Annotated in this window: 211 protein-coding genes, 5 tRNA genes and 2 pseudogenes (2 of these 218 cut by a window edge); 98 read left to right on the forward strand and 120 right to left on the reverse strand. The window is 47.0% G+C overall.

Features of this window, described 5'->3' with window-relative positions; genetic code table 11:
• The 9 genes from ccoO to uspE all read left to right on the forward strand — a co-directional run.
• On the forward strand, window positions 1-618 hold the 3' portion of the coding sequence (gene ccoO, locus L9P36_RS06630; RefSeq protein ID WP_237465932.1) for a cytochrome-c oxidase, cbb3-type subunit II. It extends 24 nt beyond the left edge of the window; 618 of the gene's 642 nt are visible here — the last part of the coding sequence; its start codon lies off the left edge, out of view; the stop codon is at window positions 616-618.
• Entirely contained in the window at window positions 615-761 is a 147-nt protein-coding gene (locus tag L9P36_RS06635; RefSeq protein ID WP_237465933.1) for a cbb3-type cytochrome oxidase subunit 3, read from the forward strand. Before ccoO ends, L9P36_RS06635 begins: the two co-directional genes overlap by 4 nt.
• Before the next feature lie 7 nt (window positions 762-768).
• On the forward strand, window positions 769-1,821 hold the full coding sequence (ccoP, locus tag L9P36_RS06640; protein ID WP_237467875.1) for a cytochrome-c oxidase, cbb3-type subunit III: 1,053 nt from the start codon (window positions 769-771) through the stop codon (window positions 1,819-1,821).
• Window positions 1,822-1,824: 3 nt separating this feature from the next.
• Window positions 1,825-2,337, forward strand: a complete 513-nt coding sequence (locus L9P36_RS06645; protein ID WP_237465934.1) for a FixH family protein — start codon at window positions 1,825-1,827, stop codon at window positions 2,335-2,337.
• Window positions 2,338-2,346: 9 nt separating this feature from the next.
• A complete protein-coding gene (locus L9P36_RS06650; protein WP_237465935.1) occupies window positions 2,347-4,779 on the forward strand; it encodes a heavy metal translocating P-type ATPase in 2,433 nt (810 codons plus the stop codon).
• Window positions 4,758-4,940, forward strand: a complete 183-nt coding sequence (ccoS, locus tag L9P36_RS06655; protein ID WP_237465936.1) for a cbb3-type cytochrome oxidase assembly protein CcoS — start codon at window positions 4,758-4,760, stop codon at window positions 4,938-4,940. The genes L9P36_RS06650 and ccoS overlap by 22 nt, the downstream gene beginning before the upstream one ends.
• On the forward strand, window positions 4,937-5,617 hold the full coding sequence (locus L9P36_RS06660; RefSeq protein WP_237465937.1) for a sulfite exporter TauE/SafE family protein: 681 nt from the start codon (window positions 4,937-4,939) through the stop codon (window positions 5,615-5,617). The genes ccoS and L9P36_RS06660 overlap by 4 nt, the downstream gene beginning before the upstream one ends.
• Window positions 5,618-5,678: 61 nt before the next feature.
• Window positions 5,679-6,431 (forward strand): fumarate/nitrate reduction transcriptional regulator Fnr, encoded by a 753-nt coding sequence (fnr, locus tag L9P36_RS06665; RefSeq protein WP_237465938.1) that lies wholly within the window; start codon window positions 5,679-5,681, stop codon window positions 6,429-6,431.
• A gap of 124 nt (window positions 6,432-6,555) precedes the next feature.
• The gene (uspE, locus tag L9P36_RS06670; RefSeq protein WP_237465939.1) at window positions 6,556-7,497 is read left to right on the forward strand and encodes a universal stress protein UspE; all 942 of its coding nucleotides are present in this window, start codon (window positions 6,556-6,558) and stop codon (window positions 7,495-7,497) included.
• Window positions 7,498-7,570: 73 nt separating this feature from the next.
• Here the strand turns inward: uspE and ttcA are convergent, their stop codons facing one another.
• From ttcA to L9P36_RS06685, 3 genes are all read right to left on the reverse strand, one after another.
• Window positions 7,571-8,464: a tRNA 2-thiocytidine(32) synthetase TtcA gene (gene ttcA / locus L9P36_RS06675; RefSeq protein ID WP_237465940.1), complete on the reverse strand. Its 894-nt coding sequence runs from the start codon at window positions 8,462-8,464 to the stop codon at window positions 7,571-7,573.
• 139 nt (window positions 8,465-8,603) lie between these two features.
• Complete coding sequence (locus L9P36_RS06680; RefSeq protein WP_237465941.1) at window positions 8,604-9,431, reverse strand: glucosaminidase domain-containing protein; 828 nt, start codon at window positions 9,429-9,431, stop codon at window positions 8,604-8,606.
• On the reverse strand, window positions 9,431-10,330 hold the full coding sequence (locus L9P36_RS06685) for a hypothetical protein (protein WP_237465942.1): 900 nt from the start codon (window positions 10,328-10,330) through the stop codon (window positions 9,431-9,433). The genes L9P36_RS06680 and L9P36_RS06685 overlap by 1 nt, the downstream gene beginning before the upstream one ends.
• Window positions 10,331-10,600: 270 nt before the next feature.
• Between L9P36_RS06685 and potA the strand changes: the two genes are divergently transcribed.
• From potA to L9P36_RS06710, 5 genes are all read left to right on the forward strand, one after another.
• Window positions 10,601-11,725: a spermidine/putrescine ABC transporter ATP-binding protein PotA gene (potA, locus tag L9P36_RS06690; RefSeq protein WP_237465943.1), complete on the forward strand. Its 1,125-nt coding sequence runs from the start codon at window positions 10,601-10,603 to the stop codon at window positions 11,723-11,725.
• Window positions 11,718-12,593, forward strand: coding sequence for a spermidine/putrescine ABC transporter permease PotB (gene potB / locus L9P36_RS06695; protein ID WP_237465944.1), 876 nt, complete (start codon window positions 11,718-11,720; stop codon window positions 12,591-12,593). The genes potA and potB overlap by 8 nt, the downstream gene beginning before the upstream one ends.
• Window positions 12,593-13,384 (forward strand): spermidine/putrescine ABC transporter permease PotC, encoded by a 792-nt coding sequence (gene potC, locus L9P36_RS06700; protein WP_237465945.1) that lies wholly within the window; start codon window positions 12,593-12,595, stop codon window positions 13,382-13,384. The genes potB and potC overlap by 1 nt, the downstream gene beginning before the upstream one ends.
• Window positions 13,385-13,449: 65 nt before the next feature.
• Window positions 13,450-14,496 (forward strand): extracellular solute-binding protein, encoded by a 1,047-nt coding sequence (locus L9P36_RS06705; protein WP_237465946.1) that lies wholly within the window; start codon window positions 13,450-13,452, stop codon window positions 14,494-14,496.
• An 86-nt stretch (window positions 14,497-14,582) separates the two neighbouring features.
• Window positions 14,583-14,933: a DUF3147 family protein gene (locus tag L9P36_RS06710; protein ID WP_237465947.1), complete on the forward strand. Its 351-nt coding sequence runs from the start codon at window positions 14,583-14,585 to the stop codon at window positions 14,931-14,933.
• On the opposite strand, the gene L9P36_RS06715 is transcribed toward L9P36_RS06710, so the two are convergent.
• The 10 genes from L9P36_RS06715 to L9P36_RS06760 form a co-directional block, all read right to left on the reverse strand.
• Complete coding sequence (locus tag L9P36_RS06715; RefSeq protein WP_237465948.1) at window positions 14,930-16,327, reverse strand: MATE family efflux transporter; 1,398 nt, start codon at window positions 16,325-16,327, stop codon at window positions 14,930-14,932. The two genes, L9P36_RS06710 and L9P36_RS06715, sit on opposite strands and share 4 nt — an antisense overlap.
• Window positions 16,328-16,485: 158 nt before the next feature.
• Entirely contained in the window at window positions 16,486-17,283 is a 798-nt protein-coding gene (locus tag L9P36_RS06720; RefSeq protein ID WP_237465949.1) for a hypothetical protein, read from the reverse strand.
• Between the two features lie 143 nt (window positions 17,284-17,426).
• The gene (locus tag L9P36_RS06725; protein ID WP_237465950.1) at window positions 17,427-17,696 is read right to left on the reverse strand and encodes a hypothetical protein; all 270 of its coding nucleotides are present in this window, start codon (window positions 17,694-17,696) and stop codon (window positions 17,427-17,429) included.
• An 86-nt stretch (window positions 17,697-17,782) separates the two neighbouring features.
• A complete protein-coding gene (locus tag L9P36_RS06730) occupies window positions 17,783-18,082 on the reverse strand; it encodes a hypothetical protein (protein WP_237465951.1) in 300 nt (99 codons plus the stop codon).
• 52 nt (window positions 18,083-18,134) lie between these two features.
• Entirely contained in the window at window positions 18,135-18,638 is a 504-nt protein-coding gene (locus tag L9P36_RS06735; RefSeq protein ID WP_237465952.1) for a hypothetical protein, read from the reverse strand.
• Between the two features lie 188 nt (window positions 18,639-18,826).
• On the reverse strand, window positions 18,827-19,396 hold the full coding sequence (locus tag L9P36_RS06740) for a hypothetical protein (RefSeq protein WP_237465953.1): 570 nt from the start codon (window positions 19,394-19,396) through the stop codon (window positions 18,827-18,829).
• Window positions 19,397-19,527: 131 nt separating this feature from the next.
• Complete coding sequence (locus L9P36_RS06745) at window positions 19,528-19,980, reverse strand: tellurite resistance TerB family protein (RefSeq protein ID WP_237465954.1); 453 nt, start codon at window positions 19,978-19,980, stop codon at window positions 19,528-19,530.
• 66 nt (window positions 19,981-20,046) lie between these two features.
• Window positions 20,047-22,530, reverse strand: coding sequence for a DNA polymerase II (locus L9P36_RS06750; RefSeq protein ID WP_237467876.1), 2,484 nt, complete (start codon window positions 22,528-22,530; stop codon window positions 20,047-20,049).
• A 54-nt stretch (window positions 22,531-22,584) separates the two neighbouring features.
• A complete protein-coding gene (locus tag L9P36_RS06755; protein ID WP_237465955.1) occupies window positions 22,585-23,361 on the reverse strand; it encodes a hypothetical protein in 777 nt (258 codons plus the stop codon).
• 191 nt (window positions 23,362-23,552) lie between these two features.
• Window positions 23,553-26,033: a zinc/cadmium/mercury/lead-transporting ATPase gene (locus tag L9P36_RS06760; protein WP_435532767.1), complete on the reverse strand. Its 2,481-nt coding sequence runs from the start codon at window positions 26,031-26,033 to the stop codon at window positions 23,553-23,555.
• Window positions 26,034-26,306: 273 nt separating this feature from the next.
• On the opposite strand from L9P36_RS06760, the gene L9P36_RS06765 reads away from it, so the two are divergent.
• The gene (locus L9P36_RS06765) at window positions 26,307-27,704 is read left to right on the forward strand and encodes a DUF3131 domain-containing protein (RefSeq protein ID WP_237465957.1); all 1,398 of its coding nucleotides are present in this window, start codon (window positions 26,307-26,309) and stop codon (window positions 27,702-27,704) included.
• A 438-nt stretch (window positions 27,705-28,142) separates the two neighbouring features.
• Window positions 28,143-32,912: a calcium-binding protein gene (locus L9P36_RS06770; RefSeq protein WP_237465958.1), complete on the forward strand. Its 4,770-nt coding sequence runs from the start codon at window positions 28,143-28,145 to the stop codon at window positions 32,910-32,912.
• Between the two features lie 142 nt (window positions 32,913-33,054).
• On the opposite strand, the gene L9P36_RS06775 is transcribed toward L9P36_RS06770, so the two are convergent.
• From L9P36_RS06775 to L9P36_RS06810, 8 genes are all read right to left on the reverse strand, one after another.
• Entirely contained in the window at window positions 33,055-34,359 is a 1,305-nt protein-coding gene (locus tag L9P36_RS06775; protein WP_237465959.1) for an HlyD family type I secretion periplasmic adaptor subunit, read from the reverse strand.
• Complete coding sequence (locus L9P36_RS06780) at window positions 34,346-36,109, reverse strand: type I secretion system permease/ATPase (RefSeq protein ID WP_237465960.1); 1,764 nt, start codon at window positions 36,107-36,109, stop codon at window positions 34,346-34,348. The genes L9P36_RS06775 and L9P36_RS06780 overlap by 14 nt, the downstream gene beginning before the upstream one ends.
• Window positions 36,110-36,252: 143 nt before the next feature.
• On the reverse strand, window positions 36,253-36,726 hold the full coding sequence (locus tag L9P36_RS06785) for a response regulator (protein ID WP_237465961.1): 474 nt from the start codon (window positions 36,724-36,726) through the stop codon (window positions 36,253-36,255).
• Window positions 36,719-38,065 (reverse strand): ATP-binding protein, encoded by a 1,347-nt coding sequence (locus L9P36_RS06790; protein WP_237467877.1) that lies wholly within the window; start codon window positions 38,063-38,065, stop codon window positions 36,719-36,721. Before L9P36_RS06790 ends, L9P36_RS06785 begins: the two co-directional genes overlap by 8 nt.
• Window positions 38,066-38,070: 5 nt before the next feature.
• Complete coding sequence (locus L9P36_RS06795; protein WP_237465962.1) at window positions 38,071-39,486, reverse strand: SLC13 family permease; 1,416 nt, start codon at window positions 39,484-39,486, stop codon at window positions 38,071-38,073.
• A gap of 369 nt (window positions 39,487-39,855) precedes the next feature.
• On the reverse strand, window positions 39,856-40,272 hold the full coding sequence (locus tag L9P36_RS06800) for a CBS domain-containing protein (protein WP_237465963.1): 417 nt from the start codon (window positions 40,270-40,272) through the stop codon (window positions 39,856-39,858).
• A 264-nt stretch (window positions 40,273-40,536) separates the two neighbouring features.
• Window positions 40,537-41,304: a uridine phosphorylase gene (gene udp / locus L9P36_RS06805; protein ID WP_237465964.1), complete on the reverse strand. Its 768-nt coding sequence runs from the start codon at window positions 41,302-41,304 to the stop codon at window positions 40,537-40,539.
• A 207-nt stretch (window positions 41,305-41,511) separates the two neighbouring features.
• On the reverse strand, window positions 41,512-42,099 hold the full coding sequence (locus tag L9P36_RS06810) for a TfoX/Sxy family DNA transformation protein (protein ID WP_237465965.1): 588 nt from the start codon (window positions 42,097-42,099) through the stop codon (window positions 41,512-41,514).
• A 270-nt stretch (window positions 42,100-42,369) separates the two neighbouring features.
• On the opposite strand from L9P36_RS06810, the gene L9P36_RS06815 reads away from it, so the two are divergent.
• The 10 genes from L9P36_RS06815 to L9P36_RS06860 all read left to right on the forward strand — a co-directional run bounded on the left by L9P36_RS06815 (window position 42,370) and on the right by L9P36_RS06860 (window position 51,706).
• The gene (locus L9P36_RS06815; RefSeq protein WP_237465966.1) at window positions 42,370-42,975 is read left to right on the forward strand and encodes an LON peptidase substrate-binding domain-containing protein; all 606 of its coding nucleotides are present in this window, start codon (window positions 42,370-42,372) and stop codon (window positions 42,973-42,975) included.
• A gap of 182 nt (window positions 42,976-43,157) precedes the next feature.
• Window positions 43,158-44,078, forward strand: a complete 921-nt coding sequence (locus L9P36_RS06820; protein ID WP_237465967.1) for an HDOD domain-containing protein — start codon at window positions 43,158-43,160, stop codon at window positions 44,076-44,078.
• Between the two features lie 123 nt (window positions 44,079-44,201).
• Entirely contained in the window at window positions 44,202-45,113 is a 912-nt protein-coding gene (locus L9P36_RS06825) for a LysO family transporter (protein WP_237465968.1), read from the forward strand.
• A gap of 144 nt (window positions 45,114-45,257) precedes the next feature.
• Entirely contained in the window at window positions 45,258-45,986 is a 729-nt protein-coding gene (artP, locus tag L9P36_RS06830; RefSeq protein WP_237465969.1) for an arginine ABC transporter ATP-binding protein ArtP, read from the forward strand.
• 24 nt (window positions 45,987-46,010) lie between these two features.
• Window positions 46,011-46,736, forward strand: a complete 726-nt coding sequence (locus L9P36_RS06835) for a transporter substrate-binding domain-containing protein (RefSeq protein WP_237465970.1) — start codon at window positions 46,011-46,013, stop codon at window positions 46,734-46,736.
• A 12-nt stretch (window positions 46,737-46,748) separates the two neighbouring features.
• Window positions 46,749-47,465 carry an arginine ABC transporter permease ArtQ gene (gene artQ / locus L9P36_RS06840; RefSeq protein WP_237465971.1) on the forward strand — a complete coding sequence of 239 codons (717 nt, stop codon included), beginning with the start codon at window positions 46,749-46,751 and terminating at the stop codon, window positions 47,463-47,465.
• Window positions 47,462-48,148 (forward strand): arginine ABC transporter permease ArtM, encoded by a 687-nt coding sequence (artM, locus tag L9P36_RS06845; protein WP_237465972.1) that lies wholly within the window; start codon window positions 47,462-47,464, stop codon window positions 48,146-48,148. Before artQ ends, artM begins: the two co-directional genes overlap by 4 nt.
• Before the next feature lie 342 nt (window positions 48,149-48,490).
• Window positions 48,491-49,426, forward strand: coding sequence for a hypothetical protein (locus L9P36_RS06850; protein ID WP_237465973.1), 936 nt, complete (start codon window positions 48,491-48,493; stop codon window positions 49,424-49,426).
• A gap of 608 nt (window positions 49,427-50,034) precedes the next feature.
• On the forward strand, window positions 50,035-51,276 hold the full coding sequence (locus L9P36_RS06855; protein ID WP_237465974.1) for a methyl-accepting chemotaxis protein: 1,242 nt from the start codon (window positions 50,035-50,037) through the stop codon (window positions 51,274-51,276).
• Between the two features lie 256 nt (window positions 51,277-51,532).
• Window positions 51,533-51,706, forward strand: coding sequence for a hypothetical protein (locus L9P36_RS06860; protein WP_237465975.1), 174 nt, complete (start codon window positions 51,533-51,535; stop codon window positions 51,704-51,706).
• Here L9P36_RS06860 and L9P36_RS06865 read toward each other — a convergent pair whose 3' ends face one another.
• From L9P36_RS06865 to L9P36_RS06895, 7 genes are all read right to left on the reverse strand, one after another.
• A complete protein-coding gene (locus L9P36_RS06865; RefSeq protein ID WP_237465976.1) occupies window positions 51,707-52,609 on the reverse strand; it encodes a LysR family transcriptional regulator in 903 nt (300 codons plus the stop codon).
• A gap of 180 nt (window positions 52,610-52,789) precedes the next feature.
• A complete protein-coding gene (locus L9P36_RS06870; protein WP_237465977.1) occupies window positions 52,790-53,569 on the reverse strand; it encodes a LutC/YkgG family protein in 780 nt (259 codons plus the stop codon).
• Complete coding sequence (locus L9P36_RS06875) at window positions 53,566-54,993, reverse strand: LutB/LldF family L-lactate oxidation iron-sulfur protein (RefSeq protein ID WP_237465978.1); 1,428 nt, start codon at window positions 54,991-54,993, stop codon at window positions 53,566-53,568. The genes L9P36_RS06870 and L9P36_RS06875 overlap by 4 nt, the downstream gene beginning before the upstream one ends.
• Window positions 54,994-55,004: 11 nt before the next feature.
• On the reverse strand, window positions 55,005-55,724 hold the full coding sequence (locus L9P36_RS06880) for a (Fe-S)-binding protein (protein WP_237465979.1): 720 nt from the start codon (window positions 55,722-55,724) through the stop codon (window positions 55,005-55,007).
• 82 nt (window positions 55,725-55,806) lie between these two features.
• Complete coding sequence (locus L9P36_RS06885) at window positions 55,807-57,399, reverse strand: L-lactate permease (protein ID WP_237465980.1); 1,593 nt, start codon at window positions 57,397-57,399, stop codon at window positions 55,807-55,809.
• A gap of 560 nt (window positions 57,400-57,959) precedes the next feature.
• Window positions 57,960-58,958, reverse strand: a complete 999-nt coding sequence (locus tag L9P36_RS06890) for an alpha/beta fold hydrolase (protein ID WP_237465981.1) — start codon at window positions 58,956-58,958, stop codon at window positions 57,960-57,962.
• A 354-nt stretch (window positions 58,959-59,312) separates the two neighbouring features.
• Complete coding sequence (locus L9P36_RS06895) at window positions 59,313-59,897, reverse strand: hypothetical protein (protein WP_237465982.1); 585 nt, start codon at window positions 59,895-59,897, stop codon at window positions 59,313-59,315.
• Between the two features lie 422 nt (window positions 59,898-60,319).
• Between L9P36_RS06895 and L9P36_RS06900 the strand changes: the two genes are divergently transcribed.
• Window positions 60,320-60,769: a DUF3592 domain-containing protein gene (locus tag L9P36_RS06900; RefSeq protein ID WP_237465983.1), complete on the forward strand. Its 450-nt coding sequence runs from the start codon at window positions 60,320-60,322 to the stop codon at window positions 60,767-60,769.
• Between the two features lie 100 nt (window positions 60,770-60,869).
• Here L9P36_RS06900 and L9P36_RS06905 read toward each other — a convergent pair whose 3' ends face one another.
• The gene (locus L9P36_RS06905) at window positions 60,870-61,298 is read right to left on the reverse strand and encodes a hypothetical protein (protein WP_237465984.1); all 429 of its coding nucleotides are present in this window, start codon (window positions 61,296-61,298) and stop codon (window positions 60,870-60,872) included.
• A 365-nt stretch (window positions 61,299-61,663) separates the two neighbouring features.
• On the opposite strand from L9P36_RS06905, the gene L9P36_RS06910 reads away from it, so the two are divergent.
• The 4 genes from L9P36_RS06910 to L9P36_RS06925 all read left to right on the forward strand — a co-directional run bounded on the left by L9P36_RS06910 (window position 61,664) and on the right by L9P36_RS06925 (window position 67,932).
• Window positions 61,664-63,811 (forward strand): TonB-dependent receptor plug domain-containing protein, encoded by a 2,148-nt coding sequence (locus tag L9P36_RS06910; RefSeq protein ID WP_435532732.1) that lies wholly within the window; start codon window positions 61,664-61,666, stop codon window positions 63,809-63,811.
• A 2-nt stretch (window positions 63,812-63,813) separates the two neighbouring features.
• Window positions 63,814-64,350 carry a YfiR family protein gene (locus L9P36_RS06915; RefSeq protein WP_237465985.1) on the forward strand — a complete coding sequence of 179 codons (537 nt, stop codon included), beginning with the start codon at window positions 63,814-63,816 and terminating at the stop codon, window positions 64,348-64,350.
• Window positions 64,347-66,290, forward strand: coding sequence for a diguanylate cyclase domain-containing protein (locus L9P36_RS06920; protein ID WP_237465986.1), 1,944 nt, complete (start codon window positions 64,347-64,349; stop codon window positions 66,288-66,290). The genes L9P36_RS06915 and L9P36_RS06920 overlap by 4 nt, the downstream gene beginning before the upstream one ends.
• Window positions 66,291-66,696: 406 nt before the next feature.
• A complete protein-coding gene (locus tag L9P36_RS06925) occupies window positions 66,697-67,932 on the forward strand; it encodes an Nramp family divalent metal transporter (RefSeq protein ID WP_237465987.1) in 1,236 nt (411 codons plus the stop codon).
• A 90-nt stretch (window positions 67,933-68,022) separates the two neighbouring features.
• Here L9P36_RS06925 and L9P36_RS06930 read toward each other — a convergent pair whose 3' ends face one another.
• From L9P36_RS06930 to L9P36_RS06940, 3 genes are all read right to left on the reverse strand, one after another.
• Window positions 68,023-69,690 (reverse strand): BCCT family transporter, encoded by a 1,668-nt coding sequence (locus L9P36_RS06930; protein WP_237465988.1) that lies wholly within the window; start codon window positions 69,688-69,690, stop codon window positions 68,023-68,025.
• A gap of 231 nt (window positions 69,691-69,921) precedes the next feature.
• Window positions 69,922-70,668, reverse strand: coding sequence for a 3'-5' exonuclease (locus L9P36_RS06935; protein WP_237465989.1), 747 nt, complete (start codon window positions 70,666-70,668; stop codon window positions 69,922-69,924).
• Complete coding sequence (locus L9P36_RS06940) at window positions 70,668-72,548, reverse strand: DUF294 nucleotidyltransferase-like domain-containing protein (protein ID WP_237465990.1); 1,881 nt, start codon at window positions 72,546-72,548, stop codon at window positions 70,668-70,670. The genes L9P36_RS06935 and L9P36_RS06940 overlap by 1 nt, the downstream gene beginning before the upstream one ends.
• Window positions 72,549-72,744: 196 nt before the next feature.
• Between L9P36_RS06940 and L9P36_RS06945 the strand changes: the two genes are divergently transcribed.
• Window positions 72,745-73,353, forward strand: a complete 609-nt coding sequence (locus L9P36_RS06945) for a pilus assembly FimT family protein (RefSeq protein WP_237465991.1) — start codon at window positions 72,745-72,747, stop codon at window positions 73,351-73,353.
• Window positions 73,354-73,402: 49 nt separating this feature from the next.
• Here L9P36_RS06945 and L9P36_RS06955 read toward each other — a convergent pair whose 3' ends face one another.
• Together L9P36_RS06955 and L9P36_RS06960 are read right to left on the reverse strand one after the other, a co-directional pair.
• On the reverse strand, window positions 73,403-74,233 hold the full coding sequence (locus L9P36_RS06955; RefSeq protein ID WP_354004720.1) for an N-acetylmuramoyl-L-alanine amidase: 831 nt from the start codon (window positions 74,231-74,233) through the stop codon (window positions 73,403-73,405).
• Window positions 74,234-74,242: 9 nt separating this feature from the next.
• Window positions 74,243-74,794: a hypothetical protein gene (locus tag L9P36_RS06960; RefSeq protein WP_237465992.1), complete on the reverse strand. Its 552-nt coding sequence runs from the start codon at window positions 74,792-74,794 to the stop codon at window positions 74,243-74,245.
• A gap of 455 nt (window positions 74,795-75,249) precedes the next feature.
• Here L9P36_RS06960 and L9P36_RS06965 point away from each other — a divergent pair, with 455 nt between their 5' ends.
• Window positions 75,250-76,674 (forward strand): hypothetical protein, encoded by a 1,425-nt coding sequence (locus tag L9P36_RS06965; RefSeq protein WP_237465993.1) that lies wholly within the window; start codon window positions 75,250-75,252, stop codon window positions 76,672-76,674.
• Between the two features lie 135 nt (window positions 76,675-76,809).
• Here the strand turns inward: L9P36_RS06965 and L9P36_RS06970 are convergent, their stop codons facing one another.
• Window positions 76,810-79,281 carry a hybrid sensor histidine kinase/response regulator gene (locus tag L9P36_RS06970; RefSeq protein WP_237465994.1) on the reverse strand — a complete coding sequence of 824 codons (2,472 nt, stop codon included), beginning with the start codon at window positions 79,279-79,281 and terminating at the stop codon, window positions 76,810-76,812.
• Between the two features lie 192 nt (window positions 79,282-79,473).
• Here L9P36_RS06970 and L9P36_RS06975 point away from each other — a divergent pair, with 192 nt between their 5' ends.
• From L9P36_RS06975 to L9P36_RS16440, 3 genes and pseudogenes are all read left to right on the forward strand, one after another.
• Entirely contained in the window at window positions 79,474-79,734 is a 261-nt protein-coding gene (locus L9P36_RS06975) for a DUF5062 family protein (protein ID WP_237465995.1), read from the forward strand.
• A 183-nt stretch (window positions 79,735-79,917) separates the two neighbouring features.
• Window positions 79,918-80,544: pseudogene (locus L9P36_RS16435) on the forward strand (methyl-accepting chemotaxis protein); the annotation flags it as partial.
• Between the two features lie 66 nt (window positions 80,545-80,610).
• Entirely contained in the window at window positions 80,611-81,021 is a 411-nt protein-coding gene (locus L9P36_RS16440) for a CZB domain-containing protein (RefSeq protein WP_237467880.1), read from the forward strand.
• A gap of 123 nt (window positions 81,022-81,144) precedes the next feature.
• Here the strand turns inward: L9P36_RS16440 and L9P36_RS06990 are convergent, their stop codons facing one another.
• Window positions 81,145-82,074, reverse strand: a complete 930-nt coding sequence (locus L9P36_RS06990; protein WP_237465996.1) for a LysR family transcriptional regulator — start codon at window positions 82,072-82,074, stop codon at window positions 81,145-81,147.
• 134 nt (window positions 82,075-82,208) lie between these two features.
• On the opposite strand from L9P36_RS06990, the gene L9P36_RS06995 reads away from it, so the two are divergent.
• The 5 genes from L9P36_RS06995 (at window position 82,209) to L9P36_RS07015 (ending at window position 87,859) form a co-directional block, all read left to right on the forward strand.
• Window positions 82,209-82,499 carry a putative quinol monooxygenase gene (locus L9P36_RS06995; RefSeq protein ID WP_237465997.1) on the forward strand — a complete coding sequence of 97 codons (291 nt, stop codon included), beginning with the start codon at window positions 82,209-82,211 and terminating at the stop codon, window positions 82,497-82,499.
• Between the two features lie 248 nt (window positions 82,500-82,747).
• A complete protein-coding gene (locus L9P36_RS07000; protein ID WP_237465998.1) occupies window positions 82,748-84,142 on the forward strand; it encodes a permease in 1,395 nt (464 codons plus the stop codon).
• 363 nt (window positions 84,143-84,505) lie between these two features.
• Window positions 84,506-85,384: a patatin-like phospholipase family protein gene (locus tag L9P36_RS07005; protein ID WP_237465999.1), complete on the forward strand. Its 879-nt coding sequence runs from the start codon at window positions 84,506-84,508 to the stop codon at window positions 85,382-85,384.
• Window positions 85,385-85,457: 73 nt separating this feature from the next.
• A complete protein-coding gene (locus L9P36_RS07010) occupies window positions 85,458-86,684 on the forward strand; it encodes a DEAD/DEAH box helicase (protein ID WP_237466000.1) in 1,227 nt (408 codons plus the stop codon).
• A gap of 248 nt (window positions 86,685-86,932) precedes the next feature.
• Entirely contained in the window at window positions 86,933-87,859 is a 927-nt protein-coding gene (locus L9P36_RS07015; protein WP_237466001.1) for a class I SAM-dependent methyltransferase, read from the forward strand.
• A 186-nt stretch (window positions 87,860-88,045) separates the two neighbouring features.
• On the opposite strand, the gene L9P36_RS07020 is transcribed toward L9P36_RS07015, so the two are convergent.
• Entirely contained in the window at window positions 88,046-89,320 is a 1,275-nt protein-coding gene (locus L9P36_RS07020) for a DEAD/DEAH box helicase (RefSeq protein ID WP_237466002.1), read from the reverse strand.
• A 15-nt stretch (window positions 89,321-89,335) separates the two neighbouring features.
• Window positions 89,336-89,575, reverse strand: a complete 240-nt coding sequence (locus L9P36_RS07025; protein ID WP_237466003.1) for a VF530 family protein — start codon at window positions 89,573-89,575, stop codon at window positions 89,336-89,338.
• Window positions 89,576-90,116: 541 nt separating this feature from the next.
• Here L9P36_RS07025 and doeB2 point away from each other — a divergent pair.
• The 4 genes from doeB2 (at window position 90,117) to L9P36_RS07045 (ending at window position 95,430) form a co-directional block, all read left to right on the forward strand.
• Window positions 90,117-91,307, forward strand: coding sequence for a N(2)-acetyl-L-2,4-diaminobutanoate deacetylase DoeB2 (gene doeB2 / locus L9P36_RS07030; protein WP_237466004.1), 1,191 nt, complete (start codon window positions 90,117-90,119; stop codon window positions 91,305-91,307).
• 124 nt (window positions 91,308-91,431) lie between these two features.
• Window positions 91,432-92,724 (forward strand): aspartate aminotransferase family protein, encoded by a 1,293-nt coding sequence (locus L9P36_RS07035; protein WP_237466005.1) that lies wholly within the window; start codon window positions 91,432-91,434, stop codon window positions 92,722-92,724.
• Window positions 92,711-93,958 (forward strand): ectoine hydrolase, encoded by a 1,248-nt coding sequence (doeA, locus tag L9P36_RS07040; RefSeq protein ID WP_237466006.1) that lies wholly within the window; start codon window positions 92,711-92,713, stop codon window positions 93,956-93,958. Before L9P36_RS07035 ends, doeA begins: the two co-directional genes overlap by 14 nt.
• Before the next feature lie 11 nt (window positions 93,959-93,969).
• Window positions 93,970-95,430 (forward strand): NAD-dependent succinate-semialdehyde dehydrogenase, encoded by a 1,461-nt coding sequence (locus L9P36_RS07045; protein WP_237466007.1) that lies wholly within the window; start codon window positions 93,970-93,972, stop codon window positions 95,428-95,430.
• Window positions 95,431-95,557: 127 nt separating this feature from the next.
• On the opposite strand, the gene L9P36_RS07050 is transcribed toward L9P36_RS07045, so the two are convergent.
• The 3 genes from L9P36_RS07050 to L9P36_RS07060 all read right to left on the reverse strand — a co-directional run bounded on the left by L9P36_RS07050 (window position 95,558) and on the right by L9P36_RS07060 (window position 98,565).
• The gene (locus L9P36_RS07050; protein WP_237466008.1) at window positions 95,558-95,857 is read right to left on the reverse strand and encodes a hypothetical protein; all 300 of its coding nucleotides are present in this window, start codon (window positions 95,855-95,857) and stop codon (window positions 95,558-95,560) included.
• Window positions 95,858-95,921: 64 nt separating this feature from the next.
• Window positions 95,922-97,832, reverse strand: coding sequence for a cation:proton antiporter (locus L9P36_RS07055; protein ID WP_237466009.1), 1,911 nt, complete (start codon window positions 97,830-97,832; stop codon window positions 95,922-95,924).
• Window positions 97,833-98,112: 280 nt separating this feature from the next.
• Window positions 98,113-98,565, reverse strand: coding sequence for a hypothetical protein (locus tag L9P36_RS07060; protein WP_237466010.1), 453 nt, complete (start codon window positions 98,563-98,565; stop codon window positions 98,113-98,115).
• 150 nt (window positions 98,566-98,715) lie between these two features.
• Here L9P36_RS07060 and L9P36_RS07065 point away from each other — a divergent pair, with 150 nt between their 5' ends.
• On the forward strand, window positions 98,716-99,594 hold the full coding sequence (locus tag L9P36_RS07065; protein WP_237466011.1) for a Tim44 domain-containing protein: 879 nt from the start codon (window positions 98,716-98,718) through the stop codon (window positions 99,592-99,594).
• A gap of 193 nt (window positions 99,595-99,787) precedes the next feature.
• Window positions 99,788-100,105 carry a DUF1244 domain-containing protein gene (locus L9P36_RS07070; protein ID WP_237466012.1) on the forward strand — a complete coding sequence of 106 codons (318 nt, stop codon included), beginning with the start codon at window positions 99,788-99,790 and terminating at the stop codon, window positions 100,103-100,105.
• A gap of 172 nt (window positions 100,106-100,277) precedes the next feature.
• On the opposite strand, the gene L9P36_RS07075 is transcribed toward L9P36_RS07070, so the two are convergent.
• The 4 genes from L9P36_RS07075 to L9P36_RS07090 all read right to left on the reverse strand — a co-directional run bounded on the left by L9P36_RS07075 (window position 100,278) and on the right by L9P36_RS07090 (window position 103,500).
• Window positions 100,278-101,555: a sensor histidine kinase gene (locus L9P36_RS07075; protein WP_237466013.1), complete on the reverse strand. Its 1,278-nt coding sequence runs from the start codon at window positions 101,553-101,555 to the stop codon at window positions 100,278-100,280.
• Entirely contained in the window at window positions 101,555-102,253 is a 699-nt protein-coding gene (locus tag L9P36_RS07080) for a response regulator transcription factor (RefSeq protein ID WP_237466014.1), read from the reverse strand. The genes L9P36_RS07075 and L9P36_RS07080 overlap by 1 nt, the downstream gene beginning before the upstream one ends.
• A 151-nt stretch (window positions 102,254-102,404) precedes the next feature.
• Window positions 102,405-102,686: a hypothetical protein gene (locus L9P36_RS07085; RefSeq protein ID WP_237466015.1), complete on the reverse strand. Its 282-nt coding sequence runs from the start codon at window positions 102,684-102,686 to the stop codon at window positions 102,405-102,407.
• A gap of 256 nt (window positions 102,687-102,942) precedes the next feature.
• The gene (locus tag L9P36_RS07090) at window positions 102,943-103,500 is read right to left on the reverse strand and encodes a PepSY domain-containing protein (protein ID WP_237466016.1); all 558 of its coding nucleotides are present in this window, start codon (window positions 103,498-103,500) and stop codon (window positions 102,943-102,945) included.
• 293 nt (window positions 103,501-103,793) lie between these two features.
• Between L9P36_RS07090 and L9P36_RS07095 the strand changes: the two genes are divergently transcribed.
• Window positions 103,794-104,702, forward strand: a complete 909-nt coding sequence (locus L9P36_RS07095) for a DMT family transporter (protein WP_237466017.1) — start codon at window positions 103,794-103,796, stop codon at window positions 104,700-104,702.
• Between the two features lie 97 nt (window positions 104,703-104,799).
• Here the strand turns inward: L9P36_RS07095 and L9P36_RS07100 are convergent, their stop codons facing one another.
• The 3 genes from L9P36_RS07100 to L9P36_RS07110 all read right to left on the reverse strand — a co-directional run bounded on the left by L9P36_RS07100 (window position 104,800) and on the right by L9P36_RS07110 (window position 108,236).
• Window positions 104,800-105,306 carry a general stress protein gene (locus L9P36_RS07100; RefSeq protein ID WP_237466018.1) on the reverse strand — a complete coding sequence of 169 codons (507 nt, stop codon included), beginning with the start codon at window positions 105,304-105,306 and terminating at the stop codon, window positions 104,800-104,802.
• 364 nt (window positions 105,307-105,670) lie between these two features.
• A complete protein-coding gene (locus tag L9P36_RS07105; RefSeq protein WP_237466019.1) occupies window positions 105,671-107,638 on the reverse strand; it encodes an ATP-binding protein in 1,968 nt (655 codons plus the stop codon).
• Between the two features lie 280 nt (window positions 107,639-107,918).
• Window positions 107,919-108,236: a DUF3861 domain-containing protein gene (locus L9P36_RS07110; RefSeq protein WP_237466020.1), complete on the reverse strand. Its 318-nt coding sequence runs from the start codon at window positions 108,234-108,236 to the stop codon at window positions 107,919-107,921.
• 163 nt (window positions 108,237-108,399) lie between these two features.
• Between L9P36_RS07110 and L9P36_RS07115 the strand changes: the two genes are divergently transcribed.
• From L9P36_RS07115 to L9P36_RS07125, 3 genes are all read left to right on the forward strand, one after another.
• Window positions 108,400-108,852, forward strand: a complete 453-nt coding sequence (locus tag L9P36_RS07115; RefSeq protein ID WP_237466021.1) for a MarR family winged helix-turn-helix transcriptional regulator — start codon at window positions 108,400-108,402, stop codon at window positions 108,850-108,852.
• A gap of 99 nt (window positions 108,853-108,951) precedes the next feature.
• A complete protein-coding gene (locus L9P36_RS07120; protein ID WP_237466022.1) occupies window positions 108,952-109,668 on the forward strand; it encodes a DUF4336 domain-containing protein in 717 nt (238 codons plus the stop codon).
• Between the two features lie 94 nt (window positions 109,669-109,762).
• On the forward strand, window positions 109,763-110,101 hold the full coding sequence (locus L9P36_RS07125; protein WP_237466023.1) for a cytosolic protein: 339 nt from the start codon (window positions 109,763-109,765) through the stop codon (window positions 110,099-110,101).
• 134 nt (window positions 110,102-110,235) lie between these two features.
• On the opposite strand, the gene L9P36_RS07130 is transcribed toward L9P36_RS07125, so the two are convergent.
• Window positions 110,236-111,786, reverse strand: coding sequence for a bifunctional GNAT family N-acetyltransferase/carbon-nitrogen hydrolase family protein (locus L9P36_RS07130; RefSeq protein ID WP_237466024.1), 1,551 nt, complete (start codon window positions 111,784-111,786; stop codon window positions 110,236-110,238).
• Between the two features lie 220 nt (window positions 111,787-112,006).
• Complete coding sequence (locus tag L9P36_RS07135; RefSeq protein WP_237466025.1) at window positions 112,007-113,122, reverse strand: NADH:flavin oxidoreductase; 1,116 nt, start codon at window positions 113,120-113,122, stop codon at window positions 112,007-112,009.
• Between the two features lie 512 nt (window positions 113,123-113,634).
• Here L9P36_RS07135 and L9P36_RS07140 point away from each other — a divergent pair.
• The 3 genes and pseudogenes from L9P36_RS07140 (at window position 113,635) to L9P36_RS07150 (ending at window position 117,984) form a co-directional block, all read left to right on the forward strand.
• Window positions 113,635-116,886, forward strand: a complete 3,252-nt coding sequence (locus L9P36_RS07140) for a mechanosensitive ion channel domain-containing protein (protein ID WP_435532768.1) — start codon at window positions 113,635-113,637, stop codon at window positions 116,884-116,886.
• Between the two features lie 54 nt (window positions 116,887-116,940).
• A complete protein-coding gene (locus L9P36_RS07145) occupies window positions 116,941-117,480 on the forward strand; it encodes an MAPEG family protein (protein WP_237466027.1) in 540 nt (179 codons plus the stop codon).
• A gap of 120 nt (window positions 117,481-117,600) precedes the next feature.
• Window positions 117,601-117,984: pseudogene (locus L9P36_RS07150) on the forward strand (VOC family protein).
• Between the two features lie 174 nt (window positions 117,985-118,158).
• On the opposite strand, the gene L9P36_RS07155 reads toward L9P36_RS07150, so the two are convergent.
• Together L9P36_RS07155 and L9P36_RS07160 are read right to left on the reverse strand one after the other, a co-directional pair.
• A complete protein-coding gene (locus L9P36_RS07155; protein WP_237466028.1) occupies window positions 118,159-118,587 on the reverse strand; it encodes a VOC family protein in 429 nt (142 codons plus the stop codon).
• Window positions 118,588-118,835: 248 nt separating this feature from the next.
• Entirely contained in the window at window positions 118,836-119,789 is a 954-nt protein-coding gene (locus tag L9P36_RS07160) for an NAD(P)H-dependent oxidoreductase (RefSeq protein WP_237466029.1), read from the reverse strand.
• Between the two features lie 152 nt (window positions 119,790-119,941).
• Between L9P36_RS07160 and L9P36_RS07165 the strand changes: the two genes are divergently transcribed.
• On the forward strand, window positions 119,942-120,859 hold the full coding sequence (locus L9P36_RS07165) for a LysR family transcriptional regulator (protein ID WP_237466030.1): 918 nt from the start codon (window positions 119,942-119,944) through the stop codon (window positions 120,857-120,859).
• Between the two features lie 181 nt (window positions 120,860-121,040).
• On the opposite strand, the gene L9P36_RS07170 is transcribed toward L9P36_RS07165, so the two are convergent.
• A complete protein-coding gene (locus L9P36_RS07170) occupies window positions 121,041-121,910 on the reverse strand; it encodes an SDR family oxidoreductase (RefSeq protein ID WP_237466031.1) in 870 nt (289 codons plus the stop codon).
• A 149-nt stretch (window positions 121,911-122,059) separates the two neighbouring features.
• Between L9P36_RS07170 and ahr the strand changes: the two genes are divergently transcribed.
• Complete coding sequence (gene ahr / locus L9P36_RS07175) at window positions 122,060-123,061, forward strand: NADPH-dependent aldehyde reductase Ahr (RefSeq protein ID WP_237466032.1); 1,002 nt, start codon at window positions 122,060-122,062, stop codon at window positions 123,059-123,061.
• Between the two features lie 150 nt (window positions 123,062-123,211).
• On the opposite strand, the gene L9P36_RS07180 is transcribed toward ahr, so the two are convergent.
• Complete coding sequence (locus L9P36_RS07180) at window positions 123,212-123,397, reverse strand: hypothetical protein (RefSeq protein WP_237466033.1); 186 nt, start codon at window positions 123,395-123,397, stop codon at window positions 123,212-123,214.
• 215 nt (window positions 123,398-123,612) lie between these two features.
• Here L9P36_RS07180 and L9P36_RS07185 point away from each other — a divergent pair, with 215 nt between their 5' ends.
• Window positions 123,613-124,377 (forward strand): family 16 glycosylhydrolase, encoded by a 765-nt coding sequence (locus L9P36_RS07185; protein ID WP_237466034.1) that lies wholly within the window; start codon window positions 123,613-123,615, stop codon window positions 124,375-124,377.
• Window positions 124,378-124,426: 49 nt separating this feature from the next.
• Here L9P36_RS07185 and nsrR read toward each other — a convergent pair whose 3' ends face one another.
• Window positions 124,427-124,852 (reverse strand): nitric oxide-sensing transcriptional repressor NsrR, encoded by a 426-nt coding sequence (gene nsrR, locus L9P36_RS07190; RefSeq protein ID WP_237466035.1) that lies wholly within the window; start codon window positions 124,850-124,852, stop codon window positions 124,427-124,429.
• A gap of 114 nt (window positions 124,853-124,966) precedes the next feature.
• Between nsrR and hmpA the strand changes: the two genes are divergently transcribed.
• Window positions 124,967-126,151, forward strand: coding sequence for an NO-inducible flavohemoprotein (hmpA, locus tag L9P36_RS07195; protein ID WP_237466036.1), 1,185 nt, complete (start codon window positions 124,967-124,969; stop codon window positions 126,149-126,151).
• Between the two features lie 166 nt (window positions 126,152-126,317).
• On the opposite strand, the gene L9P36_RS07200 is transcribed toward hmpA, so the two are convergent.
• From L9P36_RS07200 to L9P36_RS07210, 3 genes are read right to left on the reverse strand one after another with little or no spacing between them, the layout of a single operon-like run.
• Window positions 126,318-127,886: a hydantoinase/oxoprolinase family protein gene (locus L9P36_RS07200; RefSeq protein ID WP_237466037.1), complete on the reverse strand. Its 1,569-nt coding sequence runs from the start codon at window positions 127,884-127,886 to the stop codon at window positions 126,318-126,320.
• Window position 127,887: 1 nt separating this feature from the next.
• The gene (locus tag L9P36_RS07205) at window positions 127,888-129,033 is read right to left on the reverse strand and encodes an S-methyl thiohydantoin desulfurase family protein (RefSeq protein ID WP_237466038.1); all 1,146 of its coding nucleotides are present in this window, start codon (window positions 129,031-129,033) and stop codon (window positions 127,888-127,890) included.
• Window positions 129,023-130,321: a cytosine permease gene (locus L9P36_RS07210; RefSeq protein WP_237466039.1), complete on the reverse strand. Its 1,299-nt coding sequence runs from the start codon at window positions 130,319-130,321 to the stop codon at window positions 129,023-129,025. Before L9P36_RS07210 ends, L9P36_RS07205 begins: the two co-directional genes overlap by 11 nt.
• Window positions 130,322-130,451: 130 nt before the next feature.
• On the opposite strand from L9P36_RS07210, the gene L9P36_RS07215 reads away from it, so the two are divergent.
• Entirely contained in the window at window positions 130,452-131,399 is a 948-nt protein-coding gene (locus tag L9P36_RS07215) for a LysR family transcriptional regulator (protein WP_237466040.1), read from the forward strand.
• A gap of 205 nt (window positions 131,400-131,604) precedes the next feature.
• Entirely contained in the window at window positions 131,605-132,438 is an 834-nt protein-coding gene (locus L9P36_RS07220) for a phospholipase A (protein ID WP_435532733.1), read from the forward strand.
• A 108-nt stretch (window positions 132,439-132,546) separates the two neighbouring features.
• Here the strand turns inward: L9P36_RS07220 and creD are convergent, their stop codons facing one another.
• The 3 genes from creD to L9P36_RS07235 all read right to left on the reverse strand — a co-directional run bounded on the left by creD (window position 132,547) and on the right by L9P36_RS07235 (window position 136,483).
• On the reverse strand, window positions 132,547-133,980 hold the full coding sequence (creD, locus tag L9P36_RS07225) for a cell envelope integrity protein CreD (RefSeq protein WP_237467882.1): 1,434 nt from the start codon (window positions 133,978-133,980) through the stop codon (window positions 132,547-132,549).
• Between the two features lie 221 nt (window positions 133,981-134,201).
• A complete protein-coding gene (gene creC / locus L9P36_RS07230) occupies window positions 134,202-135,644 on the reverse strand; it encodes a two-component system sensor histidine kinase CreC (protein WP_237466041.1) in 1,443 nt (480 codons plus the stop codon).
• A complete protein-coding gene (locus tag L9P36_RS07235) occupies window positions 135,644-136,483 on the reverse strand; it encodes a response regulator (RefSeq protein ID WP_237466042.1) in 840 nt (279 codons plus the stop codon). The genes creC and L9P36_RS07235 overlap by 1 nt, the downstream gene beginning before the upstream one ends.
• A 334-nt stretch (window positions 136,484-136,817) precedes the next feature.
• On the opposite strand from L9P36_RS07235, the gene L9P36_RS07240 reads away from it, so the two are divergent.
• A complete protein-coding gene (locus L9P36_RS07240) occupies window positions 136,818-137,135 on the forward strand; it encodes a hypothetical protein (RefSeq protein ID WP_237466043.1) in 318 nt (105 codons plus the stop codon).
• Between the two features lie 158 nt (window positions 137,136-137,293).
• Window positions 137,294-137,530 carry a hypothetical protein gene (locus L9P36_RS07245; protein ID WP_237466044.1) on the forward strand — a complete coding sequence of 79 codons (237 nt, stop codon included), beginning with the start codon at window positions 137,294-137,296 and terminating at the stop codon, window positions 137,528-137,530.
• A gap of 19 nt (window positions 137,531-137,549) precedes the next feature.
• Here the strand turns inward: L9P36_RS07245 and L9P36_RS07250 are convergent, their stop codons facing one another.
• On the reverse strand, window positions 137,550-138,566 hold the full coding sequence (locus L9P36_RS07250; RefSeq protein WP_237466045.1) for a hypothetical protein: 1,017 nt from the start codon (window positions 138,564-138,566) through the stop codon (window positions 137,550-137,552).
• Between the two features lie 258 nt (window positions 138,567-138,824).
• Between L9P36_RS07250 and L9P36_RS16405 the strand changes: the two genes are divergently transcribed.
• The 4 genes from L9P36_RS16405 (at window position 138,825) to L9P36_RS07270 (ending at window position 144,945) form a co-directional block, all read left to right on the forward strand.
• Entirely contained in the window at window positions 138,825-139,400 is a 576-nt protein-coding gene (locus tag L9P36_RS16405) for a prepilin-type N-terminal cleavage/methylation domain-containing protein (RefSeq protein WP_290368680.1), read from the forward strand.
• A gap of 675 nt (window positions 139,401-140,075) precedes the next feature.
• Entirely contained in the window at window positions 140,076-141,821 is a 1,746-nt protein-coding gene (locus L9P36_RS07260) for a pyridoxal phosphate-dependent decarboxylase family protein (protein WP_237466046.1), read from the forward strand.
• 192 nt (window positions 141,822-142,013) lie between these two features.
• Window positions 142,014-143,456 (forward strand): glutamine/gamma-aminobutyrate antiporter GadC, encoded by a 1,443-nt coding sequence (gene gadC, locus L9P36_RS07265; protein WP_237466047.1) that lies wholly within the window; start codon window positions 142,014-142,016, stop codon window positions 143,454-143,456.
• 61 nt (window positions 143,457-143,517) lie between these two features.
• Entirely contained in the window at window positions 143,518-144,945 is a 1,428-nt protein-coding gene (locus L9P36_RS07270; RefSeq protein WP_237466048.1) for an amino acid permease, read from the forward strand.
• A 306-nt stretch (window positions 144,946-145,251) separates the two neighbouring features.
• Here L9P36_RS07270 and L9P36_RS07275 read toward each other — a convergent pair.
• Window positions 145,252-145,342: transfer RNA gene (locus L9P36_RS07275), tRNA-Ser, on the reverse strand.
• Window positions 145,343-145,608: 266 nt separating this feature from the next.
• Between L9P36_RS07275 and L9P36_RS07280 the strand changes: the two genes are divergently transcribed.
• Entirely contained in the window at window positions 145,609-147,675 is a 2,067-nt protein-coding gene (locus L9P36_RS07280) for an adhesion domain-containing protein (protein ID WP_237466049.1), read from the forward strand.
• Between the two features lie 145 nt (window positions 147,676-147,820).
• Here L9P36_RS07280 and queE read toward each other — a convergent pair whose 3' ends face one another.
• The 8 genes from queE to L9P36_RS07320 form a co-directional block, all read right to left on the reverse strand.
• Window positions 147,821-148,522 (reverse strand): 7-carboxy-7-deazaguanine synthase QueE, encoded by a 702-nt coding sequence (gene queE, locus L9P36_RS07285; protein WP_237466050.1) that lies wholly within the window; start codon window positions 148,520-148,522, stop codon window positions 147,821-147,823.
• Window positions 148,519-148,878, reverse strand: coding sequence for a 6-pyruvoyl trahydropterin synthase family protein (locus L9P36_RS07290; RefSeq protein ID WP_237466051.1), 360 nt, complete (start codon window positions 148,876-148,878; stop codon window positions 148,519-148,521). Before L9P36_RS07290 ends, queE begins: the two co-directional genes overlap by 4 nt.
• Window positions 148,879-149,216: 338 nt before the next feature.
• On the reverse strand, window positions 149,217-151,046 hold the full coding sequence (locus L9P36_RS07295) for an ABC transporter ATP-binding protein (protein ID WP_237466052.1): 1,830 nt from the start codon (window positions 151,044-151,046) through the stop codon (window positions 149,217-149,219).
• 51 nt (window positions 151,047-151,097) lie between these two features.
• Window positions 151,098-151,724, reverse strand: coding sequence for a LysE family translocator (locus L9P36_RS07300; RefSeq protein ID WP_237466053.1), 627 nt, complete (start codon window positions 151,722-151,724; stop codon window positions 151,098-151,100).
• Window positions 151,725-151,856: 132 nt separating this feature from the next.
• Complete coding sequence (locus L9P36_RS07305) at window positions 151,857-152,843, reverse strand: MBL fold metallo-hydrolase (protein ID WP_237466054.1); 987 nt, start codon at window positions 152,841-152,843, stop codon at window positions 151,857-151,859.
• A 30-nt stretch (window positions 152,844-152,873) separates the two neighbouring features.
• Window positions 152,874-153,374 carry a hypothetical protein gene (locus L9P36_RS07310; RefSeq protein WP_237466055.1) on the reverse strand — a complete coding sequence of 167 codons (501 nt, stop codon included), beginning with the start codon at window positions 153,372-153,374 and terminating at the stop codon, window positions 152,874-152,876.
• A gap of 112 nt (window positions 153,375-153,486) precedes the next feature.
• Window positions 153,487-153,933, reverse strand: a complete 447-nt coding sequence (locus L9P36_RS07315) for a GNAT family N-acetyltransferase (RefSeq protein ID WP_237466056.1) — start codon at window positions 153,931-153,933, stop codon at window positions 153,487-153,489.
• A gap of 257 nt (window positions 153,934-154,190) precedes the next feature.
• Window positions 154,191-154,670: a hypothetical protein gene (locus L9P36_RS07320; RefSeq protein WP_237466057.1), complete on the reverse strand. Its 480-nt coding sequence runs from the start codon at window positions 154,668-154,670 to the stop codon at window positions 154,191-154,193.
• A 160-nt stretch (window positions 154,671-154,830) separates the two neighbouring features.
• On the opposite strand from L9P36_RS07320, the gene L9P36_RS07325 reads away from it, so the two are divergent.
• Both L9P36_RS07325 and arsB read left to right on the forward strand, forming a co-directional pair.
• On the forward strand, window positions 154,831-155,211 hold the full coding sequence (locus L9P36_RS07325; RefSeq protein WP_237466058.1) for an ArsR/SmtB family transcription factor: 381 nt from the start codon (window positions 154,831-154,833) through the stop codon (window positions 155,209-155,211).
• A 163-nt stretch (window positions 155,212-155,374) separates the two neighbouring features.
• Window positions 155,375-156,469, forward strand: a complete 1,095-nt coding sequence (gene arsB, locus L9P36_RS07330) for an ACR3 family arsenite efflux transporter (protein WP_290368681.1) — start codon at window positions 155,375-155,377, stop codon at window positions 156,467-156,469.
• 114 nt (window positions 156,470-156,583) lie between these two features.
• Here the strand turns inward: arsB and L9P36_RS07335 are convergent, their stop codons facing one another.
• The 6 genes from L9P36_RS07335 to cmoM form a co-directional block, all read right to left on the reverse strand.
• Window positions 156,584-157,240 carry a hypothetical protein gene (locus L9P36_RS07335; RefSeq protein ID WP_237466059.1) on the reverse strand — a complete coding sequence of 219 codons (657 nt, stop codon included), beginning with the start codon at window positions 157,238-157,240 and terminating at the stop codon, window positions 156,584-156,586.
• Between the two features lie 139 nt (window positions 157,241-157,379).
• On the reverse strand, window positions 157,380-159,068 hold the full coding sequence (locus L9P36_RS07340) for a hypothetical protein (RefSeq protein ID WP_237466060.1): 1,689 nt from the start codon (window positions 159,066-159,068) through the stop codon (window positions 157,380-157,382).
• A gap of 228 nt (window positions 159,069-159,296) precedes the next feature.
• Entirely contained in the window at window positions 159,297-163,853 is a 4,557-nt protein-coding gene (mukB, locus tag L9P36_RS07345; RefSeq protein ID WP_435532769.1) for a chromosome partition protein MukB, read from the reverse strand.
• Window positions 163,853-164,599, reverse strand: coding sequence for a chromosome partition protein MukE (mukE, locus tag L9P36_RS07350; RefSeq protein ID WP_237466062.1), 747 nt, complete (start codon window positions 164,597-164,599; stop codon window positions 163,853-163,855). Before mukE ends, mukB begins: the two co-directional genes overlap by 1 nt.
• Window positions 164,580-165,902 carry a chromosome partition protein MukF gene (gene mukF, locus L9P36_RS07355; RefSeq protein ID WP_237466063.1) on the reverse strand — a complete coding sequence of 441 codons (1,323 nt, stop codon included), beginning with the start codon at window positions 165,900-165,902 and terminating at the stop codon, window positions 164,580-164,582. Before mukF ends, mukE begins: the two co-directional genes overlap by 20 nt.
• Window positions 165,903-165,926: 24 nt before the next feature.
• Window positions 165,927-166,703 (reverse strand): tRNA uridine 5-oxyacetic acid(34) methyltransferase CmoM, encoded by a 777-nt coding sequence (gene cmoM / locus L9P36_RS07360; protein WP_237466064.1) that lies wholly within the window; start codon window positions 166,701-166,703, stop codon window positions 165,927-165,929.
• Between the two features lie 113 nt (window positions 166,704-166,816).
• Between cmoM and elyC the strand changes: the two genes are divergently transcribed.
• Window positions 166,817-167,617, forward strand: coding sequence for an envelope biogenesis factor ElyC (gene elyC / locus L9P36_RS07365; RefSeq protein ID WP_237466065.1), 801 nt, complete (start codon window positions 166,817-166,819; stop codon window positions 167,615-167,617).
• A 192-nt stretch (window positions 167,618-167,809) separates the two neighbouring features.
• Here the strand turns inward: elyC and L9P36_RS07370 are convergent, their stop codons facing one another.
• From L9P36_RS07370 to L9P36_RS07400, 7 genes are all read right to left on the reverse strand, one after another.
• Window positions 167,810-168,553: a L,D-transpeptidase family protein gene (locus tag L9P36_RS07370; protein ID WP_237466066.1), complete on the reverse strand. Its 744-nt coding sequence runs from the start codon at window positions 168,551-168,553 to the stop codon at window positions 167,810-167,812.
• Between the two features lie 56 nt (window positions 168,554-168,609).
• The gene (locus L9P36_RS07375; RefSeq protein ID WP_237467884.1) at window positions 168,610-169,197 is read right to left on the reverse strand and encodes a sugar O-acetyltransferase; all 588 of its coding nucleotides are present in this window, start codon (window positions 169,195-169,197) and stop codon (window positions 168,610-168,612) included.
• Window positions 169,198-169,240: 43 nt separating this feature from the next.
• The gene (locus tag L9P36_RS07380) at window positions 169,241-169,663 is read right to left on the reverse strand and encodes an ACT domain-containing protein (RefSeq protein ID WP_237466067.1); all 423 of its coding nucleotides are present in this window, start codon (window positions 169,661-169,663) and stop codon (window positions 169,241-169,243) included.
• Between the two features lie 27 nt (window positions 169,664-169,690).
• Complete coding sequence (locus L9P36_RS07385; RefSeq protein WP_237466068.1) at window positions 169,691-170,452, reverse strand: phosphotransferase; 762 nt, start codon at window positions 170,450-170,452, stop codon at window positions 169,691-169,693.
• A gap of 113 nt (window positions 170,453-170,565) precedes the next feature.
• On the reverse strand, window positions 170,566-171,027 hold the full coding sequence (locus tag L9P36_RS07390) for a hypothetical protein (RefSeq protein ID WP_237466069.1): 462 nt from the start codon (window positions 171,025-171,027) through the stop codon (window positions 170,566-170,568).
• A gap of 150 nt (window positions 171,028-171,177) precedes the next feature.
• A complete protein-coding gene (locus tag L9P36_RS07395) occupies window positions 171,178-172,167 on the reverse strand; it encodes a CobW family GTP-binding protein (RefSeq protein ID WP_237466070.1) in 990 nt (329 codons plus the stop codon).
• 97 nt (window positions 172,168-172,264) lie between these two features.
• Window positions 172,265-172,741 carry a pyrimidine dimer DNA glycosylase/endonuclease V gene (locus L9P36_RS07400; protein ID WP_237466071.1) on the reverse strand — a complete coding sequence of 159 codons (477 nt, stop codon included), beginning with the start codon at window positions 172,739-172,741 and terminating at the stop codon, window positions 172,265-172,267.
• A gap of 177 nt (window positions 172,742-172,918) precedes the next feature.
• Here L9P36_RS07400 and L9P36_RS07405 point away from each other — a divergent pair, with 177 nt between their 5' ends.
• Entirely contained in the window at window positions 172,919-173,374 is a 456-nt protein-coding gene (locus L9P36_RS07405; RefSeq protein ID WP_237466072.1) for a hypothetical protein, read from the forward strand.
• Between the two features lie 26 nt (window positions 173,375-173,400).
• Here the strand turns inward: L9P36_RS07405 and L9P36_RS07410 are convergent, their stop codons facing one another.
• Together L9P36_RS07410 and L9P36_RS07415 are read right to left on the reverse strand one after the other, a co-directional pair.
• Window positions 173,401-173,802, reverse strand: coding sequence for a GFA family protein (locus tag L9P36_RS07410; RefSeq protein ID WP_237466073.1), 402 nt, complete (start codon window positions 173,800-173,802; stop codon window positions 173,401-173,403).
• A gap of 94 nt (window positions 173,803-173,896) precedes the next feature.
• Window positions 173,897-175,729: a choice-of-anchor I family protein gene (locus tag L9P36_RS07415; protein WP_435532770.1), complete on the reverse strand. Its 1,833-nt coding sequence runs from the start codon at window positions 175,727-175,729 to the stop codon at window positions 173,897-173,899.
• A 358-nt stretch (window positions 175,730-176,087) separates the two neighbouring features.
• Here L9P36_RS07415 and L9P36_RS07420 point away from each other — a divergent pair, with 358 nt between their 5' ends.
• The 3 genes from L9P36_RS07420 (at window position 176,088) to L9P36_RS07430 (ending at window position 178,205) form a co-directional block, all read left to right on the forward strand.
• Window positions 176,088-176,714, forward strand: a complete 627-nt coding sequence (locus tag L9P36_RS07420) for a hypothetical protein (protein WP_237466075.1) — start codon at window positions 176,088-176,090, stop codon at window positions 176,712-176,714.
• A 128-nt stretch (window positions 176,715-176,842) separates the two neighbouring features.
• Window positions 176,843-177,427, forward strand: a complete 585-nt coding sequence (locus tag L9P36_RS07425; protein ID WP_237466076.1) for a hypothetical protein — start codon at window positions 176,843-176,845, stop codon at window positions 177,425-177,427.
• Between the two features lie 250 nt (window positions 177,428-177,677).
• Window positions 177,678-178,205: a hypothetical protein gene (locus L9P36_RS07430; RefSeq protein ID WP_237466077.1), complete on the forward strand. Its 528-nt coding sequence runs from the start codon at window positions 177,678-177,680 to the stop codon at window positions 178,203-178,205.
• A gap of 85 nt (window positions 178,206-178,290) precedes the next feature.
• Here L9P36_RS07430 and cobB read toward each other — a convergent pair whose 3' ends face one another.
• Window positions 178,291-179,013: a Sir2 family NAD+-dependent deacetylase gene (gene cobB / locus L9P36_RS07435; RefSeq protein ID WP_237466078.1), complete on the reverse strand. Its 723-nt coding sequence runs from the start codon at window positions 179,011-179,013 to the stop codon at window positions 178,291-178,293.
• A gap of 88 nt (window positions 179,014-179,101) precedes the next feature.
• Between cobB and mobA the strand changes: the two genes are divergently transcribed.
• Window positions 179,102-179,767 carry a molybdenum cofactor guanylyltransferase MobA gene (gene mobA, locus L9P36_RS07440; protein WP_237466079.1) on the forward strand — a complete coding sequence of 222 codons (666 nt, stop codon included), beginning with the start codon at window positions 179,102-179,104 and terminating at the stop codon, window positions 179,765-179,767.
• 36 nt (window positions 179,768-179,803) lie between these two features.
• Here mobA and L9P36_RS07445 read toward each other — a convergent pair whose 3' ends face one another.
• Window positions 179,804-180,133 (reverse strand): DMT family transporter, encoded by a 330-nt coding sequence (locus L9P36_RS07445; protein WP_290368682.1) that lies wholly within the window; start codon window positions 180,131-180,133, stop codon window positions 179,804-179,806.
• A gap of 238 nt (window positions 180,134-180,371) precedes the next feature.
• Here L9P36_RS07445 and L9P36_RS07450 point away from each other — a divergent pair, with 238 nt between their 5' ends.
• The 3 genes from L9P36_RS07450 (at window position 180,372) to L9P36_RS07460 (ending at window position 183,282) form a co-directional block, all read left to right on the forward strand.
• Window positions 180,372-180,980 (forward strand): RHS repeat domain-containing protein, encoded by a 609-nt coding sequence (locus L9P36_RS07450; RefSeq protein ID WP_237466080.1) that lies wholly within the window; start codon window positions 180,372-180,374, stop codon window positions 180,978-180,980.
• A gap of 113 nt (window positions 180,981-181,093) precedes the next feature.
• Window positions 181,094-181,552, forward strand: a complete 459-nt coding sequence (locus L9P36_RS07455) for a nitrous oxide-stimulated promoter family protein (RefSeq protein WP_290368683.1) — start codon at window positions 181,094-181,096, stop codon at window positions 181,550-181,552.
• Window positions 181,553-181,710: 158 nt separating this feature from the next.
• A complete protein-coding gene (locus tag L9P36_RS07460) occupies window positions 181,711-183,282 on the forward strand; it encodes a BCCT family transporter (protein ID WP_237466081.1) in 1,572 nt (523 codons plus the stop codon).
• 137 nt (window positions 183,283-183,419) lie between these two features.
• Here L9P36_RS07460 and L9P36_RS07465 read toward each other — a convergent pair whose 3' ends face one another.
• The 8 genes from L9P36_RS07465 to L9P36_RS07500 all read right to left on the reverse strand — a co-directional run bounded on the left by L9P36_RS07465 (window position 183,420) and on the right by L9P36_RS07500 (window position 189,758).
• Window positions 183,420-183,659: a DUF3297 family protein gene (locus L9P36_RS07465; protein WP_237466082.1), complete on the reverse strand. Its 240-nt coding sequence runs from the start codon at window positions 183,657-183,659 to the stop codon at window positions 183,420-183,422.
• A 171-nt stretch (window positions 183,660-183,830) separates the two neighbouring features.
• A complete protein-coding gene (locus L9P36_RS07470) occupies window positions 183,831-184,640 on the reverse strand; it encodes a hypothetical protein (RefSeq protein ID WP_237466083.1) in 810 nt (269 codons plus the stop codon).
• Window positions 184,641-184,732: 92 nt separating this feature from the next.
• Window positions 184,733-185,074, reverse strand: coding sequence for a hypothetical protein (locus tag L9P36_RS07475; protein ID WP_237466084.1), 342 nt, complete (start codon window positions 185,072-185,074; stop codon window positions 184,733-184,735).
• Between the two features lie 37 nt (window positions 185,075-185,111).
• Complete coding sequence (locus L9P36_RS07480) at window positions 185,112-185,654, reverse strand: phosphatase PAP2 family protein (protein ID WP_237466085.1); 543 nt, start codon at window positions 185,652-185,654, stop codon at window positions 185,112-185,114.
• 195 nt (window positions 185,655-185,849) lie between these two features.
• Window positions 185,850-186,926 (reverse strand): DUF4056 domain-containing protein, encoded by a 1,077-nt coding sequence (locus L9P36_RS07485; RefSeq protein WP_237466086.1) that lies wholly within the window; start codon window positions 186,924-186,926, stop codon window positions 185,850-185,852.
• 11 nt (window positions 186,927-186,937) lie between these two features.
• The gene (locus tag L9P36_RS07490; protein ID WP_237466087.1) at window positions 186,938-188,053 is read right to left on the reverse strand and encodes a BamA/TamA family outer membrane protein; all 1,116 of its coding nucleotides are present in this window, start codon (window positions 188,051-188,053) and stop codon (window positions 186,938-186,940) included.
• A 71-nt stretch (window positions 188,054-188,124) separates the two neighbouring features.
• Window positions 188,125-188,952: a TonB-dependent receptor gene (locus L9P36_RS07495; protein WP_435532734.1), complete on the reverse strand. Its 828-nt coding sequence runs from the start codon at window positions 188,950-188,952 to the stop codon at window positions 188,125-188,127.
• 452 nt (window positions 188,953-189,404) lie between these two features.
• Entirely contained in the window at window positions 189,405-189,758 is a 354-nt protein-coding gene (locus L9P36_RS07500) for an MmcQ/YjbR family DNA-binding protein (protein WP_237466088.1), read from the reverse strand.
• A gap of 122 nt (window positions 189,759-189,880) precedes the next feature.
• Here L9P36_RS07500 and L9P36_RS07505 point away from each other — a divergent pair, with 122 nt between their 5' ends.
• A complete protein-coding gene (locus L9P36_RS07505; protein ID WP_237466089.1) occupies window positions 189,881-190,156 on the forward strand; it encodes a hypothetical protein in 276 nt (91 codons plus the stop codon).
• 26 nt (window positions 190,157-190,182) lie between these two features.
• Here the strand turns inward: L9P36_RS07505 and L9P36_RS07510 are convergent, their stop codons facing one another.
• The gene (locus L9P36_RS07510; protein WP_237466090.1) at window positions 190,183-190,674 is read right to left on the reverse strand and encodes a DUF6714 family protein; all 492 of its coding nucleotides are present in this window, start codon (window positions 190,672-190,674) and stop codon (window positions 190,183-190,185) included.
• A gap of 172 nt (window positions 190,675-190,846) precedes the next feature.
• Window positions 190,847-191,080 (reverse strand): DUF2798 domain-containing protein, encoded by a 234-nt coding sequence (locus L9P36_RS07515; protein ID WP_237466091.1) that lies wholly within the window; start codon window positions 191,078-191,080, stop codon window positions 190,847-190,849.
• Window positions 191,081-191,187: 107 nt separating this feature from the next.
• On the opposite strand from L9P36_RS07515, the gene L9P36_RS07520 reads away from it, so the two are divergent.
• Window positions 191,188-192,060, forward strand: coding sequence for a LysR family transcriptional regulator (locus L9P36_RS07520; RefSeq protein ID WP_237466092.1), 873 nt, complete (start codon window positions 191,188-191,190; stop codon window positions 192,058-192,060).
• Between the two features lie 121 nt (window positions 192,061-192,181).
• Here L9P36_RS07520 and L9P36_RS07525 read toward each other — a convergent pair whose 3' ends face one another.
• The 5 genes from L9P36_RS07525 to L9P36_RS07545 form a co-directional block, all read right to left on the reverse strand.
• Window positions 192,182-192,346, reverse strand: coding sequence for a hypothetical protein (locus L9P36_RS07525; RefSeq protein ID WP_237466093.1), 165 nt, complete (start codon window positions 192,344-192,346; stop codon window positions 192,182-192,184).
• Between the two features lie 56 nt (window positions 192,347-192,402).
• Window positions 192,403-193,494 (reverse strand): membrane-bound lytic murein transglycosylase MltC, encoded by a 1,092-nt coding sequence (gene mltC, locus L9P36_RS07530; protein WP_237466094.1) that lies wholly within the window; start codon window positions 193,492-193,494, stop codon window positions 192,403-192,405.
• A 171-nt stretch (window positions 193,495-193,665) separates the two neighbouring features.
• A complete protein-coding gene (gene nagK / locus L9P36_RS07535; protein ID WP_237466095.1) occupies window positions 193,666-194,577 on the reverse strand; it encodes an N-acetylglucosamine kinase in 912 nt (303 codons plus the stop codon).
• 165 nt (window positions 194,578-194,742) lie between these two features.
• The gene (locus L9P36_RS07540) at window positions 194,743-195,423 is read right to left on the reverse strand and encodes a tRNA-uridine aminocarboxypropyltransferase (RefSeq protein WP_237466096.1); all 681 of its coding nucleotides are present in this window, start codon (window positions 195,421-195,423) and stop codon (window positions 194,743-194,745) included.
• A gap of 191 nt (window positions 195,424-195,614) precedes the next feature.
• Entirely contained in the window at window positions 195,615-196,934 is a 1,320-nt protein-coding gene (locus tag L9P36_RS07545) for a hypothetical protein (protein WP_237466097.1), read from the reverse strand.
• A 312-nt stretch (window positions 196,935-197,246) separates the two neighbouring features.
• Between L9P36_RS07545 and L9P36_RS07550 the strand changes: the two genes are divergently transcribed.
• Window positions 197,247-197,723, forward strand: a complete 477-nt coding sequence (locus tag L9P36_RS07550; RefSeq protein ID WP_237466098.1) for an NlpC/P60 family protein — start codon at window positions 197,247-197,249, stop codon at window positions 197,721-197,723.
• Window positions 197,723-198,157, forward strand: a complete 435-nt coding sequence (locus L9P36_RS07555) for a hypothetical protein (protein ID WP_237466099.1) — start codon at window positions 197,723-197,725, stop codon at window positions 198,155-198,157. The genes L9P36_RS07550 and L9P36_RS07555 overlap by 1 nt, the downstream gene beginning before the upstream one ends.
• A gap of 103 nt (window positions 198,158-198,260) precedes the next feature.
• Here L9P36_RS07555 and adiA read toward each other — a convergent pair whose 3' ends face one another.
• Entirely contained in the window at window positions 198,261-200,552 is a 2,292-nt protein-coding gene (adiA, locus tag L9P36_RS07560) for an arginine decarboxylase (protein WP_237466100.1), read from the reverse strand.
• 55 nt (window positions 200,553-200,607) lie between these two features.
• On the reverse strand, window positions 200,608-201,918 hold the full coding sequence (gene potE, locus L9P36_RS07565; protein WP_237466101.1) for a putrescine-ornithine antiporter: 1,311 nt from the start codon (window positions 201,916-201,918) through the stop codon (window positions 200,608-200,610).
• Window positions 201,919-202,145: 227 nt separating this feature from the next.
• Here potE and L9P36_RS07570 point away from each other — a divergent pair, with 227 nt between their 5' ends.
• A complete protein-coding gene (locus tag L9P36_RS07570; protein WP_237466102.1) occupies window positions 202,146-203,753 on the forward strand; it encodes an NAD(P)H-hydrate dehydratase in 1,608 nt (535 codons plus the stop codon).
• A 244-nt stretch (window positions 203,754-203,997) separates the two neighbouring features.
• Entirely contained in the window at window positions 203,998-205,437 is a 1,440-nt protein-coding gene (gene clcA, locus L9P36_RS07575) for a H(+)/Cl(-) exchange transporter ClcA (protein ID WP_290368684.1), read from the forward strand.
• A 67-nt stretch (window positions 205,438-205,504) separates the two neighbouring features.
• Here the strand turns inward: clcA and L9P36_RS07580 are convergent, their stop codons facing one another.
• Entirely contained in the window at window positions 205,505-205,912 is a 408-nt protein-coding gene (locus L9P36_RS07580) for a hypothetical protein (RefSeq protein ID WP_237466103.1), read from the reverse strand.
• A gap of 445 nt (window positions 205,913-206,357) precedes the next feature.
• Between L9P36_RS07580 and L9P36_RS07585 the strand changes: the two genes are divergently transcribed.
• A complete protein-coding gene (locus L9P36_RS07585; RefSeq protein WP_237466104.1) occupies window positions 206,358-206,852 on the forward strand; it encodes a hypothetical protein in 495 nt (164 codons plus the stop codon).
• Window positions 206,853-206,938: 86 nt separating this feature from the next.
• Here the strand turns inward: L9P36_RS07585 and L9P36_RS07590 are convergent, their stop codons facing one another.
• Together L9P36_RS07590 and L9P36_RS07595 are read right to left on the reverse strand one after the other, a co-directional pair.
• Window positions 206,939-207,583, reverse strand: a complete 645-nt coding sequence (locus L9P36_RS07590; protein ID WP_237466105.1) for a suppressor of fused domain protein — start codon at window positions 207,581-207,583, stop codon at window positions 206,939-206,941.
• 114 nt (window positions 207,584-207,697) lie between these two features.
• On the reverse strand, window positions 207,698-208,144 hold the full coding sequence (locus L9P36_RS07595) for a DUF3802 family protein (protein ID WP_237466106.1): 447 nt from the start codon (window positions 208,142-208,144) through the stop codon (window positions 207,698-207,700).
• Between the two features lie 244 nt (window positions 208,145-208,388).
• Between L9P36_RS07595 and speA the strand changes: the two genes are divergently transcribed.
• Together speA and speB are read left to right on the forward strand one after the other, a co-directional pair.
• On the forward strand, window positions 208,389-210,302 hold the full coding sequence (gene speA / locus L9P36_RS07600; RefSeq protein WP_237466107.1) for a biosynthetic arginine decarboxylase: 1,914 nt from the start codon (window positions 208,389-208,391) through the stop codon (window positions 210,300-210,302).
• Window positions 210,303-210,357: 55 nt separating this feature from the next.
• Window positions 210,358-211,278 carry an agmatinase gene (gene speB, locus L9P36_RS07605; protein WP_237466108.1) on the forward strand — a complete coding sequence of 307 codons (921 nt, stop codon included), beginning with the start codon at window positions 210,358-210,360 and terminating at the stop codon, window positions 211,276-211,278.
• A gap of 98 nt (window positions 211,279-211,376) precedes the next feature.
• On the opposite strand, the gene L9P36_RS07610 is transcribed toward speB, so the two are convergent.
• Entirely contained in the window at window positions 211,377-212,366 is a 990-nt protein-coding gene (locus L9P36_RS07610; protein WP_237466109.1) for a DUF3187 family protein, read from the reverse strand.
• A gap of 324 nt (window positions 212,367-212,690) precedes the next feature.
• Here L9P36_RS07610 and L9P36_RS07615 point away from each other — a divergent pair, with 324 nt between their 5' ends.
• The 4 genes from L9P36_RS07615 to L9P36_RS07630 all read left to right on the forward strand — a co-directional run bounded on the left by L9P36_RS07615 (window position 212,691) and on the right by L9P36_RS07630 (window position 215,447).
• Window positions 212,691-214,064: an MATE family efflux transporter gene (locus tag L9P36_RS07615; protein WP_237466110.1), complete on the forward strand. Its 1,374-nt coding sequence runs from the start codon at window positions 212,691-212,693 to the stop codon at window positions 214,062-214,064.
• A 178-nt stretch (window positions 214,065-214,242) separates the two neighbouring features.
• Window positions 214,243-214,319 (forward strand) — tRNA-Val (locus tag L9P36_RS07620).
• Window positions 214,320-214,355: 36 nt separating this feature from the next.
• A tRNA-Val gene (locus tag L9P36_RS07625) sits at window positions 214,356-214,431 on the forward strand.
• A 194-nt stretch (window positions 214,432-214,625) separates the two neighbouring features.
• Window positions 214,626-215,447 (forward strand): class I SAM-dependent methyltransferase, encoded by an 822-nt coding sequence (locus L9P36_RS07630; protein WP_237466111.1) that lies wholly within the window; start codon window positions 214,626-214,628, stop codon window positions 215,445-215,447.
• An 86-nt stretch (window positions 215,448-215,533) separates the two neighbouring features.
• On the opposite strand, the gene L9P36_RS07635 is transcribed toward L9P36_RS07630, so the two are convergent.
• From L9P36_RS07635 to L9P36_RS07645, 3 genes are all read right to left on the reverse strand, one after another.
• Complete coding sequence (locus L9P36_RS07635) at window positions 215,534-215,890, reverse strand: YibL family ribosome-associated protein (RefSeq protein ID WP_237466112.1); 357 nt, start codon at window positions 215,888-215,890, stop codon at window positions 215,534-215,536.
• Between the two features lie 180 nt (window positions 215,891-216,070).
• Window positions 216,071-217,318 carry a peptidase T gene (pepT, locus tag L9P36_RS07640; RefSeq protein WP_237466113.1) on the reverse strand — a complete coding sequence of 416 codons (1,248 nt, stop codon included), beginning with the start codon at window positions 217,316-217,318 and terminating at the stop codon, window positions 216,071-216,073.
• Window positions 217,319-217,451: 133 nt separating this feature from the next.
• Complete coding sequence (locus tag L9P36_RS07645; protein ID WP_237466114.1) at window positions 217,452-218,342, reverse strand: AraC family transcriptional regulator; 891 nt, start codon at window positions 218,340-218,342, stop codon at window positions 217,452-217,454.
• Window positions 218,343-218,495: 153 nt separating this feature from the next.
• Here L9P36_RS07645 and L9P36_RS07650 point away from each other — a divergent pair, with 153 nt between their 5' ends.
• Window positions 218,496-219,707 carry a sugar efflux transporter gene (locus L9P36_RS07650; protein WP_237466115.1) on the forward strand — a complete coding sequence of 404 codons (1,212 nt, stop codon included), beginning with the start codon at window positions 218,496-218,498 and terminating at the stop codon, window positions 219,705-219,707.
• A 145-nt stretch (window positions 219,708-219,852) separates the two neighbouring features.
• On the opposite strand, the gene L9P36_RS07655 is transcribed toward L9P36_RS07650, so the two are convergent.
• The 6 genes from L9P36_RS07655 to L9P36_RS07680 all read right to left on the reverse strand — a co-directional run bounded on the left by L9P36_RS07655 (window position 219,853) and on the right by L9P36_RS07680 (window position 226,353).
• Window positions 219,853-221,451, reverse strand: coding sequence for a tetratricopeptide repeat-containing diguanylate cyclase (locus L9P36_RS07655; RefSeq protein WP_237466116.1), 1,599 nt, complete (start codon window positions 221,449-221,451; stop codon window positions 219,853-219,855).
• Window positions 221,441-222,928 (reverse strand): hypothetical protein, encoded by a 1,488-nt coding sequence (locus tag L9P36_RS07660; RefSeq protein ID WP_237466117.1) that lies wholly within the window; start codon window positions 222,926-222,928, stop codon window positions 221,441-221,443. The genes L9P36_RS07655 and L9P36_RS07660 overlap by 11 nt, the downstream gene beginning before the upstream one ends.
• 163 nt (window positions 222,929-223,091) lie before the next feature.
• Entirely contained in the window at window positions 223,092-223,988 is an 897-nt protein-coding gene (locus L9P36_RS07665; RefSeq protein ID WP_237466118.1) for an amino acid ABC transporter permease, read from the reverse strand.
• Window positions 223,988-224,788 carry a transporter substrate-binding domain-containing protein gene (locus tag L9P36_RS07670; protein ID WP_435532771.1) on the reverse strand — a complete coding sequence of 267 codons (801 nt, stop codon included), beginning with the start codon at window positions 224,786-224,788 and terminating at the stop codon, window positions 223,988-223,990. The genes L9P36_RS07665 and L9P36_RS07670 overlap by 1 nt, the downstream gene beginning before the upstream one ends.
• Window positions 224,789-224,816: 28 nt before the next feature.
• Entirely contained in the window at window positions 224,817-225,569 is a 753-nt protein-coding gene (locus L9P36_RS07675) for an amino acid ABC transporter permease (RefSeq protein ID WP_435532772.1), read from the reverse strand.
• Between the two features lie 67 nt (window positions 225,570-225,636).
• Window positions 225,637-226,353, reverse strand: a complete 717-nt coding sequence (locus L9P36_RS07680; protein WP_237467889.1) for an amino acid ABC transporter ATP-binding protein — start codon at window positions 226,351-226,353, stop codon at window positions 225,637-225,639.
• Window positions 226,354-226,607: 254 nt separating this feature from the next.
• Between L9P36_RS07680 and L9P36_RS07685 the strand changes: the two genes are divergently transcribed.
• Both L9P36_RS07685 and L9P36_RS07690 read left to right on the forward strand, forming a co-directional pair.
• Window positions 226,608-226,681: transfer RNA gene (locus L9P36_RS07685), tRNA-Gly, on the forward strand.
• Window positions 226,682-226,687: 6 nt separating this feature from the next.
• Window positions 226,688-226,774 (forward strand) — tRNA-Leu (locus L9P36_RS07690).
• Between the two features lie 118 nt (window positions 226,775-226,892).
• On the opposite strand, the gene L9P36_RS07695 is transcribed toward L9P36_RS07690, so the two are convergent.
• Window positions 226,893-227,405 (reverse strand): DUF6882 domain-containing protein, encoded by a 513-nt coding sequence (locus tag L9P36_RS07695; RefSeq protein WP_237466120.1) that lies wholly within the window; start codon window positions 227,403-227,405, stop codon window positions 226,893-226,895.
• A gap of 330 nt (window positions 227,406-227,735) precedes the next feature.
• Here L9P36_RS07695 and L9P36_RS07700 point away from each other — a divergent pair, with 330 nt between their 5' ends.
• From L9P36_RS07700 to L9P36_RS07715, 4 genes are all read left to right on the forward strand, one after another.
• Complete coding sequence (locus L9P36_RS07700) at window positions 227,736-228,068, forward strand: DUF6694 family lipoprotein (protein WP_237466121.1); 333 nt, start codon at window positions 227,736-227,738, stop codon at window positions 228,066-228,068.
• 245 nt (window positions 228,069-228,313) lie between these two features.
• A complete protein-coding gene (locus L9P36_RS07705) occupies window positions 228,314-228,649 on the forward strand; it encodes a DUF6694 family lipoprotein (RefSeq protein WP_237466122.1) in 336 nt (111 codons plus the stop codon).
• 222 nt (window positions 228,650-228,871) lie between these two features.
• Window positions 228,872-229,201: a DUF6694 family lipoprotein gene (locus L9P36_RS07710; protein ID WP_237466123.1), complete on the forward strand. Its 330-nt coding sequence runs from the start codon at window positions 228,872-228,874 to the stop codon at window positions 229,199-229,201.
• Between the two features lie 188 nt (window positions 229,202-229,389).
• A complete protein-coding gene (locus L9P36_RS07715; RefSeq protein WP_237466124.1) occupies window positions 229,390-230,493 on the forward strand; it encodes a phosphoribosylaminoimidazolesuccinocarboxamide synthase in 1,104 nt (367 codons plus the stop codon).
• Window positions 230,494-230,644: 151 nt separating this feature from the next.
• Here L9P36_RS07715 and L9P36_RS07720 read toward each other — a convergent pair whose 3' ends face one another.
• A protein-coding gene (locus tag L9P36_RS07720; RefSeq protein ID WP_237466125.1) for a hypothetical protein crosses the window boundary here: on the reverse strand, window positions 230,645-230,686 show its end. 312 nt of this gene lie beyond the right edge of the window; 42 of the gene's 354 nt are visible here — the last part of the coding sequence; the start codon falls outside the window, past its right edge; it ends in the stop codon at window positions 230,645-230,647.

Here is a 230,686-nt window from a genome sequence, read left to right on the forward strand (position 1 = left end):
GAAAAGCGCCTCGGCCTGCTCGCCTTTTTGATCGTCATCGTGATCAGCTTTGGTGCCTTGGTCGAGATTTTGCCCTTAATGTTTCAGCGCAATCTTGCCGAACCGGTACGTAATCTCAAGCCCTATAACGCACTCGAATTAGCGGGCCGAGATGTCTATATTCGCGAAGGATGTAATGTTTGTCATAGCCAAATGATTCGACCATTTCGCGCCGAAACAGAGCGTTATGGCCACTATTCAGTGGCTGGTGAAAGTGTCTGGGAGCATCCATTTTTGTGGGGTTCAAAAAGAACAGGTCCCGATTTAGCGCGTGTTGGTGGCCGATATTCCGATGAATGGCATCGCCTGCATTTAATTGATCCGCGTAGTATGGTTCCTGAGTCCAATATGCCTGGATTTCCATGGCTGGCGGATGCGTCTTTAGACCCAAAGCTGATTCAGAAAAAAATGGCAATATTTCGCGTTCACTTCAATGTGCCCTATCAGCAAACTGACATAGATTTAGCCCCGCAACTTACCCAAGGCAAAACCGAAATGGATGCGCTGATCGCTTATTTACAATCCTTAGGACACGCGATGCCAGCCCCCGCACGTCAGCAGCTTAGGGAGGCACAATGATCACCATTCACATCATTTGGACGCTTGCCGTCATGGCGATTTATCTTGGCATTGTTGCTTGGGCATACGATAAAAAGAACAAAAAATCCTTTGATAAGGTTGCCAAAAGTATTTTAAACACACAGGAGCAAGAACATGACTAGCCACTTAATGAGTCATTTTTGGAGCCTGTGGATCATTTTAATTACTGTCATTACCCTTGTTGGCTGCGCTTTACTTCTCTATTGGTGCACCAAAGATCATACCGGCGTGCCACCAGGCCAATCCATGGGCCATCAATTTGATGGCATTGAAGAGCTCAATACACCGCTTCCCAAATGGTGGACATTTCTATTTTGGGCAACGCTAGTTTTTGCTGTGGTTTATCTCATTCTCTATCCTGGCCTTGGTAACTGGAAGGGATTATTCCAATGGCAAAGTTCACACCAACAAGCCACGTCCGTAGAGCAAGCCGCGCAAATGCAACGCACGGCAAAACAAAACCAAGTCTATGTGCAATACGACCAAGAGCTGGATCAAGCCAAGACACGCTTCGAGCCAGTCTTTAATCAATTAGCCCTTCAAGGTGACAGTGTCACGCCGCAATCTTTTGAATCCATGGCTAAAAACCCAAATGCCATGGATGTGGGACAGCGTTTATTTACTCAAAACTGCGCCCAGTGCCATGGCAATCAAGCACGTGGCCAACTAGGTTTTCCAAATTTAACGGATACAGATTGGCTTTATGGTGGCGAGCCTGAGCATATTTTGTTGACGCTTCGCCATGGTCGTCAGGCTGAGATGCCTGCACAGCAAAACGAACTGAGTGATGCCCAGATTCAAGATGTTACCAATTATGCACTAAGTCTTTCTGGACGACGGGTTAACCAACAATCGGCCATTCGTGGCCAACAAGTCTTTCAACAGGTCTGCGCGGTTTGTCATGGGACCGATGGCGCCGGAAATATCGCTTTGGGCGCGCCCAATTTAACTGATCAAATCTGGCTTTATGGCGGAAGTAAACAGCAAGTTGAACAATCCATCCGTTATGGTCGCCAAGGAATGATGCCTGCGTGGTCGAGTATTTTAGGTGAAGCCAAAATTCAATTGCTCGGCGCTTATGTCTGGCAACTCAGCCAACCCATGGCGCTGGCACAAATCCAAACAACACAAGATGAAAATTTATCCGATATAGATGACGAGCAAGTCATCAGCGAGGAGTAACCGATGGAGCAGCCTTGGTATCGACAATTTTGGCCTTGGGTACTCATTGCCCTGCCACTGTCTGTGGTTTGCGCCAGTTTCTTTACACTGTGGCTTTTTCAAAACAATCCAGTAGCGATGGTCGTTGATGACTACTACAAAAAAGGAAAAGCCATCAATCAAGATCTCAGCAAACGCGAACGCGCTCTTAATCTCGCGATTGAAGCGCGCTTTTGGCAAGAAGGAACACAAGGTGTTTTAACCCTGCAAAGCAAGCATCGCTTACCTGCAGATGCGATCAACATTCAGTTAGTTCATCGCACACTTGATCAGCAAGATGTGTCTTTTTTGATGAATAAAAATGGCTTGCAGCAATATCGCATTGATTTACCCGAAGACATCAAAGGCCCTTGGTCCATCATATTAAAAGCACATGATGATAGCTGGATGATTCGTCATCCTCTAACTTTCCCCATTGAAACGCCGATTCAGTTTAATGCGCTATCAGAGGTTAATACCCAGCCCAGCACGCTGTAGGGACAACTTATGAGTTCAGACCGTTGTTATCACTGCCAATCTTCGATTCTTTCTGGCGTTCATATCGAGCAAGTTATCGATGGACAAGGCCGCTTTTTTTGCTGTCATGGTTGCCAGCAAGTTTCGCAACTTATTCACCACCATCAGCTTGAGACCTATTACACTCAGCGCGATGCCACGCCGCAAAAAGTTGAGTCCATCGATCGCACACAATTTTTGGATTTTGACATTCCAGAAATACAAAGCGAATTTGTTACTTTCCATCCATCTATCGATGAAAAAACACAAGCATCAACCACCCTGTCACTTTTCAATATCCATTGCACAGCTTGCGCTTGGCTCATTGAACGTTACATCAACACACTAAAAGGTATTGTGGACGTTCAGGTGAATTTAACCACTGCGCGTGCGCACCTTCGTTGGCAATATGGAGACATTTTACTGAGTGAAATTCTCTATCAATTTGCCGCTTTGGGTTACCCAGCGAAGCCCTTTGATCAAATTGAAGAAGAACAGATTAACCTCAAACAAAGTAAAGCCATGCTCATTCGACTTGGTATCGCCGCCCTTGCCAGCATGCAAGTCATGATGATCGCGATCGCACTGTACTTTCTGCCCGACCAAAGTGATGCATTTCATACCTATTTGCGCTATGTCAGCTTAATCTTTGCCACGCCAGTCCTGTTATATGCTGCCTGGCCCTTTTATCTCAATGCCTATCGCGCACTGCAATTTAGACAGCTCAATATGGATGTCCCTATCTCGCTTGCCTTACTTCTTGCCTATATCGCCAGCGCTTATGCGACATTCACGCAATCAGGCGAGGTCTATTTTGAGTCCATTGCGATGTTTGTATTCTTTTTATTGCTTGGCCGATTTCTCGAGCAGAAGGCGCGATATCAAGCTGCCGCGCAAACCTCTCAACTAATGACACGCATGCCCAAAAAAGCGCGCTGCAAAGACGGCACCTTTCGCTTAGTTCACCAACTTGCACCCCAGGATATTGTGGTGGTCAAACCGGGCGAGCGAATCACGGCAGATGGTATCATTGTCTGCGGCCAAAGCGATGTGGACCAATCAATTCTCACCGGCGAACCAACCCGTTTTTTATGTGCAGAGGGCGATACGCTTTATGCCGGCAGTACCAATGGTCAAGGCTATTTAGAAATCAAAGTTGAGCGTCCCTATACCCAGTGGCAAATCAACCAAATCCAACAAATTCAGCAACAGGCTCAGCAGCGAAAATCTAACCAATTGCGACAGGCTGATATCATCGCACGCTATTTCGTTGCGGCGGTTCTTGCTATCGCTTTGTTTGCATTTATCTTCTGGTCATATCAAAGCGATATTGATAGCGCGATTTGGATCACTTTGGCCATTTTAGTGGCCACCTGCCCCTGCGCATTGGCTTTAGCTGCGCCCACAGCGCTCACCTGTGCCCAATCACAAATGCAGCGCTTAGGGCTATTGGTCAAACATCAGCAAGCGGTCGAAACCCTAAGCCAAGTGGATTGTTGGCTGATGGATAAAACCGGCACCCTCACACAAGGTGAGATGCAACTTGAAAGCCTGAATATTCTTGATTCGCGCTACAGTGAAGATGAGGTGCTAAATCTGATTGCGAATTTGGAGTCACATAGCCAACACCCTATCGCGACGGCATTTTCGCAAGTCCAACGTTCTGAGAGTCAATTTGAGCAACCGACAATTCATCCATCACAAGGTATTTCTGGCCTATTACATGGGCAGTGCTGGCGCTTTGGTCATGGAACGTGGCTACGCCAGTTCGTGACAGCGTCACTCAACACAAGCCAGTTGCACCTTTGCTGTGATGCAAAGCTTATTGCTAGTGTTACTCTTTGCGATCCCCTTCGCGCCGGGGCACAAACCTTCATTCATGAACTCAAGCAGCAATCGCGCTACATGCAGATTATCAGCGGCGACCACATATCACAGGTCGAAAAAATTGCAAAGCAGCTGGGGATATCGCGCTATCAAGGCAGCTGCACGCCCACACAAAAGCTTGAACAGCTCCAACAGCTTTCAACATCCTACATCACCGCCATGATTGGAGATGGCATCAATGATGCGCCTGTACTAGCTGGCGCTCATCTCTCTTTTGCCATGGCAGCAGGCACCGAGCTTAGCCAACAACAAGCCGACATCATTGTGCTCAATACCGACCTCAGCGCTATCGCTCACGCGGTACAACTAGCGAAGCGTACGCAACGAATTATGCGACAAAACACAGCATGGGCCATTGGCTACAACCTCACCGTATTGCCCCTGGCATTTATGGGCTTACTTGCCCCCTATATTGCGGTTATCGGTATGTCCGCAAGCTCACTCTTGGTGCTAATGAATTCACTTCGATTACTTCGAGCAAAACAGCTCACACAACCCATTAAGGCGGCCTCATTATGTCCAGCCTCTTTATCCTAATCCCCATCGCCATTGTGTTTGTCACCATCGCCATTTTGGTGTTCCTGTGGGCGGTCCGCCATGACCAATTTGAAGACTTAACGCGTCAAGGGCAAAGCATTCTTTGGGAACGCGATGAGGATTTAGAAAAGCCGCAAAGGTCAAAGGAGTCGCCGAGATGATCGCCGAATATTTATTCCCTGCTTTTTTGATTGGGCTGATGGCAACGCCGCATTGCGTAAGCATGTGCGGCGCTATTGGCGGTTGTGTCAGCCAAAGCGTGAATCAGCAATACACAGGGCCATTTTACAGCTATATGCTGCTTTTTAATCTCGGGCGCATTTTGAGCTATGCCATCGCTGGTATTTTGATTGCGACCCTGCTGGGTTCTATTGGCACACTCACAGAGCCGCTTCGAGGGCTACTTTGGCTTCGACTGCTCGCCGCGCTGATTTTATTGGGCATGGCACTACATATGGCGGGACTGAGTCGATGGATCCTTTGGCTTGAGCAACTGGGTAAGCCACTATGGCGACGAGTACAGCCTCATACACAAGGGTTGCTGCCTATCCAAAATCACAGAAATGCACTTTTACTTGGCATGCTTTGGGGATGGCTCCCCTGCGGTATGGTCTATTCAACATTAAGTTTTAGCGCGGCATCTGGCTCAGCTGTAACGGGTGGTTTGGCGATGTTTCTCTTTGGTTTAGGGACCATTCCAGCGCTTATTTTTGTTGCCAGCTCAGCAAAACTGATTGCAACTTTGCGTGAAATGCATTGGCTAAAACGTATAATTTCTTATTTTTTAGCGCTTTACGCTATTTTTCTTGGTTATAAGATCATCACTCAGTTAATCTAGCTATCGATTTTTCAATTCAAAATGTTAAAATTGACCTATATCAATTTGATGTGTTGTCCCTATGAGCCAAGAGAAAATTTCAACAAAGCGCATTCAATCAGGCGGTTGCCCGATCCAATGCCATGATTGCAGTATCAGCCAGCTTTGTATTCCTTTCACCTTAAGTGAAACGGAATTGAACCAGCTTGATCAGATTATCGAGCGTAAAAAGCCGATTCAAAAAGGCGAAGGTCTATTTAAAGCTGGTAGCGAGTTGAAATCTCTCTATGCGATTCGCTCTGGTACCATCAAAAGTTACACCATCACAGAACAAGGTGATGAGCAGATCACTGCGTTTCACCTTGCGGGCGATTTAGTGGGCTTTGATGCGATTAACCAGATGCGCCACCCAAGCTTTGCACAAGCTCTAGAAACATCTATGGTGTGTGAAATTCCTTACGAAACCTTGGATGACTTATCAGGGAAAATGCCAAAACTTCGCCAACAAATCATGCGTTTGATGAGTAGCGAAATTAAAAGCGACCAAGATATGATCCTGCTGCTTTCAAAGAAAAACGCAGAAGAGCGTCTTGCCGCATTTCTTTACAACCTTTCTCTTCGCTTTTCACAGCGTGGTTTCTCGCCACGTGAATTCCGTTTAACCATGACACGTGGTGATATCGGTAACTATTTGGGGCTCACTGTTGAGACGATTAGTCGTCTTTTAGGTCGTTTCCAAAAATCTGAAATTCTCAAGGTAAAAGGCAAATACATCACCATCTTAGATAGCCAAGAGCTTGCGCAACTTGCTGGCGCGGTGAAAAATCAAATCTAAATTTGTTGATACGGCTCGTTTTATGAGCCGTATCACCCTTATTACCCTTTCTCTTTCCCGCCACTATTCAACCACTTGTGCTATACGTTAGAGTAGAATTGAATTCTCTGACGAAGAGGTGGTTATGAAGAAGTACAACAATATTTTGGTCGTTGCTGACGTCTCGCAAGAGCACCAACCCGCGCTCTCCCGCGCTATCCATCTCGCATCCTGTGGAGATAATGCGAAACTCACATTCTTTCTATCAATCTATGATTTTTCCTATGAGATGACCTCAATGCTCTCCGCCTATGAGCGCCAAGCCATGCGTAATGGCGTGATTCAGCAGCGTGAGCTCTGGTTAAAAGAGTTGGTCGAGCAACATGATGTTTCCGGCATCGATATCGAAGTCAAAGTGGTTTGGCACAATCGCCCCTATGAGGCCATTATTCAGCAGGTCTTTGAAGGCGACCATAATCTGGTGATTAAAGCGACTCATGCGCACGATAAGCTTGGTTCGATTATTTTCACCCCGACCGATTGGCATTTACTGCGTAAGTGTCCTTGCCCGGTTCTGCTTGCGAAAGCCCATACTTGGCCAGAGCACGGACAGATCCTCGCCGCCGTCAACTTGGCTGCTGATGATGAAACCCACGAAGATCTCAACGACAAAATCGTCAATGAAGCCAAAGCGGTGGCCACCTTGGTCAATGGCGAGGTGAACTTGGTCAATGCCTACCCAGCGACACCGGTTAATATCACCATTGAGCTTCCAGAGTTTGACCATAACACCTACGCTGATGCGGTACGTGGCCATCATCTAGTGACCATGAAAGCCTTAAGACAAAAACATCATATCGAACAAGCACGCGCCTATGTTGAAGAAGGATTACCAGAAGATGTGATCCCTGCAGTCGCGGAAGAGATTGATGCTGGACTTGTGGTTCTAGGCACAATCGGGAGAACGGGTTTATCGGCAACCTTTATCGGCAATACGGCTGAGCACACCATTGATAAGCTCAATTGCGATCTACTGGCGCTTAAACCCATGGGCTACATCAGCCCTCTTGCGCCTAAAATTGATTAATTTAAGTAATCACCATGCAATAAAAAACGCGCCAATGGCGCGTTTTTTATTGCATGAACGCTGAGTAAAAGCGTTAAATATTGGTCACATCAATAAACATGGATTCATCGATGTTGGTCGATGACACCGTTGCTTCATTAAACTCATACTCATCACGCGCACCATCTCGATCCAATGGCAAATTGACGAAATCAAACAAATTACGATCGGCAAGCTGACTTGGACTAACGTTTTGTAGCGATTTAAAAATACACTCAACACGACCAGGGGTTTTCTTGTCCCACTCAACCAACATCGCTTTAATCGCTTGGCGCTGTAGGTTTTCTTGAGAGCCGCACAGGTTACATGGAATAATTGGAAATTCTTTGTGCTCAGCAAATTTGATCAGATCTTTTTCACGGCAATAGGTCAAAGGACGGATCACCACATTTCGACCATCATCAGAGCGCAATTTAGGCGGCATCGCTTTGAGTCGAGAGCCATGGAACATATTGAGGAACATCGTCTCTACGATATCATCCATATGATGGCCCAGTGCCAGCTTGGTCGCGCCAATTTTCTCAGCGAATGAATACAGTGTGCCACGACGTAGACGCGAGCATAGGCCACAGGTAGTTTTGCCTTCTGGCACCTTCTCTTTAACGACTGAGTAAGTATCCTTATCCACGATGTAATAAGGAATATTTAGGCTTTCGAAGTACTCAGGCAAAATATGCTCAGGAAAACCGGGCTGTTTTTGATCCAAGTTGACCGCAACGACATCAAACTTAATCGGCGCCGCTTTTTGTAGGCTCAGCAGAATATCAAGCATTGCAAATGAATCTTTGCCACCACTAATACATGCCATCACCACATCATTCTCTTCAATCATGTTGTAGTCATGAATGGCGCTGCCAACATGTCTGCGCAAACGCTTTTGGAGCTTGTTGAATTCAAGGGTTTCTTTTCTTGTATCTTTTTGATTCATTTTACTTTCTTACACTGCCGTTGACTGCTGCTTCACTGCCCATCAACACAAATCGTTTCGTGAGCATTGAATAGAGGCGGGATTATACGGATCTTTTGGGTGGGTTGAAATCTTTGCCGAAAAAAAGCGGCAAATCGACTTAGGCTTGCGGACCTATCTCTTTGTCTACAGATGGATTGAGTACTTCATCCAAAATTTGCTGGTTATGACGAATCATCGACAAAAGCGCATCAATATAGGCTTGCCCACGCTCAGAATAGGCTGAAAGTGTCGCAATAAGCGCCTGAGCGGTGACCGGCTCTTGACTGGCCATCAGCTTTGCGCGTTTTTCGCGTAATGCTTGGTAAGCAGCATGGGTATTAATATTCATAAAATAGCTATGAACTGACTCATAGGGCGAAGAGAACAACCGAACCTCATGTCGCGAGCCACTGGCACGCTGATTGGGTACAAGGCCGCAGCCTGCGCTATAGCACCATTGTCCAAAGTAATTATTGCCTTCACGCGCAAAACGCGAAGTCCCCCATCCTGACTCATTGGCGGCTTGAATCATCACCATTTCAGTGGGAATAGGCGCCACGCGTATCAGAAGTTCATTTAGGGTCTGCGCATCAATTCGCTCAAGTTCAAGCCCATAAACCGCAGCGAGCGCAATCACCTCTTCGCTAATCGCGCCACTAATCGTCCCACCCGCATTGAGTGTTGCCAGTAACGATTCAAGCACTTGTCGGTTATCCATGATGCGCGCATTTTCAGCTTCAATGGCCGGCAATAAATAAGAGAAAAAACGATATTTTCGATCGTGAATCACTTGAATGGCTGAAAAATCAGGAATAGGCGTATCCGCTGAAAAGGCTTGGGGCATCTTCAATGCCCCAACCTGACTTGCATCCATACACCATTTCAACAATCCCGCGCTGATGATCGCGACAAAGAGTAGAATGCGGGAAACAAGCTTACGACTCATCATGCGTCAAAATGACCTGAGCTACCCTGTGAAGGCGGCGTTTGATCGTCATCTGTTGCTGCAGGTGACGCTTGGCCCTCTTTAGGCTCGATGCGCAGCGTCAAACCAAATGCATTGCGATAACAGATCGCTTTGGCCATAAACCACAAAGGAAAGAAAAAGAAGAAAGCCAAACCTTGGGTCAAAAGAGACAAGATAAAGCCTGCGATGAAAATCGTCATCCCGATCAACAGCAGCGGAAGCAATCGCTTGTGGAAAGCAACGAAGGAATAACCAATGGCGCGAAATAGCGGTAAGCGCTTTTCAATCATCAGGTAAGGCGTAAACATCGTCGCCAAGGTCAAATAAACCATCAGTAAAGAAGGAATGACCAGCTCAATACCACCGATGACAAGCATCAATAATACAAAAGGAACGGTAAAGCGGAACCCTTTAAAGATATCGCCAATTCGAGTTTCAAGTCCCACAGAGATATTCATGCTTTGCATGCAATAACCTGCGTACAATGGACCGGTCAACACATAGGCAATGAATACTGACACCCCTAAAGCATGCAGCAATTCATTTACAACCGATTTAATTTGAGTGATTTGCTCTGGCGTCAATGAATCTTCAAGACTCATCCCCGTATTCGCGGTTGCGGTCATCACCAACTTAAGTGAGTCAAGACCTGCTTGAATCGTTTCCATATCCGTCATTTGCAGCATGGCGATCCACAAAATCGTCAAATGGATGGCCATAAAAATCATCATGGCTGGAAATAAACGCAAAAAACGATTACTCGTCATGCGCAGCGACTCTTTGAGTACCTCACCGACAGACAATGAATACTGTCCTGTGATCCCCTTTTGTAAATTGCCACCAATGACCACATCTTGTGGTTTGGGTTGCTCACTCATAGATAAATTCCTTGAAACATCCAATCGCGCCTCTTGGCACGATATCTTGCCTACATCTTAAAAAAGAAATGGCCCAGTTGCGACAGTAAATCGTCAGGAAAAGTGACAGAATGAGCAAGAAAACAACAGCCGCGATGATTCGTAACTACAATACTCAGACACTGGTAAAAAAAAGCGGTAAAAAGCTTTAATTTAGCAATAATCAGCATTAATATTCGCGGTCTTATTAAGAAACCTCGTGCCACACGATAGCTTGGAGGCAACGACGAATTGAACGCACCCACTCCTTCCTCACAACCTCCGGTTGTGAAACTTTCTGGATTAACCAAATCCTTTGACGGCAAAACCGTCATTTCGGATTTAGACCTGACGATAAACCACGGTGAATTTCTCACAATTTTAGGCCCATCTGGCTGTGGTAAAACCACAGTACTTCGCTTAATTGCAGGTTTTGAACAAGCGGATGCTGGTCGCATCGTATTGGATCAAAAAGATGTAACTGCCGTTCCTGCTGAAAAACGCTTGGTCAATACTGTCTTTCAAAGCTACGCGCTTTTTCCGCATATGACGGTTTTTGACAACGTTGCCTTTGGCTTAAAAATGCAAGGAACCACCAAAGCGGATATTGAACCGCGCGTGATGGCAGCTCTAAAAATGGTTCAACTTGACTCATTCGCACAACGCAAACCGCATCAGCTATCCGGTGGGCAACAGCAACGCGTGGCGATTGCTCGTGCAGTGGTCAACCAACCTAAAGTACTGCTTTTGGACGAATCTCTTTCTGCATTGGATTATAAACTACGCAAAAAAATGCAGATGGAGCTGAAACAGCTTCAACGCCGCTTAGGGATCACCTTCGTCTTCGTTACTCATGACCAAGAAGAAGCGCTATCGATGTCTGACCGTATCATTGTGATGCGCGACGGTAAGATTGAGCAAGATGGTAGCCCTCGCGAAATCTATGAAGAGCCCAACAATCTATTTGTGGCCAAATTTATTGGTGAAATCAACGTCTTTGATGCAACCGTATTGGGCCGCATTGATGAAAAACGGATTCGCGCCAATGTCGAAGGCCGCGTTTGCGAAGTTTATTGCGATCTCGATGTCACAGAGAACGATGCAATTAAAGTGCTCCTTCGCCCTGAAGACCTTCGTCTTGAAGAGCTTGATAACCATGAGCAAAGCCAAGGCATTATTGGTTATGTCCGCGAGCGTAACTACAAAGGGATGACCCTTGATTCTGTCGTTGAGCTTGAAAGTGGTCAAACCGTCATGGTCAGCGAATTCTTTAATGAAGATGATCCAGATGTGGACCACTCACTCAACCAAAAAGTTGCAGTCACTTGGGTTGAAAGTTGGGAAGTTGTGTTAACAGGTGAAGATGAGCATGAATAAGGCAAAAAGCTTCGAAGGCGGCTCTCGCCTACAGACGTGGATCATCGGCCTGATTGTCGGCTGGTTGGTGCTGTTTGTCTTTCTGCCCAACCTGATGATCTTTATCACCAGCTTTTTGACTCGACATGAAAGCCATATGGTCGAAGCCAGTTTTACGCTAAGTAACTATGCCAAACTGGTCGACCCTATTTTTGCCAAAGCGCTTTGGCACTCATTTTATATGGCCGGCATGGCGACCTTTATCTGCCTTTTGGTGGGATATCCATTTGCCTATGCTATCACTAAGCTGCCACAACGGATGCGCCCTGTGGCGTTGTTTTTGCTGATCGTCCCATTTTGGACCAACTCGCTGATTCGAACCTATGGTTTAAAAGCAGTGCTCGGAGCCAATGGTCTGCTTAATAAAAGCTTGCTGTGGATGGGATTGATCGATAAACCACTACGCATCATGTATACCGAATATGCGGTGATGATTGGTTTGGTTTATATTTTGCTGCCATTTATGATTTTGCCGCTCTATTCCAGCCTTGAAAAGTTGGATGGTTCCTATCTTGAAGCTGCGCGCGATCTCGGTGCCAATGCTTGGCAAAGCTTTACTCGCATCACGCTACCACTGACCATGCCAGGTATCATTGGTGGTTGTTTATTGGTCTTGCTGCCTGCGCTTGGCATGTTCTATGTCGGCGATATGCTGGGCGGCGCGAAAAACCCACTGATTGGTAACACCATCAAATCTCAAGTACTCACCATGCGTGACTGGCCTCAAGGGGCAGCGACCAGTGTGGGGCTGACACTACTGATGGGCTTGTTGCTGTTGATCTATTGGCGTGCAAGTAAAATGCTCAACCGTCGCATGGAGTTGGAATAATGGCGTCACCGCAAAGCAAAGTCGCCGCCCTCTTTCGCGGCAGTTATCTCAGCTTGGTTTATGCTTTTTTGTATATTCCAATTCTGGTTTTGATCGTCAACTCCTTTAATGCCAGTCGTTTTGGCATGGATTGGCGCGGTTTTACCCTCAAGTGGTATCACCAACTTTTTAATAATGACAGCTTGATTCAAGCTGCGTGGCATTCCATCAATGTGGCTGTGTTTTCCGCCACTGTTGCCACCTTAATCGGTAGCCTGACCGCCATTGCGCTCTATCGCTACCGTTTTCGTGGTAAGAACTTTGTACATGGCATGCTATTTGTTGTGATGATGTCGCCCGATATTGTTTTGGCCATCTCACTTTTAGCTTTGTTTTCGCTTGTGGGCTTTCAGCTTGGATTTTTCTCTTTGCTGGTTTCTCACGTGACATTTTGCCTGCCTTTTGTTGTGGTGACCGTCTATAGCCGTTTAAATGGTTTTGATGTGCGCATGCTTGAGGCGGCCAAAGACTTGGGTGCCAATGAATGGACGATTTTAAGCAAAATCATCCTTCCCTTGGCAAAGCCAGCCGTTGCCGCTGGTTGGTTATTGAGCTTTACCCTCTCCCTGGATGATGTGATCGTAAGCTCATTTGTAACCAGCCCAAGTTATGAGATTTTGCCGTTGAAAATTTACTCAATGGTAAAAGTTGGCATTAAACCTGAAATTAATGCCCTCGCAACCCTGATGTTACTGGTGTCTTTAGTGCTTGTGATCTGTTCACAGCTACTCGCCAGAGACAAAACCAAATAACCGCAGGAGGGGCACAAGCTGCCCAGATATAGAGACTGATCATGTTGATTAAGGAGCAAAATTCAATGAAACCATGGTCTAAAGTTCTTGCCTCAAGCGCACTTGCGCTGGCAATGGTTGCAGGTCCAAGCGTAGCGAAAGAGGAACAAACCCTCTATTTCTACAACTGGTCTGAATACATTCCATCGGATGTGCTAGAGCAGTTCACAAAAGAGACTGGCATCAAGGTGATTTACTCAACCTATGAGTCAAATGAAACCATGTATGCCAAGCTAAAAACCCATGGCGACGGCTATGATCTTGTCGTACCTTCAACTTATTACGTGTCAAAAATGCGTAATGAAGGCATGCTACAAAAAATTGATCACAGTAAACTCAGCAACTTTAGTCAACTTGACCCGAACTTCTTAAATAAGCCGTTCGATCCAAACAATGACTACTCTATCCCGTACATTTGGGGTGCAACCGGTATCGGTGTAAACACTGAAATGGTTGATAAGAACAGCGTGACTAGCTGGGCTGATTTGTGGAACCCTGCCTACGAAGGTCAACTGATGATGATGGATGACTCACGTGAGTTCTTCCATATCGCACTTCGTAAGTTAGGCTACTCTGCCAATACCACCAACCCAGAAGAGATCAAAGCGGCTGAAGCTGAGCTGAAAAAACTAATGCCAAACGTATTGGTGTTTAACTCAGACTTCCCTGCAAACCCATATATGGCAGGCGAAACATCACTCGGTATGCTTTGGAATGGCTCAGCCTATGCGGCTCGCCAAGATGGCGCACCTATTGAGATCGTTTGGCCAAAAGATGGTGCCATTTTCTGGATGGATAGCATCGCAATTCCAGCGGGCGCGAAAAACGTAGACGCGGCTTACAAGATGATCGACTTCTTGCTTCGCCCTGAAAACGCAGCGAAAATTGCCGTTGAAATTGGTTATCCAACACCAGTGAAAGGTGCTTATCCACTGCTACCAAAATCCTTCGTTGAAGATCCAAACGTGTATCCACCACAAGAAGCAATGGATGCAGGTGAATGGCAAAACAGCGTCGGTGAAGCAGCGACACTTTATGAAGAAGCATTCCTGCGCTTAAAATCAGGTCTGTAATCTTCTTGAACGCGAAAAGCCACCCATGCGGTGGCTTTTTTTGTGCAATCACAATTCAATATTCAGTGAATAGTTCAGGATGCTATATGTATTGGCTTGTCTCAAAATATTTGATTACTGCCGCTTTGGTTGTCTTTATTTCTGAAGTTGCAAAGCGTAGCGATAAACTCGGCGCATTTATCGCAGCGCTACCCACGGTAACGATGCTTGCGCTACTGTGGATGTATATTGAAAAACAACCGACAGAAAAGCTCGCCAATCATGCGTTTTATACCTTTTGGTATGTTGTCCCTTCCCTGCCGATGTTTCTTGTTTTTCCGTGGTGTTTACCGCGGTTTGGTTTCTCGCTAAGCCTGCTATTTAGCGTTGCAATCACCGTCCTTAGCTTTGCGCTCACCGCCGCCATTGCCCAACTCTTTGGCATCACACTCTTTTAACTGGCCATACTTATGGTCATGCCCTCTGGCTCATCAATTAAATTGTTGAGCCACTTACGGCTGCGAATCCGATATTGCGTTAAGCCAATCTTAACTAGCTCTTCACACAAAATAATCAGCAGTACCGCTGGCAGCGCCCAATGAAACACAAAGACTGCAACACAGGCAAGCGGGATCCCCACCAACCACTGCGCCATTAAATCGATGATGATCATCCAGCGAATATCACCACCACTACGAAGCACACCGCTGATCCCAACCATGTTAAACACTTTCAGCGGAAGTCCCAAAGCTAATACCAAGGTAACCGAAACCGCCAGAGGCGCATCTTGAATACTGGATAGCGCAAAAGCTTCACCAATCCAAGGCAAACATAGATACACTAAAAATGTGGTAACAATAGCTAAAACGACACTCACCACAATCAACCACCATGCAATTTGCCATGCACGCAGATAGTTTTTCACCCCAAGCTCATGCCCAAGCATGGTCGAAGCCGCTACAGAGAAACCAATAAACGCTGAGATCAACAAGCCTTCAATGGGTGAAAGCAAACTCATGATCGCCAGCTCACTCATTCCCATTTGACCCACAATCACGTTGTAAACCAAGACCCCAATAGCCCAGCCTGCATCATGAAAAACCATGGGCAGTGCAATACCAATGTATTTGTGCCAATGACGCTTTTCATAAAGCGCACGAATCGCTTCGATATCCGGAAACAAAAATCGGTAACGGCGCCAGCTAATGGCAAATAAAAGGATGGTCTGAGCGATGCGCGAAAGCAAAGTCCCGATTGCCGCCCCTGTAACCCCCATTTCTGGAAAACCGAATAAACCGAAGATCAGCAACGCATTTAAAATCGCATTGAGGATCACCGCAATCAAACTCACCCAGGTGGGCATTCGCGCTTGACCAATGGCACGAAGCGCGCCTTCAAGTGGCACGACCAAGGCAGTGGTCACAAGACTCACGCCCGTAATCAGTAAATAACTTTGCCCCAGCGTCAAATACTCCGGCGTGTCATTGACAATCGCCATGACTTCACGCGGATAAAAGCAATAGATCAGAATGAATGGCAACGTAAAAAGAATGGCAAGCAACCATGATTGCAATAGCACACGGCGCACGCCATCCATTCGCTGCGCGCCAAAATATTGTGATGCTAATACGCCAACCGCACTGGCGATACCAACCACCAAAAGCAAATTAAAAAAGATAATGCGATTACCAATTCCCACAGCGGCCACAGCGCTTTCACCCAGTTCAGTCACCATGAAAATATCCACAAGACCGAGAACGGAGAACATTAAGCATTGTAATGATACGGGAATGGCAAGTTGCCATGTTTTTTGCCAAAAGCTGCGATCGGCAGCTTGAATCCATGCGTGCATCTGTGGCCTCACTGTAATAATCGAGGCCATGATAGCTCAGTTACTGTAGGAGAACTGCGCAAAGAAATGCATTAACTGATAGTTATCAGTCAAATTTACCAAATTAATTGAATTATTTTTATGAAGATGATTACGCTAAATTTAACGAGATAACGCGTCTATCCGCGGGTTAAAATTCGATAGGAAAGAATCATTGGCCGACCAACTTCTTCAGATGAGATATAAAAGACGTAGCTGCCGGCATCTAATTCAATCACTGCTTGATTTTGCCCATCGAGCATAAGCTCATGCTGATTTAAATAACGGCTTGGATCGGCATCACTTGCGCACTCTTGCTCTAACGGCACCTGATCAGTAAAGATACAGAAAAATTCCAACTCCGAGAGCCAGTAAACCACCAATGATTGATTGCTTTCCGTATCAAACTCTAAGCGCACCTCTAGCGGAGTTGAAAACTGATACCCCAGCAAAGCATGACTATCGGCTTCAACATGGCCACGACCTTGATCGACCACGTACCACGCTTTAGCGGGCATAGATTGGCCCCAAATAAGTCCCGCGGTCAGTAGAAATGTTAAGGCATGAATCATGCGTGGCGAACGCGCTTGCGGTACGGGTAAGAATGCAGCTTCCCCACTCTGCTGACGTTTCATCTGCCGCGTGGCGCGATCAAATTTCGAAATTGCAGCAATACCAAGGACAGGAAGCAACCCTAGAATAAGAGAAATAGCAGTGAGTTGACGTGGCTCTTTTCGAAGTAAAATAGCGTAGATAGCAACTGATGCCAGTTGCAAACCATAGCCGAGCATACTCCATCCATTGAGCCAAGAAGTTTGCAGGGTGCTCAATACAAAAAAGCACAGCATCATTGCCAAAGTGACAAGCGCGCAATAATGAAGGACTTTCGTTCGTCCGACTGCGACATGAGATAAATTAAAAGCAGCTGACTTTGTCATAGCGCACCTATCCTTGCTGTTAGCCTTGCGGTAGATGCTTTAAGCTTAGCCTTAAATTTCAGTCATTCTCAGAAATGCGTGACGCAAATCAACATTGATACACGAGATTGCCATCACTAGCGCGTCAACATAACGATTCAGAATTATAGATGGAACGCGGTGATAAATTTTCTCGCAATCCAATCAAGCAAGGTCACCAGTCCGAGCCCCCATAAAAGCCACAGTAGCGCAGTGACGCTGTACGCTAGCCAAGGCGAAAAGCCGAGTCCCCAAGCAAAGGAAAATGCGAGGCCATGCACGACCTGCATCACTGAAAATTGCTCGGGCGAAAAAAGAAAAACAGGTAAAACAATGGCGCAAAGCATCGCGATAAAGGCGGCAAACACACGAAGATAATGAATAGGTCGCAACATAGATGACATCACAGAAGTCAAGACGATGTATTATAACCTCGAAAAAACACCTCATGATACCTATGAAGGCTGGTGCAATAGCGACGTTATTTGAGTAAGGTTGCTTTTACTTCAAGAAGAAATGCCACTTGCCCACCCTGGCCCGAAGTGGTTTCTGCGTAGAGATGAATAATTTGATGGCAATGGCTACATTCGAAATAATTATTCACATACTCCCCCCAATTTTTGCCCTCACAGATTTTCTCAAAGGGTTTCCCCCAAGGGCCCGCACCAAGGTAGAGCAAGTGATTGTCTTTTAATTGGCGAGCAATTTGGAAAATGGCCAGAGACAACTGGCGAGGCGAACGAATGGTTTGCTTTAGCACCATACATTGTGTGCAGCTCATTACGCCTCCTTAAGATAGCGTTCAACAGCTTCAATTTTTGATATGGCCTATTTTATTGGTTTTCAATAAAGTTTTTCTGCATATTGATCGCACTAAAGCAAACTAAAACCATGCCAATCAACCAAACACAAATATCAAAACCAACTTTCACCCAATTCGACAAGATCACCACTTCAATTGCCCACGGTGACTCATTGGGATAACTCGTGAGCACAAAACTGATCGCAATGTTCTCCAGTAGTTCTGTGCCTGCGGAAAACAAGGGAATCAATACAATATAGCGATAAAATGACTCGGCTAAACCGTTAAATGTCAATAACAGGCAAAAGACCATCACGCTGGCAAACAAAGCGCAGAAGACAGAAAGACTGTCATAGACGGCTTGCGAGATAAAATAACTCTCACGACCATCATCACCAATTAAATTGACGTAAGTATAGATTTGTTCGGGTGTCAGCCCTAATTGGTCATCAATAGGGTCAATGACAGAGAATAGTTCTGGCATTACCAGTACGTATTCCACCAACTGCACTGCGAACATTAAGACAAACCACATCACGCACTGCTGATATGTGACTCGCTTTATCAACGACTCAAGGCGAATCATATTCCTACCTCTACCATCACGAATGATGCAATATCAATGCGTTATAGTAGAATGCCTAGCGGTTAATGTCTGAGAGAAAGTCACAAAATAGATATTTTTATCATTAAGGATAAGCAGAGTATGAGCGTGGGCACAGTTTAGCGAATGGCTAATGCATCAAGCGCCTGCTCATAGCTTATTTTTTTACCAAATAACCGAAATTCTGCACTTTGCTCAAAACTCACTTTTAAGTGAACCCGTTTCGATTTCAAAATCATATGTAAGCGGCGCTGGTAATTGAGGTAATACATCACCTCAAGCGACAGACAATGGACGACATCATCGAGCAATGGTTTAGGTTGATAGCTGTCATTGAGCTTAAGCAGAATGCCATCGGTGATCATACTTTCAATCTCACCCCATGGACATGTCCCCTGATTAAGCGGCGCTTGGCGAAATAGCTCTTCACCATAGACCTGTTTAAAACAGCGCTCAAAGGGGAAATGGACACGATAAATCAGGCGCTGCTCTTGCGGATGCCAAAATGCCTCTTTGACCACACCTTGATGAACAAAGAATTGCTTAAGCCAATCTTGCTGTGAGTGGTGACAATCTAAAAAGTAGACTTGATCGCCGGCTGTAAAATGATCGTCGGCATGATGCGTGGCCAATTCGGCAACTGTAAGCGACTGCAAATTTTCACAATGCAAGCTGGGGCGCCGAATCATGGCTTCGATCTCGTCTTGAATGGATAAACAACGATTTTGCCCGATGCTTAAATTCCGTTCAAATGCAGAGATCTCATCTTGGTGAAATAATCATCAATTTATTCAATGAATTCGGCGCAATGATGGGGTGTTTAATTGTCAGTTTGTGCGACAAGTTTGGCGCGAATAAAATCTTGATGGTTGACGTACAGCAAATCCGAAACCTGACGGATCACCGCCTCCTCTACCGCATCAAGCACACCGTCAGCATAGGCGACTTGCCACAAGCCAACGACGAGATCAAAGCGGGTTTGCTCACTAAGGCTGCGCAATTGTGTGGTGAAGTCAAATAGTGAAACCGCCTGCGCGCTCTGCGTCTGTGCTTTTTCAAGAAGCTGCGCAACCTCTTCATCAGTTAGCTCAAACAATCGCTTGAGTAAACTCTGTTTCGCGGCTAACTCGCGTTCGTCTTGCTGATGATCAGCCTCTGAAACTTGCCAAAGTAATCCAGCAACAGCAAGATGTAACTGCTGAGCACTCATCGCTGGCTCTGAGCTACCGTCAAAAAGGGCTTGGCGCAATAAACGCTTTAATTGATGAAACATAAATCACTCTTGTCATGCATTTGATTTCAGCCTACTCAGCCAAATTCAAATTGCAAGCCTCAAACCTTAGAATAGGCCCATTTGCGGCGCGATCAGTGCATCAAAATCTTTACCAATGAAAGGTAAAATGGCATCAGCTACAGGTTTTAGCTGCTTCTCAATGTAATGATCATAATCCACCGCACTTTGCTGGAACTCATGTGGCTCTGGGCCATGTACCGTGATCACATAAGCAATAGTGCCTTTGTGTTGATACTGAGGATCGCGGCCCAACTTGATATTGATTTCATCAGCCATTCGCGCCGCTTTCACTTGCGGTGGAATATTCTTTTGATATTCAGATAAGTGACGGCGTAACCGCTTTCGATACACCAATAAATCATCATAATCCCCAGACTTGGTGCGCTCTACATAATCGCGCACATAGCTATCTGGCGATTCACCATCAAATATCATGCGATACAAAGTTTGCTGAAATTGCTGCGCCAAAGGTGTCCAATCACTGCGTACGGTTTCCAGCCCTTTGAACACCATCTTCGCATCTTCACCCTCGCCCATTAATCCGGCATAACGCTTTTTCGAGCCCATCTCTGCGCCGCGGATCCTTGGCATGAGAAATCGGCGATAATGGGTTTCATATTCAAGCTCTAGATGACACGCCAACTGATAACGCTGCTCTAAAATTTGCTGCCAATTTTGGTTGATGAAATCGACCAGATGTTGACCGATCTCATCGGCTTGTTTTTGTGAATGTGATTGGCCCAATGAAACAAAGACAGAATCGGTATCGCCATAGATCACTTGATAGCCTTGCGATTCAATCATCAGTCGTGTTTCTTTCATCACCGCATGGCCACGCATCGTGATACTCGATGCAAGCCGATGATCGAAAAATCGACAGCCACTAGAGCCCAGTACGCCATAAAAAGAGTTCATGATGATTTTAATCGCTTGCGAAAAGGCTTTCTCCCCTTTGGCTTTGGCTTCATCCCGCGCATGCCATAGTTTGGCAATCATCTCGGGCAAAAAATGCTGCTGACGGTGGAACACGCCACCGCGAAATCCGGGCACTATATCGTCAGTCGCCTCGCAGCTTTCGCCTTCAATGGCCAGTTCTCCTTGAGAATGTGCCAATCCCTCAATCAATCCCATGGGGTCGATATAAAAACTGCGAATAATCGATGGATAAAGCGATTTAAAATCAAGTACTAAAACGGAATCATAAAGTCCAGGATTCGAGTCCATCACAAAACCGCCGGGGCTTGCGATCCAAGACTCTGAAGCTAGATTGGGGGCAACATAGCCACCACGGTGTAGACGCGGCAAATACAGATTGGTAAAGGCAGCAACAGAGCCACCCGCTCTATCAAGCAACAAACCCGTGAGGCCACTTCGCTCAATGAGATAATCCAGTAGATGGGTGTGTGCGAATATTTTTGCAACCAACACACAGTCTTGAAAGTTATAGTGCGCTAATGCTAGTTTGTCCTCACGAAATAATCGCTCAATCTCAGCCAAGCGATCATGTGGCGACTCAATGGCTTTACCTTCGCCGAGCAACTGCTGAGAGACCGACTCCAAACTCCAGCTTGAAAAGCCATAGGTGGCATTTTTAAGCGCACTGATCCCATCTAAAACCACCCGCCCAGGCAAGGTTAAAAAGCCGCGACCACCTTGTGTGCTATCTCGCCAATGAGCCGCCTGACCACCGCGACCAAGACGCAACGACAGGTGTTGATACTGGGCGCGTTGAATCAGCAAGCGCATATCAAAATCAAGGACATTCCAGCCCAAAATCAGGTCTGGATCATGGCGATCAAACCAATCACAAAGTGCAAGCAGGAGCGTCTTTTCATCACTGACCCAGTGAATTTGATAATCCTGTGCAGAAGATTGTGATGCATCTACTGAATCTGTCATAGGTTCAGGTTTAGATTCGGGTTCAGGCGCTTGCCCCACCATCAACACATCACCTATGGTTTGCGCACCAATTTGGCCATAGAGTCCAATGGAATAGAGTACGCCTTTACCTGAGCATTCAAGATCAAGCGAGACCCATGATAACTTGGGGCTAACTTCGCTTGATTTCACTTTCGCTTGCGTGATTTGCCAATGCCCTTGCTGCGCATGACGCGTACTGGCATGCCATTGCGCCTGCCCCTGAAATGCCAAACCACCTAGAATAAAACGCTCCATCAGGTAGCGCTCATGCAGGCGAATATCATCTTCATAGCAAGTCAGCTGGCTCTGCTTGAGCGCTTGCGCCAAATTTTTTGCCTGCGCTTGGGTTTGGCAATAACAGCCATCAATGGCTTGATGCTGGAAATCCTTCAAAGCAAGCGGCTTCATTTGAACACTTTGCAGCTCACGTGTTGCCAATAACTGGCGAATTTTCTCTCGCTGGGCCGATAGCGTAAAGATCACCACGGGCTCACTATCAATCAACAGTTGAACTGGGCCTTGCTCCGTTGCCAGCCAGCATTCAATTTGTGTCTGCTGGCCGAAATCACGTGATTGTGCGGTGAGTAAAAATCCCTGCGTCGGCGGCATATGATGGGGCTGATTTTCCACACTGAGGGTTTGCGCTCGATTCAAGAGACTCATCTAACCAATCCGACGCTCAATTTGCTCAAAGGTATGCGTAAGAAATGGCAGGATTTGCTCATCAAGCAGCTGCAAGATAGCGGTGCGTTTTACCGGCTTTGCCGCCAATAGAATCAATACTCGCGAAAGCGGCAAGGCCATCTCAGGATAATAATGCACAACGCGCTCAACCATTGGTTCAAAGTCAAAACACCACTGCTTTTCAAGGTGGAGTACCAGCATATAACAGCTTCGAATCGCCTTTTTTGCCATTTGCTGGCTGGCATGGACCAAAGCGCCAACCGTTCTTGCCTCAAGGATTTGATGACGATAATGATTCAGCACTTTGGCAAAATCTCCATCTTGCCCCTTGGCTAAGTCCCAACTGGCTTCAAAGGGCGCAAAACTTTGTCCTAAATCGGTTCCCGCAAGGCAGCGACTTAAATGGGTAAACCAAACACCCCAATGGAAAATTTGCTGTAGATCCTTGGCCTCTTGCACACTGACAATCTGCAGGTCGATATCTGAAACCACATTGAAATAGGGCTGGCGTACTCGATACAAAATGGCATTGAGCTGACTAAAGAGCTTCGGCGTGACCTGACCTTGCGTGACTAAAGTTAAATTGAGATCGGATTGTCCCAGCTTTGCACATCCACGGGCAATGGAACCATTGAGATACAAGCTATGAAAAATAGAACCGACACCGGCTTGCAATTGTCTTGTCGCCAGTGCCACAAGCGGGGCAAATTCAGGTTGAAGGGGCTGATCATTGGAGACGATGGCAAGTCGAGTCATGCAAGGTTCTATTCCGATAGGTATTTATTTGGCCCTTCAGTTTACCAAAGCACTCAGCAAAACATAGCGCCAATCGTCGAAGTTGGTTGCTGTTGCAGAAAATTCAGCCATGCACCATCGATTAAGTTATGTGAAAACAAAAAACCAGCCACTGGGGCTGGTTTATATCGTTCAGCGTGCACTGATTCTAACTAATCGACCAATTTTTTATTTTTCAATCGAAGTAAGCGAAGCGCATTTAAGGTCACCAAGGCAGTTGCCCCGGTATCAGCTAAAACTGCGACCCAAAGTCCGGTGATCCCTAAAACACTGGTCATTAAAAAGAGCCCTTTTAACCCCAGCGCAATGGTGACGTTCTGACGAATGTTGGCCAAGGTTTTACGCGACAATACAATCATGTTGGCAAGCTCAATCAAACGATTATGGGTGAGCGCCGCATCTGCAGTTTCAAGCGCAATATCAGAGCCTGCACCCATAGCGATACCAATGGATGCTGTTTTCATCGCTGGCGTATCATTGATCCCATCCCCCACCATGGCAACGCCGCCCTGCTTATTTTTCTCCGCAATCCAGTTGAGTTTATCTTCTGGCAGCAGACTAGCTTGATAATCCATGCCAAGTTGCCCTGCCACAGCTTTCGCCGCTTGACCGTGATCGCCTGTTAGCATAAAGGCATGGACACCAATTTTATCAAGCGCTGCCAAGGCATCTTTGGCATCCAAACGCAATTGATCGCGCCAAGCAACAAGCGCCACAGGCTGATTTTCCACCAAGACGACGCCAAGGGTTTTCCCTTCCGATTGCAAATCTGCACATTGCTTTGATACATCCTGTGACAGCGTCACATCCGTTGGTAAACGATCCGCAGCGACAACTGCCACTGCTTCACCTTGATAGATGCCAGCAACCCCCATTCCCGCCATAGCTTGTCGATCACTTGCTTCAGTCACGCTCACTTGCTGCTCCTTAGCATAATGAACCACAGCTTTGGCCAATGGGTGATGCGAGCCCACTTCAACAGAAGCAGCTTGTGCGATTCGCTGCGCCTTTTCACCTGATAAAGTGACAAAATCTGTCACCTGCGGTGTCCCTTGAGTTAGCGTACCGGTTTTATCAAAGGCGATGGTATGAATGGTTGCCAATGTTTCCAGCGCCGCGCCGCCTTTAATCAATGCACCGCGTTTAGCTGCAACCGCAAGACCAGAGGTGATTGCCGCTGGCGTTGAGATCACCAGCGCGCAAGGACAAGCAATCAATAGCAGCACCAAACCGCGGTAAATCCATGTATCCCACGCGCCGCCAAAGGCTAATGGTGGGATCACAATAATCAGCAGCGCAATGGCCATCATCAGCGGTGTGTACCACTGGCTAAAGCGCACAATAAATCGCTCTAGCGGCGCTTTATTTTCTTCTGCCTGCTCAATCAAATTTAGAATGCGGTCAATGGCGTTTTCACCTTGCTGACTCTGCACTTGAATGCGAACCGTTTTCTCAACCATCAGTGCACCAGCTGCGATTTTTTCGCCTTGGTGCTTTTCAACTGGAATCGATTCACCGGTAAGCGCACTGAGATCCACGCTGGCTAAGTTATCAAGTAACAAACCATCGGCACACAAACGTTCACCAGCACTGACCTCAATGATATCGCCCACTTGCAGCTCACTCGCCGCAACCTCAACACGCGCGCCATCAACAATTTTAATGGTTTTTTCTGGCACCAAAGCCATTAAGGATTGCACGCCACTTCGCGCGCGATTCGCCGCAAAGCCTTCAAGCTTCTCACCCAATAAAAAGAGCAACAGAACCATGGCCGCTTCAGCGGTTTCACCTAAATAGAGCGCGCCTAGAGCGGCAACAACCATCAAGGTTTCAATCGCAAAAGGTGTTCCTGTTTTAATCTGCTGATACGCTTTATGGGCAATAGGCAGTACACCAATCAAAGTCGCCACTGTAAAGAGCACAATCGATGCTGCATGTGCAAAATGCTCCAGCACGGATGCTGTCGCCATCAGACCAGCGATACCTAACATCAGCCAGTTTTCTCGATTTTTCCACCAAGGCATCTGGACTTGTTTGGCTTGTTCGCCTTGACGTCGATACTGAAAACCTGCGCTCTCTATCGCTTGTTCTACATCGGCTAGATTTTTTTGATCAGCAAATTGAACCACCAGCTTTTCTGTCGCAAAAAGCACTTTGGCTTTCTCAACATGTGCCACGCGGCTTACCGCATTTTCAACTTTACGTGCGCAGCTTGGACAATCCATTCCTTGGATATACCAGCTTTCACTCATAGCGCCCTGCGCAATACCGGCGTCACTTTCATCATTGGCAGATGTCGCAAATGACAGATCGCAATGCTGGTGCATCTCAGCATCAGTCGATGAATCAGGAGAAATTGGATGTGCCGAGTGTGTCTGCGCGACTCGGAAATGACTGAGATGTAAAGCATGGAGCTGAAGAGATGGCGCACTTTTAGATGACGATAGGATTCGCGCGCTCTCTTCATCCTCTCCTGAGCCATCATCACTTTGCTGAGATTTGCTGGACTGGCATTGCCCACCAGCACAGCAGCTGGTCTGTGCTGAATCTTCAATTGATAGGGGTTGTGCAACTTTTGGTAGTTGCTGATGACGGACGCTTTGGCAGCGACTTTCATGACAGTGTTGACACATCATTCTTCTCCTTGATGATAATTTATCTCAACCATAAACCTTGGAGTCATATCCAAGGTCAAGCGTTTTTATCAGCAACCAAAGAAAATAATCCCATCAAATAGCAGATGAATGAAAAGCAGGGATAAAAAATTCAACTAAGCTAAACAAAGCGTTAGCTAAGATACATTGACGTATCACGGCTGAATCATCATACGAAGAGTGAAGTGTATGAAGAGATGGAAGGCTTCTCTCCCTCAAATACAAATAAGCGCAACGCAAGGCGCGGCATTTATGCTGAGCCTGATGTTTATTTTGCCTGTCTCTTGGGCGAAAACCGGCTCACCAGCGCCAATGCCAGAACAGGTGAAACTCAGCGATCGCGGTATTCATAGCGCTAGCGACCCACAAATTATGAAAGCGCGCCAGCAGCGTGGTATCTCACCACAAAATATTTCGCCGAGTGATATTTCACAAAACAGTTCGCCCGTAGAGCCACAGGGCGCCAATCAACCCCATCAAGGCAAAGCGCTGAGCAAAGAACAGCGACAACTAGCACTACAAGCGCAGGCCTATTTTACACGTTACCGCCATGCTAATACGGGTTTAGTTGATGCCGTTGCTGGCTACCCGCATCTAACATTGTGGGATATCGCCAGTATCATTAGCGCTGAATTAGCGATGGAAGCCTTAGCCCTGCAAAGTCCACAGCAAACGGAGCGGCACTTAAAAGCATTACTGCGCACGCTAAAAACCATGCCGCTTTATCAAGATCAGCTGCCAAACCGTCAATATGATGCCAAAACCGGGCTTCCCTCTGGGCCCTATAGTCAAACAAAGTATCAAGGTAATGGTTGGTCAGCGCTGGATATCGGCAGGCTGCTGATTTGGCTTCACATTCTTGAGGAGCAAAAGCCGCAATTTTCAGGTGCGATCAGTCAAATTGCTAAACGCTGGCAGCTCAAACGTGCCGTGCATCAAGGGACGCTCTATGGCATGAAGCTTAGCCGTGGGAAGCAGTATTATCGGCAAGAGGGACGTTTAGGCTATTTACAATATGCAGCGACCGGATTTGTTCTTTTTGGTTTTAAGCTAGAGCAAGCTTTTTCCTGGGACCATATTCAAACTGTGAATGTTCAAACCGTCAAATCTGACTCGCACGACTTACTGATTGATGAACGTAATCTCCCCTACTTTACCAGCGACCCTTATGTGCTTTACGCGCTGGAAATCACCGCAAAGCAGCCTTGGTGGCAACAGATCGATGCAATTTATGCCATGCATCGACAGCATTACCTGACGCATCAACAACTCTATGCCTTTGCAGAAGATGCCATGGATCGCGCGCCTTGGTTTGCCTATAACAATCTCTATTACTATCAGCAGCCTTGGCTAAGTACTTCTAGTGGCGGTCAACCGATTGAAACCGGACAAACACTCAGTCATAAGGTCGGCTTAGGTTTCAGTGTGCTCTTTGATGATCCCTTTGCGACGCAACTTCAGCAGCAAGTGATCCGCAATGCCCAACATCATCACTATATCCCCACAGGGCAATATGAAGATGGCGGTATCAACCGTGCTTATAACATCAATACCCAAGCGCTGATATTACTGAGCCTTTGGTATCAGCAGCGCGGCCATGCCATTTTAGATGCTGTGCATCTTCAATCAACACACCAGCATTCTCACTAATTTTTTCTTTAAATCGCAAACATCTCATTTCTAACAAAGAACCCTCTTATTTCCAGAACCCTTTTATTTCCATGCACCACTTTCAAAATGTATCGCCTCTAAATACATAGCCTTTAATACATAGCCTCAGGCTGGCTTCTTCTTTTTCATCGCATCTTGCACTTTCCTCTATTTATCTGTGCATTTTGCCTGACGCATTAGACACCACCTTCTATGCTCAATACTGAGCTGCAACAAGATCATCCATTTCTTAATTTTGAGAGTCAGATCTAAGTGAATGTTTTGCCGATTTAAAATGAAACCATCGCGCATCATCAACAGCTCAGTCGTCCATCGATAAACCGAGTTGGCACTGATTGTGCCTAACTCAAGTCAGAAAGATGTATGTAATTTCTACAATCAACACAGATTCAAACCACATCATTGACGAGGTGCGCCATGCAAGGAACTAAAGACAACGACAAAATCATCGGAACCAGTGCTGATGACGAAATCCATGTTCAAGAGGGACATGATGAAGTTGAAGGCCGCGACGGCAATGATTATGTCACCGGTGGCGCAGGCAGTGACCGACTGCTCGGCGAGGGCGGTGAAGATACCCTCTTTGGTGATACCCCCTACGATTTACAACCCGAGATAACACCAGAATCTCCGGACGGTAATATCGATGATTCATGGGGTACATCGCAAACCGTCTATGAATATCAAGCGGGTTCACAGGAGCCCAGTGAAAAAATCGAGCATAGCGTTCGCCTCGATAACTATCTGGTTGATGGTGAAGGTCAGCTCAGCAGCCTCTTTACCCTATCAAGCGATGAGCAAACGGTTACCGTGAAAATGATCGATGAACAAGGGAATATCTTGCAAAGTCATCGCGTTGAGATCAACGAGAACGGCCAGTTCGAACTCACCTTTCAATATGCAGATGCCGATGTAGACGACAATCGTTTATTTCATTTCCGTATTGAAAACGAGCTAGGTGAGTCTATCGATAGCATTGAGTCGCTCTCCTTTGTTGCGCATAACATCTTCGATGACACCATTTATGGTGGCCAAGGCGATGATGTAATTTTCGGTCAACAAGGCGATGACACCATCTATGGCGGTGAAGGTGATGATTTTATCGATGGTGATATCAATGATGACGCCCTCTTTGGTGGTGAAGGGGCTGACGTGCTTGTCGGTGGTGCTGGCCAAGATTTGCTTTCGGGTGGCAGTGACAATGACACTCTGCTCGGCAGTGATGGCGATGACACCCTCTATGGCGATGGCGGCGATGATCTGCTTTTAGGTGAGCTAGGTGATGATGTTATCGAAGGTGGCGAAGGTCAGGACACCCTGATTGGTGATGATGGCCAAGACACCCTCAAAGGCGATACGGGTCAAGATACCCTACTCGGCGGTCTAGGCGACGATACGCTGCTTGGTGGTTTAGATAACGATGAGCTGCATGGCGATGCTGGTAACGACCAACTGATTGGTGGTGCCGGTGATGATTTCATCATGGGCGGCGAAGGCCAAGACACACTCCAAGGTGACAGCGGTGACGATCTTCTTCTCGGTGGTGATGACAACGACCAAATCGAAGGCGGCGAAGGTAATGACCTGCTCTTTGGGGAGCTTGGTGATGACCATATTACTGGCGGTTTAGGTGATGATCAGCTTTATGGTGACGATGGCCAAGACACCCTTATCGCAGGTGAAGGCAATGACCAACTCTTTGCCGGTGCAGGCGATGATCGACTTTTTGGTGAAGCTGGCGACGACATTTTGCATGGTAACGAAGGCAACGACACGCTCGATGCAGGCAGCGGCGATGATGTGATTTATGCCGGTAGTGGTGATGACCATCTCATTGGCGGCGAAGGCAATGACACCCTCTTTGGTGAAGGTGGCGATAACCGCTTTGAAGGCGGCGCAGGCGACGACACCGTTTATAGCGACGCGGGTATCGACACTATTGATACAGGCACAGGCAACGACACTATCTTTGCCGGTGATGGCGACAATCGCATTGATGCTGGCACAGGTCATGACACGGTTTATGCGGGCAGCGGTACAGATGAAATTAATCTAGGGGATGGTAATGATCTGCTCTTTGCAGGCGACGGTGACAACCAAATCATTGCTGGTACTGGGGACGATCAAATCTACACCGGACAAGGTGCGGACACCATTGATGCTGGCGAAGGTCAAGACACCCTCTTTACCGGCGATGGTGACGATAAACTTCACCTTGGCGCAGGCGATGATACCGCTTATGCCGGCGCGGGCGATGATGTCATGTATGGACAAAGCGGCGCCAATACCCTCTATGGCGAAGATGGCAATGACACCCTATATGCAGGCCAAGATGCCAGCAAACTTTATGGCGGACAAGGCGCCGATACCCTAGAAGGCTCTACGCAAAGCGATGAGCTCCATGGTGGCGGCGATAATGATCTGATTCTCGCATCTGAAGGCGATGACCAAATCTCTGGCGGAAGTGGTGATGACAAACTTTACGCTGGTATCGGTGATGATGTCGCCCTTGGCGGTGCGGGTGATGATCTCATCCTAGGCGAACAAGGCGATGACATTCTTGTCGGCGATAGCGGCGATGATACCTTGATGGGCGGTGATGGCCGAGATTTACTCGCTGGCGGCAGTGGCGACGATCGTCTCGATGGTGGTCTGGGTCAAAGTGAGCTGTATGGTGATGAAGGTAACGATACCCTACTCAGTGGTGATGATGCCGACATTCTCAGTGGTGGTAGCGGCGATGACGTGATCACTGCCAATGCAGGCGATGACACGCTCTATGCTGGCAGTGGCCAAGATACGCTTGATGCGGGTAGCGGTAACGACCGAATCTTCGGTGAATCCGGACAAAATACCATTGATGCGGGCTCAGGTGATGACCAGATTTATGGCGGTATAGACCAAGACACCATTGATGCAGGTAGCGGTGACGATCTTGTGTACGCCGGAGATGGCGACGATCGCATTGAAGCAGGCCTAGGTGATGACTTCATCGATGCCGGTGCAGGCCAAGACGAACTCTATGGCGGTGAAGGTAACGATGCCCTCTTTGGCGGTGCCAATCAAGACTACCTCGTGGGTGGTGAGGGCCAAGACTACCTCGATGGTGGCAGCGGCGATGATACCCTGCAAGGTAGCGATGCAAGCGATACCCTCTATGGCGGTAGTGGCGCTGATACCATTCTTGGCGGTGAAGGCGATAATATTCTTTTCGCCGGTGATGGCCAAGATACCCTCACCATGGGTGCTGGTGACGATGTGGTTTATGGCGAAGCTGGGGATAACCAAATCACACTGGGTGATGGTGATAACACCCTCTTTGGTGGTAGCGGCGCTGATACCGCGCAGACCGGCCAAGGGCAAGACCATCTTTCAGGCGCTAGCGGAAATGACACTCTGCGCGCAGGTGCAGGCGATGATCTTCTCGAAGGGGGTGACAATCATGACACCCTTTACGGTGAGAGCGGCCAAGATACCCTACTTGGCGATACCGGTAACGATACCCTCTATGGCGGCGAAGGTGCGGATAAACTCTTTGCCGGTAGTGGACAAGATACCCTTTATGGCGGCGCAGGCGATGATGAACTGCATGGCCAAACAGGGCTAAACGCCCTCTTTGGTGATGCTGGTCGAGACACCCTCTATGGTGGTGATGGCAGTGATACGCTCGATGGTGGCGATGACGATGACCGTCTCGAGGGCTTTGCGGGTGATGACCAATTGTCTGGTGGCCAAGGTGATGACACGCTTGATGGCGGTGAAGGTGCAGATACCCTACTCGGCGGTTTGGGTGATGACAGCCTCAGCGATAGCCAAGGTGATAATCGACTCTATGGTAATGAGGGGCAAGATACCCTGACCACAGGCGCAGGTCATGACGTGCTCGATGGCGGCGCGGGTGATGATACTCTAGATGCAGGTGATGGACACAACACACTCTCTGGTGGCGCTGGTGCAGATACCCTGCTTTCAGGTGCAGGCAATGATCGCCTAGAAGGCGGCGATGACGATGACCAACTAACCACCACTGGCGGCGATAATGTGCTCTATGGTGACGGCGGTGACGATCGCTTAACGGCAGGCGCGGGACAAGATCAACTCTTTGGTGGCGATGGGCAAGACACACTCCTTGCAGGAAGCGGCGATGACCAACTCTCTGGCGATGCCGGCAACGACAAACTCTATGGCGGCAGTGGCGATGATCGACTCGAAGGTGGTCTTGGCGACGATAAGCTCTATGGCCAAAACAACGACGATATTCTTGAAGGTGGTGAAGGCAATGACAGTCTTTATGGTGGAAGCGGACAAGATACGCTGATTGCTGGTCTTGGCGATGACTTGCTCAAAGGCGATGGCGGCAACGACACCCTATGGGCCAATGAAGGTGATGACCGCTTAAAAGGTGGCAGCGGCGACGACCTCCTCTACGGTGAGGAAGGTGATGATACCCTTGAGGGTGACAGCGGAAGCGATCAACTCTATGGCGCTATCGGCGATGATACCCTCAGTGGCGGTAGTGGCGCCGATAAGCTTTCAGGCGGCGATGGACAAGACGTTCTATATGGCGGTGATGACAGTGATTTTCTTGACGGCGGTAGCGAGTCAGACCGTTTGTATGGCGATGGTGGTGACGATCTGCTCTTTGGCCTTACCGGCGATGATACCCTCGATGGCGGCAGCGGTGTTGACCAACTCTTTGGCGGCGAAGGCAGTGACCTGCTGATCTTTGATGAAGATGATGTGGTCCAAACCGACAATGCCACGGTGCATTTTAGTGGCGGCAGCGGCTTTGATGTCTTACTGGTCGATGACCCACTTGAAAATAATATGATCGATATGAGTCAAACCGCGTTCCAAGAGCTCGAAGGCGTTTTAGTCAATGCCTCCAATGCATCCATTAAGTTGGCGCTAGATAAGATCCTCGCCAATAGCACCGATGAGCTATCTAACAATCAATTTGTATGTAGCGGCGCAGATAGCATTGATCTTCTGGGCTATGACTGGCAACAAACCGATAGTCTCAGCACCCTATCAAGCTCACTAAAAGCCGCCTATGAAGCCAAAGATATTGATACCAATGCGCTTCATGCTTATACCTTTAGCAACAACCAAGGCGATGAGGTGACGATTTGGAGCGATTGTGATGCGCAAGATATTCACTTGAACCCTGAAACGGATATCGTTTGATTCATGCTATAAGCACCATCAACACAAAAGGCCTCATTTGAGGCCTTTTCTTTTTCCCATTTTTCCTAGTTGCTGAATGGAAAACAGTGAATGAACATTCGAAGTGTTCAATGAAAATTGAATCAATCGAATAATTGCGCCCTTAAGATGCTTCACGAAAAGCGCGGTAATAACCTCGCTGCAAAGGTGCCAACAGATAATCCATCATGGTTCTCGACTCATGAAGCACATAGACCTCAGCTGGCATACCAGGATAAAGCTCAATACTATTAAACCGCTCAAGCTCTGCTTGCTCAAATGCAATTCGCACCTGATAGCCGCTTTGGCTCGATTCACGACTCTGATTCAAGCGATCGGCATCGACATGAATCACGGTGCCAGCAAATGCCGGTGTTGTTCGCACATTATAAGCGCTCAGCCGAATACGCGCAGGCATCCCAACTCGGACCAAATCGATATCTTGCGGTGACAGCGTCACCTCAACAACCAAATTATCGTTAACAGGCACCAGCTCCATCAGTACCTGTCCCGGGCGAACCACACCACCGACACTGTGAACACTCAAGCCCACCACTACACCTTGGTGTTCACTGCGAATTTCAACGCGTTTGCGCACATCGGTGACGGCATGCAGCGCTTGCTTAGCATCGCGAAGCGCTTCACTATTTAGCGCTAACTCTTGGGTATATTGCGATCGTTTGGCGAGCTGCTGAGCCTCATAGGCTTGTTTGAGAGCTACTATTTGCTCTTTGAGTACGCTTTTTTGTGCTTGCAGCTCGGCTTGATGCGCGCGCACTGAAGCGTGGTGACGTTGCAATTCAAGCAGCTTTGTTTTGGCAACATATCCCTTTTCAAGCAGTTGCTTGGTCATTTGGATCTCTTGTGCAATGAGTGATAACTGGCGCGCCACCGCGCGAAGCTGAAACACAGTGCCTTGCTCCTGCTGGGCTAACAATCGCCCTTGCTGCTCATACTGACTTTGCTCCATCTGTTGCTGCAATCGCGCTTGCTCAAACAATAATCGTTGGTGCTGATAAATATTTTGTACCGCGCTCATTTGAATAGTTTGCAGCGCAGAAAAATCCAGTGCCTCTTGGTTTTTCAGCTGCGCTTTCAGGCGAATTTGACTGGCCTCAAGACTAACCACCCGCTGATAGACTTGCTGATAATTGGCTTCTGCATGCGCATCAGAAAGCTCAATTAACAGATCGCCAGGTTCAACGCGTTGTCCCTCTTTAACATGAATCGCCTTGACCCATCCCCCAGCTAAATGCTGAATTTTCTTACGTTCACTCTCCACCACCAGTTGACCTGAAGCGATAGATGCCGACTCAAGCTTTGCGGTCATCGACCATACCAAGAAGCCCCCTACACCTAAAAACAGCAAACATAGTCCCAACACAATAATTCGTTGCGTATTTAAAAGTGGCGTATTAAGACGTGGCATGACTCACCTCCTTAGCCTTTTTATGATGACGAATGGCTTGTTGCTGCCCTAAAAACTGCTCACTGGTACCTGCTTTTTCTACGCGGCCATCTTTGAGCACCAAGACCCAATCCATCTGTTTTAAAAAGCCGGGTCGATGACTAATCATCACCACAGTGATCCCCTGCTCTTTGCAGTATTGCAAGACAATAGCGAGCGCCACTTCCCCTTCGGGATCAAGGTTTGAATTGGGCTCATCTAATATCAACACGCGCGGGTTGGAGAAGATTGCTCTCGCAAGTGCCAAACGCTGCAATTGCCCACCTGAAAGCTGTACGCCGCCCTCACCAATGGGCGTGTCATAACCGCAAGGCAGCGATAAAATCAACTCATGCACACAAGCAAGCTGCGCTGCATGAACAATTTTTTCAGCTGGCGCATCGGTAAATCGACAAATATTTTCCGCCACCGTCCCGCTAAGCAAACCCACATGTTGCGGCAGATAACCAATCACTTGGCCAAATTGCGCTTCAGGCCATTGTGAAATCGCTGCGCCATCAATGCGAATCTGTCCAACCGTAGGCTGATGAATGCCCATCAACAATTGCACCAACAATGTTTTACCTGCACCCGAATGACCCATAATGGCCAGCGCTTGTCCGGCACCAAGCTTAAAATTGACGCCTTGAAGCACCGCATGTTGGTGTCCTTCAAATTTCAGCCCCACTTGCTCAAAGCAGATATCGCCTTTGGGCTCAGGAAGATGGGTTTTACTCATGGGATCTTGGTTTAACACAAAGTGTCGAAGCTGCTGATAAGCACGATAGGCTTGAATGGATAGACGCCAGCTCATCACCCCTTGTTCAAAGGGAGCCAATACGCGCGACATCAAAATAGAGCTAGCAATAATCGCACCGGCACCAAGCTGCTGCTCAAGCACCAACAGTACACCGACACTCAGCACCATGATCTGTAACAGTGTGCGCAAATATCGGCTCAGCGCTAGCAACTGACTTTGCTTACTATGCACTTGCCACTGCGCTTGAAGCAAACGCTGTTGATCCTGCTGCCAACGCATGACCATACTTTCGGTCATTCCCATGGCCCGTAACATCGAGGCATGACGCAAATAGTCATGGGATGCAAATTGCTGCTGTTTTTGTGATAGCTCAACCGCAGCGCTTTGCTTTTGCTGCTGGTGTATGGTCCAAAACGCTAAACCGGTAAAGAGGACAATACTTGCCAGCGCAATGGCGCCAATCAATGGGTGCAGCAAAAACAGCACCATTAGAAAAATGGGCGTCCAAGGCAGGTCAAAAATGGCGGTTGAAGATGGTGACAGAAAGAACTGCCGCAGCGTAGCCAGCGCATTCATGCTTTGTCGATCGCTGTGATTTTTCTCCGCACTTTGCCGCACACTTTGCGCCAAAATACTGGGCCCTATCATCGCATCTAAATTCAATCCAGACTGCTGCAAAATGCTGGTTCGAATATAGTCAAAAGCCGCTTGCAAGCTGAGTAGTGCCACCGCAATAACGCATAGCGCAACCAACGTATTGATGCTGGCGCTGGTGAGGACGCGATCAAATAGCTGCAAGCTATAAATCGGCAGGGTTAAAATCAAAACGTTGCTGACCAAGCTAAATAACACCACAAATCCTAAATGGCGCTTGGTGAGCAGCATGGCTTGGTCAAACCGACTCGATTGCTGAGTCAATGCGTTCGGTTTTTGCTTTTGTCGCTGAAAATGAGCGTGAGATGAATCAGGCAAAGTCTGCTCCTTGATACAGGATCCCTGTCAATGAGCATAGTCGCTACTGCCTTAACTTTAAGACTTTTCATCAAAAAACCCAGTTTCAACGGCTATTGAAACTGGGCATTCAATGGATTCAATTCTGATGAATCACAAACCAGTTAGTGCAGGCGCTTTAACACCACTTGCTGATCAAGTGCTTCCAGCCACTGGGTATGATCCAATCCCATATCAAAGATATATTCAGTGATCAGGTTGCGAACCGTACTCACGAGAACTTCAGCCTGCCACGGCTTTTCAAAATAACTTTCAATACGCGCTTGGTTAATGGCACTGATCGCATCTTGATGTGTCGCTTGGCCGGTGAGCAAAATCTTTTTGGTGTGTACAAAACGGCCATCCTTTGACACCTCAGTCAACAGCTCAACGCCAGTCATTCCTGGCATCACATGATCAGATACCACCAGCGCCACATATTCGCCCTCAGCATCCAGTTCATCCATGAGCTCGAGGGCTTCATCGCCAGACTCGCAATCTTCAATTGCAAACAATTGACTTAAAGGTTCTAAATCTTTTAGCACAGCGCTTAACACTTCACGCTGATCATCGACACAAATGATATTGAGCTTATCCATAGCTGTCCTCAAAAGGCAGTTTAATGCGAAATGTGGTTCGCGAATCATCACTCTTGACGGCAATCGAGCCTTCGTAACTCTGCACAATGCGCTGTGCAATCGACAGGCCGAGCCCCAAGCCAAAGGAGAGCCCCCCTTTTTTGGTGGTAAAGTTGGGCTGAAAAATCTTACGGCGCACTTCTTCTGGAATCGCAGGACCATTATTACTAATGGTGACCACAATCGATTTACGTTGCACCGTGGTTTGTATTTCAAGCTGAGGTGACGCCATTCCCATCATCGCATCACACCCATTTTTAATGATATTAATCCACACTTGGACTAACTCATTTTGACAGGCATAGATGGCAGGCATCTCACCACCATGCCATGCCACTTGCACCCGCCGAAGCGGGCTTTGCAACAATGACAATGCCTGCTCAATGGTGTCATTCACATTGACGTTATATTGCTTGTCTTGTTCACCGCCCCCCAGTTGTTTCACTGAGCGCACAATATGGGTGGCATGAGTCGCAGCCAAACGCATATCATGAATATCCCGTCCCATATCCCAATAGATCAGCGCGTCATCCAAATGCGTGAGCCAATGCTGTGGGATCTCATCTTCAGGCCATGCGCGTGCCAGTTGCTTTGCCTTACCTTTTTCAAGGCCATATTGTTGCGCAAAATATTTCGCACGCTGACGCACTTCAGCAGATGATTGCTGCTGGCCATGGTTCAATCCATGTTCTAGGTATTCACATAAATGTGGGCGACGTTGCACCATGCGCTGATAAATAGATTGCTGCAACGTCTCAGTTTTACTGCTCAGTACGCCAACAGCATTATTCAGCTCATGTGCAATACCTGCCGCAAGCTGACCCAAGGTGGTCATTTGCTCTGCGCGAAACAGCTTTTGCATCGCGCGCTCTTTGGCGGCGGTCTGCTGCACCATGATTTGCTGACGCCGCGCTAGCTCATCCACAATCAGTGGCATCAATTGATCGGACAAAGCGCCATAAAGCTCTGGCTCTAAAGCCTCGGTATTGAGATCAATCCAACCAAGCTCACTGTCTTGCGAAGCAATTATCGTGGTTGAAGCCACAGTGCTGCGTGAGAAAAAACTATGCACACCAACAATTTCACCGGGACTAACCGTAAAAAGCTCAGTCCCCGGCTTTAAACTCAAATCTGCTTTTGATGATTCGTAGTAGCCTTTGAGCTCCCCCGACTTCACCCAATACAGACGATCATTAAAACCATTTTGGGTCATTAATCGCACGCCAGCTTCAATCGTCAGCTGACGTGATTGCTGCGAAAAATAAACCTCAATGAGCCGTTCTCGCTCACGCTGAAAAATTGGCATTATAGAAACGACACCATACGAAGCATCCAAATCATCACAAAGCTCATGAGCACACCAACGATGCCAATGATCACACCGGTCTTCGCCATTTGGTTACTCGACACATTACCAGTCGCGTGTGCCAAGGCATTTGGCGGCGTACTGATTGGCAATGACATGCCCAGTGATGCGGCAAAGGTCACCACCAGAATCAATGTTATCTCACCGCCCATTGGCGCCAGACTGGTCATTGATGCGCCCAGGGCTGCCATAATCGGCATCAACAAGTTTGCCGTCGCAGTGTGCGACATAAAGTTTGCCATCAATAAACATAAGGTAGCGGCGCCAAGTAGCACCACATAAGGTGAGAAATCATCAAATGGAATACTGTGAACCATATTGCTGGCAAGACCGGTTTTATCAAGCGCTAGACCTAGCGCAATACCGCCTGAAACCAACCACAGCACATCCCAAGAGATTTTTTTCAAATCCTCTTTGTTGATAATGCCCGTCAATGAGAAAACCGCGACAGGGATCAGTGCAACGGTATAAGAGTTCATGCCGTGCTTTGAGCCCATCAACCAAAGCAAAATGGTGACACCAAAGGTGAGATAAACTGTGATCGCTTTTGGCGTTTTTAAGAACTTCCCTTTAATTTCCAGCTTCATGCTCTTTTGCTCAGCTGGATAAAACAGACAAAGAAGTCCCCATGCAAAAGCCAGCAGCACCACCACAAATGGCACCCCAAAGGCCATCCACTCACCAAAGGTAATGGCGTTTTCACCAGTTAAATATTTCAGTGCAATGGCATTGGGTGGTGTGCCAATTGGCGTACCGATGCCGCCAATGTTAGCTGCAATGGGAATGGATAATGCGAGCGCCACGCGCGCAGGATCGCTGGTGGCAAATACCGCAAGAACCGGCGTTAAAATCGAAAGCATCATCGCCGTGGTTGCGGTATTGGACATAAACATCGAGAAAATGGCGGTGATCAGCATTAAACCCAAGGTGACAAATTTTGGATCTTCACCAAAGGGCTTAAGCAGCACCCGCGCTAAGTTCACATCTAAACGATATTTCGTGGCCGCCATGGCCAGAAAAAAACCGCCCAAGAACAGCATAATGATCGGGCTTGCAAAAGTTGCCATGATCTCTTTATGAGAGAGCAGATGACCAAAAGATGCCTCACCATTGCCTTGCTGAAAAAAGAATATCCCCTTGTCGGAAATCAATAGCAGTTCAAGAACAATAATTAAAACGGATGTTGCGTAAATTGGAATGGGCTCTAGCACCCAACACAGGGCGGCCAAAAGGAAAATGGCAATCACACGTTGTTGTAAAACAGTCATTCCTTCAATGGGAAATGCCGATAGCGGCATCAAAAGGATGATCAATGGAATAATAATAGGTAGGACGTATTTGAGGTATCGGCTCATGGCAATCAACAATCCACTGTAGGTAACCAAAAGTCACAGCAAGTCAATGCTGCAGAAAAATACTGAAAGATTCATTCTACGCGGATGGTTTGAATTAAATAGGAAGCAGATCAATTAAATTGAGCGATAACGGACGGTTAGCATCAATATTTACATTTTGTAACATTTGATTGCGATAGCCCGCAGATTTTAGGCCCTAAGTCTTAGTGCGTTAGCTAGTTAATACAATAAGTCGTATCGATAAATTGCCTAATTCTATTCAAATGATGGTCTTCGAATACTTTTCTTCGATCAATACGTCAATGTATGAAAGGTTCAATCCTTCACCAAAAAAAACCACCCTTTCAGGTGGCTTCTATCAAAAATTCGTTATACGGGATGTTGAAAGCACTTCAGGATCTGCGCGTGAATCGCATCGAGTACATTGCGACGGGTGATCACCCCCACCAATCGACCCTTTTCAACCACAGGGTACACTTTCGGTTTTTGCCCACACATCATCTCAGCCAATGCAAGAATTGAATCATTGGGATCCACTGACAGAACATCCGTTCGCATACAATCACCAACCTGAGCAGCATCTTCACAGTGATAGCTCACTTTAAGCAGCTTTTGAATCATATCCTGCTCTGAAATAAAACCAATCACCTCATCCTTTTCATTCACAACGGGCCCACCGGTCTGCCTTGACTGTAATAGACGCTCCAAAGCCACAGTCAGTGACATCTGAGTGGTGAATAACACGGGGCGGTTATTCATGTAGTCGATCACTTTCAAAGATTCCATTTGTACTCCCCCAAGCGCATGCCTGATCAGATTGTTGTCGGACTTCTTCTATTATGGTCTCACCTTCAAGGGATTACGAAATCCATGTTAGTAAAATGTTTAATAAATAAGACCAATGATTCGACACTCGGTTTGCATTGCGCGCTGTTACAAACAAAAAAGGCAGCCAAGCTGCCTTTTTACAATCCAGTGATTTAAAGCATATCAATCAGCGAAAATTGAACAATGAAATGTAACACAAAACTGCTAAATGAAACCTCGACACTAAGCGGTCTGAATCAAACGTTTTGCCGCTACAACGACTGCTGTAATCGCGCGAGTTTCCACCAGCGCTAGTGTTTTTGCATCAGGAATCTCTTGATGGGTCCGATTGACAATCACCCCAGCCACGCAGCCGGCTCGAAAACCTTGGCTGGCACATTGTGTCAATAAGGTCGCAGATTCCATTTCATAGTTCAGCACGCCCATGGCTTGCCATTCAGCCATTGAACCTTGCAGGCTTTTTATCACGCGGCCAGACACTGTGTCATAGCGCTCTTGTCCTGGATAAAAGGTGTCACTTGACGCTGTGACGCCCAAATGCAAGGGATAACCAAGTTCAGTCACCGCCTGCTCCATCGCTTGCATCACACGATAGTTAGCGACCGCTGGAAATGCCGCTGGTGCAAAATGATAACTGGCACCATCCAAGCGCACAGAGCCTGTGGTGATAATCACATCACCCACTTGAATTTCAGGTTGAATGGCACCCGTGGTACCCACCCGAAGAAAATCACGAATCCCAAGCTGCGCCAACTCTTCAACTGCAATCGACGTAGATGGACCACCAATCCCCGTTGAACAAACAATCACGGTTTGACCGGCAAGCTTCGCGCGATAAAGGGTATATTCACGGTGCGCCGCGAGAAATTCGGGTTGCTCCATTAAGCCTGCAATTTTCTCTACGCGATCGGGGTCGCCTGGCAAAATGGCCAATGTGGCACCTTGAAAGTCATCTTGATTTACGCCGAGGTGAAATACGCTTGCTGTCATGGCAAAGCTCCTTGAGTTTGAGGAAAGGCTAAGTCTTACTCTAGTGGAGTTTTTGCAATTGCAACGCTGGATAGATCACACTTCCCAAGGGCAAACGATTCCCTCATCAATGGCGGGATTTTCAGTTTAGAAATTTGTGAGCACGCACAAAAAAAGCGCTCGAAAGCGCTTTGAGGTGACGTATTTCTTAAACCAAACTGGGTATTGTTACGCGGTCTGACGCAGCAATGCTTGCTGCTGCTGCATATCAATCAAAGTCCAATGGATCCCTTCACAGGCACCTGCAAACATCCAAAGTAACTTTTCGTCAACCGTATCGCCATGCACTTGTTTTACACGCTTGTAGACTTCAGCAGCGCCCAAGTCCATAAAGGTGTCAACATCAGGTACCCCTGACTTTTTTATCATGCGCTCTAGGGTCAAACGTAGATTCGGTAGATCGCGCAAACGTAAATTTTGATTGTTATTGCGCTCAGTGCGATCAACCTGCGCTTGTTCAATTGCCGCTTCAATCAACGGATCTAAATTTGGTGACTCGGCCAAAAACAACTCAGACACATCATAGTAATTAACCACCGCCGTAGATGAGCGCTTTTTATGGGTATAGCGCGGACAATCTAGCGCCATAAAGCGATCATCTAAGTCTGCACCACCGCGCAAATAAAAACGGCCGCCCGTCACGAGTGAAAACATGGCGTCACTATGAAATAGCCCCGTACCACCAAACATGGAACGCTTATAGTTGTCACCAAAACGTGCACAATACGTTGCAATTGTATCGACTGCCAATGTCATATGTCCTCCAAACCCGAATCGATAATCGTGGTTGCGTCAAAATTTCGACAGAGATTATTGTTTGCCAAAGTCAGAGGAATGTCAGGGCCATTTCAGGCACTTACATTGCGTGATTTGTATCGACAAGATTTTATGTAACGCGTCATGCGTTTCACATTTTGTCAGAGCGGTCGCATTTATCATTCACTGCGTTACATTGGCATCGATCGACCTTTGTTCGCAAAACAGCTAAATTTAAATCACAAGATGCACATTAATCTTGGAGACGACATGCAATTAGCCGCGTTCCCACTTGCTTCTCACCTTTTCCCTGGCGGGATCATGCAACTTCGAATCTTTGAGCCACGCTATGTCCGAATGGTCAAAGAGTGCTGCGCACAGCAGTGTGGTTTTGCGTTGGCGATGATAGAAGAGCAGCACACTGAAGCTGAAAAACAGATGCTGGCACTCGGCACCTTAGCCACCCATGTCAAAATCATCGATTTTGACCAACTTGAAGATGGCTTTTTCAGCATTACTATCCAAGGGGTTGAGCGCGTCAAAATTCATGATATTCGCGGAGATGATGATGGCTTGTTAGTGGCTCAAACGATTCCGCTGACCAATTGGGCTCCGAGCGAAACCCCCAGCCATGCGCAGTCCATGGTTTTAAAGCTCAAAGCATTCTTTCGCTCCAATCCTGAATATGCTGCGCTATATCCGCACTTTGATTATCAAAATGCGGTATGGCTGTGTTACCGCTGGTTAGAAATCCTGCCACTCAGTTGCCAACAAAAACAAAGTTTGCTCTCTCGTGATAGCCATCAAGATACCCTGCGTTTTCTACAAGCGCTGTTTCAACAAATCGATGAACAGGACGCAGAGCACGACGAATAAAGTCATCGCAACCACTTGTAAATGATTCTTTTTCGTAAATAAATCCATCAAAATGGCAAACAATAAGCAGGAAAACCCATGGATACCCATCGAGCTCTCATTTTGTAGTTTATTTCGTGCAGGGCGAATCAGAAATCATTAATCTACTGATGATTACAACAATAGTGAAAAGCCGAGAACGTATGACCTCCCTGCCTTTATATTGGCTCACGCCAAATAAGCAAAAAATCGTCAACGACTTAAAATGTGAGTTTAAAAATTTAGTCACCGAGGCGATTGCTCAGCGCCAACTGAAACTACCACCGATTCCACAAGTGGTACTCAACATCCAGCAATTAAGCCTGCGTGATGATGTCACCATCAAAGCCATCGCCAAAGCACTGACCGAAGACCCAAGTTTATCGGGTGCCTGTGTTTACGCGTCAAACAGCGCACTTTTTAGTCCACGTTTTGGTCCATGCCACGATATCCTGACTGCCGTTTCGCGCCTTGGGATCGCACGGGTCAAAGATCTGATCACAGCCAAAGCCATTGAGCAGCTGAAAAAAGATGCGCAATTTAGCCAAGAGTGCAATGCACTACTGACCAAAAGCGCCGGTCTTAGTCGCACCTTTGCTGCCACCATGGTACTGATTTGCCAAGAGTTTATGAAGCGCAACCCGCAGCTAGAGCTTGATGCAGGCAAAGCGATGCTGATTGGCCTATTAGCTGATATCGGCCTATTCTCACTGGTCAGCGCTTTATCTCAATATTTGAAAGAAGGCAATTACATCGATTTTGAACTCGCCAAGGATGTGATGGCGCAATGCTGTGCTGAGGCTAGTTTCTCTGTGCTTCAATTCTGGCAGTTTGACAAAGATTTTCTCACCGTGGCTGGCAACCGACGGATGAACCATGTCGATCCCGAAAAACCGAGTTACCACGACATCGCCACCATGGCCAATCACCTTCTTTTATTTCGAAGCCATGATGAACAAGCACTAAGCGCGCATGATATTGAGCTAAGCGCAGATGGCGCTGATATCTTATATCAACTCTCCAACCTCGACGATCAAGCCTTCCAACAGGCTTGCCAAGAAGTCCTGCAACTGAGCGGCATGTGATAAATTAGTTTCCTTGATGGTTGGCATTAGAAAATGTCGCAATGCCAACCATTGATGTATTTTATTTTTCATCAATAATCCCTATTTTATCGCCCCATCCATCGCCGTCTCATGGAGGAGAATATGTTTCAGGGCATGCTTCTTATATTTACGCCGCTTTTTGTTGGCTATTTTATTCCGCTGCGCCAAGAAAAATGGCAGCGTTTTGTCTCAAATCTCACCAATCGACTGATCACCCTTATTTTGGCGCTGATTGGTGTAAGTCTTGCTGCGCTCGATAACCTACTGACCAACCTTGGTCAAGTCGGCCTGCTCACCCTAACTTTTTTCCTCAGTATTGGCTTATTCAACCTCATGGCATTGCTCTGGGTCGACTGGCGCTATCCACTCGCGGTTAAAGAGCAGCAAGGTGATGAAAATAGTCTGCCTCATGCCAAAGAATCCCTCTCTTTACTTGTTGCTGTACTGGCAGGCTTCGTTGTCGGGCTTGCAACCAAATACTGGATTGCCCTACCCCTTGATTGGGTTGACCAAGCCAATACAGTGATCCTGATGGTGCTTTTGCTGCTTATCGGTATGCAACTTGGCAATAGCGGAATTGGTCTCAAACAAATTCTACTCAACCGCGCAGGGATTCGGCTGGCGGCTGTATTGATCATGACATCTTGGCTGGGCGGACTATTGGCTGCATTGATCCTATCGCTCCCTTGGCATCAAGGACTAGCCATGGCATCAGGATTTGGCTGGTATTCATTGTCTGGAATTTTGATCGGCGATCACCTTGGTCCTGTCTATGGCGGCGCCTCTTTTTTAAATGAGCTGCTACGAGAACTGGTGGCGCTTATCTCCATTCCCCTGATCATGCGCCGTTTCCCAAATACTGCAATTGGCTACGGCGGTGCAACTAGCATGGATTTTACACTGCCAATTATTCAAAGGTGTGGTGGAATCCACTGCGTACCCACGGCCATTGTTAGTGGATTTATTCTAAGCCTTTCCGTGCCTTTCATGATGCTATTTTTCTTACAGCTATAACTTGTGAATCAATCAGTTAAAAACAGCAGGAGCATTTTCTGCTGTTTTTTTATTCGCCTGGATAAATATTTTATACATTCGTATTGCATAAATACTCATTAGAGGTATTATGACCACAATTCCTGATTAATGCAGAATGTTTGAATGGGTATTCAACTACACAAGGTGAATAAGTTTTACGGTCAGCATCAGGTGCTGCACGATATCAACCTCAGCTGTGAGAAAGGCGACACCTTGGTGCTATTAGGCCCCAGTGGTGCAGGGAAAAGTTCGCTACTTCGCATTCTTAATCTTCTTGAAGTTGCCGAGCAAGGCACCATGCACATTGCGCAAACCGATGTTGATTTTGCCAATCCTTTAAGCGATCAAGCGGCGATGAATCTACGTCGTAAAGTCGGCATGGTTTTTCAACAGTACAACCTGTGGCCTCACAAAACCGTGCTTGGCAACTTGATTGAAGCCCCTATCAAAGTTTTGGGGATGAATAAAGCGGATGCAACCACCCGCGCCCAAACCATTTTGCAACAGTTACATCTGGGTGATAAAGCAGATGCTTGGCCAATTCAACTCTCCGGTGGCCAACAGCAGCGTGTCGCCATTGCCCGCGCTTTGATGATGCACCCAGATACCCTCTTATTTGATGAGCCAACCGCGGCGCTTGATCCTGAGATCACCAACCAAGTGGTTAGCATTATTAAAGAGCTGAGTTCTACAGGGATCACACAAGTGATCGTGACTCATGAAGTCGATTTTGCGCGCAAAGTCGCCAGCCATGTCTTGTATCTAGAGCAAGGAAAGGTGGTTGAATTTGGTACTCGCGAGGCCTTTGATAACCCACAAACCCCGCAGTTTGCCGCTTACTTAAATCACTAAAATTTCGTGACAAGGAGTTATGATATGAAAAAGACAATTATTGCAGCCCTATTTGGCCTGACCGCTTTGAGCGCAAATGCACAAACTGAACTGAAGTTTGTGATGGAAGCAACCTATGCTCCCTTTGAATATATGGATGAGAACAACCAAATCAAAGGTTTTGATGTGGACTTGGCCAATGCACTTTGTGAAGAGATGAAAGCCAAGTGTACCTTCCACAACCAAGCCTTTGATAGCTTGATCCCGGCCATTAAATTTAAGCGTTTTGATGCAGCTATTTCTGCCATGGATATTACTGATGCGCGTAGCAAGCAAGTGAACTTCACCAATGCATACTATGACAACGCGGCAATTTTCGTAGCCCTTGAAGCCAATGCGAAAAATCCACTTCAGGGCAAACGTATCGGTGTCCAAAATGGCTCAACCCATCAAAGCTACCTACTTGAGCAGATGAAAGGCGCTGAAGCTGTACCTTACGGCAGCTATCAAGATGCATTCCTTGATATGAAAGCTGGCCGTATCGATGCTGTTTTCGGTGACACTGCGGTCATCGCTGAGTGGCTTAAATCAGATAAAAACGTCAAGGCTGTTGGCAATCCAGTGACCGATCCGAAGTACTTTGGTAACGGTTTTGGTATCGCAGTTCACAAATCAAATAAAGCATTGGTTGAACAACTTAACGCCGCACTTGACACCATCAAAGCAAATGGTAAATACGACACCATTTATAACAACTACTTTGGTCAATAATTAGGATCTTTCATGTTTGAATCGGGGTATGCCCTGATGATGCTAAAAGCTAGCTGGCTTACTCTTCAGCTAGCTTTTGTTTCACTCGGGCTTGGTTTGGTTATCGCACTTATTTTTGCCGCACTTGAAATGGCAAAATCGCCTTTCATCGCCAAACCTGCAGCAGTTATCGTCACAGTCCTTCGTGGCTTGCCTGAACTATTGGTTGTGCTGTTCATTTTCTACGGCTCATTAACCTTAGTGGATTGGCTTGCGCAAAGTGAGACATTTGTGTGGATTGAAGAAAAAACAGGCTGGTATCTCAGTATTCCGCCCTTTGCCGCCGCATGCTTTGCACTCTCCCTGATTTTTGCATCCTATGCGTCGCAAACCATTCGCGGCGCGATCAAAGCCGTGCCTTTTGGACAAAGTGAGGCTGGTATTGCACTGGGCATGAAAAAATCAAACGTGTTCTTTCGTTTGGTTTTGCCACAAGCGTTAAAACACGCACTACCAGGGCTTTCTAACCAATGGTTGGTGCTACTCAAAGATACCGCCCTGGTCTCGCTGATTGGCCTCACTGACTTGCTATCGCAAGCACAATTTATTGCCAAAAATAACCGCGACCAAGCCTTTCTATGGTACGCCGGCGCCGCATTGATTTATTTAATGTTTACCTTAATTAGTCAGCAAGGCATTCGCCTGATTGATAAGCGTGTGAACCGTGCAGAGCAAGGAGGTGGCCTATGACCCTGTCACTTTCAATGTTCCTGCAGATGTGCCACGGCTTATTGCTGAGTTTAAAACTCACGGTTGGCGCACTCCTTTTTGGTGGCACGCTGGCCCTACTTTGCACCCTATGTTTGCTTTTGCGCGGCAAAGTCACTTGGGCAACCATGCTCAGTTACGGTGTAAAAGCCTTTGTCACCCTATTTACTGGCACCCCGCTTCTGGTTCAGTTTTATCTGTTCTACTTTGGTATTGGCCAGTATGCAAACGAGCTATCCGCGCCATGGAACATCATAAACGAGCCTGCTTTTTGCGCAGTCTTGGTGCTGGGTTTAAATACCGCAGCTTATAGCATTCAACTATTTTACGGTGCCTGTAAAACCATTCCATCTGGCCAGTGGCAAGCTTGTAAAGCATTGGGGATGACCAATGTACAAACCCTGCAAGTGATTTTGCCCTATGGTTTACGCCGCGCCTTGCCGGCCTATTCCAACGAAGTGATTTTGATCTTTAAAGGCACATCACTGGCGAGCACTATTACCCTGATGGATATCATGGGCTACGCCAATATGTTCTTTGGCCAAACCTATGACGTGTTTGGTGCCTACGGCTTAGCTGGTGCCTTCTATCTTTCCGTCAACGGTTTGCTGACCATTTTGTTCCGCCGTTTAGAGAAACACGCACTCGCTTTTGAGCAGCGTTAAACCGCCAGCATTTTGCGAAAAATTCGCGAACAGTTGTACGACAGAAAAGGCAGCCCATGGGCTGCCTTTTCTGTTGATATAACGCTTTGTGCAATATGCACTGCAACAATGAAAAATAATCTGCGAGCTAACGCAAAAGCAATGCAGATACTCGCCGCCAAGCTTTTGTCTAACCAAGTAAAAAAAATATAATGCTGATGATTCGCGTATCACGATTGTGACATTTCAATTCAGCTCAAGGATGAATGTCCTCTCATCACATGGCATCTGACGCATTCTTCTGTAGCCATCTCCGCATACGCCTCTTTGAATTAAGCAAGCGATTGACCGCAAGGAACTCACATGATGAAAAAAGCGTTACTCGGTGCCCTGATCTGCTCCTGTGCGATGCCAGCCATGGCTGATATCACTCGAACCTATACAGACAACCCAAAAGGCGAAAAAGAACTACAGAGCGTCTTGGTTGCAAAGCTCACCGATGACGGCTTCCGTTTTGAGGTGAATGGCCTTCCCAATGCCTTTAACTTCTATACTTCAGATCGCAAAAAGAGCCATGCCGGTAAAGTGCAAAAAATGCGCTTTTTAAATCCAGCAGGCAAACTCAATGCAAATGGCGATTTTGGCACCATCGAATTTTATTACTACGGCGGTAAAACCGTGGTGGATGGTACAGTGTCAACCAAAAGCTTTGAATACAACGGCAAGACTTACACTGTCACCAAACGTGAAAGCTTGATGAGTAAGTATTACAACAACATGTGTACTTACGAAATTAACACCATCAAAGTGTCGGATGTGTGTGATATCGGTATTACCTTTAACAGCGGTGACTACTTCACTGAAGATGAACTCGACATCGCCTTTGGTTTTAGCATGGAAGATGACTTCAAGTTAGATAACTTGGATCAAATCAACTCCTATCAATCAGCGCAAGTCATGGCGCTTATTCTCAACCAAGATAAAACGCAAATTGAAGCCTTGGTGAAATTGATTGAAGGCAATCCAGAGTTACAAAAACGTCATGAAAAACTGCTAGTTGAGCTGAAAAACTACAGCAAGTATGCCGACCACCAAAAACAAAAAGGTGATTCTGGCAATGACATTCTGCTTGGTTTGATGAATGCGGTAAAAGCGTCGCAAGAAAACACACCGCTTGCACCAATCAATGCCCTGACAACCACTGAAGCAGGTTGGACAGCAGAAGAGATCCGTGAGATGGTCTTTGACATCTCGACTGAGCTTGAAGAAGAGCGTGCCAAACGTCGCAGTAAGCGATAATCGCCAATCTTTGTTTTCATTTGCTAAAAAGGCCAGCGTTTGCTGGCCTTTTTTATTCAACCGGTTGATTATCTGAACATTAGCTGAATCAAGTGAAAACCAACTCCATTTTTGCAAACTAATTTTGACCTATTTCGCAAAATCTTGCATTGCGATGAAATTCACAAGGTCAATACTATGGCTGTTTATTGTTTGTGCCGTTTGTTATCGGAGAACCAGCCATGAGGTCAATTGGCAATATATCCTTGAAAACACAGCTTTCTTGTTTAGCTGCGTTTTCTATTCTTTCTTTTTCTGCGCTCATTTTGATTTTTTTGAGCTATTTGCAAGACACCCAAAGTCATATTAACAGTCGAATTGAAGCTGATTTCGACTATTCCATTACAAGCTCTCAAGCAACCAGTAACGTTTGGCAAGTTCGTGTTGACTATTTCCGATCTGTATATTCAAAGTCTGATCGTCTGCGCTACCTTTCCAAACTTGATGACTGGTATCAAAAAGTGAACAACACACTAACTCAGTCATTTAAAAAATTCCCAGATCAAAGTCTTGTGAATGGTGTTCGCTCGCAAGTTGATAATTATTATGCGTATATGAAGCAAGCGCCGATGATTTTTGACAAATATGAGCAAGGTGCAATCACTCTGCAAGAGCGTAATCAGTGGATGAGTACTGGCGCGGCAAGTGGCTTAAAACTTGTCGATGCGATCAATCAGCTAGCCAATCATGCACAGCAAATGGCGCATAAACAAATTAGCGCCAGTGAAACTGCGCTAAGCGAATCACTTCGCAATATTATGATTGCCACTGGGATCACTGCAGCCATCCTGATCCTATTTGCCATCATGATCATTCGCACCATTTTGCGTTCTGTGACTGAAATTCAAGGCGGCATCTCTGCGCTTGCTAATGGTGACCTCACTCGCCGCTTGGCAGATTTGGGCAACAACGAGCTTGGTACATTGGCACTGCAATTTAACCAGTCCAATGACAAACTCGCAGGCATGGTGCGCGAACTGACCACCATGGGCAGCAGTGTTTCAGCCGCAGCCGTCGAGCTTGCCAGCATTACCAGCCAATCTGCACAAAACGCGCAGGAAGAGCTCTCTCGCGTTGAGCAAATCGCAACAGCTGCGCAAGAGATGGCATCAACCGCCACCGAGGTTAGCAGCAATGCAGACCAAGCAGAATCTGCAGCGCAGCATGCCAACGACAGTGTGGATCAAGGGAATGTGGCGCTCGCACAATGCGATACGCTTTCTCATCAGATCTCAAGCTCCATTGATGATACGGGCGCTATCATGAATACCCTGCGCCAACACGTGCAGGAAATTAGTGCAGTGATCAAACTTATCAATGATGTATCTGAACAAACCAACCTACTGGCATTGAACGCAGCCATTGAAGCGGCGCGCGCTGGCGAGCAAGGTCGCGGCTTTGCGGTCGTTGCCGATGAAGTGCGTAACCTTGCAGCCAAAACCCAATCTGCAACCGTTGATATTGAAAAGATCATTCAGAACCTGCAATCACAATCTGAAGTGGCTGAACAATCCATGCAAGATAACATGGCGCTGATTGAACAGAACAATCAATGCCAGCGGCAATTGAAAGATGCCTTTAACGATATTCAGCTTGCCGTCGCGCAAATCTCTGAGCAAAACACGCTCGTTGCCTCAGCATCTGAAGAACAAGCCGCAGTGAGTGGCGATATCTCAGAGCACCTCGTGAGTGCCTCTGCCATCGTGAATCAGAACGTTGAAAGCTCTGAGCAAATCTCACAAGCATCAGATGAGCTATCACGCCTATCTGAAGCGCAGCAACAAATGTTGGCATTCTTTAAAGCCAACTAATCAGCGTTAAACAGCAAAAAAGCGGCCTTTGAGCCGCTTTTTTTCATTTTTTTATCTCTATTTTTATCCATGAACAATCTTTACCATACGTTCTGATGCGGAAAAATCACATTTAATTCAGTTAATTAAGAACGCGTACGTTCACCCCACCCATTTTCCACATAAAATGCAGGGATATCCCCCTCATCATGCAGTTGTACTTTGTTCAGCGCAGATTAAGCTCAAAGGGTAATCACAGAGGATTCGGAGGTGTGCCATGCGTTACCCAAAACCTGATACCTGTCTATTTGCACTTGCCATCGCCTTGATGGTGCTCTTTATGCTCTATTTTGTGACTGGCTTTGCGACACTGGGTAACGGTGGCGCAGAAGTGCAAGCTGTCCCGCACTGGTGGCATGTGGACATGGTGCGTTGGTTGCAATACCGCTAATTAAAATTGCGGCTGAATTTGAATATAAGCTTGGCGAATATGCTCAATTAACGCCTGAATCCGTTTTGCTGGCTGTTTTGTATAAGGGTACACTGCATAGATGCCAAGCACCTTATTGGTGTGTTCGACCAACACCTCTTTCAGTGTTCCCGCCTGCAAGTCTTGATAGATTAAACAGCTTGGTAAATAGGCCAAACCATGCCCTGCCAATACGGCTTTTCTCAGTGCCGCCGCGTTATCTGACGCAAAATTACCTTTCACCTTAAGCAAATAAGTATCGTTATTTTGCTGAAATTGCCAATCAAAGGTACCGCCCGTTTCGTAGCTATACCCAAGGCAATTATGACGCAGTAAGTCTTTGGGAGACTGAATCGCTTCATGTGACGCGAGGTACTCAGGCGACGCACAAACCAGCCACCTCGAATCAAAAATGTAACGCGCAATCAGCGTTGAATCTTCAAGATAGCCCGTGCGAATCACCAAATCGTAGTGCTCGCTTAATAGATCGACAAAATGGTTATCCAGCGACATCTCTACCGTTAGCCCCGGGTGCTGATTACAAAAATCAGCTACAGCTTCAGCCAGCAGCAGTTCCCCAGAAATGGTCGGGACAGACATGCGAATATGTCCTGAAAGCGCCTGATTAAACCCTGTCACCGCATCAAATGCCGATTTTGCAGTATGTTGAATATCTCGCCCACGGTGATAGAGCACCTCACCCGCTTCCGTTAAGGTGAGTTTTCGCGTGGTGCGATACAACAGCTGCACGCCAAGCTCAGTTTCAAGTTTACTGATCCGTTTGCTCACCGCTGAGGTTGTCATCTGCTGCGCTTTGGCCGCACTCACAAAGGAGCCATGCTCCACCACTTGGGTAAATAGCACGAGATCGTCAATATGTGCCATGGTCATGCTCCTTGAGGGTATTCCAGTATCGATTTAGCGAATCAATACCTTATTCATTGGTTTGTACGATTCTCAGCTATCAAATCAAAGCAACGCAACGCAATTCATTGCACTCTTTTTAACACGTTTTTCGCTGATATAAAAAAGAGCGCCGAAGCGCCCTTTTCAATTCGCTGTCACTTAACAGTCATCGAGAATGACATAAGTTGCAAATACAGGGCCATGCACCCCGACCACTTTGATCAACTCAATATCAGCCGTTGAACTTGGGCCTGAAATAAAGTTCACGCAAGATGGTACACGCTCGCCACGTTTCGCCATTTGATGCAGTGGCGCAGTGGCTTGGGTAAAGCGTGGTGCCAAGGTGCTTTTCTTGACGATAAAGATAGAGGCTTCAGGCAGCAAACTCACCGCGCGGCCTTGCGCTGCTTGGCTGTAAAGCACCATGGTGCCTGATTCTGCCAAGGCTTGCTCAGCGAGAACAATCCCTACTTTTGCGCGCTCAGCAATTTTAATATTGGCATCAAAGCCAAGCTGAGGATCCCACACATGTAGACTAAGCTGCTCATCTTGAAGCTGCGCAACATCAACCATGGCCAATAGCTCAGGTGTCGCTGAAAGCACGGTTTCACCGGCTTGCACCTCACCTTGCGCATCTTTGCAATAGTTACGGCACACCTCTTTAAGCGTTGCACTCAGCTCCGCTTTAGTGGTGGTAATGGCACTTGCCCCTAAGGCTTCTTGCGCATACTCAACCAGCACTTGTTTGAGCCCATCTTGGTCTAAATCTTCCATCACTTGATGATGAACACGTGAGCTGAGCACTGGCTGCGCCACAGATTCAGGGCAAGCACGACCTAGCTTTTGACTAATGTTCGCAATGAACGCATCGCGATTTTGAATGCGGCCTGGCTCAATTGCGGTTTGATTGGCAGCTGGATTCATTGATTGTTCACTCATGATTTGCCCTGCTCTTTTTTATGCTGTTTAAACCAAGTACGGAAAGATGCACCATCGGGTGTTGGCAGATCGCGCGCTTCAATCCATTCACCCATAGCGCCTGGGTTGATCGGCATGCGACCTTTATGGATCAGCAATCCTGCACTTCTTGCACCAATACGTACCGCACTATCCCAAAGCAATGGCTTCGCGTTGATGATGTTAAAGGCACCCACAGTTGCGCGCTCCATCAGCGGGGTGATTTTTTCTTCCGCCATTTTTTGGCGATGCTTGAGCAGCAAATCAGAAAGCGGAATTTTCACCGGACAAACGTCGTGACAGGCTTTACACAAACTACAAGCGTATGGCAGATCTTTAAAATCATCATAGCCGCCAAGTAACGGTGAAAGCACCGCACCAATTGGGCCTGAGTAGATCGAACCATAAGATTGACCGCCGATATGGCGATAAGCAGGACAGGTATTCACACAAGCCGCGCAACGTACGCAGCGCAAAATATCGCGAAACTCAGAGCCTAAAATATCAGAGCGACCATTATCCACGATCACCAAGTGGAACTCTTCAGGACCATCACATTGATCGTTTTCACGCGGTCCAGTGAGCGCAGTGACATAACCGGTAAGCGGCAAGCCAACAGCACTACGACAAAGCAAACTCACCACAATATCCAACTCTTCAAAGGTTGGTACCATGCGCTCCATCCCCATAACGGCGATGTGCGTTTTTGGCAAGCTGGTGGCCATACGTGCGTTACCTTCGTTGGTCACCAAGGCCACGGTACCAGATTCAGCAACCGCAAAGTTACAGCCAGTGATGCCGATATCCGCTTGCAGGAAGTCATGACGAATGTGCTGGCGCACAAAACGTGTCATCTCTTCTGGGTCTTCCGTGCCTTGATAGCCCAATTTATCTTTGAAGATATCTTTGATTTGGTAACGGTTTTTGTGCAGCGCAGGCACCACGATATGTGACGGTGGATCATTGTCATCCACTTGCAGAATATATTCACCAAGATCAGTCTCAACCACATCACAACCTTGACGCGCAAGGATATGGTTGAGGTTAATCTCTTCAGTCACCATGGACTTAGATTTCACAATCTTTTTGGCGTTTTTGCTGGCCACAACCTGCTCAATATAATCGCTGGCATCTTTGGCGGTTTTAGCAAAAAACACATGGCCACCATTGCGCGATACATTGTCACTCAGCTGCGTCAGGTAATAATCCAAGTTTTCGAGCACATGGTTACGGATATCCATGCCCATTTGACGCCAATCTTCCCAATGGCCTAGCTTTTCAGCAGCTTTTTGGCGATTGGCAAACATACGCTCCTGCGCGTTTGCCACGGATTGGCGCATAAACGCGTCTTGCATTTTGATGTGGATGCGTTCTTTAAACTTCACATCACTGGTTTTCATCGACATCGCGGCACTCCTTAACGACTGAGCAACACATCAACGATGTGCATGACTTTAACAGGACGACCTTCACGAGATACACGGCCACCGATATTCATCAAGCAGCTGATATCTGCACCAATCAAATAATCCGGTGCCACTTCACTGATGTGTTGCACCTTCTCTTTGACCATTTCACCTGAAATTTCAGCCATTTTGACCGAGAAAGTACCGCCAAAACCGCAGCAAGTTTCTTGGTTTTTAATCGGCACCATTTCAAGGCCTTCCACTTGCGCAAGCAATTTAAGTGGCTCTTCACGGACATTCAGTTTGCGAATCAAGCTGCACGATGGATGGTAAACCGCGCGACCTTTGAGTTTTGCGCCAACATTTTCCACACCCAGTTCGTTGACGATAAATTGCGTTAACTCATAGAAGCGATCCGCAACTTTTTGCGCGCGCGCCGCCCATTCAGGCTCATCGGCAAGAAACTCTGGGTATTTTTTGATGGATGCAGTGCAAGAGCCGGCTGGCGATACGATGGGATAATCATTGCATTCAAAGGCTTCAATCATGGTTTTCATTGCAGGCTTTGCACCTTCAACATAACCACTGTTCAGCGCGGGCTGTCCACAGCAACCCTGTGCTTCTGGGAATTCCACTTCACAGCCAAGCTGTTCAAGCAGCAGCACTGTCTTTTTAGCCACCTCAGATTTCACGGCGTCGCAAAGACAAGTGACAAAAAAGTTCACCTTCATAATTGCTCCAGTGACGGTTTTGCCGTCGTGTTATTATTGTGATCGTTGAAGCCAGCGCCCGATAAAAGACGCTGGCTTTTTCTTATAAACTAGCTGAAATCAACACACTGACCAGTGCCGCTATCACCCCATAGAGCGCCATAGGCACCACGGTTCGTTTGATGATATAGCCCTCTTGGTTGGCAATCCCAAGAATGGTGGATACCGCAATGATGTTGTTAATACAGACCATATTGCCCATCGCGCCACCAACAGATTGCAGTGCCAAAATTAAGGTTTCAGGCAAACCGACGGTATTGGCAATGGTTTGTTGAATACCGCCAAATGTCAGGTTTGAGACAGTGGCTGAGCCTGAGAAAAATGCGCCCAGCGCCCCAAGGTAAGATGCGACATATTGCCAGCTCGACCCCATCACCTCAGAAAACGCACGGCCAGTGGTCATAATCGGAGAATGATCGCCACCCACCATCATCAATTTCACCATAATCAATGCACCGACTAAGGCGATAAATGGCATTTTGATGCGCACTGCGGTTTCACTGAATACGCGTTTGACCATGGATTTCGGCATCTTGAACATCACCATGGCAATCAGCACCACCACGAAAAATGGGATCAGCGCAGGCACATAAAGTGTTTTATAAGCCCATGATGTGTCGGTGCCTAAAATGCCGCTCAATTTGAAAATCAGCGCCTTACTAATTGACAGCTCACCCAACCAGCCAAGATGCACACTGAGCATTTGTGTTGCATCGTTGAGCATGGCTTTGATACCAAGCTGCTGGATACGGGTCACAATCAAGATCAAAATCAGCAGTAAGGTCGGCGCCATCGCCTTCATCACCTTGGCAAAGGGAATGGCATTGGCTTCGCGAACGTCAGTTTCAAACTTTTCAAGACCGATATTATACCGAGCCAGAATAATCGACAGCGTCATACCGATCGCGCCACCAATCAATGCTGGAAACTCATAGTTCCACTGTGCAAATAGCAGGTATGGAATGGTACAGCTTAAGATGCTGAGCTGAACAAAGCCCATGTTACGGCGCACTTGCTGCCAATCCACCACAAAACATAGCGCCATGACTGGGATCACAAAGGCGGCAATAGAGTGAATCAGCGCTGAATAGCGGCCAATTTCAAGCAACTCAGCTTCACCCACACCAAGGCTACCAAAGCCAAACCATGTCGGTGTACCTACGGCGCCAAATGATACCGGCACTGAGTTCATCACCAAGGCAAGCATTGCGACACGCAGCGCAGGAAAACCTAAACCCACCAAAATGGGCGCGGCAATCGCAGCGGGTGTACCAAAACCAGAGGCGCCTTCAATCATAAAGGCAAAGGCCCAACCGATAATCATCAGCTGTGCGACTTGGTTTTTACTGATCCCTTCTAGCCATTGACGAATCACATCCTCTGCGCCTGAAAGCGCCATGGTGCGATTAAGAAGAATTGCGCCTGCAATAATAGAGATGGGGGTAATGGCTGAAAGTACGCCAGCAATTACATTGGCACTCACGGTCAAACCATCGGTACCAAAATAAAAAAGTTGCAGCAGGCCAATCAATAGAGCCGTCAGCGGTAGCGCTAGATGCGATGGCAAAGCCTTTTTCTTCGTCATCATCCAAATCAGCAATAAGATTGGAACGACGGAAATAACAAGGTTGGTCATAGGACGCCCTCATAGAGTGGTAGTGACGGCAAAGGAACGTGAAGCGCTTACAAAACCAAAGCCATGGTTTGAAAGGTATTCTAGAAAGATTGCGTCACTTGGCTATTGCTAAATTTTAGACATTATCAACAAAGGTTAAAATTTTGTGATCCAATCACTCACCCACCCTTGCCTCATCAATACAAATGCATTATCCAACAGATAGATAGGCATTTATCGGACAAATATAAGCACTTCAATTGAAGTTATTCTGGAAACAAAGAATTGCCAATTACGCACGATTAGGACTAAATAAATTAATTTTTTTAAATAATTGTTAAGAACAGATGATGAATAACTCATGACAAAATGGCCAAGATTGCGCCACCTCATGAACAGCTCATGTCATTTACGGGATATGCCAGCCACATAAAAATTAATGGTAAATAAAAAGATTGCCTCGCTTGATCGACCGTTTGATTCCCCATCAAATTCCCATAAAAAAACCGCTTTTCGGCGGCTTATTCCATCTCTTTGCAAAGGAAGAGGGCTATCGGTGTTTTAGCAGCCAAATGACCTCACTATTTTAAGGATATCAAGGTGTTTGCAGCTTGCACCACCACCTCAGGTCGCTCTAGCTGGATATAGTGGCCGACATCACTTAGCTCAATGTATTCAATAACATGCTTTCGCGCCCCCAGCTCTTTTTGCAATGCGTGCCAGCTTTGCTTCAATTTGCCCTGCTGCGCCTTCGATAATTTTGGATGCGCCTGCATTTGTGTACTCGCGATCACAATAGTCGGTACGGTTAATGCCTCAAGCTTTTGACTGCGCGCTTTTTTCAAACTCGCAGGCATCACTTTAAGCTCATCTATCATGGTGTAAATCTGACCACGACTGGCAAAAACGGCTTGATACTGCGGCAAAACATCGACATCTAACCCCATATTCGGAATAGATTCTGGCGATAGCGCCATCAGGTTGGTGCGATGCAGCCATGACAAGAATTGATAATCTGCTAATGCCAGTTCAATTTGCTGAGCGTAAAGCGCAGTATCATCGCCTTGCTGCTCATTGACGGAGTCCACCAGCACGACGCCTTTCACTAATTCAGGATATTGCTTGGCAAACAAACGAACATTGACGCCGCCATAGGAGTGCCCCACTAAAATAAAGGGGCCTTTTAGATTTGCCGCTTCAATCAAGGCGTGCAGCTCAGTCACCATCTGCTCACTGCTACGCGTAACCCCAAGCGGACGCTGACTCCAACCAAAGCCAGCACGATCATAGCTACACACTTGTGTTTCTTTGGCTAGTCGTGGCTGCACCTTAGACCAAACCAAAGAAAAATCACCAGCACCAGCTTCAAGGATCACCGTCGGTTTTGTCTCACTGCTGCCCGTACAATAAAGGTGCATGGCTTTACCTTCCACGGTCACCATTTCGCCCGGAGCTTGGTATGCATCCGCAAGTTTCACGCGCGCTTGTTCGCCCTGATAGTAAATCGCAATCGCGGCGAAAAATGCCAAGGCGACAAGGATATAAATTGCCCTGCATGTCCATTTGAAAAAACGTTTCATATTTCTCTTTCTAAGTTACTGATTACATGGGTATTTAATCACAACAGCCCACAAATTTCAGAGTAATTAAGAAAAGTGTTAAAAGACCCACGGTTTTTATAAGCAAATGAATGATAAGGCTTTTTATTAAATACTCAGATACTTAAGGACTAGCGAATCGATCTTAACTGTGTTAGTACGCTCATGCACAAACCAACAAGCAGTATAGACGTAGAAAATAGGAAAAGAGCGCAGAAGCAGAAGCAGAAGCAGAAGCAGAAGCAGAAGCAGAAGCAGAAGCAGAAGCATGCAACACCAAATGGCCTCGCAATCAAAATAAAGCCATGGCATAACCCATGGCTTATCAAGGATAAATTAAGATACTTGCCGAGCGTAGTTGATGGTCGAAAACCCGAGGATATCGCCTTGAACGTCAAGATCCGGTGGTAAGGTCAGAAACTTACAGCCAGTAATATTCAAATTACCCAAGACTCTCAGATGCCTTGGCAAGGCGTTTAATTTTGAATGAGATAAATCCAATTCACCCTGAACCACCATCCCTACCGGCAACTGTTCCAACCGACAACCCGCTAAATGCAAAGCACCACCCAATTTTAAGTCATGGGGAACTTGCCGCAATTTACTGTAACTGGCATCCAATGCGCCGGGAATATTTAAGCCATGAGGCAAGGCAAAGAGCTTGGTATAGCGCAGTAACAAGCTGCCGAGAACACATAAGTCAGCAGGCAATGCGCGAACCTCTGTCCCATTTAAAATCAAGTCACCTTGAACAATCAAACCAGAGGGCAACTGCTTTATATCCGCTAAGGTTAAGTCTAAATTTCCGGCAACGGTTAAATTATCAGGTAGCGAAAATCCATAGCATTGCTTTAAATTTAAATGCGTTGGGTACAACCAACCCTGCGGCTGCTTTTGAAAACACACAGTCATTTTTTTCATATGCAATCTCCTGCTTTTTATACATGACTTTCCATACATGAAATGAAATGGAATGGAATGCATGGCATGCGTTAAATGGAGTCGCTAATCTACAAAACGCACTTCAGCAAAATTACAGGCCAATGTCAGGCCAATCGCGCATGCGTGATTCATTTCGTTCTCACACTCTCTTGCACTGAATTGACACCCCGTATCGCACTTATTTGTGTATCACCACCCAGAGTTAACCAAGCAATCCATGGCACTTCATTTTTCAGCGATCAAGGTTTGCACTTTGCTCTGCGCTTGGTTTAGATGGCAAACACAAGCTCCAGCCCCAAGGTTTATGGCTCTCAGTTTATCTAGGTTTAGAGCAGTGCACTCAAAGGAAGGAGATTAAAATGCAGATCAACACAACAGCGTCGATACGTGGCAGTAGAAAGATGGGGTGGATTCTCATCATAGTTGCTATCGCGCTTTCCTATTTTGCCTTTACCTGCTGGCAAGGCACCCAAGCGTTTATTGCAAAGGCCATTGAAACACGTGGCGTTGTGGTTGATTTACAAACAGATAGAGAAGGCGTCGCCTTTCCTGTGTTTCAATTTACGACCCAGGTGGGTCATACCATCACCATCGTCTCTAACACAGGCACTAAGCCACCCAGTTATCATCGCGGCGAGTCGGTTTCCATCCTTTATCTTGCCGAGCACCCCAAAGACGCAACCATCAATAGCTTCTTTTCTCTCTATCTATTTGAACTCATTCTCTCCATTTTCGCTGTTGTCTTTGGCCTCTTTGGTGCAGGGCTGCTTCACCTGCATTCACGCCGCAATCAAAAGGCAAAAGATAACCTAGATAACACAGCGCAAAACCAGCCACCTCTCGTCGATTAAAAGCAGTTGTCAGATTGACACGCATGCTTTAGCGTCGATTGAAGGCACAAAAAAAGCCGCATCATGCGGCTTTTTTAATCAGTTCGAGCGAATCAAACCATTAAAATCGAAAGTGCGCTATCAGGGCAATCACATGCGCTTCTTCTTGTATCTGCAACGCATTTTGAAAGTAACTCTGATACACCTCAGCAGAGAATGCCATTTGATCCAACCACAGCGCGCTAACCCCAAAGCCAAACACAAATGCGTCATTACTTAAGCTCGCATCAACGGTGTAACCTCGAGTGTTGTATTCATCTTCCGATTTATTGGTGAGCGGCTGAAATCCCAAAGTTAAATAAGGTACCCAGCTCACTTGGTTGGAAAATTCAAAGTAAGGCGCCAAATTGGCTTTCTGGCTGGCTTGACCAAATTCCAGCTGACGAACCCAAAGATCGTCTTGTACCTGAAATTGAATCGCACGACTTTCATTAGCAATTGCATTCATGCTCAACAAACTCGCGCCAATTAGCAACAAATTCAACTTCATCGGTAACAAACAACCCTTCATAGCAACAAAATACACTGCCGTTTCAGTCAATCGGCCGCGGCGATATTCTCCATATAATCGGCAAAATATCGAGAACTTTAGAAAAAATTTTTGCTGCATTTTCACTCAATAAAAGCACGCAACTCATTCATAACTCTATTATTTTACGGAAATTTGACGCATAAAATTAGAAACCGGTAAGTTATTGACGCTTTTATCGATAGTTAAAATATTTTTTGTGATAATCGTGCTTCGCCTCACTGACATCTTTTCAATTTAAATGATAAAACACTCAAATAATCAAAATTAATCACATAAATTACTCCATATTTTGAATCAATATCACATGGAGTAATGGAAGATGTATGCGCACAAAGTCGACCTTAACTCTATTTTGCTCACTTCTGTCTATGCCCATCGTGCATGCTGAAGACGATCTATTATCCCTCGTGGATATACCACTCTCCTCACTTGCAGATACAAAAGTGACTTCTGCAACCAAAAAAGCGCAGAGTCTCTCTGAGATCCCAGCGGCTGTTTACATCATCACAGCAAAGGAGATTGAGCGTTCTGGTGCGCGCTCGGTCGCTGACGCATTGGCACTTGCCCCTGGCCTTCATGTGGCCAAATTTTCAAATTACGATTGGGGAATCAGTGCCCGCAGCACCAATGAAAGTCTAAGTAACACACTGCTTGTGATGGTTGATGGCCGTAGCGTCTTTAACCCTATGTTTTCAGGGGTTGATTGGGATCTCATTCCCGTCAGCTTAAACAATATTGAGCAAATTGAAGTGGTCTTAGGCCCTGTGGGAACCATGTGGGGCGGCAATGCCGTAAATGGGGTAATCAATATCATTACCAAGGAAGCTGAAAATGCGCCGCAAGGCGATATATCCGCCTCTTTTGGTAACTATGATTACCAAGAGTTTCAGCTTCACCATGGAATTGAACTTGGCGACTATGCCCATTTAAGTTCTTATTTTGAATTTGTTGACCATAAACCATGGACATCCAATGATGTTCGCATCAAAGATATTCAAGATTTCCGGGTCTATACCGAGCGTTTTGGCGCGCGCCTCGATTACCAAAAATACGCCGATACCCTTTCACTACAAGCTGGCGGCATTCGCTCAAGAGAAGATTATCTTTGGCTTGATCTCAACCCGCACTTTTTAAAGCCGCCAACACCGAGTAACCATATTTTTGAAACTGAAATGAAAATGCAAGAATATTATCTCGGTGGCCAACATTTGCGTGAATTTGAAAATGGTGATGATTTAGAGACAGCGCTCTGGCTCACCTACAATAGCAATGACAATACCGCGAGAAACGCGAAATTTTTGCGTTTTGATCTCGACAGTCATTACGCATTTAACGATCTGTGGTCCACACGCTTAACCGTGGGTGCCAACGTGCGCTTCATTGATGAAAAACTAGGCCAGTTTAGTGCGCGAGAAGCGCATAACATGCCTTACCTGCGTTATAGCCTCAATCACTCTGACTTTTTCAATCAAAACTATGGCCTTTATTTTAACTGGGAAGTGCCACTCACAGACAAAGCGCAAATCATTGTGGGCAACCGCTGGCAATATAACAACATCAATGAAAAAATTGATGCGCAGCCGCAAATTCGTCTCAGTTACAACATCGCCCCGAAGCAACTCTTTTGGATGGGCTGGGGACGCTCAATTGTGACGCCGTCACGCCTAGAGCGCGAAACCAACTTTCGTGATAACAAATATATGGAAGATGTTCGCTTTAGTGATGGTAATAACTATGACTACTACGTGAGCTATCTCTATCGCGGTAATCCAAACCTCAAAACTGAAGTGGTCGAAACCTATGAGATGGGTTATCGCCTCAGCCAAAGTGATACGCTGCAGCTCAGTCTCAATGGCTATTACAGCATTCACGACAATATTCGCGCTTATCAGCAAACCGGCGCGCAGCAGTGGATCGTACCCGATGGCTCACCGGGCACCCACGGTACTGTGGTTGAGCTGTATACATCACGCTTTATTGACCCGCTTTGGTCTGAAACCTACGGGGCTGAAATTGCCATGAAATGGCGACCTACGGCCGCGCTACAACTCAATGCCAATTACAGCTACAAAAACATCAATGGCCATTGTCGCGGTGCCATTTGTCCGGGGAATGATGCAGTCTGGCGCGTGCTAGAAAACCAACCCAACCACTTTATCAATGCGCAACTGATGTGGGATATCACGCCAACCCTTTGGTTTAGTAGCACCATGCAATATGTGGCTGAGTCTAAACTGCATCCGGATTATCAAGCGGTGCTCAGTGAACACAGCCGCTATATCTGGCCGCAAGTGCTCAGTGTCGATACATCTCTTAGTTGGCAAAAACAAGCCAATTACCCGCAAATTACCGCATCAATTGAAAATATTGGTGCAGACCAAACTCATGAGTTCCCACTTGCCGTGAACCCCTATACCAATGGATTACAGTATTGGCTGACGGTGGATTGGAACTACGCTGCGATGGATTAATTTTGTTTCAGAAAATGGCCCATTTTTATTTTTCAATTATGCGCATCCTCTTTGGCATGAGCCTAATGCTCTTTTGTGTATCAGCACATGCCAAGTACAGCGAAACAGATCTCAAAGCGGTTTATCTTTACCGCTTTGCGCTTTTGGCTGAATGGCACCAAACCCAATACCCACCCCATCAAATTTATTACTGCGCAACCCAAGCAAGCCCTGTAACAGAACAGCTGGCACGCTTAGTTGCAGCCAAAAAAGATCGCGCGCATTTTCATCTACTCACAGACCAAAGTGTACCGAACTGCCAGCTCATTTATGTCGATCCGGCCGCCAAAGCTGAGCTCGACACACTCAAACAGCACTATCCCAATGCACTTTTAGTGGGCAATGGCCGCAGCTTTATCAAGATGGGCGGTATGATTTCGCTCATCAAGGTCAACAATCGAATTAAGCCGCTGATATCGATCAAAAATATAGAAGCCACTGGGGTGAAAATTCGTGCTCAATTGCTCAGCATTGCTGAGCTTGCATCGGAGGCTCAATGATATTTTTGCGTCTTCGACAACTACCACTGCGATACAAAATGATGTTGCCAATTTGGCTTTCATTGACGTTGCTTATCGCATTTCTTGGTACAGGCACCATTGAGCTACTTAGCCGCTCACAAAAAGATGCGCTGGATATGCGCGTTCATATTCTCTCTGAAGGTGTTGCCAATACGCTGCAAGCCGCCCTCACCTTTGAGGATGTGGTGACCATTCAAGAGCAGTTAACTCATTTAAGTTTTGATCCGGATATCATCGCCGCGAAAGTTGAAAATGAGCAAGGCAAATCCCTTGCATCCATTCATCAACTGCCGAAACATTGTTATTGGCGTCATGCTCATGTGGAATGCAAAGACACTGAATTTCGCGAGCATACCATCTATATCAAGCTGGATAATGAACTACTGGGTAAGCTGACTTATTGGGTCTCTCAAGAAACGCTACTGCTTCATAAAAAACAGATGTGGAGCGGCCTTGGCTTACTCTTGATTATCCTATCAACCGTGGCTTGGATGCTGGCGCGCTCACTTCATGCGATGTTTGTACTGCCATTGAATACCCTGCACAGCTCTATGTCAGACATCATTGCTGAGGGTATTCATAACCGCACGCTACCCGTCGTCCATGAAGATGAAATTGGCAAACTCACTGGACAATTTAACGCGCTGGTTTCCAACCTCGTAGAGCGGGAAGATGATCTTTATTTAGCGCTGCAAAAGCTTGAACAAAAAAACCACTATATCCATCAAGCCATGGATGTAATGAAGCGTGGTATTTTGGCGATCTCCCCACAAGGCGTGATTACCTATCACAATCCAATGATGAGTAAAGAGTTTCCTCACCTCACTCAGCATTGCTGTGCGCGTACATTTTTAGAACAGAGCTTTGAGCCCAAATCCGTGGTCGATAGCTTGCTTCATGGCGCGCAAATGCACCACGAGTTGATCAACCTTGAACTCAAGGGAATTCACAATCATCGACGCTACCATATCAGTTGCCACCCCATGGCCAATGCCGATCATGTGATGGTGCAAGTTGAAGATCATACGGAACGTTACTTAGCTGAGCATCGCCGCCGATTGATTGAGCTAATGTTTGAACAAAACCAAGATGCCATCATGGTGATTGGACGCGATCTCAGCGTAGAAATGCAAAATACCGCTAGCATCAATTGGTTTGGCAAATTGAATAAAGCCAACGCATTACCGATTCACATTCCGGAAATCAAGCGTTGGACGCAAATTCGCATGCTGCTTCGCAATGACCGCTATGTCACTCAAGTTGAAATTCCAAAGGAAAATCAACCGCCATGTCCATGCTTGATGCAAGTACGAACCCTGCGCAATGAAGAAGGCTATGTCGAGGCGTTCGTCTTAGTCTTAACCGACCAATCGGCTGAGATTGAACTCAAACGACTCAGTCATGCGGTTTATCATGATCCATTAACAGGACTTGCCAACCGAGTGCACGCCTTTAATTGGCTTGAGCAAACCCACGACCAGGGGCATGCATTGTATGTGATGTTCTTGGATCTTGATGGGTTTAAAGCGGTGAACGATAAATATGGCCACTATGTGGGTGATGAACTGCTGCGCGTGGTTGCCAAGCGGCTGACCCAATGTGTTGCCGGTCGCGATTTGGTGGCTCGCCTCTCTGGCGATGAGTTCTTGCTAGCCATCGATCACAGCCGAACCTATCTGCCTGTGGTTGAGCGAATTTTACAGGCGCTCTCACAACCTATCGCGGTCAATGGCTTTCATTGCCAGATCACCGTTAGTATCGGTTTAACCCATTGGACGGCGCATGCAACCACACCGCTTGAACAAGTGATTCATCAAGCCGATGAGGCCATGTATCAAGCAAAACGTGCAGGGAAAAACCAATACAAACTACATGGCGCTGATTTACAGCGTTTATGTCAGCCTTCAGCGCAATCATAAATATCTCTTTCAGTCGCACACATACACACATAAAAAGATGGCTTTGGCCATCTTTTATTTTGGCCAAAACCCAACCTAAACAATCAATCCAACAAAAACCATCGATATCGACAATGGATTTAATCGGCGATATCACTTTGTGACAGAACTGGCTTTCCCCTATCTTACGTCCATGCACAAACTTGCATGCGCTAGATTGTTTTACAATCCATGTCATCCAAGTATTTCCATCTGCACTTCCTTTGCCCTTCTCCACGAGAAGGGCTTTTTTTGCGCGCTTTTTCAGACAAGCCGCCAGAAGAAAGAACAATCGAATAGACCTATCAAAGATATAGAAACCATATATCTGACCTGGATAAATAATCGGCGTAGATTGACTACATTGCCCACGACGATTAATAAGACCATGACGACAACCACTTTAAATACTGCAATCGCAGCACCTCGCCCCCTGAAACAGCGCATGATGCTGCTTGGCCCTGCCTTTATTGCAGCTATCGGCTATATCGACCCTGGTAACTTTGCGACCAACATCGAAGCAGGCTCTAGTTACGGCTATCAGCTACTTTGGGTTGTATTAGGTGCCAATCTTATGGCGATGCTGATTCAGTACCTATCAGCCAAACTAGGCATTGTCACTGGCAAAAACCTGGCAGAGCACCTACGTGATTCACTGCCCAAATGGGCCGTTGTGCCTTACTGGATTCAAGCCGAAGTGATCGCCATGGCTACAGATTTGGCAGAATTTATTGGTGCGGCGGTGGGTTTTCAGTTGCTATTTGGCATCTCGCTTTTTGATGGCGCACTATTAACAGGTGCGGCAACCTTTGCCATTTTGCTACTCAATCAAAACGGACAAAAACCGCTTGAGCTGGTAATTGGCGCCCTCTTAATTGTGGTTGCCAGCATCTATGTGGTCGAACTCTTTATGGTCACGCCAGAGCCGGGAGAAATGGCCAAAGGTCTGTTGGTACCATCCATTCAAAACTCACATCAGGTGTATCTTGCAGCTGGTATTCTCGGTGCCACAGTCATGCCCCATGTGATTTACCTTCACTCAGCACTGTTTGGCAAAAAAGATCCCGACGATACCAACACTCGTCTGCGTGGCACACGCATTGATATCCTGATTGCCATGACCATTGCAGGTTTTGTCAACGTTGCCATTGTTGCCATGGCTGCCGCCGTCTTTTTTAGCTCAGGCAACCAGCATATTGCTGAAATTGAAACCGCCTATATGACGCTGCAACCTTTAGTGGGTCAGGCTGCTGCTGTGCTCTTTGGTGTGTCTTTAATTGCCTCTGGCCTATCATCAACTGTGGTAGGAACATTAGCAGGACAAGTGGTCATGCAAGGCTTTATTCGTCGCACTATTCCACTATGGATTCGCCGAGCAGTCACCATGCTACCAGCACTGGTCGTCATTGGCTTGGGCATGGACACCACTGAGATTTTAGTGATGAGTCAAGTGGTGTTGAGCTTTGGTATCGCGCTAGCAATTATTCCCCTTCTACGCTTTACCAGCAGCAAAGCCTTAATGGGTGACTATCAAAACCAACGCTGGGTTCATTGGCTTGGTTGCGCCATTGTCCTTTTCGTCCTTGTACTCAACGTCTTTTTACTTTCGCAACTGTTTGCTTAAACCATCATTGACCAATCATCAGAAATAAAAAGGGCATGCCAAGCATGCCCTTTTTTATTCACAATTGATTCAGAAAAAATTCAAGTGAGATTAGCGAGGGAGTGGACGACGCACTTTTTTCGCAGGTCGAGGCTCACTCATCAGCCCTTTCACCAAAGACACGCTAGCAAGTAGTACCACAATGGCAAACGGGAAGCCTGTGGTCACTGCCATCGCCTGTGCAGCCGCAAGGCCACCACCGAGCATCAGCGCAATCGCCACCAAACCTTCAAAGGTACACCAGAACACGCGCTGCACCGTTGGTGCATCCACTTTACCGCCCGCAGCAATGGAATCGATCACCAATGAGCCGGAGTCAGCAGAGGTCACGAAGAACACCACAATCAGAATAATACCGACAAATGAGGTAATCGCTTTCAGTGGCAATACATCCAACATCAAGAAAAGCTTAAGCTCTAGCGCTGCGTTATAAACACCTTGGTAGTTTTCATAAACGAACTGGTTGATTGCCGTCCCGCCAAAGGCGGTCATCCACAACACACACACGGTTGACGGAATCAAAATAACACAGGTGATAAATTCACGAACACTGCGACCACGAGAAACGCGGGCAATGAACATGCCAACAAATGGTGACCAGGAGATCCACCATGCCCAGTAAAATGCAGACCAACTCTGTGAGAAGTTCACATCTTCACGGCCAAAAGGCATGGATAGCGCTGGCAAGTTTGCAAGATAAGCACCGATGTTATCGAAAAAGCCTGTCAAAATGCCGAGTGTTGGACCAACCACAATCACGAACAAAAGCAGCAATGCCGCAAGGCCCATGTTGATTTCAGACAGGCGTTTCACGCCACTATCGAGACCAGCAACCACAGAGATCAAAGCCAATGCCGTGATAAACACGATCAATAGAATTTGCGTAGTGGTATTAATTGGCACATCAAAAAGGTAGTTCAATCCCTGCAGCGCTTGTGTCGCGCCATAGCCCAAGGAGGTAGCCAAGCCAAAGACAGTCGCGACAACCGCCAAAATATCAATGATATGACCTGTCCAACCCCAAACACGCTCACCAAAAAGTGGATAGAAGATGGAACGCATGGTCAGTGGCAATCCCTTATTAAAAGAGAAAATCGCCAAGCCCAGTGCGAGCAGCGCATATAAAGACCAAGGATGCAGCGCCCAGTGATACAAAGTTGCCGCCATACCTAAGGAGGTCGCTGCTGCTGCATCACCTGCCGCGCCCGCTAATGGCGCCCAGTCCGTGCGAATACCATCCGCCCCAACCTTGACCCCTTCAATCGATGATTGGAAGTGAGACATCGGCTCAGACACACCAAAGAACACCAAGCCAATGCCCATGCCAGCTGCAAACAACATGGCCAACCATCCGGCGTAGGAATAATCAGGTGTGGCTTCTGTACCACCGATGCGCACATTACCAAGCGGCGTGACAATCAGCAGTATACAGACAAGGAAAAAGATATTGCCGGCCAGAATAAAGAACCAATCAAGACTTGAAACAAGCCAGCCCTTTAAACTGCCAAAAAAGGTGCCCACTTGCTCTCGGAAAAGCAAGGTCAGCACGACAAACAACACGATGCTTAAACCTGAAATGGCAAACACGCGGTTGTGAATATCGAGGCCAAGCGGCCCGACTTTAAGAGCGATATTGTCTTGACCAATTTGATAGTCAGTATCAATTGGCGTGACTTTACCGTCAGGACGTTGGATCCCACCGTTATAATCATCGTTCACGAATTATCTCCTTAAATACGTGGGTAAACCTTAGTGAGTTCGACTAAAAACAAACCATTTTTTAGCCAAAACTCAATTTGAAATTGTTTCATTCAAAAATAAGGGCACGCTATCATAACGCCGAACGGTGCATTGTAAAGCGACCGCTGTTGATTGTTTGTTCAGTTGTTGCGCTTTTGTTCGCTTTCGATGACCAAAATCAAAATGACGTAACAAATCAGCGTGCTGATTCTATTGCCAAATATCGCTTAATTTCGCATCAGATTCATAGTGATAAGCCAGCTGCGCTTGCAACAGCTCCGCTGTTGCTAAGGCATCGGTTAAAGCGTGGTGCGGCTGATACACAGGCAGGCCATAACGCGCGCGTGCTCGGCCTAAGCGCACCGAAGCACGGCGCTTACGCTTGAGCCAATTCCAAAAACCCGCGCACAATCGCTGCTGTACCGCCGCTTCAATATCTAAAGTGTCCACCACAGGGAACTCAATCCCCTCACCTAGGCGCTTCAGCAGTGCCTGGTAAAGAAATTGACGCTCGATACTCTTGTAGTGCACCACCACCACTTTGCCCGCCAGCGCCGCCAGTACTTGATCCAAAATTACGTTAAGATCAGGCGCGTTTTTCACTTCCGTATCTGTGATGCCATGAATCACCACCGATTCTTCATTGAGTGGTCGATGGGGATTGACCACCCAATGCGCCGAGTCTTTGCACAGAATGCGTGACGGGGTAAAGGGCACCAAACCTATGGTTAGAATTTCATCATCAATGGGATGTAAACCCGTGGTCTCAAAGTCCAGCGCTACAAAGGGCACCTCATTGAGCGGCGTATCGCCACTGACCTGACCTGCGCCATAAAAAGCCTTTAACCGCGGATCCTTGGCTTGCTCAGCAAGCTCATTAAAACGCTTGGGCCAATCGGGCGTCCACTGGGTATCAATCAGTGGCGCATTGGGATCGATATATCCAAACCAGCTCATTATTTGCCACTTCTTTGATAACGGAATTTAATGTAGTTCTGCGCATTACTGAGGATCTGAAATGCCGCTTTGAGGTTACGTCGCTCAAAATCAGACATATTTTCAGGCTCAATGCTGTTATCAGGCTCATCGCCATTTTCGATATCCAGCGCTTGGTGGCGAATGCGCACCATGTAAATCAGCTCCATGGCATCACGCAAATCCTGCCCGCGACCTTTCGGCAAAATGCCGGACTCAATAATGTCATCAAGACGATCAAAGGAGTTTTGCGAGCGTGAACCAATAGCCAATGCATGCACACGAATCAGATCGGCAAGCGGCGCAGTACCACGGCGCTTGAGGTTAATGGAGTTGTTATGTCCACCATCTTTTTCCATCACAAAATCTTGGAAAAAGCCAAGCGGCGGCGTACGGCGAATAGCGTTATAGGCCATGCAAGCCAAAAAGCGATTATTACGACGCGCGCGGCGCACAATAAAGCTGCTCAGCTGCTCTGCCCATTTCACGCGGCCACAGACACCATCAATATCAAAGAAGATAGAGCTATTGAGTAATCGCTCTGGGGTCGGATTATCAATCCAATTGCCAAAACAAGCTTCCCACTCACTGCGGGTTTTTCGCCAATCTGGATTGGTTGCCATAATATTGCCAGTGCAGTAGCTATAACCGCACTCAGCCAAACCATCACTGACAAATTTTGCGAGCTTGGCAAAATACTCGCCATGCGCCGCTTCGTCATAACTGTCATCTAAAATCAAGGCGTTATCTTGATCCGTAACAATCAACTGCTCGTCACGCGCCATGGAGCCCATGGCAATCAAACAATAGGGAATGGGCGCTGGACCATAGGCCTCTTCCGCAAGCTCAGCCAAGCGCTGTTTAAAGCTGCGGCCAATCACCGACATCGCACTGCCCACCATATGCGCATTGGCATCTTCGTTAACCATACGCACAAAGCAATCTTTGACTTGACCAGCTAAACGCTTGAGATCCTCAATGCTGGTTTGTTGGAAAATCGAACTGACCAAGAGCAAGCTGTTTTGTGATTCGTAGCGCACGATATCCGTCATGCTGATCACGCCCACAGGCTTTTGCTCTTTGACAATAGGCAGGTGGTGCACGTTGTAACGCAGCATGGTGAGCATGGCTTCAAAGACATAGGCGTTGTAATCGAGGGAAACCACATCGGTACTCATCACCTCAGATACAGGTAAATCCGTGGCAATGCCCTGTGCTAAAACGCGAATGCAGAGATCGCGGTCGGTCAAAATCCCGAGCAATCGATCGCTATCATCTTCTTCAGAGTCAGTTTCAGGACTCACCACTAAAAGCGCGGTGGCGCCCTCTTCCGCCATCATATTGGCTGCATCTTGAATGGTGGCTTCTGCGCTAATCAGCACAGGACTAAGCGAAATGATCTTTCTTGCCTTTGCGGTGGTGAGATCGTTGTTCTTATCATGGCTCGATACCACACTGCGCAATCGCGCGCTGTCTTCCACTTCCATGAAATCAGCAAAATGATCATAGTTGTCGTAGAGCTCAGTAAAGAGCGATTCTGGAATGCAATAGAGCAAGGTATCTTCCGTGGCCTTGGCTGGCATCCGCACTTTGTTATTCATCAAAATGCCCATCTGGCCAAAGAGACCGCCCTGACCCATTCGGTTGTAGAGCTCACCTTTACGTCGATAAATCTCGATTTGCCCGCTACGTACCATAAATAGATCGTGGATTGCATCGCCACTATGAACCACCATGGTGCCCGCGCGGTAGTAACTCACCTCGATGCGCATGGCGACTGCTTTCAGCACCTCTTCGGGGAGTTCATCAAAGGGCGGGTACTGGCTTATAAAGTTAAGAATTTCTAACTGTTCGACTTCCATGGCTCAATCCAAGGTAAAATTTTCTAAGTGAAATATCACCAAGTTGTTAGATGAGCAATAAAAGTTTGTATATTTTGAGGGGAAGGAATCACAAGTGTGTCTTTCTTTTGCGAATCATAAATAACGCAATTCCATAGACTTCACGCTGATCTAGGCTCAAAGGAGTCAATGAACACAATCCAATAAGTGAGTCATGATGGCTACGCAACGTCTGGGTTTTACATTACTTCAACTGATCGTGATTTTGGCGCTCTTTGCCATTATCGCTGTGGCCATTGCGCCTAAATTTCTTCATCTAAGCAATGACGATCTCAAAGCGCAGCACCAGCAATATACGCAAGATTTAAAACAAGCCATCGCCCAAGCAAATCGTTATTGGCTGGCCAATTATACTTTTGCCGAGCCAGCGCTGTTAGGAAATGGCGGCTATCTGCAGATCCGAGAACAATGGATTGGCTTTTGGGCCATTTCCGGCTATCCCGAATGCATTCGCGACTGCACGCTCAATGGCAATATCAAAAACATCGGCGGCTGTGATGGTGCCATTGCTGCGCTCATGCCCAACCCAAAAGCCTTTCGCCAGTTTTATCAAAGCCAAACACTCCCGAAAAACGGTGGTGATTGTCTTTTTAATCACAGAGAAAACCGCAACCTCAAAATTCGCTATAGCGCCGTCAATGGTAAAGTGGCCAGCTGCGATGATCCAAAGAGCTGCGCCGTACTGACCGCCAGCGCAACCCCCGGCGATTTTGAGCCCAATCAACCCAGCGAGAGCCCAGCGCAAAACCAGATCGATCGTGACTGATAGCACTTAAATTTTGAGCCTTGAGCCAAATAATAACCATGACTCTTGGTTAGACATTCAATCGCTCAACCCACTCTTTTTTAACCCAACCTTGCTCCTCAATCACCACCTGATACCAACCATCTTGCTCCGCCAAAATATGCAAAGCGTGACCGTAATCCAGGGGGGCTCGTATTAGAGCAGCCTGCGCTGATGGGCCTTGACGTACATTAAGCCGCGATGCAATGACCTGAGCTTTACCCAAATCTACCGAAATGCTTTCTTGCTGCTGATCGCGACGCTCAAACAGTTGCTCGCGTAGCTCCTGAATGGGAAATGCTGGGCCTGGGTCTCTTTTTCGGCCAGGCGCAATATCATCATGTCCGACAAGATGTGCAATGGGATAGTGCAGACACAAGCACTGGCATAGCTGTGCGACTGTCTCAATCTGTGTTGGCGTATAACTTTGCCAATAACACGGCTCGGCTTGGTGCTGATGCGTGGCCTCAATAACATCATCTTGATTGAAGCGCTGGCCAAAGGTAGCGACATATTGCGCCCCCGCTCGCTGCACTGGCCCCACATTCACCATTTCGATGCCAATACTGTATTGGTTGATCCCTTCTCGCCCCTGATATTGGCTTCGCCCAGCATGCCAAGCTTGCAGCAAAAATGGCACCAACTGCACTACCTCGCCGTCTCGACCTACCACAAGATGCGCAGATGCCTTAATCGATGGATTTGAAAGATGCGTCACCGCACCCTCAAGTGTGCTTCCGCCGGTGTAATGCAAAACAATGGTGTCACTGTGGCCTAAAGCAAAAGTGCCTGAATTTTTATCCACTATCGCTTGCGTCACCTTGGGCCCTTCCAGTAGACCCTTCGCATTAATCTTAAACATCAGCGCCCCCTAGCCTTTCGCCACATGCTCAGACAACTGAGCTTGCTCAGGTAAACCGACAGGACCTGTCTTTTTTGCCATCAGTAATGGCAAAACATTGCGCATCGCTCTTTCACCAAACAAAAATCCCAGCACTAAAAAGTTGATCATCCAAAATGCCGATTGAATATCGAGCCCCAATTCACTCTCAGCGCTGACGGCTAAGGCGGGCCAACGCCCCTGAATAAAGACCTGATAGTCGAGATAAAGCACGAAAAATCCCCACAGCGGACGCTGCAAGCCACGCAAAAACACCGTGAGCTGACCAAGGACACCAAAGTGTTTTAAATCTGACGCCGTGCCTTCCAGCGCAACCAATCGATGCTCAAAAGCTTGCTGCTCTGCTTGCGCCAAAGCGATTAGCTTGAGTTCATGTGCTCTTGCAGATTCTCGAATCGCATTTTCAATCGCCATTCGCTCTTTTTCACTTAAGGTCGGCGGGAAATAACGCTGAACACTTTTCACCACAGTCTCAGCCACGCCTGAGCCAAGAAAATCGAGCACTTTTTGAAATAACGACATAGAGCCTCCCTGATATTTCACGCAATTTATCTGTGCTAACTTTCGTTATTTTGCCCAATTTTCATTGCTTTATATCAGCGCTGCGTATCGCCATGGTGAATTTTCTAAAATAGAAAGAAAATATAAATTTTCCTTTTATATTAATTAGTTAATTACATTTAGATTTGATTTTCGATTTTGTGTTAAATCCATAACCAGCACTGGTCAATTCAACATCAATTTCTCATCATTTATTGACCGAAGGGCTCGATGTCAAATTGCATGACTCCGATTTATTTTCCTTTCGATTAAAAAAGACTCGAATTTCAGATTAAAAAAAAAGCATTTTAATTGACGATCACATTCACTAATAAAACAGTTTTTCAATAAGTTGCGCTTTGCATATGATGCGCGTTCAAAAAAATCACGTTCATAGGATCATGAACCGCTCCGGTTTCAATTGTTAGGAACATCAAATGAAAAAAACGAAACTACTACCCTTAGCTGCTGCACTTTTATTAGTTGGCTGTGGTGATAATGCAAAGATTGATTTGAAAGGCGAGATCCCGCCTGCATTGTCACAAGACTACAGCGTTTTTACTGCGCGTAGCTTGACCGTAGAACAAGCGCAAAACACCATTTTTAATCCTGATTTTGTGAAATCACAATTGACCTTGCTCGGCCAAGTTGAAGATTTGCTTGATAATGTCCCAAGCAAAATTGCAGATGACGCTGCATGGGTCACCAAAGCCGAAGCGCTGCAAAAGCAAATTAAAGCGGCAAACATGGGCGAATTTGGTACCGATATCAACACCTTGATGAGTGCTGCCATTAGCAAAGTGAAATCTCGTCAACCTGTGATTCAAGAAGTCACAAATGATGAGTCGATGATGCAATATCTTGCCAAGACTCAAAAACGTACCTACACCCGCTTTATCGAAGCAAAACAAAAACTCGCGGAATTCGGTACTTACGGTAAAGCTGAATACGAAGCGGCCGTTGCTGCACAAAATACCTATCGTCAAGCGAGTCGTAAGCTCAATTACGGTTTAAAAGAAACATATGTAGCCGCGTTGGCAAAATATGTCACCGAAAAATCTATTCCAATTCGAGCCAATGACATTCCCGCTTATATCGCGCTACGTTACTCATCCAATGACGCATGTGACGCGGCGAACGAACTACGTAGTCCAACAACCAAAGAATGTTACTACTATGAGTTCAAGAGTTTTAGCAGCAAAGATCTTGCCAAACTCACAGAAGCGCAAATCGCAGAAGTCAATGCTATTGGGCAAGCCATGGTGCCTGAGCTTATCGCAGCATTTAACGCCGATGAGAACGCAGAAAAAGCGCTAGAAGTGGCACGTGAAGCCAATAACAATGTCACCATTATTAGTGAAAACAAATATGGTATGAGTTACGCCACTGCCACCAAACGTTATAACAGTGCGGTCTCTGACTTGGCTCGCTATAGCAATCAGCTTATCAATCCAGAAACATTGAAAATCAACACCGAGTCAAAAGGCTACCAAAGCTATATTGACAATGCATTGCGCGCACGCGAACTCAATACTTATGCACTCCGTAACAGCATCAGTAATGGACTTCGCAAAATTGACATGCGTCAGCTACAACAAGTTTGGGTCGATGGCGTAAAGCATAATACCACTGAAGTTGAACTGAGCGATGAAGGTGAATTTAGCATTGAAGGTAATGTTTACCTGCTGCTAAGTGGCCCTGCTGATTACAATGAGCTCAGCTATATTGGCCAGGCCAATGTTGACGGTGATGTGGTATTCAATGATGCCAATGGTACCGTTGTTTACCGAGAGTTGAACGAAGCGATTCTCGATTTTGCCTCAGAGAAAAGCAATACCTCACTGAACTACATCCATTTCTAATTGGGGCGTTTCAGTATCATCATTCTTTGTATTCGCAAAGAACGAAAAAGCCGCGATTATCGCGGCTTTTTTATTTCAAACGACTTTGATTCAAAGCATGACTTAGTCAGATATTCATCTGGCAAAGGCTCAGTTTTATTCATGCTCAAGTAGCAGCGCGCTACTTTTCATCTTTTGCAGTTTCTCCACCAGTGCTTGTCGCTTAAAGGGCTTAGGTAGATAATCATTCATACCACAATCAAAACAGCGCTGAATATCCTCATCTAAAATAGAGGCCGTCAGCGCAATAATGGTGACAGGCTCATACTGGTCGCTGTCCTCAATCATTCGAATCACGCGTGTCGCCTCAAAGCCATCCATATTGGGCATCATGCAATCCATAAGCACTAAACCGATATCTTGGTGGTGCTGTTTATAAAGAGATACGGCCTCTTCACCGTCATTGGCGATCAGAAACTCGATATTCAGCTTTTTCAGATTCACAGAAACAACCGCTTGGTTGACTTTATTATCCTCAACCACCAACACCGTCGCCCCTTGCTGATTCACCCTGTGTAAATTGCCATCATGAGCCGCCCCAGCCGAATCAACCGTTAGCCTTGGCTGAACTAAGTTATCCAGCAGCGCCTGAAAGCGATGACCCAGCAGCGGTAAGGTCACATAGGCGGCAACCTGATCGCCAAAGTCCAATTTTTCATGGTGATTCAAGCGCACAAAGACCACGGGTGCCGATAGCTGCGCTGGCATCAGCTGAATATCTGAGGCTCTATCGAGCAGCACAATGGGTAACGACGCATTCACATCCTGTGTGGGTGCCGCACTTGCCCAATCCACCAGCTCTTGCACCTCTCTGACTTGTTGCACTTCGTAGCCATAATGCGCGGCCTCTTCAAGCAACAAATTCGATGGCTGTGCAGAGCAATAAAGCAGTTTGGCCTGTTTAGGCTGCGCGGCGCTTTGCGTCTCATCAATAGCAAAATCTAAACGAAAATAGAAATGGCTCCCCACGGATTTTTGTGATGACAGCGCAATTTCGCCGCCCATCAAGGCAACAATTTTGCTGGCAATGGCCAAACCCAATCCCGTGCCACCATAGTGATTGGAGGTCGAGGCATCCTCTTGACGAAACTCTTCAAAAACATGCGCCTGTTTCTCTTCGGCAATCCCGATACCAGAATCACGCACCCCAAAGAACAAAGACACCTGCTCATCATTGATGTGTTCGCACTTCAGCTGCAGCGTAATACAACCATGCTCTGTAAATTTCACCGCATTGGAAGCCAAATTCATCATCACCTGACGCAGCTTTTGCTCATCCGCACGCACATGACTCGGCACATTGGCATCCATCTCGATCTCAATTGCTAGCTTCTTTTGCTCCGCTTTGGGCGCAATCAGTGCAGCCGTATCAAAAATAACTTCACGGATATGACAGGTATGCAGGGAAATTTCTAAATTACCCGACTCTATTTTCGACAGGTCGAGCACATCATTTATCAGCATCAACAAAGTTTGCGATGAGACATTGATGGTGGAGAGATAATCATTTTGCTGCGCCGTTAAATTGGAGTCCGAGAGAATCTCAGTCATGCCAATAATACCGTTAAGCGGTGTACGAATTTCATGGGACATATTGGCTAAAAAGGCGCTCTTCGCACGGTTTGCTTGCTGCGCCTGCAATTTCGACTCATGTAATTGCCACTCCAAACGGCGCACCGCAACAAAGATGTAAGCCAAAATCGCAAAGACCAAAGCAAACATGGCGATGGTGTAAAATTTCAATATTTTTTCGTTACCATCAAGGCGCTGCTGAATATGGCTCGGCACCTCTTCAAATAGCGACTTAAGCTGCTGCTCTACATTATGAATATCACTGCGAAGCTGCCCATGTAAGCCTTGGCTGTGGTTATAACCCAATGTTTCATAGGCGCTTTGCAACTGGCTAAAACGATTCATAAAGTTAGTCAGATGCACTTTGAGCAGTGGACTGCCATTTACATTGGCCGCCTCATTGGCAATCGCCTGATAAAATTGATTCACCTGCGCTAGATCGTTTGCTTCAAAGGTTCGAAAGAACTCAAACATATGCGCTTTCATTTCAATGAATTGCTCATTCATTAAGCGATTTTGACTAGCAAAAATATCTCGCTCTAGGGTAAACAGCTCATTTTTCAACTGCTCGATATAGCCGCCCTGCGACTTTTCGCCATGAATGGCAATTTGTTGATCGGCCAATAGCAAAAACGCCGCTTTATATGCCAGCAAAGCCTGCGCCAAGGATTGATACTCGAAATCATGGGTAAGCTTTTGCCTATCCATTGTTGTTTTAATGGCTGAAAATTTTGGCAAAATATTATCAATGCGCGTCACTAGACTATCGATGTATCGCACATCTACACGACTGATAAAATCCTTTTCATGCCGGCGTAACATCAGCATCTCAGAGGTCACATGGCTAATATCATTTTGCAAGCTAAAGAGCTGCTGCTTGGTTTCTAGCGACCGTTGGCCAAGCCACATAAAAACAGCAATTACCGCTACAATCAGCACGCTACCAATCAGCAGTGGCGGCTGTAATTGAGAGCGAAATTTTTTTGTCTGGTTCATCGATGTTCCCTATCTCAGTCATTTCTCTTAAGTGTAATGAGCATTGACTAAATTGCTGAAAACATCTGCAAAGAGTGAATCTGATCGATAGGATGAGTGGCTGCTTATCCATGCAAAATTGCAAGTGAGCTCAAAGTCCATTGGCGCTTGCTTTGCTATGCTGGATATATCAGCTGCCACTAGGATAGCCGCATGAAGAAGATCAAAAATGAAGCGCAACTACTTAAAAAAGCCCTCCATATCGGTGAGCAATACGCGCAAAAACGAGGGTTCATCCAATTTGATGAAGGAACATCCAATAAGATTAAAATTGAATGTATCTATCGCTTACTCGTGCAAGACAAAGTGCTGACGCCGCTGGCTCCTGATAAAGAAGATGGCCCTAATATGAAGCACAAGCTGGTACTGTGGATTCATAAACAGCTGCCCGATGGTCATCCCCTGCTCGATTAAGACTCAACGAATTTACAATACAAACTAGCGCCAAGTCCCCATCGGGGACTTTTTTATTACATATTGAATTTATTACGCTTTGGAAAACTACGGGGGTGGTCAAAGTTATTACCCTCAAGCCTGAATCCACTGCATGCATCAGGCACACTACCTTCAGTCAGAAGATAGAAAGGAAGCGCGATCATGTTTTGCTTCTCAAGAAAAACACAAGAGAATCATCTAAAAGAGCAAGTTCAGACCTTAGAAGATCAAGTCCAAGCGTTAACACAAGAACAGCAGCAGTTATGCGCGCAAAGCGATGCACAAACGCTGAAGATCAACCAGTTAACACAAGCATCGCAAATAGGGCACCACTTTACAGCACAAATTCTGCGCTCAGTGCGTCCTATCGATAGCATTCGCGGACAAATTGCGACGGCGGCAGATAACCTCAAGCACTATTTGGAGCAGCACGTCTTTGAAAACCGCGATGGCATTGCGATTTTGAAGCAGTTTCAACAGACCTTGAATGAGTTGCTCGCGCAGATCAAAGAGAGTCGCCTGTCGCTAGAGGCATTAAAGGCCAACTCAGAAGAGATTCGCGGTTTTGTACTCACCATTAATCAAGTCTCAGACCAAACCAATTTACTCGCCCTAAACGCCGCCATTGAAGCCGCGCGTGCTGGCGACCATGGTCGCGGTTTTGCGGTTGTGGCTGATGAAGTGCGAAAACTGGCACAAAATGCAAGCCATGCTGCGGCGCAAATCGAACAAGTCGTCGTGAAGATCAGTGAAAATACGCAAGTTTGCTATCAAAGTGCAGAGAAGGTAGAAGATGGCTGTGAACTACTTCATCAAAACATTGATGAACTGGTGAGCATTATCAGCACACTGATTGTGAAATCTGATGCGCTTTATCAGCTGGTCGAGCAAAGCTATACCGCGATTTTCCTGCGCCTCGTACAGATTGATCATATTGTTTGGAAAATTGGTATCTATCAGCGCATTCAAGATCAGAATTTAGCGCAGCTTGAGGTCAGTGATCATAATCAATGCCGCCTTGGTTTATGGTACGAACAAGGCCGCGGCAAGCAATTCTTCTCGCACTGCCCAGCCTATCAGCAACTACTCGAACCACACCAGGCTGTACATCAGCATGGATTAAAAGCGCTCATGGCCTACGCCAATCAAGATGAAACGCAAGGAATGGCGCACCTTGAAGCTATGGAGATTGCCGCCGATCAAGTGATTCACTTGCTCAATGCGCTTGAAGCTGACATCGCCAAAGTAAAAGCGCAGGCTGAATAACCTAGCCTGAATAATTCAGCCAAAATACAATCCACGGACGTTCAACAAGCCTCAAGCCAACCAGCTTGAGGCTTTTTAAATGCTGATATAATGATGTGCTTTGAACCTCTGTTGTAGGACTGACTAATCGCGCTGAATCAAATGACCAGCCGCTATCAGTTGGGATAACAACTGCTGGCATTCAAGGCGCAACTTATCACGTAACAGTCGAATGGCCGGTGTAATCGATTGCCTGCTCGGACAAACCAACCAAAGCTCGGTATCTTCTGCGCGGTATTCGGGCAACAAACTCACCACCCGTCCAGCCAGTAAATCTGCTGCCATATCAAGGCATGATTTGGTGACGACCCCCATCCCAGCCACGCACCAACGACGAACCAAGTCGGCATCGTTACTGGCGCGATTTCCCTGCATTTTCACCTTAAAGGGCTGATCACCCTTACTAAAATGCCAAACGTCATGCACCATATCGCTGATCTGATAAAACAATCCATTGTGCATCGCTAGATCCTGCGGATGCTGGGGGCGCGCATATTTTTCAAGGTATGCCGGACTTGCGCAAATCACACGCGGCGCATCGCAAATTTTAAAGCCATAAAGTGACGCATCACTGGGCGAGCCATAACGAAGCGCAACATCAATGCCATCACGGTAAAAATCCACATTGCGATCGCCAATATTCACTTTCAGTGATAGCTCTGGATGTGCATCCAACATCTCATCAAGCCAAGGCAACACCACATTTCGGCCTAAATCTGAAGACAAAGACAGTCGCAGCTCCCCTTGGATTTTCTGTTGATCTTGGTTGATATTGGCTTTGGCTTGCTCAAGCAGCGCAAGCGCCTGCTGGCATTGTGGTAAAAAACGCTCACCTTCAATGGACAAACGCAATTTGCGCGTACTTCGCACAAATAACTCACAGCCCAAATGAGCTTCGACTCGCTTCACCGCGGCGCTGGCCGTTGCCACGCGCATATCCAAATGATTCGCCGCAGCGGTAATACTGCCAAAATGAGCGACCTTTTCGATAATCACCAAATCATCTAGCTGCATATTTTCAAATTATTTTTGATAAAGATTCACTGATTATGGCGTTTTTAACTGTGCTTACAAGACCTATGCTTAGCGCGTTTTACAAATACCATCCACACTGATGCTAGATACATCACTCATGATCAAAGGAACCCATGATGAGTCTTACTATCATTGCCCATATCACGGCAAAACCTGAGCATATCGCACTGGTAAAAAATGAATTACAAAAGCTAATTGCACCGACTCGCCTGGAAGAAGGCTGTATTAGCTATGATTTGCATCAAGACAATCAAGATCCCGCACATTTTGTCTTTTTTGAAAAATGGAGCAGTCATGCCCTCTGGCAAGTCCATATGAACAATCAGCCGTTAAAAGATTATCTTGCAGCCGTTGATGGCGCCGTCGCTGATTTTCAGATCAGTGAAATGACCGCTATTGATTAACTGAGCGATTCAGCCCACCAGCCACCGCACACACTCGGTAATTGATACCGATGACGGTGGCTGCGCTTTTGAATCACACCACCATGGGTAAAAATCACTGCGAGTCATTCCGTCGCCGCTGTCCCATTTTATTGCCAATCCAATCACCCCACCGCAGCAAAACTGATACAGCCAAACAAGATTCGCAGCGCTACACTTGAGCCATTTCCTGCGCCACGCAATTTCGCGATTTTTCAAGGTGAAAGACTATGTTTGCAGATGCGTTTAGCTGGGCGGTGCATTATCTCGATGTGCTGACTCATATGGTTTGGCAAATCTATTGGCCGCTGGCCTTTGGTTTGATGCTCTCGGCCTTTATTCGCCATGTTCTTCCTGTTTCCGCCGTAAGCCAGCACCTCGGCCAAACCTCGGTCAAAAGCGTTTCGCTAAGTACCCTTCTGGGGATGGTCTCATCCTCCTGTTCTTATGCTGCAGCGTCCCTCTCCCATACCCTGCTTAGTAAGAAATCAACCTTGGCCAATGCCATGGTTTTTCTTGTTGCCAGTACCAATTTGATCGTCGAGATGTTTATTGTGCTCGTGGCGCTTTTAGGCTGGACATTTCTTTGGGGTGAGGTACTCGGTGGCTTATTGCTGATTACCATCGTTGCGCTACTCTTTTCGCGCTTTTACCCCAAACCTGTGGAGCAAACCCTGCGCCAAAGACTTGCGCAAGAAGATAGCAGCATCTCTCAGCAGCATAGTGAACATCACATGGCTGATTGTGGGATGGATATGTCCGCCCATCAAAAGGACACCATGGACGACTGCGGCATGGATATGTCCGCGCATCAAAAGGACACCATGGACGACTGCGGCATGGATATGTCCACCCATCAAAAGAACACCATGGATGACTGCGGCATGGATATGTCCGCCCATCAAAAGGACACCATGGACGACTGCGGCATGGATATGTCCGCCCATCAAAAAGACACCATGGATGACTGCGGCATGGATATGTCGGCTCATAAACACGCTATGGATACGCATCAAAGCAGCATGACGCAAAAACCAAGCAAAGTTGGGCAAGCTGCCAGCTATTTCCAAATGGATATTCAGATGATCGGCAAAGAGATCCTTATCGGGGTGCTGGTTTCATCACTGCTAATTTCTATCGTGCCCCTTGAAGGCTGGCGCGCCCTCTTTATTCCGCCAAGTGTGAATATGCCATTTTGGTTGCACTCATTTTTTGATGTGATTATCGGTGTCTTTGTGGCTGTGATTGCCTATGTTTGCTCCGTGGGTAATCTATTGCTAGCCGCTGCACTTTGGCATGGCGGCATCTCCTTTGGTGGGGTGATTGGCTTTATTCTCGCGGATGTACTGACCATTCCAATGATGCGGGTCTATCAGAAATACTATGGCACCGAAGCGACAAAATGGATGGTTGCCCTCCTCTTTTGTGCCATTGTGGCCACAGGGCTACTTATTGATGTGATCTTCACCAGCTTTGGCGTCAGCGTCTCCAGTGAAACCCTTCGCCCACTCATTCAAGATGGTTTTGGCTGGAACACAACCACAGTGATGAACCTCATCTTTATTCCGCTTTCAATTTGGTTTTATCGCCGCGGCGCGACCATGAACCAACATATGTCGATGTAATGCGACGCTCGGTACTGTGTATAGCAATTATTGTGACGACACAGTACCGAGAACCTTTTATCAGGAAGCTTTACCTAGGAAACTACGGTCAGAGCCTATTACCAAAAGCCTTTAACTAAGATGCTTTATCGAGAATATGACGCCGCGATAGCCCATTGAATACAGATAAGCGCTGATGGCCCTTGTATTTGCTCACCATACCCCACAGGCATGCACAGATGAATCACGCTTTTGAGGCGCATCAATCTAGCAAAGATCAGACTAGCAAAGGTCAGACCCGATTTTTAAGCGCACATCACGCCCGATGACGCACGCTTTTGCGTATGATACTGACACTTGAAATCCATCTTGAGATCAACAGATATGACAGAGCAAATTGGCCCGCGCGCTTTAATCGTCGAAGGTGGCGCAATGCGCGGCGTGTTCTCTTGCGGCATTCTCGATCGCTTTTTAGCCGAAAACTTCTCACCCTTTGATAGTTTCTGGGGCGTATCCGCGGGCGCCAGTAATTTAGCTGCATATCTTGCGCAAATGCCCAAGCGAAATCTTCGCATCTATACTGATTACAGCTTGCGTAAAGAGTTCTTATCGCCTTGGCGCTGGTTGCGTGGCCATGACTTTATGGATCTCGATTGGATGTGGCGCATCACACTCAAAGAGCTCGGGATTGATAAAGCCGCTTTAGCTGCCGATCCGCGCCCATTTTTCCTTGGTGTCACTCGCCAAGATACAGGTGAAGCGGCGTATCTATGTCCTGATGTTGATGCATTAGCAGAAACCATGAAAGCAAGTAGCGCATTACCTATTTTGTATCGCAATGGCGTGCAACTCGCTCAACATCGCTATGTCGATGGCGGCATCAGTGATGCCATTCCAGTGGCGAAAGCCATTGCTCAGGGCGCCACGCAAATTATGGTGCTACGTAGCCGCCCAGCAAGTTATCGAAAATCAGCCAACCAAGCGCCGCAACTCATGCGTCATCTACTGCGGAAAACCCCTGCGCTGATTACACCGATGCTCACACGCCATGAGCGCTATAACCAAACCATTGAACTAATGCAGCAACCGCCAGCCGGTGTCACCATTGTCGAGATCTGCCCGCCAGAGGATTTTCCTTTGGAACGATTAAGTCAAAAACGCAGCCCCCTTGAGCAAGGATACGACATGGGCTATGCCTGCGGACAAATGGCCATGGAACAATGGCAACAACTGGTAGAACAACAGGCGAAACAACAAGCCTAGCGACAATCAGTGGTTTGGCTTCATTCGAGGATCTGCTACACTCGCGCACCTTATTTTTTGCCAAGCTGACACTATGTTTGATAACGCTTTTAGCCAACTTCACCCCACCTTGCAAAACACCCTTTTGGAGCTTGGCTACCAAACGCCAACCCCCATTCAGGCGCAAGCCTTTGCCCCAGTAATTGCAGGGCAAGATGTGATGGGCGCAGCGCAAACAGGTACTGGCAAAACCGCAGCATTTGCACTGCCACTGCTGCACCAACTTTTAGAGCGCGGCGTGAAAGGCACAGTCCGCGTTTTGGTGGTCACCCCTACACGCGAGCTGGCGCAACAGGTGTATGACAAAATCAGCGAATACAGTCAGCACACAGGGCTAAAATGCGTGGCGCTTTATGGCGGTGCAAACATCAATCCGCAGAAAAATCAGCTGGCAAAAAAGCCGGAGATTGTGGTGGGCACGCCAGGTCGTCTGCTCGATCACCTGCATATCGGCACCCTCAATTTGCAAAGTCTGAATGCCTTAGTGCTCGATGAGGCCGATCGTATGCTCGATATGGGCTTTATCTCTGATATCAAACGATTGATGAAGCGCATGCCATCGCAGCGTCAAACGCTGTTTTTCTCCGCCACCTATCCAAAACAAGTGACCGATCTGGCCTATCGTTTGCTCAATCAACCGGTGAAAATTGAAGTCGCCAGCAGCAACAGTACGGCAGATACCGTTAACCAGTTGGTGCATCCGGTGGATAAAAAACGCAAACGCGAGCTCCTTTCCTATTTGATTGGTAGTCGAAATTTGCAGCAGGTTTTGGTCTTTGCCAAAACCAGACAAAGCACCGAAGCGCTGGCACAAGAGCTAAAATTGGATGGCCTTAAAGCAGAAGCGATCCATGGCGATAAAACGCAGGCGGCGCGTCAGCGTGCGCTGGATGATTTTAAAAGCGGCCAAGTTCGCGTATTGGTGGCAACCGATGTCGCCGCGCGCGGTTTAGATATTCCCTCCTTGGATATCGTGTTTAACTATGAGCTGCCCCACCAGCCAGAAGATTATATTCATCGCATTGGCCGAACAGGCCGCGCGGGTAAATCTGGCCTTGCCATCTCTTTAGTTAGCCGCGAAGAAGATGGCATGCTCACCGCGATTGAAACCCTGATTGACCAGCGTCTCGCGCAAGAGTGGCTGGCGGGTTTTGAGCCAGACTTAGAAGCGGATCGCGCGCATCATGAAAAGCGCGGTGGTCGCGGCGCAGAGAAAAGACGTTTGAAAAAACAGCTTCTTAAAAAAGCCCATAAGAAATAAATCCAAATACCGGATTCGGCTAATACCGGATTCGACTAGTACCAAATTCAACGAAGCCAAGCATCAAAGCCATTAAGGAAAGGCCATTAAAGAAAGGCCGTTAAAAAAGCCATTCACGCCTTATTCGACATAGCGATGCTTGGTTAAACATTTAACAGAACTATCAATTTACAGAGCTATCAATTTACAGAACAATCAAATATGCGCGTCACGCGCATATTGAATGAGACCATTTGAGTACCCTATCCATGTCCGAACATGCCCAAGCAGCCGTGCCAAATTCTATCTATCTTTGCCCGATTTGCCATCTACCCATGCGCATTCATCAGGCATCACAAGGCCTGCACTGCCCTAAAAAACACCATTTAGATCCACACGCCAACGGCTATTTTATCTTTAGCCAAGCCAAGAAACCGCACAGTGACTCGCGTCAAGTGATGCGCGCTAAACGCTTCTTGCTTGAATCTGGTGTGTTCGCGCCGCTGGTGGACACCATGGCCAAGCTCATCAATCAAGCTGAATTACCACAAGGGCCACTCAACTATCTTGATTACGATTGCAGCGAGGGCTACTACCTGCGCAGCTTGCAAAGCAAATTAGCAACGCTGCAACCCAAGCTTGTAGAACGCTTTGCCAGCTATGGCATTAGTGAAGCTGAAAATAGCCTATTTGCGGCGGCCAAAGTACAAAAAGAGGCCAAGGCAGAAGCAGAAGCAGAAAATCAAGAAGCACCAACACAGCCTCAACACACGCCTTTTGATAACACCTTGCTGGTCAGCATGTTAAAACGCCTGCCCTTTGCCGATGACAGCTTTGATCTCATCACTTTGGTGGATAAACCACTGAAGGGGAAAGAGCTGATCCGCATTTTGAAAAAAGGCGGCTATTTGCTGCAAGTGATCCCAGCACCGCGCCATCTTTGGCAAATTAAATCTATGGTCTACAGCGATTTGGTTGAAAAGCCGCTGCAGTTACCAAAGAGCACCGGCTTAGAATTAATTGCCAGCGAAACGCTGCGTTTTACCCTGCCAGCAACCGGCAGCCAAGCCATGGCGCATTTAGAGATGACGCCTTATGCGTGGCGCGCCAATGAGAGCATTCGCAAAGCCATTGCAGCCAGCGATTTCGATGCTCTAGAGATTGACTTCGTCGTGACGTTGTCACGTAAAATTTAATACTTTCCTCAAAAAAGCTCGTAGCTCGATTGGCACACATAAAGAAGCGCGATTTGTTCAAAACAAATCGCGCTTTTCTGATCATCCCCATTCAATTGCGGCACATCAATTCACGGATAGGATTCACGACTGCGATTCACTCATGCTATTCACAAATAGTAATGGCAGCTTGCCTGATTCTATCTGTTATTTTGCAGCGTTTAGCTTGCGAGATGGTTTCGGCTCATTCGGCTTTCTCGCAGCAAACTGTTTAGCGCTGCGTTTATTTTGGCTGCGACGATTGGCTTTTTTATCGCGCGGCGCACGCTTACGCTCACCCTCTTTTGCCTCATTGCTGGGTTGGTCGGTCACCACAAAGCCCGCCAGAGATTGCAAGTCCATGGGATTGCCTGTTAAACGGCGAATCGCATCCAACGCCAACTGCTCACCGTGACATACCAAAGAGACGGCAACGCCGCTCAATCCTGCTCGCGCAGTGCGCCCCACACGGTGCACATAGGCCTGCGCATGCTCAGGCAAGTCAAAGTTCACCACGGCGGGTAATGCATCAATATCAATGCCGCGAGCAAGAAGATCAGTACAAATCAAGACTCGCGAACGCCCCGATTTAAAATCAGCCAAGGCGCTCTCACGCTCCGCCTGCGATTTGTCACCATGTAGCGCCGCCGTGCTAATGCCTGCTTTACTCACTCTTTTAGCCAGCGCATCAACTTTACTGCGCTCAGCAACAAACACCATCACCTGTGGCCACTCATGGGATTGCAGCAGCGCGATCAGCGCTTGTGGTTTACTGCCTTTATTAACCAAATAAAGCTGCTCATCAATACGCGCAACCACGCTGTTTTTACGCGCGGTCTCGATGCGTTTAGGCGCAAATACCAACCCTTGGGCTGCTTCTTCCAATGCCTCAGGCAAGGTGGCAGAAAACAGCAGTGTTTGTCGCTTGGCTGGCGCGCTGGCAATCACCCGCTGAATATCGGGCCAAAATCCCATTTCCAGCAGACGATCGGCTTCATCAAGTACCAAGTGCTTGAGCTGTTCAAGATGACACACCCCTTGGCTTAGAAAATCAACCAAGCGACCCGGCGTAGCCACCACCAGCTGCGCCCCTTTTGCCAGCGTAGATTTCTGCAGCTCAGGCTCAACGCCGCCAACCAGCAATAGGGATTCAATGCCCATCGCTTTGGCCAGAGGCGCGATATTGGCTTCAATTTGCTGCGCTAACTCGCGCGTTGGCACAATGATCAAACTTTGAATATGCGATTGCGCCACATCCACACGGCTTAATAGCGGCAGCGCAAAGGCTAAGGTTTTACCGCTGCCGGTTTGCGCCAGCGCAATCACATCGCGTCCCTCAATGATCGCAGGGATAGCTGCCTGTTGAATGGCGGTGGGAGATTGCATCGCCTCAGGCAATGCAGCAATCAAATTTGGATGCAGTGGAAGATCAGAAAAAGTCATCAATTGCCTCAAGGATTAGCCACGGTTTTTGCAAAAGGTACGAATATACAAGTCTTCTACCTTGTCTCGTGCCCATTGGGTTTTGCGCAAAAATTTCAGTGAGGATTTAATCGATGGCTCGCTGCGAAAACAGTTGACTGGAATACGCTCAAACAACTCCTCCCAACCATAGTAATCAAATAAGCGGGTGAGAATTTTCTCAAGGGTTAAGCCGTGCAGCGGATTATTCGCTTGCGTTGTGTTGGATTGGGTCATATGAGCTGCCTTTGGTGCGCGCTGTCAGTCTCAGCGCATAATTTGAGGCGCATCCTACCACTATTGCCGCACTTTACTAAATGATTGCGCTGCTGAGCCCATCTTTGCTGTTAGTAGTGTCCATCTTTGCTGCTGATTGCCCATACCAATTCAAAAACAAGGAGGATAAAAGCAAAGGCAGAAGCCAAGACAAAAGCCAAGAAAAGGCTAGCGAGATAAAGCAAATTCTACGTCAGATTCTATATCAACCTCTGCGACAGATTTGAAAAGCCCCCACCCTTGTGCCAGCTTTAAAGCACTATCAATGCATACTTAACCAATGCAAAGCACACAATTAATGTAAAACACAATCAGTGTGTTGAAGCTGCCCGACATTCGCTTGTATTGCTACATTTCAGTGCATCGAAAAGCAGCTTATCCATGGCATGGAACGCCGCATTCGTCATTCACCGACAGTGAACGCATGAAAAACGTTGCTGTCATATGCTTGCGCGAGGTGCCCATGAACCAAGCATCGAGTCCTCCCCAGAATCATTCATCTGTGCTATCTTCCCCTTGGCAAGAGCTACTGGCTTTTGCCACCACCATTCGCCACCAGCTTCATCAGCTGCCAGAGCTGACATGGCAAGAGGAAAGAACGGCGCAGCTGATTCGCCAAATCTTAACGGATCTCGATATTCCATGGCGTGTCTGCGCTACCTTTGGCACCGTGGCCACGCTCAATGCGCAATCGAGCAATCGCCCACATATTGCCCTTCGCGCTGATATCGATGCCCTGCCCATTCAAGAGCAAAGCCAAGTGCCTTGGCAGTCAGAGCATGACGGCGTGATGCATGCCTGCGGTCATGATGGACACACGGCTGTGCTACTGGCCACCGCAAAATGGCTCAAAATGCACGAAGCTGAGCTCAGCGCGCCCGTGACTCTGATTTTCCAACCGGCAGAAGAAGGCGGGCACGGCGCACGCGAGATGATTGCCGATGGTGCGCTCAATGAGATTGATGCCATTTATGGCTGGCACAATTGGCCGGCCATTCCCTTTGCTCATTGTGTTTGCCCTGATGGCGTGGTGATGGCTGGCAATGCCACCTTTCGCATTATTCTCAAAGGCAAAGGCGGCCATGCCAGTCAGCCAGAGCAATGTGTCGATCCGGTGATCGCCGCAGCAGCCCTCACTCAAAATCTGCAGCAAATCGTATCGCGACGTATTGCCCCGCAATCGCCCACCGTGGTGAGTGTCACCAGCATCGATGCCAATAGCAGTTATACCGTGATCCCAGAATCTGCCACCTTAACGGGCTCAATTCGCATCGCCAATATGGCCGATAAACTGCCCATCGAGCGCATGATTCGGCAGATCAGCATTGACACCGCCGCCACCTATGGCGTCACTGCGGTCATGGATATTCACCCGCGCTATCGCCCAACAGTAAATCACCCAAATGCAGCCGAACATGCACGCCAGTGCTGGGCCAAGCTTTTTGGACAGGAAAGTCTCAACACTCAGACACCCCTACCCATCATGGCATCGGAAGATTTTAGCTATTACTTAGAGAAGGTCGCTGGTGCGTTTGCGCTCATAGGTGCCAATGATGGGGTATCCGCACATGGGGTGGATCATCAACATCCCTGCCACAGCGCCTTTTATGATTTTAATGACCGTTTATTAGAGCGCGTGATCGCTTGGTACGCCGAGCTGGTGGGGATCAGCTCACCCATCGCACCCAAATAAACGCAGGTAATTCAAACATAAAGCAGTCAACAACACATCACGGTACAAACCGGCACATTCGCCCAAGCAACCCATGGCGACCCAACTCAGGTCGCCATGCTGCACCATGACAGGGAGCGAGAGCATGAATATCTTTGAACAGCGAGAGTCGAACTTACGCGGCTATTGTCGAATTTACCCCACGGTCTTTACCAGCGCACAAAATGCACGGCAGGTCGATGAGCAGGGCAAAAGCTATCTGGATTTTTTTGCGGGCGCTGGCGTTTTAAATTTTGGCCATAACAATGCGCGGATGACCCGCGCGGTGATCGATTATATTGAGGCCAATGGCGTGATCCATAGCCTTGATATGAGCACCTCCGCCAAACGCGCCTTTATGCAAACCTTTGTTGATGTGGTGCTGACCCCACGCAATATGCCGCACAAGCTCCAATTTGTAGGGCCCACGGGCACCAATGCCGTGGAAGCTGCTTTAAAACTGGCACGACGCGTCACAGATCGCACTGAAATCGTCGCGTTTCATCACGCCTTTCACGGGATGACTTTAGGCTCACTAGCGGCCACGGCCAACGGCTATTTTCGCGGTGCGGCTGGCGTACCGCTCAATCATGTCAGCCATCACCCCTTTGGCTGCGACACGCCTTGTATCGGGTGCAACCTCGGTTGTCATCAAGGCAATGGCCAAGCCTATTTAGCGCAGCTTCGCGCGCGATATATGGACAGCTCCTCAGGGTTTGAAAAACCAGCGGCATTTCTCGTCGAGGTGGTTCAGGCCGAAGGCGGCGTCAATGTCGCGGATAAACAGTGGCTACTGGGCGTTCAGCAGCTGGCTCATGATTTAGGGGCGCTGCTGATCATTGATGATATTCAAGCTGGCATGGGCCGCACGGGCTCATTTTTTAGCTTTGATGATTACGATCTCAATCCAGACATTGTCTGTCTTGCCAAGGGACTTGGCGGCTGGGGAACCCCTATTGCCATGAATTTGGTTAAACCTGAGTGGGATGCGCACTGGTCACCGGGCGAGCATACCGGCACCTTTCGCGGCCAAAACCTCTCCTTTGTCGCAGGCACTGAAGCCTTAAAGTATTTTGAAGACCCTGATTTTCTCGACAGTGTGGCCAAAAAATCAGCCCTCATGCGCGAGCAATTGCGGCCGTTAGAGCGCCATGCCCAAATTCAAATCCGCGGTAAAGGGATGATGATCGGCATCGATATTCAAGATGGCGACATGGCCAAACGCGTGGTCAGTCGCTGTTTTGAGCAAGGGCTTTTATTGGGCGCCTGCGGCACGGGCGGTCGGGTGATTAAGCTGATTCCGCCGCTCACCATCGATGAAGACGATCTTATTACAGGGCTTGCCATTGTGGTAGACGCCATTACTTCTGAGCAAGGAGGTGATGATGCTCTCTCGTGATGATATGACCTTTCCCGCCGCAGAATATCAGATGCGTTTGGATGCGCTGCGTCGCCGCATTGCTGAGCGCTGCATGGACGCTGTGGTGATCACCGATCCTGAGAACATCATGTATCTCACCGATTATCAAACCTCTGGCTATTCATTTTTTCAGGCACTGATCGTACCGCTAGAGCAAGAGCCCATCATGATCACCCGCGCCATGGAGGAGTCCAATGTCATTGCTCGCACATGGGTAGAGCATACGCGCCCCTACCCTGATACCGGCGATGCCATTCAAATGCTCGTAGAAACCCTGCGCGAGTTTCATCTGGCCGACAAGCGCATTGGCTATGAGCGCAATAGCTATTTCTTCCCCGCCTATCAACAAGACTTTATTCACACCACCTTGGTGGATGGCAAATTACTTGACTGTTTTGGCATTGTTGAAGAGGGACGCATTTGTAAATCTGCAGCTGAAATTGAGATCATGCGCCGCGCTGCCCATGCCACAGAAGCTGGGATGAAAGCAGGCCTCGCCGCTGCCGTGGAAGGGGTCAGTGAAAATGAGATTGCCGCAGAGATTAGCGCAGCAATGTTTCGTGCTGGCGGTGAAGCGCCAGCGGTGATGCCCTATGTCACCGCAGGACCGCGCACCATGATTGGCCATGCCACATGGGAAGGCCGTATCGTGCAGCCAGGCGAGCATGTATTTTTAGAAGTTGGCGGCTGTTATCGGCGCTACCACACTGCGATGATGCGCACAGCTGTAAATGGCGAGCTCACCGACTCTATGTATAAAGCGCAAGAGCTGATGAAAGATGCCTTAGAAACGCTGCATCATGACGTGCAGCCCGGCATGACGGTGTCCGATGTGGACAATTTGGTGCGCAATATCATCTCCCATAACGATGTCGGCGCGCGCTTAATTACCCGCTCAGGCTACTCTATCGGTATCGCTTTTCCACCCAGCTGGGATGAGGGCTATATCTGCAGCCTCAAGCAAGGCAATGCTGATGTGCTGAAACCGGGAATGACCTTTCATATCATCCCTTGGATGTGGGGCGTCGATGGCACCAAAACCTGCGGTATCTCGGACACCATTTATGTTACTGAGACAGGGATCGAGTCCTTTTTCACCCTTGAAAAAGAGTTTGTAGTGCATCCCAGCCAAAGTGCGATCACCCCCATTCAGTCCGCACCGCAAGCCATAACCAAGGCTAAAGCGAAAGCGAAAAACGGCAAGCCGTCATAAAGGAGATATCGATGTCGACCCCAACTTCTCAATCAAGTGCACAGCCAAGTGCACCGCCAAGTACACAGCCAAGCGCTCAATCACAAATACCCGAATCTGCGGCATCAAGCCAATTGGTGTCCATCAATCCAGCGACAGGTCAGCTGATTCAGCAACATTTGGTACTCAATGAGCATGCCATTGAGCGCACCATTGCCAGAGCGCAAGGTGCTTATGATTGCTGGCGACAGCTTTCATACAGCGCCCGAGGTGAGATTTTAAAAAAGGTCGCGAAATCGCTTCGCAGCAATAAACAGCAGCTTGGGCAATTGATGACAGATGAGATGGGAAAACCGGTCAAAGAAGCAGGCCCCGAGGTGGAAAAAGCCGCTTGGTGCGCCGAGCATTACGCCGAATTCACCGAGGCGTATTTGGCCGATGAGCCCATTGCATCCGATGCCAGCCACAGCTATGTGCACTATCAGCCGCTGGGACCAGTGCTTGGCATCATGCCGTGGAATTCCCCACTGTGGGTGACCTTTCGCTTTCTTGCGCCCGCGCTGATGGCTGGCAATACCTGCGTATTAAAACACGACCCGCACGTTCAAGGCTGCGCGCAAGGGATCATTCAAGCCTTTATCGATGCAGGCGCCCCTTCTGATATTGTGGTCAATTTGCCCATCGAAAATTCGCAAATTGAAGCTGTGATTCGCCATCCGTCCATTCAAGCCATCTCCTTTACCGGCTCAGCCCGAGCGGGTGCCATTGTCGCAGCGCAAGCAGCCAGTGAAATCAAACCCTGCGTACTTGAGCTGGGTGGCTCAGACCCCTGCGTCATTTTAGCGGATGCTGATATTGACCAAGCTACAGATATCGTGACACTGTCACGCACCATCAATGCAGGCCAGTCCTGCATTGCCGCCAAACGCGTTATTGTCGAAGCGCCTATCTATTCTGCTGTGGTTGAGCGCCTTAAAGCCAAACTCGGCCAGCTTGTGGTCGGCGATCCCAATCAGCTTGAAACAGATATCGGCCCCCTTGCTCGTGATGACTTACGACAAACGCTGCACCGCCAAGTGCAGCAAACCATCCACCAAGGTGCGCGCTGTTTGCTCGGCGGCGAGATGCCAAGTGGCGATGGATTTTACTATCCCGTCACTTTGCTTGTGGATGTACCCGCGCAAAGCTGCGCCATGGTTGAAGAAACCTTTGGCCCTGTGATGGTGGTCAGTTGTGTTGAGGATGCGGCGCAAGCGCTCAGTTTAGCTAACGATACCGAGTATGGCCTTGGCGCTGCGATTTGGACGCAAAGTGAAGAGAAAGCCCGCTACTTTGCTGAGCAACTCATTGCTGGCCAAGTGGCAGTAAATGGCATTGTAAAAACGGATCCAAGGCTTCCTAGTGGCGGCGTGAAGCGCTCGGGCTATGGCCGTGAACTTGGGCCTCATGGGATCAAAGAGTTCGTCAACGCCAAGCAGATTTGGCTGAAATAACGAAGTGCCATTCACCCATAGTCTGCACCCACACGCTTCACCGACAATTACGCGATACATTGTGATTGAAAATAAAATAGAGACCCTTGTGGTCTCTATTTTTCTAACGCTCATCATGCCAAGGTAACTAACGCGGCCAACCAACGAGTGTGGCGACACTAGGCGCTTTCACACGCTGCGCCCGCAGCCAACTCAACAGCTCATCTAATATGTCTTGTCCCATGGTCGAGCGAATCAGTGCGTTGAGCTCCCCGTCTAAGCACTCATCCCAAGTACAACTAATGGCTTCACTTACAGTTTCGCCCTCACCTTCAATACACCACACCTTACCGTCATCCGTCACGCACACTTGAAAGACAATCTCTGCTGCAGTTTGCTTTCGCCACACCGGCCATGGCGATTCGGTTTTACTGAAATTCAGATCCATTGGCGCTCCTTGTCCATATTAGCTAGCTTGGTTATTCGTTTTTTATTGGCGTTTTTTGTCTCTTTTATTGTTCTCTTTCGTTGATGTCAGCGTGCTTCGTTGCCGTCGCTGCATCATTCGATTCTAAGATCATTGCGACCACAATACTGTGATTGGGCGGCAAAAAGGTATCAAGATCATCGCAAAACACGATGTCGCGATCCCCGGTCACATAAAACAGCGGTTGCAGATAATTCTGCTGATGATGCGCAAGATAATCTTGATAACTAAAAGCTTCACTCAGCTTAGTATGGCGCACTTCAGCACCTTGACTCATTAAACTCGCCAACTGGCTATAGCTAACGCGGCCACCCATCAACAGCTGACCATGATATTGCTGCGCCACGGCATGCTTGTCCGTGTCACGCTTCGAACTATCACGACGCGTTGATTCCATTTTTGACGATTCAGATTGCTGAAAATTTTTAGGACGGTTGGCGCTGCGTTTGTTTTTTTGCAAGCAGTGCACCTTCTCATCGCCAAAATCCTCAAGAAAACGCATGCAAGCCATCATATTGAAATGCTGGTCAGCGGTCAGAGCCACCACATGGCCAATTCCTATGAGATTCAGGTTGTCTTCGGCATGACTGGAGATGGGATTGCCATAATATGCATCCAAACCCAGCATTCGTACTTGGCTGACATAATCCCAGTTAGAATCCGTGAGCAGCACGCGGCGGTCGTATTTCGCAAGCGCTTGACCAAAGGCCTGCGCAACGCGGTTAGCGCCAATCAGCAAAAATCCACGCGGCTCAACCTCGGCGACATGCAATGCCTTGGCGATGGGGCGCGCGCTGGCACTTTGCAAAACCACAGTACCAATGATCACCATAAAAGTCAGCGGTACTAATAACGTCGCGTTTTCAACGCCATAATCGGTGAGCTTAATCGCAAATAGTGAGGAGATCGAAGCGGCAACAATGCCCCTTGGTGCCACCCACGCTAAAAAGCACTTTTCGCGCCAATCAAGGCCGCTTCGCCAAGTGGCGATCAAAATAGAGATGGGCCGCGACACCAGTTGCATCACCGCAAACAAAATAAGCGCCGCTACACCCAGCGCCGCAAAATCATCAAGGTGAATGCGCGCAGCTAAAAAGATAAACAAACCTGTGATGAGCATAATGGTGAGATGCTCTTTAAAATGCAGGATCTTTTGAATGTTGATCCCCTTGGCATTGGCAAGCCACATGCCCATCACGGTGACCGAGAGCAATCCCGCTTCCGACTCTAAATGATTGGACAGCGCAAAAACGCCCAATACCACCATCAACACAGCAAAGGGCTGTAAATAGTCAGGGATCCAACGACGACGTAAAATCGTCGCCACCGCCATCCCCGAAAGCGCCCCCAAGCCCATACCAATCAATATCAGTAATGCAAAGACCTCAAGGCTATTGACCGCATTGTGCGAGACAATAAATTCATAAACCATCACCACCAACAGCGCGCCGATAGGATCGATTAAAATCCCCTCCCAGCGCAGAATATTGCCCAGTTTGGCGCTCGGCCTCACAGTACGTAGCAAGGGCACGATCACGGTTGGGCCGGTCACCACAGTCAAGCTGCCAAAGAGAATGGCCAGCTCCCATGAAAATCCCAAAATATAATGGGTGGCGATACCCGTCAGCGCCCATGAGACAAAAGCGCCGATGGAAACAATACTCCAGACCGAGCCGCTCACCGCTTGAATCTCTTTTTTATTGAGGGTCAAACTGCCCTCAAACAAAATAACGGCCACCGCCAGCGACACCAGCGGAAACAGCAAATTGCCCAGTAACGCATCGGGATCGAGCCACTGAAATAGCGGTCCCATGGCAATACCCGCAAGCAATAAAAACAAAATGGCTGGCAGACGTAAACGCCATGCCAGCCACTGACATCCTAAGCCAACCACCCCGACAGCTGAGAGAATTAACGCTTCATGACCCACTTGCATCCTTTACCCTTTTCGCTTGCACCTTGTGCCAAGTCCATCTGCATTCAATTTAGATAGTGTAGAGCGAAATCAGTCCTTAGATTGCGTGTTCCTTTGAATTCTGATCATTCAAAATTTCGAGCGTCATCCATTTATGAATCATTCATTTATCAATCGCTTATTCATTACTTGCTGATGAGTCATTCACTGATAAATCACGCTCTGATTGATCACTAATTTCAATCATTCATTGTCTAAGGCTGGCGCTTGGGCGGTGACGCAAAACCGAGCATGTACACAATCAGTTAAAATCATCAGGCGTCAGGCCTAGCCACTGGGCCAATCGTGCCCGATCAGTAATGGCCTGACTTAATGACCCCTGCAAGAACACCTTACGAAGAAACGTTACGCCAAGCTGCTGCTCAAAAAAGGCGATGGCTTGCACCGCTTGACTAGGTGATTGCAAATCAGGCCATTGCACCTGATGACGATAATGTGGCAGCTCAGTTTCAAAATGAAAACCATAGGTTCCCCAATCCACTTTGAGCTTACGGTCTGCACGCTCAAGTGCCAATTTCCAAGAAGACTCGGTCAGACTTAAAGTCACTTTTAAGTCATCCGGCGCAATCGAGTTACGGTGAACCGCCCAGGTCATCACGGGCTTTGTGCTCCACTGAATATAAAACGTCCAATACTTTTCAAGGTGTTCAAAACCCAAGGATTGTATTAGCTCAAGTTGATTCATTCTGCGCATTGTTTTATCGATTCATTATTCTTTAGCGGTAAATTTCCCTTTCATCATACTCATTTACAACTCTTTCGTGAATTTCATCTGATTTGAGTTGCTTCTCCCTCCGACACCGCTAATATGCTGATTGCTTGTTAAGTATCCTTAAGGAAGAACATGAAACGTATTTTTTCTCTGGTAGCACTGCTGATGGTCGCCATTGCCATCACACCTATCGCAGAAGCGAAACGCTTTGGTGGCAGCAAGTCTTTTGGTAAAAGCTTTAAGACAGCGCCAGCACCAAAACATCAACGTCAAGACACCCGTACTGTGGGTCAAGACCAAAAAGCAAAACCAAGCAGCAATAAAAAAGGCTTGATGGGTGGCCTACTCGGCGGCCTATTGGCTGGTGGTTTGCTTGCTGCACTCTTTGCTGGTGGTGCATTTAATGGTATCCAATTTATGGATGTCCTGATCATCGCAGGTGTGGCCTTTATTATTTTCAAACTCATTCGCGGTATGCTGGCAGCCAAACAGGGCAGCATGAATCAGCATCAATATCGCCAGCAGCCAGCCTTTGGCGGTAATCAGTACCAGCCAGAGCCAAATGTGCACCAATTCGAGCAACCACAACAAACCGTTTCAGGCGGTGGTTTTGGTGCGCCTGTAGATGTGCCACATAACTACCCTGCTGGTTTTGACCAAGCTGCCTTTATTAATGGTGCGCGCGAGCACTACCGTATTTTGCAAGGTGCTTGGAACCACAACGAGCTTGATAAGATTGCAGAATATGTATCGCCAAGCTTGTTTGAGGATCTCAAAGCTGAGCGCGCAGCGCTTGTAGGCGAGCAACACACCGATGTGTTGTATATCGATGCGGAAATTGTTCGCGCCGACTATGACAGCAACTCAGCAGAGCTTAGCTTGCAATTTAAGGGGCGTTACCGCGACGCCGTTGAAGGCATTGAAGAAGATATCGAAGATGTATGGCACCTTGAGCGTGATCTCACCACGCCAAATGCACCTTGGCTGATAGTCGGTATTCAAAACAGCTAATCTGGCATCCATGCAGAATAAACAGAGCGCCCAAGTGAAAGCTTGGGCGTTTTTTTATGCCTCGCGTATACTCCATGCCATGCATGCATTTGCACAAACTGACAAAGTGCAATGACGATGCAAAATAAAAACAACCGATAAAAGCAGTCACAGCCGTCACATCAATCAAAGCAATCAAATGGAAGATAACACCATGGCTCAATTTAAATACCAAGCACTTACACAAGCGCAGCAAGACCAGCTCGATGCGCAAGTTTTCCGTCGTTTATTGGCGCACCTTGATGCCAACAAAGATGTGCAAAATATCGATCTGATGATTTTGGCGGGATTTTGCCGAAACTGCTTTAGTAAGTGGTACCTAGCCGAAGCGGAACAACAAGGTTTGAATCTGGATATCGATGATGCCCGCGAGCGCGTTTACGGCATGACCTACGATGAATGGAAACAAAACCATCAACCACCGGCAACACCAGAGCAGCTCGCCGCTTTTGAAGCAAAACAAAAGCAATAATCGCGCGGTATATCAGCACTGAATGAGAGCTATCGGGCGTTGCGCCTTATTTCACTTTAGCAATCAGCCTTTAGCCTTATATAAAAAGCGCTTCAGTTACCTGAAGCGCTTTTTTGTTCATACAACGTGGTGAATGCGTAGTGATTAATTCATCGCGCATAATGCATGATGATTAGTGCATCCTATTGGGCATTTCAATGCGCACCCCTAACCCAGGATCGCAGTCATAGAGATGGATATGTCCGTGATGTAGCCCGGCCACCGCTTTTGCTAGCGACAAACCCAGCCCCAGTCCACCATCAGTGCGACTTTTATCGACGCGATACAAACGCTCAAACACCCGCGCTTTTTCGCCATCAGCAATGCCTGGGCCATTGTCTTCCACTTGCAACCAAACCTGATGCCGCACGGCATTGAGCCCGCAGCTTAAGCGGATATGCGTTCTGTTTTCCGCATGACTTAATACATTGTTTGACGTATTGCTTGATGCATCCGTTGGCGCACAATAGCGCAACGCATTTTCAATTAAGTTGGCGACTTGCTGAATCAATAGCTCACGATCGCCTTGAATCATCAAGGCTTGCGCTGGCTTTTCGACCTCTAAATGCATGCCCGCATCTTCGGCAACATCACTGTAAATTTCCGCGACGGTATCCACGATTTGCCCCACATCCACAGGACTAAATCGGCTGCGACGCGCACCAGATTCGATTTGGCTAATGCGCAGTAAAGCATCAAAAATCGAGGCCAAACGCTGCGAGTCATTGAGCGCTTGATCAAGCTCCGCCATAAAGGCCTGCGACTCATTATATTGACTGTGCGATGCATCTTCGCGAAGCGCGAGCAGGTTATGGCGTAAACGGGTGATTGGGGTTTTTAACTCATGGGCAATATTAGATGAGATATCACTCATGGCAGCCACTGAACCTTCAAGGCGCGAGAGCATTTCATCCACACTCACGGCAATGCGCGCTAAATCATTATTGGGGCGTTTAACGCCTGTTCGCACCGAGAGATCGCCCTCTGCGGCAGCAGCCAAAACTTGTTCAATGCGTGAAATGCGGCGACGACTATGGCGGCTTAGCGCAATCACAATCGCCGTGGTAAAAATGGCCACCAGCACGCCAGAGAGAATAAATCCCGTGGTTAAAACCGCGAGAATCTCATCATCTTCAATGGGGTCGTCATCGATTTTTTTCTCATGGCCGCTGGCAAGCTCTTTGGACTCACGCACAATCTCTTGGTTTTGTTTGCCCAATTCATAATCGACATACATTAAGCTGGCGCTGGCCATCAGCACCAAACTCAATATCGACACCAGTACAAAAAAGATGCCCTGCTGCGCAGCACTACTACGCAACCAAAGCGGTAATTGAATCGATTGTTTCAGCCAAAGGCGCAGTTGCTGTTTACGCTGTTCAAAACCAAAGTGATGATCATTCAGCGCCATTAGCACTCCTTACTGGCACCGCGGTGCTCTAGTTTATAGCCCGCACCACGCACGGTTTGAATCAAACTGTCGCCAAAGGGTTTTTCGACTTTATTTCGCAAGCGACTGATATGGGTTTCCACCACGCTGGTTTGCGGATCAAAGTGAATATCCCATACATGTTCCAGCAGCATGGTTCGCGTGATCACACGACCTGGGTGACGTAAAAAGAGCTCTAAAATACGAAACTCTTTCGGCTGCAAATCAAGCAGCTGCCCCTGACGCGTGGCCGTGTGTTCAAATAAATTCAGGGTCAAATCGCCAAACACCAACTCAGGTTTACTCTCTACCGAGGTTAAACCGGCACGGCGAGAAAGCGCTGTCACACGCGCAAGAAGCTCAGAAAATGCAAAGGGCTTGGTGAGATAATCATCTCCACCCGCTTCGAGTCCTTCGACGCGATCATCCACCCCACCCAGTGAGGTCAAAAAGAGAATGGGCATACCAATTTGCGCTGCGCGTAGCGCTTTGACCAAGGACAGGCCATCTAATCCGGGTAACATGCGATCGACAATGGCCACATCAAATTGCTCACTCATGCAAAGCGTGAGTGCAATTTTGCCATTATCAATCACCTCAACTTGGTGCCCCGCTTCTCGCAAGCCTTTGTCGACAAAACTGCTTAAGCTGACATCATCTTCTACTAATAATACGCGCATGCTCATGCTCTCTATTGTGATGATTCGCTGTCCCTGCGCTCTCACTATCAATTCACACTCGACTCAATTCGAGTGAATCGACGCTCTTTCATCAATCACGTGTTTCACAAACTAATTCATAAAACACAGATTAATCAATGCCGCTACTAGTCTAATAAACCGCAACCACAGAGTCATCTTTCGACGCATTTGCGCCTGTATTTTCGGCGTTTTTCTGTAAACCCTGCTGTTTTGCTCGCCACGCACGCCATTGCAAACCAATCATCGCAAACACACCGGCAAACAAGCAAAGCCCTAGGGTGGCCAAGCCAATCACGAAAAATAGCGAGAAAGCGCAAAGCGCACCGACCATGGGTAAACCTTTACGGCCAATAGCATGGCGATAACGCTGAGCGCGGCGCCATAGATTTTGATAACGTGCAGATAGCTTCATTTTTAAATCCATAAATTCTCTCTTATCAATCAAAACAGTATTAAAGACACTTCAAATAGACGAAAGTCTTTTGTGCACTGCATGACTGACATACATATGAAATAGATAACTAAATAAAAGGCGTCTCAATCTATATCGAAAATATCGCCTCGATAAAAACTGATGACGCCAATTCAACGCTTATCGACGATGAAAGCTTGTCGATAATAGAAAAGCGAATCGATAACAGGAACGCTTATCTAGAACAGCGGCGCGATTACTTCGCAGCAGCCAGTGCGTTCAATTCAACTTTCACTTTTTGGCCATTGGCAGTGAGCAGTTTCACTTCATAGGTAAATTGGTTGTGGTGCTCGTCCATCTCAACGCTATACGCTTTACCGCCATATTGGTTTTCAGCTTGTTTGACTGCGTTTTCCATCGAGATGTATTGACCGTTATTGACGCCAGATACCCACAATGAATTCTCTAGATGATCATCTTCATCACAGTCATGGTGATGACCTGTGGTGTCATCGGTACGTGTCATAATCACAGCGCCAGTTTGGCTATTGATTGCGGTAAAGATGGTTTCGCCATTTTTACCTGCAAGTTCAATCTCATAAATAGACTGACCCATGTCAACATCACGCTCTGCTTCCATTGGCATACCGCCCGTATTGGCTTTAGCCGTTGCAACTGCTTGAAGCAGAGATACAGTGTCTTGATTCATTGCAGTAGTTGAGTCGCCAGCAAAGGCGGTGCCCATAGTCATCATGGCGCCAAGGCCAATTACAGCTGACAATGCGGCAGGTTTGAATAGAGCTGATTTTTTCATGGTGATCTCCTCATCGTTTTTCTCATCGAATCAGGGCATCTCCCTGTCGTTGAGTGAACTATACGAAAAGCAGTTCACAGCAAGCTTTCGCCAAGTTTACAATTTTGTAAGCTTTGAAAATTCTTAGAAGCTCTTGAGTATTCACAGGGCATTCATGTCCTTTCTTGCCATTTTTGCCTTTTCTAGACAAAGCTTAGCCTTGGCGCGCGACCGCCCTTCTCATCCATCCCTCTATAACGAACTGCTATGGTTATGCATAACGAGCTCAGCATTCATTTGATGGAATCCATAGCATGGGGCCTTTTGCCACTCACTCATCCCAGCCAAATCATCCACTCAGTCCAGCGAACCAAGGCCGCCTTTATACGCTTGCAGGGGTGATGATCTTAAGCTTTGACAGCTTATTGGTGCGACTGATTGCCGCCGAACCTTGGACGCTCATCTTTTGGCGCGGCTTGCTGCCTGCGCTGGTTTATTTTGCAGTGCAGCAGTGGCGAGATCCCAGCGTACTTCGTAAGCATGCCTACAAGCCTACCCTTGCGATCCTACTCACGGGCCTGCTTTTGGCCATTTCCACCAGCTGTTTTGTGTTTTCTTTGAGTGAAACCCAAGTTGCCAGCACCTTAGTGCTCGCCAATACCACACCGCTGATCACTGCGGTTATTGCTTTTGTATTTTTAAAAGAAAAGCTCGACATCGGCACTTTGCTTGCCATTGTGCTCAGCGTCGGTGGGGTGATGTTTATTTTTGGCTATGCGCCCAGTCAAAGCGCGCTGCATGGTGATGCCCTTGCGCTTATCACTGCCAGCACCATGGCTATTTACTTAACCATGCTGCGCAAAACTAAGGCGCAATACGCCACGGTATTTCTGATTTATGGTGGGATTTTTACCGCCTTACTGGCACTTAGCCAAGGCGCGCAGCCTTTTTCACTAGAGGGAAAACAATGGCCGCTAATGTTTGTGCTCAGTGCAATTGTGCTGCCCGGCGCATTTTTGTGCATCAACGTGGGGCCACGTTATTTACCCGCCGCTGAAACCAGTTTGATTTTATTGCTCGAAATTCTATTTGGCCCGCTTTGGGTTTGGCTGATTCTTGGCAACACGCCCACCCAAAGCGTAATGATGGGCGCAGGCCTGATTCTCTTTGCACTGGTTGCACAAACCCTTTGGACACAAAGGATGGAAAAGAAAACTCATTAGCTTTCTATTCATTCAATTGGCTTGGCTCGCTTCAATCACCAACACTAAAAAAGGCAGCCTGAGCTGCCTTATCACTGAATCTGTACGCTAACTCAATTTAGCCTTTGATATGGTCAAGATCGTAGTCAGCCAAAATCGCTTTTGCTTTGCTGATATCTTCAGTATCGCCATGCACAATCACCAAGAATTTGTCTGCTTTAATGGCAGAGTCATATTTCACGATGCTGTCTTTTGGCACACCAATACTTGCCAACGCGCCGCCGACAGCACCTAAACCACCTGTGATCACAGCACCTTCAACCGCACCGACAAATGCAGAAACAATGGGGCCTGCAACCATCAGGGCACCTACGCCTGGCAGCCAAAATAGGCCCGCACCAACCATGGCACCCCACAAGCCGCCCCAGAAAGCCCCCGCTTTCCCCCATGTTTTCACGCGATCGCCCGTGTTATAGAAGCCCGCGACATTCTCTTCGCTATGATAGCCTTTACCCAAGATTGAGATTTTTGACACATCGAATTTTTCTGCCTGAAGCTTTTTGATAACGGCCTCAGCTTCAAGATGTGTATTTGCGATGGTGATGATTTTTTCTTGTTGTTTCATTTTATATCTCCACTTCGAAATTAACGTTTCTATTCTTTAATGCTATTGAACGGTTAATCCTGATGCTTCGATGCTCCCACCGTGCCCATGGGAGATAAACTGATATTTTTGATATTTAAGATTCTATTTATGCTTCAAATAACATATGAATACTAAAGGTACAGTACTCATTTGTTATTGATGCAATGTATTATAAAATCAAGGGGGGGGAGGATATTAAATCGTACACCACACCCCAAATGTCACGCCTGACATTGTCAAAGCACAGGCTACACCCCGTGTTTGACGAGTGAAGTCAAACAAGGTGTAAAATGACATTTTAATTTTTAAACACAATATATATTGAACATCCATTTATGAATAATTAGAGTTTAGGTGGATTACTTTTAAAGTAATCAAACCAGCATCCCTCCCAAAAATCCGACAAACTAAACATTGGAACTCCATCTTTATTTGTTGAATTCAGCCAACATTCAGTTATTAGCGGTTCTTTCCTCAATGCTCGAGATATATTATTAGGAGCTTTTATGTTCTTAGAGTCAGTAATAAGGTATCTATTAATCGCTTTTGCTATCTCACTACCACTACTTGAACCATATCCCTGTTTCGTTCGAATAACAAGCCCCACAAATATCAAAGGAATATAGAGAGTCCCTTTAATCTTCATCGCTTCCAAGTACTTAGGGATCGCTTTTAAAATTTCATCATCAAAATCCAGCTCTCGCACGGATTTAGAGTAGAATTGTCTGGCTAGACAAATTTCCGAAGTGTTTTCGAAAAACGGTAATAATCCCGTTCGATAGTACATATCCAAATCAAGGATAGAGTTTCGATTGTACATATTATCAATTCTAGGAACGATTATGTAATTAGAATCGTCACATAGAAGCCCTTTAGGCTCATCCTTGGTATTGATTAAATGGGCATAACAACCATAGTCTAATGAATACAAGTTAAACTTTTGACTTTGTATCGCTCTTACAGATACACCCTGTTTAATCAAGTGAATCACTCGAGCATCAAACAAAAAATCAATTAACGAGTCATTTGTGTCACTTTGCACTAAAAACGCTCTAGTCTTCTTCTCAGCAATGACAGTACTAACAATCCACTCTAGTAGCTTAACGGCTTCCTTTCGAGAGTTAATATCTTTACTTTTTGAAGTTGTATACCAATATCTAGCTGCATTACGAATACCTGTAACTCCAATTTTTCTTCCTTCCGCATGCAGTGATGCTTGAGATATTATATGGATCGCATCCCTTGGAACACCTTCACTTGCTCGAGTAAACTCTTCTAAAGCAGGCTTATTAGTAAAAACTCGGGAGATAAAAGATTCAACATTGTCTGGAACTACGTTAAATTTATCAGATGCCTGTACGTGCTTGTAAATCAAATTTTTAAAAAATTCTACAGATTTTTTACTATCACTATCAAAGACCATAAATTGATCTAAATTAATAGATGTCGATGCATCAGAGGAAACCTCCAAACCAATAAACTCACCACTCTCATTACATGATCTGAATTTAGAACGATGTGATATTGCTGCAATCTTTACTGTAATTGACGGAATAGAAAAAACTATCCGTCTTAACATATCAGCCAAATATGGCTGGAGATCTAAAGGGATTTCACTCCACTCATCAATTAATAAATAAAGACTTTGCGATGGTAAATTCTTAACTATATGTGTCAATATCTTCGAAAGAGCCCCAAAATGAATCCGAAGAGTTCTTTTCCCACTTTCTCTCATCGTGGATGAATCTGAGCTGTTTTCTTGAATTCGTTCAGAGCGAGCAGTACTTAATTTAGGAGCTGTTGATAAAACAGCATTCAGACCACTAGTGGATTCTTGATAAACTGTATTGCTTAAATTTGTCTCAACTTCAAACTGACCTTGCACTGTCATCTTCGTTGCTTCTTCGACAAAGCTATCTAAAAGCGGGGCTAAAATAGAAAGATCACACTTATCATTATTGTAACTTTCATCTAAAATCTGCTCCCGCACTTCACAAAGAGTGTCTGATAATAGTCGAGAAGCTCTTTCACTGAGACTTAAATTCGAATCAGAGTACATACCTCCCGTAGAGCCCATCGTTCTCATATCTAAACTGACGGTAATCACTCCGCGATTTTGAGTATCATTCTTTAAATACCTAAGAAGGTGAGTTTTTCCCGTACCTCGCCTTCCATAAATGATTTGATTTTCAGCACAAGAAAAGAGCGCAAAGACCGAGCCAACGTGAACAAATGATTTGACTAAGTAATCATCTGGCTTACGTTCTGCTCGCCTTGGCATAGTCACAAGTATTTCGCTCAAAGATTTCATTCAACTAGCTCCATTATCTTTATGTCACCACGTCATATAATGGAAAATATTGTATGGAAAAATATAAATAAATACTTTTGTGTTGAATCAAAAAACTGAATAAAAATCACCTTTATAGCGGTTTAACATAAACAGCTTTTGTTTCTACTCCAAACCGGAGTCCAATAGAGATCAATTCAGATGTCAAGTGAGTTCATGACCAAATCTTCTGCATTAATCTGCTAAAGTAAGCTTGCTCAGGTCTATATCAGAATTGCCTAGCTAAGTCAGATTGCACCTCTCAACGCAAGGCCGATTTCACCGTGCGCTTTAAGTTAGCCATAAAGGTTTTGAAATGGGGCATGAAATCAACAAACAAGGGATGTTTGTGCTGCGCCATCATCACAGGTCCCATTAAACGCAAGGCAACAGCAAGTTGGGTCGCACTTTGCTCATCCAAACCTGAGCCTTGTTTGAGCTTTTGCACCAAGGTCAGCACATCTTCCCTATCTTCAAAATTAAAGGACAAGGTGTTTTCTGTGCTTTGATTTGTATCCGTGATGTCGCTGTCTTGGCTGATACGCTCGATGGTTAAACGATATTGGTTGATATGGCTCATTGAAGGCTTCCTCTTTTACTCAGTCGTTTTCGGCTCAGTGGGTTGTGAGCAAATACAAGACACCTTGCATTCACGCTTCACTGATTTAGAATGTAGTTGATAAAATCAACTATAGTTATTTGATTGACATTGTCAACTACATCAAGTTCTAAAAAGGCAAATCATGGCATCTACACAACCGCTGGAATCACTTTTTCATTTGGTTCATGGCATCAAACGCCTTCAAGTTCAGCAGCTTGAAAAGCTCAACCTTCCCCTAACGCCGATGCATCTACGGGTTTTGAAAATTATCGCCAAAGTACCGCAATGCAGTGCGCTCACCATTGCGCAAAAGCTCAATCGCGATAAGGCGCAGATCACCCGTTTAGTGAGCACGCTGATCAGCGAAGGTTATTTACAAAAAGCGGCGCACCCCACGGACAAACGCAGCCAAATTCTCAATTTGACGGCTCAAGGTGAGTCCATCAGCCAAGCCATTCAGCACATCGAGCAGCAAATGCAGCAACAGATGCTGCAAGGTTTGAATGAAAACGAGCTGGCGCTGTTTGCGCAGGTAACACAAAAGATGGTGGCGAATCTACACCCAGAGATCGCACCTCAAGGTCATTGTGAATAATCAGAAAATGTAAAAACGCAGGAGCCGGCGAAAGATATTGGTGGCGGTTTATGACGCGCACTATCAATCCATTTATTCAATAGCTTAGGGAGATTAAGGATGAATCAGCTCAGTGACCATGTGTGGGTATTCAATGGGAAGCCCGTCACTTTTATGACCCTACCATTTACGACCAGAATGACCATCGTGAAACTTTCTGACACAACGCTCTGGGTGCACAGTCCAATCAAATTAACAGCTGAGCTCAAAGCCCAAGTCAACGCCATTGGCAAGGTGCAATATCTTATTGCGCCGAACCATCTTCATCATTTGTTTTTAAAAGAGTGGCAAGCAACATACCCAGAGGCTAAAACCTATGGCACCCAAGAGGTGATAAAAAAACGAGCCGACCTCAGCTTTACGGCATCTCTGACGTCAGACAAGACCTACCCTTGGTCTGAGGAGATTGATTCACTACTTTTTACTGGCTCTCCGCTGATGCAAGAAAGCGTGTTTTTCCACCGCGCATCAAAATCACTCATCCTGACCGACTTAATTGAAAACTTTCCTCCATCGGACTTTACACGCATACAACGTATGTTCGCCAAGGTCACGGGCATCCTAGCCCCAAATGGTCAAACCCCGATTGACTGGCGAATGAGTTTTTTATTCCACAAAAAAGAAGCAAGAAAACACTACTTGCAAATGGCCAGTTGGCAACCACAACGCATTATTCTGGCGCATGGTGAAATCATTCATCGTGATGCCGTGGCATTTCTCGAACGCTCATTTCGCTGGCTGAACCTTTCGAGCAAGCACATATCTAAGTCGAAATAATCGAAGAGATGGCGCTCAATCAATCACTAAAAGGTTACAACGCCCCGCCCTTGATAGTGATAAAATCCCTGAATCAGAATTATCGAGAGACTCTATGTTTATCCATCATGTGAACGACATCGACTGGCTGGTGATTACCGCTTTTGAAGAATTTAAGACCATGTTTATCGAGGATGCAGGTGCAATCCCGTCTTGCTTCTCTCGCGCCAGCGAATTGAGCCTGATTGATCAAGCCAAACGCACTTATGGATATTTGCCTTCACTCGACGGCGTCATTACCGATACTGGCGTTTTCCAACATCAGGATAACGAAGAAGATTTGAATCCACAGCTTGCTTGCCTAGTTGAAGGGCGTGGTCGCATATTTATCTATTATGGCGGCTTTGTCGCTTTTGTGGATGATGAGCAAACCTTTATTACGAGAATCGACTGACCATGATTCAGGCATAAAAAAATCAGCGACTGGCGCTGATTTTTTTATGGGTGTTTCTCTCAAACGGTTCACTCAGTTCATCTTCACACGATTCATGTTCACCCTATTCATGTTCACCCTATTCATGTTCAGCTTTAAGCTTGGTTCGGATCTTGGCTTTGACCTTGAGTGAAGCCGCCATAGAGATCCATACGACGATGACGCAGGTTAGTGACTGAGCCTTCGGTATTGAGTTGTTTCAGCTTGGTCAGGTCAACATCGGCAAAGATGATCATCTCCGTATTGGCGCTGGCTTCCGTAAGGGTTGCATCATGGGGGAAGTAAATATCTGAGGGTGAAAATACCGCAGATTGCGCATATTGAATATCGACGTTATCGACCCGCGCCAAATTTCCCACACTGCCACCAATGGCAACATAACACTCGTTTTCAATGGCTCGCGCTTGTGAGCATAGGCGTACCCGCTGATAGCCATTTTTGGTATCAGTCCAAAATGGCACAAAGATAATCTGCACCTGCTGCTCGGCCATCATTCGGCCCAGCTCTGGGAATTCACTATCGTAACAAATCAAAATCCCCACGCGCCCTGCATCGGTATCAAACACTGAGATTTGGTTACCGCCGTCAATCACCCAGTCTTTTTGCTCATGCGGGGTAATGTGAACTTTATATTGGGCGTTAATTTCACCATCGCGTTGCAACAGATAGGAAACGTTATAGAGCTTGCCTTCTTCCACCACTGGCATGCTGCCCGCAATAATGTTGATGTTGTAGGTCACCGCCATTTGTGAAAAGCGCTGTTTGATCTCTTCTGAAAAGCTGGCAAGAAAACGGATAGCTTCCACTGAGTTGTGATCTTTTTTCAGCCCCATCAAAGGCGCATTGAAAAACTCGGGAAACAGCGCAAAGTCAGCTTTGTAATTGGCCAGTGAGGAGATAAAGAACTCGGCCTGGTCGAGCAAATCATCCAAGTCATTCATCGCCCGCATTTGCCATTGCACCACGCCAATGCGCACCAGTGATTTTTCTATGTCGTGAATGGACTGAATATCGTCTTCGTAAAAGAAGTTATCCCATTCGAGCAAAGTGGCATAACCGCGCGAGGCGTCATCTTCTGGCAGATAATCACGCATGATGCGTTTGACATCAAAATCATTGGCCAGCTGAAAGGACAAGATGGGATCGTGCAGCTCGCGGCGCTTTACCTTATCAATATACTCGGCAACGCTGAGTTCTTTAGCGTGTTGATGGTAATTGGGAATACGACCGCCGGCTAAAATCGCTTTAAAATTTTGATTTCGGCACAGCTCTTTGCGCGCATCATAAAGGCGGCGCCCCAAACGCAATCCACGATAATCTGGATGCACAAACACATCCAAACCATACATGGCATCGCCCGTGACTTGGTTTTGAATGGCGTTGTTTTCATTGATGATATCGGTATAAAGATGAGGTAAGGAGAAGCGGTTGTAATTGACCTTGATGGTTAGCGCCGCGCCGACAATTTTGCCGTTGTCTTCAATACAAATCTGCCCATCTGGAAACTGGTGAATCAAATCCATAATGGTGATACGAGGCCAAGCGCCGCCGACATCATGAAAGACCAGATCCATGAGCTCAGCAAGCTCGGGATAATCCGTAGCCTCAATGGTGCGCAGCGACAATTTGGGCGAGTTAATTTCCATATTTGCAGTTCCACTTAAATTCAACAAAAGTGGCTGCCTTATCAATGGACTCAATCCACAGCAGCCTTCCCTAATCTTAGATAAGCATTTGTACTGCCACTTATTTTTTTAATCTTAAATGAAGCTACGCGATGAGGTTGCGATGCAAACGACAGGCCGACAAAAAAGCCCGAGCATGTTGCTCGGGCTTCATTTGCAATCATATCAATGGTGGCTTGAGTTAGGCCTCAGGCTGGACTTTTTTACGCCCTTTTTTATACACCACACAGAAGTTACCGCGCTTGGTACGACATTTTGAGCAGCGCTCGCAATCCACTGGCGCGCGATCACCCGCCTTCCAACGTTTGAGCAATTGCGGCTCGGCCAACAGTGGTCGAGAGAGCGCAAAGCCTTGAATTTTAGTGTCATTGGCGAGCGCTTCAATGGCATCAAAATCACTGAGCCCCCCCACGGTGATCACCGGAATATTCAGCTCTTGGCTGACCACTGCGCCATATTCATGGAAATAGCCCTCTTGTTGCAGGGTATAGCCATCAAATTGTTCGCCCACCAAACCGCTGGCATTGCCGTGAATATTGCCTGACAGAATAATCGCATCAACGCCAAGCTGTTCCATGGTTTGACAGATTTGGCGCGTCTCCTCAAAGCACAAACCGCCATCAAAAAACTCGGTAGCCGTGAGTTTGAGCAAAATTGGGAAATCATCACCGACGAGGGCACGCGTCGCTTGATAGATCTCCACCAAAAAGCGCATACGGTTTTCTAAACTGCCGCCGTATTGGTCGGTACGTTGATTGTAATAAGGGCTTAAAAATTGGTTGATGAGATAGGTATGAGCGCCATGAATTTCAACACCGTCAAAACCAGACTGTTTGGCGCGAAGGCTCGCTTTGGCAAAGGCATCGACAATGTAGTCGATCTCTTCTTGGCTCATCGCCTTGCCTAGGGTTTGCGTACCACGCTCTGGCACTTCGCTGGGCGCAAAAATAACGCGTTCACCAACATTAAAGGTGGTTTTGGTGCCGCCATAGGCAATTTGCATCACGATTTTCGAATCATTGGCGTGCACTAAATCGGTAAGCTTTTGATACTCTGGGATAAAGGAATCATCGTAGATGCCCATCATCCCGGCATTGGGTTTTTCTTCTGCCACAATATTGGCATAACCGGTCACGATTAAGCCCACTTCACCTTGCGCAAGCTCTTCATAAATATCATAAAGCTTATCGGTCATATGGCCGGTTTCAGTGGCCATATTTTCCCATGTAGCACTGCGGACAAAACGGTTTTTTAAACGCATTTGGCCAATGCGCATTTCAGTAAATAGTGTGCTCAAGCGACATCCTCGGTACGACTTCGGTCGATAGTGCTGTGGTAGTGGCTATCGCCAATACCCTTATTTTTTATGGGGCCAGATTATGCGAGATGCATTCGGTAAACTCAAAGGCAAATGATAAAAAAGCATGATTCGCCTTTTTCGTGACAGCCTAAATGCGCTGATCTCGCTCAAATAGACAGGCAGCCTGACATAGCAAGTCTCAATCGCAACTGAACCAAAGGATGAATCATTCAGAAAGCGGCATCCTTTATAAGGCGCATCCTAATAAAAGCGCATCCCTGAAAAGACACATCCTTAAGACACATCCTTAAGACAAGGCATCTTTATCACGGCTAATCACGGCTAAGTACCGTTCAAAAAGGCAATCCCCCCGCGACGAGCATGCACTATGTATATACTTTGATTCATCAACGGATAATCAAAGGCGCAAAGACAAGGTGACCGATCAGATAGCCATCAAAAAAACGCGATTTTTCCCATGGATCATCTTGTTGACTTTACTTTGGTGGATGGGGGGATTGATTAATGATGCCAGTGCGACGACCTTACCCAGCCAAGCGGATATCAAAACACAGCTGGAAAAGCTCAATGGGCAATCCCCTAAAGATGAAACCCTGATTGGTAAATATCAAACGCTGCAAAAACAGATCAGTCAAAGTGACAGCTTAGGGGCTGAGCGAGACAGTTACCTTGATATCATCAAGCAGTTTCCGCAGCAAAAAACCAAGCTGCAATCGCAAATCGACAATGCCGCTACCTTAGCCATTTTTAATCCGCCGAAAACAGAAAACAGCGGCGATCTCTCGCTTGCTATCGCCTCACTGCAGGCTTCTATTGCTCAATGGCGCACCGCTAGTAGTGCGCTGAGTGAGAAAATCAAACCGCTTGCCAATGAGCGTACCACGCTGCCGGTAACGCTTGCTGAGCTTGACCGAAAAATCGAACAAGCCGCTTTGGTCAGTAGCAATAATAAAGAGCAAATAGACAGCTGGCTGGATCTCAGTCAGCTCAATATACTCAAGCGAGAGCGTGCGGTGGCCTCAGCTAAATTACAAAGTTTGGATGAGCGCACAGAGCTCTTGCAGCTGGAGCAAAAGCTGCTGGAAGAGAAGATAACCATCGCCACTCCACTTTTAAGCCAATGGCAGGAAAAGCTCACTCGCGCCGAACAAGCATCGGCCAAAACCCTCATTGAAGAAGCGCAAGCGCTGATTGGTGAATCCAGTGGTGCGGAAGGCGAAAATCCCCATGCACAGGCCATTGCCAAAACCGTGGTTCAGCACGTACAAGAGCTTGAGCAGGTTTTAAAGTCCATCGAGCAAACTCGCCTTGGAGTACAAAATGTCGATGCTGAGCGCCGCAGCCTCAGTGAAGATCTGCAGTTTATGAAAACCAATCTCTCATGGCTCAAAGACAGCACCTCCTTTGGCGCCTCCATTCGCACCCAGCTGCAGCGTTTACCGAGCCATACCACAGATAAAAAGATCCCCAACCAAACTGCCGATGCACATATTCGTAAATATGAGCTCAATCAGCAGCTCGAAGCGCTGCGAACCCATGCTGAAAATCAACAAACAGAGCACAGCAAAACGGCGCTCACCGCGCAGCAATCCTTAAGGAGCGAAAAGCTCAATGAGCTCTCAGATAAGTTGCTATCTCAACTGATTCAGGAATATGACAAGCTCATTGTGGCGCTGGGTAACCTGCAAGTGGCCCAGCAGCAGTACAGTATTGAAGTGACCAATGCGCGCGCTTTTTTCCGCGAGCAACAACTGTGGACGCGCAGCAACGCGCCGCTATGGGAAAACCTTAAAACTTGGGATACCGCGGTTTGGTTTGGCTCAGAGACACCGCTTAAAAATATGAAAGCGCAACTCGATCGCCATGCGCTGCCCATGTTACTGACCTCCTTGATGATCTATTCCTTGCTGCTTTGGTTCATCGCACGGCGCATGAACCGTTGGTTACTCAAACTTTGCGATGATTATCGAAAAGTGTTTGGTCATCCGCTCAAAGACCGATTTCTCAACACCATCAACATGCTCTTGGTTTCCTGTTTACGCGCCATCTGCCTGCCCCTTTGGTTTACACTCACCGCAGCCATTTTGTTTCAAATTTGGCCTACCATTGATACCGCTGAATTAAGAGTCTTTCTGCTTTCCTGCGCGACGCTCCTTTTTGCCATCACCTTTACCGCCGCCATTACGCAAGCCAAAGGATTGTTGCAACTGCATCTCAACTGGCCATCAGCCCTTTGCGAAGCGCTGCAAAAAATCAGTCTGCGCTTGCGCTGGCCCACCGCCGTCTTTTTGCTGATCTTCTTTTGGGTCGAACTGATGGCAGGCAAACAAGAAGCCGATATTTCAAGACTGCTATTTTTGCTGTTGATGTGCGCCATGACTTGGCTTTATGTCACGCTGCTCAAGCATGATCGCATTCCTAGCATCCTCCCTAGACCACTTCATCAAGGCGTGGGATTGGCGCTGGTGCGCACCATTATTTTCGGCTCATTTATTGCCATTATTGTGATGACCCTGATGGGCTATTTTATTGCGGCGTGGATGTTGCTGATGTATCAACAGCTCACCATCTTTGTGATTTTTGGCATGCTGTTTTTATATCAATTGGGCGAGCGCTGGCTGAAATTAGAGCATCGTCAGCTCAACTATCAGCGTCTATTGGCGCGGCGAGAAGAACTTATTGCGCAGCAACAAGAACAAGCAGCAGAGCCACCTGAGCTTGCAGAGCTTCGCGAAGTGATGCCAGAGGTAGAAGAGCAAACCTTAGATAGCGAACAGATTAGCGAGCAATCCTTAACCCTGCTTCGCGGTCTGACGTTAATTGGCTTGGTCATTGCTATTCTCACCCTTTGGTCCAGCGCCTTAGAGATGACCAGCTGGCTAGATAAGGTCGTCATTTGGCAGGTATCCGAAACCATTAGCGGCAATACCGTATCCGTGGATGTCACCCTGCTCTCATTACTTTATGCCGCGGTGAGTGTGGTGGTGACCTTTGTCGGCATTCGCAATCTGCCCGGTATTTTAGAGCTATTGGTTTTGAGTAAATTAGAGCTCGCGCCGGGGACTGGCTATGCCGTCACCACGCTGCTGCGATATTTGATTTTAATGGCTGGGGTGCTCACCACCTTTTCCATTTTAGGATTTCAGTGGTCACGATTGCAGTGGCTTGTGGCCGCCTTTGGTGTTGGCTTAGGCTTTGGTTTACAGGAGATCTTCGCCAATTTTATCTCCGGTCTCATTCTGCTCTTTGAGCGCCCCATTCGCATTGGTGACATTGTCACGATTAACGATCTCTCAGGGACAGTCAGCAAGATTCAAACCCGTGCCACCACCATCATTGATTGGGATAACAAAGAGATCGTGGTGCCCAATAAAGCCTTTATTACAGAGAAATTAATCAACTGGTCGCTGTCAGATTCAGTCACCCGCATCGTACTACCTATCGGCGTGGCTTACGGCTCCGATGTGGAAAAAACTGAAAAGCTCCTCAGTGATATTGCCCATGCGCATCCGCTGGTTCTAAAAGATCCAGCACCTGCGGTGTTTTTCCTCTCCTTTGGTGCCAGCAGTCTTGATTTTGAGCTGCGCGTTTATATCAACTCTATTGACCATCGCCTTTATACGCTGCATATGCTCAATAAAAGCATCGATGCGGCCTTTGCCGAAAATGGTATTGAAATCGCCTTTCCACAAATGGATGTTCACTTGCGTGACTGGCCGCCAAAGGAAGATAATCAATAGATTGATGCACTATTTTCAACGCACGATTTACGACTCACAATTCACGGAGTGCATATGACATTATCAATCAAGCAACAAGGTGTCTTTCGAGGCATGGCATTCGCAATGGCCACAGCCATTATCGTGCTATCTTTCGCTATCATTGTTGACCCATTTCATTATGCTGAAATCAGTACCTTTAGCGATCGATTTGCCGTACTCGGCGGGTCACTTATTTTGCCAACCTTCTTTCTTATCTTCTCCATTGGCAGAATCGCAAAATTTCGCTTTTTCAGTCCTGAAGATATCGATGGTAGTGGCTTAACCTCTGGCAGCCATGACATCAAAATCCTTCAAAGCCTACTGCAAAATACACTCGAACAATTTGTAATTGTGTTTGCTACTTTCGTCGCTTGGGCACTACTCATGCCTGTATCTTGGTTATCCGCGCCGCCATTGTGCTCCCTTTTGTTTGCCATTGGACGCATTCTATTTTTCAAAGGCTATCATCACGGCGCGCCAGCAAGAGCCTATGGTTTCGCCTTAACCTTCTACTCCACTGGTTTGATGTTTTTTACGCTGGTTATCTATCAAGTGTTCGCATGGATTGGCTAGTGATTGGCGATAAGCTATAGCGCTGAATGAAAGCATGCTTCTATCGCGACATGCTTTATTCTCTTTTCTAATTTTTATATAAAGGAGACCTCACAGCATCAATAATCATGAGGAAAGATGATGTTCAGCCATGTAATGATCGGTGCAAATGACCTTGAAAAATAAAAAGAATTTTATGATGCAATTATGACGTCATTAGGGCATTCAGCAGGTATTCTCGACAGTAAAGGCCGATATTTTTATCGCCATGAAGGCAGCGTGTTAGGGATCACAAAGCCCATTAATGGCGAACTTGCCACGCATGGGAATGGCATGACCATCGGCTTTAAAGCAAGCAGTTGTGAATTGGTTGATGCATGGCATGCCGCAGGTATCGCCAATGGCGGCGTCACATGTGAAGACCTACCAGGATTGCGAGTCAGTGGCGATAGAAAATTATATTTAGCTTATCTGCGCGATCCATCAGGCAATAAACTCTGCGCAGCACATATTGTTCAAGCCTAACGGATTTAGCACGACAATAAACTTGGATGGCGTCATCATCACGCAACGTAAATGACGCCACCCTCTACTTTATCCCGCCGATTAAATTTATCCCGCCTATAAAAGCTCACAACACGTCAGCTCACGACCTATCATTCAGCACTTCAAATCACAGCAGCGATATACGCCTGTAATTCAAAATTCAATCAATACACTGTCTGCACTGCGTTTTGCCTCACCATGGAAAACCACTTCAATATTGTTACCATCGGGATCTAGTACAAAAGCGGCGTAATAGTCAGGGTGATATGGACGCTCGCCGGGTTGACCATTATCACGCCCGCCATGGGCAAGCGCAGTTTGATAAAACGCATCCACCATCGCGCGGTTATGCGCTTGAAACGCCAGATGATGTCGCCCCGTTAGATGACCGAGAGCTGCTGGGCCATCCACAGCTGTCACAAAAAGCTCATCAGCCCAAAAATAACCTTCCCCCTCACCGCCCATATCTATGCCGAGCACCGATAGGATTGCTGAATAAAATGCATAACTTGCTGGCAAATCTGCAACGACTAACTGAATATGATCGATCAAGCGACCGCGGTGAATTTGCTGTATTTCCATTGTCCTTTCCTCCCGATTATCCAACAAAGCTAAAAAAGCCATCCCATTGAATACTCAAAGTATGATGTCAATGAAATAAAGTGTGGATGAAATGCACCCTTTGCAGAATGAAAGCGCTCTCAAAATCAGTCAATGGATGAATGGGTAAATGGGTGAATGACAGATAGGTCTATCTTGCTCAGCAAAGCGAAAAGCAAGAAAAAAAAACCGCCCAACGGCGGCTTTTAAAATCGAAAATAAGTCGTTTATTACTGGACTGAACGTACTTGGTAGCGGCTAATTTGCGGTGTATCACCCGCAAACACCAACTGCCAATGTTCATCGATATCCAAGGCGACAGCGTCACCTGCCATGGTTTGCCCGCTGAGTTTCAATTTAAGATAAAGGTGCGACTCGCCTTTTTCCTCAACCAGCTCCATCTGCTCAATATGATGCTGACATCCCGGCGCAAAATGCAGGCGCAGCTGCGCATACCAATCATCAAAACCAGCACGCCCCGTAAATTGACCTTCCGGCACATCAAAAAGCACATCACGACTAAGCTGAGCATGAAATGGCGCTGGGTTTTCAGCCAAAGTATCCATTTGTGCAAACCATTGCTGCGCCAGTGTTTTCACTTGGTTTTCTCGCGCATTACTCGGTGTTTGACGCAGCCGATGAATCGCATCGATTAACCGCTCAGCATGCGTCATCGCTTTGGCTTGCACGCCCTCTAGCGTGTTGTAAACCCCAGGGATATAAACCATACCGTGGCTATAAATGGGCTTGTGATATTGCATACCACTTAGGTAAGCCGTTTGCTGCATGGGATGCATCAACTGCTCAATAGTGAAATGGTTAAAGCCTAAGGGATCATAGGCTTCCTCAGGCCCACCAATGGTAAAGGATGCCAGCAAAACCTTACCTTTCAGTTTGTCGCCTTTAGATCCATAAGCAAAGTTGTAGCAAAACACATCGTCCAACCATTTTTTCAAAATGGCAGGCATGGCATACCAGAAAAATGGGTACTGCAAGACCACAATATCTGCTGATAACAGCGCTTGCTGCTCCGCTTCAACATCAATTTGATAATCGGGATATAAGCTATCCAAACGGCGAATCTCAACCTGCTCAAGCTGGCTTTCAAGCTGGTTTAAAATCAGTTGATTGGTGTTAGATGTCGCAAGCTCAGGATGCCCTGAAATCACCAGTACTTTGCTCATACATTGCTCCAAGATGAATCTCATTAAAACCGCGAAACAACCATCGCGTGTCACTGTTATGGGCTCAGATTAACGAGTTTGATTATTCACTTGTAGTGCAGTAAATATTAATTTTTAATTAGGTAAAACCTAACAATAAAGAGAGCATTGCGATGCAAGGGACCACCTACCACCAGCTGCATGTGTTTCACCATATCGTGCAACAGGGCAGTATTCGCGGCGCGGCGCGGGCCCTCGGCATGACCTCCCCTTCAGTAAGCCAAGCATTGCGCTTATTAGAAACCAATATTGGTCTGACCCTTTTTCATCGCACCACGCGCAAGGTGGAACTCACCGATGCCGGTCGCCAGCTTTATGAACGCACCCAAGGTGCGATGACCTCATTGAATTATGCACTTGAAAGTGTGGCTGAGCTGGCACAGGTGCCCAGTGGGTTGCTACGCATTACCCTGCCTAAATTTGTCTATCAAGCCTATTTCAAGGCAATTTACCCGCTGTTTTGCCAGCAATATCCGCAAATTACGCTAGAGGTTGTGCTCTCAGATGCAACCTTAGATATCGTCAAAGAAGGGATAGATTTAGGCATTCGCTTTGGCAATAAACTTGAGCCAGATATGGTGGCCAAGCCGCTAACCGAGCCACTGCCAGAAGCGCTCTTTGCCAGCCCTGAATACCTCGCGCGCATGGGTGAGCCCAAAACCATTGACGATCTGCAGCGCCATCAGATGATTCAATATCGTTTTATTACGTCAAATCAGTTTGCGCAAATTCGCTTGATGGATGGCGGCCAGCCGGTACAAATCACCATGCAACATACGCTGATAGTGAATGATACGGATGCTATGTTAGATGCCGCAGAAGCGGGTCTTGGTATTGGCGGTTTAGTACTTTCTGCAGCGCAGCTGCGGATTGATCAAGGCAAGCTATGCCCCGTATTGCCACAGCTTTGGGCCCATGCGCCAGGACTTTATCTTTATTTCAGTCAGCACAGCCAAAAGGTAAAGCGCGTACGCGTGCTCATTGATTTTTTGATGACGCACTTTGCATCAGGCCAGCATAATCAAATTTAATCACTGGCCTTACTGACTGATTTTTCAAGGCATAGCAATCTACTCAAGGTCGAGATAGCTCAAGGTCGAGATAGTCCGGTCAAAGATAATCAAGATCTAAGTTAATCAAGGCTAAAGTTAATCGAGGCTAAAGTTAATCGAGGTCAACGTTACTCAAGGTCAAGGTTACTCAAGATCAAGGTTACTCAAGATCAAACGTAATTTGTGATGCAAACGCTTGGGCGAAATCCTCAAATCGTCTCGGTGCGCGCCCCAATACGCGCGCTACATCATTAGTCACTTCGTCATAGCCGCCTTGGCCGAACCAATCTAAAATTTCAGCCAAATGATCAGCCAGCCAATCACTCATCCCCGCTTGTTTCATCGCTTGCGCTGCAGCTTTCTTCGTTACCGGAATATAATGAATAGTTCGACCGCAAGCTTGCGACAATAGCTGCGCTTGCTCAGCAAAGGTGAGACTCTGCGGCCCCGTCAGGCGATAGGTTTGCTGCTCATGTCCCTGATCTATGAGCGCGCAAACCGCCACTGCGGCCACATCACGAATATCTACCACACTTTGTTTGGCATCGCCCAAGGGCAAAAAGAACTGTCCATATTCATTGATGGTTGGCAGGCTGGCATATAGGTTTTGGTAAAAGGAATTGGGTTGAATCAAGGTATAACTCAGCCCTGATGCTTTAACCTTGGCATCGGTTCTGGCGTGAACGCGAATGATTTCAGCGCCCGCATCCATACTCGCCCCCATGCCAGATAGCTTGACCAAATGAGATGCACCGCTGGCCTGCATCGCAGCAATCACATGATCGACCCAACGCTCATTATCAGGATGTGCCACCATAGACAAATACACGGCGCGCACGCCATGCATCGCCGCCTGCAAACTGACGACATCATCAAAATTACCCTGATAGATCTGTAAGTCCGTTAAACCCAATGCCTTGGCTGATTGGTAATCGCGTACCAGCACACGAAAATCAGCCTTCTTTTGTTGCAGCTGCGCCACCACTTGCGATCCCGTGTTTCCCGTTGCACCTAGAACCAAAATCGACATCAAACATCTCCTTTTGGGTCAGCATTCAACCCACGTCACTGCGCCCATTTTAAGACTAGCGAAGCATGTCCAAAGCGCGGCGATCAAACTTGCGATTCACTCAATGTGAACCAAACTTGAGACGAGTTTTTACATTCAAGGACACGACCATGTATCAAGCATTTTCAGCGCAAGAATGTCATCAACCACTTGTTTGCGTCGAAAAAACACTGCCCAAACTTCAAGACGATGAAGTGGTTATTTCGGTGCAATATTGCGGCATTTGCCATTCAGATATCAGCATGATCGATAACGAATGGGGTATTTCGAACTATCCCATTGTGGCAGGTCACGAAGTGGTAGGAAGCATTGAGGCGGTGGGCGCAAAGGTAACGCATCTTCAGGTGGGGCAAACTGTCGGCTTGGGTTGGCACAGCCACTATTGTCATCTTTGCTCACATTGTATGTCGGGCGATCACAATCTTTGCTCGGATGCACATTCCACCATTATTGGCCGTGACGGCGGCTTTGCCGAAAAAGTCATGGCGCAAGCCAGTGCGGTGATCCCGCTTCCTCAAGGGATGGATGCTCAAAGCGCAGGTCCCCTCTTTTGCGGCGGCATTACGGTGTTTAACCCCATGGTGCAATTTCAAATTAAACCCACAGACAAAGTTGCTGTGATTGGCATTGGTGGCTTGGGCCATCTGGCCATTCAATTTTTAAACGCTTGGGGATGTGAAGTGACGGCATTTACCAGCTCTGCCGACAAAGAGGAAGAGGCGCGAAATTTTGGCGCGCAGCACACCATTAACTCACGCGATCCTGCGCAAATTGAGCAAGCAGCCAATCAGTTTGACTACATCATCTCTACTGTAAATGTGAAGCTCGATTGGAATCTCTATATGACCACGCTCAAACCCAAAGGCCGTCTGCACTTTGTTGGTGCGACTTTAGAGCCCTTAGATTTAACCGTGTTTCCAATGATTATGGGACAAAAAAGTGTCTCCGCCTCCCCCGTGGGAAGCCCTGCAAATATTCGTAAAATGCTCGAATTTGCCCATCAACATCAGATTCAGCCCTTGATTGAAGTGTTTCCATTTACAGAAATCAATACCGCCTTGGATCGCGTGCGCAGCGGCAAAGCGCGGTATCGCGTGGTGTTGGAATGGTAGTTGAAACACTAGTTGGCTTCATTTGCATCGTTGCCATGATAGCCACTGACTGACCAAAATGACTGCCCCGCTCAGCTATCTTGCTATAACAGATGGAACAGGCAGCAAATGGGACTGATAGCAAAAAGCCGCTTCACGCGGCTTTATCTGTTATTTCATCGCACGTTTCATTTCCGCAAGTTCGCTTAATAAATGCAGTTGCTGCTGTGCATAGGTTTCAGTCAATGTGGTCATTTGCTGCTCTAATTGACTGACGCGCGCGGTTAATTGCGTGTTTTGCTGCATTAAGCGCTGATTCATCAACGCAAAATATTCATCCAGTTGTTCCATCAACATATGCATCTCCTTGTCTAATCCAACCGAACATTTATAACAAATTCAAACGCCTGAAATTTGAGCGCCCATCGCAAAACGCTCATTATTTGTGCGATGGTGTTGGCTATGCACATAACGCGTCACTATTCGCAATAAAGATACAAACATCGCCCAATGAATCATGCGCTGTATCACCTTTTATGCCTACATTTTTTATGGCACAGAAGGAGTTTTACATGCATCCAATACTTTCGATTTTCGCCATCACCGCACTTTCGACCCTTGCCACCACAAGCCATGCAAAAAAAGTGAACGATTCACTCGATGCCTTTGCGCCAGAAACATGGGAGATCGCAGATGGATGGCATAACGGTTACCCCTTTCTCAGCGATTGGCGTCATGATCGCGTCACCTTTAGTGATCAATCGATGCAAATTCAGTTGCGACAAAACCACGATGGCTCTTGGTCATCAGGCGAAGTACGCAGTAAAGACTACTTTGGCAATGGTTGCTTCCAAGTAGAAATAAAGCCGGTCCGCGCCGATGGTGTAGTGAGTGCCTTTTTTCTCTTTGCAGGTCACTTTGACCAAGACCGAAAAAGCAATGGCATCCATAACGAGATCGATATTGAGTTTTTGGGAATGAACACCAATTTGGTGCAGTTCAATTACTGGACCAATGATGATGGCTACGAAAATGCGCACGAACATCTGCACTATTTAAATTTTGATGCTGCCGATGACTTTCACCACTACGCCATTGAGTGGAGCGATCGCGCGATCAAATGGTTTATCGACGGCGAGCTTGTGCACCAAATCAATGACAGTGCCAGTGATCCCATACCATCCAGCAAAGAAACACGCTTTAAAGTGATGACCAACGTTTGGGCGGCGCATCCAGACTTAAGTAATTGGACGGGGAGTTTTGATAGTCAAACACACCAAAGCTATCAAGCTGAGTACAAAAACTACCAATACAACCCAGGTAAATGCCGGTTTTAGAGACAAAACAGGCCGCATGATGCGGCCTGTTTTGTCGTTGTTTATTCGATTAAGGCGGAGATAACAAAATCAGCAACTCTTGGTTGTCATTCAATAGATCGGCAATGGTGCAGTGCTCAAGCTCAGCCAAAAAAACATTCTTCGCTTGCGCGAGTTTTTCTTTCAGCCGACACGCAGGAGTGATATGACAAAATTCTACGCTGCAATTGACCAATGTCAGCGGCTCTAAATCCCGAATCACTTGACCTACGGTGATCGCATTGGCTGCGACCATCAGCTGAATGCCGCCATTTTTTCCGCGTACCGTGCGAATGTATCCCAAGTGACCCAGTTTATTGATCACTTTGACCATGTGGTTTCTTGAGACATCAAAAAGCGCTGACACCTCGCTAATGCTGGTGCGGCGTTCGTCTGGCAAAGAGGCCAAAAATATCAATGTTCTAAGCGCGTAATCGGTAAAGCTGGTTAACTGCATCCGTCCCTCCTGTGGCGCGAAAGTCTAATTCACTTCTTGCTTAAAAGATACATTTCAGATACAACATTAAACATGCATTAAAAATACATCTTATAAAAACCCAAAGGAAGTCCTATGCTCAGCCGTCAAACCATCGATATCGTCAAAGCGACCGCCCCCCTCATCGCAGAGACCGGCCCTAAGCTCACCGCGCATTTTTACGATCGCATGTTTGCCCATAATCCAGAGCTCAAAGATATTTTCAATATGAGTAACCAGCGCAACGGCCACCAGCGTGAAGCGCTGTTTAACGCCATTTGTGCCTATGCTGCCAATATCGAAAATATCGGCGCTTTACTTGGCGCAGTGGAAAAAATCGCGCAGAAACACGCCAGCTTTTTGATCACCGCCGATCAATATCAAATTGTCGGTCATCACCTACTCGCCACCATTGATGAGCTCTTCTCTCCCGGTCAAGAGGTGCTAGATGCATGGGCAGAAGCCTATGGCGTGCTTGCCAATGTATTTATTCAGCGAGAGCAACAAATTTATGATGATAACGCCGCGCAACAAGGCGGATGGCAGGGTTTGCGTGAATTTAAACTGGTTGAAAAAATCCAACAAAGCAGCACCATCACCAGCTTTGTTTTTGAACCCAGCGATGGTGGTTTGGTTAGCCGTTTTAAACCGGGACAATATATTGGTATCTATCTCAACAGCCCAAGCTTTAAAAACCAAGAGATTCGCCAATACAGCCTCTCCAGCGCGCCGCAGCCAAATCGCTACCGCATCTCAGTGAAACGCGAAGATGGCGGCCAGGTTTCAAATTATCTGCATGACGAGCTCAATCTTGGTGATACCGTAAAACTCACCACCCCATCGGGCGATTTCTTTATTGATGTCACGCCGTCGCAACCTGTGGCGCTGATCTCAGGCGGTGTGGGTCTGACGCCCATGCTATCCATGCTGGAAAGTCTTGCCTCACATCAAGCACCGATTCACTGGGTTCATGCCACTGAAAACGGTGAGCAGCATGCCTTTAAAGATGAGATCAATGCGCTGCTTGCAAACCATCACAGCGCGACATCATCCATTTGGTATCGCGAGCCGCAGGCGCAAGACAAACCAGGTGTGGATTATCAGCACCAAGGTTTGGTGGACTTAACCCATCTCGAATCACTGCGTGCAGATACCGATACCCAGTATTATTTCTGTGGTCCAACCGCATTTATGCAGCATATTGCCAAGCAATTGATTGATTTAGGCGTGTCACAAAGCCAGCTTCATTACGAATGCTTTGGCCCGCATCGTGTGCTTTAACCACACAAAACATGGCGCAAGATAAGCAAAAGCCAAAGCCAAAGCCAAAGCCAACCAGAAGATAAAACAAAGCCGCTCCCTGAGCGGCTTTTTAATGCGTTTTGGATGCGAAAGACAAAATCGACAAACGAACTGTTGATTTAATATCTGGCGCTATTTTGCAATGTTAAGCAATGGGACCGGCCACTTTGATTTTGACATGCACCATATTGCCCTGCAGGTAACTCAGCGGAATTTCGCTTTTCTCAATCACTGCCAGCGCGCTCGCATCGGCGCCTGCTTCAATGGCAATGGCTTTCGCTTCTTGCTCAAGACTCGCCATCACGGCTTTACGCTCAGCCACAGGAATCGGCACAATTTTATCGAGCTGACCGGAAATCTCGCCTAGCGCCACACCAATGGCATTGGCCACTTCAAAATGAAGTGGGCGCACCACTTCGCTGACGCCTTCAAAGTGATTGGGCATCAGCGCGCTACCGCCACCAACCAGAATCACTGGCACTTTATCGGCAGAGGTTTTCATCTTATCAATACCCTCTTCCACCACGGCCACCATGCGCTGATACACCGCGCTTGCTTTGTCCGCGCTCAGTGAAATCGCCTGAGCAGGATGCGTGTCATCGTGCCAGCTCATCGCGCCATGGGTCAGCGCCACATCGGTCAGAGTCAAGATGTCACCGCCAAAACTTAAAGCACGCTCGGTGAGCTGATGCCCCACACTTTGTGGCCCTAATTCAATGGCATCATGCCCATTCATCGCCACCATGGTGCCGCCACCAATGGCCAGCGCCAAAATATCTGGCATGCGAAAATTGGTGCGCACCTCACCAAGCTCTACGGCAGCACTGGATTCGCGCGGATAGCCATGAGTCAGTGCACCAATATCTGAGGTGGTGCCCCCTACATCGACCACAATGGCATCGGCCAATTGCGTCAGATGTGATGCGCCGCGAATGGAATTGGTTGGCCCGCACGCAACGGTCAAAATAGGATATTTCAGCGCAAATTCCTGCGACATCAAGGTGCCATCGTTTTGACCAAAATATGGTGTGACATGAATCTGATGCTTGACCAACGCTTGGCAAAAGCCATCCACAAAACGCTTGGCCGTACCTTGCAACGCGGCATTTAAAATGGTGGCGTTTTCACGCTCTAGCAGTCCCAAACTGCCCACTTTATGTGACAGCGAAATATTCACAGCGGGTAGCGCATCACTCACCCATTTCGCCACTTGCAGCTCTTGTTCACCATTGACTGGCGAAAACACCCCACAAATGGCAATGGAGTCCACCTTGCCTTGCATCTGTTGGCATAGTGCGAAGATCTCATCAAAATCAACCGCAGCTATCTCTTGGCCATCGTATTCATAGCCGCCATGGGCTTGATAAAAATGCTCGCCCAGCAAGGCTTGCCACGCTTTGCTCCAACCACAGAGCGGCGGCACACTACTCCCACTTGGCAGGGCTAAGCGAATCATACCGACCCGATCTAAGCCTTTGCGCTCAACAATGGCATTGGTGCATTGGGTGGTACCTAACATCGCATATTGAATCTGCGAACCTTGAATCTTTGCCTGCGCAAGCAATGCGGCAATGGCATGATCAATCCCAGTGGAAACATCGGCGCTGGTTGGCACCTTGATTTTAGCGACACAGTTCAGCGCGCTGTCTAGCAGCACACCATCCGTATTGGTGCCGCCCACATCAATGCCCAGTCGATAATTAAGCTCCGTCATATTAGGCCTCCAAACCATCGTTACAGGTGTACATTTGATAAAGCAGCTCAATGGGTTGATAGGCCACGGGATAGCCAAAATAGTTCGGCCCCACGACCTCGATCCCCTTCTCGGTGCGCCATTTTTCATCACATGGATAAGCAATCAAATCCACGCGCTGGCCATATCGCAATTGCTCCGTGGTAATGGGATGACCTGTCTCATGATCCAAAATTGAAATTAAATCAGGTGTACAAGCGAGCAAGGTGGTATCTGACAGATCTTCTGAGCTGTCGCCACCATGTGCCACCAAAAGCTCGTTTTGAAAATGCACATAGGCAATATCAATGGCATTGCTTGAAGCCTGCTTGGCTAGCTGCTCAATGGTAACGCACCCAGTGGCAAAACCGCCGCTGGTGTTGCGCTCAATATCCACAATTTTGCCCGTTAAAATGCGATAACCACCGACGATATTGAGCACCGCCTCAACGCCGCTTTTACCCGCATCGTTGGCCATGCGAATCGCTTCACCAATTTTCTGCGCTTTACTCAGTGTGGCGTTGAGCGCACTACTTTTTAGCGCTTTACCGCGCATCGGATAATCACAAATTGAAGAAGATCCACCCATTTGCTCTGTAATCGGACGCGCAAAACGCTCAGACCACACGCCATCAATCGGATAAAGCGTGACCACATTGCCCTTTTCATCGGCCATGGTATTGGGCGCAGAAGGCAAACCATCCAAATAGAAAGTCACCATTTGCGACTCAGGAAAAGCGCGGCCCATGGCATCGCAATCAATCACAGGAATCCCTTTTTGCGCAGCGACTAAAATAGGGATCAGTGAGTTAAATCCGCCCACCTCAATGGGAAAAGTCGCTTGAATGGATTGGCCAAGGGCTTTCTCCATGGCTTCAAAAGCCACGGTCATTTGCGATGTAGAATTGATTTTCTCGATAGAGACCGTAGGCGCGCCCATCATTGATGAAGGCACCACCATCCAATCATCTTCAACCTGCTCAAGGGCAATCAGCTCAACGGGTTTGACCGCATTGGCAATGGCTACTTTCGCCATCAGCGCGCCACTATAGGGATCGCCGCCGCCGCCAGTGCCAAGTACCGTGGCACCTAATGCGATGTCATCGATCATCTGGTCATTAATAATCACAAGCTGTCTCCTTACTACCAATCGAGATTTTTACCAGTGCCACGTACGCCAACATGGCGGCCACTATGCCATCAATGGCTGAAATATTTGTGATTGTGAAAAGGCCAAGAAACTCAGGTGCAGTGCAAGCACTAATCAAACTACCAAAGCCCCATGCCATCAGTCCTTTCACCAGCCAGTCCGGTGCATTTTGAATCGCGGCAAAGGTCAGGCGCTGCGGATCCAACAGGTAATACTGTGCTAAATAAACACCCGCTGATGGCGCAATAGTGACGCCAAGTAGGGTCAAAAAGCTGGTGAATTTATCCACCATGCCAAACTGGGCGATACAGATAGCCACGACGGTCATCATCACCACCAACACAGGACGAGGGATCCGCGGCATCGCCACAGACAAGCCCAAGGCTGCCGAGCACAAATTGCTACTGTTAGTGGTCCACTGGGCAAAGACCAAAATAATAATGGCGGCCATGCCAAGGCCTAAAGAGAAGAACACATTCACTAGATTGTCGGTGCCCGTCATTTGGGTCAGGAGCAAGGCGACCACGATAATGGCGCTATTACCGAGCAAAAAGCCAAATCCTGCCCCTAAAATCGCATCACGACGTGTTTTGGCGTAACGGGCGATATCGGGTGCGGCGACCGCAGCAAGGATCCAGATCGCCATCACATATGAAATGGCTTCACCCATGGACAATGGCGCACTGATTTGATGCGTCTCTGTCGCCGTTAAGCTGCTGGCTGAATAAAGGCCAAAGGTAATCAGGCTCACCATCAAAGGAACCGAATAAGTGCTGAGTTTTCCCAAAGCGCGCACGCCATAAATAGCGGTGATCATCATCAGCAATGCGCCAGCGACTAACGCCACAAAATGGCTGATCACAATGCCGTATTTGGCCAGCGCTTCCACCATAATGAGTGCAAAAAAATCAGCCTGAAAAGCAAACCACCCCACCAGCGATATGCCATTGATAATCCCCAGTAGCTTTCCGCCTTGGCGACCAAATACCGCGCTACTGACAAGCGGCGTAGACACACCCGCCTGATAGCCAATGTTGGCACAGAGCATTGCCAATACTGACAAAATGGCAGAGCCAGCAAAGGTGGCGAACAAGGCATCCTCAATGGCAAGGCCGCTACTTAAAAAAGCGCCCAAATATAGCCCAGAGATATCAATACCAATGGCCAGCCAAATGAGGCTAATCACATACCAAGAACGCTTGGCTCGCTTGGGCACAGGCGTTAATTCAAAATCATCTATCTTATGTTTTACCGTCTGTGCGTCCATCCTTGACCTCACCTTACAATTAAAAATAAATATTCATATAAATCACATAAACAACATTATCAATTTGTCACATTCCAATAAATACATATTATTAAATGCAAGCATTTGAATTTCGTTATGTATTAAATCCATGGCACTTCATATAGAAAAACTCGATAAACGCGACCTGCGCAAACTAGAACTTTTTTGTGAAATCGTTGAACAAGGCGGGATTAGCAACGCTACGGTGAGTACGGGCTTGAGTCAACCTGTACTGAGTAATCAGTTAATATCTTTAGAAGGGAGTCTCGGTGTTACCCTTTGCAAACGAGGACGTAGTGGTTTTGAGCTCACCGAGGAAGGCCATCTTGTGTATGGTTATGCAAATGAGCTCAGTGCACTACTTAGCGAATTTGCCAGCAAGCTCAATGGGGTGCAAAGCAAACTAACGGGCCACGTGCGGATCGGGTGCCTTGATAATACGGTGTCCTTGCAGCATAACCCCCTCACCCAAGCCATTGAGGCATTTTATCAATTGAGTGATGCCGTCGAGATCACCCTTGAGGTGGGCGATTTTACGGTGCTGCATGAAAAATTGCTCAAAAACCAGTTGGATATGATGATCGTGGTGCTTACAGAGCACAACACCAACCGCTTTGAGCATGTGGTGCCGCTATTTACTGAGCAAAGTTGTCTCTATGCGCGCCGCGATCGCGCTGAACAATTGGCCGCGCGTCACTACGACCTTGAAGGTGAACGCATCAACATTGGTGGATATGCGGTTGAAACCATGTGCCAGCTGCTTGCGCTGGACCAATATCAGAAAATTCATGTGGTGGATGGCTGGCATGTGGAGTCGAGTTTAATGCTCACTCGCGCGGGCACTCATTTAAGCTTTTTGCCGACTCACCTTATTGATAACCATATCAACCACTATGATTTGGTCGCACTGCAGCCTAAGCGCTGGCAATTTCAAAGCCAGTTTTCAGTGGTTTTAAAGTGTGAAGAAAAACGCCTATCACCCGCTGCACGAGCTTTTTTCCATACCCTGCAATCACATTCACAATTTAAGTCGGACATTCAATCAACCAGCGAATAAAGATATAAATAAAGATAAAGCTGCGCCCGCTAGCATTCTAAACTGAGTGAAGATGGTATTTTTACCCCATTGTCTAACGACCATTTCTTATTCAGGGATCGATATGACAGCTCGTCAACACCGCGCGACCCGTGATTTCAGCGCAAATGATGCGATACACAGCCAAACAAAACCCGCTACGCATCAAGCAATAAAGAACAGTGCCATGAACCATGCCAACAACAAACGCATCACCATGGCGCTATTTGCAGCGCTATTGAGTGCGCCCGTCTTAGCGCAAGGCCTACAAATTCACGAGGAAAACTATTTTTTACCTGCTTATCATGAATCGAAGGTGAACCAAGACCGCTTTGCGCCAATGAATCCTAATGGTCATGAAGCAAAATCCACCTTGATTCAATTTCAGCTTAGTTTGAAATATCAGCTCCTTAGCCTTAATTGGAACCCACTTGCACAGGCACTCAATCCACAAGCGTTGAATCAACAAGTGCATGAGCAGCAACCACAAGATGGCATTTATGTCGCTTATACCCAGCGCTCAAATTGGGAAGCCTATGACGATTCAGCCTACTTTCGCGATCACCAATATAACCCAGAGATTTTCTATCGCATCCATGGCAAGCCTTGGCAGCTCACTTTTGGCTTTGAGCATGACTCAAACGGTGCAGGCGGCACTGAGGAAGTGAGCTGGAATCGCCTCTATATCGATGCAAAATGGCAGCAGCCTTGGGGCTTTATTCGTTTTCGACCCTGGATGCGTGTTGGTGACCTTCCCTACAATCCAAATATCTCCGATTTTCTTGGCTATGGTGAAATGGAAATTCAATGGCAACCCACAGCGCAGCAATCACTGCAATTTCAGGTGGCTAATTTTTTTACCGACGATTGGAATAAAGGCTTTTATCGTATTTCATGGAACTTCCCACTGGTGCAAGAGCTGCGTGGTTATATCAAAGCGGAAACTGGGTATGGCTTGACCATCTCAAATTACAACTTTAGAGACAGTGCCATTGGCCTTGGTTTTGCCTTTGGGCTTTAGCGATTTAGCGATTTAGCGATTTAGCGATTTAGCGATTTAGCGATTTAGGTAAACATAACAAAGCCCGCATTAGCGAGCTTTGTCATTTGATTAAGCGGACCTATCGCTCTATTTCGATGGTTCATCTTTGCTTGTGCTTAAGATGGGGTTTCGCTCATAGGATGCGAACCAATCATCGACTTTGGGTTGGGTCTCACCATCGGGCTGCTGCGCCGCGGTTGCCTCTTCATTGGATGAGCGCTTGGCACCATAGGCATACCAGTCCACATCACGTGTCAGAATCATCAGGACACTCAGCACTGCAAAACAAAGCGTGGTTCCCATCAGTAGTGCATAGCTTTCAGCTTGGAGCAAACCAAAGAGCATGCCATAGAGGGCGAGCAGTCCTGCTGCAAAAAGCGCACCATGCTTTCTATTTTTAAGAATCCCCGAGACATAGATACTGAGCAGCGCTGTCGATGCCAAAGCAGAGACGCTATAGGCGAGATTAAAACCAATGTGCTCACTAAAGGAGATGAGCACTAAGTAAAATAGTGCTAGCGCCAAGCCGACAAAACCATATTGCACTGGGTGTACTGGGCGCGCTTGAAAGATCTCCAGTAAGAAGAAGCTCGCAAACACCATCATAATCACCAAGGCAGCATAGTTCACCGCACGGTAAGATTTTAGGTAGTGATCCACAGGCTCAATCAAGGCCACACCCATTTGGCGCTTGGCCAATGCATCGCAGGCGGCGCCACGCGTCACACAGGCATCAATCAAACTACCGATATTGCTCGATAAATGATTACTTGACCACTGCGCGGTAAACCCAGAGTCTTGAATCTTCGAGGAAATTGGCAATGAGTCCCCAATAAAGCTTGGATGCGGCCACTCAGAGGACATGGTCACCTCTGTCATTTTACCAATAGGCGCAACTTTAAGCTCGCCCATCCCTTGTAGTAGGAAGTTCAAATCAAAACGAACTGGCGCTGACAAATTCAAATAACGCACATCGATTGGGCTATAAAAACCCTGAGAAAGCGTGTCGATACTGGTGCCGGGATAAACTGTGAGATTGTGACCGGCTAGTGTCATTTGATCTAAACGCAATAAACCGCGGCTATCTTTCACGCTGACAATCAAGGCCACACCTTTGATTTGGTCATGACTGAGATCAGTCAACGCACTGAGATCAAAGGTGCCTTGCAAGGATGTTTGCGCGTTATACAGGCGCGCATGGTAAATCCCGCGATATTTTTCAAAGCTGCTGAGCTTGGCATTCACATCATAATCATTGGGTAAAATCAGTCGCTGGCGCATCACTTGCTGTGGCTTGCCATCCACCTCAGTGGTATCGCTGTAAAGGACACGAATAATCGGCCCGACAATCTGCTGCGCGCCACTGCTACTGGCGGCAATTTCTTGAATCACGTTTTGCTGTAGTTTGTCGCGATCTTGAATAAGGCTCTTGACCATGGACACTGGAATTAAGACGAGAAAAAACAGCACGATGACACATGCAAATTTCGACATTAATGGATGTTCAAATATATTTTTCATCATTTGGTTCCCCCTTGAGTTGCTGCCATTGTAAAAAGGCAAGATGGAGAACAAATGGAGCCAATATGGAGATTATGTGGAGATTGCGCCTGATTTCAGATAATAAGTGCGACAATGACACGTACAAAAACGCAGGCTAAAAAGCCTGCGCAAAAATCACAACGTCCCATCAAAAAGCTACATCATGAAGTTAAATGAAGAAGCTCAATCAAGAGACTCAATTAAGAAGCAATGGGCAAATAAAGACTAACTTTGACCCCTATCTCGCTATTTTCAATGTGCAGTGCGCCGCGGTGTAACTGCATCACCTGCTCCACAAAATTCAGGCCAAGGCCGGTACTTTTCACCCCATTGGCGCGTGGCAAAGAATAAAAACGCTCGGTTAAACGCGCGAGTGCGTAATCTGGAATATGGGGACCTGAGTTTTCAATGGATAGTTGTAACATGTCTTGCGACAGCGCTGCGCGCCATATGATTTGGCCATGAGGCGCGACGAAGTCCAGCGCATTATCCATTAAGTTAAACAGCGCTTGTTTAAGTAAAAATGCCTCGCCCATCACCCAGAATTGATCATCAACCAAAATGTGACACTGTAGCGTTTTTGCCGTCAGTTTCGCATCTGCTGCAGCCACAACGGATTCAACCATGGTTTTGACACAAATAAGCTCAAGCGCATCTAATTGCGGTTTTTTCTCCAATCGTGCCAACTGCAATAACCGATCAATCAAGGACTGCATGCGATCGCTTTCCCGCTCAATGTTACCCGCAAAGCGCAGAATTTCAGGCTCAGTTAAGGGCAGCTGCAAAATTTCACTGGCACCTTTAATGGCAGATAGTGGACTTTTCAGCTCATGCGTCAGGGTTTCTACATAAGTTTCTACATATTGTTTACCATCAAGCTGATTGCGCATTTTTTCGAGGGCGTCACTGAGTGTTGCATATTCATAAAACACGCGAAACTGCGGCTTGGCCACCTTTTCCCCTGCCCCCAACTTCTCCGCATAACGCTCTAATTTTTGTAGCGCCGCATGGGTTCGCCAAGCAAACACCCCGCCGACCAAGAGTACCACCACCCCCATGGCGAAAATCCAATACACCAGATTGCGCTTAGTGAGATCGATAAAGGGCTGAATCGAACGATTGGATTTAGCGACCGTCACGCTGCCAATAATTTTGCCGTGATGATAAATCGGCGCGGCGACATGCATCACCGAAGAGAGTGGATCATTGGGGTTTTGTTTGGTGCTACGCGCACCATATTTTCCACGCAAGGTAAGATAGACATCATTCCACTGCGAAAAATCAGCGCCCACATCCTTTTGCCAAGAGTCAGCAATCACAATACCGTTTTTATCGGTAATGTAGATGCGATGATTAATATCATTTTTACCCACCTGCCAAATTTTCGCCTGGGGTTTTCGCTGACCATAGGCCATCAGCAGTTGTGCAAATCGGCTCTCAGAAATTTTACCGTTGGCCACATCTTCCTGTGCCAATACCGCCAATAAATTCGCCATATCCACCAAGGTTTCTTCGGTGGTTTGGCGCACTGTCGGTTTCAGCTCTTGCAGCACAGTTTGGGTCACGGCATAGGCGGTGATCGCCACCAGCACAAAGCACAGCAGAAAAAGACGTAAACCCAGTGGAATTTTAGGCCAGCGCATTAGTCTACATCCTGCGCGTTACGCGGTGTTGTGCGTGGTTTTGTCGCGACGTCATAGTAATAACCAAAACCGCGTTTGGTTTGAATCTGTGCATCCATTCCCACGCTGCCCATACCCACAGTACGTAGCTTGCTGCGAATCGCCTTAATATGCGAGTCGATATTTCGCTCATAACAAGCATCAACCATCATATCTGCCGCCACCATCAGCTGCTCGCGGCTCAATACATTGGGCGACACTGCCATGAGTTTGTGCAAAATCTTAAACTCAACCGCGGTCAAACCAAGCGCTTGGTCACCATGATAGTAATCAAAATTACGAGCAATAAGCGCCTGATGACTCTCGTGTGAATCCGTCGTTGATGCCTCCGCCAAGGGTGCCATCTGCTGCGTTGCGCTTGTGGCAACAACGGGCTTGGCCGCAGCCGACATCACAACCGGTGATTTAATGCGTAATTTAATGCGCGCCAAGACTTCGCGAGCGCTAAAGGGTTTGGTGACATAATCGTCGGCACCAATTTCAAGCCCCACAACTCGATCAATCTCATCATTACGGGCGGTTAAAAAAATGATGGGCACCGCAGAAAATTCACGAATAGTTTTGCAAAGCTCAAAACCGTTACCATCGGGTAAGCCCACATCTAAAAGCACCAAGGCGGGTGGCTGTATTGATTGAGGCGTGGACTCAAATAAAGATTGCTGCTTCTTTAAATATTCAAGCCCTTGCCATGCCGTGGCAAACCACTGCACATCATAGCCATCACGCTGCAATAAATAGGTGAGATTTTCAGCAATCGCCTGCTCATCTTCAATCATCACAATGGTGAGTTTTTCTTGCACGCACTTTCCCTTAATGAACTGCGGACAGACCGCGATAAAATGACGACTTATCTATGGTGCCTATCATACGTGATGGAAGTACATTCACCAATTGTGCATACAAAAAACAAATCTTTTGACGTGAATTGAATCCAAAAGTCACCTCGAGTTAATTTATGACTTATCGTCAAAATAAATATTTCATTTTTATTAATTGCTCTTCGAGATTATGACACATCACGTAATTCATAAAAAACACTAAGACATCATAATTTATTCAACTTTGAAAAATAATACACCCCGCTCAACATAACAAAACATTCATCACCCAATAGTTCACATAGAAGGTAAAGACATGAGTACAGCGGCAACACTTCAGCAATCAAGCACTAAAAAAGCAAGCGACTACACCTATCTAATTGGCAAAATTACAATGGTTATTTGTGAGTTTGGTGGCATTTTCCTCTTCTTAATTGGTGCTTACTTAATTGTAAGTGGATTAATTGATGAATTGGATGGCCGCTTCCGTTTAGAACGACTTATCATGGATCTAGTCCCAGGTGCCACGTGCTTGTTTATGGGTTTATTAACTGCCGCAATGTCACAAATTATGCGAGCAATTATTTCAACAGCAGAAACAAACCAAAAAATTCTGGAAAAATTATCTAATTAATGCATTGACTATCCGTAAGGTGCTTACCTTACGGATAGGAAAAATTTAAATGTATTATTTTCATTACACATTATTCTCATTCCTAAGCATTTTCTAAAAATTCAACACTTACCACGCAGCATAACTACCCTTGATATAAAAGTTATCGAGGATTATTTATGCAACACAGTGACAAACAACATGTTCGCGAGCTATTAATTGCCACACGTTACGGCGTATCGGCTGCGGAAATGCCGCTCATTATTGGCGTCGAGCAAGACGATGCGCTACAGATCATTCATGGCTTAATCGCCGAGAGTGAAAACATTCACAGCCTCGGCGAAAAAGAGAACCCCGCAGAACTGGTACTCTACTCCATTGGAGAGATTGATCCGCGCGTTAAAAAATATCCTTAGTACGGTTCTTCGTTATTTCTCACTGTACGGGCACAATAAAATCATACCGCTTGCCTTGGGTATAGATCGACGGGACCACTTGGGCGTTTAGCATATAGTGCTCAATGTTTTGACAGCTATAGCAAGTCCAATCCGCTACTTGCGTCACTGTCATCACGCCACCTTGTGGAAATGAAGGCATGTATAGCAAATAACCTTGGGGCAAACGCGCGGTAAGATCGAGCAAAAACTTCTCATAGCCTTCAAGCCCTTCATAGCCTTTCACTTGACCATCAATAAAGCTCTTAAAATTAGCCACGTCGCCCATAATATTGGCTTCTCGGGTAGAGACATACTGATTAGGCGCATCAATGAGGTTGGTTCGCCCATAGCCAAAGGGCTCCTGCAACATATCAAACTCACTGTAATACAAGCCAAAAAAACGCAGCGGATCATTAATCGCATAGGCGCTTTCCTGATGAATCTTGGCGCCCGTTAAACTAGCTTCCCCTTCTTCGCGCATAATAATTGGCACCAGCTTGTTGCCTTTTTCTTCAAGCAGCGCAATCGCCGTTTCACGCACGACACGACTGGCATGGCGTTTTGCTTCAAATCCATCTTTAAATGGCGTGGCATCAAGGGCGACCACCCATTGACTATGGGCTGCGACATGGTCACTGTTGGAAATGGACGAAATGCCACCACTGGCAACGCCTAAAGCGCCAGTGATGTCGCCCGATGCTAAGCCAATGAGGCCAATCAACATCAACCCGCCGCCTTTTTTTGGTTTATTCAGCGCGGTTTTCACTTCCTCTATTTCTGCTAAGGTAAAATCGCGCAGCGGACTTTCTCTGGTTTCAAAACCAAAGGTATAGGATTTCGTGAGATAAGTTTGATTGGCCATATTCAGCGCTTCGCTGTGCGTACTATCATAGGCCACAGGCACAATCACTTCAGGCTCACTGGCGCAGCCAAGCATCATCAAACTCAATATAACAAGACAGCTATAAGCGAGCTGGGTTCGCCATCGCCCGATTATCCCTTTCCTATTGGTCATTCCGTTGATTCCTTACTTGTTGATAGGTCTCTATTTTTTCGAACATCACAGGAAAATCAACGAATGTCAGAGACTTATTTAGAAATTGAGGTCGCTGCGACACTCAGGATGTAAGCGCCATTTTTCTGCACACTCATAAATGCCAACTTAGCTGTACGTTTTACCTTGCAGTGCAGCGCGAAGCTGTGATCGCCCATAGTTTCTTCTGTGCCGACTCAAGCTATAATGATGCGAGTATCAATAGCAGTTGTAGGCTGTATGAAAAAACAATCGGGCTTTACGCTTATCGAAGTGGTGGTCACCATCATTATTCTGGCGATTTTAGCCGTCATTGCCTTGCCAAAATTTATCAATCTCAAGGATGAAGCACAGTTAAGCGCCCTCACCCGTATGCGTGGCGCGGTTCTAGAGGCTATGACCACTGCCAATTCGAAATTGATTGTCCGTGGCCTGCAAGATGACCCACGCGTCTGTGATGCAGCAAGCGCTAGCAAAGACTGTGAAGACAGAGATACCGGCATTCCTGGTTGTGATGAGTCTTTTTGCTTATTTGAATATGGCTACCCTGCGGCCGATGGCGTCACCATCGCGCATTTAGTGAGTGGCATTGCTATCAACAATAGCGAGCCAGAAAATGATGATTTTGCTGCTTTTTATTCAGTGAAACACGGCACCATGGTGATCACCTTTTCGGACAACGTGGTTGTTGAGATGTCTGGCGGACAAGTATCTGGCCATCATCTTAAAAAAGATCGCTGCTATATCACCTATGAAGCAGCGCGCAACCCGCATGAGAAGCCGACCCTCTCTGAGCCAATTAATTGTGGGCCCTAATCGGTATTCATTTCTAAGACAAACAGAAGGCCGCAATTGCGGCCTTTTTTCTGCGTGCTGAGTCATTCAATCAACGCACAAGTGATTCTCTATTCAACCATAGGATGAGTTCAGCATGTTGTTAACGCGTTGCATGCTCTCTCGATTTATTTTCGATAAAATGCAGTACTTATTTGTTTGTCGTTATATATCAATCACTATTTAAACGTTGGCCGTTCTCTTACGAAATTAATAAAACACCATATTTAATCCCACTTCTCTCTTTGTTCATTCCACATAAATAACACACCCCTCGGTTAATTGAAGCATTAGTTATCGTTTGAAAATCAATCAATCCATACAGGTAAAAACCACTGTTTTTACATTCATGGAACATTAAATATATTCCTGTCAAATCAATTATTAATGATTTTTCGTGCAATAATATAAGAAATGGCATGTTATTAATTTGGTGCGGAAATATACAAAATTTGAATATTTTAGATACAAACAATAATGAAAATTTATATCCTGCTATTGTTCATTTCTTTATCAAAAAACGCTGCTAACTTAGCAAGTGTCAGCACGTTAATTTATATCGCATGCTGTGGATTATCATTGTAATAGCCTACGATTTTTAAACCATAGACTATTTCTTTGAGACTAAGTGTAATACTCACTTCAGGACTAAAAGAAATGAAAAAATATGAACAAAATTGGGATTCAGATAATCAAATCACTAATGATGCATCTAACTGGGCAAAATATCGTAAAGATATGCTGAGTGCATTTCCCGCTTATCAAAATGAGAAATCCGACCCGCTTGCAAAAGCGATCAATAAAGCAGTTGAAGCTATTGACCAATTGCGTCCAAATGGTGAAGGCCCAGCTTATCTAGGCTCTGATCCTAAACTCAACATCGACTTTGATCATGTAAAACGCATCGCCATGCCAAATGGGATGAGTACCACTGAACAAGTGATCGATGACACGGTTGCACTCTTTGAAGGGTTACCAAACTGGGGTCACCCACTCACCATGTGTAACGTGATTCCTCAAGCCAATACCGCATCCATTGTGGCTGCCGTTCTCTCTGAAATTTTCTCACCTAACATTCTTGAGGGTGAGTATTCATGGAACGTTCACCGCGCTGAACTTGAAAGCGCTGGGATGCTAGGTAACTTGTTTGGCTGGAACCCAGAAAATACCGGCTGTTTGTACACCTACGGTGGTTCAGGCTGCTGGACATACCACGTCAAATACGCCCTTAGCCGTGTTCTTAAAGATTCACGTCAAAAAGGTGTACGTACTGACGCCAAAGTGATCTGCTCACATCAAGCTCACTACACCATGCTCAACAGTACTGACTGGATGGGTCTTGGTATGGATAACGTGATTCGTGTTCGTACTGATGTACATACCAACGCCATGGACCTTCAGCATCTTGAAGAAGTCCTCAAAGAGTGTCGTGACAACGATATTCCAGTCGCGTCTGTCGTTTGTACCATGGGGACTACCGATGCCAACGCCTTCGATCCTGTAGAAGATGTGCGTAAACTCTTGGACCAATATCCAAACAACCCTGAAAAATATGGTAAAGCCTTGCTCTATTGTGACTCAGTGGTTGGCTGGGCATGGGCAACATTCAAAGAGTATGATTTTGAAGCGAACCCACTTCAGTTCTCTAAAGAGATCATTCCATCTTTGAAAGCCAACGCACAGGCACTTGCTGGCGTGCAATATGCAGATGCCATTGGTGTCGACTTCCACAAAGTGGGCTGGTCACCATACGCAAGTAGCTGCTTTGTTTACAAAGATAGCGAAGAGTTTGAAGGGCTTCTCAAACGTCCAGGGTCTGCGTATTTGCAACCTCGTTCACCTTACAACCCACTTGACTACACATTGGAAGTTTCACGTGCAGCGACTGGCTCTCTTGCTGGTTGGGCAACCATGAAATACTTTGGTTATGAAGGTTTCCAAGCCATTCTTGGCGGCATCCTTGAAAACCAACACTTCCTACGTAATGTCCTTGCCGCGCACACTGAAACTATCTGCGTAAACCCTGAAGATCATGGCTTGGTCACCCTATTCCGTGCATACCCTGAAGGGGTATTTGCTGAAGAGGAATATCGTAAAGAGCTCACTGATCCCGCTTACAAAGATCAATTGGTTCGCAATAATATGCTAACCAAAGCCATTGGTGACAAATTGTATCATTGGTTCCGTGAAGGCAAACAGATTAATGGTCGCTATACACCATATATCAGTTTCAGTACCGGCTTCCGCGTTGCAGAATATAATCGTGATGACACTGATCCAGACGCCTATATTTTTGCACTGAAAATATTCCCAATGAATGTGCATATCACACCTGAAATTATGCGCTATGCCATTGACTGTGTTCTTTTAGCAAGAGATGAAGTTCTATCAGAAACTTGTTAATTGAATTCAATGTGCCAGCAAATATAGTTTGCTGGCACATTACTTTACTCCCATTCAACTGATTCAGTTGCCGTTTATATCTGCACTAACATATTTGTGCGATAAAAATCGTATTAATACAGCTCATATATTTCGCCAGCAATGTCTCGTTGATTGAGCATACGCTTAATATGATTATTTATGGGGTTACCTATGTCTAATGATAATTCGACTAATAAAGGCACATTAAAAGCAAAACTGACAATCACCACGCTTGCGATTATGAATATCACAACCGTGGTCAGTCTCCGTGGTTTATCATCTGAAGCTGAATATGGCACAACGGCTGCGTTCTATTATATTTTCGCAGCGCTTGTTTTCTTAATTCCCGTTGCCCTTTGTGCCGCTGAACTAGCCACTGGCTGGCCACAAAAAGGCGGGGTGTTTAACTGGATAAGTCAGGCATTTGGCCACCGACTCGGCTTTCTTGCCATCTATCTTCAATGGCTCGCCACCACCATTTGGTTTCCAACCGTACTGATCTTTGCTGGGGTCTCTTTGGCATTTATTGGCCCTGATCAAACATTTGACCAAGCTTTAGCTGCAAACCGATTCTACAGCGGTATCGTCGTTTTGGTTGTCTACTGGTTCGCGACATTTATCAGCCTAAAAGGGGTGAAAACCGCCTCTAAAATCAGCTCCACTGCGGGGCTTATTGGGACCATTATTCCGGGTATCTTGCTCGTTACCTTGGCGGCACTTTATATCGCCAATGGCAACCCAGTTCATTTTGATTTTTCAATGCGAAACTTCTTCCCTGATTTCACGAATTTTGACAACTTAGTGCTCGCCGCAAGCATCTTTCTTTTCTTTGCCGGGATGGAAATCAATGCGGTGCACGTCAGTGAAGTTGAAAACCCCTCTCGTGGTTACCCACTGGCGATTATTTACGCCACGATATTCACTGTGATTATCTTTATCTTTGGGACACTATCCATCGCAACCATTATTCCTAAGAGCGATATCAACCTAGTTCAAAGCTTATTGATTGCATATGATAAATTATTTGCGCACTTTGGCTTAGGTTGGTTAGGTAATATCACAGCTGCGGCTATCGCACTTGGGGTTTTAGGGCAAATCATTGCCATTATTTCAGGTCCATCTGCCGGTATTTTGCGCGTCGGTCAAAAAGGTTATTTGCCTTTATCTTTGCAAAAAGTGAATGCCAATGGCGTACAAAAAAATATCTTGATGTGTCAGGGCGCAATTGTGACAGCCTTGGTCATTATTATGACTGTGCTACCTTCAGTGCAGGCGGCCTATCAAATGATTAGCCAGCTGGCTGTTATTTTATACCTTGGCATGTACATCATGCTGTTCCTATCCGTCATTTATCTTCGCTACAAAGAGCCTAATACACCAAGACCTTACAAATTACCGGGCGGTAAAGTGGGCCTTTGGTTAATTGCAGGGACGGGCCTTATCGGTTCCATTCTCGCTTTCGTATTAAGTTTTATTCCACCATCACAAATCTCCACAGGCTCACCATCAACCTATGTTGGGATATTGGTTGCAGGCACCCTCATCTTCACGGTGATCCCATTCATTATTTATGCGTGTCGAAAACCAAGCTGGGATACAGCAATGGATGATTAACAGATAGTGAGGCGATGGCATGGCGATATAAGCCATGCCATCGATATTAAGGTGAGTGAATATGAGTACGACAACCTCAAAAAAAACAAATAATATCGCCAATATCAGTGTTCTGACGTTTGCGGTGATGAATATCACCACGGTTTTAAGTACACGGGGATTGGCACCAGAGGCGGAATATGGCCTGACATCGATATTTTACTATCTCTTTGCAGCCGTTTGTTTTTTAGTCCCCGTCTCCTTAGTCGCGGCAGAGCTCGCGACCGGGTGGCCACAAAAAGGTGGTGTATTCAATTGGATTGGCGCTGCATTTGGTAAGCGAATGGGTTTCGTTGCCATCTATCTACAGTGGCTGGCAACGACCATCTGTTTCCCAACCATGCTGATTTTTATTGCGGTATCCATTGCCTTTATTGATAAAAATCATGCCCAAGCCATTGCGGCCAACAAGTACTACATCCTTTCTGTGGTTCTTGGCATCTATTGGTTCGCAACTTACACCACATCAAAAGGGATCAAATCTGCGGCTAAAATAAGTGCTGCGGCCGGTATTATTGGCACCATCATTCCACTGCTGATTCTATTTATCAGTGGTCTGATTTATGTCTTTTGCCGTGACAGCGTTGACTTCCCTATTGCAGAAAATCAACTGGTTCCAGATTTTCATCAATTCCATAATCTTGTACTGGCCTCAAGCGTCTTTCTTTTCTACTCAGGGATGGAAATTAACGCCGTTCACGTCCAGCAAATGGATAACCCTTCCAAAAACTACCCCAAAGCAATTGCCATTGCTTCAAGTTTGACCGTGGTATTTTTAGTGCTGGGTACCTTGCTCATTAGCGCCATTGTTCCGCACAACAAAATTAACCTCGTCGAAAGTTTATTTATCACTTACGACACTGTATTTAACTACTTCCATATGCCTTGGATGAGTCAGGTCATCACCGCAGCCATCGCTATCGGGGTATTTGGGCAAATTACTGTGATTGTGGCTGGCCCATCAACTGGGCTTTTTCAGGTGGGACAGGAAGGCTATTTACCCAAAGCACTGCAGAAAAGCAATGGTAACGGCGTGCAAATGCCCATCCTTTATGTACAAGGGCTGATTGTTACGGTGCTATCTTTCGTATTGGTTGTCTTACCATCAGTTCAATCAGCATTTCAGATATTAGGACAATTGGCATCCATTCTTTATCTGATCATGTACTTAATGCTATTTTCTGGTGCGATTTACTTACGATATAAATCACCGGAAGTCGACCGTCCTTACAAAATACCTTTTGGCAATGTTGGTATTTGGTTTGTTGGGTTACTTGGCTTATTTTCTAGCTTTTTGGCACTTAGCTTAAGCTTTGTTCCCCCCTCACAAATCAATACAGGGAGTGCCTCTTCCTATATCACGATGCTGATTATCTTAACCTTGGTCTTTTTGTTGATTCCTTTGGTGATATACCACAATCGTAAAAATACCTGGCTACCGGCAAAATAGCTGATGTTGACGCCAATTCCTATGAGTTGGCATCAACTGAAAAGGGATAGAAGCTAACGCCCACACGTCAAAAAAACGTGTCTCAAAAGCAAAAGGCCGCTATTTATACAGCGGCCTTTTTCAATGTGGCAAGAGAGTGTGAATTGATTCGATTGCTGCGCCCTCGCCTTCTGACCAACAAGCAATGCCGACGTTGTCTCGCTTGACTCAGCAGAACTCTGACGAAGATTCACCCTGTCTTCAAGGAAGATTTCATTACACCGAAATGCAAAAAAGCCGCTGTAAAAACAGCGGCTTTTTCAAATTTGGCGGAGAGATAGGGATTTGAACCCTAGGTGGGCTATAAACCCACGCCGGTTTTCAAGACCGGTGCTTTAAACCACTCAGCCATCTCTCCGAGAACGAGGCGCATCATACTGAGCGCCCCAAACCTTGTAAAGGGTAATTTCAAAAAAATCATCTAACTGATTGCAAATTCAGCAATTCCATCAAATTTTGTGCACTGAGCCTGAGTCCATGACACTGATGTTGCAAGTTGCCTGACAGGATCCCTTGCTCAAGGTAAAATTCGGCCATTGCTTTGCTTGATTTTTGATCCAAGCTTTTTAATATCTCAAACTCATATTCAGTTTGCTTTCACATCGAAATAGGCATTTTAAGCTGATGACATATCGCTCTATTTTATTATCACTCTCATTACTCCTAGGCTCGACCTATGCGTATGCTGAACAGGTGTGTGATATTCAACCGGCGCCTCTTGGTGACGCATCAACACCGTGGAAACAGCTCGCACAAAGCTGTGATATTGGCCAAGGCTTATGGGGCCGTGAGCCCAAAAGCCACCGAGGCTCGTTTTGGCTACAATGCGGTTATGGCCAAGCGCTGCCCAATCCGAAAGTGCATGAAATGTTGCACCGCCTCTATCCGGATAACACCTTTATTATTCAAGATACGCAAAATAACTATCGCTGCTTGATTGGTCCTTTCACCACCTATGATTACGCCGCCAAGGGCAAAGAAGCCTTGGATAAAATGGGCATTAAAACTTTTATTCGTGAAGTGGCTAAATTTGCCCTCACACTGCGCGCCCCTAAGGGTATGGCGCATATAGCGTCCATTGGCCCAGTCCTTGAACTGGATAAATCATCACTACGCCCACTTTGGCAAGACCAAGTGGAACGTTTAGCCAATGTTGAGCTTTTTCAGGAAGAAAACTCCCCAAAGTCGGATGATGCGGTCGCAACTTTGATGGCCTTGCCTACGCAAATTGATGCGCCATTGGCGCCCGCATCACTGCCTGACTCCCTTCGCAAGGATGCAACTGTTGCGACAGCCGCACCGACCACGGCTGCCGTGGCAACAACGCAAGCACCTCAAACACAAAAGCTCACGCCACCAGCCCCCAGTGAAATAAAAGAGGCTGATGCGAAAGCCCCTGAAACAAAAGACACGAGGACAAAGAGCACGAAAGCAAAAAATACAGAAGAAAAAAGCGCTGTGGCCACAGCGACAAATATCAAAAACAATGCTCCAGAAGATAAAACGGCGCAAAAGACTGAAACCGAAAACGAAGCCCATGTAGAAAGCGAAGCGCAACTCGTCACCAATGCGCCCAAAGGCGCAGAACAATCACCATCGCCTGCACCGCTACCAACCGCGAGCGGCAGCTTACTGGCACTTGATCAACAGCAAGCCAAACTCAAACAAAAAGAAAGCGGCCAATCTGCAGATAGTGCCGAATTTGAAAAATCAGAAGGCATTGCCCTGATTCTTGCGCCGCCGCCACGCACTCAAGCACACAAACAAGAGAACATAGAAAACGCAGCGCAAGGCACAACCACAGTCACCACGGCAGCCATTAACGCGGCAGCAACGATGGCAACTAAAACGGCATCAAGGGTCGCCACATCAACCCTTGCTGTGCCTGTCGCCCCTACCGCAGCAGCACTGGTACAAAAAAGCGCCAAAGTTACAGATGGTCCATCTACTGCGCAAATCACGCAAAGCACTGAAGTCGCCGCAGAAGTAACCGTGAATGCTGTTGATGGCGCAGCTATGCCAACCCTCACTTTAAGTGAAGATGGCGTGAGCACAGAAACGAAGACCACCCCAGATAGTTACACCGTACTGAGCGGCGATCTCAAATTTGCTAAGGATAAAGCGCCCATTGATCTTGCGCCGCCAACACCTGAGCCAGAGCCAAAATCAGAGGCGGAGCTTGCCGCTGACCAAAAAGGGATCACCCTACTCGATGAAGCGGCCAATTATCATGACACCGGCATTATCGAGCTCAGCAAGCCCAAACCAACGCCAAAACAGGCCAATGGCAAACCCAATACTGAAAAGCGCAACATCATGGGTAGCATGATCTACGAGTTTTCGCTTAACAATGTCGATTACTTTATGCCACTGACCATTCAATCGCAGGAGCAATTACCGCCGCAGTTTTTAAAAGAACATGATCGCTACTGGTCACGCTTGGATTATCAATCAGCGAAACATTGGTGCAAAACGCAAAATATGCGCTTACCCAATATTGAGGAACTCACGGATCTAGCAGCGCAGGGCGAAGGATTTTTAGAACAAAAACGCTGGCCTAGTCGCATTAGCTTTTGGACTGAACAGGAAAGTGACGATGGTGAAACCATTGAAACCGTGAGCCTGCGAAATGGTAAGGTCGCGCGCTATCATAGCGAGGCGCTGCTCTATACCACGTGTATAAAAGAGTAATGGCTGCATTAACTCTCTCAACATCTCACTGTTAACGTATAAAAAAAGCCTGCATCATTGCAGGCTTTTTGATGATTGAGTTCGCAGCCACACCAAAGTTATCACCACCATAGGCGGTGGTTTAGGGATGACAATGAAAGTCATTCTAAACGCCTTGCTGATTACCCCAAAGGTAGACATGAAGCTGCGGTAGCACGCGCACCTCATACCATCCTCTTGTCATCACTTGTTCAGTGAGCCAGCGCATCCGCTCAGAAAGCTGCTCTAAACTCACCTCGCCTTTGATTTGATGATTGCAAGGCTGCAGTACCATGGCGAGCTGCGGATATTGCGCGCGCATTTCACCCGCCCAATCTAAATCACGCTCATCGCTGACCACAATTTTAAGGCCGATTTGCGTATGCTCAGCATGCGCAGCATCAAGGCAAGCTTGAAAGCGCTTGGTATCAAAACGCATCTTTGAAGATGGCGCTTTGGGACTTAAGGTCAGCACATCCAATTTGGCAAACCAAGGTTGCGCCACACTGCCTTGGGTTTCCATGGCAAAGCGATAACCCAACTGATGCCCTAAATCAATAAGCGACTCCAGCGGTTGCAGCGCAGGATTGCCGCCAGATAAAGTGATCAACATCGGCTGAAAATGGCTGAGCTGCTGCACTTTCGCCATCACATCACTGGCCGAGGTAAGCGGCCAAGTGTGCTTAAGCTTGCGATCCACGGCGTGCAGGGTATCGCACCAATCACAGAGAAAATCACAACCGCCGGTGCGAACAAAAATCGTTGGCACACCAATACCGGCCCCTTCCCCTTGAATGGTGGGCCCGAAAATTTCAGAAATGGCAATCATGATGGACGGTATTCAGCCCAGGTTTTCGGGGTTTCCGACACGCTAACCGCCGATACTTCAGGCCAGCGTGCATGCGCCCAGTCATAAAGGTGCTTGGCTAAACGCTCCGCGGTGGTATTGTCCTGACCCAACACATCATTGAGATGGCGATGATCTAAGTTATCATCAATATAGGCTTTAAAATCAGACAGTTCACGATAGTCTCGCACAAAGCCGGTGCTATTCAATGTGTCTGAAGCCAGCTCCACAATCACTTCATAATTGTGACCGTGTAGGCGCGTACAAGGGTGATCATCGGCAAGGCCGAACAATTGGTGAGATGCCGAAAAGGCAAAGGATTTGCGAATACGAAACAAAAAGAATCCTTAACAGAGCATTGCTCTGGGGTGTTTTTAACCTGGTGCTACGACAGGGAATCACAACCATCGTGATTCGCCTGAGAAACTACCCAACCCAAGGACAAATGTAAAGTCGCAATGCACTTCGTCTCATATTCATCCTGTTAGCACGCCGATACAGCCAGCGCAAATAAGCTACCCCATCAAGGTGTTAAACGACATGTTCCTATACTCAACGCCAGCCAATAGATAAAACAGACAGGAAATAAACAAGCGTATATAAGAGACGCATAAAAAAGCCCGCATGCTGCGGGCTTTGACTCAAAAGCGCTGATTCGAGTAATAGCCAATTGGACTTAATCTATCCCTAAAAAACCACCGGTTTGATGCTGCCACAGCTGTGCATAAATGCCGCCTGCAGCAATCAGCTCTTGGTGACTGCCCTGCTCAATGATTTGGCCTTGGTCGAGCACAATCAAGCGATCCATGGCTGCGATGGTAGACAAACGGTGGGCAATGGCGATCACGGTTTTGCCTTCCATCAGCTGGTAAAGACTCTCTTGAATCGCCGCTTCCACTTCGGAGTCCAAAGCTGAGGTGGCTTCATCCAACAGCAAAATCGGCGCGTCTTTCAACAATACGCGAGCAATGGCAATTCGCTGGCGCTGACCACCTGAAAGCTTCACCCCGCGCTCACCCACCTGCGCATCCAATCCCACATTGCCATGGGGATCGGTGAGGCCCGCAATAAATTGGTCTGCCTGCGCTTGCTGTAATGCCGCCATCAAATCTTCTTCTGAAGCATTAGGGCGACCATACAAAATATTATCGCGAATGGAGCGATGTAGCAGTGAGGTATCTTGCGTCACCATACCAATATTGGCACGCAGCGAGTCTTGCGTCACATCGCGAATATCTTGACCATCAATCAAAATACGTCCGGTCTCGACATCATAAAAGCGCATCAACAGATTCACTAAAGTCGATTTGCCCGCCCCTGAGCGTCCCACCAGCCCCACTTTCTCGCCAGGTTGAATATTTAAATCAAGCTGACTTAAGACCGGGTGATCTTCGCCATAATGAAAGTTAATTTGATCAAAATGAATTGCACCAGCACTCACATCAAGCGCTTTGGCATCGGCTTTGTCTTCAATCACAATGGGTTTTGCTAGCGTGGCTGCGCCATCAACCACGGTGCCGATATTTTCAAACAGCATGCTCACTTCCCACATGATCCACTGCGACATACCGTTCAAACGCAATGCCAAAGTCACCGCAATGGCAATCGCACCCACAGAAATCAAACTGCCAGTCCAAAGCCAAATCGATACAGCCGCGATGATAAATACCAGCAAGTAGTTATTAAATTGCACGCCCAAGTTGATGCCCGTGACCAAACGCATCTGCTTGTGCACTGTGGTAAGAAATTCGGCCATGCCCTCTTTGGCATAGGCTTCTTCACGATCGGTATGGGCAAAAAGTTTCACCGTTGAGATATTGGTGTAACTGTCAACAATGCGACCCGTCATGACAGAGCGCGCATCCGCTTGCTCTGTTGCCACGCGTTTGAGTTTGGGTACGAAGTAGATTTGTAGCGCGATATAGATAGAAAGCCAAAGCAACATTGGCAGCATCAACTTATAGTCAGCTTGCGCAATCAGCACCAGCATCGCCGTAAAATACACCATGACATAAACCAACACATCGAGCAGTTTCATCACGGTTTCACGCACGGCGAGCGCCGTTTGCATCACCTTGGTGGCCACACGGCCAGCAAAATCATCTTGATAAAATGACACGCTTTGTTTGAGCAAAAATCGATGCGCTAACCAACGAATCGACATCGGATAGTTGCCCAACAGTGATTGATGCACGATCAATGAGTGAATCAGCACCAAGCCTGGCATCACCACAAGCACCATGAGACTCATACCAATTAATTTGGATTTTTCCTGATCGACGAAGGTTTCCGGATTACTTGCCACCAACCAGTCAACCAATTGGCCCATAAAGCCCATCAACCACACTTCTAAAATGGCAAGGGTCGCGGTAATCAGCGACATCAAAATTAAAGGCACCTCAAAACCGCGCGTATAGTGACGGCAAAATGCATACAGCCCCTGTGGCGGCTGTATAACTTCATCGTCAGGCAATGGTTTTGTCCAATTTTCAAACCATTTCAACATGGTTGACTCCTATTTGGTCGCAGGGGAATATCATCGATTAATGGCGCGACTCTAATTGAATAAAATTTTGAAATAAAGCCTGATTTGCTCAACAAATACTGGGGCAATTGACAACAATAGCAAGAGCGCCATGATCCAGTTAAATAGACGCTGCGCTTTCCAGTTGGATAACCAACGTTTGAGATACACACCGCCCACCAGCCAAAGACCCACACTGCCCAAAGCAGCAAAGACAAAGATGGCACTGATCAGCAGCACCTGATAAATAAAATAATCATTCGACGTGGTGTATGCGGAAATAGCCCCCACGGCCACTACCCATGCTTTCGGATTGACCCATTGAAAGGCGGCCGCTTGCACAAAATTCAGCGGTTTTGCCGTGCTCACATCCAAGCGCGTTGGCGCAGCAGTGGCGACCCGATAAGCCAAATAGACGAGATACACAATGCCTAGGGCTTGAATCAAGCTGTGTAGCCATGGCCAAAGTTCAAAGATGGCATGAAAGCCCATACCCACAGCAATCAGCATCATGGGGAAGCCCAAACTAATCCCCCATAGGTGCGGTAGACTTCGGCGAAAACCAAAGTTTAGACCTGAGCTTAAAATCATAATATTGTTGGGGCCGGGGGTAATCGAGGTGGCGATGGCAAACAGTATCACCGCGACAAATTCAAACATAGCGCTTCCCTGCGTTGTGCTGTTTTATCTTTTGATGTGATTTCAATTGACCATAAATTCAGCATTTGCTCAAGATAAAATAAAAACGCCGCATCATCACACGCGGCGTTTATTTGATGCGTTTTCTTTCATCTATTTTGACGCGATGCGTTTTGCATCTGCCACTCGAACCATTTGACCGCTGCGATTTAAGTGATAACAGGCAAAATCTTCGGCAAGAAATAAGGTTCCCGCATAAGCCATGCGCGCTTCAGACTCAATATCCGAAATCGTGGCACCGGGTTTGCCATGCGTGTGATAACGCGAGCTAAAATGGGTGAGTAATAAATTAGGGATTTGGGCACATTCAGCAAAACGGGCAATGTTTAGCGCGCTTGAGTGCATGGGGCCTTGTCCAACCTTATCCGCAACAGCTTGGGTATAGGTGGCTTCATGGACCAATGCATCGGCATATTGAGCCATTTGATGCAGTAAGTTTGGCGCTGCGTTATCACCGCAAAGCATGATTTTTTGCCCTCGCGCGGCAGGTCGTAAATAATCTTCCGCACGATATGGCGGGACATCATAGCCCTTTTGCAGCTGACTCCAGATGGGCCCCGTGGGCACAGCGTCCGCTTTGAGCTTTTCAATATTGAGCTTGCGATCGCGCGGTTGGAGCGAAAAACCAAAGCCATAACTGGGTACCCGATGGGCCAGCGCTACCACATCCAGCACAAAATCATGGCTACGATAATTCTGCTGGCTTTGCTCTAAGCAAGCGACATCGAGCCAGTGCATCTCAAAGGAAAGGTGGAGCTCAGTCAGCGCAGCGCTTTGCTCAAACCAAAGCTGAATTGCCTGCGGCGCAATGATGGTCAGCGGCAGCGTTCGCCCCGCCATAGCGGCACTTGCCAATAGACCCAGTAAGCCATAGCAATGATCGCCATGCACATGGGTGATACACACAAGTTCAAGCTGCGATAGTGAAAGCGATGTATGCAAAATCTGATGCTGCGTCCCTTCACCGCAATCCACCAAGCACCAATTTTTATTGCCATAACGGCGCAGCGCCATGGCTGATACATTGCGATGTTTGGTTGGCGTACCCGCGCTGGTACCCAGCATGATCAACTCAATCATCGCTGACTCCTTGGTTTTATTGGATTGGCTTTATTGGATCCGCTTTAGATAGCGCGCGCAATCCAAATTGGTTGAGAAATGATTAAAACTAAAGCCTCTTTGGCCATAGTACAAACGATCATTCTCAATCGCTGCAGTAATAAATTGCACCGACATTGATGACTCACCCTGACTACGAGACTCAAGCTGCACAATCCCTGACCATTGATAGTGCCCCGTTAATGCCGGCTTGCCCACGATGGCATAACGCTCCATTTGCGATACCAAAGCGGACTTCGTTGCGACCTCACGACAGAGCGGATCTTGATATTTTCGCACTGTGCTGAGCATGATGCCGCGCTCTATGTTTAATTCAACAACTTGGTAGACATTAGGCGTCTCATCGACGCGACACTCTGAGATCCAGCGACCTTCTAGCGGCGATAGTGCTTTATTTTCAAGTGCATCGACTTGTGCCAAACAGGAAAAAGCAAACACAGCGCTAAAGCCAAGCACTGCGCCATAACATAATCGAGAAACAACTGATTTCATAAAAACTTGAGGCGTTTTGCCTAGCATGTTGACTCAGCAAACTCACCCATTACCCTAAAAACAAAAACGACTGACTTAAACCAAGCCAGTCGTTTGATCAAAAAATTAAAATTTAAAGCGCGTGATGCGCCATTACCCAGCGCGCTTGCCCTGGGCCAAAATAATCTTGCTCTTCGCCTACTTTAAAAAAGCCAAGGCGCTGATAAAGATGACAAGCTGGTGCATTTTCAGGATCCACCGTCAGGCGAATTTGCTGATAGTTCAGACGCACCATCGCTTGCTGCAACAAAGCGCGGCCAATCCCTTCACCCTGCACACTATCATCCACCGCCAAAGACAGGACCCACCCTAGGCCAGCGTGCTCACTGTTTGCCAGCACAATGTAACCCAAAATCCCCTGCGGTGAGCGGCAGACTAAAAACCCCTCAGACCAGCAGTCAAAAGCTTGGCGAAAGAAAAAATCAGGATAGCTGTGATGACCAAACAGTTTGTGCTCAAGCTCAGCAACAGCAGCTAATTCATGTTTTTCAATCGGACGAATTAAGCGGGGATGGCTCATGGATCCTTGCTCACAAAAAAGTTAGAAATAAGCCTCAATATGATCGCATAAATTGAACCTTGAACAAGTCTCAGCCACCGCCTTATGCGCCTCTTTTACCAAGGCTTGAGCGCGATCACGAAATTACCGCACAATCGACTATTTCCTCATCACTTGTCTATTTCATCAACCAACGCGTGATCAATCAGTCCGTTACCTAAATTGGCTATTTGGTTAACGAACTATCTCATCAAGTAACACAGCTGACCGTATTTGTTTTACCGACAGCGCCAACTGTCTTGATAAATACTTTGTAGCTCAAGATCAACAGCAAATTGAACATCCAGTGTTTGTCTTGAATCAGCTTTTGAAAGCTTGGTTTGGCAATCCCAGTGCTCAATCACTGTCGCTTGCTTTGTTTCCTGCTCAGCCGTTGGCTTGTGGTAAAGCACAGGGGCACAATCCAGCGCCAGCGTATTGCGATGCGTCAAAGCATTCGGCTCAAAGCTCGCTAGCCAAGGTTTTAAATCCGCCACCTCGCATAGTGCAGATTCGCGCTGGGTAGACTGCGCCATCTGCTGCCAAAACAAAATTTGTACTTGCGTAAGCTGCGCAGCACTTAAGGTTTGCGCCTTTGCTGCTGATACTGGTGCTAATACTGATTGGGACTCGCTTTGTGCTATCTCGCTTTGTGCAATAGATACGGCACTGAATAAACATCCGACGACCAGCGTCAAACATGCTGCGGATTGATTCATCTCTTTTTCATCCTTAAAAAATTCGCTCTTATCCTTTGAGCAAAAAATGCATCATATACAAAAGGTTACCAATCAGATAGCGAAATGCATCTGAAATTTCACTTGTATCTATGTAACCCGCGCCCTATTATCATCGCAATTCGACGATTGACTATATTTAATGAAGATGCAAAATACTGAGCTTGATTGCCAACCTTGTTCGCTACCACAGCCATCGGCAGCACACAAAGTACAGATTCAACAACTGGCAGAAACTGCCAAAGCCTTGTCTCATCCAGCTCGCGTGCAAATTTTGACCCATCTATTGGCACTGCACCAAGCGGGCGGCTGTTTAAATAGCGATTTGGTGGGACAACTCGGCTTGGCGCAATCAACGGTATCTGAGCACCTGCGAATCCTTAAAAAAGCGGGCCTGATTGAAGCAACACCCATGCCGCCACGCACGTGCTATCGCCTCGCACCGCAAGCACTCGTCGAATTTCAGCAATTGTTTGCCGCACTTTTTGCGCTCAAACCAAACAGCAAGCCAAACTGCAAGTAAAGTACGACACTTTTTTTGAGCAAAGCACGGGCTTTGCTTTTTATTGACAACAAACATCGTTATTCGACGATTAACGAATTATAACTACCAAATAACAGATGCCGAATAACAGATGCTGAATACAGAAAATGATGCAGCCGCATCCCAACATTGGAGAGCCCAAATGAATACAGCCTCTGCTACGAAAGTGGCCACGCCGATGCCCAAACTCGGTTGGCTCGATCGCTACCTTACCCTTTGGATTGCCCTTGCCATGATCCTTGGCGTCAGCATTGGTGCACTTTGGCCACAAGTGGCCGATTGGCAAGAGTCCATGACCATCGGCAGCACCAATATACCCCTGGCCATTGGCTTGATTTTGATGATGTACCCGCCCCTTGCCAAAGTAGACTATCGCTTACTGCCCAAAATCCGTCACGACAAACAAGCCATTATTCTCTCGCTGGTGATGAACTGGTTAGTGGGGCCGATTTTGATGTTTGTGCTGGCGCTGATGTTTCTCGGCTCTCACCCCGGCTATATGGCAGGCGTGATCCTCATTGGCTTAGCGCGCTGCATCGCCATGGTCTTGGTTTGGAACGATCTCGCTGATGGTGACCGCGAATATGGCGCGGCGCTAGTTGCGCTCAATAGCCTCTTTCAGATTGCCACATACAGTTTTATGGCTTGGCTGTTTATCTCCGTACTTCCGGAAAAACTGGGTTATGCCAGTACCGAGATTGACATCAGCATGGGGCAAATCACTGAAAGCGTGTTGATCTATCTTGGCATTCCATTTGCTGCGGGCTTTTTAAGCCGCACCCTACTTTGCAAATTCAAAGGACAAACTTGGTATCAGCAACAGTTTTTACCGCGCATTGCACCCATCACCCTGATTGCGCTACTGGCGACCATTGTGCTGATGTTTAGTCTTAAAGGTCAGATGATTCTCACCCTTCCTTTGGATATGCTGCGCATCGCGCTGCCGCTCGGCATCTATTTCGTACTGATGTTTAGTGCAAGCTACCTGATTGGGCGAAAACTCAACATTGCGCCAAATAAGAATACTGCCATCGCCTTTACCGCCACGGGCAATAACTTTGAACTTGCCATTGCTGTGGCCATTGCGATCTTTGGCCTGCATTCAGACCAAGCCTTTGCAGGGGTTATTGGTCCGCTCATTGAAGTGCCAGTATTAATTGCGCTTGTCCATGTAGCTCGCCGCTGGCAGCAGCAAGACAAACAAGCGACTCAACAAACAGCGGCTCAAACCGAGTGATAAACACCCGAGCGAAAAAGAAACGAATAATTCAATGAAAATGCGGCTAGTGCCGCTTTTTTGATCGATATGGAAGAGAGAAAAAACTCGAAGAACGAGAGCAACGAAAAGAGGTTAAACCCCTAAAATCCAATCTAAGCTCAGCCAAGTGATTGCCATCAGCACCGCCGTGGTTGCCAAGGTCATCACCAATACCGCTGCGGTGGTTTTCAGCCAGCCTTGCAGCCCTTTGGCATGAAAACTCCAACCCACCAATCGCACCAGATGAACGATCCAAGCCAGTACTGCCACCACAGTAAAATAACCGAGCATGGTTGGGAAAATGGAGTAACGTAGCCAAGGGTTCGCCATATAAAGCAGCATCAAAGCCGCCAGTGTGATGAGTAAGGGCAAAGACCAAGCCAGCGCAAAACGCATTTTAGCTGCTGAAACCGCATAGCCAAATCGCCGACCACTGAGCGCGAGAAAATAGCCGGCAAAATAGAGCCAAGCCACCAGCAATACCCCCAAGAACGCTGCAAAAGCAAAACTTTGCAGTGCGATTTTTAATAAGTTTGCTTGTACCAAAGGATTAATAAAGAGCGGCGCGGTGATCACCAAACCAAATAAACCGCCCAATAAACAGGCGAGAAATCGCGCGCTACTTTCACCTTGAGCTCCTTGCGAAAAAGCCGCTTTGCCCGTCGCTGTATCAACAAACTCACCCTGCTCCCACTGGCGAATGGTACTCACTGGGCGCGTTAACATCGCCCACCATAATCTCGGTGTCATTCTCCCCTCCTAGGCTGATTACACTTCCCATAACATACCCACTTTTTTGTCATCCAGCGAGTTTAGCGTCGATTTATTGCGCATTTCATAAGCAGTAAAAAAGCGCCATAAAGGCGCTTTTTTATGTCTTCGATACGGCTCACTTTAGTAGGATCACCGTAGAGTAACTATCTGATGTTGCTATAATTCCATCTGAATAGTGTTTTTGGCTATAGAGTACAGCTGGAAGCGCATCCATTGAGTTGGACCATTGGCCTACAAGTCCCCCCGTCGCCAAATTGAACTGTCGCATTTCATGTCTATCAAGCCCAACACCGCGAGATGTCGAATAATGGGTCACTGTTGATGAATCAAGCCCTATACGCCATAAACCTTCATAGAATTGTCCCAGATATGTCACTGCACCATTGCGATAAAAATAATGGTAATCATTTGAAACAAGAGAATTATCCGTATCCAGCCTAATAATGTAACTATGACCCGTTAACCAAGTGATTTTCATATCATCTTGGGTAATGCCCAGACCATCACCAACCTCAGATACTTTGTTTTCAACGGCGGACAAAATGTCAGCTCTGCTAGGCGCAGCATGTAAAGTCTTGCCGCCACTAGAATCAAGAATGACGATATTTGCATGAGTCTCATCGTAGTATGCAATTTCGCCTTCTAAATGCTCTTGATTTGCATAGGTGTCATAGCTCGGATAATGAGGGAACACAAATTTTTGACCATTTTTTATAGCGCCTCGCTCCCCTAATGCAATGGTACTTGATGCTGTGTATTTCAATTCACTTGGCTTTGGCTCTACTAACATGAAAGACTTATCAAAGTACTGCACTATCTTGTTTTGAGATAAATTAAACAACCCTAAATAAGGCCCATCAATAAACCATTCAAGGTCATCTGCTTCATTTGAGTTATCAAGCGTGGCGGACTCATTTTTAATTTGACCTGTGTTTATATCTAGCGTAATAAATTTTGATGAATCGCAATTCGCCACTAATACAACATCATCCCATTTTTGGGTATAACAGGGATGAAACCCTTGGCTAGGCTCAATTGAGTCAACATAATCAAGGGATGAAAAATCTTTTTGCTCCCAAGCCACAGTTAATCCCGACACATTATATGCCACACCATACACTTCATCGATTGTGCTTTCCTGCAGACGACCCGTTTCATCTATCACAATAATCATGTCAGAAAGAAGCTTGGGATCAACCTGTTGTAAATACTCAGCAATTCGTCTTGATTTTTCAGATAAGTTACTAATTTCTGAAGTATCACTTGTCGGCTCTACAGGTAACAAGTGTTGAATCGAGCGAGCTAAAGCATGAGCAAAAACTGACCCTTGCGCAATATAGTCTTGAGAAATATCATCTACGCTGACATTTAATTCGCTTGCTAGGTCCGCCAGTGACATATTTTTTATTTTCGCAAGTGTTGAAAATGGAGTAACAGTAAAATGACCCTGTTCCGCAATCATCACTTTGTTGTAATTGACTGCACCTTGAATGTCGCTATCCGTTGTTTGCCCCGCGATCACTTTAACAATCGTATCAAATTGTCCATCAGCTGCGTCTACCCAAATTTTCCCATTTTCATCTGTTAAACCGAGATATTCATTGCTGTCAGCAATACGATCGCCATTGCGGTCAATATAGACTTGCGCCGCACCCAAATAACCATCAATCACTATATATTGATTCTGTTTCACTGAAGGTGTGCTATCAGAACCACTATCACCGCCACCACATCCATACAGTGCAGCAAGTAAAGCTGCGGCTATTATTCTTTTTTCCATTTTGAACTTAATCCTTTGGTTCATAAAACACGTAAATCCTTTCAGGGGCGTAGTGCCAGAATCATTTCCATTTAGCGGTCAATTTTATCAATTCAAATATCTATTTGTTTAAGATGTCCTAAATCTTATAAAGCGCAGCTCAATCTCTTATGCACTGCATAACTTATCTACATCACAAAATTAGAGAAGTTCGATATTTTGATAATAAAAAAGCGCCATAAAGGCGCTTTTTACGTGCAACAAAATCTCTGCTTAGGATTCACTCGCGGTGAGTGCTTCACTGCTCTGAGCTTGTGAACTCGAATCAGTTTGGTTATCCGCTTGTGTCGTCTGTTGCGTGGCATCAAGCGCGGCTTGCTCAGATGGCAAACTTGGCGCGGCCACATCAGCAAAGCCTTTAAGACCCACGACGTGCACATGTTCGCGCTCACCGATGATCTTACGCATCAGCTTGTAGGTGGTACCTTTCTCTGGGCTGATATTTTCAGGTGCCGCGATCAAAAGCTGCATATCCAAACGCTCACAAAGTTCAAACAATGTAGCGATGGAGCGTGCATCCAAACGCGCGGCCTCATCCAAGAAGAGCAAGCGACATGGCACAATATCTTTAGCGCGTAGTCGGCGTGATTCCTCTTCCCAGCTTTGTACCACCATCAGCAAAATAGCTTGGCCGGTACCAATGGCTTCACCAGTAGATAGCGCGCCACTTTCCGCTTGTAGCCAACCATCACTACCACGATTAACCTCGATGGAGAGATCAAGATAGTTACGATAATCCAGCAGCGCTTCACCCAGAACCTGCGCACTTTTTTGACCCACATCGATATGCGGATTGAGGCGCTGGAACAGTTTGGCAATGGCTTCTGAGAAAGTCAGACGCTGATTACCAAAGAGATCTTGGTGCTGACGATGATGCTCAGAAAGCGCAGTCAGTAACAATAAATGGCTATCGCGCACTTTCACATTCAAACGCACACCATTGACCTGACCAAAGCCAATGCGTTGCAACCCTTGGTTGAGCTGACGAATTCGGTTTTGTTCACGCACAATGGTTTGGCGAATGATATTGGCCACGCTTTCCGCGCTGATCGCCAAGCGCACTTCACGCTGGCTCAACTCTTCAGTCAAACGCGCCAGCTCCACTTCCATCTCCTCGATGGCTTCCACTGGATCGTCCGAGCGAATAATGTCGTGACGAATACGATCTTTCAGATGCTGGTACACGGCGATGTAGAACAGCACTTTACGCTCAGGGCGCGCCATATCTTCCGAGTGACGCAGCGCATCGCGCAGGGTTTCGTTATCAGCCACGGCAAGGCGAAGTGCACCAAGGGCTTTATCTGAGCGAGAGCGAAGCTCTTCGGCGCTCATGTATGCAAATTCGCGGCGCTGCAAACGGCGATCCACATCGCTGTCTTTGGCTACGCGCATCACGGCGCTCCAGTTCGATTTCACAGAAACCCCTTGGCCGCGCAAAATGCGGTACTCTTTCATCGCACGTTGGTGCAATTTACCTTGGCTGCGCACTTCAAGCTCGGCAGCAGTCATCGCTTTTTCAAGCGCGCTGCGCGTACGACGGCTGGTTGCTAGCTGACTGGTTAAGGTTTCGACCGCAATTTTTGCTTCTTGCTCAGTTAAGGCATCAGCGCGAACACCTAGCATTTGGATATCACGAACGAACTCATCAATGGTGTCTTTTTTCGCTTGGTGAGCACTGCGCAGCGCCGCCATCACTTGATTGGCATCACTGAGTTTTTGCTGCACCAATTTCAAATCAGCACGGCACTGATGACGCGTTTTATCCGCCTCAGCCCATTTTAGTTTGAGCTGTTTATCAAGATCGCTACTTTGCGCCACCATGGCTTCTGCATCGTGATATTGGAAGTGCGCACGGCGCTCATCCACTTCACTGAGGGCAAATAGCTGCGATTTAAGCTGCTGCAGCGCGCGATCCAGTTTCTCAACCTGCGCTTCTAGGCTTGATTGCAACTGCGGATCAAAAGCCAAGGCTGCCATTTGCTCATTGAGCGCTTGGAAGACCTTGCCATAGCGATTAAAGAAGGCGTGGGCATCTTGACGCGCTTGCCACTGGCGCTGACTTTGCGCGAGATAATCGGCGCGATCATGGGCTTCAAGGTGATCCACCATTTGGCCAAGCTCGGCAAGCTGCTTCATCGACAAACGATGCGCTTGTAGCTGCTGACGCTGGGTATTGGCTTGCTGATTCAGCTCAGCCAAACGGCTATCACAATCATTCATTTGCTTGCGCAAGACGCGCATGCGTGGCTCTGGATCTGGCGTAAATGCCAAATTTAAGTGCGTGGCAACAAAATCGCTAACATGGTGGTGCAGACGCTGCCATTTTTGCGCATCAAAGGCCCAAATCGCATGTTGCTCTATGCAGGCTTCACGTTGCTCGCGCAGCAATTCAAGCTGCTGTTCACGCGCTGCGCGGCCAAAGAGCGGAATCTCAGGATAGCGAGAATAACGCAGCTGACGATTGTTTAAGCGTACGCAAACTGCGTTGCGAAGCTCTTCAGCGCTAAAGCTGCTGTCATCAAAAGCGTTGGCATCGCCTTCAATCAAGTAAAGATCGTCAGGACAATCACTCAGCTCTTCAAGAATCGGTTTGATCTGCTCGATATCACGCACCACCACCGCATGACGGGCTGGACCATACATGGCGCTAAAATAAGGCGCATCATCAATTGAGATATCTTCATAGATTTCACTGAGCAGTTGGCCACCCAACTGCTCGGCGATTTTTTGCAAACCGCTGTCATCACTACCGCCTGGCTGCGCCAAACGAATGATATCGCTTTCAAGCTGCTGCTTTTGCGCAGCTAATGTATCGCGCTTGCTGACAGCATCACGCTCGTAATCCAGCACATGCTGCATCGCACCCATCACGCTTGCCGCATCACAAAGATCGGTGGTAAAGGCAAGACGCGGATCAGCTAGTTGTTGCGTTAGAATTTCCAGCGCATCGTTAGCCGCCACCCATGCAGGCGCTTGCTGCTGCAGACTTTGCAGCTCCACTTGCGCTTGTCGATGCAACTCTTGCTCGTGCGAGCGTTTGTCACTGAGCTCATCCAGCCAAGTGGTGAGCTCTTCAATTTGCGCTTCAAGCACGGTTTGCGCTTCAATCAAGCTTGCTTCATCACTGATATCCACACCATGACGCGCAAGATAGCTTTGACGCAATTGCTGCGCTTGCTGGTACTGCTGATAAGCGCGCTCCAGTGAGCGGTGCTGCGCATCTAAGGCATCAGCATTGAGCAAACGTGCTTGGTGCTCACGACCCGATTCAAGCCATGATTTTGCATAGTCTTGTGCTTGCTCACGCGTGATCTCAGCGTCTAATTGCAACACCAACTGATAGGCTGCATCAAACTGAGCACTGCCCGCTTGTATCAGTTCAAGCTGATGTTTTTGCTCAAGCAAAGATTGCGTATCTTGTTGCTGCTGCTGGCGTAAACGGCTCAGTAGCGGACCCACATCTTCTAAACGAATCGCGCGGCCCATATGCGCCGTGGCTTGCTCAAGCGCTTCATTGGCTTGCTTATATTGCAGCGCGCGGGTTTGCTGGGCATTGAGCGCTTGCTGATAATCAGCCAGCTGACGCTGCAAGCTGTCCACTTCGCTTTCAGCACTTTCAAGCGCCATTTCGCGATCGACAAGAGACTCCTGCGCCTCTTCCACCACCATGGTTTGCTCTTCTAAGCGCTCTGAAAGCTCAAATAGATCTTCTTGGTAGCGATCCACTTTTTGCTGCTGCGCATAGGCGCTTTGCACGCGCTGATAATGGCTGTGCGCATTATCCAGCGCGACTTCAAGCTCCTCTTCCGTCGCTTGCTCTTGCTTGGACTGAATCGACAACTCATTCAGTTTGTGCTGCTCATGGTTCAAGCGATAAGCCGCTTCATTGGCGCGGCGACGCTCTTTCAGCACGCCATCAATGCGCTGCTGACGCTCATTGACATGGCGCATATAGTCCGCCGCCACATAATCGGTGGCTTGACGAAGCAAATGTTTGAATAAATCGCGGTCTGCTTGCGTAACCTTAATCGCTTCAAGGGTTAAGCGGTTTTCACGCAGCGCCGCTTCCATATCTTGGAAGGCTTTTTTCACGCCACTGTTATGCGGCAATAGATAGTCACGCAATGAGCGCGTAATGGTGCTGGAGATACCGCCGTATAGCGATGCTTCAATCAGACGGTAATACTTGCCACGATCGCTTTGGTTGCGCAGTTTCTTCGCCAGCACACCCATCTCAAACATTTGGTTGTGATAATCGGTGATCGCATTAAAAGCTTTAAACTGCAAACCATGGAAATCGCTGACAAAATCACGCATCTCTTCATAGGGACGCACGCGGGCGCTACCGCCCACTTTGGGCTCAATAAAGATTTCGCTCACCAGCAAATCTTCAGGCAGGTCTTGCAACATAAAGGCCTTGATGTCGACTTTCTTGTCGCGACCCGCCACTTGTTGCAATTTCACGGCAAAAACCAAGCGCTGCTGGCGTGAGTTCATCACCTCCAGCGCAGCATAACAGGTGCCCGGCTTAAGCTTACCGTATAAACCTTTGTCGCGGGATGCGTTGGCGCTACCCGCTTCGGTGGTGTTACGAAAATGCAGTAGGTTTTGGTCCGGAATCAAGGCGGTAACAAAGGAAGCCATCGCGGTAGATTTACCGGCGCCGTTACCACCAGAGAAGGTGGTCACTAGTTCATCAAGATCAAAGGTTCGGGCAAAAAAACCGTTCCAGTTGATCATCGTGAGCGATAAAAATTTACCTCGCTCCATCATAGGGATGTCTCCGAATCCTGTGCTGTGTCATGCAATGGCGCATGGTCCATTGATGTGCGGTCTGATGACTCAAATGCGGCTTGTTTAAGCTCAGCTTCACGCGCGGCAGAGACTGAGATCTCGCCATCACTGAGCAAGCGACGCTGCGCTTCCAGTGGGTCTTCACCACTGCGAACATCAGCGCCAAAGCGGAACACCGCTTCACTGATGCGAAATTTATCGCTATCGGCGATTGGCAAAATCATGCCAATACGGCGCAAGCGGCGCAGAGAAACGCGCATTTTTTCATGCAGCTTATCGCGGTCGACATCTGAGCCAGTCGCACGCAGGGTCACCATGCGCATCAACTGACCGGTATCCACCAAGGTGAGCAGCTCTTCAAAGACATCTTGCGGCGCAAATTGGCCTTCTTGGGCCAAGCGCTCAGGACTCAAATAGAGGTAACACAACACTTTACCAATGAGCATATCGAGCTCGGAGAGCACGCTTCGACCAATCAAAGTGGTTGAACGCGGGCGCAGATAGAAAAAGTGCTCAGGGGCGCGCACCAACTCAACGTTGTAGCGCAAATAAAATTGACTCAGTGGTGCTTCAAATTCCACAAGGTAAGCGTGATTGTCCATATCATCGCTGCCGATATGACGACCGGCACGTAAGGCGCTATCTAGCGCTGGAAACAGCGGATTGGCAATGGCTTTGGCCATCGCTTCTGGCATGTAGGTCTCAATAGTTATCGATGACATTTGCTTGTACCTTCGCACCATAATGACTAATAACGTGCCATTTCGGTTGCACTGCATCAAGCTCAGCTTGTGAGTAACCCAGTTGCAATGCTTGGTCGACCACTACGCGGGCAAGGTCGAAATGGCGTGCGCGTGGATGGGCATCCAAATATTCGCGCAGAACGCAGGTCAAATCGATGGGATCGCCTGCTTGTTTAAATCGCGTCAGATGCTCGCCAATCACGGCTTGCAACTGCTCTTGAACCTGATCCAGCTCTTCATATTCCATAGGCAAAGGCGCATCACCAGTGACATCTTGATTGCGCAGCACCAAGGCTTCATCGCGCATATCCATCAAGCGTTCGTCACGGGCATAAGTCAAATGCCAAGGGTTATCTAAGTAGCCGCGAATGGACTCGCGCAAGCGTTGGCTAAAGGCGCGGTTTTTATCCATATCGATGGCGGTTCGAATAAATTTATGGACGTGGCGGTCATAACCCATCCATAGATCAATGGCCTGCTGGCCCCAGCTGACGATACGATCGAGCTTGGTTTGCAGATCAAACACCAGCTCATCGACAAACAGCAGCTCATCTTCGCCATACACCAAAGTCTGAATATGTTGCAGCTCGGTTTGCAGCTGATCGGCAACCGTTTGCAAGGTATCTTGCAGTTCGCGCAAGGTATTCGAGGTTTCACTCAGCAACTGCTCACAACTCATAATGGCACTGTGCCAATCTTGATTGAGTAGTGAGGCGACATCTTTTTTTATCAACTGCTGATGTTCATCCATCACGCGTTGGTTCAAATCGATGCGATCAAAGAGATCCGAGACTGAGTGTTGCAAAACAGGGTGAACCTGATGCAACCAATCTTCAAAACATTGCGCTTCGCTCGCCGCTTTCGCCGCTTTGCTGACCTCTTCTGCCACCAATGCTAAAAGCACAGATAGTTTGACCGAGGTAAATTCGCGCTGCTTGGCATAATAATCTGCAATGCCAAGACCCAAGGGGGTTAAGCGGTAAATACTGCAGCCCTCATCACCTTGTTCGTAAAAACGCGTCAGCAGATGTTGGCGCACCAATTCGTTAATGGCATTGTTCGCGCGCAGGGCAAGGGTTTCTTCGACTTGGGCGAAATGGGTGCTGACCATGGCAAAGGTGTCCACCAGCTCCCCTTCTCCCAACTCTTGTTGGTGTTGGCCATCATTGACCAAATAAACAGCAAGTAAAAAGGCCAGCCGCTCGTTGTTTAGGGTTAACGCTAAATCTTGCGTTTTCACCCACTGCACAAGCTCTGGCACAGTTTGGGTTTGTTCGCGCATGAACCGTCCTAATCTTTCATCATTTTATTCGGCGGCAACCTGAGCCCAGCAATGGATATAGCGCCCTAGCGAGAGATAAGGCTCTTGCTGACACAGGGCTAGCTCCATACTGAGTAGCTCATCAAAGGTGTATTCGCCGACACGGGTATCACGCATATAGTCATGGAAACAGCGCACCCCGCTGCGACCGAGGATGTTTAATCCTTGGTTGGTGAGCCAGCCATAGGCTGTCTCTGGCACAATCCCTTTTTGCGGTTGAAGTTTAAAGCGTTTGCGATAAGGCATACCCTCTTGGATATGACGAATATTTCCGCAAATCAAATTCTTAAACACCAAACCATGATGGTTATAAAACATCAAAGAGAGTATGCCACCGGGTGCAAGCTGTTGGGTGAGATGAGTGACAGCAGATTCTGGGTCTGCGAGCCACTCAACAACGGCATGAAACAAAATTAGATCCACGGGCGCACTCAGGTGCTCGCCAATGGATTGTGCAGGGGCATGAACAAACTCATATTGCTCAGTGAGTCCCGCCTCTGTAACAGCCTCTTTCGCCAAATTTAACATTTGTTCCGAGATGTCACATAAAATGACATGATGGCCCAAAGCGGCGAGACGTTGCGACATCTGCCCCACACCACCGCCTGCATCCAAAATTCGCAGCGGCCGTTTGGGTAAGGTCGCAAGAATCTGCTCTAAGTCGCGCCACAAAACGGCTTGGCGAATATCGCCCTTGCCGGAGCCATAAATGTTTTTGGCAAATTTGTGCGCAATATCGTCGAAATTTCGATCCTGATTCACGTCGCTTTCGTTATCATGTCATGTTACACGTCGCCATTTTGGCATAACATTGGCGAGAATAAAGGCTTGCGCACGCTTTTTGTGCTCAAGTGTCGATTATTCGGACGATTTTGATGTTTGAACTGAAAAAAATACTCTCTGCACTCTTGATGCCGCTCCCAGCCTTGCTTGGTTTGGCACTCATCGGCCTTTATTTGATCTGGTTTACGCGCCATGCCAACTGGGGGCGCTGGATGTTGACCATCTCATGGGTGATGCTTTTTTTACTCTCTTTCCAACCCGTGAGTACCACATTGTTGGCCAGCCAAGAGCGTCAATACCGTGCCTTTATTCCTGATCAAGAACGTATCGATTATGTAATGGTCCTCGGTGAAAGCCATGTGGTGGATAAAGATATTCCGGCCACCTCAGAACTCAGTCGCGCCGCACTGATGCGCTTGATTGAAGGGATTCGAATCTATCGCCTCTATCCGGGCTCTCGTTTGGTGCTCTCTGGCTATGATGGCGGCACTGAAATTAGCCATGCACGAATGATGGCCAAAGTTGCCCTTGAGCTTGGCGTCCCTAAAAGCGATATTTTGCTGCTTGAAACCGCCAAAGATACATGGGAGGAAGCTAACCAAGCGGCCTCTGCTATTGGTGATGCAAAAATTGTACTGGTAACCTCAGCCGTACATATGGAGCGGGCAATCAATGAATTTGAAAACGCAGGTTTGCACCCAATTCCAGCGCCAACCAACTTTTTGGCGCATAAGAACATTAAGCAGCCTTGGGTGAAATACGTGCCAAAACCGCTCTATCTTGAGCAATCCACCACCTATTGGTATGAAACCCTAGGCGGTTGGTGGCGCTTGTTGCGTGACAACACCAATCCACCGGAAGCTGAGCCAGTTGAAGCAAGCCAAATCGATTAGCCGTGTAATCACTCAACTACTCAATACACATTCGAAAAATGCAAAAAGGACGCCAAGGCGTCCTTTTTCATTGCGCAAAATGAAGCGTCAACCGGTTCTCTCAATGACCTATTCAACTCAACCTCTAGCTTATCGGCTTCATTTCCTGTTGCTTCGTTTCTTATTTTCTGGATGCTTGCAAGGCTCGTTTCGTTATTGCAAAACCATTTGCGATTCACTGACGGCTAAAAATGCCTGCGTAATTTGCTGATAGAGTCCATCTGTCCAATCTGGCGCATCATCAGGAACCACCAAAGGTTGCATACGTGGATCCGTAGGCGATATCACCACAGAAATGTTATCGATTCCAATATCACTGGCCAGAACAAAAAGCTGCTCAATGGCTTCATCCCCCATGGCTAAGCAACCTATAGAAACGGCTTTGCCATGGATAAAGATATTACTACCGGGCTCTTGACGCCCCTCTTCTTTGGCTCGCGCCCAGTCAAACTCATTGGGGTAATTGAGCTTCATAGACAGATGATAGGTACTATTTGGATGCAACCAAGTAATACGATAGATCCCTTCTGGCACTTGTCGGTCGCCTTCACGCAATTTCGGTCCGAGCACACCGCTGGCGGCTTTGACGTCAAACTCACGAATAAGATGCCACTGCTGATCCGCATCCTGCGCCCAAAGTGCAAGGCGTTTTTCCGCTTTCACCGCAAGCAGTGCCACCTGTTTACCCGGATAGGCGACCTGCGCTTTTTCATAATAGGGCGCAAGCTTTGCCCGCGCCTTCTCACCATATTGCGCCACCACCTGCGCAACGGTTCGCTTTCCTGTCATCTCTTGCTTCCAAGGCACCCAGTAGGCTCGCCCATAAACATAAAACAAAGCGCTGGCTGCCATGACACCGATAAGACCCAGCCAGATCACCGTTCGCATCTTTGACATCACTAAATATCCCTATTGCTGATGTGGCGCAAATGCTCTCCTATCCCTTCCTTATATTAAATAAAGGTCAATTGCTTCTGTTTTTCTGCCACGTCATCATCATTGATTTCACGCAAAACACGGCATGGATTCCCGACAGCAACGACGCCGGCGGGAATATCGCGTGTCACCACGCTGCCTGCGCCAATCACACTACCTCGTCCAATCGTTACCCCAGGTAAAATCGTCACCTGACCGCCAATCCACACATGATCCTCAATGGTAATAGGCGCTGCGTATTCGTAGGCTTGCCTATCTTGCACGCTCAGCGGGTGAGTTGCTGTAGAGATCAGAACATGAGGTCCAATCAACACCTCATCGCCAATGGTCACGGGCGCGCAATCAAGAATGGTCAAATGATGATTGGCATAGAAAAAACCTTTGAGATGAATGTTAAAGCCGTAATCACAGTAAAAATTTGGCTCCACATAAAAGCCTTGCTCGGTTTGAAAAAGCGCAGCAAGATGCGTGAGCCGCGAATCATCATCGGGCCGCGCATGATTAAAGTGATAACACGCCAGCTTGGCTTTCGCGCGCGCCGCTTTTAGCTCGTCATCCCATGGCTCATAAGGCATTCCTGCGATCATTTTCTCGCGTTGGCTCATGCTCATGCATACATTCCTTTGTAATGGATAGTCATTGCGCGGCTTATTGCTCACTTGTACCAAAGTTCGCTTGCTCAGCAAGTTGATGGAGCACCCTCATCGCTTCTTCACTGCGCGATTCCGGCACGTAAATATGATCATGAAAATAAGCTGCAAGCACATTGGCACTGATCCCCGCCTTGGCTAGAGCGCTCGATACCGCCGCCGTAAGCCCCACGGCTTCAAGGCTAGAGTGCACCGTTAAGGTAATGCAGTGAAACCAAGCTTCCACTTCAAAGCCATAGAGCATCGCCTGTGCATGAGGGACAATCATGGTCAGTCCCTCTTGCTCAAAATAGGTCGCTTTGGGCTCAATCACATGACGAATCGGGTTACTAGGCAACATGGTAATAAAACCATAACGCTCATTATCTAAACTTGGCGCCATACTGGCGAGCAGTTGATTTAAATTGGTTTCCCCGACCATCTCGTTCTCCTTCTGTTTGCAAAGCACTCAAAGTGCAGCCATTAATCGCGCAGTAATTGCCGCGCGATGCGTCTGTAAATATACAATATCATTGAGATAGCTTTGGCTATGACCCTGCGCAATATCCATGCTGAATTTGTCATCGCCCTGCTCTGATTGTGCTTTCATAAATGCCACAAGGCAATGCAACCGCTCAATCATAGTGTTTAGCAAAACAGCACGCTGCTGAGCATTCATACCATAGGCGTTGGCAAATATCAGCGCCCGCTCAATTTGCGCATCTAAATCACCCAAACGGTCCACTTCATGGGTTTTAAAGGGCGCCCAACAATATATCGCATAAGCTAAATCCCAGACGCGCGGCGCGGGATGCGCGGTATCAAAATCATAAACGCCCACCACATTTTCACCTTCGCAGGTCACGTTATAGGGCGCAAAATCGCCATGGCAAATCACCTCCGCTGGCTGACGAGCGGGCAATAGCCAAATCATCTCATCATCCAGCAAGTCAATATAATCAGCTGATGCATCATGAAATTGACGTAATAACATGGCAGCGCTCACCAAGGCTTGCTCGCTGGCGATCGCCCCTTGCAGAGGATAATCATAGGTGGTGCCAGGCACTAAGGTGAGTCGTTCCATCTTTTGGCCATCATGCCATTCAAAGCCCAAGGGCTTGGGTGCATAGGGAAAAGATGACTGTAAATACGTAAGAAAATAATGAACGGTTGGCGAGCTGGAATTTGCGGCGCGCAGTACGGTATGCTGCGACATATGAACTTTTGTCATTTATCTCCTGTTGTCTCACGACAAGTGGTTATTGATGGTTTGAATGATATAAAAAAGAGCGCCATCTTGATGTGATAGCGCTCTGTGATTCTGTAAATGGTATATCTCACTGATTAGGGTTTGAATTGCTGTGATTTTAGTTCGAAGCGTAAATACCGAAGCTCCTTGAGCATATAACCAACCGCTAGAAACAGACTAGACATACAGAGAATCAGTGGTACATACGTAAAGAAATATACCCAGCTATACCAAGGATTCGAGCCCATTGATAGCAATTGCTGAATAAATAAAATCAAGGTAAGTAACATAGAAAAACTAAAAAATAGCGTGCCACAAATGATCAACGCTGCGGGTAAAAAACCTGTTTTTACTTTATCAAATCGAACCGCATCCTGCTTTAGAAGTAATGCTTGATATGCAACCAATGCAGTCTCTTTGCTTTCTGCTTCAATACTATTTTCCACCACAATAAACTCTTGATATTTGAGTAAATTAATTACTTCACCAGCTTTTTCAGACAACAAATCCACAGTGCTATATTCAGTTCCTTTGCGTAAGATGGTGTACATCCCCATGATGCTCTCCTTGCTTCATCTTTTTTGATATGGCGAATGCCCTATGAATAAGCACATGATTTCATGCGTTTCAGAAGAAAAAAAGGGCGGAATCATCGCATTCCGCCCTTTTCAGTTAGCTATCACAACACATTGAAATAAATTGATAAATCAATCCATCTTCGCGCTAATCAATGCGCATTCAATGGCGTCCCAATCACAAGGCTGTGAATGAATCACTTCAATACGTGATTCAAACCCTTCAAGACTCATGGCACTTACCGATAACATGCCATCACTCATATTAAATACCATGCTACCTTCGCAGGTATTGACCACGCCTTTGGCTCGCTCAACGGGCAGTGTACGAAACCACTGGCGTAGCTTTGCTAAATCAAACACAGCCTCAGCACCAAAAATCCAGCCACAGCTGACATAGCCTTGCGCCTGATGCGCTTTACGTACAAACGCTTGATCAGGGGCAAGTGCAAATTGTGGCTCTTGCGCCGCATGTTCATGATGGTGAGCATTTAAATCATGCGCCGGCTGATGAGAACGAATTCGACTCATTTGAATGCGCGGTGTATCAAGAAGGTTTAGTGGCAGCGCACCTTGTGCAATCTGCGCGATATTGGCATGTGGGTGATACTGCATTTGCCAGCCACTGAGCGCTTCAAGTAAATCAGGGCGATAGCAATCACCTTTGCTGGCCACCAAACAATCGGCACTAAGCAGCTGATCAACATAGGGCTGGTGACTGGTATATTGGCTATCAAGCAGATGCCGGGGGTCAACCAAAGCAATGGTGGCACGCAAATCAATATAATCGCGGTACTGCGCCGAGGTTAGCGTGGCGATGACCTGCTGCGGATGGCCAAGCCCCGTGGGCTCAATCAGCAAGCGATCCGGTTTTTGTCGCAGCAATGCGGTGATGCCAACGGACATTGGAACCCCTGCTGTGCAGCACAAGCATCCACCAGGGATCTCCTTAATCATCGCACCTTGCTCGCTCAGCATCGCGCCATCAATACCAATTTCCCCAAACTCATTAACCAATACCGCCCACTTTTCATTGGCCGGTTTATATTTCAGCAAATGAAGAATTGCGGTGGTTTTTCCTACACCAAGAAAGCCGGTGATGATATTGGTGATAACAGCCATGGGGTTACTCTCAAATCAATGACGCTCAAATAATGAAGCGCAAATAAAGACGCGCTTATGATAGCGCGTCTTCTCACAAAATAGAGGCGAAATTACTTTAATCACACACCAACCAGTTCGGTTTTTGGCGTTTGCGCCATGTAGCAAAACGTATTTTGTCATAGCGGTAAAAATTGCGATAAGCCGTGACAGGGTCACCCTTCACTTTATATTGTTCCGGCATCGCTTGTGGAAATTCTGTCAAACCACAAGCTGGGTAGCTAAATTGTGGCGCGAGGATCGCATTGAGCACCGCAATAGATTTGTGATCTTCAGTTTTGTCATAGCGGTATCGATATTCAGCATTGAGCGCTTGTGCAAGCTGCGCGAGCCATAAAAAATTATCGTAGGAGTCTTCTACCCAAAGAACGCTGGGATGCTTTAAATGTGTCGAGCGATAAGGTGCTGCCATCCCTTTTTTATTCAGTGCTGTACAGAGAATTTGCACACTCTCTAATATCATTTTTACCACATGCTGATCGCAATGATACTGCGCGCAGCGTTCAATATTTTCATCCAATACAAAGATATTCATGGCGGCTCCACTTCTCTTTCATCTAAGTATAGTGCGACCGTGAATATGCTCCTTTTCATCACGCTTTGAATTTTTACTTTTAAATCGGTTGGATAACGCCTTTTCCTTATCCTCACCCGTCACCGCCATCACCCTATGATATGATGCCCAGCTTGTGCACTAAAATAAGGATGAACCATGCCACTTCAACGCCAAGCTTTTATCTTAAATGCCTATTTTGGCGAACTTTATGGCATCGCATTTTTCGAAACCATGATGTGCAGCCATCCGCAACTCAACACCATCTGGCAACCTCTACTCGCAATCGAGCAATTCACCGCAGCTCAGCTCAAATCAGCGCTGCCTTTAGATAAAACTGAAGATGCAACCGCAATCAACCAAGCCATTGCCCGTGGTCAAGCGCAAGCTTGCGAATGGAAAAATCTATCTGAGCCACAATTGCTCGACACGCTCATTCGCTGGGTTACCCCTTATGAGCAGCAATATCGTCAATGGCAGCACACCCATCCTGAAGATCGCACGCTTGCACTGATTGCTGATCATGAAACCACCCTTTTTGCTGCGCTTCAGGCAATAAAAAAGGAGCTGTCACCCGCTCCTCTCTACACACAATTTTATCAGCAATATCGCTAGAAATTTTCACATGTCCATATATCAATTTATGGACATGTCGCGTAGCAGCGCTGCTCGTCTTGAATTTCAAACCAGCAAGCTTTTTGATCCGTATAAAAGTGCTGCCACTTTCGTGGCTCAAAGGGCGTATCCAGCGTCCCTAAGGCTATACATTGGTAGGTGTCGCCATACTCTCCCTGAGGCTGCCAAAATAGATTGCTCCCACAATGGCGACAAAAATAACGCGTGGCGTGCATGGTTGCTTGATAACTTTGCATCGCCTCATGACCAAATATCTGTAACTGCTGATGTAGCGCACTGCCAAATGCTAAAAAGGCCGAGCCTGACATTTTCTGGCACAACTGACAGTGGCAATAAACCACATCAGATAAATCGCCATGGACCTGATAGTGCACCGCACCACAATTACAACTTCCGTGATAACACATCGATCTCATCCCCTCGCAACGTGCCCAAAAATATTTTACGCCCACCAATAAAAAACGCCGCGATCAAAGCGGCGTTTTTGAATCGATTTCAAGCTTAATTGGCTTTGGGTATCGCAAGTTGCACGCGATAGACGGTGACGGTACCACTCACCTCGTTACCTACCGCTAAATAGTGCACACCATTGCGACTAAAATACTGCACAGATTCAGGCCCGAGATCACCAGCCGCTGGGTTATAGACGCCATTTTCACAGGCCCCACCATCACTCACTTGCGTACAAACAGGTTGGTTGAAGTCTCGCGCTGAATGATAGGCGACATAACGGCCATGATTGGGATCAGTGACATCATAAATCACAATACCACTTTGACGCTCAAGACCAATAAACAGATACACACGACCATTAATTGACGCCAAGCTTAAAGCTTCTGGCTCAATACCTTTTTCATCACTTCGAGCATCACCTTTGTGATGTGCTCGGTGATCACTATTAAAATGCTCGCGATCATGATGCAGCGCGATACGGGCTAACTCATCGCCACTGTCATACACCAAGGTGCCATCAGTTTTCCAAATGGAAAATGAGCGGCCACCAAAAGCCACAATGGAAGAGCGAACACTGGCCGGTTCCGTTGGGATCACCAATTTAAGACGCCCCAAGGCTTTCGGGTTTTGCAGTTGCGCTTTCAGTGGATGGCCATCTGGCACACTCAAATCGCTACCACGCACCGCATCTGTATGCGCTAAACAGGGGCCAACTTCATTGCGATATCGATTGTCATCTTCATCAATCGACTCACCAAGCCAGTGATAACCTGTATTTTCACAGGCCTGAGGTGTGGTTTGAAATTGATATTCACGCATCTCCCCTTCATTGGCCGTCACCAAATAGGTTTCACCTGCAACCTGATAGCTAAGCAAAGCATCCGGCATATATAAGCTGGTGAGCCCTGGGTAAGTTTTGAGCTGACCAATCACCCCATCTTGATCGGAAGGGTCCAGCCTTGCTTGATGCCATGATTTTTCACCTAAAGGAAAAATACTGACCACATGTTTTTGGCCAATATCAATTTTTGCAATGGCGTTATTCTCTTGTAGCGCCACATAGAGAAAACCATCCTCTGCAAAGGTAAGATATTCTGGCTCTAAATCTTGCGCAACAGAGGCATTTGGCCCACTAATACGGACTTTGCTATCCAACTCTTGGTAGCGACTGGCATCGATATTAAAGTCTCGAAAACTAATTTCATTGACCGATGCTTGCATCGGCCCCTTGGTTAAATCAACCAGCGTAACACTGCCCTGTGGATCTTGACTGTAATCATCACTGGGCTGGCCTTCATTGGCGCTAGCAAGGTAACTACCATCCGCTGAAAATTGCACCATATCTGGCAATGCACCGGCACGATAGGTCGTTACCAGCGCCTGGGTATCAGAACGATAAAGCGCAATGATGCCGCGCTGCTGCGGATCTTGATGAGCAATCGACACAGCCAGTAAACCGCGATGCGCGGCAACACTGGTCGCAGCCCCTAGCGGAATCCCTGCATGTTTTGCCGCCACGGACAAAGAAAGATCACCAAGCGGCTGCGGTGCACCGTTACGATCAAAGCGGAAACGATCCACTCTTTTGGCTTGCGAATTCACCACTAATAATTGATCGCTACACGCATCATAAGCCACGACTTCAGCAGCAGACTGATCAAAAGGTGTATGAGCAATACTGCGCCCCACTTTTTCAATACCAATGACATAACCCGACTCCACCGGAATGGGCTGCTCAGGCTGGCATTGAATGGTGATTTTTTGTGGTGCTGGAACTTCAGCCGTCACCGTTGGCTCATGCGTCTGAGGCTCACAGCCCATGAGCATCAGCCCAGCTAGACTCAATAACGAGAGTTTTGCTCTAGGAGATGAGCGAACCATAGAGACACCGCAGCAAACGTCGCCGCGAGAAAGAGAAATTGGTAGCAATGTCCTGCGCATGGTTTTTCCTTGCGTGGCAAAATAAGCAGCTAAAGCTAGCGCTATTTCGACAGAAGATGAGTCATCATTCATTAAATCTAGAGGTGCCTCGCGCCATGACGAGGGTTAATCCTGAAAATGCGAGATACCTCGTAACAATTTTAGGCGTATTTTCATTCATTTGAGCACAAAACAGCTAACAAATTAGACAAATCACTAAACCACCACTAAAACCCTTTTAAATTCATCGCTTTATCTATATGATGCGCACAGTTAAATGATTTTATTTAAATAATCACTTGAAATTTAAGGAGATTTTGTGCGTATTTTCCGTTTGATGGCAATCTTGGTCGCAACTTTATTAACAGCCTGTGCAACCACATCCAACCCACCAATTTATGCCAGCAAAAATGACATTGCCAACTGGACACTCCAACAGCAGCAAGCTTACGCACTCGGTTTCGAAATGGTTTCAGATACCAGCCTGCAACAGGACAATGCAAACAAGCGCCAAGAGTTTCTCGACAGCCTCACGAAATCTACTTCAATTTTAGCTGAGCTGAAAAAAGCAGGATTTGAGCCAAAAGATGTCGCGCTGATCAAGGCGAATTGGCATGCGGCAGATCAGACTGTACGTATGATGTCTGAAACTGCAACGCTTGAACTACTTGAAAGTAACGCAGAGCAAGTAGCGACCGTCTCACTTACCTCATACCTAGCCCCCGCTTACCTTGAGGCCATTGATCTTTCTGTTGAGCAAGGGATGCCGATTGTAATGCTAGGCATGATTGATGCGGGCACAGGCAATGCAAGCAAGCTATCTGCAATTGAAAGTGAAGCGGTTCAACAATCACTCAATGAATTAGATGACAGCTTTTTCAATCAATTTGTCATGTCGTTCATGCCTTATATGGCGCAATTCACTCAGCTAACAGAAGCGCCGTAATTGACGTCAATTTCCTGTTACTTTTTAAAAAAACGCGCCTTAGCGCGTTTTTTTTGCTTAAGTTGCTCGCAATTTTAAGTTGAGAAGATTAGCGTTGATGATAGCTGCAATCTTTCTAAGCAGGATGAATGATGAAATCATATCGCCGCACTTTGATTGTCTTTCTTCTCTCCCTTCTCTTTCTAGGGTGCCAACACGCGCCAGATACCCCCTTAAAAACCAACGTTGCAGCACCTTCACATTCAGCACTATCTACCAATTGGCATATTGATTACGCCATGGGGCAAAATAAACAGCAACTCTATCAACAGCGCAGCTCTCTTGAGATGCAAAGTTTGGAATGGATGCATAGCATCTTGCTCGGTGCCTACATTCTCAACCAACAAATTTCTGAATATGCAGGGGCCGAGCAGGCTTATCTTGCCGAGCATGCGGCCACGATCAATCAAGCGCTACAAAACGCATTAGAGTCATTGGACACACAACTGATGCAACCCATCGCAATTGATGGACTATCCCCCACAATTCAGCGTCAGTGGCAAATTGAATCCATGAGCTTGCTGCTTTCGATGCACTATCTCTATGAAATTCACAGCGAACTCCCGAGCAAAAGCCACCCCAATTTCTCTGCCTTTCTTGATGGCTTTTTACAGCCTGCATTAGCCACCCCAATTTCTCTGCCTTTCTTGATGGCTTTTTACAGCCTGCATTAGCCACCCCTTATGCGCTATCCAGCGCTCAAGAAAAAGCGGTCAATCATGCGTTTCTTGCGCTCGACCAGCAAGAGATGACCGCCCGTTATACTGACCTGATCGCCAATATTCAGTCTCTCCTCGACCAGAAAATATAAAATCAAACACACCAAGAAAACACTTTATTTTCAATTGGTTAAATCAAAATCCCTTGCATTCTATTCTGCAGCTTTGTAATCTTTGATTATTCAAATAAATCAAAGAGATAAGCATGAACCAGCACAAAGACACCGATGCTTTGACGCAAGTCCGTTGTCACGACTTACCCGCCAAGGTCTATATTCCACTGGATACCATCAAATCCCCTGCTACCCGCCTTGCCACAACCATTCATTATATGGGTCTGGCAATCGCCTTGATTGGTTTTGGCTTTGTGCTATTTGGTCCTGAAACCATCTATTACAACCGCCTACAAGGCATGAGCTTTATCCAATATTGGCAAGCCTATCCTGGCCCAATCGCATCGGTGGGAATGCTCATTGCCGTCATTGGTGGAAAGATGGCAAGCTCACTTTGCGAAAGCGCGCAAAAACAAGCCATTGAAATGATTGAAGCTGCCATTCAAATTGAAGACAGTGAGCTTCCGCAAGGACATAAAGTGAATATGGACGAACTGAAAACCAACCACTTTTGGATCTCTTTCGTCGAAGATAGTGAAGCGAACGAAGAAGCGAACAAAACCGCGGAAAAGCTAGAGAATCCCAAACAAGAAAAACAAGAGCCACCACTGATTGGCTAAATAAAGTAAAAATAAAAAACCCAAGTAAATACTTGGGCTTTCTGGATTGTGCTTCATGGCACTGATTACAGACGAATCGTTACAGCTATTTTTGCTGGTTTGCGAGCAATTGGGTCACAAATTCAGGTACCAGCGCAGTTGCACTGCCCTGCTGATGCTCATCAAAAGCGCTATTCACTGCGCTAGGCTCTAAATTCAGCTCCACCGTACGCGCACCATGTAGGCTTGCTTCTCGCACAAATCCTGCGGCGGGATAGACATGACCGGAGGTGCCAATGGAGATAAAGAGATCGGCGCTTCTCAGAGCACTAGCAATTCGGTCCATTTCAAAGGGGATTTCGCCAAACCACACAATATGTGGCCTTAGCGTTTGTGCTGGCGTACAGCACTCACAGACAGTCTCAGGCAAAATCGGGCCTTGCCAATCATAAACCCGCTCTGAATGGCAGCAGCGAACTTTCAACAGCTCGCCATGCATGTGAATCACATTTTTGCTGCCTGCACGCTCATGTAGATTATCGATATTTTGAGTGATCACCAATACCTCACCATCAAACGCTTGTTCCAATTGAGCAAGGGCAAGGTGCGCGGCATTGGGCTGAATATCTGGCTGCTGTAAATGAGCGCGGCGATCATTGTAAAAACGCTGGACTAAAGTTGGATTTCGCTCAAAACCTTCAGGCGTCGCGACATCGTCAACGCGATGATTTTCCCACAAGCCATCGGCGGCGCGAAATGTTTGAATGCCTGATTCTGCGGAGATCCCCGCGCCCGTTAACACCACGATACGATTGATTTGTGAATACATGAATGCTTGAATACCTGAGCCAATAAAGAGCGTTAGTGTGCCATAATCATCGCATGCTCGCGCCCAATTCCGATAAAAAGAGCGGTCTATGTCAAACCCCGAAATGCATCAAGCACACAATCCATTTTCTCAAGCCTTGCAAGCGAACAACCAAAATCTACCCTGGCTCATTTTAGCGGGCGGTCGCGCGACCCGTATGGGCGGTGTAGATAAAGGCTTAGTAAAGCTCGGCGCACACCCCTTAATTATGCACAGCATGACGATTTTGCGTGCACAGGGCGCTGCAGTGGTGATCAATGCCAATCGAAATATCAGTGACTATCAAGCTATGGCGCCTTGTATTTGCGATCAACATATTGGCCAAGAAATTCAATTCGATGGCCCTTTAGCGGGCATTGCTGCAGGTCTTGCTCAACTACCGGATGATCAAGAGTGGATGGGCTTTAGCCCCTGCGATTGCCCTAATCTGCCGCAAAATTTAATCGCACGTTTAAATGCAGCTAAGCCCGTGCAAGCGCCGCCACTTTGGGTGCTTTGCCATGATGGTGAACAAAGTCAGCATGGTGTGGGCTTGGTCCATCGCAGTATTCTTCCCACCTTGCAAAAAGCACTGACGGAAGGCGAGCGACGCCTTGCCAAATTTCAACACCTCACCGGTGCTTGCTATGTGGATTTTTCAGATACGCCAAAAAGCTTTATCAATCTCAATAGCACGCATGAATTGTCACAATGGCAATCGGATCATCGAGCATAAAAAGTGCGCTAGTCGCACTTTGTCGATAGCACCACATTAATGCCCAGTACTTTTAGAGAACAGTTGGATCACTAAGACGCCTGCGACAATAAGGCTCATGCCAACCACTGCGGCTAAATCTGGTATCTGCCGATATACAGCCGCAGCCACTAAGGTAATCAATACGATGCCCACCCCAGCCCAAATTGCATAAGCCACACCCACATCAATGGTTTTCAGCGAGACGCTTAAGCAATAAAAGGATGTGGCATAGCCCAACACCACCAAAAAACTTGGTAGCAATTTGGTAAATGAGTCCGATGCTTTGAGCGCACTGGTTGCAACTACCTCAGCCATAATCGCAATCGCTAAATAGACATAATGCACGTCACTGTCCTTATCATTTCACACAATTTGGCCTGTATTGTACGCCAAGCTCGCACCTTCATTGCGAGCAATGATGACATCTAGTCATTTTTGCAAATCAGGCTCGCAGATTACGTCTTAATATTGTTGATTCCTATTCTCAATTGATACAAATCAATCAAGCTAACACGGCGATATTTTAAGGTTTTGCGCAGCAGAATATTTTGATTTATCGAATAGAGAGCAGCCAAGGATGGATATGCGCAGTAGTCTTTTCATTTTCCTATGGGCGGCATGTTGCCCAATCAGTCATGCCGAGGAGCCCGTGCGCATTTACGAGGCTTATTTTCAAATTCAAACCAAGGCCAAAGAAGAAAATAGCAAATCCCTCTCTTTTTTATCCAATGGCGATCAGATTTTGACCGACAAAAATGGCCCTGTCATTAAAACCAATGATGGGGTTTATATCAGAACGCAAAATGCCGTCGATGAATACATCAAAAACAGTCCCGCCTTGGTGATTCGCACCCTATATTCAGATTCCTTTAGTACTATTGATTTTAATCACATGCTGATTACCCGCCCTACCGAGGTCTTATCCGGTGCAAAAATCCAACTGATTTATGATAACTATGGTCAAGTCATTCAAACCATTGATAGCGCAGGCCCAGGACGAACACGTACCCATCGCTATGATAAGCAAGGACAGCTTATTGAAACCCATGACTCGCTAGTCGGTATCATTCACCATTGTTATCGCAAAGATTGCGATAGAGATGCCCCTTTATTAGTGGAGAAATTTGATGGCACTGAAGTTTATATGACCCGTGATGAGCTGAACTATATGGCTGCATTTCGGCAAAAATAATAACTCAACCACAATCCCAACCTGACCTGTGCTCCATGCGGCATACGGTGCACTTGTTTTTCTCACGCAGCGCTCTATGATTTGAGGCAATTGCTCGCCTCAATGTGCCCGACATGCCGCATTCACACCGAAAATCGCCAAAAAAACACGCCAAAACCAGTCAACAAAGCGAGAAGCAAAGCGTAAATCCGGCCGAACGACTCAGCCGCCGTTTAGCCCGTGAACACCGAACTTTTGTTTACATGACACAACTTTATTGCCATAAACATCACCAACACCCCTTAGGCAGTCTCTGTGATGCCTGTGCCTCCTTAATGGCGTACGCAGCGCAAAAACTGGATCGCTGTCCCTATGGCGATGACAAACCCACCTGTGTCAAATGCCCCATCCATTGCTATAAAGCGAAAGAGCGTGAACAATCACGAGAAATCATGCGATATTCAGGGCCACGGATGTTAGTGCGCCATCCAATTCTTGCTATTTTGCATCTGATTGATGGACGTCAGCCAGTCCCTGAGCAACCCTCAATGCGCAGTAATCGTCAGCGCAGAAAAGCGGAAAAGAAATCCTAATAGATCCTTCAATGTTCATTTTTTGCATCGCATTTTGGAGACAAAACAGCGATAGATTGTTTGAACTCAAACTTTTTTAGGCATTTTTGCGTGTTTTGTGGGAGAATTAAATCATCACCTGCTCAATAGCAGGTTTTTTTATGATTGAAGGATCCCCTATGTCGATTAAAACCGAGTCCGTTCGAACCCCTTCCGCACAGGCGCCACCGCCAAAAAATACCCCACAAAAAATTGATCGTCCGGTATTCTTCCTCTCAGGCGGCTTGCTGATCCTGTTCTCCTTAATGACACTGCTCAACCTTGAGTTAGTGACCACGCTGGTCAATCAAAGCTTTCAATTTGCCATTCACTATTTTGGCGCATTCTGGCAGCTTTTATTGCTCATCACCTTTTTTATCGCCCTCTATCTTGGCTTGTCACACACCGGCGATGTTCGTCTTGGCAACTGTAAGGCACCTGAACTACCCACCTTTCAATGGATGGCGATCATCATGTGTACCTTACTGGCCGGCGGCGGTGTTTTTTGGGCAGCCGCAGAGCCCATGGCGCACTTTCTCTCTACGCCGCCACTTTATGATGCACAAAACGCCTCGGTGCTTGATCATGCCCATCAAGCACTTGCGCAAAGCTTTATGCACTGGGGCTTTTTAGCCTGGGCCATTTTAGGAAGCTTAACCGGTATCGTCTTGATGCATCTACACTACGACAAAGGACTACCACTCAAGCCGCGAACCTTGCTCTACCCCATCTTTGGCGACTATGTGATGAAAAGCTGGCTAGGCACTGTTGTTGATGCCTCATGCGTGTTAGCGGTGGTTGCTGGTACTGTAGGCCCCATTGGCTTTTTGGGTCTACAAGTGAGCTATGGCCTTGCTGAGCTTTTCTCTTTAAGTGATACGCTTGCGCTGCAATGCACTGTGATTGGTGGTTTGACACTCATTTATGTCATTTCATCGGTCTCAGGGGTTACCCGTGGCATTCAATTACTCAGCCGATTTAACGTTATTTTGGCGATGTTTTTGGTTGCCTTTATCTTCTTTTTTGGCCCCACTGAATTCATTGTGGATTCATTTGTCGCAAGCTTTGGGATTTATCTGGATCAATTTATTCCCATGGCAACCTATCGCAATGATGGCCAATGGCTTGGATGGTGGACGGTCTTTTTCTGGGGCTGGTTCTTAGGCTATGGTCCGCTGATGGCGATGTTTGTTGCGCGCATCTCACGCGGACGCACCATTCGTCAGCTGATTAGCTTAATTGCTATTCTGGCTCCCATCATGACCTGTTTCTGGTTTACTGTGATTGGTGGGACTGGCATCGCCTTTGAAATCAGCGATCCGGGTGTTATTTCAGAGCCCTTCACTGGCTTAAATCTACCCGCAGCGCTACTCGCGATGACCGCACAACTGCCGCTGGGCTATTGGATCTCCATCCTCTTTTTACTGCTCACCACGATTTTTGTGGCAACGACTGGTGATTCCATGACCTATGCCGTATCCATGGTGATGACGGGTGACGATCACCCGAATAGTGGGATCCGCGTGTTTTGGGGCGTGATCATGGGCGTCATGGCAATGCTACTCATCTCCGTGGGCCAAGGTGGCATTAGTGCGCTGCAATCCTTCATTGTGGTCACAGCCGTTCCCGTATCTTTTGTGTTATTACCCAGCTTATGGGCCGCGCCAAAGATGGCACTGGACATGAAAAAAGCACAGCAGCTAAAACACTAGGCCAAGGCACTAGCTCAAGATACTCAGTCAAAGTGCCTAGAACAGAAACAACTCTGAAGAAACAAAAAGCCACCCTTATCGGTGGCTTTTTTTTAATCAAATAGCATGCATTCCTGCATCACTCAGATTCGATTCGCTTAGATATAGTATGCTTCAACGGTGCCTTTTAGCTTCACAAGCATTGGCTGACCAAGGCGATCACGCGCTTTTGGTGAAGGGATTTTAATCCAACCTTCACTGATGCAGTATTCCTCAACATCCGTGCGCTCTTTGCCGTTAAAACGAATGCCAATTTCATGCTCAAAGCACTCTTTTACAAAAAATGGGCTGCGCGGATTGCCAGATAGGTGATCAGGCAGTGCTGGTTTATCGCTCATGTTTTATTCTCATGGGTGGTATTGAAATCGGCGCTCATTGTAGACAATGCATCTAACGCACTCAACTCTCATCGTATCGCTTCTTTGAACCATATCGCCAATGCCAGGCGGCCATCAGATAAAACCACGGATAGCGTGGTTTTATCTGGGGTAATTCAAGCTCGCGGATTATCAATATTCGGTAATCAAATAACGCACAAGGGTTTGCTCTGGACCTTGATAAGTACTGGTTTTCTTACTGCCATCGGCAAGGAATTCATGGTGTATTTGAGAGCTATAGTGCGGCATCAATGCGTTTTCATTGATGATGTTTGATAAGGTGCCGTTTGCCGCATACTGAAAATGCGACACCATGGTGAGCTGACCCGCATCATCATAGCTTTTTGTTTCGAGTAACCGCTGCGCGGCATCATAGAGATTCACCGAGCGCCCTAACAAAGTGTCAGTGCCTGCATTGAAAGTCGATACAATCTCTATATTCGGCTCAGGGCGGCTAAAACGCATCTCATAATCGGACAGAGGAGCGTTCACATAAGACTCACGGATACGCATGAGCTGTCCATTGGCATCATAATCGTAGGCGGTGATCATCATGAGCTCATCGCCATCATAGGATTGAATTTCAAGCGGATTACCCTGCGCGTCATACTGCGTTTGTTGATAGCTGAGCAACTGATCGTTATGGGCAAGATAGCTCATGACCTTTTCACTGCCGCTAGCTGTGCGCTCATACACAAGGTAACTATCGGATTGCGGCTCTTTCGGATAATGCTGACGACTGACCACCAACTCACCCGCATCATTGTATTCCTGATGGGTGACTTGCGTCAGTTCCCCCTGCGCATCAAAATAGGAAATCTGTCGAATAGGCGGCTCTTGATTCGAGTCAAGTTGCGCGTGCTCTGATTGAGATGTTGTCTGACAGCCGGTAAACATCATCACGGCCATCAATAGCCAAGCGCGATTCAATCCATGTTTCATATTCATCATCCCTAGATAAACAAATAAAGTCTTTTGATTCAAAAAGATAGAGTCAGACTATAACTGAATATCAATAACTTAGAAATATGAAACTAAAGGCGCTCGCCCAATTTACCACCAAGCAAGGTACACAACCCCAAACCAGGCAGCCATAGCAATGTCAGGCCAAGCAAAATATAGGGCTGGTTTTGATAATGCGCGACTTCTGGGGCATAACACACCATCACAGGTGCACTGAGCACACTAAAAATCACCACGTGCCGTGTGAGACGTAAGCGGTCAAGATGCCCAAGACACAGACCACAAATGAAAGGGATAAACAGATAGTAATAGGCGCCATAGGGCACCTGCATATGGGTGCTGGCCCAGCGCAAAAAGCCAAATAACGCGGCATACAGCAGCAGAGTCAGCGTCATCAATCTTAGGTTAATCATCTCGTTTCGTCCTTGAAACAGAGTTAGGCTCAGCGCCCTACCAGCGCCATGTGACCATCACACCACCGCCATCGGATTGCGCCCAAGGCACCAGTTGTACATTGTCATCAAATGCATCGGTAAAATACCAACCCGCAATGGTGCCAATCGCGGCACCCGCTAATACATCGCGCCAATAGTGTTTTTCAGCTTCAACGCGCCCCACGCCAACAAGTGTCGCAACGGTATAGGCAGGGACACCCACTTCCCAGCCATAACGACGATAGAGTGTGGTCGCTGCAGCAAAGGCATTGGCCGTATGGCCTGATGGAAAGCTATCGTCATCACTTTTATCTGGGCGCTCAGCATGAATGGTGTTTTTGCCCACAAGCGTTACCGCAGAGGTGCTCCCAACAGACCAAGCGGCTTGCTCAAGCCCTTGCCAATCGTGATGATAGGTCGGCAATAAAAAAGCGGTCGCCACTAAACCATAGGAGCCAATATTGCTCATGGTTTTCCAGTTGTCTTGATTCGATGCATGAGCATTCGCGCTCAAGAGCAGCGTACTGGCAGTTGCAAAAGCGCAGATAAATTTTTGCATAGCATCCCTAAATTGAATGACTCACTGAATCCAAGCTGGATCAATCTAAAAAAACAGGCGAATTGTATCACAGGATGAGACAATTAAGCGCATCGAAAGATGCGTGTTGGCTCGCGAGATGGCCGTTTTTCAGCCGATAAAAAAAGAGAGCGCCAAGGCGCTCTCGCAATTGATATCAAGGATCGATTGGAACAATCAATGCTCGCTCTGGTGCTCTTTTTGATCCTGCGCTTTAGCAAAATCTGCCAGTGTTTGAAAATCACTGGCGTGCCATACCGCACGTTGACGAAGCGCCGAAGGAAGCGCTGAAAAATGCGCTTCATTGTCCTCGGCATGTAACGCAAGCTCTGCCCAATCACTGATTGGGTCACCCGAGCGCAGCGCCGTTGGCAGCGATTCAATCAAGCCATCAGATACACCGTTGGGTGATAGCTTCAGCGCAAGGTGATAATCGCGATGGATAACCACCCACTTATTGGGCAAACGCTTGTCACTATCCCACCAAGTGCCATCCAACGCCTCTATTTGGCGCTCAGTTTCCGCAATTGGCGCCGCGCGATATTGGCGCAGCTTTTTAGCAAACGCCGCGTCCATAGCCTGCTCAAAACCCTGCACAGTCAAATGTGGATCAGCTTTTAAAATCGCCATGGCTAAATTGGCGCCCAGCATATTGGAGTACAGATCTTCCGGTGAAAAGGCAGAGGCGTACTCTTGAAAACCGCTCACCGAAATCATGCCAAACCACTGGGCGATTTCATGCCACTGAGCCAAGCGAAATGCCATAACCCCTGCGATATCTGCCGCCGCTTGGTCGCGCTCAGCCTCACTCAATTGGCGCGCATTGGTTTTGAGCACCACCACCCGTTTGCGAAGCTCTGCAGGCAGGGCAATGGCTTTTTCTTTACCAAGACTGGTGCGAATTTGCTGAAACAGAAAATAGGTAAAATCTGCGGTATCACGGACATGTGCGGTATCGATAAAACCGCCTTTTTGGGTATAAATCAGACCATTATGCTCACGACTAACACCCAATAAACTGCCAGAGACACTGGCAGAGCCATCATTGTATTGATGCTGACCGATGCTCGATATCTCTTGCACGTTGGCTACAGAAAAAAATGGAACCGGCACTCCGGCCACTTCCGCTTTGAGATCTTTACCAAAGGCACAACATGGCCGAACGCCGACAGGTGCAGCGGCTTGTACTGGTAAATGAACCAATGCTAAGGCAGCAAAAAAAATAAAAGAGAGGCTCGTATTTTGTTTCATCATCGATTGACCTATTAAAACGCTTCATTGATATGAAAATAAAAACCACTGCTTTCCTTGCCCATACCAAAATCAAACCGCACATTAATCCGCGGTTTAAAGGCGAATCGATACCCAACTCCCACTGTAGGAAGCCAAGTTTCTCGCCATAATTGCGCAAAATTTGGCGCAATTTGCCCAGCACCAAGCCAAGCCACCACACCGTGACGACCGTTAAGGTGCTGGCGCAGCTCAATCTGCGCGTTGAGTTGATAATGATCGCGATATTGACCGACGTAGTAACCGCGCATTCGGCGATCGCTGCCCATCTTGCTCATACCATACCAGGGCACATCCCCAGTGACGCCTTGACCAAAGATATCCCAAGCTAAAACGCGCTCAGCAGAAAGCGGCCAATACTCGCGATAGTTCAGGGTCATTCGATCAAAGTCATGATCTGATCCTAAACCCTGTCGATAGGCCACCCATTCCGCACTGAGCAAACGGCCTTGGTTTGGATTGGGCTCAAAATCGCGGCTGTCATATTCCAGTGCAATCAAAGTACCGCTGGCTTGCGAGCGATGTTGCTGATTGGGCGCTAATGCAGAGCCTTCATCCACATCAATCTCGCTCACGGCTTCATAATCCCAACCCAAAGTGAGGTAAGTTTCGGGTAAAAACTGATACGAAATACGCGGCGTCAGCTTTAATATTTGCGCGGTTACTTTGGTCTTATTGGCATCATTTTGCGCAGCGGCGCGTCCTTGTCCCCAGTAATAGGTTGGTTCATGGCTTAGCCAAACATCGCCGAGTAAACGCAAGGTGTCTTGCTTTAAATAGGTTCGATTTTCAAAGCCAAGGCCATAGGCACCTGATGTCGAAACAAAAGATTTCACCGACAGCGTTGAATACGGCGTCTCATTTTGCCAATCATGGGGAGCATAGAGCCCCACAGCGGCCACACCAAAACCCAGTCCCTTCTCTGGCGAAGCAAAAGGACCTGGAAGCACACCCCAATCAATCCCTTGTGACACGTCAATTTGCTCGCTGGCGCCCAGCTCTTGCAAAAATTGCTCAAACCAGTCGGTTTTATGGTTTTGAGTCTCGCTTTTTACACTGGCCGTGGACTCAGCAGCGGCATACGTTGCCATGCCAACACTAACAAGGCACAGTGCGCCGCTCGCAATCAGACGTTTTGACAAACAAGCTGCCATAGTTTGACTTAGAATCGATAATCGATGGAAACAAAGGCACTGCGACGCTCACCCATACCAAACTCACCCAAAAGGTACCAATTGGGTGATAGCTGATATTGCGCACCGGCAATAGGGTTCCATTGTGTCGATAGATGCTGCTCCACATAAAAACGCGCAGATTCCAAGTTCGGAATATTCAGGCCGATACTCTTCATATCACCGGACAAAGACTGCTCCACATCTTGATACATACCACCAACCCAAAGACGCAGCGGTACTCCCATTTGGTTAAAGTCGTATCCCAAACGAGGCGAAATCACGATGGCATCAATACCCCCATCAATCACAGTGAGGTTGGTTTTGGTATAACTTGCATCGACTAAGGCAAACCAATTTTCATAACCGCCCACCAGCACCAGACCGGCACCATAAAGATCGCCATCCAAGTTCAACTCAAAAGGAAAGCGGGTTTCTTTTTGTGAAAGGCGCCCTTTCATCACCACTGTCGTCTTAGAGTGCCCCGTTATTTTGCCCGCCATCCCATAAACATTAAGAAAGGGTAATAGCCATACATCAGCGCGAAGGTTCAGTACCTCTGTCGATTGCGTACCACCTTCGGCGGAAAAATCAAATAACTTGCCAACAAAATCAAGTGCAGAAGAACCACCAAACGCAATGGAGTCCACCGCAATGCCTTGCTCTAGGCTCATATAATTCACATTAATGCCAAAAGGCTTGGGGAGCACATACCCCAATGCTTCCGCTTTCTCTTTCCAAATCGGTAAAGAAAAATTTTGGCTATTCGCCATCGGCGATAAAAACAGCAACAGCGCCGACAACAGTCGATTTCGCATTGAACATTCTCAAATTATGGGGAAAAGAAGGGTCGAACATCTCAAGACAAAAGAGCTAACAACGCAGTCAGGCTCTATTGTGAATGACCTTGAACAAGGTCAGGGGTGTCGGCTCACATACTTCATTGGTTTTGCGCACATCATGCGTGAAAAACCTTTATAGAAGCTGACCGATTTTCATGAATGGTGAATTGAAATACAAGTGCTATTGATATTTTACGCAATCATTTTTGGCCGCTATCGCGTGAATAAACAGAGACATATTGACTATTTCGACACAAATACACATCGCAATTTATCTGCGTATTAACCTACTAAAAAATAAACAACTGCTTTGCTTTGCCGTATAGAAGTTCGCCATCACATCCCTTTCACAATGACGATAATGCCCCGCGCTATCACAAAGCGCACGGTACACAGCCAACGGACACTAAGCCAGTTAAATGCAGCTATTACACTTTTAGTGCAGCTTGCTGCGCTTTAGTCAACCCAGAGACCACCAAATCATAGGAGCGTACCATCAGATCATTGAGCATGGCGCCGCTGAGCTCATCACTCAGTGTCACTGTGATCCAATGGCGTTTATTCATATGATAACCGCGCGAAATGGCTTCATATTCATCAACCAAAATATCCACATCCACAGGCGTTGCCTTGAGGGTGATACGCGTTGGTGTCTCATCTTGCGTCACCAAGGCAAACATCTTGCCCATCACCTTATAGACTTTAGCTTCAGGGCCAAATGGGAACTCAGCCTGCGCGCCAGCAAGGGTCGATAGAAACAGTTCAATGGCTTGTTGATTCATCTGCACATCCTTTATTGACGTGGCAATCATTCTCTACACCTCATATTAAAACAATAGCCCATGGACGCTTTGCTTTTTCTTTTGCACCGCTAAACTGCGCTCTTTTTGCTGAGCCAACCGCTATGAGTCGCAAACCTGATCGCCAAACTGCCATGCAGCAAATCATTGACCAAGCCCTCACGACTTTTCCGCTTTATGATGCGGACACCTTTGTTTGTGGCCCAGATAATCTATGCATCGGCTGTCCGAAAAAGCTAATGGAACTGGTCGAAACAGAAGTCAGCTATTGGCAACATGCGCTCAAACGCGGCGTCATACCGCAATTTGATGAGATTCGCCGTTTTGGCAAACTCTGTAAAAACGTGCACCGGGGACTGGTGCGCAATCAACGTATTTAACGACATCTATCCAAGCCGATTGGTGATCACGACCCACTCGTCACCGCCTGAAGATCGCAGACAAAATTCAATGCTTGCTGCAACGCCGCTTCACAATGGACAGACCAATGTTTATGCGCTTGGCAGCACTGTAAAAATTGCACCAAACACTGAAGCTGAGCACGATTAAAATGCACCAGACGCATTTTGGTCTCTTCTACATAGGCTGGTTTTGGCGCCAAGTTATAAATCAAAAATTGAATTTCACTGCGATCGCGCTCATCGATATATTTTAGGCAATGCAGCAAATAGGATGGCATGACCCAAAGCCAGCCAGCTGCCGACAAACAAGACATCTCATGTTGCACCACGCGAATCGCCGCTTCTGGCAATGGATGACGTTGATATTCAGCAAGATCATCACGCAAAAATAGACAATGAGGACAGCCACGAGGATGAAAGGTCAAGGCCATGCCTTGAGGCTTTTCCATGGCGGGAAATGCATCTGCAATCTGGGTAAATAAAGACTCAATGGGCACCAAAAACACTCCATGTTGCAATCCCATCTTTTGGGGGTATCCAGCAAACCCAATTCCATCTTTTTCAGCAACTCCAAGCGAAAAAACTGACGCCACGATCGCAAACAAAATCCCTTGTTACAGCGCATTTCATCGCAGTATTTACCACCGTCGTGACTCGCATCATCACAGATTAGCGCTGATGATGCAGCTTTTGACTCAACCAAGCCGCCAAACGACGCACTTGCGGCAAAATCAGTAAATTCAGCGTTAAAGCGATGGGCCAAGCGATACTAAAGCTATGAAACCAGCGATTCAGTAACATGGCATCAATCCCCGTATTGATGGTGGTTAAGACACCAGACATACAGCTTGCCATGGTCAATGAAGATAAAACGGCCGTGAGCCAAAATTGAATGCGAGTCATTCACCCTCTTCTGTTTTCTCGATTTACTTTTGATAGCAGCAGACTAATACTTAGCGTAAATCGAAAAAAGAGGGAGAAATTAAAGCGTGAATTCCATATATGGAAACATGGATGATTTATATCTATTTTGCCAAGTGGTCGAAGCTGGCTCCTTAAAACAGGCGGCGCAAACACTCAAACAACCACTTTCAACCCTCTCGCGCCGTTTGCACCTATTAGAGCAACGTTTCAATATTCGACTGTTAGAAAAACAAGGACGTGAGCTGGTTGCAACGGCTGATGGACAACGCCTTTTTGAGTCTATTTGGCAAAATTTTAACCATGCGCAATATGGGCTGGATCATTTTCTTCATGACCAAAATGAAGTGCGAGGCCATATCAATTTTGTCGCGCCCTATACCATGTATCGCAATCGCCTCAGTCACATTATCGAACAATTTATGCTCGATCATCCCCGCGTCACCATGGATGTTGAACTGAGCTTAAGCGATCCCATTCTACGTACAGACCGCGACTTAGTGATCGCTTTTCACACTGGCGAGCGCAGTGATATTATCGCCCGCCCACTGTTTACGGCTGAATTCAAGATTGTCGCCAGCAAGCGCTATATTGCGCAATATGGGCGGCCCCAAACGCTGGATGCATTAGCGCAGTGCCGCTGGCTAAGCTTAGTACACAAGCCGCAAATGGAACTCTTTAACCAGCAAGGCCAAGCCGTGCCCTTTCGCGCCAATGTGGTGATGACGCTCAACGATGTCACCTTGCAGATTAAAGCCATGCTTGCAGGTGTCGGCATTGCCGCCATTCCAGTACACCATATTCCTGAATCAGCTGATTTAGTGACCTTGATGCCCGAATATCACCTATCGCCATCGCGCGCATTTCTTCTATACAAAGCGCGCCAACATCAGCCCAAAGCACTCACTACGTTGATTGAGCGCATCATGGCTGAGCCCATTTATGTGCCGCCGGCCAATTAAGCGCAAATCGTTAAACCAAGCGCACGGCTTGCAACCAAGACTGGGCTAAAAACTAGAATAGACGCAAAGAAAAAAGGCAAAAAACGAATTCGCTTTTTGCCTTTTTCTTTATATTGCACCGCTACTCTTCTTCACCATGCCTTGTTGCTTGCTGATAAAGCAGCGACAAGGCGTCATCCGCATTCACATTGAGCTCATCGACCAAGGTTCGCACCATATCATCCACTTCATCAATATCTGCATGCATATGCTCAGCAATCATGCGGGTCATTTCAGAGGACGTCATACACCATCTCCATTTTACTGCCTTCATACATTCAGTGTAGGAGATGGGCTGCGCGCTTAAAAATTGTCGGTGAACTCTTTTTGAAAATAGAGCACTTTTTGCAGATAACGGCGCGCTTCATCTTTTGGATGTTTGGTGGTGAGCGCGTTATACACCCCACGTGGCGACGTTGCATTGAGCTTTGACATAGCACGTTTGCGATCCTTATCAAAGGTCGCAAGTACCCCGCCGGTTCCCCCGTTATAGGCGGAAATCATACTAAAGTGACGTGATGTTGGATGCTTCACATCGCGCAGATAACGCGTTTTTAAAATATAGAGATAAGCCGCACCAGTATCGATGTTATTAGCAGGATCAAACAGATACTCTTTGGTTGGAATACCCGGCTTATTTTTCACCAATTTAAATACATCAGCACCGGCTGTTTTTGGAATCACCTGCATCAAACCATAGGCACCCGCATGACTCACGGCATAGGGGTTAAAACTACTTTCTGTTTTGATCACCGCGTAAATTAAGTCTTCTGAAAGGCCATATCGCTTGGCTGCGGCTTGCACTAAACTGGCATATTTGTATTCACGCTGCTCAAGGTGATCGGACACCATATCGATCTTGACGTAATAGGCGGTATTCCCGTTTTTCAGCTTTTTCTCTTGCAGCTTATTGGCAATCAAATAATCAGCATATCGACCCGCACGCCACTCCCAGCGAATCGGCTGCCCTTCATGGTCCACCACTTGCCCCAATAAAAACGGCTGGCCTGAAATCACCGCTTCTTTATCGCTAAAGAGCTCGGCATCTTTGGGATCGGCTGGCATCAAGAGGGTATGCACAATCGCTTTACGCAATTTGTCTTTGGCGCTCCAGCGTGACACCGTAGAAACATAAATTTCGCCTTGGTCAAAATCGATATGCGCGCGAGTACGATAGCCATCGATATATTTCACATAGCGATGCTTACCCGCCTCAACATAGTCTTTATCACCCCACTCTTTTTTGGCATGCGCCTCAAGCAAGGAGAAAAGAAATTCGATGGTTTTACCACTGGTAGTTGAAGGCGTAGAGCCCTGTTGAGGGGGCGGCGAAGAAGGCGCGCAGCAGCCTGTCACCACCAGTAAACAAAGAAGCGCAACTGCAGAAAATTTCATAACGCCTAATTCACTTGAAAATAAAACGCCATTTTATACACAACAGATTGATTTTGAGGATAAACAGCGCTCACAAATTTTTATCGACAAGGTAATTAGCTGCGCTATTGGTGATTGAAACGACATAAAAAAACGCGCCGAAGCGCGTTTTTTTATTACAAGCAATGGGCATTAGCCACGAATGTTCAAGAATGCAGCACCACGAACACCGCCTGAATCGCCATATTTTGCTTTGACAATGCGCGGGGCACGAGCCAGAGACAAAATATATTTTGGCAGACGCTTTGGCAGCTCTTCATAGATCAGCTCAAAGTTTGAAAGACCGCCGCCCAAAACGACCACGTGCGGGTCCATACCAGTAAAGATATTACCAAAGCAGATCGCCAACAGTTCCATGAACTTATCAACAAATGCTACGGCTTTCTCATCCCCTTTGGCATTGCGCTCAATGATCTCAATCGCTTTTAATTGCTCGCCATATTCAGCGGCATAAAGCATTTCAAAACCACGGCCAGAAAGGTAGTTATCGATACAGCCTTTTTGACCACAACCGCAATCAAAGATAGGTGCATTTTCACCTAGGTGGAAATAGGCATCAATCGGCAAACGGGCATGACCCACTTCACCTGCAACATGGTTAAAGCCAGAGAAGACCTTACCCTCCACGACAAAACCGCCACCAAAGCCAGTCCCCAGAATCAAACCAAGCACAGAGCCTTGATCTTGCAAGTCAGCATCCCAAGCTTCAGATAGTGCAAAGCAGTTGGCATCGTTATCGAGCTGAATTTTACGACCGATTTTGGCTTCTAAGTCTTTGCGCAATGTACGCCCTTTTGCCGCAGGTACGTTGCTGGTTAGCACTTCACCGGTATCTGCTTTTTCAATACCCGGAATACCCACACCGATAGCACCTTGGGTTGCAAATTCTGCATCGTATTTGGCAACCAAATCCGCCACTGCTTGCAGTAGTGCTTCATAGTCGTCACCTGGGGTTGGCACACGCTCGGTTGCAACGCGCTCTAACTGCTCGTTAAATGCGCCAAACTCAATTTTTGTGCCGCCAACATCAAAGCCGTAATACATCTCTGTCTCCTTTTGGTCATCACTTGATCGGATCACGCTCTGGGCATCATGACCAAGGATGTTTCAATCTTGATTTGCTAACTGGCTGTTTATCAGGGTTATTTATTACACGCAAAAAAATAAATCACAATTTCGCAGTAAATTTGATGCAACCCATGCAAGTGGTTAAAATTTAGGCTCTCTGCTCATTTTTCCTGCCAAATAGCGCTCTTTAAAGAGATCAAAACGCTCATTCAATGCATCCGCTGCATGAGGACAATCTGCAAGCTCAAGTACCATGGCCGCAACCTCAGCGGTTGCCAAATGGTTCTCTTTTGCCGCCACTCGCATTTGATAACGCGATAAGGTTTTCGGACAAATTGACAGCATGGGCAAATGGTGTAAATAAGGACTTTTACTAAAGATTTTCCGTGCTTCTCGCCAGCTGCCATCAATCAAAATAAACAGCGGTGTTTTGCCCGCAGCAACGGCGACTTGATGCACGACTGGTTGCTCTGGCTTGGCATATTCATCGGGAAAGACCAAAAATGGCTGATACTGAGGATCGCTAATTTTTGCTAAAAGTTCTTCGTTTGGCTCGTTACGTGCCCAAATATAGCCAGAGGTGTCCGCTATCACATCGGCGATTAAACGCCCTGTATTGCTGGGTTTGAGAATTTCATCGTCATACATCAAGAGTAAAACAGCTGCATTGCATGGCGTGCGATGGGACACACCACAAATACAGTAAATTTCGCGCAGCATACAGCGATCGCAGCGCTGCATTTTGCCGCCGCGCGCATTAAAGGGACGACGAGAGATTGCCAAGCGTTGCTGGCGCAGTAGATGAAGTGCGTGGGGTAACATGAAATTGGATCAAGCAAAAAAACACCGGCGCATTCTACGCCGCTCATGGATTCCTGCAAGCGCTGCCCTATTTTATCGCCAGTGGTATTGCCACCATGCAATGACACCCTAGATCTTGCAATACCACACTTACAAACATGGCAATCGCGACAATTTACCGATGCTATCACACTGATATTGCACGCACCTTATCAAACCTTCTCACGAGAGCCGCTCAATTCATTGAGCGATGAGACACCTGTCATTGGGCACGGCTTCATGACAAAAGGTGAGACACTGTCATGCCCCTCATTTTGCTGCTGCGATTTTGCCACCGCGACGACTGCGCGCTGGCGACTGGCAAGGATTGGACTGAGCCGTTCAACCAACCCATTGTAAATTGATGCGTACTCCTCAATGAGCTTGAAGTTAGCGGCATGCATCGGCGCTTGTAGTGCTTGGCTGACCTGATGGCGCTGCTGATGTAAACGCCAAATCAGTTGCACGCCATAGCCGATTAAAATAAGGCATGCAGAAAGCCATAGGGCGTAAAGGGTTGTCGGCGGCTTTACGGCTAAACGCTGCTTAAGCCTTAGCAATTCAGCTTGAATCTGTTGCTGACGCTGATTTAAGGCTTGCGTCATCAACATCACTTGAGATTGAAAATCCGCCAAGGCCATGGATTGGCGCTGCTGCAAATCCACCAGCGCCATATGCTGCTGCAACAAGCCCTGTGTTGAGAAACCCAGTGCGACCATATCAAAGGGCACCAAAATATTGTGATAGTTCACAAGGCTTGGTTCGATGCGCATCAGTTCCTGCAAACTCACTTCCATTCGCGCAAAACTGTGCTTGAGCTGGCGCAAATCTTTTCGTGCGCGCGCACCATTTTGTTCCACTAAATAGGCAAGATAAGCACTTTCCATTGCTGCAGAGTTATTGACAAAGGTGGTGACATACTCTGTCGCTTCTGGGTTATCAGCAAATAAAATCAACCCCACACGGCTCATCTCAGCGCGCACCATGGTGATCGCATAGCTAAACTGACGTTTTTTATCCGCAATCTCTTGCGCCAAGGGAATGAGTTCCCCTTGATAGTGATAAAGCACACGTCCAGATTGTTGCAGTTGCTGCCACGGTTGATCATTACGAATATTGAGTAACAAGGCTTGCTGCGCTGAGGATGGCAGCTGTTTTTTTGCTGCTTCAAAGGCTGCATGCTGCTGTGTGAGGCCGCGTTCTAAACGCTCAAAACGAGCGATCGCTTGTTCTAACTCACCACGAGCATTGCGCTGCACCACATCGTTGGCCCACTGCCCTAACTCAAAATTAAGCTGTTTTAAGGTTTGATGATGCTGGCTAAGCGGCCAATATTGCTCAAAAAAGGCATGCTCATCGCTCAATCGCGCCATTTTTTGTGACTGATACAATCCCGCCATGAGCATCAGACACAGAACCATCAAGCACATCCAAAGGATCAGTGCTCGTGAAAGACGCCATTGGCTCACTTGAACTTGAGATAAACCTTGCATTGAACCTGCTGAATCCATTGACAACAAAACACGCTCCCTATGTCAATCCATTGTCTTTGACGTGATTGAAACAAGAGAACAAGTCAATGCGATGACTGATTTATGTCAATTTGAATAGAATTTGATGACGCCAGCCTATGTCATGATTCTCACTTATCATTTACATCGTCGGCAAAAGCCCCGCAATAAGGGGCATCTCACAGAGGAAAATCGGCAATATTGCAAAAACGCGATCTGATGCCGAATCCATCACGGCTTTCCCAGCTTTTCTATAGTAGGCTAACCTCACCTCATACAAACTAGGACTGAATAATGATTTTATTTCGACTTTGTCGACGCTTATTGCTGACTTGTTCTCTCTTTGTTTTTGCAGGCTGCGCGAGTGAGCCTGCGCCTCAGCCAAAGGCGTCAACACCTGATGAAGCCATCATCTTTGCCGGTTACGCTGATTTTTATGATGACTGGCAAGGCGTACCCTATCGTTTAGGTGGCGAAAATAAAAAAGGCATCGATTGCTCTGCTTTTACCCAGCGCGCCATGTCAGCCATTTATGCCATTGAGCTGCCCAGAACCACGTTACAGCAACGCAAAGTGGGCAAGCTGATCAAATGGGATCAACGCCAACGCGGCGATTTGGTCTTTTTCCAAACAGGGAAACGTCAATATCATGTGGGATTATTGGTTGATGACCAGTACTTTATGCATGCATCCACCTCGCGTGGCGTCATGGTGTCTCGTCTGGATAACCCCTATTGGTCACCTCGAATTTGGGAGATCCGCCGCTTCTAATGCCACATCTATTTTTTACTAAAATCGCCAGTGAGCAGCTCGAACTCTGCCAACGTGAGTGCCATGGCGATTTTGACCAAGGACCAGTCAATGCCAACCATATTGAACAATGGTGCAACAAAAAACGGGCCATTAAACGCCATGAAGTGAGTGAGCAGATTTGGTTTAAAACCTGCACACAGGGCTATATCACTGAACTACATTTTCACCCCGATGGCCGTGTGGATGAATTTACCCTCTTTGATCGTTTCCATATCAATGGGCATTGGCAACTGCGCCACGGCATTTTGGAAGTCGTGTTATTCAAGGCTGAAAATCAATATAAGTTTCAAGTCATTGCAAATCGTATTCACCCAGTCCATAGCGCCATTGAGTACAAAAATGGCGAGCGCCATGCCTACTTAAAACTCGGGCAACTCAATCCATCGATGTAATACCTCGCTTTCAGCGTTGACGCATCCAGCTAATTGGCCGCTATTTCAGAAAAACAAAAAGCCAAGCATTGCTTGGCTTTTTGATGTTTGAGTATTCGGCCATTTAAACTTTCACACACATCACGTGATAGATACCATCCACGACTTCCGTGCCTTCCGTCTCATGCTCAAACCCAGGGAATGCTTTATCCCAGACCTCAAGACTGCGCAGATAATTTATTTGTGGGCTGGTACTATCGCCAAAGCTTTCACCAGACATCAACATCGGAATACCCGGTGGATATGGAATAACCGCATTGGCGGCAACACGCCCTTCCAGCTGATTGGATGGCACCATCTCCACAGCATCATCCACAATTGCCTCAAAAGCAGCGCGCGGCGTCAGAACCGCTTCAGGCAAACTGGAGTATGCCAAATTGAGCTTTTCTGAGGGCGTATGCTCTTTGAGGTATTGGAACATACGCTCGCCCAAATCTTTCAGCCCCATTTCGCCATAGACATCAGGGTAATTTTCAGCAAGATCTGGCAATACCTGTTTTAATGGCACATTGCGATCGTAATTGGACTTAAAGCGCAGCAAGGTATTGACCAAAGTCGCCCATTTACCTTTGGTGATCCCCATGGAAAAGAGAAACATCACTTGAAAATCAGTGGTGCGCGTAGGCACGATGCCAAAACGCGTCAAATATTGGGTGACCAATGCAGCAGGGACACCGGTGTCCAAAAGCTTGCCATCATCCCCCATCCCCGGCGCAAGAATGCTGACTTTAATGGGATCGAGCATACACCAGTCTTCAGGCATATCTGCAAAACCATGCCAGCTATCACCTGGTTTCATCACCCAAAAATCTTGGTTCGATGCCAGCAGCGCCGGATCGGCTTCTTCAAAAGGCACCTCAATGCCAGTGACCGGATCGGTCACTGTTTCCGCATTCCATGGTTTAAAGAACCAATCACCATCGGCTTCAAATTCGCGATACAAACGCCCCATGGCTTGGCGATAATCCACCGCCTCGTTGATCACCTCTTGGGTTAAGGAATAACCGCGATTACCTGCCATTTGTGACACAGCAATATCATTGGATGCACTGATGGCATAGAGCGGCGAGGTGGTGGCATGCATCATATAGGCTTGGTTAAAACGCTGAAAATCAATGGCATCTTTACCATGGCGAATATGAATATAAGATGCTTGAGACAAGGCATTGAGCAACTTATGGGTTGAATGGGTCGCAAATACCGTCGGCTCACTATCCGAGACCGATGGTTCACCTCGCATGGCAAAGTGATCTTCATAAATTGGATTAAAACGTGCATACCCATACCAAGCCTCATCAAAATGAAGTCTTGGACTACTCTGACCTAAAATCTCTTGCACTCGCTTGGCGTTATAACACAGGCCATCGTAGGTACAGTTCGTGATCACGGCATAAACCGGGTCTTGCTCTGCGTAATCTTTGGTGAGCGGTTCACTCTGGGCTCTGGCTTTTAGTGTGGCTTGCGCCATCTGCTGGGGATAAATCGGCCCAATAATGCCGTAACGATTACGGGTTGGCAGCATATAAACAGGCCTTGCACCCGTGAGCATCAGTCCCTGCTCAATGGATTTGTGGCAATTACGATCACAAATCGCAAGGCTATTTTCCTTCATACACACCTGCATAATGGTGCGATTGGCACCCGAGGTACCGGTTACCAGTGAGTAAGAGCGATCAGCACCAAAAACTTTAGCGGCAAAGGCTTCGCTGTCACCAAAATAGCCCGTATGATCCAATAAAGAGCCCAGAGAGCCGCGCTCAATCCCCATATCAGAGCGAAATAGCCCTTCACCGTAATAGCTGTAAAATCGCTGACCTGCCGGCGTTTTGGTAAAACCCACCCCACCTTGGTGGCCCGGCGCGGCCCAAGAATACTCATGTACATCGTCGTATTTCATCATTGCCGACATCAGTGGCGGTAAAAGTTGTGCTCGATAACGCTCCATTGCTGCAACTGCACGACCCACAATAAAATCGGCGGTATCTTCTAAAATCCAAGCAAACTCATCGACGCGCGACATCAATTCGCGACTCACGGACAAGGTGATTTTTTTTCGTGAAGCCAACAAGAAAACAGGCACCCCTTGCTGACGATGGTTGAGCTTATCGATGAGCTGAAAGAACTTCTCATTCTCTTCTGCTTGCTGCCCCGTCATTTGCGAGGTCAACATAAAACAGTCCACCGCGATATTGGCGTTAAAAATAGAATAACAATCATCAAAGGAGGTCGCCATGGTGACCGCGACGCCCTCGGTTTGAAACTCATCTAAAAGTCGGTCGAGCGCATTTTCAATCACACCTTCTTTGACCGTATCGTTGAAAATTAAGGCATGTTTCTGTTTACCGTAGTGGGCCATATCCATTTCCTTTATTCATACAATTCAAAAATATCGACATTAACAATGTGATGGTTTAGTTGACTCTGGCATCTCGACTGGCAATAAAGCCGTAAAAGAAGTAACCCAATAAGGTGATCAGAGCGCCATAAAACACAGACTCCTGTCCCGTAGCGTAGGCACCATAAATGCTATAAAGCACCGCCACTGAGCCAATACTGATGGCAATGCGATACTCTTTAGGATCCACATTGGCTTGTTTCAAAATAATACCCAGTGCAGTCAGCGATAGAATGTACGGCACCATATTGATAAACACTGCAAGGTCCACCAGCACGTTAAATTGCTTCACCAAGGTTGGTGAAATAGTCATTACCGCCAACGCAAATTCCAAGGCAAACATAATCAGCATGCCCTGCACTGGTGCATCAAATCGGTTGGTTTTGGCAAAAATAGGCGGAAACAGCTTCATATCAGCGGCGGCTTTTGAAACCTGCGCATTAGTAAACTGCCAACCCAGCAAAGAGCCGATGCAGGCGATGATGGCCATAATGGTGATCACCTTGCCCACGGTATCATCAAACATATAACTAAAGACCAAGCCAAAGGGGGCATCGGAAGCGGCTAATTCATGATTGGGAACAATACCTTGAATCACGGTCGTTGATGCTACATAGGTCACGGCAGAAAAGATGGTCGCCAACATGCACGCGAGCGGTACATTACGCTTGGGATTTTCAACCGCGCCTGAGTTTGCCCCCGCCGATTCAATACCAAGAAATGCCCAAAGCGTCAGTGCAATACCTGATGAGATCGCCTTATTCACGGGTACATCATTGGGGTTCCAAGCTTCAGCAAAAATTTGGGGCTCAAACCAAAACCAGCCAATTATCGACAAGCCCAGCACAGGTATAATCACTCCCCAAACCGTCACCGATGAAATTCGGCCGGTAATTTTGGCGCCGCGCATATTGGCAAGCAAAGTAATCGCCAAGATAACGACCACGCCAACAAAGGTGTGAATGGGCGTGCCTTTCATCCAAGGAATAAAGGTTTCCAAGTACCCGACTGTGGTCACAGCAATGGCCACGGCACTAATCACTAAACAGACATAATAGGTATAAGAGGCAATAAAGAAGCTGGATTTACCATGGGCTTTTTGCGCGTAGGCAGACATACCACCATCTTCGGTGCAGTACATCCCGCATTTAGAAAATGCATGGGCAATACAAAGGGCACCAATGGCGGTGATCCCCCATGCGAGCAGTGCGATACCACCGGTTTGCGCCAAACTTGAGGGTAACAAAATAATACCCGACCCCATCATATTGACAGTAACGATGGTGGTCAGGCCAACCAATCCCATCTTATGACTACTTGAACTCATCTCTGTGCGCCTTGCAAACGTATGTTTGGCTAAGCTTAGTGCGCATTTTGCAGCAGCAGCAGTCATGGCATGTCAACTTATTGAGACATCAAAAAATTAGCCCCTTGCGCTCAAGTCTCGCCCGCCGCCAGTCGTCGATAGCCGTGATTGACCTATTACGCCATGGTGAATCAACCCATCACATTTGAAATACACCACAGTTCGACGCTGCGATTTGGCTTATGCTGATGACAAAGTCCATAACAGAGTTTGATATGCACAGCCTTCCGCTTTATTGCGCCGAACAAATTCGCCAAGGGGAAATTCAATGCGCCCAATCACTTGGCATTTCGCTCTATCAATTAATGCAAAATGCGGGGCATGCCGTGGCGATGCAGGCTCTGTCCATGGCAACAACACAACAAGCAATATGCGTCATTTGTGGCAGCGGCAATAATGGCGGCGACGGTTATATCGCAGCCATCGCACTTTCCAAGGCCGGCCGGCAGGTTTGTATCATTGCACTCACGCCCGGTGAGCAGTTAAGTGGTGATGCGCGGCTTGCCTATCAAAGCGCCGTCACGCAGGGGGTTTCAATTCATCCCAGCAGCGCGCTTGCGCGTAACATTGCACAAAGTGATTTAATCATTGATGCGATTTTAGGCATTGGCTTGTCCGGCTCTGTTCGCCCGCACACCGAGCAAATCATTCAGGCAATTAATCGCAGTCAAAAGCCTGTCCTTAGTATCGATATTCCTTCTGGGCTCAACGCAGATACAGGCCAGCCCATGGGTGAAACCATCATCGCAACCCAAACGCTCACATTAATTGGCATCAAACAAGGGTTGGTCACGGGCAAGGCGCGAGATCACGTTGGCACCCTAACACTGGCTGATTTAGCGTGCGCCAAGCTGCTGTTACAAACGCAAGCGCCGCGCGCTTATGGTCTCACAGCCAATGTCATTGGCCAGCGGCTACTGCCAAGAAAAGCCAGCGCACATAAGGGCAATCACGGGAAGTTATGCTGTATCGGTGGCAATCAAGGGATGTCTGGCGCGATTTGCTTGACCACACAAGCGGCACTTCGAAGTGGCGCAGGACTGATCAAAGTGCTTACCCATCCACACACTATCTTGCCCTTACAGCTAAGCTGCATTGAAGCCATGACTCAGCCCTTTGAGGTCGGTACAAAGAACATCGCTAATAAACCAAACGCTGAAAATATCAGCGCAATGAATTGGGCAAGCCATCTCATTTTAGGCCCAGGCCTTGGCACAGATGCTTGGGCGACTGCGCTATTTCATCATGCATTGCAACAACAAAAGCCTATGGTGCTTGATGCTGATGCCCTAACTTTATTGGCAAAGGCGCAACATCCGCTGCGCTACGATCACTGGATATTAACACCACATCCAGGCGAAGCCGCTCGCCTTCTTCAATGCAGCGTCAGTGATATTGAACACAATCGCTATCAAGCAGTAAAAGAGATTCAGCAGCGCTACGGCGGCGTCGTGGTGCTCAAGGGTGCTGGCTCACTCATTTGTGATGGCTATCATACGAATGTATGCCTTGCTGGAAATCCCGGCATGGCAACAGGTGGTATGGGGGACGTGCTCACGGGCATCATTGGCGCACTATTGGCACAAAACTATTCGGCCATGGATGCAGCGCGCCTTGGCGTTCTCGTGCACAGCCATGCGGCAGATACTCATGCGCAGCACTACGGGCAAATCGGCTTATTAGCGCGAGATGTGATTCAGGCGCTGCAAAGCGTATTTCATCTTGCAGGCCAAGATCGCCATAACGCATCAGCGAACCCTTTTTACGAAGCATTTGACCAACAAGCATCAAATTAAAGCATCAAATTAAAGCATCAGAAAGATGCACTTGAGCCTATCTTGCCATACCACCACTTGGCTCGATTGTATGCTTTTTCGACACATTTTTATTTTTATAGCGGCATTGATTTGTAAAAATATCAATACACTTTCGTGTTAAAAAGAAAGCAAAGGTTGCCGGAATGTGCATGTCAACTAAGCTGGATGTTAGATACCATTAGCCTGTTTTCACGTTCTTTTTCAATGATGATCCTATTGCGCCATGACTTCTTCTCATTCCGATCCCAATGAACAGGTCAGTGTGCGGGTACGTGTCCGCCACCAACCTAGTAAAACCGTTCGACGCTTTATGTCTAGCCATAAAACGCCGATTCAAGTCCTTCTGCTCTCTGCACTGGTTGGTGTCGGAGCCGGCCTGCTGGGGACACTATTTGAAATGGGGGTCAGTTGGATCTCAAGCCATCGTACCGATTGGCTTAAAACTTCAATTCTTAGTGACTTTGCACCACTGATGTGGATTGCAGCCGTTGCCCTCAGCGCTATTTTCGCCATGTTCGGCTACTACTTAGTACACCGCTTTGCGCCAGAAGCTGGCGGCTCAGGTATTCCCGAAATTGAAGGCGCAATGGATGGCGTTCGTCCGGTCCGTTGGTGGCGCGTGTTACCTGTCAAATTCTTTGGTGGCTTAGGCGCTTTAGGCTCAGGTATGGTATTGGGTCGCGAAGGTCCAACTGTACAAATGGGCGGTAACGTTGGCCAAATGATGGCTGACATCTTCCGTTTAAAAGATAAAGAGGGGGTACACACCCTGCTCGCTTCAGGTGCCGCCGGAGGCCTTGCCGCCGCCTTTAATGCACCACTAGCCGGTGTGATGTTTGTGGTCGAAGAGATGCGTCCACAATTTCGCTATAACTTGATTTCGATTAAAGCCGTGATGATCTCGGCGATTGTATCGAACATCGTTTTTCGCATGCTACGCGGGCAAGATGCCGTTATCACCATGCCGCAATTTGACGCAGCGCCTCTCGGATCTCTTTGGTTATTCCTACTTCTCGGTCTGCTATTTGGCCTGTTCGGGGTTTGCTTTAACAAACTCGTTATTCAAACCATCGAAATGTTTCAGCGCATCCATCGCAACGAACGCAAACGCTTTGTACTAACTGGTGCTGCCATTGGTGCAGTGTTTGGTTTATTGCTGCTCTATGTGCCTGAAATTACCAGTGGTGGCATCATTTTTATTCCTGAGTTTTCGGCTGGTCATTATGGGCTTGTCGCACTACTCGCTATTTTTGCTTTTCGCCTACTCACCACACTGATCTGCTTTGGATCTGGCGCCCCAGGCGGTATTTTTGCGCCAATGCTAGCACTTGGCACCCTGTTTGGTACCTTCTTTGGCACCGCAGCCTGCCAATTATTGCCTGATTTGGGGATCTCCCCTGGCATGTTTGCCATTGCTGGTATGGGGGCATTGTTTGCGGCCACTGTTCGCGCGCCAATTACCGGCATTTTGCTCGTCATTGAAATGACCCATAACTATGACCTGATGTTACCACTACTGATCACCACCCTAGGTGCCGTCATGGTCGCGCAGATGGCTGGCGGTAAACCTATTTATTCGCAGCTTTTACAGCGCACGCTTGATAAGCAACGTGCGCAGCAAAAAAGTGCTGAAGCTGAAGAGGAAGCACAGCAGCCCGCTTAACTCAATGCATATTCAACAAAAAAGCCAAGGCATTGCCTTGGCTTTTTTATATAAAGTCACGCATGACTCATTCATTGACCTGCGCTAAATAACGTTGTTTTAACGCAGGATGCCACAATGTCTTCATGGCCAAAGACAACGCCATGATAGATGCGACAGCAAAAACAATCTCAATACACAGCAACACAACCACACCATGCTGCAACAGCAAATAAACCGACATCGCAATGATAGCCAATGAGAGCGCAATAAAGAGCGGCGCAATGAATGCCCCCAATCGCCAACACCAAGCTTTAAATTCATGAGCATTGCGCGCAACAGCTAAAGCCAGCACCAATTGCAAAAGCGGCACCATCAAACGTGTGATGTTATGCTGATCACCTTGAATCAGCACCAATCCCACATGGATGCACTGCACCATGGCAAATGCATAAAAATACTGGGTCATCTGCTTCATGCGATCAAAGGTATTCATGGCTAAATCACTCGATTATTCTAAAAACAACATCTTGGCGTGCTGTGTCTAAAAGTACAAGCGCAGCGCTGTTATTTGATTACATTTTGCCTACTTAAACGCAACATTGTTCGTAAGATATACTGCAGTGCTACTTCTGAGCTATGTCCTACCCGCAGCCTCACCATCAATATGAATCTTTACACCCACTCTGAGAGATGCAGTGCATCCACTTGAAATCAATATGAAAAGTGGTTTAAGTGAAAACACATTCATCATCAATCTCACTTTATTTTTGCAGTCTGATTCACAAATTTTTGTCTTCTCTATGACTTTCTTATTATAAAACAATGAATTAGACCGAAATGCCATGCGTTAAATATAAAAAATCATTTAATTTCATAGAGATAGCACTGATGATTCTTCTATCAATCAACACCAAGCAATCAACTGCAAGTGAGTTTCTATGAACCGTAAATCGACATTAGCGCTATTGGCCCTTTTCACCCTCAGCACACCAGCACTTGCGGCTGGTATTGGCATCAAAGCAAAAGCAGCGCAATCACAAGCACAAGAGCGTATTCAAACGGAAGTCGCGCAAGTAGCTCAAAGCTGTGGCAATGCCACATTAACCGCAACAATCGACTGGAGCGCGTGGTCTGGCTATGACTACAGCACCGAGCGTATGGATGGCGAAAAAGCGGCACGCTGGACTAGCGGTGTCATTAACAACATCTATAACGATATGATCAATCTTTGTACCAAGCACGAATATGCATCCGCCTACAAAGCTGAGCTATCAAAGATCACCACCATCAACTTCTCAGGCCACGCTGATTTTGCAGTCCGAGACACCGCGTTTAAACTCTCTGAAGATGGCACTGTACTCAATGTTACTCTAAACGGTAACGGCGCTTACAACAGCAAGTTTGCCAACTTCCTTGAAGCCGTATGGGAATAAACTCAATTCAGCCTTCCTCATGCTCAATACAAAAAAGCCAAGGCGTTTGCCTTGGCTTTTTTTAATTCGACCCATTTAATGCTCAATTATATGCTCGCACCAATGTTGGGCCGCGTGATATCAATCAAATCCGTCGCGCCATATAGATGAAAACCATCGAGCAATGGATCAATCCCCTGCTCTAACTTTAGGGTCATCTCTTCATCATAAAGCGGTACCAAAGCAAAATAGTGCACTGTTTTATCGCTTTCTAATGGCAGCTGATAAAAGCTTTGCGGGACATGCAATGAAGGCACAATCATCATCCCACTCATTTTTGTATTGTCAGCAAAGGGCTCAGATGGATCGCCATTGGGTAAGGTATGCCCCCATCCCAGCCAGGTTTTATACTGCTTTGGAAAACGCGCAATAAATTTGAGCTGGGCGATGGGCCAATACCATTGCGACTGGCGAAACGCATTTTCATTCACTTCCCACTCTTGCGGCAGGGTGACCATTAGCTCCAAATGCTGCGGTGCTTGCACACCCAAAGGCAAATTCATGGGGTGATCGCTCATTCCTGCGGTGATTAATGTATGAAAAGGGCGCGTTTGCGTCGGTTTGATGTGGTAAATATCGATAGGCTGCAGATCAGCACTGAGATCATGATAAATCTGGTCAACTGGCGCAATGTGCTCGCTGATATGCTGCTGCATACGCTGGCGATGTTCCTGGACAAAATTCACGTTCATAACGACACACTTCCTTGTGAATGAGATGCCAGCATAACATCTGCGCTGCAGTGACGATAGCGAAAGGACTTAAAGCAAAACCAACCACTACGCCATTTCTGAGATGGTTTGAGATTATGCCCCAACTTCGCTATCAAAAAGGTTTTTCAGTAAATCGATAAATTCACCTAAAAACTCACGCTGTTTTTCGCACAGCGGTTTTTGCCAGCGACTGGCCAATACTTCAGCAAGTTCTTCGACAATTTTGTCCGCTTCGGCAAGCAATGCAAAACGTTGTTCCGCTTCCAACTGCGTTTTTTGTTCACAAATCGTCATTACCATTGTGGCAACTTTATCCGTTACAAAATCTTCCAGTGTTTCGCCATCGCTAACGACTGCGCCACCTTCAAACAGTGAAAAGCTTTCAACCAAGTATTCAATCAGGGCGTCATAGCCCGAAGTACCGATAATCATGATATTGATTTTATAGAGAAGTGATGCCCCTATTCTAATCCCCTGCTGAATAATCTCAACGGCCAAAGTCACGTCCAAGTAGCATGTTTTCAGCGCTAATGGCGACATTTGAACTCATTGAACGATAGATCACCGATTTTTGTCGTATCGACAAATAATGCAACTTGTCGCAATGAGTAATTACTCATTTAATGCCTTCGATTTGCGTGAGTGCACAAAATTTTGAAACACTGCGCAAAGCCAGGGTGCGGCCTTGCTGCGATTTGACGAATTCAATCGTCATACCATCTATGCCTTTCATTCCGCACCATGTTGTCAGTGCTGCGCCAGCAGCATGATTGAGGCCCAACCCATGACCACTTGGACCCTTGATAACGCGCGCGCGCGTTACAACCTGCCCTATTGGAGCCAAGGCTACTTCGATATCAATTCGCAAGGCGAAGTCGTTGCTTGCCCAAACCGTGAACACCCAGAACGTCAAGTCTCCCTTGCCAAGCTCGCTCAAGATTTAAGCGACCGTGGCGTTTCTTTGCCAGTTCTGGTTCGTTTTCCGCAAATTATCCATGACCGCGCCAACAGCCTGTGCTTGGCATTTAATAATGCGATCAAGGAATATGATTATGAAAACAACTATCTTGCGGTTTACCCCATTAAAGTAAACCAGCAGCAAGAAGTTGTTGAGGCCATTTTGGCCAGCCAATCCGCGCAGCAGCAAAAACAGCTAGGTCTTGAAGCCGGCAGTAAGCCTGAGTTGATGGCCGTGCTTGCCATGGCGCAAAAAGCCAGCTCAGTGATCGTCTGTAACGGCTATAAAGACCGTGAATATATTCGACTGGCATTGATTGGTGAAAAACTTGGCCACCGCGTTTATATCGTGCTGGAAAAACGCTCTGAGCTTGATTTAGTGCTCGAAGAAGCCCGTCAACTCGGTGTCAAACCACGCCTTGGTTTACGTGTTCGTTTGGCTTCTCAAGGTCAAGGGAAATGGCAGGCAAGCGGCGGTGAAAAATCCAAGTTTGGGTTATCCGCATCACAAGTATTCCAGGTCATTGATGCGCTGAAAAACGCAGATGAACTTGATGCGCTGCAACTGGTCCACTTCCACCTTGGCTCGCAAATGGCCAACGTGCGTGATATTCGTAACGGTGTAGGTGAAGCATCTCGCATTTACTGCGAGCTTCGTGCCATGGGCGTGCCTATTGATACCCTCGATGTCGGCGGCGGCCTCGCCGTAGACTATGAAGGCACCCGTAGCCAAAGCCATTGTTCCATGAACTATGGCGCAAAGGAGTATGCCAATACCATCGTGGCCACTGTGGCTGACATGTGTCGTCAAACACAAACACCAATGCCGCGTCTAATTTCTGAATCAGGCCGTAACCTCACCGCGCACCATGCCGTGCTGATCACCGACGTGATTGGTGTTGAGCGCTACGAGCCAAGCGATCTCAATGCGCCAGCAGAAGATGCCCACTACTTACTCCAAGATTTGTGGCAAAGCTGGCTGGAGCTTCAACAAAGTAAACCCCATCGCGCCTTGGTTGAGTTATATCGCGACTGTCAGTCTGATCTAGCTGAGATCCACGCGCTATTTAACATTGGCATGCTTGGTTTTGCTGAGCGCGCATGGGCTGAAGAGATGAGCTTGAACATCTGCAATCAGCTCAGCCATATGCTGTCGCAAAATAATCGTGTGCATCGTCCAATTTTGGATGAGCTCAATGAAAAGCTCGCGGATAAATTCTTTATCAATTTCTCGCTCTTCCAGTCAATGCCGGATGCTTGGGGGATTGATCAGGTCTTCCCCGTGATGCCATTAGCGCATCTCAACCAAGCACCAACGAAACGCGCAGTCATGCTTGATATCACTTGCGACAGCGATGGTGCTATTGAGCATTATGTCGAAGAACAAGGGATTGAGACCACTTTACCGGTTCCACCATGGGATGCCAGCAACCCCTATCCGATTGGCTGCTTTATGGTCGGCGCATACCAAGAGATTTTGGGCGATATGCACAACCTCTTTGGCGATACCCATACCGCTATTGTGACCATTGATAAGAAAGGTGAGTATCACATCGATAATATCGAGCTTGGCGATACCGTCGCTGATGTCATGCGCTATGTGCACATGTCACCCGATGCCTTCTTGGCGGCTTATAAAGCGTTGGCTCAGCAACATGTCGCGCCACGCGAACAAGCGGCGCTATTGCATGAGCTCAGTGAAGGTCTTCGCGGTTATACTTATCTCGAAGATATCGATTAGTCACATATCATTTGCCAAGGGCTATCGCCCTTGGTGATTCAATTTGGAGGCCGTGATGGCAACCCATAACGATACATCTCTTTACGCCAACAACTTTGGCTTTATGCGCCAACCTTTGCACTTCAAACCCACTGAAGTTGATTGCGATGTGGTGATCACTGGTGTTCCTTTTGACCTTGCAACCACAGGCCGCTCTGGCAGCCGTATGGGACCAACCGCGATGCGTCAAATCTCAACTCACCTTGCGTGGGAAGAGAAACGCTTTCCTTGGACCTTTACATTAGAAGATCATGTCACCATGGTCGATGCTGGTGATTTGGTCTTTGAAACCGGGAACAGTGAAGACATGATGGCCAAACTTGAAGGCCACACCAGCGCGCTATTGGCGCAGGGAAAAACTTGTTTAAGCTTTGGTGGCGATCACTTTGTTACCCTGCCACTGCTGCGCGCGCATGCGAAAACCTTTGGCAAGATGGCCTTGATTCACTTTGACGCACACACAGATACCTATGATGCGGGTGGTCGTTACGATCACGGCACCATGTTCTATCATGCGCCAAAAGAGGGTTTGATTGACCCACAACACTCAGTACAAATCGGTATTCGTACCGATCATGGCGATGCAGGCTTTACGGTGATTGATGCGCCAAGCGCTAATGATATGGCTGTGGATGCTATTGTTGCGCAGGTGAAAGACACCATTGGCGATCTGCCGGTTTATCTCACCTTTGATATCGACTGTCTTGATCCAGCCTATGCACCAGGCACAGGGACACCTGTATGTGGCGGTTTGAGCACAGATAAAGTGCTTAAAATCCTACGTGGCTTAGCTGGTATCAATTTGGTAGGTATGGATGTGGTTGAAATTGCACCTGCCTATGACCAAAGTGAGCTGACAGCACTTGCCGGTGCGACCATTGCATCAGAGCTACTGCACATGTGGGCTGTTGCCCATAAAGGCGCGCCAAAAGCCTAATGCTTTAGTTCGACAAGTTTGCTTCTGTCTTCCTTAAAGAGAAGAAAAGGGAAGCAATGAAATATAAAAAAGACCGCAGCTGCGGTCTTTTTTATGCCTTAAAACTGATGGCGATAACCCACAGTAAAAGCGATATCTGTGCTGTTATCCATATTGATCAGATTTTCAATCATGGACACTTCAAGCGCATGACGATGCCATTGATAACGATACCCCAACAGCACTTCGTTTGAAGCATCACTGAGATCTTCAATCTCCTCTTTCGCCGCGCCAGCATACCAATGGTATTCCACTAGCAGCGCATGATTACCATTGATTTGGTACTCATAGCCAGCAGCCACCGTGGCTGCATTTTCGCGATAGGGCATATCACCAAGCCCCTCTTTTTCTGAACGAAAAGTGATACCCACCGTGCTATAGGCGCGATGTGCTCCCGCGCGATAACTGTAGTTAAGCTGCAACGCCTGCTCAAATCCCTCGTCGGCAAAAGGACCAGAATTGACGTTGTGGTAGTAAAGAGAACCGCCCAAAGACAAACCATGTTGCTGCGTTTCAAGCAATTGATATTGAAGATAGAGCGTCAAGGCTTGATTGAGAGTTTCACCTTCAAAATCATGAAGTTCAATGCCATATTTGGGCACAGATAAGTCAAAACTATGGTTGGGTACCTCATCTCGTCCATTTTGGCCGATGCCAAACAAATCATGAAATCCTCGGGTTAAGCCGTCCAAGTGGTTGTCTGCCGCAAAATGCCAGTTATAGCGCCCTTCCACGTACCATCGAGAGCTCAATTGATGGCCGACCCCTAGTACCAAGGCATTTTGATAATAATCAGCGCTAATATCAGAAGAATGGGCCCAAACGCTTGCCACTGTCCCGGTTAAATAGAACTCGCTTTGACCCGCTACTTTCGTAAAACCGCTGCGAAGCTCAGGCGTTAGGCTATTGGATTGTAAGGGTGATTGCGCATAGGTTTTCAAAGGCCCAAATTCAGCCGCGAACACTGAGTCCACGGGCAGCAAAAAACCAGCGACAACAAAAGATAAGCAAGAGAAATGCGCGCATACTTGGCGCTTAAAAAGGTGCATTGCGTTCCCCCGAACAATGCAAAAATAGGAAAAATTACTCTACGCCAGCCAGCTGAATAGAAACTGGATAAATTAGCAACAACAATGCTAGGCGCGGCGAAAACCCTATGATATATTGCCGCCAATCCACAATTTGGCATGAATGCTGTTTCCAATACAGCTCACGCAGACGATGCACTTGAGATTGAAACCGATTTCAATACTCACCATCCACGATGCCAAACAATTGATTCAAAAAGCTCAAGGGGCCACTCGGCCACAGCGAATTCGCCGATATCGAGAGATATCGGCTTTTGTCATGCTTCCAATGCAGTAGGAGTTAGTGTGCAGCGTTACACGCTTGAAATGAAAAAACTGGTGAAACTCGCCACCCCCATTCTAATCGCGCAAGTCGCACAAACCTCCATGGGGTTTGTTGATACCGTGATGGCGGGTGATGTCAGTGCCACCGATATGGGTGCTGTTGCCGTTGCGGCAAGTATTTGGCTACCCACTATTCTTTTTGGCTTAGGTCTCGTCATGGCCTTGGTACCGATCATTGCAACCCTCAATGGTTCGGGCAAAAAAAATGAAATTCCATTTCAAGTACAGCAAGGCTTTTATCTCGCAGCGATCATCTCGATCCCCATTATGCTGCTGATGTATAACGCTGGCGTACTGATTGATATGCGTGACAACATTGAGCCGCTGCTCAAAGAGAAAACCATTGGCTATCTGCACGCCGTGATGTGGTCCGCGCCTGCATTTTTAGGCTTTATTGTGCTGCGCAGCTTTGCTGAAGGCTGCTCGTATACCAAGCCTGCGATGATCATCGCCTTTATTGGTTTAGCTGCGAACGTGCCACTCAACTGGATTTTCGTATACGGCCACTTTGGCCTACCGAAATTAGGCGGCGTGGGTTGTGGCGTGGCTACAGCCTTGGTCTATTGGATCATGTTCTTTGCCATGCTGGCCTATATGTTTATCTCGAAAAAGCTCTCGCGCATTGGGATTTTCAAAAACTGGCAAGGCATCGATTTTAAAGCCCAGTGGCGTTTAATGCGTCTTGGCTTTCCGGTAGCGGCTGCTATCTTCTTTGAAGTCACGCTGTTTGCTGTGGTGGCTTTTTTAATTGCGCCACTTGGCTCGATCACCGTCGCTGCGCACCAAGTTGCCGCCAACTTTAGCTCGATGATTTTCATCATTCCAATGAGTATTGGCTCAGCTGCCAGCATTCGTGTCAGTTATCAATTGGGCGAGCGCAAAATCGAAGGCGCGCGTATTTCAAGCTATTGTGCGCTAGGTTTAGGCTTGGCAATTGCTACCGTAACCGCCCTACTTACCTTCCTTTTGCGTGCGCAAATCGCCGATCTCTATAGCGACAATTTGCAGGTGATGGCACTGGCCAGCCAATTGATGCTACTGGCCTGTATTTACCAGTGGACCGATTCTATCCAAGTCATCGGCGCTGGCATTTTGCGTGGCTATAAAGATATGCAAGCGATCTTTGTACGTACCTTTATCGCCTACTGGATTTTTGGTTTGCCAACGGGTTACATCCTTGGTTTAACCGACTGGGTCATTGCGCCAATTGGTCCTTTTGGATTTTGGTGGGGTTTTATCGTTGGCTTAACGGTTGCTGCTATTTTACTGGGTCAGCGCCTACTATGGCTTCAACGTCAACCAGAATCGGTGCAACTGAATTTCTCAGCCCGCTGATCAAGCCGCCATACCTTAAACCTAAAAAAGCGCAGCTTCAGCTGCGTTTTTTATTCTCTAAGTATCTTTCATAAATAGCCATTTCGAACAGCTTTTGCGCAAACGCACCAAAATGTGATTTTTGTCCGTTGACAGCCGATCATGACAACAGTATTCTAGCCCCGCTTTCAAGCACAATGCGTCTGTAACTCAGTTGGTTAGAGTGTCACCTTGACATGGTGGAAGTCGGTGGTTCGAGTCCACTCAGACGCACCAAATTCCAATAATCGCGCTATCCCAATGCGATTATTTGGGCGATTAGCTCAGTTGGGAGAGCACCTCCCTTACAAGGAGGGGGTCACTGGTTCGAGCCCGGTATCGCCCACCACATAGAAAAAGCCCGCTCATTGAGCGGGCTTTTTACTTTTCTAAATCCTCATTTTCATTTTTATACTTTGCGTCCTTATCAATAACAGTATTCATATTTATCGCATGATTGCCCTATAATTTGCGCGCGATCACAATCACTTAAATGCAAATGAGTATCATTAATGCAATCTCATTGTATAACAGGATGTTGTGATGACCTTACAAGATGAAGTGGCAAAAACCTTACTGATTCCGCTCTACATGAAAGCCAAAGAGAGCCGTCGAACCAATGCTTTTTTCGACGACCCAACGGCATGCGAAGTCGTTGAAAAAGTACCCTATGACCTCTCAATTTATGAAAATGCCATTCGTAGCCAAGTAGGATGCGCACTACGCGCAAATTATTTTGATCAGCTAGCCATCGATTTTATTCAGCAAAACCCACTAGGTGTGTTGGTGAACTTGGGCTGCGGCCTTGATGCGCGATACCAAAGAATCAGCAAACAGATTGAATTGCCCGATACGCTGTTTCTCTACGATCTTGACTTGCCAGAAGTGATGGCATTTCGCGCAGAGCTAATCCCATCCAGCACACAAAATCCCAGCTTATCTGGCTCATTATTTGATAAAGAATGGATCGATACCCTATTCCATCGTCATGGCGATGTACCAGTGCTCTTTATTATTGAAGGCGTTTTTATGTACTTTGATAAAACGGAAGTAGCCAATGCGATTCGACAAATGACCTTACCCTTTAGTCAAAGTGACATTGCCTTTGATAGTTCATCAAGCTTTATGTGTAAGCACTCAAGTCGGCACGATACCGTAAAACATACCAATGCTCGTTTTAAGTTTGCACTGGATGATCCCAAAGAGGTCGAGAGTTGGCAGCCCAATCTAAAGCTGGTATCAATGAAACGCTACAATGAGTTTTCGCAATGGCGACTCACAGGTCGACTCAATTGCTGGATGATGGCATTGATACCTGCACTCAAGAATGCCTCTCGACTTTTGCACTACCGCTGCCATGCTTAAAATGCCAATAAAGGTAGCTCACGCTCACAAAAATAAAGGCCGCATTCGCGGCCTTTATCAATGAACACAGTCAAATGAAAACCATATTAAAATGGCTGCGGCGCAAAACCTGTCACCACTTCTAAGCGCAGCTCTTTGCCGAGTTTGGTCATTGGGTGTACGACCACCAAACCTTTTACTGATTTTTTCAACTTACCCATATCCGCTTGCTCAGTTTTACTGATTTCGCGCGAGTAAGGCATATCAAGCAAGCTTTTACGCTCTTTGTTCAGCTCAAAACTTTGCTTGTGTTTCAACTGGCTAAGCTTCTTGCTCAAGCTCTCAATATCATCGGTAAATTTTTTGATCATCGCCTGATCATCGCGTGATTTTGCAGCCGCTAATTTATGCTGGCAGGTATCGATGCGGTTGGTAAGCAGCTGAATCTCTTTTTTAATGCTCATGGCAAATATTCTCAATTTATTCTGGGTGAACAGCGTGATATCACGCTTTCAAGATGGGTCGTTCTCTTGGCGAGGATTGTAGCACAGCCTCAAGGCTGCGCATGTATATTGATCAACGACATCATAGAAAAAAGCCCTCATATAAGAGGGCTAAATCTGATCAGCGTATATCGCTGTCGCTTAGGCGTTCTCTTTACTGATGTAGGTCTGCGCTGTTTTTTCTGCCAATCGCACGATCACCGCAACCGCTTTTTCCATCCCTTGCACCGTAATAAACTCATGCAAACCATGGAAGTTATAACCGCCGGTGAAAATATTTGGACAAGGCAAGCCCATAAAGGACAAACGCGCGCCATCCGTGCCACCACGAATCGGTTTGATATTGGCTTCAATACCGCAATCCGCCATCGCCGCTTGCGCCAGTTCAATAATTTCAGGGTGCGGCGCCACCATCTCTTTCATATTGAAATAGCTATCGCTCAACACAAGCTCTACACGGCCTTTGCCCTGCAAGTTTTGATTCAGCATTGCAACTTGCTCAGTCATAAAGGCTTTACGTGCAGCAAAACTGTCTTGATCAAAATCACGAATAATATAGTGCAAGGTGGTTTTGGCCACACTTGGGCTCATGGCCACCAAGTGATAAAACCCTTCATAACCTTCTGTTGATTCAGGTGTTTCATCCGCAGGCATCATCAATTGAAATTGCGCAGCAATATTCATGGCATTGATCATTTTGCCTTTCGCCGTACCAGGATGCACATTAACACCATGCACAATCACTTCAGCGGAAGCTGCGTTGAAGTTTTCAAATTCAAGCTCACCCACAGGACCACCATCAATGGTGTAGGCCCATTGCGCGCCAAATTTCTTCACATCGAAACGATCAGCGCCGCGGCCAATCTCTTCATCTGGGGTGAAGCCCACACAAATTTCACCATGTTGAATCTCTGGGTTTGCCACCAAGGTCGCGATCGCTGTGAGGATCTCTGCAATACCAGATTTGTTATCCGCGCCCAATAGCGTGGTGCCATCAGTGGTGATGAGGGTATGACCATGCAAACCATTCAGATCAGGATATTGCTCTGGCGAAAGCACTTCACCGCTGGTTCCAAGCGCGATGGTCTGGCCTTGATAGTTCTCAACCAATTGTGGTTTAACCTGCGCGCCAGAGGCATCGGGCGCGGTATCCATATGGGCAATCAAACCGATAGCTGGCACATTTGCTGAGACATTGCTAGGTAAACGCCCCATGAGGTAGCCATCATCACTCAAGCTTACATCCGTTAAACCAATGGCAATCATTTCGGCCTTAAGCTGATTGGCAAAAACCAACTGACCTTGGCTACTTGGGCAGGCTTGATCACTTGGATTGGATTGAGTATCAAATTGGACATAACGCAAAAAACGTTCGACGAGCTGATTCATAAATTCTGATTCTCTGTAATGCGCGGGAGATGGGCTGTCCATAAGGGCAATCTATCTAAAAACCCGACAGATAATAGACGTTATCACTGAACCTATACCTCTCATTAACACAAGTCAAAACAAATCCGGCCAGCTACTCGCTTAATAGTTTGCGAAAATGCGATGGCGTCATCTTCTTCACTTCTTTAAATTGGCGATTAAAGTTCGATAGATTATTAAAGCCAACATCTTCTGCGATCAGCGCGATAGCGCGATTGGTGGTCGCTAAAAGTTCGCAAGCCTTACCGAGACGATACAAACGTAAATGCTCGACAAAGCTCTCCTCAAAATGGCGCTCAAACAACCGATAGACTGAGCTTTCACTCATATGCAGCGCTTTAGCCAGCTCTTTGAGTTGAATCGGATTTTGGTAGTTTTTCGCAATATATCGCCGCGCTTGTTCCACCCGTGCCACCACAGCATCAGGCTCATCTTGCAAACGATATTCATGGCTCCGAACCGAGAGCGGTTTAGCCTCTTTGTCTTCCGTCAGCAGCAACAAAAGCTGAATAAAATGAGCAAATTGCCTCGCTGGGGACACATTGGCAAAATTCTCTAAAAGCGAGGCCACACGTTCAATGGTCTGTGCGCCAAAACACAAGCCCCGATTACTGCGTTTAAGCATCTGCTCCACGGTACGCAGCTCTGGGATCACGCGGCCACACTGCTCAAGCCAGCGCGGAGAGAACCATAAAATTTTCTGGTGCACCACATCACTACGATAAAGATCCGTACTGGCGGTCACCATATGAGGCACCCCCGGCCCTAAGAGAATGAGCTGACTGCCGCCCATATCCATAATATGGTCGCCCACAAACAATTTTCCGCGATAAGCGCAGCGTGGATCGTAATAGAGCACCAACTCATATTCTTGGTGATAGTGCCAACCGCAGTTGATCTCATAATGACCTTCGACCAAGCGATAATCTTTCATCGACCAACGAAAATCATCGGCGCTACTAATGGTTTCAATATTTGGTTTCATGCCTCATTAATGACATTATTCTTTCAGATAAACAATCAATAATGACAGAATATTATCACTAAACGGGAGCTACGTATTATCTATCCCTGCCGAACCTCGTTAATCTAGAGTGGTTTGATTTACCCTTTGATTTCCTCCAATAAGCGGGTTTTTATGCACTTTATCTCCAAAGCTGCGGCATTCATTTTGACGTGTTTTTTCACCGGTCTTGGCGGCGCTTTTTTCTATCCCCTATCGACCCTCTATATGGTCAAAGTGCTAGGTGCCAGCCCAATGCAGCTCACCCTCTTTTTGGTTTCCACCATTATCACCGGCATGCTGATTTCCCAGCGTTTGGCGCGCTATTCAGACTATGCCGGATGGCCCCGCAAGAAAATCGTGATGATCTCCCTTGCATGTTACAGTGTCACGGTCTTCGTTTGTGCATTTAATACCAACTACTGGCTGGCACTTGCCGTCGCCATTGTCATCAATGGCTTTAGCGCGGCCGCTTTTCCGCAAATTTTCGCGCTAGCGCGTGAATATGGCGATAAACACTTTTCATCGCGCAGCACCTTATTTATGAGTACCGCGCGCGCCTCCATCGCACTGGCATGGGTTTGCGGTCCACCGCTGGCTTTTTCCATGCAAAGCGCCTTTGGTTTTCGCTATACCTTTTTAGCGGCAGCGGCGATCACCTGTATCACCATTACAGTGGTATGGCTGTTCTTACCCAACAATATTTGCCAAACAGTAGAAGTCCCAACTGATGAGGACAAAACGGAGCAAGAGCCCGATCGGCCTTGGTATCTCCAATTTCAGATCATGAGCTTTTTGCTCGCGACCACATTGATGTTTTTTGCCAATAACTTATATGTAAACGGCTTAGCGCTCTATCTCACCGAGGTTCGGCAGATTGATTCAGCTTGGACAGGCTATTTGATGGGGGTGGCCGCCGCAATTGAGATTCCGATTATGCTCACTGTGGGTATGCTGGCGATTCGACTGGGGAATCGTCCGATTATTCAATTTGGACTGATGTGCGGCGCACTCTTTTATTATGTGATGCAGCAGCGCCTAGAGCCTGAACAAATGGTACAAATCCAGCTTCTCAATGGTATTTTTGTCGGTATTATCGCCACCCTTGCCATGGTAGAGATGCAAAATATGATGCGTAAATATATGGGAATTGGCACGACCCTTTTTAATAACGCCATGCTCTGTAGTAATTTGCTGACTAGCTTTTCACTTGGCATTGTTGGCCGCTATTTTGGTTACCAAGCCATATTTATCATTGGCATGTATGCCTGTTTTGCCGCTATGTTGTGTTTAATGCTTCCCAAAATCCGCCAATATATTCAAGCCAATAAACAGCAAACCGCTTAAACCGAGCGCAAAAAAGAAACACAAAAAAAGCGGCGCAGCGCCGCTTCTTACCTCACATTCAAACCGAGCACCTTGCCGCAGGCAACCGCGAGAAATCCCCTCCGGTTGCCTGTGTTTTATACGCCCAAGCCGTTAACGCCTGTGTTTAAGATGAAATTGCCAAATTCTGCGCAATTTCGATATCGTCTGAATAATCACGCACCAAGTGGCTGCAGTTTCGCCCCATCGCTTTGGCCATATACAACGCTTTATCGGCGCGATATAAAGCATCTTCAAAATGCTGGTCTGCATTTACACATTCCGATACACCAATACTGACCGAAAGCTTACGATCTGGCAGAAGGTGTGACCAATCATACTCATAAACTGACTTACGAAATCCATCGGCTTGCTGCAATGCAAGATCAGCCGTGCAATGTGGGAACAGTAGAACAAACTCTTCACCGCCAAAACGACAGGCAAAGCAGTCCATCTCTGAAAAGTAATCTTCAATAAATTGCCCAAGTCGCTCAAGGACTTTGTCACCGACAATATGGGTCAAATCATCATTCACCGCTTTGAAATGATCGATATCCATCATCAAAACAGACATACCCTCAATGTGCGTCACTCGCTGCAAATGCTGCTCTAAACCGCGGCGATTAAAGAGCCCAGTTAAGAGATCACGGCTGGCATTTTCTTCCAATTTCGCCACCGTATCTTGCTGATCGGCATGGGCTGCTTTTAATTCAATATTCTGCTTTTCAGTCACACTGAGCCTAAATTTCAGCTCCAATTTACTAAGCCGTGGCATACAGTTATTCACCAAATCCGTAATCGGTGAATGATCGATGATGATGGATATCAGCTCATGCGCTTCTTTTTCACAGGCCAAGGCGCGAGCAAAATCCCCGACACCTTCAAGCGCTTGTGACTCCACTGTCAGCAGTCGCGTTTTCACATAGGGCGGCACTCTCTGAAAAAGATTGCGCCTTGCTCGCGCTAGCAGATAAACCGATAACTCAACTTTGCCCAACTGGTTCAAGCAGCAGCAGGACTCATATAAAATGGCTGCGCGCAGCCACGCCGTATGAAAGCGTTTACCAATATGTCTTGCACTGGCCAACATATTAAATGCGCGATGAATGTTGCCTTGCATACGAAAGAATTTCGCACGATAGACATACACTTGCTGCTGCATTAACTGCCCCTGACTGCCGGTGATTTCAAATTGTGAAATCAACTCTTCACATTCAAAAAGCAGCTGGCTGGCAAGCACGGTATCGCCACATTCAAGCGCACTATTGAGCTTATAGAGGCGGTATTTGAATTTTAACTCGGCAGCATCAATCACCGCTTCAATTCGCGAAATACGCCGGTAATAACGAAGCGCTAGGTCATGCTCACCAAACACACAACACAGGTTACCAATACCAACAAGCGCATCGATATAGGCGTGCTTATCACCGTAATCTGCGGCTCGAACGGCCAAATCCATCAAATAACTCAGTGAGCCTTGGTAGTCCCCTTTATCCAAATAACAATCGCTGAGCATGCGATAGGCTTGCAACGTGGTTTGTACGTCTTTTGAGCGCGTCGCAAGTGTCTTCACCTCTTTCAAAAGGTCAATGGCGCGATCATATTCATAATTAATCGCAAAGGCAGAAGCCTGCTCAACCAATTTGAGCAAGGTTCCACTTGCGGTTGTCGTTCGATTATCGACAAAATTCGATTCATGCTGACAAATCAGTGAATCAAGATTCATCTGTCACCTCAAGTTGCTGAATTTCCTGTGATACGGCATTGGGAAGATTGAGTGCATCATAGGTGTATGAAATAACGGGTGGCTCTACATCAAAATCAGACCATGGGAATTGCGCGACCATCTGCGCTAAGCGCTGACAAAAATGTTTGGCGCGCACCTCACCATGCTCCGTGAGCACAAACAGGGTTTGGCTATCATGCTGACACAGCCACTCTTGATGTAAGGTCAACATCAACGCCAAGGATGTGACCTTATTTAAGGCGGTAAATTGAGAAAGCTGAATTTGAATAAAGCAATCACCTGGTAGTGGTGATTGTACTTTTGTCTCTCGCAGCGCACGCCATTGCATGCGACCAATCAACTGACCGGAGAGATTGTTGGGCTGAATAATCGAGACCACACGGGCATCACCCACATCCGCTTCTCGCTGCGCAATCATGTAAAGAATGCGCTCATCGAGCTGATACGGGGTTTTACCTTCACGCTCTTTGGCTGAATTGAGCGATTTTTCGCGGCGTCTTTTTTCGGCAAAATAACGATATTTTTTAAATGCTTTGAGCGCTAACTCATGGTCTTGATTTTGCTCTGCGACCTTGGCTTGCTCTTGGCTGATTTGTGACAACAGCTCACCGCTATCAAATTGATGCGCGGCAACTTCAGCATGATTCAGCCACTCTAAAGCCTGATCTAACTCATTTTTGGCGATGGTGATACGCGCAATACTGATACAGCAATGCGCTTCCATCCAAGTTTGCTTGTGCGAGAGTGCCAATTGATAGGCGTGCTGACAGCTGCGCTCAGCTTTTTCTAGTGCGCCGAGCCCCAAATAGGCCATGCCGCGAAAATCATGAATTTCAGCGACCCAGGTTGGGTCAAATTTGCCAACCAAGACGGTTTCCGCGCGCTCTAGAATAGGCAACATCTCATCGTACATGGCTGATAATTTCATATCCCATGCCAATAGAATCAATGCCTTGGCTTCTAGAATGGGATAATTACGCACCTGCGCCACATGCACTGCGTGCGAGTGCGCGGCGCGCGCTGCATCAAGCTGATTCAAAATACGCCACACGTTGCCCAAACCAATCAGAGATTCAATTTCGATATCAATCTCTTTGAGCAAAATGGCACGCTCGTAGGCTTTCACCCAAAACTGCTTGGCCGAATAGTATTTGGACTGCCCCCAATAGTGCAGTGCATGAAGATGGTAAATTTGCGACAGGTAGTCGTTTTCAAAGGTATCGCGCGCGAGTTTTAAGGCTTCTTTGACCACTTTTAAGCCGCGCTCGTAGTCCATAATGTGCCAATAGGCATAGGACAAAATCAGACTAGCATTCAGCCCACCTTCGGTGTCTTCGTTAAATAAACACTGATCACGAAGATCCATGGCTTCATTTCGAACCCACTCGGCATCACTTTCTAAATGCTGCCATAGGTGGGCAAAGCGAGCGTTTTGATGATCCTTTAAACTCGGCATGCAAACATATATCCCTAAATCTGACTCAGATCAGTATATGTCAGCATTTTCAGACCTTTAACAGCACCGATTCAAAACTGTGATAGGCCAGATAAATATTGGCGAGAGCGTCAAAACATTGACATTTCGGGGCATTGGCGAAGCGACGTAAACCCGTTTTAGTTTATTGAAGGTGTTTCATATGTCGCGCTTCAATCACAGAGAATAACCACGAAATACTCCAACACAGCGCAAAATAAACAGCACCAACCACCAGCCAAATTTCAAAAAATTGATTGGATGATGTGGCCATTTCATTACCAACAAAGGTCAGCTCTTGAATCGATATCAAAGAGACAATGGACGTGTCTTTGACCAAGGAGATCGCTTGGCCCGCTAACGCTGGTGTAATTGCCGCCAATACTTGTGGCATGATCACAAAGCGAAACTGGTGCCAAGGCTTTAGACCTAAGCTTTTCGCCGCCTCCCACTGCCCATGAGAAATGCTCGCTAAGCCAGCACGCACCACTTCTGCCATGTATGCCGCAGAAAGTAATCCCACACAAATCACACCAGACAGTGTATTTTCCCAAAGCCGAGGGGCACCAAAGAGCACGTCGACCCAGCCAGAAACCTCTCCGCGATACGCAAAGAGCTGTGATAAGCCAAGCGCTGGCAACAAGCGCGTGGAGACGAAATAATAAAAGATAAAAACAAACACCAAGGGTGGCAAATTGCGCACCAGCAGCACATACAAAGTGGCTGGAACGCGCCATAGTGCATGGCGTGAAAAACGCGCAAAACCAAGCAGCGCACCCAGCACAAATGCCAGCAGCATCCCCCATAGACTAATGCGAATGGTCGCCAATACACCATGGAAAAAATAAGGCAGCCCCCCTTCCCTTGGCGGCGTAAATAACAGCGTAAAGGTGCGATGCCATTGCCAAGTGTAATTGAGCTGACCACTGGCTCGGTGATAAAGCCAAGCTAGCGCCACAGCAAGCAGCGCTAAAAGCGCCCAATCTAAAGCAGTGAGCCGCATAAAGCGCGAGATACCAGATGGTTTATGCTGAAACGTCATTATTGTGCCATTTGCGACTGCCAGTCTTTGCTAGCAAACCAGTATTCATAACGCGCTTTCAGCCAGCCATCATCGGTGCGCGCTTGAATCCATTGATTCAAAAACGCCTGAATATCGGTTTCCCCCAAACGCATGGCAACGGCTTCATTGCCCTGATCTAAACGCTCAGCAAAAGGGAGGTATAAAATGTCAGGATAAGCCAAGGTTTCATATTCAGGCTTTGGACTGGCTGAAATGACCGCATCTGCATTGCCATTAAGCACTTCTTGAAAGGCTTGCATCTCATCATCAAATTGCAAGATTCTCGCTTTTGGAAAATACTCGCGCGCCACTGCCACTGTCGTTGCACCGCGACGCGCTGCAATTTTCACTCGGCGAGAGTTTAAATCTTGATGGGTTTTCACATCCGGCATACGTGAACGATTCACCGCAATTTGGATCCCGGAATGTGAATAGGGCACCGAAAACAGCACACTCTTGCTGCGCTCAGGAGTAATCGTCATGCCACCGATGATGACATCAAATTTATTCGCAAGAAGCGCGGGAATAATCCCATCCCAAGCGGTTGGAATGAATTCAACCTGCCAGCCGCTGTCAGCAGCCAAACGCTTGGCCACATCAATTTCAAAGCCAATCAGGTCGCCCTGTTTATCACGCATGGCCCACGGAACAAAGGTCGACATGCCGACACGCAACACGCCGCGTTCGTTAATTTTATCGAGATTTGGGGTATCACTGGCATGTGCCAAAGGTGCAAGCAATAGCCAAGCGCATGCCCACAGGACAGACTTCATTTTCATGTTCCATCGCATCTTCTGTTCTCCTTTCTTATTCACGGCGCCAAGCGGCACCTAATCGATGTTCAAACCAGGTCGACAATGCTGATAAAGACAAGGTCAGCACAAGATAAACCGCAGCAACAGTGAACCAAATTTCAAATGACATCGCGGTTTCTGAAACGATGTTGCGACCTTCTGTGGTTAAGTCAAAAATCGCCATCACACTGACAATAGAAGAATTTTTTATCAAAGAGACCGCTTCGTTCGTCAGCGGCGGTAAAATTCGTTGCAATACCTGTGGCAAAATCACGTAGCGATACTGGACAAAGCGGCTTAAACCCAAACTTTTCGCCGCCTCAAACTGCCCGCGTTCAATGCCATTTAATCCCGCACGGAAAATCTCAGCGGTATAAGCCCCTTGAAAGAGCGACAACACCAAAATAGCTGCCGCCCAACGGTCTAAACCTATCATTGGACCAAAGGCAAAATAGACGAGGTAGATTTGCACCAATAACGGCGTATTACGAATCAATGCAATATAGGTGCGCGCCATGGCTCGACCCACAATCGAGTGTGACAAGCGCAGCAACGCCGTCAGTAAACCAATCACCAAAGTAAAAAATAAACTGATCAGCGAAATTTTAATGGTGACCCACAAACCAGAAAGAAGTTCAGCAGGCCACCACTCCCCATCCTCATAAAAAGCGATGTAATCTGGTACGCGCTGCCATTGCCAGGTGTAACCCATGGCTTTGGCACCTGAGTCCAATAACCAAACCATGGCCGCAAATACCAAGGTCATCTGCAGTAATGCAAACGCAATGGGACGAATGGCCCCCTTGAGAGATTGTCCGAGCTTCATTGGGCCTCTAGTGGGTCAAAATCTGATTTAAAAATGCGCGGGTACGCTCATGTTGGGGCTGCGTAAATATCTGCTCTGGTGGCGCGGACTCAATAATTTCCCCTTCATTCATAAACAACACACGATCAGCCACCTGCCTTGCAAAGCCCATTTCATGAGTCACGCAAACCATGGTCATCCCCTCTTTAGCCAAACTAATCATCACATCCAGCACCTCTTGAATCATCTCAGGATCCAGCGCTGACGTTGGCTCATCAAATAATAAAATATCAGGATGCATACAGAGCGAACGTGCAATCGCCACGCGCTGCTGCTGACCACCGGAGAGTTGAATCGGATATTTATTCGCTTGCTCGCTGATCTTTACTCGCTCTAAATACTGTAAAGCGCGCGCCGTTGCTTCAGCCTTACTGAGCTTCAATGTATGAATCGGTGAAAGCGTTAAGTTTTCAAGTACCGTCAGATGAGGAAAAAGATGGAAATGCTGGAAAACCATGCCAACCTTGCCTTTCAGCTGACGATTGGCAGACATCGGTTGGCCTAATACTTCAAGCGCACCTTGTTGAAAAGGTTCGAGCCCATTAATGCAGCGAATCAAGGTAGACTTACCCGAACCAGATGGCCCACAAATCACCACTTTTTCACCAGCCGCGACCTGCAAGGAAATAGATTTTAAGACTTGGAACTCACCGTACCATTTACTGAGTTGATCAAACCCGATAATTGTATTTTGACTGTTCAAATGAGCTCCTGCTTTTTTTCGCCAATCCTAACGATTTTGCATCATAACCACAAATTGCTTAACAAAACAAAAGGCAAACCAGTGTAAACAACTGCGCTTCAGCGAGACTTTCAGTCACGGATAAGACTTGTCAGTATAAGCAATCGACGAATCGTTCTTTTTTTGCGCAAAAGAAATCTGCATCATAAAAAAATATAGACAGCTATTGGTGGCGGGCGTAGGATTAATTTCATCAAGCGGCCATCGTATAATGGCATTACCTTAGCTTCCCAAGCTAATGACACGGGTTCGATTCCCGTTGGCCGCTCCAAATTTAGCGGTCGTGGCGGAATTGGTAGACGCGCTAGCTTCAGGTGCTAGTGTTCGAAAGGACGTGAGGGTTCAAGTCCCTCCGACCGCACCAAGATATTGCCCTTTCTATTGAGACAAATATTGTGTGTTTGTACTAAGAATAGAAAATAAAAAAGCAGCCTATCGGCTGCTTTTTTATTTTCTATTCAAACAATGATGGCTGTCGCGAGTTATTTTAGTTTTTTCACATCATTCACAACGATGAAATAGACCATATCGCCAACTTCACCTTGATATAAGCCTTCACCATTACAAATTTTTAATCCAATGGCAGCAAGATAACTCGCCAAGGTTTGATCGGCAGCAACACTGATCACGCCTGAGGTTAAATAATCGATATTTGACATCTGGCCAAAGTTTTTAATCTTCAATGATTCTTTTGAGATCAATTCTGGTAGCTGAGCATCATTCCACGCCCACTCCCAAATGTTGTCCGGTTTAAACAGGCTACCAACCACATGCGCCTTCGCTTCAAGCACGAGCTCATCTGTGATCAAATCATGTAACTGAAGAATGCCCTCAGCTGAGACCAAATTCCACGCCACGTTCTGTGGGTTGAATTTCGTTAAAAACGATTTTTGCTTTTCACGAAACTCATCGGAAGCTTTTTCCAAAAAGCCACCAAGCTTAGCGCTCAGTTCGCAATTGTCCTGCTTCTCTTTGTCGAAAATTCCTTCCAGCATCCTGCAACCTCATGTTAAAACCGTGACTGCATCGCAGCTCCACGTAATGCGGCTTAGTTTAACAAACTGATTGAATAGCACGCCTCAAATATTCAGCTTTTATGAGCGCTCACACACCTTATATTGCAACGTTCTCACTCTCGCATTCACAACAATGATCTTGCGCATCACTCATCAACAAGTCAGCAAAAACCTGATTTTGTGCATATATTTTAATCGTTCAGATGGTTCAAATATGCTGTAACTGGCAATTTTATCGATTACACGTTGAAAAATTAAATGATATGCATATGGTACGCCATGCTAAGACAAATTAAATATGGAGAAATTATGTCTAAATTGCGCAATATCCTCGTTTCTGCTCTGCTTGCTCTTTTCCTTGTCGGCTGTGGTGGTGCACCTGAGTTTGACGGCAGTAGCCAAGCTGCTTTTGAAAAATCAGGTAACGTAGTCGTTGAATCATTGAAAGATCAACCTGAAGTTCAAGCTGAATTTGAAGGTGCGATGAAGGAAATTATGATGGGTGCCATGATGGCAGCCATGGCAGGTAAACTCGATGAGCAACAACTTGAAGATCGCCTACTAAGCTCACTTGATGGCAAAACCGCTCAAGATGTGATTGATCACAAAAAAGAAATTCTAAAAGAAATCGTTGGCAAGTAAGCCATGTTTCAATGAAAAAAAGAGCCGTGATGGCTCTTTTTTTATGCGCAAAACCCGTATGCCACAATGTGATTTTGCATCCATTTCAACACTCAAACCACAACCAATTTCAGTGAATGCCCGAGTCATTTCCAAAGCTCTGAGTTCTTATTTCAGAGCAATGTCAAAGCTGCTCCCACCCATTGAAGCGCAGGGTTCCCACCGTATAATTGCCCCACGTTGTCATGTATCAATGGAGAAAATACATGTTGAAATACCCTCAATGGATCCTTGCCATCAGTTTTGTTTTTTCACTCATAGGCTGCGGGGAAAATACCCCAACCATCGACAGCCAAAATGAAACGACCTACCAAGAGTCGATGAGAATGGTGATGGAATCGCTCACCACTGAGCCTGAAACCCTACTGCAATTTCAAGCAACTATGTCTGAAATTGCGATTCAACTTTCCAAGCCAGTGCTTCGCGGAGAGATCACTGAGCAAGAGCAAGGAGAGCGCCTCGTGCAGGCATTGGATGGGAAAAGCGCACAATATGTCATTGAAAATAAAGATGAGATCATCCAAAGCATCCTCATGAATTAAGACTGTTCGAGCATTGAATAACGTTCATGGATGCGCTTTGGTTTTAATCATTCAATTTATGCGTCATTGATCGCTCAATAGACATCGTAAGCGACATTGAGCCATCAAATTTTGCCTAGTTAGAGCGCAAAGCTGCAAAGGTTCCAGCACAACTTTGTGACTAATAAATTGAGCTGGATTAAAAGATACTTTTCACACTTTATTATACAAAGGAATGTATCCATGAAATCACTCAAATTAGTATTGATGCCTTTATTGTTGACCTTCTCCTTAATCGGTTGTGGAGATAAAGGCGTTAGTTTTGATGGTCAAGATGAAAAATCATTTTTGCAGTCCATGAAACTAGTTGAGCAATCTATTTCCGAACAGCCTGAAACGAAGAAAGCTTATAATGAAGCCATGGAAGCGATCTACTTTAAGGCGACGATGCAACTTTATCATTTGAAAGCCTCTGAATTTGACGCGCGCATTCGTGCTGCACTCGATGGTAAAACAGCGCAAGATGTCATTGATGATCAAAATGATATTTTTGTTCACATTGTCAACGGGTAATGTCTTATCTGGAGGGCCGTGGCGCCCTCCAATGTGCGAGCGCCACGGCTCACTCACATCATTAATTTCACCGCACAGCAAACGTTTGCTTTTTATCTGGCGACTTCACTTGGTTCTGGTATCATGCTCGCGTTTTCTGACGTGGATTTCACCACGATAGTGCCGACAAAGTTATAGGAAATAACGACATGAGCCTTGCTGATCAAGTTCTGGCAGTCAATGATGACCTGCCGATCCGTACTCACCTTCCTGTCCACAGCGGTAAAGTGCGCTCCGTTTACTGGCTAACTGAAGAAGATAGCCGTCGTTTGATTCAAGAAAAAGGCTACGATGTTGCCGCCGATGCACCACTTGCAATTATGGTGATCAGCGATCGCATCTCTGCATTTGATTGTATTTGGCATGGCGAAGGCGGTTTAAAAGGCGTTCCTGGTAAAGGCGCTGCGCTCAATGCCATTTCAAATCACTGGTTTCAGCTTTTCAAAGACAGCGGTTTAGCCGACAGTCACATTCTCGATATCCCTCACCCACTGATTTGGATCGTCCAAAAAGCACGTCCGGTGATGGTTGAAGCGATTTGTCGCAGCTATATCACCGGCTCTATGTGGCGCAGCTATGCCAAAGGTGAGCGTAACTTCTGTGGCATTGACTTACCGGAAGGCTTGGAAAATAACCAAAAACTCCCTGAGCTCTTGGTGACCCCATCAACCAAAGGTATTTTGAAAGGTATTCCTGGCGTTCCTGAAGCAGATGACGTCAATATCACCCGTCAGAATCTAGAAGACAATTTCGCGGCCTTTAACTTCAGCGCACCTGCGGATATCGACCGCTATGAAACCATTTTAAAAGAAGGTTTCTTGGTGATTGAAAAAGCACTGGCTAATATTGACCAAATTTTTGTCGACACCAAATTTGAGTTTGGCTATGTCACCGATGCATCAGGCCAAGAAAAACTGATTTATATGGATGAGGTGGGTACCCCTGACTCATCTCGTATTTGGGATAAAGCCGCTTATGAGCGCGGTGAAATTGTGGAAAACTCAAAAGAGGGTTTCCGCCAATTTTTGCTGAACTACTTCCCAGATCCAGATATTTTGCTCAATAAAGATCGCATGCCTGAGCGTTTTGATTTGGCGAAAAATAATGCCTTGCCATTAGATGCGATGATGGATTTGTCAAAAACCTATCTCGGTATTGCTGAAAAGATTGTCGGTCATCCGATTCATCTGAGCCAAAATCCAAAAGCAGAAATTATTGAGATTCTGCGCCGCGATTACGGCCTAGTCGACTAAACGGATTTGTCGATTAAACGGCTTAATCGATTAAACAGATTTGTGAATCAAGTCGATGACGTGGATGAATTAAGATCCTCAAATCATCCATAAAAAACGCGCTCAATGCGCGTTTTTTGTTATCAATAAAACGTACCACCGTTCGATACGCTTATTCCTGCGCACTACTTTGCCATGCAAAGCGCAGCAAAGT

It is taken from the genome of Vibrio stylophorae, assembly GCF_921293875.1.
Taxonomy (GTDB): domain Bacteria; phylum Pseudomonadota; class Gammaproteobacteria; order Enterobacterales; family Vibrionaceae; genus Vibrio_A; species Vibrio_A stylophorae.

What these genes read in the sequence shown, in the direction of transcription:
- L9P36_RS06635 (WP_237465933.1), top strand. Translation starts at nt 615, where the DNA reads ATGATCACCATTCACATCATTTGGACGCTTGCCGTCATGGCGATTTAT.
- ccoP (WP_237467875.1), top strand. Translation starts at nt 769, where the DNA reads ATGAGTCATTTTTGGAGCCTGTGGATCATTTTAATTACTGTCATTACC.
- L9P36_RS06645 (WP_237465934.1), top strand. Translation starts at nt 1,825, where the DNA reads ATGGAGCAGCCTTGGTATCGACAATTTTGGCCTTGGGTACTCATTGCC.
- L9P36_RS06650 (WP_237465935.1), top strand. Translation starts at nt 2,347, where the DNA reads ATGAGTTCAGACCGTTGTTATCACTGCCAATCTTCGATTCTTTCTGGC.
- ccoS (WP_237465936.1), top strand. Translation starts at nt 4,758, where the DNA reads ATGTCCAGCCTCTTTATCCTAATCCCCATCGCCATTGTGTTTGTCACC.
- L9P36_RS06660 (WP_237465937.1), top strand. Translation starts at nt 4,937, where the DNA reads ATGATCGCCGAATATTTATTCCCTGCTTTTTTGATTGGGCTGATGGCA.
- fnr (WP_237465938.1), top strand. Translation starts at nt 5,679, where the DNA reads ATGAGCCAAGAGAAAATTTCAACAAAGCGCATTCAATCAGGCGGTTGC.
- uspE (WP_237465939.1), top strand. Translation starts at nt 6,556, where the DNA reads ATGAAGAAGTACAACAATATTTTGGTCGTTGCTGACGTCTCGCAAGAG.
- ttcA (WP_237465940.1), bottom strand. Translation starts at nt 8,464, where the DNA reads ATGAATCAAAAAGATACAAGAAAAGAAACCCTTGAATTCAACAAGCTC.
- L9P36_RS06680 (WP_237465941.1), bottom strand. Translation starts at nt 9,431, where the DNA reads ATGAGTCGTAAGCTTGTTTCCCGCATTCTACTCTTTGTCGCGATCATC.
- L9P36_RS06685 (WP_237465942.1), bottom strand. Translation starts at nt 10,330, where the DNA reads ATGAGTGAGCAACCCAAACCACAAGATGTGGTCATTGGTGGCAATTTA.
- potB (WP_237465944.1), top strand. Translation starts at nt 11,718, where the DNA reads ATGAATAAGGCAAAAAGCTTCGAAGGCGGCTCTCGCCTACAGACGTGG.
- potC (WP_237465945.1), top strand. Translation starts at nt 12,593, where the DNA reads ATGGCGTCACCGCAAAGCAAAGTCGCCGCCCTCTTTCGCGGCAGTTAT.
- L9P36_RS06705 (WP_237465946.1), top strand. Translation starts at nt 13,450, where the DNA reads ATGAAACCATGGTCTAAAGTTCTTGCCTCAAGCGCACTTGCGCTGGCA.
- L9P36_RS06710 (WP_237465947.1), top strand. Translation starts at nt 14,583, where the DNA reads ATGTATTGGCTTGTCTCAAAATATTTGATTACTGCCGCTTTGGTTGTC.
- L9P36_RS06715 (WP_237465948.1), bottom strand. Translation starts at nt 16,327, where the DNA reads ATGCACGCATGGATTCAAGCTGCCGATCGCAGCTTTTGGCAAAAAACA.
- L9P36_RS06720 (WP_237465949.1), bottom strand. Translation starts at nt 17,283, where the DNA reads ATGACAAAGTCAGCTGCTTTTAATTTATCTCATGTCGCAGTCGGACGA.
- L9P36_RS06725 (WP_237465950.1), bottom strand. Translation starts at nt 17,696, where the DNA reads ATGTTGCGACCTATTCATTATCTTCGTGTGTTTGCCGCCTTTATCGCG.
- L9P36_RS06730 (WP_237465951.1), bottom strand. Translation starts at nt 18,082, where the DNA reads ATGAGCTGCACACAATGTATGGTGCTAAAGCAAACCATTCGTTCGCCT.
- L9P36_RS06735 (WP_237465952.1), bottom strand. Translation starts at nt 18,638, where the DNA reads ATGTGGTTTGTCTTAATGTTCGCAGTGCAGTTGGTGGAATACGTACTG.
- L9P36_RS06740 (WP_237465953.1), bottom strand. Translation starts at nt 19,396, where the DNA reads ATGATTCGGCGCCCCAGCTTGCATTGTGAAAATTTGCAGTCGCTTACA.
- L9P36_RS06745 (WP_237465954.1), bottom strand. Translation starts at nt 19,980, where the DNA reads ATGTTTCATCAATTAAAGCGTTTATTGCGCCAAGCCCTTTTTGACGGT.
- L9P36_RS06750 (WP_237467876.1), bottom strand. Translation starts at nt 22,530, where the DNA reads ATGCCGCCGACGCAGGGATTTTTACTCACCGCACAATCACGTGATTTC.
- L9P36_RS06755 (WP_237465955.1), bottom strand. Translation starts at nt 23,361, where the DNA reads ATGACTCGACTTGCCATCGTCTCCAATGATCAGCCCCTTCAACCTGAA.
- L9P36_RS06760 (WP_435532767.1), bottom strand. Translation starts at nt 26,033, where the DNA reads ATGTGTCAACACTGTCATGAAAGTCGCTGCCAAAGCGTCCGTCATCAG.
- L9P36_RS06765 (WP_237465957.1), top strand. Translation starts at nt 26,307, where the DNA reads ATGCTGAGCCTGATGTTTATTTTGCCTGTCTCTTGGGCGAAAACCGGC.
- L9P36_RS06770 (WP_237465958.1), top strand. Translation starts at nt 28,143, where the DNA reads ATGCAAGGAACTAAAGACAACGACAAAATCATCGGAACCAGTGCTGAT.
- L9P36_RS06775 (WP_237465959.1), bottom strand. Translation starts at nt 34,359, where the DNA reads ATGCCACGTCTTAATACGCCACTTTTAAATACGCAACGAATTATTGTG.
- L9P36_RS06785 (WP_237465961.1), bottom strand. Translation starts at nt 36,726, where the DNA reads ATGGATAAGCTCAATATCATTTGTGTCGATGATCAGCGTGAAGTGTTA.
- L9P36_RS06795 (WP_237465962.1), bottom strand. Translation starts at nt 39,486, where the DNA reads ATGAGCCGATACCTCAAATACGTCCTACCTATTATTATTCCATTGATC.
- L9P36_RS06800 (WP_237465963.1), bottom strand. Translation starts at nt 40,272, where the DNA reads ATGGAATCTTTGAAAGTGATCGACTACATGAATAACCGCCCCGTGTTA.
- udp (WP_237465964.1), bottom strand. Translation starts at nt 41,304, where the DNA reads ATGACAGCAAGCGTATTTCACCTCGGCGTAAATCAAGATGACTTTCAA.
- L9P36_RS06810 (WP_237465965.1), bottom strand. Translation starts at nt 42,099, where the DNA reads ATGACATTGGCAGTCGATACAATTGCAACGTATTGTGCACGTTTTGGT.
- L9P36_RS06815 (WP_237465966.1), top strand. Translation starts at nt 42,370, where the DNA reads ATGCAATTAGCCGCGTTCCCACTTGCTTCTCACCTTTTCCCTGGCGGG.
- L9P36_RS06820 (WP_237465967.1), top strand. Translation starts at nt 43,158, where the DNA reads ATGACCTCCCTGCCTTTATATTGGCTCACGCCAAATAAGCAAAAAATC.
- L9P36_RS06825 (WP_237465968.1), top strand. Translation starts at nt 44,202, where the DNA reads ATGTTTCAGGGCATGCTTCTTATATTTACGCCGCTTTTTGTTGGCTAT.
- artP (WP_237465969.1), top strand. Translation starts at nt 45,258, where the DNA reads ATGGGTATTCAACTACACAAGGTGAATAAGTTTTACGGTCAGCATCAG.
- L9P36_RS06835 (WP_237465970.1), top strand. Translation starts at nt 46,011, where the DNA reads ATGAAAAAGACAATTATTGCAGCCCTATTTGGCCTGACCGCTTTGAGC.
- artQ (WP_237465971.1), top strand. Translation starts at nt 46,749, where the DNA reads ATGTTTGAATCGGGGTATGCCCTGATGATGCTAAAAGCTAGCTGGCTT.
- artM (WP_237465972.1), top strand. Translation starts at nt 47,462, where the DNA reads ATGACCCTGTCACTTTCAATGTTCCTGCAGATGTGCCACGGCTTATTG.
- L9P36_RS06850 (WP_237465973.1), top strand. Translation starts at nt 48,491, where the DNA reads ATGATGAAAAAAGCGTTACTCGGTGCCCTGATCTGCTCCTGTGCGATG.
- L9P36_RS06855 (WP_237465974.1), top strand. Translation starts at nt 50,035, where the DNA reads ATGATTTTTGACAAATATGAGCAAGGTGCAATCACTCTGCAAGAGCGT.
- L9P36_RS06860 (WP_237465975.1), top strand. Translation starts at nt 51,533, where the DNA reads ATGCGTTACCCAAAACCTGATACCTGTCTATTTGCACTTGCCATCGCC.
- L9P36_RS06865 (WP_237465976.1), bottom strand. Translation starts at nt 52,609, where the DNA reads ATGGCACATATTGACGATCTCGTGCTATTTACCCAAGTGGTGGAGCAT.
- L9P36_RS06870 (WP_237465977.1), bottom strand. Translation starts at nt 53,569, where the DNA reads ATGAGTGAACAATCAATGAATCCAGCTGCCAATCAAACCGCAATTGAG.
- L9P36_RS06875 (WP_237465978.1), bottom strand. Translation starts at nt 54,993, where the DNA reads ATGTCGATGAAAACCAGTGATGTGAAGTTTAAAGAACGCATCCACATC.
- L9P36_RS06880 (WP_237465979.1), bottom strand. Translation starts at nt 55,724, where the DNA reads ATGAAGGTGAACTTTTTTGTCACTTGTCTTTGCGACGCCGTGAAATCT.
- L9P36_RS06885 (WP_237465980.1), bottom strand. Translation starts at nt 57,399, where the DNA reads ATGACCAACCTTGTTATTTCCGTCGTTCCAATCTTATTGCTGATTTGG.
- L9P36_RS06890 (WP_237465981.1), bottom strand. Translation starts at nt 58,958, where the DNA reads ATGAAACGTTTTTTCAAATGGACATGCAGGGCAATTTATATCCTTGTC.
- L9P36_RS06895 (WP_237465982.1), bottom strand. Translation starts at nt 59,897, where the DNA reads ATGAAAAAAATGACTGTGTGTTTTCAAAAGCAGCCGCAGGGTTGGTTG.
- L9P36_RS06900 (WP_237465983.1), top strand. Translation starts at nt 60,320, where the DNA reads ATGGGGTGGATTCTCATCATAGTTGCTATCGCGCTTTCCTATTTTGCC.
- L9P36_RS06905 (WP_237465984.1), bottom strand. Translation starts at nt 61,298, where the DNA reads ATGAAGTTGAATTTGTTGCTAATTGGCGCGAGTTTGTTGAGCATGAAT.
- L9P36_RS06910 (WP_435532732.1), top strand. Translation starts at nt 61,664, where the DNA reads ATGCGCACAAAGTCGACCTTAACTCTATTTTGCTCACTTCTGTCTATG.
- L9P36_RS06920 (WP_237465986.1), top strand. Translation starts at nt 64,347, where the DNA reads ATGATATTTTTGCGTCTTCGACAACTACCACTGCGATACAAAATGATG.
- L9P36_RS06925 (WP_237465987.1), top strand. Translation starts at nt 66,697, where the DNA reads ATGACGACAACCACTTTAAATACTGCAATCGCAGCACCTCGCCCCCTG.
- L9P36_RS06935 (WP_237465989.1), bottom strand. Translation starts at nt 70,668, where the DNA reads ATGAGCTGGTTTGGATATATCGATCCCAATGCGCCACTGATTGATACC.
- L9P36_RS06940 (WP_237465990.1), bottom strand. Translation starts at nt 72,548, where the DNA reads ATGGAAGTCGAACAGTTAGAAATTCTTAACTTTATAAGCCAGTACCCG.
- L9P36_RS06945 (WP_237465991.1), top strand. Translation starts at nt 72,745, where the DNA reads ATGGCTACGCAACGTCTGGGTTTTACATTACTTCAACTGATCGTGATT.
- L9P36_RS06955 (WP_354004720.1), bottom strand. Translation starts at nt 74,233, where the DNA reads ATGTTTAAGATTAATGCGAAGGGTCTACTGGAAGGGCCCAAGGTGACG.
- L9P36_RS06960 (WP_237465992.1), bottom strand. Translation starts at nt 74,794, where the DNA reads ATGTCGTTATTTCAAAAAGTGCTCGATTTTCTTGGCTCAGGCGTGGCT.
- L9P36_RS06965 (WP_237465993.1), top strand. Translation starts at nt 75,250, where the DNA reads ATGAAAAAAACGAAACTACTACCCTTAGCTGCTGCACTTTTATTAGTT.
- L9P36_RS06970 (WP_237465994.1), bottom strand. Translation starts at nt 79,281, where the DNA reads ATGAACCAGACAAAAAAATTTCGCTCTCAATTACAGCCGCCACTGCTG.
- L9P36_RS06975 (WP_237465995.1), top strand. Translation starts at nt 79,474, where the DNA reads ATGAAGAAGATCAAAAATGAAGCGCAACTACTTAAAAAAGCCCTCCAT.
- L9P36_RS06990 (WP_237465996.1), bottom strand. Translation starts at nt 82,074, where the DNA reads ATGCAGCTAGATGATTTGGTGATTATCGAAAAGGTCGCTCATTTTGGC.
- L9P36_RS06995 (WP_237465997.1), top strand. Translation starts at nt 82,209, where the DNA reads ATGATGAGTCTTACTATCATTGCCCATATCACGGCAAAACCTGAGCAT.
- L9P36_RS07000 (WP_237465998.1), top strand. Translation starts at nt 82,748, where the DNA reads ATGTTTGCAGATGCGTTTAGCTGGGCGGTGCATTATCTCGATGTGCTG.
- L9P36_RS07005 (WP_237465999.1), top strand. Translation starts at nt 84,506, where the DNA reads ATGACAGAGCAAATTGGCCCGCGCGCTTTAATCGTCGAAGGTGGCGCA.
- L9P36_RS07010 (WP_237466000.1), top strand. Translation starts at nt 85,458, where the DNA reads ATGTTTGATAACGCTTTTAGCCAACTTCACCCCACCTTGCAAAACACC.
- L9P36_RS07015 (WP_237466001.1), top strand. Translation starts at nt 86,933, where the DNA reads ATGTCCGAACATGCCCAAGCAGCCGTGCCAAATTCTATCTATCTTTGC.
- L9P36_RS07020 (WP_237466002.1), bottom strand. Translation starts at nt 89,320, where the DNA reads ATGACTTTTTCTGATCTTCCACTGCATCCAAATTTGATTGCTGCATTG.
- L9P36_RS07025 (WP_237466003.1), bottom strand. Translation starts at nt 89,575, where the DNA reads ATGACCCAATCCAACACAACGCAAGCGAATAATCCGCTGCACGGCTTA.
- L9P36_RS07035 (WP_237466005.1), top strand. Translation starts at nt 91,432, where the DNA reads ATGAATATCTTTGAACAGCGAGAGTCGAACTTACGCGGCTATTGTCGA.
- doeA (WP_237466006.1), top strand. Translation starts at nt 92,711, where the DNA reads ATGCTCTCTCGTGATGATATGACCTTTCCCGCCGCAGAATATCAGATG.
- L9P36_RS07045 (WP_237466007.1), top strand. Translation starts at nt 93,970, where the DNA reads ATGTCGACCCCAACTTCTCAATCAAGTGCACAGCCAAGTGCACCGCCA.
- L9P36_RS07050 (WP_237466008.1), bottom strand. Translation starts at nt 95,857, where the DNA reads ATGGATCTGAATTTCAGTAAAACCGAATCGCCATGGCCGGTGTGGCGA.
- L9P36_RS07055 (WP_237466009.1), bottom strand. Translation starts at nt 97,832, where the DNA reads ATGCAAGTGGGTCATGAAGCGTTAATTCTCTCAGCTGTCGGGGTGGTT.
- L9P36_RS07060 (WP_237466010.1), bottom strand. Translation starts at nt 98,565, where the DNA reads ATGCGCAGAATGAATCAACTTGAGCTAATACAATCCTTGGGTTTTGAA.
- L9P36_RS07065 (WP_237466011.1), top strand. Translation starts at nt 98,716, where the DNA reads ATGAAACGTATTTTTTCTCTGGTAGCACTGCTGATGGTCGCCATTGCC.
- L9P36_RS07070 (WP_237466012.1), top strand. Translation starts at nt 99,788, where the DNA reads ATGGCTCAATTTAAATACCAAGCACTTACACAAGCGCAGCAAGACCAG.
- L9P36_RS07075 (WP_237466013.1), bottom strand. Translation starts at nt 101,555, where the DNA reads ATGGCGCTGAATGATCATCACTTTGGTTTTGAACAGCGTAAACAGCAA.
- L9P36_RS07080 (WP_237466014.1), bottom strand. Translation starts at nt 102,253, where the DNA reads ATGCGCGTATTATTAGTAGAAGATGATGTCAGCTTAAGCAGTTTTGTC.
- L9P36_RS07085 (WP_237466015.1), bottom strand. Translation starts at nt 102,686, where the DNA reads ATGAAGCTATCTGCACGTTATCAAAATCTATGGCGCCGCGCTCAGCGT.
- L9P36_RS07090 (WP_237466016.1), bottom strand. Translation starts at nt 103,500, where the DNA reads ATGAAAAAATCAGCTCTATTCAAACCTGCCGCATTGTCAGCTGTAATT.
- L9P36_RS07095 (WP_237466017.1), top strand. Translation starts at nt 103,794, where the DNA reads ATGGGGCCTTTTGCCACTCACTCATCCCAGCCAAATCATCCACTCAGT.
- L9P36_RS07100 (WP_237466018.1), bottom strand. Translation starts at nt 105,306, where the DNA reads ATGAAACAACAAGAAAAAATCATCACCATCGCAAATACACATCTTGAA.
- L9P36_RS07105 (WP_237466019.1), bottom strand. Translation starts at nt 107,638, where the DNA reads ATGAAATCTTTGAGCGAAATACTTGTGACTATGCCAAGGCGAGCAGAA.
- L9P36_RS07110 (WP_237466020.1), bottom strand. Translation starts at nt 108,236, where the DNA reads ATGAGCCATATCAACCAATATCGTTTAACCATCGAGCGTATCAGCCAA.
- L9P36_RS07115 (WP_237466021.1), top strand. Translation starts at nt 108,400, where the DNA reads ATGGCATCTACACAACCGCTGGAATCACTTTTTCATTTGGTTCATGGC.
- L9P36_RS07120 (WP_237466022.1), top strand. Translation starts at nt 108,952, where the DNA reads ATGAATCAGCTCAGTGACCATGTGTGGGTATTCAATGGGAAGCCCGTC.
- L9P36_RS07125 (WP_237466023.1), top strand. Translation starts at nt 109,763, where the DNA reads ATGTTTATCCATCATGTGAACGACATCGACTGGCTGGTGATTACCGCT.
- L9P36_RS07130 (WP_237466024.1), bottom strand. Translation starts at nt 111,786, where the DNA reads ATGGAAATTAACTCGCCCAAATTGTCGCTGCGCACCATTGAGGCTACG.
- L9P36_RS07140 (WP_435532768.1), top strand. Translation starts at nt 113,635, where the DNA reads ATGGGGGGATTGATTAATGATGCCAGTGCGACGACCTTACCCAGCCAA.
- L9P36_RS07145 (WP_237466027.1), top strand. Translation starts at nt 116,941, where the DNA reads ATGACATTATCAATCAAGCAACAAGGTGTCTTTCGAGGCATGGCATTC.
- L9P36_RS07155 (WP_237466028.1), bottom strand. Translation starts at nt 118,587, where the DNA reads ATGGAAATACAGCAAATTCACCGCGGTCGCTTGATCGATCATATTCAG.
- L9P36_RS07160 (WP_237466029.1), bottom strand. Translation starts at nt 119,789, where the DNA reads ATGAGCAAAGTACTGGTGATTTCAGGGCATCCTGAGCTTGCGACATCT.
- L9P36_RS07165 (WP_237466030.1), top strand. Translation starts at nt 119,942, where the DNA reads ATGCAAGGGACCACCTACCACCAGCTGCATGTGTTTCACCATATCGTG.
- L9P36_RS07170 (WP_237466031.1), bottom strand. Translation starts at nt 121,910, where the DNA reads ATGTCGATTTTGGTTCTAGGTGCAACGGGAAACACGGGATCGCAAGTG.
- ahr (WP_237466032.1), top strand. Translation starts at nt 122,060, where the DNA reads ATGTATCAAGCATTTTCAGCGCAAGAATGTCATCAACCACTTGTTTGC.
- L9P36_RS07180 (WP_237466033.1), bottom strand. Translation starts at nt 123,397, where the DNA reads ATGTTGATGGAACAACTGGATGAATATTTTGCGTTGATGAATCAGCGC.
- L9P36_RS07185 (WP_237466034.1), top strand. Translation starts at nt 123,613, where the DNA reads ATGCATCCAATACTTTCGATTTTCGCCATCACCGCACTTTCGACCCTT.
- nsrR (WP_237466035.1), bottom strand. Translation starts at nt 124,852, where the DNA reads ATGCAGTTAACCAGCTTTACCGATTACGCGCTTAGAACATTGATATTT.
- hmpA (WP_237466036.1), top strand. Translation starts at nt 124,967, where the DNA reads ATGCTCAGCCGTCAAACCATCGATATCGTCAAAGCGACCGCCCCCCTC.
- L9P36_RS07200 (WP_237466037.1), bottom strand. Translation starts at nt 127,886, where the DNA reads ATGACGGAGCTTAATTATCGACTGGGCATTGATGTGGGCGGCACCAAT.
- L9P36_RS07210 (WP_237466039.1), bottom strand. Translation starts at nt 130,321, where the DNA reads ATGGACGCACAGACGGTAAAACATAAGATAGATGATTTTGAATTAACG.
- L9P36_RS07215 (WP_237466040.1), top strand. Translation starts at nt 130,452, where the DNA reads ATGGCACTTCATATAGAAAAACTCGATAAACGCGACCTGCGCAAACTA.
- L9P36_RS07220 (WP_435532733.1), top strand. Translation starts at nt 131,605, where the DNA reads ATGAACCATGCCAACAACAAACGCATCACCATGGCGCTATTTGCAGCG.
- creD (WP_237467882.1), bottom strand. Translation starts at nt 133,980, where the DNA reads ATGAAAAATATATTTGAACATCCATTAATGTCGAAATTTGCATGTGTC.
- creC (WP_237466041.1), bottom strand. Translation starts at nt 135,644, where the DNA reads ATGCGCTGGCCTAAAATTCCACTGGGTTTACGTCTTTTTCTGCTGTGC.
- L9P36_RS07240 (WP_237466043.1), top strand. Translation starts at nt 136,818, where the DNA reads ATGAGTACAGCGGCAACACTTCAGCAATCAAGCACTAAAAAAGCAAGC.
- L9P36_RS07245 (WP_237466044.1), top strand. Translation starts at nt 137,294, where the DNA reads ATGCAACACAGTGACAAACAACATGTTCGCGAGCTATTAATTGCCACA.
- L9P36_RS07250 (WP_237466045.1), bottom strand. Translation starts at nt 138,566, where the DNA reads ATGACCAATAGGAAAGGGATAATCGGGCGATGGCGAACCCAGCTCGCT.
- L9P36_RS16405 (WP_290368680.1), top strand. Translation starts at nt 138,825, where the DNA reads ATGAAAAAACAATCGGGCTTTACGCTTATCGAAGTGGTGGTCACCATC.
- L9P36_RS07260 (WP_237466046.1), top strand. Translation starts at nt 140,076, where the DNA reads ATGAAAAAATATGAACAAAATTGGGATTCAGATAATCAAATCACTAAT.
- gadC (WP_237466047.1), top strand. Translation starts at nt 142,014, where the DNA reads ATGTCTAATGATAATTCGACTAATAAAGGCACATTAAAAGCAAAACTG.
- L9P36_RS07270 (WP_237466048.1), top strand. Translation starts at nt 143,518, where the DNA reads ATGAGTACGACAACCTCAAAAAAAACAAATAATATCGCCAATATCAGT.
- L9P36_RS07280 (WP_237466049.1), top strand. Translation starts at nt 145,609, where the DNA reads ATGACATATCGCTCTATTTTATTATCACTCTCATTACTCCTAGGCTCG.
- queE (WP_237466050.1), bottom strand. Translation starts at nt 148,522, where the DNA reads ATGATTGCCATTTCTGAAATTTTCGGGCCCACCATTCAAGGGGAAGGG.
- L9P36_RS07295 (WP_237466052.1), bottom strand. Translation starts at nt 151,046, where the DNA reads ATGTTGAAATGGTTTGAAAATTGGACAAAACCATTGCCTGACGATGAA.
- L9P36_RS07300 (WP_237466053.1), bottom strand. Translation starts at nt 151,724, where the DNA reads ATGTTTGAATTTGTCGCGGTGATACTGTTTGCCATCGCCACCTCGATT.
- L9P36_RS07305 (WP_237466054.1), bottom strand. Translation starts at nt 152,843, where the DNA reads ATGATTGAGTTGATCATGCTGGGTACCAGCGCGGGTACGCCAACCAAA.
- L9P36_RS07310 (WP_237466055.1), bottom strand. Translation starts at nt 153,374, where the DNA reads ATGAAATCAGTTGTTTCTCGATTATGTTATGGCGCAGTGCTTGGCTTT.
- L9P36_RS07315 (WP_237466056.1), bottom strand. Translation starts at nt 153,933, where the DNA reads ATGAGCCATCCCCGCTTAATTCGTCCGATTGAAAAACATGAATTAGCT.
- L9P36_RS07320 (WP_237466057.1), bottom strand. Translation starts at nt 154,670, where the DNA reads ATGAATCAATCCGCAGCATGTTTGACGCTGGTCGTCGGATGTTTATTC.
- L9P36_RS07325 (WP_237466058.1), top strand. Translation starts at nt 154,831, where the DNA reads ATGAAGATGCAAAATACTGAGCTTGATTGCCAACCTTGTTCGCTACCA.
- arsB (WP_290368681.1), top strand. Translation starts at nt 155,375, where the DNA reads ATGAATACAGCCTCTGCTACGAAAGTGGCCACGCCGATGCCCAAACTC.
- L9P36_RS07335 (WP_237466059.1), bottom strand. Translation starts at nt 157,240, where the DNA reads ATGACACCGAGATTATGGTGGGCGATGTTAACGCGCCCAGTGAGTACC.
- L9P36_RS07340 (WP_237466060.1), bottom strand. Translation starts at nt 159,068, where the DNA reads ATGAACCAAAGGATTAAGTTCAAAATGGAAAAAAGAATAATAGCCGCA.
- mukB (WP_435532769.1), bottom strand. Translation starts at nt 163,853, where the DNA reads ATGGAGCGAGGTAAATTTTTATCGCTCACGATGATCAACTGGAACGGT.
- mukE (WP_237466062.1), bottom strand. Translation starts at nt 164,599, where the DNA reads ATGTCATCGATAACTATTGAGACCTACATGCCAGAAGCGATGGCCAAA.
- mukF (WP_237466063.1), bottom strand. Translation starts at nt 165,902, where the DNA reads ATGCGCGAACAAACCCAAACTGTGCCAGAGCTTGTGCAGTGGGTGAAA.
- elyC (WP_237466065.1), top strand. Translation starts at nt 166,817, where the DNA reads ATGTTTGAACTGAAAAAAATACTCTCTGCACTCTTGATGCCGCTCCCA.
- L9P36_RS07370 (WP_237466066.1), bottom strand. Translation starts at nt 168,553, where the DNA reads ATGTCAAAGATGCGAACGGTGATCTGGCTGGGTCTTATCGGTGTCATG.
- L9P36_RS07375 (WP_237467884.1), bottom strand. Translation starts at nt 169,197, where the DNA reads ATGAGCCAACGCGAGAAAATGATCGCAGGAATGCCTTATGAGCCATGG.
- L9P36_RS07380 (WP_237466067.1), bottom strand. Translation starts at nt 169,663, where the DNA reads ATGGTCGGGGAAACCAATTTAAATCAACTGCTCGCCAGTATGGCGCCA.
- L9P36_RS07385 (WP_237466068.1), bottom strand. Translation starts at nt 170,452, where the DNA reads ATGACAAAAGTTCATATGTCGCAGCATACCGTACTGCGCGCCGCAAAT.
- L9P36_RS07390 (WP_237466069.1), bottom strand. Translation starts at nt 171,027, where the DNA reads ATGGGGATGTACACCATCTTACGCAAAGGAACTGAATATAGCACTGTG.
- L9P36_RS07395 (WP_237466070.1), bottom strand. Translation starts at nt 172,167, where the DNA reads ATGGCTGTTATCACCAATATCATCACCGGCTTTCTTGGTGTAGGAAAA.
- L9P36_RS07400 (WP_237466071.1), bottom strand. Translation starts at nt 172,741, where the DNA reads ATGAATATCTTTGTATTGGATGAAAATATTGAACGCTGCGCGCAGTAT.
- L9P36_RS07405 (WP_237466072.1), top strand. Translation starts at nt 172,919, where the DNA reads ATGCCACTTCAACGCCAAGCTTTTATCTTAAATGCCTATTTTGGCGAA.
- L9P36_RS07410 (WP_237466073.1), bottom strand. Translation starts at nt 173,802, where the DNA reads ATGTGTTATCACGGAAGTTGTAATTGTGGTGCGGTGCACTATCAGGTC.
- L9P36_RS07415 (WP_435532770.1), bottom strand. Translation starts at nt 175,729, where the DNA reads ATGGTTCGCTCATCTCCTAGAGCAAAACTCTCGTTATTGAGTCTAGCT.
- L9P36_RS07425 (WP_237466076.1), top strand. Translation starts at nt 176,843, where the DNA reads ATGATGAAATCATATCGCCGCACTTTGATTGTCTTTCTTCTCTCCCTT.
- L9P36_RS07430 (WP_237466077.1), top strand. Translation starts at nt 177,678, where the DNA reads ATGAACCAGCACAAAGACACCGATGCTTTGACGCAAGTCCGTTGTCAC.
- cobB (WP_237466078.1), bottom strand. Translation starts at nt 179,013, where the DNA reads ATGTATTCACAAATCAATCGTATCGTGGTGTTAACGGGCGCGGGGATC.
- mobA (WP_237466079.1), top strand. Translation starts at nt 179,102, where the DNA reads ATGTCAAACCCCGAAATGCATCAAGCACACAATCCATTTTCTCAAGCC.
- L9P36_RS07450 (WP_237466080.1), top strand. Translation starts at nt 180,372, where the DNA reads ATGCGCAGTAGTCTTTTCATTTTCCTATGGGCGGCATGTTGCCCAATC.
- L9P36_RS07455 (WP_290368683.1), top strand. Translation starts at nt 181,094, where the DNA reads ATGCCGCATTCACACCGAAAATCGCCAAAAAAACACGCCAAAACCAGT.
- L9P36_RS07460 (WP_237466081.1), top strand. Translation starts at nt 181,711, where the DNA reads ATGTCGATTAAAACCGAGTCCGTTCGAACCCCTTCCGCACAGGCGCCA.
- L9P36_RS07465 (WP_237466082.1), bottom strand. Translation starts at nt 183,659, where the DNA reads ATGAGCGATAAACCAGCACTGCCTGATCACCTATCTGGCAATCCGCGC.
- L9P36_RS07470 (WP_237466083.1), bottom strand. Translation starts at nt 184,640, where the DNA reads ATGAAACATGGATTGAATCGCGCTTGGCTATTGATGGCCGTGATGATG.
- L9P36_RS07475 (WP_237466084.1), bottom strand. Translation starts at nt 185,074, where the DNA reads ATGATTAACCTAAGATTGATGACGCTGACTCTGCTGCTGTATGCCGCG.
- L9P36_RS07480 (WP_237466085.1), bottom strand. Translation starts at nt 185,654, where the DNA reads ATGCAAAAATTTATCTGCGCTTTTGCAACTGCCAGTACGCTGCTCTTG.
- L9P36_RS07485 (WP_237466086.1), bottom strand. Translation starts at nt 186,926, where the DNA reads ATGATGAAACAAAATACGAGCCTCTCTTTTATTTTTTTTGCTGCCTTA.
- L9P36_RS07490 (WP_237466087.1), bottom strand. Translation starts at nt 188,053, where the DNA reads ATGGCAACGTATGCCGCTGCTGAGTCCACGGCCAGTGTAAAAAGCGAG.
- L9P36_RS07495 (WP_435532734.1), bottom strand. Translation starts at nt 188,952, where the DNA reads ATGCGAAATCGACTGTTGTCGGCGCTGTTGCTGTTTTTATCGCCGATG.
- L9P36_RS07500 (WP_237466088.1), bottom strand. Translation starts at nt 189,758, where the DNA reads ATGAATCAACAAGCCATTGAACTGTTTCTATCGACCCTTGCTGGCGCG.
- L9P36_RS07505 (WP_237466089.1), top strand. Translation starts at nt 189,881, where the DNA reads ATGAGTCGCAAACCTGATCGCCAAACTGCCATGCAGCAAATCATTGAC.
- L9P36_RS07515 (WP_237466091.1), bottom strand. Translation starts at nt 191,080, where the DNA reads ATGACTCGCATTCAATTTTGGCTCACGGCCGTTTTATCTTCATTGACC.
- L9P36_RS07520 (WP_237466092.1), top strand. Translation starts at nt 191,188, where the DNA reads ATGGATGATTTATATCTATTTTGCCAAGTGGTCGAAGCTGGCTCCTTA.
- L9P36_RS07525 (WP_237466093.1), bottom strand. Translation starts at nt 192,346, where the DNA reads ATGACGTCCTCTGAAATGACCCGCATGATTGCTGAGCATATGCATGCA.
- mltC (WP_237466094.1), bottom strand. Translation starts at nt 193,494, where the DNA reads ATGAAATTTTCTGCAGTTGCGCTTCTTTGTTTACTGGTGGTGACAGGC.
- nagK (WP_237466095.1), bottom strand. Translation starts at nt 194,577, where the DNA reads ATGTATTACGGCTTTGATGTTGGCGGCACAAAAATTGAGTTTGGCGCA.
- L9P36_RS07540 (WP_237466096.1), bottom strand. Translation starts at nt 195,423, where the DNA reads ATGTTACCCCACGCACTTCATCTACTGCGCCAGCAACGCTTGGCAATC.
- L9P36_RS07545 (WP_237466097.1), bottom strand. Translation starts at nt 196,934, where the DNA reads ATGCAAGGTTTATCTCAAGTTCAAGTGAGCCAATGGCGTCTTTCACGA.
- L9P36_RS07550 (WP_237466098.1), top strand. Translation starts at nt 197,247, where the DNA reads ATGATTTTATTTCGACTTTGTCGACGCTTATTGCTGACTTGTTCTCTC.
- L9P36_RS07555 (WP_237466099.1), top strand. Translation starts at nt 197,723, where the DNA reads ATGCCACATCTATTTTTTACTAAAATCGCCAGTGAGCAGCTCGAACTC.
- adiA (WP_237466100.1), bottom strand. Translation starts at nt 200,552, where the DNA reads ATGGCCCACTACGGTAAACAGAAACATGCCTTAATTTTCAACGATACG.
- potE (WP_237466101.1), bottom strand. Translation starts at nt 201,918, where the DNA reads ATGAGTTCAAGTAGTCATAAGATGGGATTGGTTGGCCTGACCACCATC.
- L9P36_RS07570 (WP_237466102.1), top strand. Translation starts at nt 202,146, where the DNA reads ATGACAAAGTCCATAACAGAGTTTGATATGCACAGCCTTCCGCTTTAT.
- clcA (WP_290368684.1), top strand. Translation starts at nt 203,998, where the DNA reads ATGACTTCTTCTCATTCCGATCCCAATGAACAGGTCAGTGTGCGGGTA.
- L9P36_RS07580 (WP_237466103.1), bottom strand. Translation starts at nt 205,912, where the DNA reads ATGAATACCTTTGATCGCATGAAGCAGATGACCCAGTATTTTTATGCA.
- L9P36_RS07585 (WP_237466104.1), top strand. Translation starts at nt 206,358, where the DNA reads ATGAACCGTAAATCGACATTAGCGCTATTGGCCCTTTTCACCCTCAGC.
- L9P36_RS07590 (WP_237466105.1), bottom strand. Translation starts at nt 207,583, where the DNA reads ATGAACGTGAATTTTGTCCAGGAACATCGCCAGCGTATGCAGCAGCAT.
- L9P36_RS07595 (WP_237466106.1), bottom strand. Translation starts at nt 208,144, where the DNA reads ATGTCGCCATTAGCGCTGAAAACATGCTACTTGGACGTGACTTTGGCC.
- speA (WP_237466107.1), top strand. Translation starts at nt 208,389, where the DNA reads ATGACCACTTGGACCCTTGATAACGCGCGCGCGCGTTACAACCTGCCC.
- speB (WP_237466108.1), top strand. Translation starts at nt 210,358, where the DNA reads ATGGCAACCCATAACGATACATCTCTTTACGCCAACAACTTTGGCTTT.
- L9P36_RS07610 (WP_237466109.1), bottom strand. Translation starts at nt 212,366, where the DNA reads ATGCACCTTTTTAAGCGCCAAGTATGCGCGCATTTCTCTTGCTTATCT.
- L9P36_RS07630 (WP_237466111.1), top strand. Translation starts at nt 214,626, where the DNA reads ATGACCTTACAAGATGAAGTGGCAAAAACCTTACTGATTCCGCTCTAC.
- L9P36_RS07635 (WP_237466112.1), bottom strand. Translation starts at nt 215,890, where the DNA reads ATGAGCATTAAAAAAGAGATTCAGCTGCTTACCAACCGCATCGATACC.
- pepT (WP_237466113.1), bottom strand. Translation starts at nt 217,318, where the DNA reads ATGAATCAGCTCGTCGAACGTTTTTTGCGTTATGTCCAATTTGATACT.
- L9P36_RS07645 (WP_237466114.1), bottom strand. Translation starts at nt 218,342, where the DNA reads ATGAAACCAAATATTGAAACCATTAGTAGCGCCGATGATTTTCGTTGG.
- L9P36_RS07650 (WP_237466115.1), top strand. Translation starts at nt 218,496, where the DNA reads ATGCACTTTATCTCCAAAGCTGCGGCATTCATTTTGACGTGTTTTTTC.
- L9P36_RS07655 (WP_237466116.1), bottom strand. Translation starts at nt 221,451, where the DNA reads ATGAATCTTGATTCACTGATTTGTCAGCATGAATCGAATTTTGTCGAT.
- L9P36_RS07660 (WP_237466117.1), bottom strand. Translation starts at nt 222,928, where the DNA reads ATGCCGAGTTTAAAGGATCATCAAAACGCTCGCTTTGCCCACCTATGG.
- L9P36_RS07665 (WP_237466118.1), bottom strand. Translation starts at nt 223,988, where the DNA reads ATGACGTTTCAGCATAAACCATCTGGTATCTCGCGCTTTATGCGGCTC.
- L9P36_RS07670 (WP_435532771.1), bottom strand. Translation starts at nt 224,788, where the DNA reads ATGAAAATGAAGTCTGTCCTGTGGGCATGCGCTTGGCTATTGCTTGCA.
- L9P36_RS07675 (WP_435532772.1), bottom strand. Translation starts at nt 225,569, where the DNA reads ATGACCTTGGTATTTGCGGCCATGGTTTGGTTATTGGACTCAGGTGCC.
- L9P36_RS07695 (WP_237466120.1), bottom strand. Translation starts at nt 227,405, where the DNA reads ATGCTGGAAGGAATTTTCGACAAAGAGAAGCAGGACAATTGCGAACTG.
- L9P36_RS07700 (WP_237466121.1), top strand. Translation starts at nt 227,736, where the DNA reads ATGTCTAAATTGCGCAATATCCTCGTTTCTGCTCTGCTTGCTCTTTTC.
- L9P36_RS07705 (WP_237466122.1), top strand. Translation starts at nt 228,314, where the DNA reads ATGTTGAAATACCCTCAATGGATCCTTGCCATCAGTTTTGTTTTTTCA.
- L9P36_RS07710 (WP_237466123.1), top strand. Translation starts at nt 228,872, where the DNA reads ATGAAATCACTCAAATTAGTATTGATGCCTTTATTGTTGACCTTCTCC.
- L9P36_RS07715 (WP_237466124.1), top strand. Translation starts at nt 229,390, where the DNA reads ATGAGCCTTGCTGATCAAGTTCTGGCAGTCAATGATGACCTGCCGATC.